This window comes from Paracoccus sp. J55, assembly GCF_000513975.1.
GTDB lineage: Bacteria > Pseudomonadota > Alphaproteobacteria > Rhodobacterales > Rhodobacteraceae > Paracoccus.
On the sequence record NZ_AZVA01000001.1, the window covers coordinates 111,284 to 330,218 of the forward strand.

The 218,935-nt window shown below is 68.2% G+C and carries 224 protein-coding genes, 4 tRNA genes, 1 other RNA gene and 1 riboswitch (2 of these 230 cut by a window edge); of the genes, 111 read left to right on the plus strand and 118 right to left on the minus strand.

Features of this window, described 5'->3' with window-relative positions:
• From PARJ55_RS0100540 to PARJ55_RS0100555, 4 genes are all read right to left on the minus strand, one after another.
• Positions 1-632 carry the 5' portion of a D-lyxose/D-mannose family sugar isomerase gene (locus PARJ55_RS0100540; RefSeq protein WP_028711202.1) on the minus strand. It extends 49 nt beyond the left edge of the window, so only the first 632 of its 681 coding nucleotides appear in the window; its start codon is at positions 630-632; its stop codon lies off the left edge, out of view.
• Between the two features lie 10 nt (positions 633-642).
• Entirely contained in the window at positions 643-1,092 is a 450-nt protein-coding gene (locus PARJ55_RS0100545; protein ID WP_232215644.1) for an isoprenylcysteine carboxylmethyltransferase family protein, read from the minus strand.
• Positions 1,089-3,236, minus strand: a complete 2,148-nt coding sequence (locus PARJ55_RS0100550; RefSeq protein ID WP_028711204.1) for a malate synthase G — start codon at positions 3,234-3,236, stop codon at positions 1,089-1,091. Before PARJ55_RS0100550 ends, PARJ55_RS0100545 begins: the two co-directional genes overlap by 4 nt.
• A 171-nt stretch (positions 3,237-3,407) precedes the next feature.
• Entirely contained in the window at positions 3,408-4,034 is a 627-nt protein-coding gene (locus PARJ55_RS0100555; RefSeq protein WP_028711205.1) for a hypothetical protein, read from the minus strand.
• 149 nt (positions 4,035-4,183) lie between these two features.
• Between PARJ55_RS0100555 and pepN the strand changes: the two genes are divergently transcribed.
• Positions 4,184-6,727 (plus strand): aminopeptidase N, encoded by a 2,544-nt coding sequence (pepN, locus tag PARJ55_RS0100560; RefSeq protein ID WP_028711206.1) that lies wholly within the window; start codon positions 4,184-4,186, stop codon positions 6,725-6,727.
• A gap of 71 nt (positions 6,728-6,798) precedes the next feature.
• Entirely contained in the window at positions 6,799-7,686 is an 888-nt protein-coding gene (locus tag PARJ55_RS0100565; RefSeq protein ID WP_371257415.1) for a 1-acyl-sn-glycerol-3-phosphate acyltransferase, read from the plus strand.
• Positions 7,687-7,821: 135 nt separating this feature from the next.
• Here PARJ55_RS0100565 and proB read toward each other — a convergent pair whose 3' ends face one another.
• Positions 7,822-8,934 (minus strand): glutamate 5-kinase, encoded by a 1,113-nt coding sequence (proB, locus tag PARJ55_RS0100570; RefSeq protein ID WP_028711208.1) that lies wholly within the window; start codon positions 8,932-8,934, stop codon positions 7,822-7,824.
• A complete protein-coding gene (gene obgE, locus PARJ55_RS0100575) occupies positions 8,922-9,953 on the minus strand; it encodes a GTPase ObgE (protein ID WP_028711209.1) in 1,032 nt (343 codons plus the stop codon). The genes proB and obgE overlap by 13 nt, the downstream gene beginning before the upstream one ends.
• A 143-nt stretch (positions 9,954-10,096) precedes the next feature.
• Here obgE and PARJ55_RS0100580 point away from each other — a divergent pair, with 143 nt between their 5' ends.
• From PARJ55_RS0100580 to eno, 4 genes are all read left to right on the plus strand, one after another.
• Complete coding sequence (locus PARJ55_RS0100580; protein WP_028711210.1) at positions 10,097-10,435, plus strand: multidrug efflux SMR transporter; 339 nt, start codon at positions 10,097-10,099, stop codon at positions 10,433-10,435.
• 61 nt (positions 10,436-10,496) lie between these two features.
• Positions 10,497-11,912: a YdiU family protein gene (locus PARJ55_RS0100585; protein ID WP_028711211.1), complete on the plus strand. Its 1,416-nt coding sequence runs from the start codon at positions 10,497-10,499 to the stop codon at positions 11,910-11,912.
• Positions 11,913-11,930: 18 nt separating this feature from the next.
• Positions 11,931-12,713, plus strand: coding sequence for an endonuclease/exonuclease/phosphatase family protein (locus tag PARJ55_RS0100590; RefSeq protein ID WP_028711212.1), 783 nt, complete (start codon positions 11,931-11,933; stop codon positions 12,711-12,713).
• Between the two features lie 66 nt (positions 12,714-12,779).
• On the plus strand, positions 12,780-14,057 hold the full coding sequence (gene eno / locus PARJ55_RS0100595; RefSeq protein WP_011750294.1) for a phosphopyruvate hydratase: 1,278 nt from the start codon (positions 12,780-12,782) through the stop codon (positions 14,055-14,057).
• Positions 14,058-14,105: 48 nt separating this feature from the next.
• On the opposite strand, the gene PARJ55_RS0100600 is transcribed toward eno, so the two are convergent.
• From PARJ55_RS0100600 to cysS, 3 genes are read right to left on the minus strand one after another with little or no spacing between them, the layout of a single operon-like run.
• Complete coding sequence (locus PARJ55_RS0100600) at positions 14,106-14,927, minus strand: squalene/phytoene synthase family protein (protein ID WP_028711213.1); 822 nt, start codon at positions 14,925-14,927, stop codon at positions 14,106-14,108.
• The gene (cimA, locus tag PARJ55_RS0100605; protein WP_028711214.1) at positions 14,924-16,546 is read right to left on the minus strand and encodes a citramalate synthase; all 1,623 of its coding nucleotides are present in this window, start codon (positions 16,544-16,546) and stop codon (positions 14,924-14,926) included. The genes PARJ55_RS0100600 and cimA overlap by 4 nt, the downstream gene beginning before the upstream one ends.
• A gap of 32 nt (positions 16,547-16,578) precedes the next feature.
• Positions 16,579-17,967 carry a cysteine--tRNA ligase gene (gene cysS / locus PARJ55_RS0100610; RefSeq protein ID WP_028711215.1) on the minus strand — a complete coding sequence of 463 codons (1,389 nt, stop codon included), beginning with the start codon at positions 17,965-17,967 and terminating at the stop codon, positions 16,579-16,581.
• Between the two features lie 155 nt (positions 17,968-18,122).
• On the opposite strand from cysS, the gene PARJ55_RS0100615 reads away from it, so the two are divergent.
• Entirely contained in the window at positions 18,123-18,464 is a 342-nt protein-coding gene (locus PARJ55_RS0100615; protein ID WP_028711216.1) for an MmcQ/YjbR family DNA-binding protein, read from the plus strand.
• Between the two features lie 88 nt (positions 18,465-18,552).
• On the opposite strand, the gene PARJ55_RS0100620 is transcribed toward PARJ55_RS0100615, so the two are convergent.
• The 7 genes from PARJ55_RS0100620 to rmuC form a co-directional block, all read right to left on the minus strand.
• Positions 18,553-18,993: a pore-forming ESAT-6 family protein gene (locus tag PARJ55_RS0100620; RefSeq protein ID WP_028711217.1), complete on the minus strand. Its 441-nt coding sequence runs from the start codon at positions 18,991-18,993 to the stop codon at positions 18,553-18,555.
• Positions 18,994-19,090: 97 nt separating this feature from the next.
• A complete protein-coding gene (locus PARJ55_RS0100625; protein ID WP_198019302.1) occupies positions 19,091-20,188 on the minus strand; it encodes an ABC transporter ATP-binding protein in 1,098 nt (365 codons plus the stop codon).
• A 65-nt stretch (positions 20,189-20,253) separates the two neighbouring features.
• Positions 20,254-21,060, minus strand: a complete 807-nt coding sequence (locus tag PARJ55_RS0100630; protein ID WP_028711219.1) for an ABC transporter permease — start codon at positions 21,058-21,060, stop codon at positions 20,254-20,256.
• The gene (locus PARJ55_RS0100635) at positions 21,057-21,926 is read right to left on the minus strand and encodes an ABC transporter permease (protein WP_028711220.1); all 870 of its coding nucleotides are present in this window, start codon (positions 21,924-21,926) and stop codon (positions 21,057-21,059) included. The genes PARJ55_RS0100630 and PARJ55_RS0100635 overlap by 4 nt, the downstream gene beginning before the upstream one ends.
• A gap of 93 nt (positions 21,927-22,019) precedes the next feature.
• Positions 22,020-22,442 (minus strand): secondary thiamine-phosphate synthase enzyme YjbQ, encoded by a 423-nt coding sequence (locus tag PARJ55_RS0100640; protein WP_028711221.1) that lies wholly within the window; start codon positions 22,440-22,442, stop codon positions 22,020-22,022.
• Positions 22,443-22,446: 4 nt separating this feature from the next.
• Complete coding sequence (locus PARJ55_RS21305; RefSeq protein ID WP_036713632.1) at positions 22,447-22,887, minus strand: hypothetical protein; 441 nt, start codon at positions 22,885-22,887, stop codon at positions 22,447-22,449.
• Positions 22,888-22,904: 17 nt separating this feature from the next.
• A complete protein-coding gene (gene rmuC / locus PARJ55_RS0100645) occupies positions 22,905-24,344 on the minus strand; it encodes a DNA recombination protein RmuC (protein ID WP_232215645.1) in 1,440 nt (479 codons plus the stop codon).
• A gap of 166 nt (positions 24,345-24,510) precedes the next feature.
• On the opposite strand from rmuC, the gene PARJ55_RS0100650 reads away from it, so the two are divergent.
• Complete coding sequence (locus PARJ55_RS0100650; RefSeq protein WP_028711223.1) at positions 24,511-25,059, plus strand: NADPH-dependent FMN reductase; 549 nt, start codon at positions 24,511-24,513, stop codon at positions 25,057-25,059.
• Between the two features lie 56 nt (positions 25,060-25,115).
• Here PARJ55_RS0100650 and rpoD read toward each other — a convergent pair whose 3' ends face one another.
• The 3 genes from rpoD to PARJ55_RS0100665 form a co-directional block, all read right to left on the minus strand.
• Complete coding sequence (rpoD, locus tag PARJ55_RS0100655; RefSeq protein ID WP_028711224.1) at positions 25,116-27,104, minus strand: RNA polymerase sigma factor RpoD; 1,989 nt, start codon at positions 27,102-27,104, stop codon at positions 25,116-25,118.
• A 139-nt stretch (positions 27,105-27,243) separates the two neighbouring features.
• Positions 27,244-29,172, minus strand: coding sequence for a DNA primase (gene dnaG / locus PARJ55_RS0100660; protein WP_028711225.1), 1,929 nt, complete (start codon positions 29,170-29,172; stop codon positions 27,244-27,246).
• 16 nt (positions 29,173-29,188) lie between these two features.
• Positions 29,189-29,797 (minus strand): TetR/AcrR family transcriptional regulator, encoded by a 609-nt coding sequence (locus PARJ55_RS0100665; RefSeq protein ID WP_028711226.1) that lies wholly within the window; start codon positions 29,795-29,797, stop codon positions 29,189-29,191.
• 102 nt (positions 29,798-29,899) lie between these two features.
• Between PARJ55_RS0100665 and PARJ55_RS0100670 the strand changes: the two genes are divergently transcribed.
• Complete coding sequence (locus PARJ55_RS0100670; protein ID WP_028711227.1) at positions 29,900-30,235, plus strand: hypothetical protein; 336 nt, start codon at positions 29,900-29,902, stop codon at positions 30,233-30,235.
• A 9-nt stretch (positions 30,236-30,244) separates the two neighbouring features.
• Positions 30,245-31,408, plus strand: coding sequence for an alpha-hydroxy acid oxidase (locus PARJ55_RS0100675; protein ID WP_028711228.1), 1,164 nt, complete (start codon positions 30,245-30,247; stop codon positions 31,406-31,408).
• Positions 31,409-31,414: 6 nt separating this feature from the next.
• Here the strand turns inward: PARJ55_RS0100675 and PARJ55_RS0100680 are convergent, their stop codons facing one another.
• Positions 31,415-32,407, minus strand: a complete 993-nt coding sequence (locus PARJ55_RS0100680; RefSeq protein ID WP_028711229.1) for an acyltransferase family protein — start codon at positions 32,405-32,407, stop codon at positions 31,415-31,417.
• Positions 32,408-32,590: 183 nt separating this feature from the next.
• Here PARJ55_RS0100680 and PARJ55_RS0100685 point away from each other — a divergent pair, with 183 nt between their 5' ends.
• From PARJ55_RS0100685 to gluQRS, 3 genes are all read left to right on the plus strand, one after another.
• Positions 32,591-33,220 (plus strand): 50S ribosomal protein L25/general stress protein Ctc, encoded by a 630-nt coding sequence (locus PARJ55_RS0100685; RefSeq protein WP_028711230.1) that lies wholly within the window; start codon positions 32,591-32,593, stop codon positions 33,218-33,220.
• Between the two features lie 115 nt (positions 33,221-33,335).
• Positions 33,336-34,676 (plus strand): methylenetetrahydrofolate--tRNA-(uracil(54)-C(5))-methyltransferase (FADH(2)-oxidizing) TrmFO, encoded by a 1,341-nt coding sequence (trmFO, locus tag PARJ55_RS0100690; RefSeq protein ID WP_028711231.1) that lies wholly within the window; start codon positions 33,336-33,338, stop codon positions 34,674-34,676.
• On the plus strand, positions 34,655-35,515 hold the full coding sequence (gene gluQRS / locus PARJ55_RS0100695; RefSeq protein WP_028711232.1) for a tRNA glutamyl-Q(34) synthetase GluQRS: 861 nt from the start codon (positions 34,655-34,657) through the stop codon (positions 35,513-35,515). The genes trmFO and gluQRS overlap by 22 nt, the downstream gene beginning before the upstream one ends.
• Here gluQRS and hisI read toward each other — a convergent pair.
• Complete coding sequence (gene hisI / locus PARJ55_RS0100700) at positions 35,504-35,863, minus strand: phosphoribosyl-AMP cyclohydrolase (protein ID WP_028711233.1); 360 nt, start codon at positions 35,861-35,863, stop codon at positions 35,504-35,506. The genes gluQRS and hisI overlap by 12 nt on opposite strands.
• A 60-nt stretch (positions 35,864-35,923) precedes the next feature.
• On the opposite strand from hisI, the gene PARJ55_RS0100705 reads away from it, so the two are divergent.
• Positions 35,924-36,358 (plus strand): iron-sulfur cluster assembly scaffold protein, encoded by a 435-nt coding sequence (locus PARJ55_RS0100705; protein ID WP_028711234.1) that lies wholly within the window; start codon positions 35,924-35,926, stop codon positions 36,356-36,358.
• A 371-nt stretch (positions 36,359-36,729) separates the two neighbouring features.
• Here the strand turns inward: PARJ55_RS0100705 and recG are convergent, their stop codons facing one another.
• The 4 genes from recG to PARJ55_RS0100730 all read right to left on the minus strand — a co-directional run bounded on the left by recG (position 36,730) and on the right by PARJ55_RS0100730 (position 42,289).
• On the minus strand, positions 36,730-38,844 hold the full coding sequence (gene recG, locus PARJ55_RS0100715) for an ATP-dependent DNA helicase RecG (RefSeq protein ID WP_036697453.1): 2,115 nt from the start codon (positions 38,842-38,844) through the stop codon (positions 36,730-36,732).
• Positions 38,820-41,102: an NAD-dependent DNA ligase LigA gene (gene ligA, locus PARJ55_RS0100720; protein WP_036713635.1), complete on the minus strand. Its 2,283-nt coding sequence runs from the start codon at positions 41,100-41,102 to the stop codon at positions 38,820-38,822. The genes recG and ligA overlap by 25 nt, the downstream gene beginning before the upstream one ends.
• A gap of 102 nt (positions 41,103-41,204) precedes the next feature.
• Positions 41,205-41,921, minus strand: coding sequence for a response regulator transcription factor CtrA (ctrA, locus tag PARJ55_RS0100725; RefSeq protein ID WP_028711237.1), 717 nt, complete (start codon positions 41,919-41,921; stop codon positions 41,205-41,207).
• A gap of 92 nt (positions 41,922-42,013) precedes the next feature.
• A complete protein-coding gene (locus PARJ55_RS0100730) occupies positions 42,014-42,289 on the minus strand; it encodes a DUF1153 domain-containing protein (protein WP_028711238.1) in 276 nt (91 codons plus the stop codon).
• A gap of 167 nt (positions 42,290-42,456) precedes the next feature.
• Here PARJ55_RS0100730 and mnmA point away from each other — a divergent pair, with 167 nt between their 5' ends.
• A complete protein-coding gene (gene mnmA, locus PARJ55_RS0100735) occupies positions 42,457-43,626 on the plus strand; it encodes a tRNA 2-thiouridine(34) synthase MnmA (protein ID WP_036713637.1) in 1,170 nt (389 codons plus the stop codon).
• Between the two features lie 9 nt (positions 43,627-43,635).
• Here the strand turns inward: mnmA and PARJ55_RS0100740 are convergent, their stop codons facing one another.
• On the minus strand, positions 43,636-44,043 hold the full coding sequence (locus PARJ55_RS0100740) for a SufE family protein (RefSeq protein ID WP_028711240.1): 408 nt from the start codon (positions 44,041-44,043) through the stop codon (positions 43,636-43,638).
• A 127-nt stretch (positions 44,044-44,170) separates the two neighbouring features.
• Here PARJ55_RS0100740 and PARJ55_RS0100745 point away from each other — a divergent pair, with 127 nt between their 5' ends.
• Entirely contained in the window at positions 44,171-44,677 is a 507-nt protein-coding gene (locus tag PARJ55_RS0100745; RefSeq protein ID WP_036697447.1) for a hypothetical protein, read from the plus strand.
• Positions 44,678-45,461: 784 nt separating this feature from the next.
• On the opposite strand, the gene PARJ55_RS0100750 is transcribed toward PARJ55_RS0100745, so the two are convergent.
• The 6 genes from PARJ55_RS0100750 to PARJ55_RS0100775 form a co-directional block, all read right to left on the minus strand.
• On the minus strand, positions 45,462-46,007 hold the full coding sequence (locus PARJ55_RS0100750; protein WP_028711242.1) for a GNAT family N-acetyltransferase: 546 nt from the start codon (positions 46,005-46,007) through the stop codon (positions 45,462-45,464).
• A gap of 109 nt (positions 46,008-46,116) precedes the next feature.
• Positions 46,117-46,389 (minus strand): 50S ribosomal protein L27, encoded by a 273-nt coding sequence (gene rpmA, locus PARJ55_RS0100755; protein ID WP_028711243.1) that lies wholly within the window; start codon positions 46,387-46,389, stop codon positions 46,117-46,119.
• Positions 46,390-46,408: 19 nt separating this feature from the next.
• Positions 46,409-46,831 (minus strand): 50S ribosomal protein L21, encoded by a 423-nt coding sequence (gene rplU / locus PARJ55_RS0100760; RefSeq protein ID WP_028711244.1) that lies wholly within the window; start codon positions 46,829-46,831, stop codon positions 46,409-46,411.
• A gap of 188 nt (positions 46,832-47,019) precedes the next feature.
• Positions 47,020-48,081 carry a CaiB/BaiF CoA-transferase family protein gene (locus PARJ55_RS0100765; protein WP_028711245.1) on the minus strand — a complete coding sequence of 354 codons (1,062 nt, stop codon included), beginning with the start codon at positions 48,079-48,081 and terminating at the stop codon, positions 47,020-47,022.
• Between the two features lie 18 nt (positions 48,082-48,099).
• A tRNA-Val gene (locus PARJ55_RS0100770) sits at positions 48,100-48,175 on the minus strand.
• 48 nt (positions 48,176-48,223) lie between these two features.
• A complete protein-coding gene (locus PARJ55_RS0100775; RefSeq protein ID WP_028711246.1) occupies positions 48,224-49,090 on the minus strand; it encodes an NAD(P)-dependent oxidoreductase in 867 nt (288 codons plus the stop codon).
• Positions 49,091-49,219: 129 nt separating this feature from the next.
• Between PARJ55_RS0100775 and PARJ55_RS0100780 the strand changes: the two genes are divergently transcribed.
• Both PARJ55_RS0100780 and PARJ55_RS0100785 read left to right on the plus strand, forming a co-directional pair.
• Positions 49,220-51,676 carry a penicillin acylase family protein gene (locus PARJ55_RS0100780; protein WP_028711247.1) on the plus strand — a complete coding sequence of 819 codons (2,457 nt, stop codon included), beginning with the start codon at positions 49,220-49,222 and terminating at the stop codon, positions 51,674-51,676.
• A gap of 67 nt (positions 51,677-51,743) precedes the next feature.
• On the plus strand, positions 51,744-52,691 hold the full coding sequence (locus tag PARJ55_RS0100785) for a nucleoside hydrolase (RefSeq protein WP_028711248.1): 948 nt from the start codon (positions 51,744-51,746) through the stop codon (positions 52,689-52,691).
• Positions 52,692-52,817: 126 nt separating this feature from the next.
• Here PARJ55_RS0100785 and PARJ55_RS21310 read toward each other — a convergent pair whose 3' ends face one another.
• The 8 genes from PARJ55_RS21310 to pyrH form a co-directional block, all read right to left on the minus strand.
• Positions 52,818-53,585 (minus strand): OmpH family outer membrane protein, encoded by a 768-nt coding sequence (locus tag PARJ55_RS21310; protein WP_051416109.1) that lies wholly within the window; start codon positions 53,583-53,585, stop codon positions 52,818-52,820.
• On the minus strand, positions 53,585-55,921 hold the full coding sequence (gene bamA / locus PARJ55_RS0100795; protein ID WP_028711249.1) for an outer membrane protein assembly factor BamA: 2,337 nt from the start codon (positions 55,919-55,921) through the stop codon (positions 53,585-53,587). Before bamA ends, PARJ55_RS21310 begins: the two co-directional genes overlap by 1 nt.
• A gap of 103 nt (positions 55,922-56,024) precedes the next feature.
• Positions 56,025-57,350 carry an RIP metalloprotease RseP gene (rseP, locus tag PARJ55_RS0100800; protein ID WP_028711250.1) on the minus strand — a complete coding sequence of 442 codons (1,326 nt, stop codon included), beginning with the start codon at positions 57,348-57,350 and terminating at the stop codon, positions 56,025-56,027.
• Positions 57,347-58,519 carry a 1-deoxy-D-xylulose-5-phosphate reductoisomerase gene (gene dxr, locus PARJ55_RS0100805; protein WP_028711251.1) on the minus strand — a complete coding sequence of 391 codons (1,173 nt, stop codon included), beginning with the start codon at positions 58,517-58,519 and terminating at the stop codon, positions 57,347-57,349. The genes rseP and dxr overlap by 4 nt, the downstream gene beginning before the upstream one ends.
• A 4-nt stretch (positions 58,520-58,523) precedes the next feature.
• Entirely contained in the window at positions 58,524-59,378 is an 855-nt protein-coding gene (locus PARJ55_RS0100810) for a phosphatidate cytidylyltransferase (protein ID WP_051416110.1), read from the minus strand.
• Entirely contained in the window at positions 59,375-60,109 is a 735-nt protein-coding gene (gene uppS, locus PARJ55_RS0100815; RefSeq protein WP_028711253.1) for a polyprenyl diphosphate synthase, read from the minus strand. The genes PARJ55_RS0100810 and uppS overlap by 4 nt, the downstream gene beginning before the upstream one ends.
• 4 nt (positions 60,110-60,113) lie before the next feature.
• Positions 60,114-60,677, minus strand: coding sequence for a ribosome recycling factor (frr, locus tag PARJ55_RS0100820; RefSeq protein WP_024844454.1), 564 nt, complete (start codon positions 60,675-60,677; stop codon positions 60,114-60,116).
• Between the two features lie 80 nt (positions 60,678-60,757).
• Positions 60,758-61,492, minus strand: a complete 735-nt coding sequence (gene pyrH / locus PARJ55_RS0100825; RefSeq protein ID WP_028711254.1) for a UMP kinase — start codon at positions 61,490-61,492, stop codon at positions 60,758-60,760.
• A gap of 86 nt (positions 61,493-61,578) precedes the next feature.
• On the opposite strand from pyrH, the gene miaA reads away from it, so the two are divergent.
• Positions 61,579-62,463: a tRNA (adenosine(37)-N6)-dimethylallyltransferase MiaA gene (miaA, locus tag PARJ55_RS0100830; protein ID WP_028711255.1), complete on the plus strand. Its 885-nt coding sequence runs from the start codon at positions 61,579-61,581 to the stop codon at positions 62,461-62,463.
• A gap of 117 nt (positions 62,464-62,580) precedes the next feature.
• Positions 62,581-63,663, plus strand: coding sequence for an AraC family transcriptional regulator (locus tag PARJ55_RS0100835; protein WP_028711256.1), 1,083 nt, complete (start codon positions 62,581-62,583; stop codon positions 63,661-63,663).
• A gap of 448 nt (positions 63,664-64,111) precedes the next feature.
• Here the strand turns inward: PARJ55_RS0100835 and PARJ55_RS0100845 are convergent, their stop codons facing one another.
• Positions 64,112-64,882, minus strand: a complete 771-nt coding sequence (locus tag PARJ55_RS0100845; protein WP_028711257.1) for an RlmE family RNA methyltransferase — start codon at positions 64,880-64,882, stop codon at positions 64,112-64,114.
• Between the two features lies 1 nt (position 64,883).
• Positions 64,884-66,008, minus strand: coding sequence for a Ppx/GppA phosphatase family protein (locus PARJ55_RS0100850; protein ID WP_028711258.1), 1,125 nt, complete (start codon positions 66,006-66,008; stop codon positions 64,884-64,886).
• A gap of 107 nt (positions 66,009-66,115) precedes the next feature.
• On the opposite strand from PARJ55_RS0100850, the gene PARJ55_RS23785 reads away from it, so the two are divergent.
• The 5 genes from PARJ55_RS23785 to PARJ55_RS0100875 are packed head-to-tail and all read left to right on the plus strand — an operon-like array spanning position 66,116 to position 70,784.
• Positions 66,116-66,292 (plus strand): hypothetical protein, encoded by a 177-nt coding sequence (locus PARJ55_RS23785; protein ID WP_156929398.1) that lies wholly within the window; start codon positions 66,116-66,118, stop codon positions 66,290-66,292.
• Positions 66,292-67,473: a VWA domain-containing protein gene (locus PARJ55_RS0100860; protein ID WP_028711259.1), complete on the plus strand. Its 1,182-nt coding sequence runs from the start codon at positions 66,292-66,294 to the stop codon at positions 67,471-67,473. Before PARJ55_RS23785 ends, PARJ55_RS0100860 begins: the two co-directional genes overlap by 1 nt.
• A gap of 27 nt (positions 67,474-67,500) precedes the next feature.
• Positions 67,501-68,187, plus strand: coding sequence for a M48 family metallopeptidase (locus PARJ55_RS0100865; RefSeq protein WP_028711260.1), 687 nt, complete (start codon positions 67,501-67,503; stop codon positions 68,185-68,187).
• A 54-nt stretch (positions 68,188-68,241) separates the two neighbouring features.
• On the plus strand, positions 68,242-69,441 hold the full coding sequence (locus tag PARJ55_RS0100870; RefSeq protein WP_028711261.1) for a hypothetical protein: 1,200 nt from the start codon (positions 68,242-68,244) through the stop codon (positions 69,439-69,441).
• Positions 69,438-70,784 carry a cytochrome P450 gene (locus PARJ55_RS0100875; RefSeq protein ID WP_028711262.1) on the plus strand — a complete coding sequence of 449 codons (1,347 nt, stop codon included), beginning with the start codon at positions 69,438-69,440 and terminating at the stop codon, positions 70,782-70,784. Before PARJ55_RS0100870 ends, PARJ55_RS0100875 begins: the two co-directional genes overlap by 4 nt.
• Before the next feature lie 76 nt (positions 70,785-70,860).
• Here the strand turns inward: PARJ55_RS0100875 and PARJ55_RS0100880 are convergent, their stop codons facing one another.
• Genes PARJ55_RS0100880 through PARJ55_RS0100890 form a run of 3 tightly spaced genes read right to left on the minus strand, consistent with a single transcriptional unit; the run spans position 70,861 to position 74,271 of the window.
• A complete protein-coding gene (locus PARJ55_RS0100880) occupies positions 70,861-72,333 on the minus strand; it encodes a carboxypeptidase M32 (protein WP_028711263.1) in 1,473 nt (490 codons plus the stop codon).
• Positions 72,330-73,475: a heme A synthase gene (gene ctaA, locus PARJ55_RS0100885; protein WP_028711264.1), complete on the minus strand. Its 1,146-nt coding sequence runs from the start codon at positions 73,473-73,475 to the stop codon at positions 72,330-72,332. Before ctaA ends, PARJ55_RS0100880 begins: the two co-directional genes overlap by 4 nt.
• 55 nt (positions 73,476-73,530) lie before the next feature.
• Entirely contained in the window at positions 73,531-74,271 is a 741-nt protein-coding gene (locus PARJ55_RS0100890) for an RNA methyltransferase (protein ID WP_028711265.1), read from the minus strand.
• Between the two features lie 75 nt (positions 74,272-74,346).
• Between PARJ55_RS0100890 and PARJ55_RS0100895 the strand changes: the two genes are divergently transcribed.
• The 3 genes from PARJ55_RS0100895 (at position 74,347) to PARJ55_RS22910 (ending at position 77,711) form a co-directional block, all read left to right on the plus strand.
• Entirely contained in the window at positions 74,347-74,958 is a 612-nt protein-coding gene (locus PARJ55_RS0100895) for a thiamine phosphate synthase (RefSeq protein ID WP_028711266.1), read from the plus strand.
• A 188-nt stretch (positions 74,959-75,146) separates the two neighbouring features.
• A complete protein-coding gene (gene guaA, locus PARJ55_RS0100900; protein ID WP_028711267.1) occupies positions 75,147-76,706 on the plus strand; it encodes a glutamine-hydrolyzing GMP synthase in 1,560 nt (519 codons plus the stop codon).
• Between the two features lie 195 nt (positions 76,707-76,901).
• The gene (locus tag PARJ55_RS22910) at positions 76,902-77,711 is read left to right on the plus strand and encodes a GNAT family N-acetyltransferase (protein ID WP_028711268.1); all 810 of its coding nucleotides are present in this window, start codon (positions 76,902-76,904) and stop codon (positions 77,709-77,711) included.
• Between the two features lie 4 nt (positions 77,712-77,715).
• Here the strand turns inward: PARJ55_RS22910 and PARJ55_RS0100910 are convergent, their stop codons facing one another.
• From PARJ55_RS0100910 to alr, 6 genes are all read right to left on the minus strand, one after another.
• Positions 77,716-78,648, minus strand: a complete 933-nt coding sequence (locus PARJ55_RS0100910) for a CBS domain-containing protein (RefSeq protein ID WP_028711269.1) — start codon at positions 78,646-78,648, stop codon at positions 77,716-77,718.
• On the minus strand, positions 78,645-79,169 hold the full coding sequence (gene ybeY, locus PARJ55_RS0100915; protein ID WP_051416111.1) for an rRNA maturation RNase YbeY: 525 nt from the start codon (positions 79,167-79,169) through the stop codon (positions 78,645-78,647). Before ybeY ends, PARJ55_RS0100910 begins: the two co-directional genes overlap by 4 nt.
• Entirely contained in the window at positions 79,162-80,271 is a 1,110-nt protein-coding gene (locus PARJ55_RS0100920; protein ID WP_028711271.1) for a PhoH family protein, read from the minus strand. Before PARJ55_RS0100920 ends, ybeY begins: the two co-directional genes overlap by 8 nt.
• 115 nt (positions 80,272-80,386) lie before the next feature.
• Entirely contained in the window at positions 80,387-81,124 is a 738-nt protein-coding gene (locus PARJ55_RS0100925) for an ABC transporter ATP-binding protein (RefSeq protein WP_028711272.1), read from the minus strand.
• On the minus strand, positions 81,124-81,882 hold the full coding sequence (locus tag PARJ55_RS0100930) for an ABC transporter permease (protein ID WP_028711273.1): 759 nt from the start codon (positions 81,880-81,882) through the stop codon (positions 81,124-81,126). The genes PARJ55_RS0100925 and PARJ55_RS0100930 overlap by 1 nt, the downstream gene beginning before the upstream one ends.
• Positions 81,879-82,898 carry an alanine racemase gene (gene alr / locus PARJ55_RS0100935; RefSeq protein WP_028711274.1) on the minus strand — a complete coding sequence of 340 codons (1,020 nt, stop codon included), beginning with the start codon at positions 82,896-82,898 and terminating at the stop codon, positions 81,879-81,881. Before alr ends, PARJ55_RS0100930 begins: the two co-directional genes overlap by 4 nt.
• A 158-nt stretch (positions 82,899-83,056) precedes the next feature.
• On the opposite strand from alr, the gene PARJ55_RS0100940 reads away from it, so the two are divergent.
• The 8 genes from PARJ55_RS0100940 (at position 83,057) to PARJ55_RS0100975 (ending at position 89,658) form a co-directional block, all read left to right on the plus strand.
• Positions 83,057-84,589, plus strand: a complete 1,533-nt coding sequence (locus PARJ55_RS0100940) for an acyl-CoA carboxylase subunit beta (RefSeq protein ID WP_028711275.1) — start codon at positions 83,057-83,059, stop codon at positions 84,587-84,589.
• A gap of 24 nt (positions 84,590-84,613) precedes the next feature.
• Positions 84,614-85,267 carry a DUF6497 family protein gene (locus tag PARJ55_RS0100945; RefSeq protein ID WP_028711276.1) on the plus strand — a complete coding sequence of 218 codons (654 nt, stop codon included), beginning with the start codon at positions 84,614-84,616 and terminating at the stop codon, positions 85,265-85,267.
• Between the two features lie 184 nt (positions 85,268-85,451).
• Positions 85,452-85,583 (plus strand): hypothetical protein, encoded by a 132-nt coding sequence (locus PARJ55_RS24755; RefSeq protein WP_256380431.1) that lies wholly within the window; start codon positions 85,452-85,454, stop codon positions 85,581-85,583.
• Positions 85,584-85,676: 93 nt separating this feature from the next.
• Positions 85,677-86,099 (plus strand): hypothetical protein, encoded by a 423-nt coding sequence (locus PARJ55_RS0100955; protein ID WP_028711277.1) that lies wholly within the window; start codon positions 85,677-85,679, stop codon positions 86,097-86,099.
• A 157-nt stretch (positions 86,100-86,256) separates the two neighbouring features.
• Positions 86,257-86,502 carry a hypothetical protein gene (locus PARJ55_RS0100960; RefSeq protein WP_028711278.1) on the plus strand — a complete coding sequence of 82 codons (246 nt, stop codon included), beginning with the start codon at positions 86,257-86,259 and terminating at the stop codon, positions 86,500-86,502.
• Positions 86,503-86,568: 66 nt separating this feature from the next.
• A complete protein-coding gene (locus PARJ55_RS0100965; protein WP_028711279.1) occupies positions 86,569-86,796 on the plus strand; it encodes a hypothetical protein in 228 nt (75 codons plus the stop codon).
• A 96-nt stretch (positions 86,797-86,892) separates the two neighbouring features.
• Entirely contained in the window at positions 86,893-88,950 is a 2,058-nt protein-coding gene (locus PARJ55_RS0100970; RefSeq protein ID WP_028711280.1) for an acetyl/propionyl/methylcrotonyl-CoA carboxylase subunit alpha, read from the plus strand.
• A 48-nt stretch (positions 88,951-88,998) separates the two neighbouring features.
• Complete coding sequence (locus PARJ55_RS0100975) at positions 88,999-89,658, plus strand: hypothetical protein (protein ID WP_028711281.1); 660 nt, start codon at positions 88,999-89,001, stop codon at positions 89,656-89,658.
• On the opposite strand, the gene PARJ55_RS0100980 is transcribed toward PARJ55_RS0100975, so the two are convergent.
• Positions 89,624-89,806 carry a hypothetical protein gene (locus PARJ55_RS0100980; RefSeq protein ID WP_028711282.1) on the minus strand — a complete coding sequence of 61 codons (183 nt, stop codon included), beginning with the start codon at positions 89,804-89,806 and terminating at the stop codon, positions 89,624-89,626. The genes PARJ55_RS0100975 and PARJ55_RS0100980 overlap by 35 nt on opposite strands.
• A gap of 99 nt (positions 89,807-89,905) precedes the next feature.
• Complete coding sequence (locus tag PARJ55_RS0100985; protein ID WP_028711283.1) at positions 89,906-90,430, minus strand: DUF4174 domain-containing protein; 525 nt, start codon at positions 90,428-90,430, stop codon at positions 89,906-89,908.
• A gap of 57 nt (positions 90,431-90,487) precedes the next feature.
• Here PARJ55_RS0100985 and scpA point away from each other — a divergent pair, with 57 nt between their 5' ends.
• The 4 genes from scpA (at position 90,488) to PARJ55_RS0101005 (ending at position 95,359) form a co-directional block, all read left to right on the plus strand.
• Positions 90,488-92,632, plus strand: a complete 2,145-nt coding sequence (gene scpA, locus PARJ55_RS0100990; protein WP_028711284.1) for a methylmalonyl-CoA mutase — start codon at positions 90,488-90,490, stop codon at positions 92,630-92,632.
• A gap of 118 nt (positions 92,633-92,750) precedes the next feature.
• Positions 92,751-93,239 (plus strand): GNAT family N-acetyltransferase, encoded by a 489-nt coding sequence (locus tag PARJ55_RS0100995; RefSeq protein ID WP_084637747.1) that lies wholly within the window; start codon positions 92,751-92,753, stop codon positions 93,237-93,239.
• A 205-nt stretch (positions 93,240-93,444) separates the two neighbouring features.
• On the plus strand, positions 93,445-93,978 hold the full coding sequence (locus tag PARJ55_RS0101000) for a hypothetical protein (RefSeq protein ID WP_028711286.1): 534 nt from the start codon (positions 93,445-93,447) through the stop codon (positions 93,976-93,978).
• 64 nt (positions 93,979-94,042) lie between these two features.
• Positions 94,043-95,359 carry a homoserine dehydrogenase gene (locus PARJ55_RS0101005; protein ID WP_028711287.1) on the plus strand — a complete coding sequence of 439 codons (1,317 nt, stop codon included), beginning with the start codon at positions 94,043-94,045 and terminating at the stop codon, positions 95,357-95,359.
• A gap of 73 nt (positions 95,360-95,432) precedes the next feature.
• On the opposite strand, the gene PARJ55_RS0101010 is transcribed toward PARJ55_RS0101005, so the two are convergent.
• Both PARJ55_RS0101010 and PARJ55_RS0101015 read right to left on the minus strand, forming a co-directional pair.
• Positions 95,433-96,077 carry a GntR family transcriptional regulator gene (locus tag PARJ55_RS0101010; protein ID WP_028711288.1) on the minus strand — a complete coding sequence of 215 codons (645 nt, stop codon included), beginning with the start codon at positions 96,075-96,077 and terminating at the stop codon, positions 95,433-95,435.
• Positions 96,078-96,121: 44 nt separating this feature from the next.
• A complete protein-coding gene (locus PARJ55_RS0101015; RefSeq protein ID WP_028711289.1) occupies positions 96,122-96,805 on the minus strand; it encodes a M48 family metallopeptidase in 684 nt (227 codons plus the stop codon).
• Positions 96,806-96,954: 149 nt separating this feature from the next.
• Here PARJ55_RS0101015 and PARJ55_RS0101020 point away from each other — a divergent pair, with 149 nt between their 5' ends.
• Together PARJ55_RS0101020 and PARJ55_RS0101025 are read left to right on the plus strand one after the other, a co-directional pair.
• A complete protein-coding gene (locus PARJ55_RS0101020; protein ID WP_028711290.1) occupies positions 96,955-97,275 on the plus strand; it encodes an FYDLN acid domain-containing protein in 321 nt (106 codons plus the stop codon).
• A 70-nt stretch (positions 97,276-97,345) separates the two neighbouring features.
• Complete coding sequence (locus tag PARJ55_RS0101025) at positions 97,346-97,819, plus strand: NUDIX hydrolase (protein WP_028711291.1); 474 nt, start codon at positions 97,346-97,348, stop codon at positions 97,817-97,819.
• Between the two features lie 3 nt (positions 97,820-97,822).
• On the opposite strand, the gene PARJ55_RS0101030 is transcribed toward PARJ55_RS0101025, so the two are convergent.
• Entirely contained in the window at positions 97,823-98,464 is a 642-nt protein-coding gene (locus PARJ55_RS0101030; protein ID WP_028711292.1) for a TenA family protein, read from the minus strand.
• 66 nt (positions 98,465-98,530) lie between these two features.
• A riboswitch (TPP riboswitch) is annotated at positions 98,531-98,662 on the minus strand.
• A 167-nt stretch (positions 98,663-98,829) separates the two neighbouring features.
• Here PARJ55_RS0101030 and PARJ55_RS0101035 point away from each other — a divergent pair.
• Positions 98,830-100,020: an AI-2E family transporter gene (locus PARJ55_RS0101035; RefSeq protein ID WP_028711293.1), complete on the plus strand. Its 1,191-nt coding sequence runs from the start codon at positions 98,830-98,832 to the stop codon at positions 100,018-100,020.
• Between the two features lie 114 nt (positions 100,021-100,134).
• Here PARJ55_RS0101035 and hflC read toward each other — a convergent pair whose 3' ends face one another.
• From hflC to rpiA, 4 genes are read right to left on the minus strand one after another with little or no spacing between them, the layout of a single operon-like run.
• A complete protein-coding gene (hflC, locus tag PARJ55_RS0101040) occupies positions 100,135-101,250 on the minus strand; it encodes a protease modulator HflC (RefSeq protein ID WP_028711294.1) in 1,116 nt (371 codons plus the stop codon).
• The gene (hflK, locus tag PARJ55_RS0101045) at positions 101,250-102,479 is read right to left on the minus strand and encodes an FtsH protease activity modulator HflK (protein ID WP_028711295.1); all 1,230 of its coding nucleotides are present in this window, start codon (positions 102,477-102,479) and stop codon (positions 101,250-101,252) included. The genes hflC and hflK overlap by 1 nt, the downstream gene beginning before the upstream one ends.
• Positions 102,480-102,537: 58 nt before the next feature.
• Entirely contained in the window at positions 102,538-103,938 is a 1,401-nt protein-coding gene (gene gorA, locus PARJ55_RS0101050; protein ID WP_028711296.1) for a glutathione-disulfide reductase, read from the minus strand.
• Positions 103,935-104,660: a ribose-5-phosphate isomerase RpiA gene (rpiA, locus tag PARJ55_RS0101055; protein WP_028711297.1), complete on the minus strand. Its 726-nt coding sequence runs from the start codon at positions 104,658-104,660 to the stop codon at positions 103,935-103,937. The genes gorA and rpiA overlap by 4 nt, the downstream gene beginning before the upstream one ends.
• A gap of 149 nt (positions 104,661-104,809) precedes the next feature.
• On the opposite strand from rpiA, the gene PARJ55_RS0101060 reads away from it, so the two are divergent.
• The 3 genes from PARJ55_RS0101060 to PARJ55_RS0101070 are packed head-to-tail and all read left to right on the plus strand — an operon-like array spanning position 104,810 to position 106,919.
• Positions 104,810-105,952 carry a bifunctional 2-C-methyl-D-erythritol 4-phosphate cytidylyltransferase/2-C-methyl-D-erythritol 2,4-cyclodiphosphate synthase gene (locus tag PARJ55_RS0101060; protein ID WP_028711298.1) on the plus strand — a complete coding sequence of 381 codons (1,143 nt, stop codon included), beginning with the start codon at positions 104,810-104,812 and terminating at the stop codon, positions 105,950-105,952.
• Positions 105,953-105,954: 2 nt separating this feature from the next.
• A complete protein-coding gene (locus tag PARJ55_RS0101065) occupies positions 105,955-106,455 on the plus strand; it encodes a phosphatidylglycerophosphatase A (RefSeq protein WP_028716471.1) in 501 nt (166 codons plus the stop codon).
• Entirely contained in the window at positions 106,452-106,919 is a 468-nt protein-coding gene (locus tag PARJ55_RS0101070; RefSeq protein ID WP_028711300.1) for a CinA family protein, read from the plus strand. Before PARJ55_RS0101065 ends, PARJ55_RS0101070 begins: the two co-directional genes overlap by 4 nt.
• Here the strand turns inward: PARJ55_RS0101070 and PARJ55_RS0101075 are convergent.
• The 10 genes from PARJ55_RS0101075 to PARJ55_RS0101120 all read right to left on the minus strand — a co-directional run bounded on the left by PARJ55_RS0101075 (position 106,916) and on the right by PARJ55_RS0101120 (position 115,163).
• Positions 106,916-107,959 carry a low specificity L-threonine aldolase gene (locus tag PARJ55_RS0101075; RefSeq protein ID WP_028711301.1) on the minus strand — a complete coding sequence of 348 codons (1,044 nt, stop codon included), beginning with the start codon at positions 107,957-107,959 and terminating at the stop codon, positions 106,916-106,918. The genes PARJ55_RS0101070 and PARJ55_RS0101075 overlap by 4 nt on opposite strands.
• Positions 107,956-108,396, minus strand: a complete 441-nt coding sequence (locus tag PARJ55_RS0101080; protein WP_028711302.1) for a YcgN family cysteine cluster protein — start codon at positions 108,394-108,396, stop codon at positions 107,956-107,958. The genes PARJ55_RS0101075 and PARJ55_RS0101080 overlap by 4 nt, the downstream gene beginning before the upstream one ends.
• Positions 108,396-109,325 carry a bifunctional riboflavin kinase/FAD synthetase gene (locus tag PARJ55_RS0101085; RefSeq protein ID WP_028711303.1) on the minus strand — a complete coding sequence of 310 codons (930 nt, stop codon included), beginning with the start codon at positions 109,323-109,325 and terminating at the stop codon, positions 108,396-108,398. The genes PARJ55_RS0101080 and PARJ55_RS0101085 overlap by 1 nt, the downstream gene beginning before the upstream one ends.
• Positions 109,326-109,357: 32 nt before the next feature.
• Entirely contained in the window at positions 109,358-109,801 is a 444-nt protein-coding gene (locus PARJ55_RS0101090) for a MaoC family dehydratase (RefSeq protein ID WP_028711304.1), read from the minus strand.
• 108 nt (positions 109,802-109,909) lie between these two features.
• Positions 109,910-110,779 (minus strand): TIGR01459 family HAD-type hydrolase, encoded by an 870-nt coding sequence (locus PARJ55_RS0101095; protein WP_028711305.1) that lies wholly within the window; start codon positions 110,777-110,779, stop codon positions 109,910-109,912.
• A gap of 16 nt (positions 110,780-110,795) precedes the next feature.
• Positions 110,796-111,716: a manganese-dependent inorganic pyrophosphatase gene (locus PARJ55_RS0101100; protein WP_028711306.1), complete on the minus strand. Its 921-nt coding sequence runs from the start codon at positions 111,714-111,716 to the stop codon at positions 110,796-110,798.
• Between the two features lie 66 nt (positions 111,717-111,782).
• Positions 111,783-112,427, minus strand: coding sequence for a DUF1345 domain-containing protein (locus PARJ55_RS0101105; RefSeq protein WP_028711307.1), 645 nt, complete (start codon positions 112,425-112,427; stop codon positions 111,783-111,785).
• Positions 112,427-112,762: a DUF4440 domain-containing protein gene (locus PARJ55_RS0101110; RefSeq protein WP_028711308.1), complete on the minus strand. Its 336-nt coding sequence runs from the start codon at positions 112,760-112,762 to the stop codon at positions 112,427-112,429. The genes PARJ55_RS0101105 and PARJ55_RS0101110 overlap by 1 nt, the downstream gene beginning before the upstream one ends.
• On the minus strand, positions 112,752-113,795 hold the full coding sequence (locus tag PARJ55_RS0101115; protein WP_028711309.1) for a TraB/GumN family protein: 1,044 nt from the start codon (positions 113,793-113,795) through the stop codon (positions 112,752-112,754). The genes PARJ55_RS0101110 and PARJ55_RS0101115 overlap by 11 nt, the downstream gene beginning before the upstream one ends.
• A gap of 66 nt (positions 113,796-113,861) precedes the next feature.
• The gene (locus PARJ55_RS0101120; RefSeq protein ID WP_028711310.1) at positions 113,862-115,163 is read right to left on the minus strand and encodes a glycosyltransferase family 4 protein; all 1,302 of its coding nucleotides are present in this window, start codon (positions 115,161-115,163) and stop codon (positions 113,862-113,864) included.
• Positions 115,164-115,360: 197 nt separating this feature from the next.
• On the opposite strand from PARJ55_RS0101120, the gene PARJ55_RS0101125 reads away from it, so the two are divergent.
• Together PARJ55_RS0101125 and groL are read left to right on the plus strand one after the other, a co-directional pair.
• Positions 115,361-115,648 carry a co-chaperone GroES gene (locus PARJ55_RS0101125; RefSeq protein WP_028711311.1) on the plus strand — a complete coding sequence of 96 codons (288 nt, stop codon included), beginning with the start codon at positions 115,361-115,363 and terminating at the stop codon, positions 115,646-115,648.
• A gap of 38 nt (positions 115,649-115,686) precedes the next feature.
• Positions 115,687-117,324, plus strand: a complete 1,638-nt coding sequence (gene groL / locus PARJ55_RS0101130) for a chaperonin GroEL (protein ID WP_028711312.1) — start codon at positions 115,687-115,689, stop codon at positions 117,322-117,324.
• 629 nt (positions 117,325-117,953) lie between these two features.
• Here groL and PARJ55_RS23790 read toward each other — a convergent pair.
• From PARJ55_RS23790 to PARJ55_RS0101155, 5 genes are all read right to left on the minus strand, one after another.
• Positions 117,954-118,103, minus strand: a complete 150-nt coding sequence (locus tag PARJ55_RS23790) for a hypothetical protein (protein ID WP_156929399.1) — start codon at positions 118,101-118,103, stop codon at positions 117,954-117,956.
• Between the two features lie 134 nt (positions 118,104-118,237).
• A complete protein-coding gene (locus tag PARJ55_RS0101140) occupies positions 118,238-118,447 on the minus strand; it encodes a hypothetical protein (RefSeq protein WP_028711313.1) in 210 nt (69 codons plus the stop codon).
• Positions 118,448-118,514: 67 nt separating this feature from the next.
• Positions 118,515-118,721: a cold-shock protein gene (locus PARJ55_RS0101145; RefSeq protein ID WP_028711314.1), complete on the minus strand. Its 207-nt coding sequence runs from the start codon at positions 118,719-118,721 to the stop codon at positions 118,515-118,517.
• A gap of 203 nt (positions 118,722-118,924) precedes the next feature.
• Entirely contained in the window at positions 118,925-120,745 is a 1,821-nt protein-coding gene (locus tag PARJ55_RS0101150; RefSeq protein ID WP_028711315.1) for an ABC-F family ATP-binding cassette domain-containing protein, read from the minus strand.
• A 124-nt stretch (positions 120,746-120,869) separates the two neighbouring features.
• A complete protein-coding gene (locus PARJ55_RS0101155; RefSeq protein WP_028711316.1) occupies positions 120,870-121,832 on the minus strand; it encodes a serine hydrolase in 963 nt (320 codons plus the stop codon).
• Between the two features lie 108 nt (positions 121,833-121,940).
• On the opposite strand from PARJ55_RS0101155, the gene PARJ55_RS0101160 reads away from it, so the two are divergent.
• The 4 genes from PARJ55_RS0101160 to recR are packed head-to-tail and all read left to right on the plus strand — an operon-like array spanning position 121,941 to position 125,032.
• Entirely contained in the window at positions 121,941-122,237 is a 297-nt protein-coding gene (locus PARJ55_RS0101160) for a DUF2218 domain-containing protein (RefSeq protein ID WP_028711317.1), read from the plus strand.
• A 59-nt stretch (positions 122,238-122,296) separates the two neighbouring features.
• Positions 122,297-124,081, plus strand: a complete 1,785-nt coding sequence (locus tag PARJ55_RS0101165; protein ID WP_028711318.1) for a DNA polymerase III subunit gamma/tau — start codon at positions 122,297-122,299, stop codon at positions 124,079-124,081.
• Between the two features lie 3 nt (positions 124,082-124,084).
• Complete coding sequence (locus PARJ55_RS0101170; RefSeq protein WP_028711319.1) at positions 124,085-124,426, plus strand: YbaB/EbfC family nucleoid-associated protein; 342 nt, start codon at positions 124,085-124,087, stop codon at positions 124,424-124,426.
• 3 nt (positions 124,427-124,429) lie between these two features.
• Entirely contained in the window at positions 124,430-125,032 is a 603-nt protein-coding gene (recR, locus tag PARJ55_RS0101175; RefSeq protein ID WP_028711320.1) for a recombination mediator RecR, read from the plus strand.
• A 187-nt stretch (positions 125,033-125,219) separates the two neighbouring features.
• Here recR and PARJ55_RS0101180 read toward each other — a convergent pair whose 3' ends face one another.
• Both PARJ55_RS0101180 and PARJ55_RS0101185 read right to left on the minus strand, forming a co-directional pair.
• Positions 125,220-125,666, minus strand: coding sequence for an Hsp20 family protein (locus PARJ55_RS0101180; protein WP_028711321.1), 447 nt, complete (start codon positions 125,664-125,666; stop codon positions 125,220-125,222).
• A gap of 218 nt (positions 125,667-125,884) precedes the next feature.
• The gene (locus tag PARJ55_RS0101185; RefSeq protein WP_028711322.1) at positions 125,885-126,127 is read right to left on the minus strand and encodes a YdcH family protein; all 243 of its coding nucleotides are present in this window, start codon (positions 126,125-126,127) and stop codon (positions 125,885-125,887) included.
• Positions 126,128-126,219: 92 nt separating this feature from the next.
• On the opposite strand from PARJ55_RS0101185, the gene PARJ55_RS0101190 reads away from it, so the two are divergent.
• Positions 126,220-126,987 carry a DUF599 domain-containing protein gene (locus tag PARJ55_RS0101190; RefSeq protein WP_028711323.1) on the plus strand — a complete coding sequence of 256 codons (768 nt, stop codon included), beginning with the start codon at positions 126,220-126,222 and terminating at the stop codon, positions 126,985-126,987.
• Here PARJ55_RS0101190 and PARJ55_RS0101195 read toward each other — a convergent pair.
• The 7 genes from PARJ55_RS0101195 to PARJ55_RS0101225 form a co-directional block, all read right to left on the minus strand.
• A complete protein-coding gene (locus PARJ55_RS0101195; RefSeq protein WP_028711324.1) occupies positions 126,898-128,094 on the minus strand; it encodes an MFS transporter in 1,197 nt (398 codons plus the stop codon). The genes PARJ55_RS0101190 and PARJ55_RS0101195 overlap by 90 nt on opposite strands.
• A gap of 279 nt (positions 128,095-128,373) precedes the next feature.
• Positions 128,374-129,159 (minus strand): crotonase/enoyl-CoA hydratase family protein, encoded by a 786-nt coding sequence (locus PARJ55_RS0101200; RefSeq protein WP_028711325.1) that lies wholly within the window; start codon positions 129,157-129,159, stop codon positions 128,374-128,376.
• Positions 129,156-130,010, minus strand: a complete 855-nt coding sequence (locus PARJ55_RS0101205) for a hydroxymethylglutaryl-CoA lyase (RefSeq protein WP_028711326.1) — start codon at positions 130,008-130,010, stop codon at positions 129,156-129,158. The genes PARJ55_RS0101200 and PARJ55_RS0101205 overlap by 4 nt, the downstream gene beginning before the upstream one ends.
• Positions 129,997-130,650, minus strand: a complete 654-nt coding sequence (locus tag PARJ55_RS0101210) for a glutathione S-transferase family protein (RefSeq protein WP_028711327.1) — start codon at positions 130,648-130,650, stop codon at positions 129,997-129,999. The genes PARJ55_RS0101205 and PARJ55_RS0101210 overlap by 14 nt, the downstream gene beginning before the upstream one ends.
• Positions 130,647-132,575, minus strand: coding sequence for a biotin carboxylase N-terminal domain-containing protein (locus PARJ55_RS0101215; RefSeq protein ID WP_028711328.1), 1,929 nt, complete (start codon positions 132,573-132,575; stop codon positions 130,647-130,649). Before PARJ55_RS0101215 ends, PARJ55_RS0101210 begins: the two co-directional genes overlap by 4 nt.
• Positions 132,576-132,654: 79 nt before the next feature.
• A complete protein-coding gene (locus PARJ55_RS0101220; protein ID WP_028711329.1) occupies positions 132,655-133,164 on the minus strand; it encodes an O-acetyl-ADP-ribose deacetylase in 510 nt (169 codons plus the stop codon).
• A gap of 5 nt (positions 133,165-133,169) precedes the next feature.
• Positions 133,170-134,774: a carboxyl transferase domain-containing protein gene (locus PARJ55_RS0101225; RefSeq protein WP_028711330.1), complete on the minus strand. Its 1,605-nt coding sequence runs from the start codon at positions 134,772-134,774 to the stop codon at positions 133,170-133,172.
• A 145-nt stretch (positions 134,775-134,919) separates the two neighbouring features.
• On the opposite strand from PARJ55_RS0101225, the gene PARJ55_RS0101230 reads away from it, so the two are divergent.
• Complete coding sequence (locus PARJ55_RS0101230; RefSeq protein ID WP_084637748.1) at positions 134,920-135,531, plus strand: OmpW family protein; 612 nt, start codon at positions 134,920-134,922, stop codon at positions 135,529-135,531.
• 50 nt (positions 135,532-135,581) lie between these two features.
• Here the strand turns inward: PARJ55_RS0101230 and PARJ55_RS0101235 are convergent, their stop codons facing one another.
• Genes PARJ55_RS0101235 through PARJ55_RS0101245 form a run of 3 tightly spaced genes read right to left on the minus strand, consistent with a single transcriptional unit; the run spans position 135,582 to position 137,736 of the window.
• Positions 135,582-136,067, minus strand: a complete 486-nt coding sequence (locus PARJ55_RS0101235) for a lysozyme inhibitor LprI family protein (RefSeq protein ID WP_028711332.1) — start codon at positions 136,065-136,067, stop codon at positions 135,582-135,584.
• A complete protein-coding gene (locus PARJ55_RS0101240) occupies positions 136,064-136,576 on the minus strand; it encodes a lysozyme inhibitor LprI family protein (protein ID WP_028711333.1) in 513 nt (170 codons plus the stop codon). The genes PARJ55_RS0101235 and PARJ55_RS0101240 overlap by 4 nt, the downstream gene beginning before the upstream one ends.
• Positions 136,576-137,736, minus strand: coding sequence for an isovaleryl-CoA dehydrogenase (locus tag PARJ55_RS0101245; protein ID WP_028711334.1), 1,161 nt, complete (start codon positions 137,734-137,736; stop codon positions 136,576-136,578). Before PARJ55_RS0101245 ends, PARJ55_RS0101240 begins: the two co-directional genes overlap by 1 nt.
• A 176-nt stretch (positions 137,737-137,912) precedes the next feature.
• Here PARJ55_RS0101245 and PARJ55_RS0101250 point away from each other — a divergent pair, with 176 nt between their 5' ends.
• Positions 137,913-138,479 (plus strand): histidine phosphatase family protein, encoded by a 567-nt coding sequence (locus PARJ55_RS0101250; protein WP_028711335.1) that lies wholly within the window; start codon positions 137,913-137,915, stop codon positions 138,477-138,479.
• Positions 138,476-139,417 carry an adenosylcobinamide-phosphate synthase CbiB gene (gene cbiB / locus PARJ55_RS0101255; RefSeq protein ID WP_028711336.1) on the plus strand — a complete coding sequence of 314 codons (942 nt, stop codon included), beginning with the start codon at positions 138,476-138,478 and terminating at the stop codon, positions 139,415-139,417. Before PARJ55_RS0101250 ends, cbiB begins: the two co-directional genes overlap by 4 nt.
• Here the strand turns inward: cbiB and hemC are convergent.
• Positions 139,414-140,355, minus strand: coding sequence for a hydroxymethylbilane synthase (hemC, locus tag PARJ55_RS0101260; protein ID WP_028711337.1), 942 nt, complete (start codon positions 140,353-140,355; stop codon positions 139,414-139,416). The two genes, cbiB and hemC, sit on opposite strands and share 4 nt — an antisense overlap.
• A 76-nt stretch (positions 140,356-140,431) precedes the next feature.
• Here hemC and hemE point away from each other — a divergent pair, with 76 nt between their 5' ends.
• Positions 140,432-141,460 (plus strand): uroporphyrinogen decarboxylase, encoded by a 1,029-nt coding sequence (gene hemE / locus PARJ55_RS0101265; protein ID WP_028711338.1) that lies wholly within the window; start codon positions 140,432-140,434, stop codon positions 141,458-141,460.
• A gap of 16 nt (positions 141,461-141,476) precedes the next feature.
• Positions 141,477-142,355: an EamA family transporter gene (locus PARJ55_RS0101270; RefSeq protein ID WP_028711339.1), complete on the plus strand. Its 879-nt coding sequence runs from the start codon at positions 141,477-141,479 to the stop codon at positions 142,353-142,355.
• Here the strand turns inward: PARJ55_RS0101270 and PARJ55_RS0101275 are convergent.
• Positions 142,342-142,932: a LysE family translocator gene (locus tag PARJ55_RS0101275; RefSeq protein WP_028711340.1), complete on the minus strand. Its 591-nt coding sequence runs from the start codon at positions 142,930-142,932 to the stop codon at positions 142,342-142,344. The two genes, PARJ55_RS0101270 and PARJ55_RS0101275, sit on opposite strands and share 14 nt — an antisense overlap.
• A gap of 70 nt (positions 142,933-143,002) precedes the next feature.
• Here PARJ55_RS0101275 and PARJ55_RS0101280 point away from each other — a divergent pair, with 70 nt between their 5' ends.
• Both PARJ55_RS0101280 and PARJ55_RS0101285 read left to right on the plus strand, forming a co-directional pair.
• Entirely contained in the window at positions 143,003-143,476 is a 474-nt protein-coding gene (locus PARJ55_RS0101280; RefSeq protein WP_051416112.1) for an Lrp/AsnC family transcriptional regulator, read from the plus strand.
• Between the two features lie 142 nt (positions 143,477-143,618).
• Entirely contained in the window at positions 143,619-145,154 is a 1,536-nt protein-coding gene (locus PARJ55_RS0101285) for an ATP-dependent RecD-like DNA helicase (RefSeq protein WP_028711342.1), read from the plus strand.
• On the opposite strand, the gene PARJ55_RS0101290 is transcribed toward PARJ55_RS0101285, so the two are convergent.
• On the minus strand, positions 145,151-145,972 hold the full coding sequence (locus PARJ55_RS0101290) for an EcsC family protein (RefSeq protein ID WP_036697438.1): 822 nt from the start codon (positions 145,970-145,972) through the stop codon (positions 145,151-145,153). The genes PARJ55_RS0101285 and PARJ55_RS0101290 overlap by 4 nt on opposite strands.
• 176 nt (positions 145,973-146,148) lie before the next feature.
• Between PARJ55_RS0101290 and PARJ55_RS0101295 the strand changes: the two genes are divergently transcribed.
• Positions 146,149-146,664, plus strand: coding sequence for an Ivy family c-type lysozyme inhibitor (locus tag PARJ55_RS0101295; RefSeq protein ID WP_028711344.1), 516 nt, complete (start codon positions 146,149-146,151; stop codon positions 146,662-146,664).
• On the opposite strand, the gene PARJ55_RS21320 is transcribed toward PARJ55_RS0101295, so the two are convergent.
• Complete coding sequence (locus PARJ55_RS21320; protein ID WP_051416113.1) at positions 146,652-147,224, minus strand: GNAT family N-acetyltransferase; 573 nt, start codon at positions 147,222-147,224, stop codon at positions 146,652-146,654. The genes PARJ55_RS0101295 and PARJ55_RS21320 overlap by 13 nt on opposite strands.
• Positions 147,225-147,434: 210 nt before the next feature.
• Between PARJ55_RS21320 and PARJ55_RS0101305 the strand changes: the two genes are divergently transcribed.
• From PARJ55_RS0101305 to PARJ55_RS0101330, 6 genes are all read left to right on the plus strand, one after another.
• A complete protein-coding gene (locus PARJ55_RS0101305) occupies positions 147,435-148,031 on the plus strand; it encodes a flavin reductase family protein (RefSeq protein WP_028711345.1) in 597 nt (198 codons plus the stop codon).
• Positions 148,031-148,594: an adenine phosphoribosyltransferase gene (locus PARJ55_RS0101310; RefSeq protein WP_051416114.1), complete on the plus strand. Its 564-nt coding sequence runs from the start codon at positions 148,031-148,033 to the stop codon at positions 148,592-148,594. Before PARJ55_RS0101305 ends, PARJ55_RS0101310 begins: the two co-directional genes overlap by 1 nt.
• Before the next feature lie 39 nt (positions 148,595-148,633).
• Positions 148,634-149,584, plus strand: coding sequence for a 4-hydroxy-3-methylbut-2-enyl diphosphate reductase (gene ispH, locus PARJ55_RS0101315; protein WP_028711347.1), 951 nt, complete (start codon positions 148,634-148,636; stop codon positions 149,582-149,584).
• A gap of 78 nt (positions 149,585-149,662) precedes the next feature.
• Positions 149,663-150,268, plus strand: a complete 606-nt coding sequence (locus PARJ55_RS0101320; protein ID WP_028711348.1) for a glutathione S-transferase family protein — start codon at positions 149,663-149,665, stop codon at positions 150,266-150,268.
• Positions 150,265-150,732, plus strand: a complete 468-nt coding sequence (gene rnhA / locus PARJ55_RS0101325) for a ribonuclease HI (RefSeq protein ID WP_028711349.1) — start codon at positions 150,265-150,267, stop codon at positions 150,730-150,732. Before PARJ55_RS0101320 ends, rnhA begins: the two co-directional genes overlap by 4 nt.
• Complete coding sequence (locus tag PARJ55_RS0101330) at positions 150,729-151,361, plus strand: trimeric intracellular cation channel family protein (protein WP_028711350.1); 633 nt, start codon at positions 150,729-150,731, stop codon at positions 151,359-151,361. The genes rnhA and PARJ55_RS0101330 overlap by 4 nt, the downstream gene beginning before the upstream one ends.
• Here PARJ55_RS0101330 and PARJ55_RS0101335 read toward each other — a convergent pair.
• From PARJ55_RS0101335 to PARJ55_RS23795, 4 genes are read right to left on the minus strand one after another with little or no spacing between them, the layout of a single operon-like run.
• Positions 151,358-151,681 carry a VOC family protein gene (locus PARJ55_RS0101335; RefSeq protein ID WP_028711351.1) on the minus strand — a complete coding sequence of 108 codons (324 nt, stop codon included), beginning with the start codon at positions 151,679-151,681 and terminating at the stop codon, positions 151,358-151,360. The genes PARJ55_RS0101330 and PARJ55_RS0101335 overlap by 4 nt on opposite strands.
• Positions 151,682-151,728: 47 nt before the next feature.
• The gene (locus PARJ55_RS0101340; protein WP_028711352.1) at positions 151,729-152,130 is read right to left on the minus strand and encodes a group III truncated hemoglobin; all 402 of its coding nucleotides are present in this window, start codon (positions 152,128-152,130) and stop codon (positions 151,729-151,731) included.
• A 40-nt stretch (positions 152,131-152,170) separates the two neighbouring features.
• Entirely contained in the window at positions 152,171-152,356 is a 186-nt protein-coding gene (locus tag PARJ55_RS21325; protein ID WP_036713643.1) for a hypothetical protein, read from the minus strand.
• On the minus strand, positions 152,335-152,529 hold the full coding sequence (locus tag PARJ55_RS23795; protein WP_156929400.1) for a hypothetical protein: 195 nt from the start codon (positions 152,527-152,529) through the stop codon (positions 152,335-152,337). The genes PARJ55_RS21325 and PARJ55_RS23795 overlap by 22 nt, the downstream gene beginning before the upstream one ends.
• Before the next feature lie 302 nt (positions 152,530-152,831).
• Between PARJ55_RS23795 and ileS the strand changes: the two genes are divergently transcribed.
• The gene (gene ileS, locus PARJ55_RS0101355; RefSeq protein ID WP_028711354.1) at positions 152,832-155,762 is read left to right on the plus strand and encodes an isoleucine--tRNA ligase; all 2,931 of its coding nucleotides are present in this window, start codon (positions 152,832-152,834) and stop codon (positions 155,760-155,762) included.
• Between the two features lie 64 nt (positions 155,763-155,826).
• Here the strand turns inward: ileS and PARJ55_RS0101360 are convergent, their stop codons facing one another.
• Entirely contained in the window at positions 155,827-157,053 is a 1,227-nt protein-coding gene (locus PARJ55_RS0101360) for a hypothetical protein (RefSeq protein ID WP_084637749.1), read from the minus strand.
• Positions 157,054-157,641: 588 nt separating this feature from the next.
• Here PARJ55_RS0101360 and PARJ55_RS21330 point away from each other — a divergent pair.
• From PARJ55_RS21330 to PARJ55_RS24430, 12 genes are all read left to right on the plus strand, one after another.
• The gene (locus tag PARJ55_RS21330; RefSeq protein ID WP_051416115.1) at positions 157,642-158,490 is read left to right on the plus strand and encodes a glycosyltransferase; all 849 of its coding nucleotides are present in this window, start codon (positions 157,642-157,644) and stop codon (positions 158,488-158,490) included.
• 97 nt (positions 158,491-158,587) lie between these two features.
• A complete protein-coding gene (locus tag PARJ55_RS0101370) occupies positions 158,588-158,788 on the plus strand; it encodes a CsbD family protein (RefSeq protein WP_028711356.1) in 201 nt (66 codons plus the stop codon).
• 206 nt (positions 158,789-158,994) lie between these two features.
• On the plus strand, positions 158,995-161,412 hold the full coding sequence (gene lon / locus PARJ55_RS0101375; protein WP_028711357.1) for an endopeptidase La: 2,418 nt from the start codon (positions 158,995-158,997) through the stop codon (positions 161,410-161,412).
• A gap of 70 nt (positions 161,413-161,482) precedes the next feature.
• Complete coding sequence (locus PARJ55_RS0101380) at positions 161,483-161,776, plus strand: HU family DNA-binding protein (RefSeq protein WP_028711358.1); 294 nt, start codon at positions 161,483-161,485, stop codon at positions 161,774-161,776.
• Positions 161,777-161,832: 56 nt separating this feature from the next.
• Positions 161,833-161,907 (plus strand) — tRNA-Val (locus tag PARJ55_RS0101385).
• Positions 161,908-161,996: 89 nt separating this feature from the next.
• Positions 161,997-163,571: a tyrosine-type recombinase/integrase gene (locus PARJ55_RS0101390; RefSeq protein WP_232215646.1), complete on the plus strand. Its 1,575-nt coding sequence runs from the start codon at positions 161,997-161,999 to the stop codon at positions 163,569-163,571.
• Positions 163,572-163,651: 80 nt separating this feature from the next.
• Positions 163,652-164,860: a phage portal protein gene (locus tag PARJ55_RS0101395; protein WP_028711360.1), complete on the plus strand. Its 1,209-nt coding sequence runs from the start codon at positions 163,652-163,654 to the stop codon at positions 164,858-164,860.
• The gene (locus PARJ55_RS24760) at positions 164,853-164,987 is read left to right on the plus strand and encodes a hypothetical protein (protein ID WP_256380861.1); all 135 of its coding nucleotides are present in this window, start codon (positions 164,853-164,855) and stop codon (positions 164,985-164,987) included. The genes PARJ55_RS0101395 and PARJ55_RS24760 overlap by 8 nt, the downstream gene beginning before the upstream one ends.
• The gene (locus PARJ55_RS0101405) at positions 164,984-165,301 is read left to right on the plus strand and encodes a gene transfer agent family protein (RefSeq protein ID WP_028711361.1); all 318 of its coding nucleotides are present in this window, start codon (positions 164,984-164,986) and stop codon (positions 165,299-165,301) included. Before PARJ55_RS24760 ends, PARJ55_RS0101405 begins: the two co-directional genes overlap by 4 nt.
• Positions 165,294-166,853, plus strand: coding sequence for a phage major capsid protein (locus tag PARJ55_RS0101410; protein WP_028711362.1), 1,560 nt, complete (start codon positions 165,294-165,296; stop codon positions 166,851-166,853). The genes PARJ55_RS0101405 and PARJ55_RS0101410 overlap by 8 nt, the downstream gene beginning before the upstream one ends.
• Positions 166,854-166,857: 4 nt before the next feature.
• On the plus strand, positions 166,858-167,469 hold the full coding sequence (locus PARJ55_RS22915; RefSeq protein ID WP_051416116.1) for a phage tail assembly chaperone: 612 nt from the start codon (positions 166,858-166,860) through the stop codon (positions 167,467-167,469).
• Positions 167,470-167,656: 187 nt separating this feature from the next.
• Positions 167,657-167,842 (plus strand): HNH endonuclease signature motif containing protein, encoded by a 186-nt coding sequence (locus PARJ55_RS24430; protein ID WP_232215651.1) that lies wholly within the window; start codon positions 167,657-167,659, stop codon positions 167,840-167,842.
• Here the strand turns inward: PARJ55_RS24430 and PARJ55_RS23800 are convergent.
• Both PARJ55_RS23800 and PARJ55_RS23170 read right to left on the minus strand, forming a co-directional pair.
• Positions 167,813-168,541 carry a hypothetical protein gene (locus tag PARJ55_RS23800; protein ID WP_156929401.1) on the minus strand — a complete coding sequence of 243 codons (729 nt, stop codon included), beginning with the start codon at positions 168,539-168,541 and terminating at the stop codon, positions 167,813-167,815. The genes PARJ55_RS24430 and PARJ55_RS23800 overlap by 30 nt on opposite strands.
• A gap of 199 nt (positions 168,542-168,740) precedes the next feature.
• On the minus strand, positions 168,741-169,547 hold the full coding sequence (locus tag PARJ55_RS23170; RefSeq protein WP_084637752.1) for an HNH endonuclease: 807 nt from the start codon (positions 169,545-169,547) through the stop codon (positions 168,741-168,743).
• A gap of 132 nt (positions 169,548-169,679) precedes the next feature.
• On the opposite strand from PARJ55_RS23170, the gene PARJ55_RS0101425 reads away from it, so the two are divergent.
• The 14 genes from PARJ55_RS0101425 (at position 169,680) to PARJ55_RS23815 (ending at position 179,244) form a co-directional block, all read left to right on the plus strand.
• A complete protein-coding gene (locus PARJ55_RS0101425; protein WP_084637753.1) occupies positions 169,680-169,997 on the plus strand; it encodes a head-tail connector protein in 318 nt (105 codons plus the stop codon).
• Entirely contained in the window at positions 169,990-170,445 is a 456-nt protein-coding gene (locus PARJ55_RS0101430; protein ID WP_028711364.1) for an HK97-gp10 family putative phage morphogenesis protein, read from the plus strand. The genes PARJ55_RS0101425 and PARJ55_RS0101430 overlap by 8 nt, the downstream gene beginning before the upstream one ends.
• Complete coding sequence (locus PARJ55_RS0101435; protein ID WP_028711365.1) at positions 170,442-170,858, plus strand: DUF3168 domain-containing protein; 417 nt, start codon at positions 170,442-170,444, stop codon at positions 170,856-170,858. Before PARJ55_RS0101430 ends, PARJ55_RS0101435 begins: the two co-directional genes overlap by 4 nt.
• Before the next feature lies 1 nt (position 170,859).
• Positions 170,860-171,177, plus strand: coding sequence for a phage head closure protein (locus PARJ55_RS0101440; protein WP_028711366.1), 318 nt, complete (start codon positions 170,860-170,862; stop codon positions 171,175-171,177).
• Complete coding sequence (locus tag PARJ55_RS0101445; RefSeq protein ID WP_028711367.1) at positions 171,174-171,566, plus strand: phage terminase small subunit P27 family; 393 nt, start codon at positions 171,174-171,176, stop codon at positions 171,564-171,566. The genes PARJ55_RS0101440 and PARJ55_RS0101445 overlap by 4 nt, the downstream gene beginning before the upstream one ends.
• On the plus strand, positions 171,566-173,200 hold the full coding sequence (locus tag PARJ55_RS0101450; protein WP_028711368.1) for a terminase large subunit: 1,635 nt from the start codon (positions 171,566-171,568) through the stop codon (positions 173,198-173,200). The genes PARJ55_RS0101445 and PARJ55_RS0101450 overlap by 1 nt, the downstream gene beginning before the upstream one ends.
• Before the next feature lie 17 nt (positions 173,201-173,217).
• A complete protein-coding gene (locus tag PARJ55_RS22920; RefSeq protein ID WP_051416118.1) occupies positions 173,218-175,779 on the plus strand; it encodes a phage tail tape measure protein in 2,562 nt (853 codons plus the stop codon).
• Between the two features lie 464 nt (positions 175,780-176,243).
• Positions 176,244-176,690: a hypothetical protein gene (locus tag PARJ55_RS0101460; protein ID WP_028711369.1), complete on the plus strand. Its 447-nt coding sequence runs from the start codon at positions 176,244-176,246 to the stop codon at positions 176,688-176,690.
• Positions 176,691-176,756: 66 nt separating this feature from the next.
• On the plus strand, positions 176,757-177,317 hold the full coding sequence (locus PARJ55_RS23805) for a hypothetical protein (protein ID WP_156929402.1): 561 nt from the start codon (positions 176,757-176,759) through the stop codon (positions 177,315-177,317).
• Positions 177,318-177,468: 151 nt separating this feature from the next.
• Positions 177,469-177,645 (plus strand): hypothetical protein, encoded by a 177-nt coding sequence (locus PARJ55_RS23810; protein WP_156929403.1) that lies wholly within the window; start codon positions 177,469-177,471, stop codon positions 177,643-177,645.
• Positions 177,646-177,863: 218 nt separating this feature from the next.
• Entirely contained in the window at positions 177,864-178,109 is a 246-nt protein-coding gene (locus tag PARJ55_RS0101480) for a hypothetical protein (RefSeq protein WP_028711371.1), read from the plus strand.
• The gene (locus PARJ55_RS0101485) at positions 178,109-178,339 is read left to right on the plus strand and encodes a hypothetical protein (protein ID WP_028711372.1); all 231 of its coding nucleotides are present in this window, start codon (positions 178,109-178,111) and stop codon (positions 178,337-178,339) included. The genes PARJ55_RS0101480 and PARJ55_RS0101485 overlap by 1 nt, the downstream gene beginning before the upstream one ends.
• Positions 178,336-178,668, plus strand: a complete 333-nt coding sequence (locus tag PARJ55_RS0101490; RefSeq protein WP_028711373.1) for a hypothetical protein — start codon at positions 178,336-178,338, stop codon at positions 178,666-178,668. Before PARJ55_RS0101485 ends, PARJ55_RS0101490 begins: the two co-directional genes overlap by 4 nt.
• Before the next feature lie 219 nt (positions 178,669-178,887).
• A complete protein-coding gene (locus PARJ55_RS23815; RefSeq protein WP_156929404.1) occupies positions 178,888-179,244 on the plus strand; it encodes a hypothetical protein in 357 nt (118 codons plus the stop codon).
• A 781-nt stretch (positions 179,245-180,025) separates the two neighbouring features.
• On the opposite strand, the gene PARJ55_RS0101500 is transcribed toward PARJ55_RS23815, so the two are convergent.
• Both PARJ55_RS0101500 and lipA read right to left on the minus strand, forming a co-directional pair.
• Positions 180,026-180,109 (minus strand) — tRNA-Leu (locus PARJ55_RS0101500).
• A 46-nt stretch (positions 180,110-180,155) separates the two neighbouring features.
• The gene (gene lipA / locus PARJ55_RS0101505; protein WP_028711375.1) at positions 180,156-181,103 is read right to left on the minus strand and encodes a lipoyl synthase; all 948 of its coding nucleotides are present in this window, start codon (positions 181,101-181,103) and stop codon (positions 180,156-180,158) included.
• Between the two features lie 141 nt (positions 181,104-181,244).
• On the opposite strand from lipA, the gene PARJ55_RS0101510 reads away from it, so the two are divergent.
• Complete coding sequence (locus tag PARJ55_RS0101510) at positions 181,245-181,793, plus strand: peroxiredoxin (RefSeq protein ID WP_028711376.1); 549 nt, start codon at positions 181,245-181,247, stop codon at positions 181,791-181,793.
• A gap of 72 nt (positions 181,794-181,865) precedes the next feature.
• Here the strand turns inward: PARJ55_RS0101510 and PARJ55_RS0101515 are convergent, their stop codons facing one another.
• A complete protein-coding gene (locus tag PARJ55_RS0101515) occupies positions 181,866-183,086 on the minus strand; it encodes a DUF6456 domain-containing protein (RefSeq protein WP_028711377.1) in 1,221 nt (406 codons plus the stop codon).
• Positions 183,087-183,298: 212 nt separating this feature from the next.
• Between PARJ55_RS0101515 and PARJ55_RS0101520 the strand changes: the two genes are divergently transcribed.
• Positions 183,299-183,634, plus strand: coding sequence for a DUF6477 family protein (locus tag PARJ55_RS0101520; RefSeq protein WP_028711378.1), 336 nt, complete (start codon positions 183,299-183,301; stop codon positions 183,632-183,634).
• On the opposite strand, the gene PARJ55_RS0101525 is transcribed toward PARJ55_RS0101520, so the two are convergent.
• A complete protein-coding gene (locus PARJ55_RS0101525; protein ID WP_028711379.1) occupies positions 183,621-185,204 on the minus strand; it encodes a helicase HerA-like domain-containing protein in 1,584 nt (527 codons plus the stop codon). The genes PARJ55_RS0101520 and PARJ55_RS0101525 overlap by 14 nt on opposite strands.
• Before the next feature lie 495 nt (positions 185,205-185,699).
• Between PARJ55_RS0101525 and PARJ55_RS0101530 the strand changes: the two genes are divergently transcribed.
• Positions 185,700-186,431 (plus strand): invasion associated locus B family protein, encoded by a 732-nt coding sequence (locus PARJ55_RS0101530; RefSeq protein WP_232215647.1) that lies wholly within the window; start codon positions 185,700-185,702, stop codon positions 186,429-186,431.
• Positions 186,432-186,505: 74 nt separating this feature from the next.
• Here PARJ55_RS0101530 and PARJ55_RS0101535 read toward each other — a convergent pair whose 3' ends face one another.
• The 7 genes from PARJ55_RS0101535 to PARJ55_RS0101565 all read right to left on the minus strand — a co-directional run bounded on the left by PARJ55_RS0101535 (position 186,506) and on the right by PARJ55_RS0101565 (position 195,881).
• Positions 186,506-188,050 (minus strand): DegQ family serine endoprotease, encoded by a 1,545-nt coding sequence (locus PARJ55_RS0101535; protein WP_028711381.1) that lies wholly within the window; start codon positions 188,048-188,050, stop codon positions 186,506-186,508.
• A gap of 213 nt (positions 188,051-188,263) precedes the next feature.
• A complete protein-coding gene (locus tag PARJ55_RS0101540) occupies positions 188,264-188,515 on the minus strand; it encodes a hypothetical protein (protein ID WP_028711382.1) in 252 nt (83 codons plus the stop codon).
• Between the two features lie 62 nt (positions 188,516-188,577).
• Positions 188,578-192,195 (minus strand): vitamin B12-dependent ribonucleotide reductase, encoded by a 3,618-nt coding sequence (locus PARJ55_RS0101545; protein WP_028711383.1) that lies wholly within the window; start codon positions 192,193-192,195, stop codon positions 188,578-188,580.
• Between the two features lie 404 nt (positions 192,196-192,599).
• Complete coding sequence (locus PARJ55_RS0101550; protein WP_028711384.1) at positions 192,600-193,172, minus strand: 5-formyltetrahydrofolate cyclo-ligase; 573 nt, start codon at positions 193,170-193,172, stop codon at positions 192,600-192,602.
• Positions 193,169-194,554 (minus strand): magnesium transporter, encoded by a 1,386-nt coding sequence (mgtE, locus tag PARJ55_RS0101555; protein ID WP_028711385.1) that lies wholly within the window; start codon positions 194,552-194,554, stop codon positions 193,169-193,171. Before mgtE ends, PARJ55_RS0101550 begins: the two co-directional genes overlap by 4 nt.
• A 67-nt stretch (positions 194,555-194,621) precedes the next feature.
• Complete coding sequence (locus PARJ55_RS0101560) at positions 194,622-195,437, minus strand: inositol monophosphatase family protein (protein ID WP_028711386.1); 816 nt, start codon at positions 195,435-195,437, stop codon at positions 194,622-194,624.
• Positions 195,438-195,521: 84 nt separating this feature from the next.
• Positions 195,522-195,881, minus strand: coding sequence for a helix-turn-helix domain-containing protein (locus PARJ55_RS0101565; protein WP_028711387.1), 360 nt, complete (start codon positions 195,879-195,881; stop codon positions 195,522-195,524).
• A 178-nt stretch (positions 195,882-196,059) separates the two neighbouring features.
• Here PARJ55_RS0101565 and PARJ55_RS0101570 point away from each other — a divergent pair, with 178 nt between their 5' ends.
• From PARJ55_RS0101570 to PARJ55_RS24240, 3 genes are all read left to right on the plus strand, one after another.
• Entirely contained in the window at positions 196,060-197,028 is a 969-nt protein-coding gene (locus PARJ55_RS0101570) for an NADPH:quinone oxidoreductase family protein (RefSeq protein WP_036697429.1), read from the plus strand.
• 122 nt (positions 197,029-197,150) lie between these two features.
• The gene (locus PARJ55_RS0101575; RefSeq protein WP_028711389.1) at positions 197,151-197,921 is read left to right on the plus strand and encodes a Bax inhibitor-1/YccA family protein; all 771 of its coding nucleotides are present in this window, start codon (positions 197,151-197,153) and stop codon (positions 197,919-197,921) included.
• Positions 197,922-198,366: 445 nt separating this feature from the next.
• Positions 198,367-199,560: a Hint domain-containing protein gene (locus PARJ55_RS24240; protein ID WP_198019300.1), complete on the plus strand. Its 1,194-nt coding sequence runs from the start codon at positions 198,367-198,369 to the stop codon at positions 199,558-199,560.
• Between the two features lie 345 nt (positions 199,561-199,905).
• On the opposite strand, the gene PARJ55_RS0101585 is transcribed toward PARJ55_RS24240, so the two are convergent.
• Together PARJ55_RS0101585 and PARJ55_RS0101590 are read right to left on the minus strand one after the other, a co-directional pair.
• Positions 199,906-199,982: transfer RNA gene (locus tag PARJ55_RS0101585), tRNA-Arg, on the minus strand.
• Positions 199,983-200,026: 44 nt separating this feature from the next.
• Positions 200,027-200,509 carry a GNAT family N-acetyltransferase gene (locus PARJ55_RS0101590; protein WP_028711390.1) on the minus strand — a complete coding sequence of 161 codons (483 nt, stop codon included), beginning with the start codon at positions 200,507-200,509 and terminating at the stop codon, positions 200,027-200,029.
• A gap of 278 nt (positions 200,510-200,787) precedes the next feature.
• Between PARJ55_RS0101590 and PARJ55_RS0101595 the strand changes: the two genes are divergently transcribed.
• The 6 genes from PARJ55_RS0101595 to PARJ55_RS0101620 all read left to right on the plus strand — a co-directional run bounded on the left by PARJ55_RS0101595 (position 200,788) and on the right by PARJ55_RS0101620 (position 205,890).
• The gene (locus tag PARJ55_RS0101595) at positions 200,788-201,888 is read left to right on the plus strand and encodes a sulfate/molybdate ABC transporter ATP-binding protein (protein WP_028711391.1); all 1,101 of its coding nucleotides are present in this window, start codon (positions 200,788-200,790) and stop codon (positions 201,886-201,888) included.
• Entirely contained in the window at positions 201,885-202,883 is a 999-nt protein-coding gene (locus PARJ55_RS0101600; RefSeq protein WP_028711392.1) for a sulfate ABC transporter substrate-binding protein, read from the plus strand. Before PARJ55_RS0101595 ends, PARJ55_RS0101600 begins: the two co-directional genes overlap by 4 nt.
• A complete protein-coding gene (gene cysT, locus PARJ55_RS0101605; protein ID WP_028711393.1) occupies positions 202,880-203,725 on the plus strand; it encodes a sulfate ABC transporter permease subunit CysT in 846 nt (281 codons plus the stop codon). Before PARJ55_RS0101600 ends, cysT begins: the two co-directional genes overlap by 4 nt.
• Complete coding sequence (gene cysW, locus PARJ55_RS0101610) at positions 203,725-204,549, plus strand: sulfate ABC transporter permease subunit CysW (protein ID WP_028711394.1); 825 nt, start codon at positions 203,725-203,727, stop codon at positions 204,547-204,549. The genes cysT and cysW overlap by 1 nt, the downstream gene beginning before the upstream one ends.
• Before the next feature lie 61 nt (positions 204,550-204,610).
• A complete protein-coding gene (locus PARJ55_RS0101615) occupies positions 204,611-205,336 on the plus strand; it encodes a molecular chaperone DjiA (RefSeq protein WP_028711395.1) in 726 nt (241 codons plus the stop codon).
• Positions 205,337-205,392: 56 nt separating this feature from the next.
• Entirely contained in the window at positions 205,393-205,890 is a 498-nt protein-coding gene (locus tag PARJ55_RS0101620) for a hypothetical protein (RefSeq protein ID WP_036697427.1), read from the plus strand.
• A gap of 42 nt (positions 205,891-205,932) precedes the next feature.
• Here the strand turns inward: PARJ55_RS0101620 and PARJ55_RS0101625 are convergent, their stop codons facing one another.
• The 6 genes from PARJ55_RS0101625 to PARJ55_RS0101650 all read right to left on the minus strand — a co-directional run bounded on the left by PARJ55_RS0101625 (position 205,933) and on the right by PARJ55_RS0101650 (position 213,606).
• Positions 205,933-207,150: a glycosyltransferase gene (locus tag PARJ55_RS0101625; RefSeq protein ID WP_028711397.1), complete on the minus strand. Its 1,218-nt coding sequence runs from the start codon at positions 207,148-207,150 to the stop codon at positions 205,933-205,935.
• Positions 207,147-208,742 (minus strand): ABC transporter ATP-binding protein, encoded by a 1,596-nt coding sequence (locus PARJ55_RS0101630; protein WP_028711398.1) that lies wholly within the window; start codon positions 208,740-208,742, stop codon positions 207,147-207,149. The genes PARJ55_RS0101625 and PARJ55_RS0101630 overlap by 4 nt, the downstream gene beginning before the upstream one ends.
• Entirely contained in the window at positions 208,739-209,845 is a 1,107-nt protein-coding gene (locus tag PARJ55_RS0101635) for an ABC transporter permease (protein ID WP_028711399.1), read from the minus strand. The genes PARJ55_RS0101630 and PARJ55_RS0101635 overlap by 4 nt, the downstream gene beginning before the upstream one ends.
• Entirely contained in the window at positions 209,845-210,984 is a 1,140-nt protein-coding gene (locus PARJ55_RS0101640; protein WP_028711400.1) for a microcin C ABC transporter permease YejB, read from the minus strand. Before PARJ55_RS0101640 ends, PARJ55_RS0101635 begins: the two co-directional genes overlap by 1 nt.
• A gap of 43 nt (positions 210,985-211,027) precedes the next feature.
• Positions 211,028-212,890 (minus strand): extracellular solute-binding protein, encoded by a 1,863-nt coding sequence (locus PARJ55_RS0101645; protein ID WP_028711401.1) that lies wholly within the window; start codon positions 212,888-212,890, stop codon positions 211,028-211,030.
• Between the two features lie 191 nt (positions 212,891-213,081).
• Positions 213,082-213,606: a cytochrome c family protein gene (locus tag PARJ55_RS0101650; RefSeq protein WP_028711402.1), complete on the minus strand. Its 525-nt coding sequence runs from the start codon at positions 213,604-213,606 to the stop codon at positions 213,082-213,084.
• A gap of 154 nt (positions 213,607-213,760) precedes the next feature.
• Here PARJ55_RS0101650 and PARJ55_RS0101655 point away from each other — a divergent pair, with 154 nt between their 5' ends.
• Positions 213,761-214,651, plus strand: a complete 891-nt coding sequence (locus tag PARJ55_RS0101655) for a prephenate dehydratase (protein ID WP_028711403.1) — start codon at positions 213,761-213,763, stop codon at positions 214,649-214,651.
• A 32-nt stretch (positions 214,652-214,683) separates the two neighbouring features.
• Here the strand turns inward: PARJ55_RS0101655 and PARJ55_RS0101660 are convergent, their stop codons facing one another.
• A complete protein-coding gene (locus PARJ55_RS0101660) occupies positions 214,684-215,145 on the minus strand; it encodes a hypothetical protein (RefSeq protein ID WP_028711404.1) in 462 nt (153 codons plus the stop codon).
• A gap of 158 nt (positions 215,146-215,303) precedes the next feature.
• Here PARJ55_RS0101660 and PARJ55_RS21360 point away from each other — a divergent pair, with 158 nt between their 5' ends.
• The 4 genes from PARJ55_RS21360 to PARJ55_RS0101675 all read left to right on the plus strand — a co-directional run.
• A complete protein-coding gene (locus PARJ55_RS21360; protein ID WP_051416119.1) occupies positions 215,304-217,160 on the plus strand; it encodes a bifunctional 2',3'-cyclic-nucleotide 2'-phosphodiesterase/3'-nucleotidase in 1,857 nt (618 codons plus the stop codon).
• Between the two features lie 47 nt (positions 217,161-217,207).
• Positions 217,208-217,304: signal recognition particle sRNA small type (ffs, locus tag PARJ55_RS23175), an RNA gene on the plus strand.
• A gap of 66 nt (positions 217,305-217,370) precedes the next feature.
• A complete protein-coding gene (locus tag PARJ55_RS0101670) occupies positions 217,371-218,267 on the plus strand; it encodes a PfkB family carbohydrate kinase (protein ID WP_028711405.1) in 897 nt (298 codons plus the stop codon).
• A protein-coding gene (locus PARJ55_RS0101675) for a pseudouridine-5'-phosphate glycosidase (RefSeq protein WP_028711406.1) crosses the window boundary here: on the plus strand, positions 218,264-218,935 show its 5' portion. Its footprint extends 243 nt past the window's final position; 672 of the gene's 915 nt are visible here — the first part of the coding sequence; it begins with the start codon at positions 218,264-218,266; the stop codon falls past the right edge of the window. The genes PARJ55_RS0101670 and PARJ55_RS0101675 overlap by 4 nt, the downstream gene beginning before the upstream one ends.

Consider the following 218,935-nt stretch of genomic DNA (forward strand, 5'->3'; position numbering starts at 1 on the left):
TCGTCCTCGACGACATTCGCGAACCTGCCGATGGGTGCCGCGAAGATATTGTCGGTCAGATCGTCGTTTACCGTCGAGACCTCGCCGATCAGCACCGGCCCGCCCTCGGCCCAGAATTCATGCCAGTCCCCGGGCCGCAGGGTCACGGATTCGCCCGGCCCCAGCCGCAGCACTCCGCCCGCCGCCACCTCGCGCGGGATGCCGTCGCAATCGACCCGGCAAGGCGCATTGCGGTCCATGCGGCCCTGCGCGTCCGAACCGCAGAGCCGGATGGCCAGGGTGGCGCCCCAGCGGTTGATGATATCCTCGGTCTTGATGACATGGGTATGCATCGGGCTGATCTGGTTTTCCTGCGAAATCAGCAGCTTTTCGGCATAGACCATGCCCCGCCCGGCCTGCAGGTCGGCCAGCCGGCCATTGCGCAGGGTAAAAAGAAACAGACCGAGCCGGTCGAAATCGCCCTGGCCGTAATCGGTGATGTCCCAGCCCAGCCGGCCCTCGCGGATGGCGGGGGTGGCGCGGGCGCGGAACTCCTCGGGGCTCCAATGCGCGAAGGGCGGCAGGTGGAAGCCTGCCTTGCCGATCAGCTCGGCCGCCTCGGCCATGATGCGGTTGATGCGCGAGCGTTCCATGATGACCTCCCTAGATCCAGCGCCTGACCTGCATCCTATAGCGGTCATAGGCGGAACCGAAAGCCGCGGCGATCACCGCCTCTTCGCGCAGGATGAAGCGGCGCTGCAGGAACAGGGCAAAGGCCGGCACCACCACCAGCCCCGCGGGCGCCGCCAGCGCCAGCATCAGCCCGGCCAGCAGAATCACGTCGCCCAGATAGATCGGATTGCGCGAGAAGCGGAACGGTCCGCCGGTCACCAGCGCCTCGGGCCGGCGGCCGGGCATGACAGTGGTGCGGGCCCGCGCCATGGTCAGCGCCGCCCAGAGCATCAGCGCCAGCACGGCACCGATCAGGACCAGACCCGCCCCGCGCAGCCCTCCGGGCAGGGGCAGCGGGATCAGCCATCCCGCCCCCGCCCCGGCCAGCGCGAAAAGCGCCAGCCAGACCGGCGGCAGGGCGGCCAGCCGCGCGACGATCACGCGGCCTGCTGCGCCCGCTCGGCCTTGGCCTGCAGGCGGCGGGCATGCAGCACCGGCTCGGTATAGCCCGAGGGCTGCATGCGGCCCAAGAAGACCAGGTCGCAGGCCGCCTGGAAGGCCACGCCGTCATAGCCGGGCGCCATGGGCAGATAGGCCGGGTCGCCGGCGTTCTGGCGATCCACCACCGCGGCCATCTTGCGGAAGGCATCCATGACCTGCCGGTCGGTGACGATGCCGTGATGCAGCCAGTTCGCCAGCGACTGGGCCGAGATGCGCAGCGTGGCGCGGTCCTCCATCAGGCCCACGTCGTTGATGTCCGGCACCTTCGAGCAGCCGACCCCCTGGTCGATCCAGCGCACCACATAGCCAAGGATGCCCTGGCAATTGTTCTCGAGTTCGCGGGCGATCTCCTCCTCGCTGTAGTTGCGGCCGCCGGCCAGGGGGATGGTCAGCAGGTCGTCCAGCCGCGCGGGCCGGCGCAGGGCCGCGATCTGCGCCTGGCGGGCGAAGACGTCGACCTTGTGGTAATGCGTCGCGTGCAGGGTCGCGGCGGTCGGGCTGGGCACCCAGGCGGTGTTGGCGCCGGCCATGGGATGGGCGATCTTCTGCTCGAGCATCTCGGCCATGCGGTCCGGGATCGCCCACATGCCCTTGCCGATCTGCGCCTTGCCGGCCAGCCCGCAGGCCAGGCCGATATCGACGTTACGGTCCTCATAGGCGGAAATCCAGGGCTGGGTCTTCATCTCGCCCTTGGCGAGCATGGCGCCCGCCTCCATCGAGGTGTGGATTTCGTCCCCGGTGCGATCGAGGAAGCCGGTATTGATGAAGGCCACCCGGTGCTTCGCGGCACGGATGCATTCCTTGAGATTGGCCGAGGTGCGGCGCTCCTCGTCCATGATGCCCAGCTTGACGGTATGGCGCGGCAGGCCCAGCACCTCCTCGACGAAATCGAAGGTCTCGGAGGCGAAGGCGACTTCTTCCGGCCCGTGCATCTTGGGCTTGACCACATAGATCGACTGCGTGACCGAGTTCTTCGGCCCCTCGCGGTCCAGGTCGCGCTTGGCGCAAAGCGTGGTGACCATGGCGTCCAGCAGGCCCTCGAAGACCTCGTTGCCCTCGCGGTCCAGCACGGCCGGGGTGGTCATCAGGTGGCCGACATTGCGCACCAGCATCAGCGCCCGACCCTTGGCGGTGACCTCCGAGCCGTCGGGCGCGGTGAAGGTCACGTCCGGGTTCAGCCGGCGGGTGAAGGTCTTGCCGCCCTTCTCGACCTCTTCGGCCAGGGTGCCGTCCATCAGGCCCAGCCAGTTGGCATAGGCCAGCGCCTTGTCCGGGCCGTCGACGCAGGCGACGGAATCCTCGCAATCCATGATCGCCGACAGCGCCGATTCGATCACGATGTCCGCGATGCCGGCCTTGTCCTGCCCGCCGACCGGGGTGGACGGATCGAGGACGATGCGGATCAGCAGCCCGTGGTTCTTCAGGAAGATGTCGGTCGGATTTTCGGCCTCGCCGCGATGACCGGCGAACTTGGCGGCGTCGCGCAGTGCCGGGACCACCGCGCCATTCCTGACCGACAGCCCGTCGATCCCGGCCCAGGAGCCCTCGGCCAGCGGCGCGGCGGTGTCGAGGAAATCGCGGCCCCAGGCGATCACCCGGGCGCCGCGCGCGGCGTCATAGCCCTTGCCCTGCGGCAGGTCGCCCAGGGCATCGGTGCCGTAAAGGGCGTCATAAAGGCTGCCCCAGCGGGCATTGGCGGCGTTCAGCGCGTAGCGCGCATTGGTGATCGGCACCACCAGTTGCGGCCCCGCGATGCTGGAGAATTCCGGATCGGTCTCGGGGGTCTCGATCTGGAAATCCTCGCCCTCCGGGACCAGATAGCCGATCTCGGTCAGGAAATCGCGGTATGCGCCGGCATCCTTCGGCTCGGCGCGATGGGCGATATGCCAGGCGTCGATGGCCGATTGCAGCTCGTCGCGCTTGTCCAGCAGCGCCCGGTTGCGGGGGCCGAACTCATGGATCAGAGTCGAGAGCCCTTCCCAGAAACGGCGCGGCTCGACGCCGCTGCCGGGCAGCGCACGTTCGTTGATGAAGGCGGCAAGCCTCTCGTCGACCCGCAATCCTGCCTTTTCCACGCGACCCATGGCATTTCCCCTTGCTTCAAATGTCCGGCTGGCTTGGTGCACCGTGGTATGCCAAACGGCCGCCCGTTTCAACCGGCCCGATCCTCAAGCATTCCGCAATTCACTCTTGCGGATAAATTGAAAATCCGCCGCCCGGAGGACCGGACGGCGGCGTGCAGCCCCAAGGGGCGATCAGTTGTTGGCCGGCGGCGGCGTGGTGGTGGTGGTTTCACCGGCCGGAGGCGTGGTGGTCTCCGGCTCTTCCACGGTGATGGCGTCGTCCAGCGCCTCGCCGGCGTCCTGCATCGCCTCACCCGTCGCCTCGGCGGCGCTCTCGGCGGCTTCCTGTGCAGAGGTCGCGGCCTCGCCCGCGGCTTCGGCGGCGTCCTGGGCGGCTTCGCCGGCCGCGCTGGTGGCGTCCTCGACCGCGTCGTTCACCGCGGTGCCGGCGGCATCTGCGGCATCCTCGGCGGCGGTGGCGGCCTCGCTGGCGGCTTCTCCCGCGGCTTCGGCGGCATCCTCGGCGGCGGTCGCCGCATCCGAGGCCGCGTCGGCGGCGGGCTCGGTGGTGGCGCCGTCGACGGGTTCGGTGGTGGTCACCGCGGCATCCTCGCCGGTGGTGGTCGCGCCCTGGTCGCGGCCCATGAAATACTGCAGCACGAAATAGGCGATGGCCAGGGCCAGCAGGATGCCGATGATCAGCGGCAGCGGCGAGGCGCGACGCTCGACCGGCTCGACATAGGTTTCGGGCGCGGCGGCCGGGCGTTGCGGATCGGTGCCTTCCGTCCGTTTCGGATCGTTCGGGTCGTAATGGGCCATGCTTGTTCCTCGCTCTTCTGGTTGGCGCTTGCTGCTGGTCGGCCGGGACGGACCCCGGCTTGCGACCCGGCTATCCTGCGTCTAACACTTGGGTTTCGCACAAGTTCCCCTGTGCCGTCGATTTTTTTCACCTGCCCGGAAGGTGCCGCATGACCGTCACGCAATATCTCGCCGACTGGCGCCCCTATCCCTACGAGATCGCCGAGACCCGGCTGGAATTCGACCTCACCCCCCGCGCGACGCGGGTGCGCTCGCAGATCGACTTCCGCCGCAAGGGCGCGGGCGACCTGGTGCTGGACGGGGCCGGGCTCAGGACGCTGTCGCTGGCGATCGACGGCCGCCCGCTCGACCCCGCGCAAGTCGCGGGCGAGCGGCTGGTGATCCCCGCCGCCGACCTGCCCGACGCCTTCACCTTCGCCGCCGAGGTCGAGATCGACCCCGAGGCGAATACCGCGCTGGAGGGGCTTTACCTGTCGGGCGGCATGTTCTGCACGCAATGCGAGGCCGAGGGTTTCCGCCACATCACCTGGTATCCCGACCGCCCGGACGTGATGGCGCCCTTCCGCGTCACCATCCGCTCGGACAAGCCGGTGCTCTTGTCGAACGGCAACCCGGTCTCGCAGGCGCCGGGCCAGGCCGTCTGGCACGATCCCTGGCCGAAGCCCGCCTATCTGTTCGCGCTGGTCGCGGGCGATCTGGTGGCGGTCCCGGACAGTTTCACCACCATGTCGGGCCGCAAGGTGGCGCTGAACGTCTGGGTGCGCCCCGGCGACCAGGACCGCGCCGGCTATGCGATGGAATCGCTGATCCGCTCGATGAAATGGGACGAAGAGGCCTACGGGCGCGAATACGATCTCGACGTGTTCAACATCGTCGCCGTCGATGATTTCAACATGGGCGCGATGGAGAACAAGGGGCTGAATATCTTCAACTCCAAGCTGGTGCTGGCCAGTGCCGAGACCGCGACCGACGGCGATTACGAGCGCATCGAGGGCGTGATCGGCCATGAATATTTCCACAACTGGACCGGCAACCGCATCACCTGCCGCGACTGGTTCCAGCTTTGCCTGAAGGAAGGGCTGACGGTGTTCCGCGACCAGCAGTTCACCAGCGACATGCGCTCGGCCGCGGTCAAGCGCATCCATGACGTGCAGACCCTGCGCGCCCGCCAGTTCCGTGAGGATGCGGGCCCCTTGGCGCATCCGCCGCGCCCCGATCATTACCAGGAGATCAACAATTTCTACACCGCCACGGTCTATGAAAAGGGCGCCGAGGTCATCGGCATGCTCAAGCGGCTGGTGGGCGATCAGGGCTATCGCCGGGCGCTCGACCTGTATTTCGATCGCCATGACGGCCAGGCCTGCACCATCGAGGACTGGATCAAGGTCTTCGAGGACGCCACCGGCCGGGACCTGACCCAGTTCAAGCACTGGTATACCGATGCCGGCACGCCCCGGCTGACGCTCTCCGAGGACTGGCAGAACGGCCGCCTGACCCTGAATTTCCGCCAGGAGACCGCGCCCACCCCCGGCCAGCCGGAAAAGCGGCCGCGGGTCATTCCGATCGCGCTCGGCCTGATCGGCCCCAATGGCGACGAGGTGCTGCCGACCACGGTGCTGGAGATGACCGAGGCCGGGCAGAGCTTCCATTTCGACGGGCTGGGCGCGCGGCCGGTGGTCTCGCTGCTGCGCGGCTTCTCGGCGCCGGTAACGGTCGCGCGCGAGATCACCGCGGACGAGCAGGCGCTGCTGCTGGCGCATGACACCGACCCCTACGCGCGCTGGCAGGCCGGCCACGACCTGGCACTGGACGGGCTGATCGCGCGGGCGGCCGGGGGCGAAGGCGGCACCGGGTTCGGCCGCGCCATCGCCGGGCTGCTGGACGATGCCGAGGCCGACCCGGCCTTCGCCGCGCTCTGCCTGGCGCTGCCCGGCGAGGAGGAGATCGCGACGACCATCGCCGCCCGCGGCCAGATCCCCGACCCCGAAGCCATCCATGCCGGGCGCGAGGCGCTGGCCCGCGACATTGCCCAAACGCATGAGCCGGCTCTGGCCCGGCTCTACGAGGCGATGCAGACCCCCGGCCCTTACAGGCCCGATGCCGAGGGCGCGGCGCGGCGCAGTCTGCGCCTGGCCTGCCTGGGCCTGCTGTCGCGCATCGACGGCGGCGCACGGGCCGAGGCGCTGTTCGGCGCCGCCTCGAACATGACCGAGCGGCAGGGGGCGCTGGAATGCCTGATCGCCGCCGGCCGGGATGCCGAGGCGCTTGCCGCCTTTGCGCGGGAATTCGCCGGGAACCGGCTGGTCATGGACAAGTGGTTCATGGTCCAGCCGCTGCGCGCCGCGCCCGGCCGCGCCGTGGCCCGCGCCCGCGACCTTGCCGCGCGGCCGGATTTCGACTGGAAGAACCCCAACCGCTTCCGCGCCCTGATCGGCGGGCTGACCGCGAACCATGCCGCCTTCCACGCCGCCGACGGTTCGGGCTACGGTTTCACCGTGGACTGGCTGATGCGGCTCGATCCGGTGAACCCGCAGACCACGGCGCGCCTGTGCTCGGCCTTCGAGACCTGGACGCGCTACGACGCCGGCAGGCAGGCCCATGCCCGCGCCGCGCTCGGCCGGCTGGCCGCCATGCCCGGGCTGTCGCGCAATACCTCCGAGATGGTTACGCGCATCCTTGCCGGTGGCGCCTGACCCCGGTCGAACCACCCTTGCGGGTATCCGGCGGGCGCGGCAATACTGGCCCCATGGATGCCCGCGAGGACATGAAACGCCGTCTCGATCCGCTGATTGCCGAGCGGGCGCCCTGGCTTTTTTCGGGCCGGAGGCACCACGCTCTGGCGCGTCGGGCGCTGATGTGGCTCCTGCGCTATCCGCGCACGCTGGACCTGGCGGCCGAATACCGCGACCTGCCGACGGACGAGGTCATGCGCCGCGTTGCCGCGCTGATCCTGCGCGACCTGCGGGTCGAGGGACTCGAGCATATCCCGGCCACCGGCCCGGCGCTGATCGTCTCGAACCACCCGACCGGCATCGCCGACGGCATCATGCTGAACGCGGTGATCACGGCGGTGCGCGACGACCTGTTCGTCTATGCCAATCACGACATCCTACGCATCCTGCCGCAATTCGACAGCCTGATCGCCCCGGTGGAATGGCGCGTCGAAAAGCGCAGCCACGCCAAGACCCGCGCCACCATGGATTACACGCGCGAGGCGCTGGGACGCGGGCGGATCGGCCTGATCTTCCCCTCGGGCCGGCTGGCCAAGCGCCGCGGCCTGACGCTGCACGAGCGGCCCTGGATGGCCAGCGCGGCAATGATTGCGAAGAAGTTCGACGCGCCGATCATCCCGCTGCGCATCCGCGCCCGGAACTCGGCGCTGTTCTACCTGCTCGACGCGATCCACCCGACACTGCGCGACGTGACGCTGTTCAACGAGGTGCTGAACAAGGCGGGCCAGCCCTTCCGTGTGACCATCGGCCCCCCGATCCCGGCCGCGTCGCTGCCCGGCCGCAGCGAGGACGGCATCGCGCTGCTGCGGGACGCAGTTCTGGCCCTGCCCGCGCCGGGCCAGAACGCCGTGCGCATGTCGCAGATCCGCGGCCTGTTCCAGCGCCGCCACGCGCTCGCCAAGCCGCGCCCGATCGAGTGAGGGGCGACGCCGCCGGGACTGAAAACTCGCATGAGTATTTGGGAAACGGTGAAAAGCGGTGCTGCGCCAATGCCCTTCACCGTTTCCCAAATACTCCTGCGACCGTGACGCCCAAGCTTGGTGCGAAAACGGGGCTCACACCACCATGTCGTCGCGATGGATCAGCGCGGCGCGGCCGGGATAGCCCAGGATGCCCTCGATCTCGTCGCTGCGGTGGCCGGCGATGGCGCGCGCCTCGGTCGAGGAATAGCGCACGAGGCCGCAGGCCAGACGCGCGCCCTTGCCGTCCTGCACCACCACCGGATCGCCGCGGCCGAAGCGGCCCGAGACGGCGGCCACGCCGGCCGGCAGCAGCGACTTGCCCTGCCCCAGCGCCCGCGCCGCGCCGGCGTCGACGGTGATCTCGCCCTTGGGCTTCATCGCCGCGATCCAGCGCTTGCGCGCCGCCTGCGGGTCGGTATCGGGCAGGAACCAGGTCACGCGCGCGCCATTCGCGACGGCCGAGAGCGGGTTCAGGACCGAGCCCTCGGCGATGGCCATGGCGCAGCCGCCGGCCACCGCCGTGCGCGCCGCCAAGAGCTTGGTCTTCATGCCGCCCTTGCTGACGCCCGAGATCGGGTCGCCGCCCATGGCCTCGATCTCCGGCGTGATCTGTTCGACCACCGGCAGGTGGCGCGCAGAGGGGTCGGTCTTGGGATTGGCGGTGTAGAGCCCGTCCACGTCCGACAGCAGCAAGAGCTGGTCGGCCCCGCAGGTCACCGCGATCTGCGCCGCCAGCCGGTCGTTGTCGCCGAAGCGGATTTCGTCGGTGGCCACGGTGTCGTTCTCGTTCACGATCGGCACCACCCCGAGGCCCAGCAGCGTCTGCATGGTGGCGCGGCTGTTGAGGTAACGGCGGCGGTCGGTGGTGTCGTCCAGCGTCACCAGCAGCTGCGCGGTCTTGACGCCATGCGGGGCCAGCGCCTCCTCATAGGCGCGGGCCAGCTTGATCTGGCCCACCGCCGCCGCTGCCTGCGACTGCTCGACCCGCAGGGGGCCGGCGGACAGGCCCAGCACCTGCCGCCCCAGTGCGATGGCGCCCGAGGAGACCAGCACCACATCCGTGCCCCGCGCCCGCGCCTGGGCCACGTCGTCGCAAAGCGCGCGCAGCCATTCGACGCGCAGCCCCGCGCCGTTCACCAGAAGCGCCGAGCCGATCTTGACCACCAGCCGCTGCGCGCGGCCCAGTTCCGGCGTCACGGCTGCCACGGCTTGTCTTCCCGATCCTCGGCCGGCTTGCGCGAGGGAGCGATCCGCGCCCAGAGCGCGCGCAGGACCTCGGTCACGCCTTCGCGCGAGACGCCGGACATCAGCAGGACCGGGCCGCCGATCTCGGCCTCGAGCGCCGCCTTGCGCTCGGCCAGCGTCTCGGGGTCGAGCGCGTCGATCTTGTTCAGCGCCGTCACCCGCGGCTTTTCCGCCAGCGTCGGGGAATAGGCCGCAAGCTCGGTCAGGATGGTGCGGGCGTCCTGCGCCACGTCCTCGGCGGTGCCGTCGACCAGATGCAGAAGCACGCGCGAACGCTCGACATGGCCCAGGAACTGATCGCCCAGCCCCCTGCCCTCGCTTGCCCCCTCGATCAGGCCGGGGATGTCGGCCATGACGAATTCATGCCCGTCCACGCCGACCACGCCCAGGTTCGGGTGCAGCGTGGTGAAGGGATAGTCGGCGATCTTGGGCCGGGCGTTCGACACCGCCGACAGGAAGGTCGATTTCCCGGCATTCGGCAGCCCCACCAGCCCGGCATCGGCGATCAGCTTCAGCCGCAGCCACAGCGTGCGCTCCACCCCCGGCTGGCCGGGATTGGCGTGGCGCGGCGCCCGGTTGGTCGAGCTTTTGAAATGCAGGTTGCCGAAGCCGCCATTTCCGCCCCTGGCCAGCAGCACGCGCTGTCCGGGCTCGGTCAGGTCGGCGATCACCGTCTCCTGGTCCTCCTCGAGGATCTCGGTGCCGACCGGGACACGCAGCACGATATCGTCCCCGCTGGCGCCGGTGCGCTGCGCGCCCATGCCGTGCCCGCCGGACCTGGCGAAGAAATGCTGCTGGAAGCGGAAGTCGATCAGCGTGTTCAGCCCATCCACCGCCTCGGCCCAGACATCGCCGCCCTTGCCGCCGTCGCCGCCGTCCGGCCCGCCATATTCGATGAATTTCTCGCGGCGGAAGGACACGCAGCCCGCGCCCCCGCCGCCCGAGCGGACATAGACCTTGGCGAGATCGAGAAATTTCACGGGGCGGCATCCTTGCGGCGGAAACGGGGCAGAGGGTGGGATACGCGCTTGGGCCATTCGGTTCAAGGGCGCGCGGCCGGGACGGCGTGACTTTCCCTCGTGCCTCTGGCTAGATGGGCCGGCGACGAACCTGTGGAGACGCCATGCCGGTCCTGACCTATGCCACGCTTTTCACCGCCATCACCCTGGAGGTTGTCGGCACCACCTTCCTGCAACGCAGCGAACAGTTCACCCGGCTGGTGCCCACGCTGCTGATGGGGCTGTGCTATGCGGCATCGTTCTATTTCCTGTCGCTGGCGCTCCGGGCCATGCCGCTGGGCATCGCCTATGCGATCTGGAGCGGGCTGGGGATCGTGCTGGTGTCGCTGATCGGGCTTTTCGTCTTTGGCCAGAGGCTGGATTTCGCGGCGGTGGTCGGGCTGACCATGATCGTCGCGGGTGTCGTCATCGTGAACCTGTTCTCGGGCAGCGTGACGCATTGAACCCGATCCGCCCTTAACATTCCGGCAATCGGGTCTAGATAATGTTCGAATGGAGGGCGCTATGATCCACTTCGACAACAGCTATGCCCGACTGCCGGAAGGTTTCTTCACCCGCACCCGACCGACGCCGGTGCGCGACCCGAAGCTGGTGGCGCTGAACCGGCCGCTGGCCGAGCGTCTCGGCCTTGATGCCGATTGGCTCGCCGGACCCGAAGGGGTGGCGATGCTGGCCGGCAACGACCTGCCCGAAGGGGCCGAGCCCATCGCCCAGGCCTATGCCGGCCACCAGTTCGGCGGCTTCGTGCCGCAGCTGGGCGACGGGCGCGCGGTTCTGCTGGGCGAGGTGGTGGCGCCGGACGGCGCGCGCTTCGACATCCAGCTGAAGGGCGCGGGCCCGACGCCCTTCTCGCGCCGCGGCGACGGGCGGGCCTGGCTGGGCCCGGTGCTGCGCGAATACCTGGTCAGCGAGTTCATGGCGGCCTTCGGCATCCCGACGACGCGGGCATTGGCCGCCGTCACTACCGGCGAGACGGTGATCCGCGAGACGCTGCTGCCCGGCGCGGTGCTGACCCGCGTCGCTTCCAGCCATATCCGCGTCGGCACCTTCGAATTCTACGCCGCCCGCGGCGACCGTGAGCGGCTGCAGCTGCTGGCCGATCACGTCATCGCCCGGCACTATCCCGAGGCATCCGGCGCGGCGGACCTGCTGCAGCGCGTGGTCGAGCGGCAGGCGGCCACCATCGCCGGCTGGATGGCGCTCGGCTTCATCCACGGGGTGATGAACACCGACAACATGTCGATCTCGGGCGAGACCATCGACTACGGCCCCTGCGCCTTCATGGACGGCTACCGGCCCGACAAGGTATTCAGCTCGATCGACGCCCATGGCCGCTATGCCTGGAACGAGCAGCCGAACATCGCGGTCTGGAACCTGGCGCAATTCGCCAGCTGCCTGGTGCCTCTGATGGGCAATGACGACGCGGCGGTGGCCGAGGCGACGCGCATCGTCCACAGCTTCCCGGACCTTTATCAGGCCGAATGGCTGAAACGCTTCGCCGCCAAGCTGGGCATCGCCGCGCCGCGCCCCGAGGATCGCGCGCTGATCGAGCGGCTCTTGACGCTGATGGCGGCCGAGGAGGCGGATTTCACCCGCAGCTTCGCCGGGCTGGCGGATGGCCGCGCGCGCGAGGAATTCGCCGCGCCCCAGCAGTTCGACGCCTGGGCCGAGGGCTGGCAGGCGCGCATCCGCGACCTGCCGGACGCCGCAGCGGTCATGGCCCGCGCCAATCCGCGCCGCATCCCGCGCAACCACCGCATCGAGGAAGCCATCGCCGCCGGACGCGAGGGCGATTACGCGCCCTTCCACGCGCTCGACGCGGCGCTGCGCGCGCCCTTCGAGGACCGGCCGGAATGGGAGCCCTATGCGCTGGCCCCGGCGCCCGAGGAGATCGTCCGCCGCACCTTCTGCGGCACCTGAGCAGCAGCGAAAGGCCCCATGCCGAAAAGCCCCGACCAACTGAGACTGGCCAGCTACAACCTGCACAAGTGCCGCGGCATGACCGGCCCGCACGCACCCGAACGCAACCTTGCCGTCATCGCCGAACTGGGCGCCGACGTGATCGCCCTGCAAGAGGTGGATTTCCGCTTCGGCGCCCGGCCCGAGGCGCTGCCGCGCAAGCTGATCGAAAAGACCACCGGCATGGTGCCCGCCCCGTTCATCGGCACCGGCGAGAATTCGCTGGGCTGGCACGGGCAGACCATCCTGTTGCGCCCGGAACTGCGCGACAAGGCGGCGATCCGCCGCCTGCCGCTGCCGGGGATCGAACCGCGCGGCGCGCTGGTGCTGCGCCTGCCGGGGCTGACGGTGGTGGCGGTGCATCTGGGGCTGATCCGCTCGTCGCGCCGCGCGCAGCTGTCGCGCATCATCGCCCAGGCCCGGCGTATCGGCCACGACCGGATGGCGCTGACCGGCGATTTCAACGAATGGCACGATTCGCGCGGGCTCGAGGCGCTGGAGGCGCTGCGCGTCGTCACCCCGGGCCCCAGCTGGCCCGCGCCCTTCCCGCGCCTGCGCTATGACCGCTTCGCCGTCTCGCGCAGCATCGAGGTGCTGGATTGCGGCGTCCTCGACAACGAGACCGCGCGGCAGGCCTCTGACCATCTGCCGGTCTGGGCCGACCTGGCGGTCAACGCGCATGAGGAGGTGCCCTGCGGCTATCACCCGGCGCGCATCACCTCGCGCATTCCCGGCCAGGATGGGATTGCCGGGACAGAATGACGCTTTCCCGTCCCGGCCCCGTCGGCTAAACAGCCGCCAACACCTGTCAGGAAGAGGGACGCAGACATGACGGCCATCATCGACATATTCGCGCGCGAGATACTGGACAGCCGGGGCAACCCGACGGTCGAGGTCGATGTGACGCTGGAAGACGGCACCATGGGCCGCGCCGCGGTGCCTTCGGGCGCCTCGACCGGCGCGCATGAGGCGGTGGAAAAGCGCGACGGCGACAAGGCGCGCTATCTGGGCAAGGGCGTGCTGGAGGCCGTCGCCGCCGTCAACGGCGAGATCGCCGAGAACCTGATCGGCGAGGATGCGACCGAGCAGGTCGCCATCGACCGCATGATGATCGAACTGGACGGCACCCCGAACAAGGGCCGGCTGGGCGCCAACGCCATCCTCGGCGTGTCGCTGGCGGTGGCCAAGGCCGCGGCCGAGGCCTGCTCGCAGCCGCTCTACCGCTATGTCGGCGGCGCGGGCGCCCGCGTGCTGCCGGTGCCGATGATGAACATCATCAACGGCGGCGAACATGCCGACAACCCGATCGACATCCAGGAATTCATGATCATGCCGGTGGCGGCGGAGAACATCCGCGAGGCCGTGCGCATGGGCTCGGAAGTGTTCCATACGCTTAAGAAGGAGCTGTCCTCGGCGGGCCTCGCCACCGGCGTCGGCGACGAGGGCGGCTTCGCGCCGAACCTCTCCAGCACCCGCGACGCGCTGGACTTCATCCTCAAAGCCATCGAGAAGGCCGGCTACCAGCCCGGCGACGACATCATGCTGGCGCTGGACTGCGCCTCGACCGAATATTTCAAGGGCGGCAAATACGAGATGGCCGGCGAAGGCAAGTCGCTGAGCCCGGCCGAGAACGTCGCCTACCTTGAGGCGCTCTGCAACGACTACCCGATCCTGTCGATCGAGGACGGCTGCGCCGAGGACGACTGGGACGGCTGGAAGCTCTTGACCGACACGCTGGGCGGCCGGGTGCAGCTGGTCGGCGACGACCTCTTCGTGACCAACCCGGCGCGGCTGGCCGAAGGCATCGCCAAGGGCTGCGGCAACTCGCTGCTGGTCAAGGTCAACCAGATCGGCACCCTGACCGAGACGCTGGACGCGGTGCGCATGGCCGACCGCGCGCGCTATACCTCGGTGATGTCGCACCGCTCGGGCGAGACCGAGGACGCCACCATCGCCGACCTGGCGGTGGCGACGAATTGCGGCCAGATCAAGACCGGCTCGCTTGCGCGCTCGGACCGGCTGGCGAAATACAACCAGCTGATCCGCATCGAGGAAATGCTCGGCGCCACCGCCGAATATGCCGGGAAATCCATCCTGCGCGGCTGAGCCCCGCGACACCCGAATGACGAAGGGCGGCCCCGCTGGCCGCCCTTTTCATATCCACCAGCGATGCGTCAGCGCAAAAGCGCCAAGCGCAAGCCGGCGGCGGAATTCCGAAGGCCCGGCGCCGGCCAGCGCCTCGATCCCCCGCGGCGCCGCCTGCAGCACCGCCCGGGTCCCCGCGCCAGCAAACAGCACCGGTGCCAGCCGGCGCGGCACATGGCGGCGCTGCGCCTTCGCCTCGGCGAGTTTCGCGCGGGCCTGGCCGGCAATCTGCCCCAACACCTCGGCCGAGGGATCCCAAAGCCCCAGCCCCAGCCCCTGCAAGGCCGGCAGCGCGGCCAGCCAATGCGCCAGCCCCACCCCTTCGGCCTGGGCGGCGACCACCCTTGCCGCGGGCCCTGCATTTCTTTCTTGCCCAAATATCCCGCGGGGGTCCGGGGGCGCGAAGCCCCCGGCGCCACCCCGGCCCAGGGCCTCGGCCGCGAATTGCGCCAGCGGCACCGCCGTATCCCGCACATAACCGGCGACGGCATCCGGCCCGACCAGCGGCTCGCGCGCCGCATCCCGGCGGCGGGCTTCGGCCAGCACGGCGAAGGCGGCAGCGCGCGGCCCCCAGGCTTCGGCCAGCGGCGTCAGCAATTCATGCGCTTGCGGCTTGCCGGCGCCGATCTCCTCCAGCCGCTCGATCCACCATTGCAGCCGCATCTCGGCGATCAGCGGCTCGGCCGAGGCGAGCGGCGCCCGCGCCAGTTCCAGGTTCAGCGCATAAAGCGACATGAGCTTCGGGCGCGCCTCGGCCGGCACCAGCAGGCAGATGCCGAAACGGTCGGGATCGTGGTCGCGCAATGCCTGGGCGCAGTCGTCAAGGCTCATGCCGACGCCACCCTGTCGCGGATCAGCTTCCAGCGGATCGCATCGACCAGCGCCTCGAAACTGGCATCGACGATGTTGGGCGACACGCCGACGGTGGACCAGCGGTTGCCATGGCCGTCGGCGCTGTCGATGATGACCCGCGTCGTCGCCTCGACCCCTTCGCCGGTGATGCGGACGCGGAAATCCACCAGATGCATGTCGTCGATGGCGGCCTGGTAGGGGCCCAGATCCTTGGCCAGCGCCCGCCACAGCGCGTTGACCGGGCCGCGGTCATGCCCCTCGGCATCCATGCTCTCGCTGACCGAGAGCATGCGCTCGCCGCCGATCTGCACCACCACTACCGCCTCGGAAACCGAGATGCGCTTCCCCAGCGCGTTCCGGCGCCGCTCGACGGTGACGCGGTAGCGCTCGACCGAGAAGTAATGCTGCATCCGGCCCAGCTCGGCCAGGGCCAGCAGCTCGAAACTGGCCTGCGCGCCGTCATAGGCATAGCCGGCATCCTCGCGCGCCTTGACCAGATCGAGGATGCGCGCCAGCGCCGGATCGTCGCGGCCGACCTCGATCCCCGCCTCGGCCAGACGGGCGCGCAGGTTCGACTGCCCGGCCTGGTTCGACATCGGGATGATGCGCTCGTTGCCCACGGTAGCCGGATCGACATGCTCGTAGGTCGCGGGATTCTTCAGGATGGCGCTGGCATGCAGCCCGGCCTTGTGGGCGAAGGCCGAGCTGCCGACATAGGGCGCGCCGCGGCTGGGCGCGCGGTTCAGGATCTCATCCAGCCGGCGCGAGATGCGGGTCAGGCCAGCCAGCCCCTCGGCCGAAATCCCGGTTTCCAGCGCCGAGCGATAGGGCTCCTTCAGCAGCAGGGTCGGGATGATGCTGGTCAGGCTGGCATTGCCGCAGCGCTCGCCCAACCCGTTCAGCGTGCCCTGGATCTGGCGCGCGCCGGCATCGACGGCGGCCAGGGTGCAGGCCACGGCATTGCCGGTATCGTCATGGCAATGGATGCCCAGCCGCTCGCCCGGGATGCCGCCGGCGATCACCGCACGGGTCACTTGCCCCACCCGCTCGGGCAGGTTGCCGCCATTGGTGTCGCACAGCACGATCCAGCGCGCGCCCGCCTCCCGCGCCGCATGCAGGCAGGCCAGCGCATAATCCGCGTCCTCGTCGTAGCCGTCAAAGAAGTGCTCGGCATCGAACAACGCCTCGCGCCCTTGCGCCACCAGATGCGCGACCGAGGCGCGGATGTTTTCGAGGTTCTCCTCCAGCGAGATCCCCAGCGCCTCGCGGACATGGAAGGGATGGGTCTTGCCGACCAGGCAGACCGCACGGGTGCCGGCGTTCAAGACCGCTGCCAGCACGTCGTCGTTCTCGGCCGAACGTCCCGCCCGCTTGGTCATGCCGAAAGCGGTCATGGTGGCGCGGGTCGTGGGCGCCTGGGCGAAGAAATCGCTGTCGGTCGGGTTGGCGCCGGGCCAGCCGCCCTCGATGTAATCCACGCCCAACCGGTCCAGCATCTGCGCGATCTCGGCCTTTTCGGCGGCGGAAAACTGCACGCCCTGGGTCTGCTGCCCGTCGCGCAGCGTGGTGTCGTAAAGGTAAAGGCGCTGGCGCGTCATCGGGGCGGCCCCTTCGGCTGGCTGGTATGCGGTTATTCGGGCAGTCTGGCGGCGTCGAAATCCGGGCCGGGCAGAAGCTCGACCCCGGCCGGCCCCATGCGGACCTCGACCCCGGCGGAAAGCAGGCGCTGCTTGAGCGCATCGACGGCCGAGAAATCCTTGCTGGCCTTGGCCTCGGCCCGCAAGGCCGTCATGCGCTCGGCCCAGGGCGACAGGTTGGGGCCCTCGGCGATCCATCCGCCCAGATCCTCGGTCAGCAGCCCCAACATCCGGGCGCCGGCAAGCAGCGCGGGCGCGTCGCCCTGCCCCGCCAGCTCGTGCAGCGCCGCGATCGCCCCCGCGGTATTGAGGTCGTCGGCAAGCGCGGAGAGGACGGCGGGGGCCGGGCTTGGCGCGGGGTCGATCCCCGCGACAAGCCCGCGCCACTTGCGCAGCACCGCCTCGGCTTCGCGCGCCTTCTCGGCCGTCCAGTCCATCGGCTTGCGGTAATGCGTGGACAGCAGCACGAAGCGGATCACCTCGCCCGGGATGCCCTGATCCAGCAAATCGCGGACGGTGAAGAAATTGCCCAGGGACTTGGACATCTTCTTGCCCTCGACCTGCAGCATCTCGTTATGCAGCCAGACGCGGGCGAAATCCCCGTGCGGATGGGCGCAGCAGCTTTGCGCGATCTCGTTCTCGTGATGGGGGAATTGCAGGTCGATGCCGCCGGCATGGATGTCGAAGCTTTCGCCCAGCAGCTCGTAGGACATGGCCGAGCATTCGATATGCCAGCCCGGGCGGCCCCGGCCCCAGGGGCTGTCCCAGCCCGGCAGTTCGTCGTCCGAGGGCTTCCACAGCACGAAATCCATCGGGTCTTCCTTGAAGGGCGCGACCTCGACCCGGGCGCCGGCGATCATGTCGTCGACCGAACGCCCCGAGAGCTGGCCGTAATCGGCAAAGCTGCGCACCCGGAACAGCACATGGCCGTCGCGCGCATAGGCATGGCCGCCGGCGATCAAGGTCTCGATCATGGCGATCATCTGGGCGATGTAATCGGTGGCGCGGGGCTCGTGATCCGGACGCTTCGCCCCCAGCGCATCCATGTCGGCATGATACCAGCCGATGGTTTCCTGCGTGCGCTCGCGGATCAGCGCCTCCAGCGTGCCGGGGGCGCCGGCCTCCTTGCGGGCCAGGGCAGCGGCGTTGATCTTGTCGTCGACGTCGGTGAAGTTGCGCACATAGGTGACATGATCCGCGCCGTAGGCATGGCGCAGCAGCCGCACCAGCACGTCGATCACCACCACCGGCCGGGCATTGCCCAGATGCGCCCGGTCATAGACCGTCGGCCCGCAGAGATAGAGCCGCACGTTTTGCGGGTCGATGGGCCGGAACGTCTCTTTCCGCCGCGTCCTGGTATTCGTCAGCCTGATCTCGACCATGACTTCCCCTTTGCGGGCGTCAACTGGTCACCGTGAACCGCCCGCCTGAAATTTCAGCCGGTAATGATGCAGCGGATGGTGGCGGTTCCTGCCTTCATGCGCCTGCCATAAAGCATTGTCTTGCCTATGCCAAGAGAGGCTGCAAAACTCGGGCCATGAGCCGCGAACTGGTCAACGAGATCTGCGCCGCGCAGCCCGGGTCCGAATGGTCGGATCCCTGGGGCGGCGGCCATGATTGCTGGAAGATCGGCGGCAAGACCTTCGCGGTGACCGGCACCGTCGGCACCCATGTCTCGGTCAAGACCGACAGCGTCGAGATGGCCGAATTCCTGATCGAGACCGGCGTGGCCGAGCGCGCGGCCTATCTGCATCGCAGCTGGGTCGCCCTGCCGCTCGATTCGGCCCCGGACGAGCTGGCGCACCGCATCCGCCATTCCTACCGGCTGGTGCGCGGCAAGCTGCCGAAGAAGGTCCAGGCCGCGCTGCCGCCCTTGTGACGAAAACGGCCGGCTCCCTTTCCCGCAAGGGCAAGGGAACCGGCCAGAGGCAAGGGCCGAGCGACTGGCCCCCGCCGAAAGCCAGGCGTCAGGCCGGAACCTGCGAGGCCAGCTGCTGCAGCAGCGCCTCCATCTGCTGGCACAGCGCCTCTTCGGTGGTGTTCTGCTCGGCCGCGGCATCGGCCAGCGTGCGCTCGACGCCCATGGCCGCGACGGTGCCTTCCTTGCCCTTGGCTTCGGCCGCATCGCCCCGGGCCGCGTCGCCCGCCGGGATCATCGCCAGAAGCTTGGTCTGGATCTCGACCGCCTTGCCGTCGATATGGCCCTTCTCCTGGCAATAGCCCAGGACGCCCAGCTGGTTGCGCGCGCTTTCATAGGCGGCGCCATCGTCCTGCGCGGGCACGGCGGCCGGCGCCTCGGTCGTCGCCGGGGCGGCGGGATCGGCCGGGGCAGGCGCTTCTTGCGCCAGGGCGACGCCTGCGGTCAGGCCAAGGGCCAGGGCGGGCAGAATTGCGAAACGTGCGATCATCTCGATCTCCGTCTGTTGCGTGTGCCGGGACTGTGGCACGCCCCAGCCGGAGCCGCAAACCGGGTCGGCGGAATGCCGCGGCCGCCTTCCCGCCGGATCAGCGGAAAAGCACCAGCGAGCCCGGAGACCAGCTCACATTCGCGCGGGTGCCGACATCCTGCACCTCGCGGCCGAAGACGTTGCGCATGGCGATGCGCACCGGGCGGGCCTGGCCGTCGAACGAGCCCGAGCCGTCCAGCCGCACGTCGTAATAGGTCATGTCGCCGTAATAGACGACCTCGTCGATCACCCCTTCGGCCACCCGGTTCGTGCCCTGCGCGCCGGACGCCACCAGCGAGACCGCCTCGGGCCGGAAGCCGATCGAGGGGCCGTCGTCGCCCGGATCGGCGCGGCTGACATTGGCCATGGGAATATCGACGCGGCCCAGGCCGGGCGCCTCGATCTGCACGGCCTCGCCGGTCTCGCCCAGCACCCGCGCCGGCAGGAAGTTCATCACGCCGATGAAATTCGCCACCCGGCGGCTGGTGGGGCGGGCATAAAGCGCCTCGGGCCCGTCGAGCTGGGCGATCTGGCCCTCGAACATCACCGCGATGCGGTCGGACATGACCAGCGCCTCTTCCTGGTCATGGGTGACCAGGACGAAGGTGATGCCGACCTGGCGCTGCAGCTTGATCAGCTCGACCTGCATCTGCTCGCGCATCTTGCGGTCCAGCGCCGAAAGCGGCTCATCGAGCAGCAGCACCTTGGGCTTCAGGATCAGCGCCCGGGCCAGCGCCACCCGCTGGCGCTGCCCACCGGACAGCGCATGGCTGGCGCGGGCGCCATAGCCTTTCAGGCCCACCATCTCCAGCGCCTGTTCGACCGCCGCCGCCTTCTCGGCGCGCGGGCGCGGATCGCGGCGTAGCCCGAAGCCGACATTCTCGGCCACGGTCAGATGCGGGAAGATGGCATAGGACTGGAACACCATGTTCGTCGGCCGCCGGTTCGCCGGCACGTCCTGCATGTCCTGCCCGTCGATCAACACCACGCCCGAGGAGATATCCTCGAACCCGGCGATGGTGCGCAGAAGAGTGGTCTTGCCGCAGCCCGAGGGGCCCAGCAGCGAAAAGAACTCGCCCGCCCGGATGGTCAGGTCGATGCCGCGCAGGGCGTGATAATCCCCGTAATGCTTCTGCACCTCGCGGATCTCGATCATCGGCTTCGCGCCGGCCATGGCGGCGCGATGGGCGGCGGTGGTTTTCGGGCCCGGGTTTTGGGTCGTCACAGGAAACCTCCGGTATCCTTGGCGCCGGTTTTCGCGATGCCGCGGCGGCGGAAATATTCGGCGACGGTCAGAAGCAGGATCGACATGACCACCAGCACCGTCCCCAGCGCCATGATCATCGGGATCTGCTTGGGAAAGCGCAGCTGGCTGAAGATATAGGTGGGCAGCGTCGGCTCGTTCCCGGCCAGGAAGAAGGCGATGATGAATTCGTCCAGGCTGATGGTGAAGCTCATCAGCAGCGACGAGATGATGCCCGGCATGACCAGCGGCAGGATCACCAGCCGGAAGGCGCTGATCCGCGTCTCGCCCAGGTCATAGGCCGCCTCCTCCAGCGACCGGTCGAGCGAGTTGAAGGCGGTGGACAGGATCACCATCGCATAGGGCATGCAGATCAGCGTATGGCCGATGATCACCGTCAGGATGCTGAGCTTGACCCCCAGCGACAAGAGCACCACCAGAAGCGAGATCGAGACGATGATCTCGGGCAGCACCAGGGGCAGCATGATCAGCCCCATGATCGGCCCCTTGCCCGGAAACTCGAACCGGGTCGAGGCGCGCGCGGCGAAGATGCCAAGGCAGGTCGCCAGGATCGAGGCGCTGACGGCGATGGTCAGCGAATTGGTCAGCGCCCGGCGCAGCGAGGCGTTGCCCCACATCTGCGCGAACCATTCCGTGGTGAAGCCCCGCAGCGGAAAGGCGATGATCGTGCCGGAATTGAAGGCAAAGATCGGCAGAAGCAGGATCGGCGCGTAAAGGAACAGCAGATAGATCAGCGCATAGGCGCGCAGCCCCCCGCCCTTCATTGCCGCACCTTCAGGAAGCGGCGGTTCAGGGCGATGAAGACCAGGCTGATGACCGCCACGATCAGCATGGCGGTCACCGCCAGCGCCGAGCCCATCGGCCGGTTGTCGAGGTCGAGCATCTGCGCCTGGATCATATTGGCGATCATCGGGATCTTGCCGCCGCCGATCAGCGCCGGGGTGACATAATCGCCGATGGTCGGGATGAAGACGATCAGCGCCGCCGCCACCACGCCGGGCATGGCCAGCGGCAGGGTGACGCGCCAGAAGGTCATGGCCCGGCTTTCGCCCAGGTCGCGCCCGGCCTCCAGAAGCGAGCGGTCGATCTTTTCCAGCGCGATGAAGATCGGCAGGATGGCGAAGGGCGCATAGGCATGGGCCAGCGTGATGACCATCGAATTCACGTTGTAGAGGATGAAGGTCAGCGGCTGCTCGATGATGCCCAGCGTCTTGAGGCCAGAATTGATGACGCCGTTATAGCCCAGGATCACCTTCCACAGGAAAACCCGGATCAGGTAGCTGGTCCAGAACGGGATGGTGATCAGAAACAGCCACATGGCCTTTTTCTGCGGCGCGACGGCGAAGGACAGGAAATAGGCCACCGGAAAGGCCAGCACCACCGTCGCCAGCGTGACCAGCGCCGCCACCACCAGCGAGCGCAGCATGATGCGGTGAAAGATCGGATCGGCCCAGACGGCGCGGTAGTTCTCCAGCGTGAATTCGCGGATCACCGTCAGATAGCCGTCCTTGAAGAAGGAATAGGCCAGGATGGTCAGCAAGGGCGCCGCCAGCACCAGCACGGCATAGGCCAGCGGCGGCGCGATCAGAGTCAGGCCCTGAGCCGTCTGAGATCGGTTTCCTGACGCCATGCCCCGCCCTGTGAATCCCTGTCGCTTAGGGTGGCAGGTTTCCATATCCGCGCCGCGAGGAAAAGGGTTTTCCTGCGGCGCGGCGAGCCGGCCTCAGGCCGCCTGGAAATGCGCCGCCACCTCGCGGCGATGCGGGCGTGCCCGATGCTCGACCAGATAGATGCCCTGCCAGCTGCCCAGTTCCATCCGGCCATGCGCGACCGGGATCTGCAGGCTGACCGGCAGGATCGCCGCCTTGAGATGCGCCGGCATGTCGTCCGGCCCCTCGGCCCGATGCGTCAGGTAATGCATCGCGGGATGATCGGCCGGAGGCGCGATGCGGTCGAGCCAGGCCAGAAGATCGCGCTGCACATCCGGGTCGGCGTTTTCCTGCACCAGCAGCGAGCAGGAGGTATGGCGCACGAACAGCGTCACCACCCCGTCCACCGCGCCGATGCCGCGCAGCCAGCCGGTGACCTCGGCAGTGAAGTCGTGGCAGGCCGGGCCGCGGGTCTGGATGGCGAAGACATGCTGCATTCTATTACAGGTTCGGAATTGGTGAGGTCTTCAGCAGAAAAACCGTAGCCTCCACCATCCTAGAAAAGCTGTCGAAGGTTTCACCCACCACCAAAGCCCATGCGATGACCACCGCCACCAGCGGCGGCGTTATGATCCAGCCACGCCAGTTTCGCCATGAGCACCAGCGCGGCGGCAATGATGCCGACACCGCCATCAGCCAGCCAGTGCCAATCGCAGAAAAGATCAGCAATCCGCCAAATACGAACAGCCGTATGTAAAACGCCCCTTGCCCCGAACCGGGCGGAGATCCCGAAAAGCCGTTGAGGGCAAAGCCGCACATGACAAACGGGGCAATGATCGCCGGCCACCAACTCTGCAAGCTGCAACCGAACCTTTCCAGCAAGCCGCCGTCTCTATATGCACGCTCGTCTTTCCGCCACGGTGCCCAGTCCGCAGTTTGCATTCTTTTGTCCTTTCTATTCATTCCGCCGCCTCGCCGGGCGCTTCCAGCAGCGCGGCGCCGTCATGGTCCAGGCCGATGCGCTTCTGCGTGCGCGCGCCCAGTTCGCGCAGCATCTCGGCCTGGCGGATCACATTGCCCGGGCCGCGCGTCAGCCGGTCCATGGCGGTGGCATGGCTTTTCTGCGCCCGCTCCAGCGCGGTGCCGACATCCTCGACGGCCGAGACGAAGCCGTGCAGCTTGTCGTAAAGCTGGCCGGCGCGGGCGGCGATCTGCATGGCGTTCGATTCGCGCCGCTCGACCGTCCAGATGTGGTCGACGGTGCGCAGCGTCAGCATCAGCGTGGTCGGCGTCGCCAGCCCCACCCGGTTCTCCATCGCATGCCGCGCCAGGTCGGGATCGACGCGCAGCGCCTCGGAAAACGCGCCTTCGACGGGAATGAACATCAGCACGTAATCGACCGAGCCCTCGTCGATCGCCTGATAGCCCTTGGCCGCCAGCCCGGCGACATGGGCGCGGACCGAGGCGACATGCCGGCGCAGCGCGGCGTCGCGGGTCGGCATGTCCTCGGCATTCACCGCCTCTTCATAGGCGTTCAGCGAGACCTTGCTGTCGATCACCAGAAGCTTCTTCTGCGGCATCTTCACGATCACGTCGGGCCGCCACAGCTTGCCGTCGGCGTCGCGATGGCTCGACTGCGTGTCGTAATGCGTGCCGGCGATCAGGCCGGAATCCTCCAGGATGCGTTCCAGGATCATCTCGCCCCAGGCGCCGCGCTTCTGGCTGTCGCCCTTCAGCGCCCGGGTCAGCGCCACCGCCTCGCGCGAGATGTCCTCGGACCGCTTGTGCAGGTATTCGATCTGCTCGCGCAGCCGGGCGCGCTCCTCGTCGGTGGCCTTGTTGCGGGCCTGCAGCTCGGTCTGGAAGCGGTGCACCTGATCGCGGAACGGGGTCAGCAGCGCCGAAAGCTGCTCGCCATGCGCCTTCTGCATCTCGCTGCCCTGGGATTTCAGCGTCTCGTTGGCCAGCAGGCGGAACTGTCCGGTCATCTCCTCGCGCAGCTCGCGCAGGGTGGCGATGTCGCGCTCGGCCGCCTCGCGGTCCTTCTGTGCTGCGAGCCGGGTCTCGGCCAGCTCGCGTTCGAGGCGCGAGACCTGCTGGCGTTCGCGATGCAGCGCATCGGTCAGCCCGTCGCGCTCCTCGATCAGCTCCTGCAAACGCAGCGCCTGCGATTCCGCCCGCGTCTCCAGCCGGCCGACGGCAAGCCGCTGGCCGTGCAGCTCGGCCGCCTCGGCCTCAAGACGCGCCTGCAATTCGGCCTCGCGCCCCCGGGCGAGCGTGGCGGCCGCTTCTGCCGAACGCCGCGTTCGCCACAGCGCAACAAGGCAGCAGGCCAAGGCCGCCAGCGCCGCGATCAGCAACAATCGCAGATTGCCCGCATCCGCCAACCATGCCTGCATGTTTTCCGCCTCGCCCATCGGCCCTTGCGCCTTTCCGGTCCGCGGTCATGCGCCGCTTGGCCGTCACTGTTCACCTTTTCCCCCCAGAATGCAAGCGCGCCGCCCTCTTTCCTTGCCCGGATCGCGCCCCTAGCCTGCGCCGGAAAACCGCAAGAGGAGAACCGGCATGGTCAAGACCGTCGCCGTCATGGTGGGCTCGCTCCGCAAGGAATCGCTCAACCACAGGCTGATGAAGGCATTGCAGAAACTGGCGGAGGGTCGGTTGCAGTTCCACCTGCTGCATATCGGCGATCTGCCGCATTACGACGAGGATCTCTGGGCCGAGCCGCCCGAATCGGTGCTGCGGCTCAAGGACCGTGTCGAGCATTCCGACGCGGTGCTGGCGATCACGCCGGAATACAACCGCAGCTATCCCGGCGTGATCAAGAACGCCATCGATTGGGGCACCCGGCCCTATGGCCAGAACTCGTGGAAGGGCAAGCCCGCGGCCGTGACTGGCACCTCGCCCGGGGTGATCGGCGCGGCGCTGGCGCAGGCGCGGCTGAAGAACGACCTGCTCCATGTCGGCACGGTGATGATGAGCATGCCCGAGGCCTATATCCAGTGGAACGCCGATGCCTACGGCGCCGATGGCAGCGTCACCGACGAAAAGACCGCGAAATTCCTGCAAGGCTTCGTCGATTCCTTCGCGGACTGGATCGAGAAGCACGGCTGAGCCCGACATGAAAAGTCCGCGCCCCGAGGGCGCGGCCTTTTCCCTGATCCCGGCGATTACTGGTCCAGGAACGACCGCAGCTTGCGCGACCGGCTGGGATGCTTGAGCTTGCGCAGCGCCTTGGCCTCGATCTGGCGGATACGTTCGCGCGTGACGCTGAACTGCTGGCCGACTTCTTCCAGCGTGTGGTCGGTGTTCATGCCGATGCCGAAGCGCATGCGCAGCACCCGCTCCTCGCGCGGCGTCAGCGATGCCAGCACCCGCGTGGTGGTCTCCTTCAGGTTCTCCTGAATGGCGCTGTCCAGCGGCAAGACGGCGTTCTTGTCCTCGATGAAATCGCCGAGTTGGCTGTCCTCCTCGTCCCCGATGGGGGTTTCGAGCGAGATCGGCTCCTTGGCGATCTTCATCACCTTGCGGACCTTTTCCAGCGGCATCTGCAGCTTTTCGGCCAGTTCCTCGGGCGTGGGTTCGCGACCGATCTCGTGCAGCATCTGGCGGCCGGTGCGCACCAGCTTGTTGATCGTCTCGATCATGTGCACCGGGATGCGGATGGTGCGGGCCTGGTCGGCGATGCTGCGCGTGATCGCCTGGCGGATCCACCAGGTGGCATAGGTCGAGAACTTGTAGCCGCGGCGATACTCGAACTTGTCCACGGCCTTCATCAGGCCGATATTGCCTTCCTGAATAAGATCAAGGAATTGCAGGCCCCTGTTCGTGTATTTCTTGGCGATCGAGATCACCAGCCGCAGGTTCGCCTCGACCATTTCCTTCTTGGCCTGGCGCGATTCCTTCTCGCCGCGCTGGACCTGGCTGACGATGCGGCGGAATTCCTCGATATCGACGCCGACATGCTGGCCGACCATGGCCATCTCGGCGCGCAGGTTTTCCACCTGGCTGCGGGACTTTTCGAACAGCGCCTGCCAGCCGCGGCCCTTGTGCTCCATCATCCGGTCGACCCAGGTCGGGTCGAGCTCGCTGCCGCGATAGGCGTCGATGAATTCGCGGCGGTTGATGCGGGCGGCATCGGCCAGCTTCACCATGTTGGAATCGATGGTGACGATGCGGCGGTTGATGCCGTAGATCTGATCGACCAGCGCCTCGATGCGGTTGTTGTGCAGGTGCAGCTCGTTCACCAGCGCCACAATGCGCGAGCGCAGTTCCTGATAGGCGTTCTCCTGCGCGGCCGAGAAGGTGCCGTCCTCGTTCAGCGTGGCGGACATGCGGTTGTCCTGCATATGCGCCAGCTCTTCGTAGCCCCGGGCGATCGCCTCCAGCGTCTCCAGCACCTTGGGCTTCAGCGAGGCTTCCATCGCGGCCAGCGACAGGTTCTGGCCGTCGTCGTCATCCTCGTCATCCTCGCCCCGGCCCATCGGATTGCCGTCGGCGTCCAGTTCTTCCTCTTCGCGGGGCGCGCCGCCGGAATTGGCGGCCGGGCGGGTGTCGGTCGGCAGCACCTCCTCTTCCTCGCCCTCCTCGTCCATCGAGCGGCCGAAGGTGGTTTCGAGGTCGATCACGTCGCGCAGCAGGATGTCCTCGTCCAGAAGCTCCTGGCGCCACATGGTGATGGCCTTGAAGGTCAGCGGGCTTTCGCAAAGCCCGGCGATCATGGTGTTGCGGCCGGCCTCGATGCGCTTGGCGATGGCGATCTCGCCCTCGCGCGACAGAAGCTCGACCGAACCCATCTCGCGCAGATACATGCGCACCGGGTCGTCGGTGCGGTCCAGCTTCTCGGTCTCGGCGGTGGCGACGGCGATCTCGCGCGAGCCCGAGCCGGTGGTGGCCAGCTCGCCGCCCTGCTCGGCCTCCTCGGCCTCCTCGTCGGTCTCGACCACGCGGATGTCCATTTCGGACAGCATGGACATCACGTCCTCGATCTGGTCCGAGCTGACCTGTTCGGGCGGCAGGACGGCATTGAGCTGGTCGTAGGTGATGAAGCCGCGCTCACGCCCTTCGGCGATCATGCGCTTGACCGCAGCCTGCGACATGTCCAGCGAATGATCGTCGTCCTTGGTGTCGGGCTTCTGGTCGTCGTCGTTGGCTGCCATGCTGGCTCCCTTGAAGCGGTGATTCGCGAATCAGCGAATCGGGATCGGCTATCGGCCGGTTCTATCCGAATCGCGGGGGGATTCAAAGCCCGCGGCCCGGCCCCGGCCAAGGTGATTCGGCGCCGGCGATTCGCGCCTGTCAGCGGCGCGGCTTGCGCCAGATCTCGTTCTTCAGGGCCGCGTCCAGGATGGCCCTGTAGCTGTCGCTGTCCTCGCCCAGATCCGACAGATCGGCCAGCGACGGGTGATCGGCCTGCTGCCGGGCGCGGGCGGATTGCGCCATGCGCCAGGTCAGCCCCTCATCCGCCAGCCCCTCGATCTCGGCCTCGGCGCGGGCGATTTCCTCGCGCGCGGCACGGCGGGCCTCGATCCGGTCAAGGGCGTTGGCCAGGATGCCCGCCGCGGCATCGCCGTCATGCGGACGCAGGATCGCCGGAGCCGCCCTCACATGGGGGTCGGCCATGATGCTTTCAAGGGCGCGCTGCCCCGCCTGCGACTGGGTGCCGGAAAGCAGGTCGTGGATCAGCGCCGCCCGGTCGGCATCCTGCGGCTCCAGCCGTTCCAGCCGCGATTCGACCGGGGCGATCAGGCCGGGATGGGTGGCGCAGATCGCCAGCACCATGGCCTCGATCAGCCGTTCCGCCTCGTGCTCGCCGGCTTCGGGCGAGGACAGGCGCGAGGCGCGCGTCGGCGCCGCCGGCGCGACGGGCTGGAAGCGCGGATTGCGCGCCTGCCCCTGCCAGCCCTCGCGCGGCGGGCGCGCCGGGGCGGCATCGCGGCGGCGGTTGCCGAAGAGCTGCCATTTCAGGTTGCGCAGCACCGCATGGTAATGGTCGCGGGTGTCCTTGTCGGGGATCTTCGCCACCGCCTCGCCAAGCGCCTTGTCCAGCGCCGCGCGGCGTTCGGGGCTGTCGAAGACCCGGCCCTCGGTCTCGCGCCGCCAGAGCAGGTCGACCAGCGGCCGCGCCTCGTCCAGCACCGCCGCCATGGCGCCGGCGCCGCGGGCGCGGATCAGGTCGTCGGGGTCCAGCCCCTGCGGCAGGAAGGCAAAGCGCAGCGCCTGCCCCGGCCCGGTCCTCGGCAGCGCCAGGTCGATCAGCCGCATCGCCGCGCGCAGCCCCGCCTCGTCGCCATCGAGCGCGATCACAGGCTCGGGCGAGATGCGCCACATCAGCCGCAGCTGGTCCTCGGTGATGGCGGTGCCCAGCGGCGCCACCGCCCCCTCGAACCCGGCGCGGACCAGGGCGATCACGTCCATGTAGCCCTCGGCCACCACCAGCGGCCTGCCCTTGGCCACCGCCGCCCGTGCCGGGCCGATATTGTAGAGGTTGCGGCCCTTGTCGAAGAGCGGCGTCTCGGGAGAGTTCAGGTATTTCGCCCGCGCGTTCGGGTCCATCGCCCGGCCGCCGAAGGCGATGCAGCGCCCGCGCCCGTCGCGGATCGGGAAGGTGATGCGGCCGCGGAAGCGGTCGAAGGGCGCGCCGCCGTCGTCGGGCTTGGCCGCCAGCCCGGCCTCGACGATCAGCTGCTCGGCGATGCCCTTGGCGCGCAGGGCGTTGAACAGGCCCTGGCGCTGGTCCGGGGCAAAGCCGATGCCGAAGCGTTCGCAGGCAGCCTCGTCCAGGCCGCGGCGGGCCAGATAGGCGCGCGCCGCTTCCGCCACGCCCATGCCCAGCTGCAGGCGGAACCAGCGCACCGCCTGTTCCATCACCTCGACCAGTTCCGTGCGGCGGTCGGCGCGCTGCACCTGGCGCGGGTCGCGCTCGGGCATCTGCAGGCCGGCCTCGGAGGCGAGCAACTCGACCGCCTCCAGGAAGCCCATGCCCTCGGCCTCGCGCAGGAAGGTCAGCGCGTCGCCTTTCGCGTGGCAGCCGAAGCAGTAATAAAAGCCCTTCTGGTCGTCGACATGGAAGGAGGCGGTCTTTTCGCCGTGGAAGGGACAGGGCGCCCACCAGTCGCCCTTGGCCTGATTCGAGCGCCGCAGGTCCCAGACCACCTTGCGGCCGATCACGCGCGACAAGGGCACGCGGGCGCGGATTTCGTCGAGGAACTGGGGCGGCAGGCTCATGCCGTCTTATATCGGATCAGGACCGCCGGTTGAAAAGGGGATTCGCACCGACGGCCCCGCGCACCAGGTCCCAATAGACCGCGACCACCCGCTCCTGGTCCAGCCGCCCGCCCTCGCGATACCAGTTGGTGACGCCTGTCAGCATGGCGATCAGCGCCATGGTGGCCAGCCGCGTGTCGGGCACCGCCATCGCGCCCTCGGCCTCGCCGGCGATCAGGATCGCCTCCAGCGCGTCCTCGTAGCGGCGGCGCAGGGCGGCGATCCCGGCGCGGTTCTCGGGCGTCAGGTTGCGCAGCTCCATATAGGACAGGAACACCGCCTCGGGACGCTCCAGGCTGGTCTGGATGTGAAAGCGCAGGAAGGTTTCCAGCCGGTCCAGCGCCGGCCGCGCGGGATCGTCGCGCCAGGCGGCCAGCAGCTCCTCCATATGCACCCGCAGCAGGTCGGCCAGCAGCGCCTGCTTGTCGGGCGTGTAGGCGTAAAGCGCGCCGACCTGCACCCCCACCTCGGCCGCGATCTGCCGCATCGAGACCGCCGCATAGCCGTGGCGCGCGAACAGCTTGCGCGCCGTGTCGCGGATCAGCGGTCCGGTGATCTCTGCCCTTGAGCCCTGGGTCCTTGCCATGCCGCCTTCTAGGCGGCGACCCGCGGCAAGGTAAAGACCGCATCTTGCCCCCGCCGCCGCCCTGGGCCTATGGTCCGGCGCATGGAAAGGCGGAGGAACGGCATGGGGCGGATCTGGGGCGTGCTGGCGCTGGCGATGCTGGCCGGCTGCGGCGATGCCGGCGGCGACTATCCCGCGCTGATGCCGACCGACCGGCTGCTGGCCGAGCCCGCCCTGCCCGGCCATGCCGCAGACGCCGCCCAGGACCCGACGGCGGTCGGCGGCGCGCTGGACGCGCGCGGGCGGGCGCTGGCGGGCCGCTCTGCCGCGGGGCCGGTGGCCAACGACGCCGAGTTGCGGCGCCGCGCCGAGGCGCTGCGCGCCCGCGCCACGGCGCTGTCGCAACAATCCCTGTCCGGCGACTGCCCCGAGGGCGACGCCGGTTGCGCGCCGGATTAAGGAGAGCCCATGCCGGTCATCACCTGCATCGACGACCTCAAGGCCATCTATCGCCGGCGCGTGCCGCGCATGTTCTACGACTATGCCGAAAGCGGCAGCTATACCGAGAGCACCTTCCGCGAGAGCTGCACGGATTTCCAGCGCATCAAGCTGCGTCAGCGCGTCGCGGTGGACATGACGGGGCGCAGCACCGAAAGCACGATGATCGGGGAACGGGTCGCCATGCCGGTGGCCCTGGCCCCGGTCGGCATGACCGGCATGCAATGCGCCGATGGCGAGATCAAGGCGGCGCGCGCCGCGAAGGCCTTTGGCGTGCCCTTCACGCTGTCCACCATGTCGATCTGCTCGATCGAGGACGTGGCCGAGGCGGTGCAGGCGCCGTTCTGGTTCCAGCTCTACGTCATGCGCGACCAGGAATTCCTTGAGGCGATCATCGAGCGGGCCCGGCGCGCCCATTGCTCGGCGCTGGTGCTGACGCTGGACCTGCAGATCCTCGGCCAGCGCCACAAGGACCTGAAGAACGGCCTGTCGGCGCCCCCCCGGCTGACCCTGCCGGTGCTGCTGGACCTGGCGACGAAATGGCGCTGGGGCATCGAGATGCTGCGCACGAAGCGCCGCTTCTTCGGCAATATCGTCGGCCATGCCAAGGGCGTGGGCGATCCCTCGTCGCTGATCGCCTGGACGGCCGAGCAGTTCGACCCGCAGCTCGACTGGGGCAAGGTCGCCCGCATCCGCGACCTCTGGGGCGGCAAGCTGATCCTCAAGGGCATCAACGATCCCGAGGACGCCCGCATGGCCGCCGATTTCGGCGCCGATGCGATCATCGTCAGCAACCATGGCGGCCGGCAGCTGGACGGCGCGGTCAGCTCGATCCGCATGCTGCCCGAGATCGTCAAGGCGGTGGGCGACCGGGTCGAGATCCATCTCGACAGCGGCATCCGCTCGGGCCAGGACGTGCTGAAGGCGCTGGCGATGGGGGCGCATGCCACCCATATCGGCCGCGCCTTCGTCTACGGGCTGGGCGCCATGGGCGAGGCGGGCGTGACCGCGGCACTCGAGGTGATCCGCAAGGAGCTGGACATCACCATGGCGCTGTGCGGCGAGCGGGACGTGAAGGCCCTCGGCCGCCACAACCTGCTGGTGCCGCCGGATTTCCTGCAGCCCTGGGCCTGAACCCGTTCAGGGCCGGGCGGGATGATGCCCCTGCCTTTGCCGCTTGTCCTTGCCGAAGCCGGGGATCGGCAGCCGGCCCAGCAGCAGCGCCGCGAGGGTCGGCAGCCCGACGCCGAACAGCATGAGCCCGACCAGGTCCCGCACCCCCAGAGCATTGGCCAGGAACAGCGCCAACACATGCATGAAATAGATCATGGCCGAGATCGGATCCAGCCGGATCGGCGGCGGCGGCATGGCGGTGCCCAGCGTCGCCATGAACAGCGCCGGCGCCGCGACATAGGCGCTGACGGGGATGTCCAGCATCACCTGATCGCTGCGCCAGGCCTGGACCAGCCAGGCCTCGATCATCAGCAGCCCGGCCCCGCCAAGGGTGCAGGCCAGCACCAGCCAGCGCGGCGGCAGCCCCTCCATCCCCAGCCGGGCCACGCGGCGGCCGCAGAGATAGCCGATCGCCACGAAGGGGAAGCACATGAACAGCCCGTTCGAGAATTTCTTCACGCCGATCTGCATGACCCCGGACAGGGCGACATATTGCAGCACCAGCCCGATCACGGCGCAGACCGCCACCGCCGCCAGCAGGATGCGGTATTCATAGGCCGGCGCCAGCTTGCGGGCAAAGCCGCGCAGAAGCAGGATCACCGCCCCCGCGACCAGGATGCCGGCCATGAACCACAGGTGGAAATAGCCCCAGGCCAAGGTCTTGACCAGCGAGCCGAGCCCATGCACCTGATCCAGCCAGAAGGGCAGATAGACCGCCATCCAGAACAGGTAGAGCGCCGCGACGCGCCACAGCCACTTGACGCCCTTGCCGCGCGCCACCGCCGAATAGAGGAAATAGCCCGCCACGATGCAGAAGGTCGGCACCATGACCCGCATCAGCCCGTTGCCGATCATGAACAGCCGCGGCGTCATGTTGGTCTGCAACCAGTAGGTATGCGCAAAGGCGACCAGGACCGCCAATCCCAGCTTGAGATAGTCCAGCGAATGAATACGGTGCAACGCGAAAACCCCGACCCCCACTGGCGCAAGCTTTGCAACCAGCGAGGACTATCTGACAAGCATTTTTCCCGCGGCATGCAACTGTTTTTTCGCTTCACATCCGAATGACGTCGCGCTATAGGCGCGGCTTCGGCCATGCACCCTTGGAGGATGGCCGCGAACGCTTAGCAAAGGAATACCATCATGGCCAAAGAGATCCCGGATCTGGTGGCCGAGGCACGCGCGGGGACAGGCAAGGGGGCCGCCCGCCAAGCTCGCCGCGAAGGCAAGGTGCCCGGCATCGTTTATGGCGACGGCAAGGAGCCGCAGCCGATCCAAATCGAGTTCAACTCGCTGCTGACCAAACTGCGCGCCGGCCGCTTCATGTCCACGCTGTGGAACCTGAAGGTCGAGGGCCAGGACGACGTGCGCGTCGTCTGCCGCGGCGTCCAGCGCGACGTGGTCAAGGACCTGCCGACGCATATCGACTTCATGCGCCTGCACCGCAACACCCGCGTGAACCTGTTCATCCACGTGAACTTTGAAAATCACGACGCCGCCCCCGGCCTCAAGCGCGGCGGCACGCTGGTCGTGGTGCGCCCCGAGGTCGAGCTGGTCGTGACCGCCTCGGACATCCCCGAGCAGATCACCGTGGACCTGACCGGCAAGCAGATCGGCGACACCATCCACATCAACGACGTGGTGCTGCCGGCCGGCGTGAAGCCGACCATCGACCGCAACTTCGTCATCGCCAACATCGCCGCGCCCTCGGGCCTGCGCTCGGCCGATAACGAGGAAGCCGCAGCCGCCGAAGACGAGGCCACCGAGGCCTGATCGCCGGCTTCAGCTGCGAATCACATCGGGCGGCACCCCTGCGGGCGCCGCCCTTTCTCTTGCCGCCGGGCCCGGCGATTGCTAGGACATCGCGCCTGACGCGAAGGGGAAACGCATGGAACCGATCCATATCATCGGCGCCGGCCTTGCCGGGTCCGAAGCCGCCTGGCAGATCGCCCGCGCGGGCGTGCCCGTGGTGCTGCACGAGATGCGGCCCCAGGTCGCGACCTTCGCCCACCGCACCGGCGATTGCGCCGAGATGGTCTGCTCGAACAGCTTCCGCTCGGACGACGACCGCATGAACGCCGTGGGCCAGCTGCATTGGGAAATGCGGGCCGCGGGCGGGCTCATCATGGCCATGGCCGAACGTCACCGCCTGCCCGCCGGCGGCGCGTTGGCCGTGGACCGCGACGCCTTCTCGCAGGCCGTGACCCGGGCGTTGCGCGACGAGCCGCTGGTCAGATTCGCGCCGGGCGAGATCCGCGAGCTGCCCCGCGAGGGGCGCTGGATCGTCGCCACCGGCCCGCTGACCTCCGAGGCGCTCGGCCAGTCGATCCGCAACCTGACCGGCGAGGGCTCGCTCGCCTTCTTCGACGCCATCGCCCCCATCGTCCATGCCGACAGCATCGACATGTCGATCTGCTGGCGGCAAAGCCGCTACGACAAGGGCGAGACCGAGGAAGAGCGCACCGCCTATATCAACTGCCCGATGACGCGCGAGGATTACGAGGGCTTCATCGACGCCCTGCTCGCCGCCGACAAGACCGAGTTCCACGAGGGGGAAACGGCCGGCTATTTCGACGGCTGCCTGCCGATCGAGATCATGGCCGAACGCGGCCGCGAAACCCTGCGCCACGGTCCGATGAAACCCGTGGGCCTGACCAACGCCCATAACCCGGCCGAGAAGCCCCATGCCGTGGTGCAGCTGCGCCGCGATAATGCGCTGGGGACGCTCTACAATATCGTCGGCTTCCAGACAAAGATGAAATACGGCGCGCAAGTGGATGTTTTCCGCCGGATTCCCGGGTTGCAGAATGCCAGCTTCGCGCGGCTGGGCGGCATCCACCGCAACAGTTTCCTGAATTCGCCGCGGCTGATCGACGACCGGTTGCGGCTGCGCGCGCGCCCGAACCTGCGCTTCGCCGGCCAGGTGACAGGGGTCGAGGGCTATGTCGAATCCGCCGCCATGGGCCTGCTCGCTGGCCGCATGGCCGCGGCCGAGGCGCTGGGGCGCGACCTGCCGCCGCCGCCGGCCACCACCTCGATGGGTGCGCTGGTCAACCACATCACCGGCGGCGCGGATGCCAGGACCTTCCAGCCGATGAACGTGAATTTCGGCCTCTACCCGCCGCTGGACGCGATGCGCGGCGGCCGCAAGGGGCGCAAGGACCGCTACCCGGCCTATACCGACCGCGCGAAAGTCGATTTTCGGCAATGGCTTGCAGGGCAAAGTTGAACCGGACGCGGTTCGCCCCCTCGCCGACCGGGCCGCTGCATCTGGGCCATGCCTTCGCGGCCCTGACCGCCGCGCGCCTTGCCGATCCCGGCCAGTTCCTGCTGCGCATCGAGGATATCGACCAAAGTCGCTGCCGCCCGGAATACGAGGCGCTGATCGCCGAGGACCTGCACTGGCTGGGCCTCGACTGGCCGCAGCCGGTCATGCGCCAGTCCGAACGCCTGCCCGCCTATCAGGCGGCGCTGGACCGGCTGGCGGAGCTGGGCCTGACCTATCCCTGCCGCTGCCGCCGCGCCGACATCCGCGCCGCGCTCTCGGCCCCGCAAGAGGGCCCGGCCGTGATCGGCCCTGACGGCCCGGTCTATCCCGGCACCTGCCGCCACCGTTCTATGGCCGAGGCCGGGCCGGACGACGCCATCCGCCTGAACGCCGCCCGGGCGCTCGACCATCTCGGGCTCGACGAGATCATCTTTCTCGACCAGAACATCGCCCCCGGGCTGCCGCATCGCCTCACCGCGCGGGACTTCGTCGCCGGGATCGGCGACGTGGTGCTGGCGCGGCGCGGCATGGGCACCAGCTACCACCTGGCGGTGGTGGTGGACGATGCCGCCCAAGGCATCACCCTGGTGACGCGCGGGAAAGATCTTTTGGATTCAACATATATTCACATCATTCTTCAGAAACTGCTGGAGCTTCCGACGCCACGCTACCACCACCACCGGCTGATCCGGGACGAGCAGGGCAAGCGCCTCGCCAAGCGGGACGACGCCCGCGCGCTGAAGCTTTTCCGCAACGAAGGCACCAGCGCCGCGCAGATCCGCCGCCAGCTAGGCTTCTGACGGCGCCATGATCTCGACCTCTTTCCCCTCGCGGATGGCGGTATAGAAACAGCTGCGCCGGTTGGTGTGGCAGGCCGGCCCATGCTGGTCGACCAGCAGCAGCAGACAGTCGCGGTCGCAATCCAGCCGCAGCTCGACCAGCTTCTGCACATGGCCCGAGCTTTCGCCCTTGACCCAGAAGCCCTGGCGCGAGCGTGACCAATAAGTCACCCGCCCGCTCTCCAGCGTCTGTCGGACGGCTTCGGCATTCATCCAGGCCATCATCAGCACCTCGCCGCTGCGATGATCCTGCGCAATGGCGGGAATCAGCCCGTTCGCGTCATATTTCAGGCTGGCAGGGTCGAACATCGGCTTTCCTTTCGGCTGCACCGCACCTATCTAGACCCGACGGCAGCAAGGGAAAAGACCATGTCTGACAGCGACCTGATGCAGCTCTATTCGCGGCGCATCCTGGCGCTGGCCTCGGACATCCCGCATCTGGGCAAGCTCGACCATGCGACGGGCAGCGCGCATCGCCGCTCGCCGCAATGCGGCTCTTCGGTCACGGCGCATGTGGTGATGCGGGACGGCCGCATCGCCGAATTCGCGCAGGAGGTGCGGGCCTGCGCCCTGGGCCAGGCCTCTGCCGGGGTTCTGGGCCGCACCGCGCTCGGCCGCACCCGCGACGAGATCGCCCGCGCCCGCGACGCATTGCAGGCCATGCTGAAATCCGACGGCCCCGCCCCTACGCCGCCCTTCGAGGAACTGGAAGCCCTGCTGCCCGCCCGCGACTTCCCGAACCGCCACGCCTCGATCCTGCTGGCCTGGGAGGCGCTGCTCGGCGCCATCGACGCCTCGGCCTGACCGGCTTCTTCGTTCCCCCCAATACCCCCGCCGGAAGCGCGTCCCGCCCGCCTTCACCGTTTTCCAAATACTCCCGCCGGAGGCGAAAAAGAAAAGCCGGCCCGCAAGGGACCGGCAGTTGCGCGCATGATCGTCCGGGAGAAGGTTCCGGCCCCAGGCGAAGGGCCGTCGATTGCGCGGGGCAGTGAGGATCAGGCCGCCAGGATCGAGGGCAGCGAAAACAGGATGATCGCGGTCACCGAAATCGCGACGGTGCCGAGCAGGTCAGAGAGGGATTCGCGGGTCATGAGGTCTCTCCACAGTTCGTTTATGGTTTGTTCTCACGAGTCGTGAACAAAGTAAAGAACTTTTTAGGAACATCATGCGAACATCTATCCGGCGCTGATCAGTCGGATGGCGCGATCCTGCTCCATCAGCCACAGCAGCAGCCGCACGGCCTGGCCGCGCCCGCTCTCCATGGCCGGGTCGCGCTCCAGGAAGCTCTGCGCGTCCTTGCGCGCCAGCGCCATCAGCCCGGCCTGGCGTTCCAGGTCGGCGATACGGAACCGCGGCAGGCCGGATTGCGCGGTGCCGATCACGTCGCCGGCGCCGCGCATCGCCAGATCCTCCTCGGCGATGCGGAAGCCGTCCTCGGTCTCGCGCAGGATGGTCAGGCGCCGCCGCCCGGTCTCGGACAGCGGCTCGTGATACATCAGCAGGCAGCTCGAAGCGCCCGAGCCGCGCCCGACCCGGCCGCGCAGCTGATGCAGCTGTGCCAGGCCGAAGCTTTCGGCGCGCTCGATCACCATGATCGTCGCCTCGGGCACGTCGACGCCGACCTCGATCACCGTGGTCGCGACCAGGATACGCGCGCGGCCGGCGGCGAAATCGGCCATCGCCGCGTCGCGTTCCTCCGGCGGCATCTGGCCGTGGACCAGCCGCACCTGCTCGCCGAACCGCGCCCGCAACTCCTGGAAGCGCGCCTCGGCGGCGGTCAGGTCGATGGCCTCGCTCTCCTCGACCAGCGGGCAGACCCAATAGGCCCGGGCGCCGGAGTCCAGCGCCCGGGCCAGATGCTCCACCACTTCGGCCATGCGCGCGTCCGAGACCACCGTGGTGCGGATCGGCTGCCGGCCAGCGGGCTTTTCGTCCAGCACCGACAGGTCCATGTCGCCGAATTGCGCCAGCGCCAAGGATCGCGGGATCGGCGTTGCCGTCATCACCAGCATGTCGGGCGGCAGATGCCCGCCCTTGGCGCCCAGTTCCATGCGCTGGTTGACGCCGAAGCGGTGCTGTTCGTCGACGATGGCCAGCCGCAGGTCGTGGAATTCGACCGATTTCTGGATCACCGCATGGGTGCCGACCAGGATATCGATCCGCCCCTCGGCCAGGTCGGTCAGGATATTGGCGCGGGCATCGCCCTTGTCGCGGCCGGTCAGCGCCTCCAGCCGGATGCCGGCCAGCCGCGCCAGCGGCTCCAGCGCGCGGAAATGCTGGCGGGCCAGGATCTCGGTCGGGGCCATCAGCACGCCCTGCCCGCCCGCCTCGACCGCGACCAGCAGCGCGAGGAAGGCGACCAGCGTCTTGCCGGCCCCGACATCGCCCTGCAGCAGCCGGTTCATCCGCCGCGGCGCGGCCATGTCACCGGCGATCTCCTCGACCGCGCGGGCCTGCGCCCCGGTCGGCGGCCAGGGCAGCCCGGCCAGCACCCTGGCGCGCAGATGCCCGTCGCCCTGCGTGGCCAGCCCTGCCTGCCGCCGCCGGTCGCGGCGCAAGAGCGCCAGAGTCATCTGATGCGCGAACAGCTCGTCATAGGCCAGCCGGGCGCGTGCCGGATCGGTCGGCGACAGGCCGGCCGGCCCTTCCGGCGCATGGGCGCGGGCCAGCGCCTCGGCCCAGGCCGGCCAGCCCTCGCGCGCCAGGACCGAGGCGTCGATCCATTCCCCCGCCTGCGGCAGCCGCCCCATCGCCGCCTGCACCGCCTTTTGCACCACCCCCTGAGTCAGCCGGCCCGAGAGCGGATAGACCGGCTCGAAATCCGGCGGCGGCACCGAGCCTTCGGCGCCGATATGGTCGGGATGCACCATCTGCGCCATGCCGTCGAACAGCTCGATCTTGCCGGAAACCAGCCGCCGCGCACCCAAAGGCAGCTGGCTTTCGATCCAGTCCTTGCGCGGATGGAAAAAGACCAGCTGCAGGTCGGCGCTGCCGTCCGAGCAATGCACCCGCCAGGGCCGGCCCTTGGCCGTGGGCGGGCTGTGGCGCTGCACGGTGATCGCCACGGTGACGATCTCGGGCGGGCGGGCATCGGCCAGCCGGGCGATCGGGCGGCGGCGGATGCCGGAATGCGGCAGGGTCAGGATCAGGTCGCGCAGCCGCGTCACGCCCATCTGGGCAAAGGCCTCGGCCGCCCGCGGGCCGACTCCGGGCAGGGTCTCGACACCCGCGAACAGTGGAAACAGCGCCGGCGGGCGGCCCGGCGTCACCCCTGGGCGATCGCCAGCCATTCGTCCTCGTCGATAACCTTGATCCCCAGTTCGGCGGCCTTCTTCGCCTTCGACCCGGCGCCGGGGCCGGCGATCAGCAGGTCGGTCTTGGCCGAGACCGAGCCCGCGACATGGGCGCCAAGCGCCTCGGCCCGCGCCTTGGCCTCGGCCCGCGTCATCTTTTCCAGCGTGCCGGTAAAGACCAGGGTCTTGCCGGTGATGGCGCTGTCGGCGGCGCGCTTCTCGGGCGGCAGCACGGTCAGGAAGCCGACCAGCCGGTCGATCGCCGCCCGCTCGCGCGCATTGGCGAAGGCGTCCGACAGCGACATGGCCAGCACCGGGCCGATGCCGTCGGCGGCGATCAGCCCGGCCCAGGCCGCGCTGGCCTCGGGCGGCAGATCGACCTGCGCCAGCGCCGCGGCGCGCGCCTCGGACGGCCGGGCACGGCGGCCTTCGGCCGCGGCCGCCGCGCGCTCGGCCTGGGCCGCCTCTTCGGCCAGGCGATGCGCCACAGCCGCCGGACGCGCGGTGTCGAGCGCCGCCTCCAGCGCCTCCCAGCTGCCGTAATGGCGGGCGAGATCCTGCGCCGCAACCTCGCCGACATGACGGATGCCAAGGGCGAAAAGCAGCCGCGCCAGCGGGATCTCGCGGCGCTTCCCGATGGCCTGGAACAGGCTGGCGGCGCTTTTCTCGCCCCAGCCCTCGCGGTTCTTCAGCTGGGTCAGCTGGCCGGGGCCGTAGCGGTCCTGCAGGGTGAAGATGTCGGCCGGCTCGGCGATCCAGCCGTCGCGGAACAGCTCTTCGACCAGCTTGGCGCCCAGCCCCTCGATGTCGAAGGCGGCGCGCGAGACGAAATGGCGCAGCTTCTCGACCGCCTGGGCCGGGCAGATCAGCCCGCCGGTGCAGCGCCGGACCGAGTCGCCCTCTTCCCTTATGGCGGGCGAGCCGCATTCCGGGCAGGTCTCGGGGAAAGCATAGGGAACCGACTCGGGCGGGCGCTTGGCCAGGTCCACGTCCGCGACCTTGGGGATCACGTCGCCGGCGCGATAGACCTCGACCCAGTCGCCGATGCGGATGTCCTTGCCGCCGCGGATCTCGCTGCCGTCGGCGCCGCGGCCGGCGATGTAATCCTCGTTGTGCAGCGTGGCGTTCGAGACGACGACGCCGCCCACCGTCACCGGATGCAGCCGCGCCACCGGGCTCAGCGCACCGGTGCGGCCGACCTGGATGTCGATGGCTTCCAGCCGGGTCCAGGCGCGCTCGGCCGGGAACTTGTGCGCCAGCGCCCATCGCGGCGTGGTCGAGCGCATGCCGAGCCGCGCCTGATAGCCGAGGTCGTTCACCTTGTAGACCACGCCGTCGATGTCATAGCCAAGCGTCGCGCGCATCTGCTCGATCTCGGCCCAGGCGGCCAGCATGTCCTGAACCGAGGCACAGATCCGGGTCAACGGATTGATCTGGAAGCCGAAATCCTGCATGCGCCGCACCGCTTCCATCTGCGTGCCGGCGAAGGGCGCGCTGACCTCGCCCCAGGCATAGGCGAAGAAACGCAGCGGCCGCGCCGCCGTCACCGCGGGATCGAGCTGGCGCAGCGAGCCCGCCGCCGCATTGCGCGGGTTGGCAAAGACCCGGCCGCTGTCGGACTGGTTCAGCGTCTCGAAATCCGCATGCGACATGTAGACTTCGCCGCGGATCTCCAGAACCTCGGGCCAGCCGTCGCCGGCAAGCCGCTCGGGAATGTCGGCGATGGTGCGGGCGTTGGCGGTCACGTTCTCGCCCACCGCGCCGTCGCCGCGGGTGGCGGCCTGGATCAGCCGCCCGCCCTCGTAGCGCAGGGACAGCGACAACCCGTCGATCTTCGGCTCGGCGGTGATCTCCAGCACCGTGCCGGGCGCGAGGTTCAGGAACGAGCGCACCCGCTGCACGAAGGCCTCGACATCGCCCTGGCTGAAGCCGTTTTCCAGCGACAGCATCGGCAGGCGATGCGGGATCTTGGCGAAGCGGGTGTCGGGCGCGGCGCCGACCTGCGCCGTCGGGCTGGCCGGATGCGCAAGCTGGGGGAAGCGCGCCTCGATCTCTTCGAGCCGGCGCTTGCCGGCATCGTATTCCGCGTCGCTGATGAAGGGCGCGTCCTGCTGGTAATAGGCCAGGTTGGCGCGCGCCACCAGTTCGCTCAGCCGCCCATGCTCCTCGGCCGCTGCCCCTGCATCCAGACCGGAGACCGGTGGCCGGGCCGATTCCGCTGCGGGAACAGCCTGCTCCTCGTCTTCTCCGGCCATCCTGCCCTCCGCCTGCCTGCCGGCCCTTGCGGGCCATGATCCGGGGAAAGGTGATAGCGGGGCCGGGGCCGGATTGTCCAGCACCCGGCCGCGCGGGCCGCGTCAGGCGCGCAGCGCCATGCGTTCGGGATTCGGCGTCTCGACCACCGGATCGCGCAGGACATAGCCCCTGCCCCAGACAGTCTCGATATGGCTTTCGCCGTTCATCGCCGCGGCCAGCTTCTTGCGCAGCTTGCAGACGAAGACGTCGATGATCTTCAGCTCGGGCTCGTCCATCCCGCCATAGAGGTGGTTGAGGAACATCTCCTTGGTCAGCGTCGTGCCCTTGCGCAGGCTGAGCAGTTCCAGGATCTGGTATTCCTTGCCGGTCAGGTTGACCGGCCGCCCGCCCACCTCGACCGAGCGCGCGTCCAGGTTCACCACCATATCGCCGGTGCGGATCACCGACTGGCTGTGCCCCTTGGAGCGGCGGATGATGGCCTGGATGCGGGCGATCAGCTCGTCGCGGTTGAAGGGCTTGGTCATGTAGTCGTCGGCGCCGAAGCCGAAGCCGCGCAGCTTGCTTTCGGTATCGTCCGAGCCGGTCAGGATCAGGATCGGCGTATCGATGCGCGACATGCGAATCTGCCGCAGCACCTCCATCCCGTGCATGTCCGGCAGGTCCAGATCCAGCAGGATCAGGTCGTAGTCATAGAGCTTGGCCAGGTCGATGCCTTCCTCGCCCATATCGGTGCGATAAACATTATAGCTCGCATGAGTCAGCATCAGCTCGATGCTGCGGGCCGTGGTCGGATCATCCTCCACGAGAAGGATTCGCATGTCTTTTCCCCTTGCTAACCAGACGACTGGTAAAATTTCTCCGCAAAAGGTTAATATCACGTTACCGGATAAATCATCAAATATGTCTCAACTTACGGTTGCCGGAATCTCTGCAACTGCGTGATTTTCAGCGCATTGCGTCCGTGACGGCGAAAGGCGCTGGCCCAGGCGTCGAACTCCTCCTCGGTCAGGCCGTAGCGGCGAATCGCCTCCTCCCGCGCCAGCAGCACATATTGCACGGCATCCACGACCGCCGCCTTGCGGCTGGCCACCCAGCGGGTCTGCGGATCGGGCAGGTCGGCCAGGGACAGAATGCTGCCATCGGGCAGGATCGCGGTGCGCGGGCCGGGGGTTTTCTTCAGAAACATCGGCAAGTCCTTGTCTTCCTTGCCCCGTTCTGCCGCAAACTTCTTAAGTCGAGGTGAAGTCACCCCGGGTTTTTCCGCTCCCCGCCCTTGAGAATTGCCGGATTTTTCCTATAAATGTTGGGAACTGCGGGGCCCGGACGACATGCGCCCCCGCGAAAGGACGATCCATGACAGCGCCAGCTTCCTCTCTGCGCCCGGCCGCACCCGATTCGACCGTGAACTCGCTGGGCTTTGCCAAGCCCCCGGCGCAGACGCGCGTGGTCGTCGCCATGTCCGGCGGCGTCGACAGCTCGGTGGTGGCGGCGATGCTGGCGGCGCAGGGCTATGACGTGATCGGCGTGACGCTGCAGCTTTACGACCATGGCGCGGCGCTGGCGAAAAAGGGCGCCTGCTGCGCCGGGCAGGACATCCACGACGCCCGCCGGGTGGCCGAGCGCATCGGCTTTCCGCATTACGTGCTGGATTACGAGAACAAGTTCCGGGAATCGGTGATCGAGGAATTCGCCGACGCCTATCTGGCCGGCGCCACCCCGGTGCCCTGCATCCGCTGCAACGAGCGGGTCAAGTTCCGCGACCTCTTGCAGACCGCGCGCGAACTCGATGCCGACTGCATGGCGACGGGGCATTACATCCGCCGCTTCGACGGCCCGAAGGGCGCCGAATTGCACATGGCCGCCGATCCCGCCCGCGACCAGAGCTATTTCCTGTTCTCGACCACCCAGGAGCAGCTGGATTTCCTGCGTTTCCCGCTGGGCGGCCTGGCCAGCAAGGCCGAGACCCGGGCGCTGGCGGCGCAATACGGGCTGTCGGTGGCCGACAAGCCCGACAGCCAGGACATCTGCTTCGTGCCGGACGGCAATTACGCCAGCGTGATCGAGAAGCTGCGCCCCGGCTCGGCCGATCCGGGCGAGATCGTGGACATGGACGGCAATGTGCTGGGCACGCATCGCGGCGTGATCCATTACACCATCGGCCAGCGCCGCGGCCTGGGCATCGGCGGCCTCGGCGATCCGCTCTATGTCCTGCGGCTGGAGCCCGAGACGCGGCGGGTCGTCGTCGGCCCCAAGCAGGCGCTGGCGACGAAGATCGTGCCGGTAACCGAGGTGAACTGGCTGGGCGACGCGCCCTTCGAGGGCGAGATCGCCATCACCGCCCGCATCCGCTCGACCCGGCCGCCGCGGCCGGCAATCCTGCGCGTGACCGGCGAGCGGCGCGCCGAGGTCGAACTGCTGGCCCCGGAAGAAGGCGTCAGCCCCGGCCAGGCCTGCGTGTTCTATGCCACCGAGGGCAGCCGCGTGCTGGGCGGCGGCTGGATCTCGCACCGGCGCGGCGGCTGACAGTCGGGTTCAGGCCGCCGCGGCCAGCAGCCGGATGCGCTCGACCATGGCGCGCAACCCGTTGGACCGCTGCGCCGAAAGATGCTCCTCCAGCCCCAGCCGGCCAAGCTCGGCGCTGGCGTCGATCGCCGGCACCTCGCGCACCGGCACGCCGGAATAAAGCGCGTGCAGGATGGCGATCAGCCCGCGCACGATCAGCGCATCGCTGTCGCCCTGGAAATCGAAATGGCCGCCCTCGATCCGGGGCATGATCCAGACCTGGCTGGCGCAGCCCTCGACCTTGGTGGCGGGCACCTGCAGCGAGGGGTCCATGGGCGGCATCGCCTTGCCCAGCTCGATGACATGGCGATAGCGCTCTTCCCAGTCCTCGAGAAAATCGAAGGTCTCGGCGATCTCTTCAAAGGCGGGCGTGGCCATCGGGGCATCCTCTCGCGTCGGGCGATCTTGCATAGCGCGATGGCTCGGCGAGGTCAAAGAGGCTTTCGCCCCCGCGCATCTTGGCCTATCACTGCCGCAAAGAAGCGGGAAAACGGGGGCAGGCTTCATGCGGTCAGGAACCTTGGGCATTCTTGCCTGTGCGGCGCTGGTGCTGGCGGGCTGCGGCCGCATGGGAGACAGCAGCTGGAACCCGATGCGCTGGTTCGGCAGCGCGCCGCAGACGCAGACGCTGGAGCCCGAGGGTGGCTATCCGACCACGGTGAATGACGGCCGCGTGCCGCTGGCCCATGTCACCGGAGCGAGGTGGGAGCCGCTCTACGAGGGGCGGATGCTGGTCGTGACCGGGCTGGCCGCCAGCAAGGGCTGGTGGGACCTGGCGCTGGTGACCGAGGTTCCCATGCCCAAGGGACGCATCCGCCCGGACGAGAACGGCGTGCTGCGCCTGCGCCTGGTCGGCAAGCCGCCGCAACCCGACACCTTCGCCGCGGCCAACCCGGCCAATCCGCTTGCCGATGCGGCAACGGTGGCGCTGGTCATTCCGAATGCCGTCCTGCCGGATCTGCGCGAGGTGGTGATCTCGGGCGCGAGCAATTCCGTAAGCCTGCGGCGCTGAGGGTCACAGGCGGGGCGGGCTGCGGAGCCGGAAACACCGGCAGCCGCGGGTTTTGCGGCGCGGTCGCGACATGGGTATTTATGAACCAGAGAAAGCCCGGGTGGGGGCCCAACTGCGCCGCAGCTTGGGACGGCGGGCTTCCGGCGGGGCCGAGCCGGTCTGATCGAAGCCTTGACGGACCGTCCGGGTCAGGCCAGATGGCGGGCCCGATTTCGGGTGCGGCGAGGGACAAGGCGGATGCCGGCAGGCCCTGCCGGTCTTGATACCTGGCCTTCCCCGGGGACAGCGGGCGGGCTGGGGTGAAACGGCCGGACGCCCCTGGGTGATGCAGGATTGCTCGTTTCGCGCTGCTGCGGCGGAGGCCGGCACGCGCAGTTGCTCGGGGCAATGGCGCCGGCAGGGGGGCACCGCAGAGGAGGGTTATAGCGATTGCGGGACAGCCTCCTCCGGTCGGTGCGCTTCGGGGCCTTGCGGGCGCGAGGGCAGAGGCTGTCTTGAGACGCGCTGCTGCGACGGAAGGGTGGAAGAAAGCTCCGCTGGGGATCCGCGCTCTTCAGATGCCGAAGGGCGAGAGAACAATCACCGGACTTCGGATCGTCCTGGATAAGGGGATGCCCCTTCGGCAGCGGCCAGCCCCAAGGCGGCCCGCTCCCCGATATCCGGGCCGGAAAGCCCGTGCGGACAGCCGCACGCGCCCCGGCCCTGCTCGCAAGGCCGGGGCAATTGCCCGACCCGGCCTTCGCGGCGCGGGCAGGCTTCTGCGCGCGCCACGCGGGCTTGGCGGTCAGGACATCTTGCGCAGATAGGTCCAGGTCGGTACCCGCGCATCGCGTGCCACCGACCAGCTTTCGGCATCGCCGAGATATTCGAAGCCGCAATTGGTGAGCACCCGGGCCGAGCCGGGATTGTCCTGGAACGCCTCGGCGAACAGGGTGCGCGAGCGGTGCGGGTTCGCCTCGACCAGGGCCGAGACCGCTTCGGTCGCGAAGCCGGTGTTCCAGAACCCCGCGCCGATCCAGAAGCCCAGTTCGGACTGTTCCTTGTCGATCCGGGTCAGCGAGACCACGCCCAGCAGCTCGGCCAGCTTGTTGGCCGAACCGTCGATGGCCCAGACATCCTCGTCCCGGTCGGCCGACATGGCGCGGCGGACATAGGCTTCGGCCGCGCCGGGCGGCAAGGGGTGCGGGATCGAACGGGTTCCCTCGGCCACGCGTCGATCGGCAGTGTAATGCGCGATGAGCCCCGCATCCGACGCCCGAAGCGGGCGCAGGACGAAACGCTCGGTCACGATCTCGATCTGCCGCGCATCCGAGGCAATCAATTCGTTCATGTCTCTATTCTCCCCCAATTACTCGCAATGATATGGGTGCGGATTCCGAAAACGCGAAGGGGACCGGCTACGGCCGATCCCCTTTTAGCACCCGAGTGTTAAAATCGGCTTACTCGGCGGCCTCGACATTGGCGGGAAGCACGGAAATGAAGGTGCGGCCCTTGAGGCCCTTCTTGAAGGTCACCTGGCCGTCCGTCAGCGCGAACAGCGTATGGTCGCGGCCCATGCCGACGTTCTGGCCCGGCCACCAGGTGGTGCCGCGCTGACGCACGATGATGTTGCCGGCGACGGCCTGCTGGCCGCCATAGAGTTTCACGCCGAGACGACGACCGGCCGAATCGCGGCCGTTGCGGGACGAACCGCCTGCTTTCTTATGTGCCATGGCTCAGTCTCCTTCTGCCTCAGTTGGCGTCTTCGGCCGAGGCTTCGGCTTTCGACTTCTTGGCTTTCGCCGGTTGTTCGGCCGCCGCGAGCTTGGTGCGGGCGCCGACGGCAGGTTTCACATCGGTCTTGTCGCCGCCCTTTTCAAGCAGGTCGGTGATGCGGACCAGCGTCAGCTGCTGGCGATGGCCGCGGGTGCGCTGCGAGGAATGCTTCCGGCGGCGCTTGACATAGGTGATGACCTTGTCGGCCTTGATGGTGTCGATGACCTCGGCCTGCACGGCCGCACCCGCGACCAGCGGCGCGCCCACGGTGGCGCCGATCATCAGCACGTCGTTGAACTGGACCTTGTCGCCGGCTTCGGCGTTCAGCTTTTCGACGCGCAGCACGTCGCCGGCCTGAACCCGGTACTGCTTGCCGCCCGTCTTGAGAACTGCGAACATTCCGTCTTTCCTTGCTCTGCCGCGTCCTTCGGCCCCGCATCGCGGATGTTGATGGGGGCAGGCCCCGCCTTCGGACAGCGCACCCATTCCCGGGTGAGATTCAAAATATGATGCCGGCAACGGACATGCGCCCGGCCGGTCGCGGGTATATCGCGGATTCGGCCGGGCAAGTCAACAGGAATGGCGGCTCAGCGCCACAGATCTCGCGCCTCCTCCGCCGAGAGCCGCCGCCCCTCGCGCGGGCTGCCCGGCTCGCGCGACAAAAGCGGCGCCGGGCGCGGATCATCGCCCAGATAGGCCCCGCGCGCCCGGTTATGCGCATGGCTCGGCGCCTCGGCGATGGAGAGCACCGGAGCGGCGCAGGCATCCGTCCCCTCCAGCTCGGCCGCCCAGTCGTCGCGGCTGCGTGTGACGATCCGCGCCGCCAGGATCTCGCGCAGCGCGGTCCAGTTCGCCGGATCGCTACGGTCGGGCAGATCGGCTTCGGAAAGCCCCAGCCGCCGGACCAGCTCGGCCCAGAACTGCGGCTCGATGGCGCCGACGGCGAGGAAGCCGCCGCAGGCGCAGGGATAGCAGCTGTAATAGGGCGCGCCGCCGTCCAGCAGGTTCGCCTGGCGCTCGTCGCGCCAGAGCCCGTTGACGCGCAGCCCCGAGATCATCGCCATCAGATGCGCCACCCCGTCGGTGATGGCGGCATCGACCACCTGTCCCCGCCCGGTCTCGCGCGCCCGCAGGATCGCCGCCAGCATACCGGCGACCAGATACATCGAGCCGGCGGCGAAATCGCCGACCAGGTTCAGCGGCGGCACCGGGTGATCGCGCGGGCCGATGGCGGAAAGCGCGCCGGTGATCGCCAGATAGGTCAGGTCGTGGCCGGCGGAATGCGCCAGCGGGCCGCTCTGCCCCCAGCCGGTCATCCGGCCATAGACCAGCCGCGGGTTTTCCGGGAAATCCCCGGGGCCGAGGCCCAGCCGCTCCATCACGCCGGGGCGCATGCCCTCGATCACCGCATCGGCGCGCAGGATCAGGCCGCGCGCGATCCCGCGGCCCTCCGGCGATTTCAGGTCCAGCTCCAGCCAGTCACGGCCGCGATCCAGCACGTCCCGCTTCATCGGAAAGATCTGCGGCGAGCCGGGCCGGGCGATGCGGACCACCTGCGCGCCGTGATCGGCCAGCCACATGGCCGAAAAGGGCGTGGGGCCGATGCCGGCGATCTCGACGATGCGCAGGCTGGACAGGGTTCCGCTCATGGCCGGGCTCCGGGAGAATGGTGGGCGGTGAGGGACTCGAACCCCCGGCATTCTCGGTGTAAACGAGACGCTCTACCAACTGAGCTAACCGCCCCCGAGCCGGCTGATAGCGCGATCCCCGCGCCCTTGGCAAGCGCGGGCGTCACTTGCGCAGCCTCGCGATCAGCGACGAGGTGTCCCAGCGCCCGCCGCCCATGGCCTGCACCTCCTTGTAGAACTGGTCGACCAGCGCCGTCACCGGCAGGCTGGCGCCGGTCTCGTCCGCGGCGGCGAGGCAGATGGCCAGGTCCTTGCGCATCCAGTCCACCGCGAAGCCGAAGTCGAAGCGGTTCTCGGCCATGGTCTGGTGACGGTTCGCCATCTGCCAGCTGCCGGCGGCGCCCTGGCTGATGACCTCGACCACCTCGGGAATCGACAGCCCCGCCTTCTCGGCGAAATGCAGCGATTCCGACAGGCCCTGCACCAGCCCGGCAATGGCGATCTGGTTGCACATCTTGGTCAGCTGCCCGGCGCCCGAAGGGCCCATGAGCCTGCAGATCTTGGCATAGGCGGCGATCACCGGCTCGGCCTGGGCGTAATCGGCCGGCGTGCCGCCGCACATCACCGAAAGCTGGCCGTTCTCGGCCCCCGCCTGCCCGCCCGAGACCGGTGCGTCGACGAAGCCTAGCCCCGCCTCAGCCGCCAGCGCCGAAAGCTCGCGCGTCACCGACGCCGAAACCGTGGTGTGATCGACGAAGACCGCGCCCTTGCCCATGCCGGCAAAGGCGCCGGCCTCGCCCAGGCAGACCTGGCGCAGGTCGTCGTCATTGCCGACGCAGGCCATGATGAATTCCGCGCCCTCGGCCGCCTCGCGGGCGGTGGCCGCCACACGGCCCTTGTGGCGCCCGGCCCAGGCCTCGGCCTTGGCGGGGCTGCGGTTCCAGACCGTCACCTCGTGCCCGGCGGCGGCCAGATGCCCCGCCATGGGAAAGCCCATCACCCCAAGTCCCAGAAATGCCACGCGTGCCATCAGATTCTCTCCCTCATCTCGTAAAGGCGCGTTGATCCGGCACGCGCCCTGCCCTATTCACCCCGATGAATTTCATCACCCGGCGCGGGGGTCAACCTCTCGCGCCCAAGCTCGGGACCGCGCCTTTTCATGGTGACACTTTTCCGCTGGCTTGTGCGCCTGACGGTCGGGCTGATCTTTCTGACCGTCGCGCTGGTGGCGCTGGCCTGGTATTTCGCCATCCGCTCGCTGCCCGATTACGACGGCAGCTATGCGGTCGAGGGCATTTCGGCCCCGGTCGAGATCGTGCGCACCACCGAGGACGTGCCGCATATCTTCGGGGAAAGCGACCGCGACGTGTTCTTCGCGCTTGGCCTTGCCCATGCGCAGGACCGGCTGTTCCAGATGACCGTCCTGCGCCGCGCCGCGCAGGGCCGGCTGGCCGAGATCTATGGCATCGGCGCGCTTTCGGCCGACGACCTGGCGCGGCGGCTGGGGCTTTACCGCAATGCCCGCGCCTCGCTTCAGGCGCAGGACCCCGAGGTGCTGGAGGCGCTGCAGGCCTATGCCGAGGGCGTCAATGCCTGGATCGAACAGGTCAACTTGGGCGCGCGCGGGCGCGGCGCGCCGGAATTCTTCCTCTATCCCGAGGATATCGCCTATTGGGAACCGGCGGATTCGCTGGCGATCCTGAAGCTGCTGGCCGCCTCGTCCAGCGTGCAGATGCGGCGCGAGGTGCTGCGGGCGCGGCTGTCTCTGGCCGTCCCCGAACGCGGGCAGGAGCTGGTCGCGATGCGCGGAGAGCCGCCCCTGCCGGCCTATGCCACATTATTCCCCGGCGCGCGATTCGCCGCGCCGGAACGCGGCACCGGGCCGCGGGACTGGACCGCGACGCTGGCGGGCTACCTCGCGCCGGCGGCGGGCGCCTCGGCCAACGGCTTTGCCGCCGCGGCCGGGCGCACGGCGGCGGGCGGCGCGCTTCTGGCCAACGACCCGCAATTCGCCCTGACCGCGCCGGGCCTGTGGTATCTGGCGCGGATCGAGCTTCGCTCGGGCGGGGTGATCGGCGGCACCATCCCCGGCATTCCCGCCGTGCTGTCCGGGCGCAACACCGGCCTTGCCTGGGGCATCACCCCGGCGCAGATCGACGACCAGGACCTCTATATCGAGGAAGTGCAGCCCGGCGACCCGAACCGCTATCGCGGCGCGAGCGGCTGGACCGAATTCACCACCCGGCGCGAGACCCTGCGCATCCGCGGCGCCGAGCCGCAGACCATCACCCTGCGCGAGACCGAAAACGGCCCGGTCATTCCCGGCGCGCATCTGGACATCGCCACCATCCTGCCCGCCGGCCATGTCGCGGCGCTGGCCTGGACCGGCGGCTATGGCAACGACCGCAGCATGACGGCGCTGGTCGGGCTGATGCGGGCGCAGGACCGGCAGGCGGCGGCCGGGGCGCTGCACGAGATGATCGCCCCGGCCCTGACGGTGACGCTGGCCGACGCGCAAGGCGTGGGCGAGGTCCTGGCCGGCGCCGTGCCGCATCGCCCGCCGGGCCACCAGACGGCGGGACGCCTCCCCGCGCCGGGCTGGATCGCCGAGAACCGCTGGCAGGGGCTCAGCCCCGCCCCCGCCGAGCTGACCCGGCTCAGCCCGGACAGCGGCATCGTGGCCGCGACCGGCGCGGCGCCGCCGGGCGCGGGCGGGCTTGGCCATGACTGGGGCGACGGCCACCGGCTGAACCGGCTGCGCCACCTGATCGACACGCGCGAGGTGCATTCCCGCGACAGCTTCATCGCCGCGCAGAACGACATCGTCAGCCCGGTCGCCCGCGCCCTGCTGCCGCTGGTCGGCGCCGAGCTGTGGTTCACCGGCGAGCCCGCCGCCCAGGGCACGCCCGAACGGCTGCGCCAGGACGCGCTGGCGCTGCTGGCCAATTGGGACGGCGCCATGAGCGAGCACCTGCCCGAGCCGATGATCTATGCCGCCTGGATGCGGGCGCTGCAGGACCGGCTGGTGCGCGACGATCTCGGGCCGCTGGCCGACGCGCTGACCCAGCTCTATCCCGATTTCATCGACCGGGTGTTCCGCGACATCGGAGGCGCCTCGGCCTGGTGCGACATCCGGCAATCCGCCCCGGTCGAGACCTGCACCCAGATCGCCCGGCAGGCGCTCGACGCGGCGCTGCTGGATCTGGTCGCGCGCTTCGGGCCCGACCTCGCCAGCTGGCGCTGGGGCGACCTGCACCGGGCCCGGCACGTCCATCCGGCGCTGGGGGACATGCGCGGCATCTCTTACATCGTGAACCTGATCCAGCCGACCTCGGGCGGCAGTTCCACCATCGCCCAGGCCGGGTTCCTCGGCCATGGCCGCAATCCCTGGCTGAACGTGACGGGCGCGGCCTATCGCGGGGTCTATGACCTGGCCGATCCCGACAGCTCGGTCTTCATCATCTCGACCGGGCAGTCCGGCCATCCGCTCTCGCGCCATTACGACGACATGGCCGAGCTGTGGCGGCGCGGCGAATATGTGGTGATGTCGCTCGACCCGGCGCTGGCGCGGGCGGCGGCTGCGGGCATCACCCATCTGCGGCCGGCCGGCGGCTAGACAGGGGGCTTGCATCCCGGCTCCGGCCGGGCTTCCCTGCCCCCGCAAACGCAGCAAAGGGAAACCCATGGCGCGCAAGATCATCATCGACACCGATCCGGGCCAGGACGACGCGGTCGCCATCCTGCTGGCGCTGGCCAGCCCCGAGCTGGAGGTGCTGGGCCTCAGCGTGGTCGCCGGCAACGTGCCGCTGCACCACACCGAGCGGAACGCCCGGATGATCTGCGAGCTGGCCGGCCGCCCGGACCTGCCGGTCCATGCCGGCTGTGACGCGCCGCTCAGCCGCAAGCTGGTCACCGCCGAGCACGTGCACGGCAAGACCGGGCTCGACGGCGTCACCCTGCCCGAGCCGGCCATGCCCCTCGCCCCGGGCCATGCCGTGGACTTCCTGATCGAGACCCTGCGCCGCGAGAAGCCGGGCAGCGTCACCCTGGTGCCGATCGGCCCGCTGACCAATATCGCCACCGCCTTCCGGCGCGCGCCCGACATTGTCCCGCGCGTGCAGGAGATCGTGCTGATGGGCGGCGCCTATTTCGAGGTCGGCAACATCACCCCCACCGCCGAGTTCAACATCTATGTCGATCCCGAGGCGGCAAAACTGGTCTTTGCCAGCGGCGCGCCGCTGACGGTGATGTCGCTGGACGTGACGCACCGCGCCCTGACCAGCCGCGCCTGGGTCGAGGGCATGCGCGCCATGGGCCGGGTCGGCCAGGCGGTCGCCAACTGGACCGATTTCTTCGAGCGTTTCGACCGCGAGAAATACGGCAGCGAGGGCGCCCCCCTGCACGACCCCTGCACCATCGCCTGGCTCCTGCAGCCCGAGCTGTTCTCGGGCCGCTACATCAATGTCGAGATCGAGACTCAGGGCGAATACACGCTGGGCATGACCGTCGCCGATTGGTGGCGGGTCAGCGGACGGACCCCGAACGCCACCTTCATCCGCGATGTCGAGCCGCAGGGCTTCTTTTCCCTGCTGACGGAACGCATCGGCGCGCTGGACCGCCGCGTCGGCTAGGTCCGCGTTCCGGGGGCCTGCCGCCCCCGGGGCCGGGATGCGGCAGAAAATCCGCGCCTCGCCATTGCCCCGGCCTGCCGGTCGGTTCCGGCCGCAGCCGTCGCGGCGAGGCTGAAGATCCGCCGCCTACTGCTCCGCCGCCTCGGGCGTATCCGGCGCCTCCGGCTGCGGGCCACCCTCCCCGGGCGCTTCCGCAGGTGCTTCGGCCGGGGACTCGGCAGGCGCTTCGCCGGGCGTGGCGGGGTCCGGCGCCTCGCTTTCGGCCGGCTCATCCAAGGGGCCCGGCCCCACCTCGCGATCCATGCGCTCGATCAGCAGCTCGGTGACGTCGATGGCTTGCGCGGCGACGAAGATCGCGCGCTGGTCCAGAACCACCACCGCGCCCCGCTCGCGCATCAGCGCCGCCAGCACCGGCAGCGCGGCACGGAAGAAGGCCTGGCGTTCCTCATCCGCCTCGGCCTGCAATTCGCGGGCGGCGGCGTCGCGGGCACGGCGGACCTCGACCACGCGCTTGTCGAATTCGTCGGCGCGCTGGCGGAACTCGTCTGGCGGCAGGGTCTGGCGCAGGGCGGTCAGCTGCTGCTCCTCGGCCGAGAACTGATCGGCCAGACGGTCGTTTTCGGCCGCGATCTCGCGCCCGCGCTGCTCCAGCTCGTCCTGCACGCGCTGGCCCCATTGCGACCGCAGGTAAAGCGTATCCTGGTCCAGCGTCAGCACCGGCAGCACCGCATCGCCGTTGGGCGGCGGCGTGTCCACGACGATGGGCGGCACCGAGCGGCCGGGAGAGTCGGCAGGGGGCGGCGATGCGCCCTGCTGCTGGGCCAGAGCGCCGGGCCCGGCTGCCAGCAGGGCAGCCAGCGCCAGGAACGCCGCGATGCCCCGCCGCCGGAACATCAGAACCGGGTCGAGATGGTCAGGTCGAAGGCCTGCTCTTCGTCATAGTCCTCTTTCTTGAGGGCCTTGGCGAAGTTGAAGCGCAGCGGCCCGATCGGCGTGGTCCAGAAGACCGAGGCGCCGATCGCGGCGCGGATCTTCATGCCGTCGTCGACCTCGACGCCATTGGCGCCGATGCGGTTGTCCAGCCCCCAGACCGAACCGGCATCGGCGAACAGGCCGCCGGTGATGCCGTATTCCTCGGGCAGGCCCAGCGGGAACTGCAGCTCGGTGCGCAGCGCCCAGAAATAGTTGCCGCCAAGCGCGTCCTGGTTCGGCGCCTCAAGGTCGCGCGGGCCGAAGCCGTTCGGCTCGAAGCCGCGGACCTTGCTGTTGCCGGTAAAGCGGTTCATGAACCGGCTGCTCTGGTCGTCCAGCATATGCACGGCGCCCGCCTCGAACTCGGCCAGCATGGTCACGCTTTCGCGCCAGGCCCGGCTTTCGACGCCGGCGTAAAGCGTGCTGGTGACCGATTTCACGTCGCCGCCCAGGCCGGCATAATCCTGGCTGAAGCGCAGCCGATAGCTGGTCAGCGGATCGAGTCCGGCGATGCGGCTGTCATAGCTGTAGGTATAGCCGACCGCCGAGGTGAAGAAACCGCCCTGCTCGTTGTAGAGGATCGGCGACGAGCCGACGATGCGGCCGCTTTCCGGATCGACATGGATCGGGTCCACGTCGAAGAGCGTGTCCTTGCTGAGCTTGTAGCGCAGTTCGAGCCGGCCGTTTTCCGAGATCGGGAACTCCATCCCGGTCAGCACGCCCACGGTGCGGGTGTTGTAATCCGAATTCAGCCGGTCGGTGGTGTTGTACCAGACCTGCGCCCGCGCCTTGAGGTTGCGGCCCAGGAAATACGGCTCGATGAAGGTCAGGCCCGAGGATTGCGTGCCCGAGCCGGTGGCGAAGGACAGGCTCACCTCCTGCCCGCGGCCCAGGAAGTTCTTTTCCGACAGCGCGGCGTTGAAGCCCACGCCGCTGGCCACGCCGTAGCTGATGCCGAAGCTCAGGCTGCCGGTCGGCTGCTCCTCGACGTTCACGTCGACGATGACCTGCTCGGGCGACGATCCGGGACGGCTTTCGGCCTGCACGTCCGAGAAATATTCCAGCGCCCGCAGCCGCTCGGCGGAATTGCGGATCTCGCGCGGGTTGAAGGGGTCGCCCTCCACCGTGGTGAACTGGCGGCGGATCACCTCGTCAAGCGTGGTGGTGTTGCCCTCGATGTCGATGCGCTCGACGAAGACGCGCTGGCCGCGGGTCAGGGCGAAGGTCAGGTCCAGCGTCTGGTTGCGCTCGTTGCGGGTGATGCGCGGCTCGATATTGACGAAATCCAGCCCCTTGCGCAGCGCCAGCGCCTCCATCCGGCGGATGGTGGTGTCGATCACGGTGGGGTTGTAGACGGCGCCGCGCTTGACCCGGTTCTGGGCCCCGAACTCGGCCGCATCGACGCCCGGAATCTCGCTGACGGTGGTGACATTGCCGAAGGTATAGCGCGGGCCTTCCTGGATCTGGAAGGTGATGTAGAAGGCGTCGCGTTCACGCGCCAGCTCGGGCGCCACGGCCTGGACGCGGAAATCGGCATAGCCGCGCGAGCGGTAGAAATCGGTCAGCAGCTTCTCGTCCAGCGCGATGCGGTCGGGGGCGAAGGTGTCGCGGCGGATGAAGGTGCGCAGGATGCCCGCCTGCTTGGTCTGCAGCACGTTGCGCAACCGGCGGTCGGAAAAGGCCCGGTTGCCGACGAAGCCGATGCGCTCGATCTCGGTCACGTCGCCTTCGCGGATCTCGAAGACCAGATCGACCTGGTTGCTGCCGCGGCGGATGATGCGCGGATCGACCCGGGCGGCCAAGCGCCCCTGCGAGGCATAGACCTGGCTGATCGCGGCGGCGTCGGCCTCGGCCTGGGCGGGCGAATAGACCCGGCGCGACTGCGACCTGACGATTTCCGCCAGGTTCTCGTCCTTGAGCCGCTTGTTGCCCTCGAAGGCGATGGTGTTGATGGTGGGATATTCCGCCACCCGCACGACCAGCGTGCCGCCCGAGGGCACCAGTTCGACCGTCTCGAACAGGCCGGAATTCTGCAGCCGCTGCAGCGCGTCGTTCAGCGCCCCCGCCGAAACGTCCTGGCCGCGCGGCAGGTCCAGATGGGACAGGATGGTCGCGGGTTCGATCCGCTGGTTGCCCTCGATCCGCACGTTGCTGAAGACATAGGCCGAGGCGGGCACGGCCGTCATTGCGACAGGCGCGGCCACTGCCAGCGCCGAGATCAGCGCCAGTGCGCCCTTGCCGAGTTTCCTGTCCGTCATCGCCGCCCCTCGCGAGTAATGCGTTGCCCGGCGGGTTGGCCCCACCGGATTTGCCCCGATGGATACAGCGAAGCGGGCGGGACTGTCAAAAGGTCAGGGCCGGTCAGGGGCAGAAAAGATCGTTGGTGAGGCCCAGAACCATCAGCGACAGCACCGCCGCCAGCCCCAGAGCCGACAGGATGTCCATCACCCGGTCCGACGGCCGCCGGCCCGCCACCGCCTCGTAGAGATAGAACATCAGGTGCCCGCCATCCAGCACCGGCACCGGCAGCAGGTTCAGGAAACCGATGGCCGCCGACAGCACCGCGATCCACCAGATGAAATTGCCGCCGCCCGCCGAGGCCGCCTGCCCCGTGGTCTCGGCGATCGAGATGGCGCCGCCGAGGTTGCAGCTGCCGATCTGCCCGCTGATCATCGCCCAGAGCCCCGAGACCGACGAGGCGATGATGTCCCAGGTGCGCGCGGCGCCGATCCCCAGCGCCTCGGCCAGGCCGGCCGGACGGGTCGCCGGCTCGAAATAGGTGCCGCCGCCGGTCACGCCGATCAGCCAGCGCCGGGTATAGCCCTCATCCGTGGGCAGGTCCTGCTCGCGCGCGGCCAGGGTATAATCGGCCACGCCCTCGCCCTCGCGCCAGACCTTCAGCAGCACCGGCCGGCCCTCGGCCTCGGCCACATGCGCCCGCAGCTCGTCGAAGCGCGAAACCGGCGCGCCGTCAATGGCCAGGATCACGTCGCCCGGCTTCAGCCCCGCCGAGGCCGCCGGGCTGCGCGGCGCGATGCCGGTGACCAGCGGCGGCATGGGATCGGGGCCGGGCACGGTGATTTCGGCGCCGTCGCGCAGCACGGTCCAGTCATGGACGGGCCGCGAGGGCAGATCGGCCGCCGCCGCGCCCAGATCGCGCCAGCTTGCGACCGGCCGGCCGTCCAGCGCCAGGATGCGGTCGCCGGGCTGCAGCTGCATCTCGACCCCCGGAGGGGTCGGGTGCAGGCGGCCGACCTCGACCTCGTCGACCGGCAGGCCCTGCCAGATCGCCATGCCGGCAAAGACCAGGATCGACAGGGCGAAGTTGAACGCCGGCCCCGCCGCCACGGTGGCGAAGCGCGCCCAGAGCGGCGCGCCGGTCAGGCTCTGACGCGCGCGGGCCGGTTCGACCGGCACCGAGCCGGCGCTGGCCGCATCGGCATCGCCCAGAAAGCGCACATAGCCGCCCAGCGGGATCGCCGCCACCTGCCAGACCGTGCCGTGCCGGTCGCGCCGCGCGGCGAGCCGGGGCCCGAAGCCCAGCGAAAACACCTCGGCCTTGATGCCGCAGAGCCGGCCGATGATGTAATGGCCGTATTCGTGCACGGTGACGATGACCGACAGCGCCACGATGAAGGCCGCCGCCGTCCACAGGAAACCGCCCATCATGTCCAGAGCCAGGCTCATGCCGCCCCCTGCCATTGCGCCGCCGCCCGCCGGGCGAAGCCGTCCCAGTGCAGCACCTCGCCGAGATCGCGCGGGCTTCGGGCGAAGCCGGGCTCGCGCGCGGCCTGTTCCAGCGCGTGCTCGACCGCCGGGGCCATGTCGGTAAAGCGGATGCGGCCGGCGATGAAGTCGTCCAGCGCCTGCTCCTTGGCGGCGTTCAGCACCGCTCCGGCGGCGCCGCCGGCGGTGATCGCCTCGCGCGCCAGGCGCAGCGCCGGCCAGCGCGCCTCGTCCGGCTCGGCAAAGGTCAGGCTGCCGAGCGCCGCCAGATCCAGCGCCGGCACCGGCAGGGCGGCGCGCGCCGGCCAGTTCAGCGCATAGCCGATGGCGTGGCGCATGTCCGGCGCCCCCAGATGCGCGATGCTGCCGCCGTCGCGATGCGTGACCATGGCGTGGATGATCGATTGCGGATGCACCAGCACCCGCAGCCGGTCGATGCCGAGGCCGAAGAATTCATGCGCCTCGATGACCTCCAGCGCCTTGTTGAACATGCTGGCGCTGTCGATGGTGATGCGCTGGCCCATGTCCCAGTTCGGATGCCGGCTGGCCTCGGCCACCGTGGCCTGTGCCAGCCGCTCCAGCGGCCAGTCGCGGAAGGCGCCGCCCGAAGCGGTGATGGTCACATGCTCGACGGAATCGAGGTCTTCGCCCTGAAGCGCCTGAAAGATCGCGGAATGTTCGGAATCGACCGGCAGGATGCGCGCGCCGGTCTCGCGGGCGCGGGCCATGACCAGCGGCCCGGCGGCGACCAGGGTTTCCTTGTTGGCGAGCGCCAGCGTGCCACCGCGCTTGAGCACCTCCAGCCCCGGCGGCAGGCCCGCCGCGCCGACGATGGCGGACAGCGTCCAGTCGGCCGGACAGGCGGCCGCCTCGGCGACGGCGTCGGCCCCGGCCGCGGCCTCGATGCCGCTGCCGGCCAGCGCCGCGCGCAGCGCGGGCAGGCATTCCGGCCAGGCGGTGACGGCGATCCCGGCCCGCAGCGCCCGGGCCATCTGGGCCAGGCGCGCGACATTGCCGCCGCCGGTCAGGGCGATGGTGCGGAATCGCTCCGGCCCGCCGGCCCGCATCAACAGATCGAACGCGCTTTCGCCGACCGACCCGGTCGCGCCCAGCACCGATATGCTGCGCATCGTCTCAGCCTCCGATCACTGGCAAGAGATTGACGACCAGCAGAACCAGCGCCACCAGCAGCGCCCCCGCCATGGCGTCGAACCGGTCCATGGCGCCGCCATGGCCGGGGATCAGCTCGGAACTGTCCTTGACCCCGACCCGGCGCTTGAGCCAGCTTTCCGCGATGTCGCCGAACTGCCCGGCCACCGCGATCAGCGGACCGAGGATCAGCACCGGCCAGGGCGCCTGCCCGGCCAGCACCAGCGCCAGCGCCAGAGCCAGCGCCCCGGCCCAGCCGGCCACGGTGCCGCTCCAGGTCTTCTTGGGGCTGATCGCCGGCCAGAAGCGCGGCCCGCCCAGCTTGCGGCCGGCGAAATAGCCCAGCAGGTCGGACAGCACCACGGTGCCGACGATCCAGGCCAGGGTGGGCAGGCCCATCACCTCGCGGATCACCACCAGCGCATAGCCCGAGCCCAGGATCGCCAGGGTGAACAGCAGATAGGCCGGCCGCTCGTGCTCATGCGTGCCGTGCCAGCCGGCCAGCATCGGCACCAGCGCCAGCGCCATAGGCCAGTCGCCGGGCAGCACCAGCATCGCCAGCATCACCAGCCCCGACAAGATGCCGATCAGCACCGGATGGCGCGGGCTGTGGAACTCGGGGTGGCGCCAGCCGGTCAGCCGCGCCAGCTCCCACATCATCACGCCGATGACGGCCGAGACGCCCAGCCGGATCCACAGCCCCGAGGACAGCAGCAGCAAGAGCCCCAGCACCGCCAGCACCGCGCCCGACAGGACGCGCGGCCAGAGGTCGGCCCATTTGTCGCGCCCGCGCTGCAGGGCGCCGCGCAACCGGCCCGGCTGTGGCCCCTTGCCGCTCATGCGCCGCCGAAGCGCCGCTCGCGCAGCCCGTAGCGGTCCAGGATCTCGGCCAGGTGGTCGGGCGTGAAATCCGGCCAGAGCGTCGGCGTGAACTCATATTCCGAATAGGCGGCCTGGAAGGGCAGGAAATTCGAGGTCCGCGTCTCGCCTGAGGTGCGGATCACCAGATCGGGATCGGGATGGCCGGCGGTGTCCAGGCAATCGGCCAGATCGGCCTCGGTCGGCTCGGCGATCTCGCCGCGGGCGATGCGGGCCGCCAGCCGCGCCGCCGCCCGGGTCAGCTCGTCCCGGCCGCCGTAATTGATCGCCACGGTCAGGTTCAGCCGGGTGTTGCCGGCGGTGCGCGCCTCGATCCCGTTCATCAGCCGCTGCAGCTTGGGCTCCAGCCGCTCGCGCCCGCCGATGAAGCGCATGCGCACGCCCTCGGCGGAAAGCCCGTCGGCCTCGCGCTCGATATAGCGGGCGAAGATGGCCATCAGGCCCAGCACCTCCTCGGTCGAGCGTTTCCAGTTCTCGGTCGAGAAGGCATAGACCGTCAGCCAGTTCACCCCGAGATCGGGGCAGGCGCGGACGATCTGCTTGACGCGCTCGGCGCCGCGCCGATGGCCGACGAGGCGCGGCCAGCCCCGGTTCTTGGCCCAGCGGCCGTTGCCATCCATGATGATGGCGACGTGACGGGGCCGCTGTCCCTGTCCCTCGGACTTCGCCAGGCTGGCTGCGATCTCGGCCATGCGATCAGACCTGCATGATTTCGGCTTGCTTCGCCTCGAGCGCCTGGTCGACCGAGGCGATCATCTTGTCGGTCAGCTCCTGCACCGCGGTTTCCCAGAACTTCTGGTCGTCTTCGGACATGCCCGAGGACTTGGCCTTCTTGATCTGATCCATGCCGTCGCGGCGCACGTTGCGGATGGCGACGCGGGCATGTTCGGCATATTGCGCGGCGACGCGGGTCAGCTCGCGCCGGCGCTCCTCGTTCAGCTCGGGGATCGGCAGCATGATGATGGTGCCGTTGAGCTGCGGGTTGATGCCCAGGCCCGATTCGCGGATCGCCTTCTCGGCCTTGCCGACCAGCGCCTTGTCCCAGATGTTGATCGTGACCATGCGCGGCTCGGGCACGTTCACCGTGCCGATCTGGTTGATCGGCGTGGGCGAGCCATAGGCATCGACCATGATCGGCTCGACCATGCTGGCCGAGGCGCGGCCGGTGCGCAGCGACGCGAATTCATGGCGCAGGGATTCCATCGCGCCCTTCATGCGGCGTTCCAGGTCGTCGGTATCGATCTCGATCTCGTCGGACATGCTCGGTCATGGCCTCTGTGCTGTGGTTTTCAGGGCTTTTAGCCGAGCCACGCCCGCATGGCAAAGCCTATACGGGGATTTTACCCGTGCACGCGCGTATATGTGCCGCTGCCGGCCAGAATCCCCCGGAAACCGCCCGGCTCGTCCAGCGAGAAGACGATGATCGGCAGGTCGTTGTCGCGCGCCAGCGCGATGGCCGAAGCGTCCATGACCCCCAGATGCTTCTGCAGCACCTCGTCATAGGTCACGTCCTCGTAGCGCTTGGCATCCGCGAACTTGTTCGGGTCCTTGTCATAGACGCCGTCGACCTTGGTGCCCTTGAAGATCGCCTCGCAATTCATCTCGTTGGCGCGCAGGGTGGCGGCGGTGTCGGTGGTGAAATAGGGGTTGCCGGTGCCGGCAGCGAAGATGCAGACGCGCTTCTTTTCCAGGTGGCGGACGGCGCGGCGGCGGATATAGGGCTCGCAGACCTCGTCCATGCGGATGGCCGAGATCACCCGGGTGTGGATCTTCAGCGCCTCCAGCGCCGCCTGCATGGCCAGCGCGTTCATCACCGTGGCGAGCATGCCCATGTAGTCGGCGGTCGCCCGCTCCATGCCCTGGGCGCTGCCCTGCAGCCCGCGGAAGATGTTGCCGCCGCCGATGACCATGCAGATCTCGATGCCCATGTCATGGACGGATTTGACCTCCTGCGCGATGCGGGCGACGGTCGGCGGATGCAGGCCGTAGCCCTGGTCGCCCATCAGCGCCTCGCCCGAAATCTTCAGCATGACGCGCGAATAGCTTCCGGGGGTCTTGGACGCGCTTTCCGACATGGGTTCACCTTTTTCGCGGGAGTTTCATCGGCGCGCAAAATGTCGCAAACAGGCCCCATGTTCAACCGCCGCCGACGGATGCCGAAATGACCCTGCGTCACCAGATCCTGGCCGAGCTCGATCCCGCGCGTCATGTGCTGATCGCCGGGCCGACCGCCAGCGGCAAATCCGCGCTGGCGCTGCAGATCGCCGAGGCGCAGGGCGGCACCGTGGTCAATGCCGATGCGCTGCAGGTCTGGTCCTGCTGGCGGGTGCTGACCGCGCGTCCGCCGGCCGAGGACGAGGCCCGCGCGCCGCATGCGCTCTACGGCCATGTCGCGCCGGGGCGGCTTTATTCCGTGGGCGAATGGCTGGCCGAGGTCGCTGCGCTGCGCGGCCGGCTGATCGTGGTCGGCGGCACCGGCCTATACCTGAACGCGCTGACCCGCGGGCTGGCCGTCATCCCGCCCACCCCGCCCGAGATCCGCGCCCGCGCCGACGCGCTTCTGCGCGAACCCGACGGGCTGGCGCAGATGATCGCCGGGCTCGATTCGCCGACCCGAACGCGTATCGACCTGCAGAACCCGGTGCGCGTGCAGCGCGCCTGGGAGGTGCTCAGGACCACCGGCCGCGGCATCGCCGCATGGCAGGCGGAAACGCCGCCGCCACTGATCGCGCCTGACGCCGCGCATCGGCTGGTGCTGCAATCCGATCGCGACTGGCTGGCCGGGCGCATCGCCCGGCGCTTTCGCCTGATGCTCGACCAGGGCGCGCTGGAGGAGGTGCGGGCGATGCTGCCGCATTGGAACCCCGACGCGCTCTGGGCCAAGGCCATCGGCGCGCCCGAGCTGGTGGCGCATCTGCAAGGCGCGCTCGGCCTCGACGAGGCGGCAGAGCGGGCGATCACCGCCACCCGGCAATATGCCAAGGCGCAGCGCAGCTTCTTTCGCGGCCGGATGCGCGACTGGCGCTGGATCGAGACCGGCCGCTGAGCCGTCACGAAAAAGAGACATATTAAACTTTTGGCAACCATAAGCTGTGTAAACGCTTCGGGAACCCGCGCCCGGAGTCTAGGTTGTGTTTATGGATTTGCTGAAAGCCGCGCCCTTATGAACAAAGCCTTTCGCGCCTTCGACAGCACCGATTCCGATCCCGCGGCGGCCCGGCTGCTGGCGGCCGGCATCACCGCGCCGGGGATCATGGAACCGGCCGAGCACGACCCCCGGTTGCAGCGCGAATCGCAGCCGGCGGCGGCGCAGGCGCAAAGGCCCTCGGTCCTGGCCCCGACCGTCGCCGGCACGACCGAGGCCGCGCCGGACCGGCCTGCTCCGCGCGCCCTGCCCCGGGGCCGGCCCGGCGACGGCTTGCGGCTGATTCCGCTTTCCGGCTTCCATTGGGGCGGCGCCACGCGCAGCCGGACCGCCCCGCCCGCCCCGCGCGTCCGCGGCGATCATGTGCTGATCCGGCCCGGCTCGGGCATGGTCACGGTGCAGTTTCCGCGCCACAACCGCCCCGTCACCGCCGGGCGCCTGGCCTTCATTCCCGCCGGCACCGCCTTTTCGCTGAAGCCGCCGCCGGATGTCGCGGGCCAGGCGCTGCTGATCCCGCCCGACTGGTTCCGCGACCAGCCGCTGCCCCGGGGCTTTCGCTGCGGCCTGCCCGCGCCCGAGGATGCCGGGATTCTGGACCCCGCCATCCTCGCCCTGGCCGAGGGAGCGGCGCGCCATCCCGGGGGCGACGAGGCGACGCGCCACCAACTGGGGCTGATCGCGGTGGCGCTGTCCCGGCTTGAGGACCGGCCGGGCCGGCCCGAACCGCGCGGCGACAGCATCGCCGAGGCGCGGCCGCTGACCGAACGCTTCCTGCAACTCGCCCGGCAAGAGCTCGACCGCAGCCAGACCATCGCGGAAATGGCCGGGCGGCTGGGCTGCACGCAGGCGCATCTGGACCGCGCCTGCCGCCAGAGCCGGGGGCGCGGTGCGCTGGACCTGCTCTACGACCTGCGGCTGCAAGCGGCGACCGAGGCGCTGCGCGCCAGCGCAAAGCCGATCCCCGAGATCGCCGAGGAGCTGGGCTATGCCGGGCTTGGCCATTTCATGCGCGCCTTCCAGGCCGCGACCGGCCGCACGCCCGAAGCCTATCGCGCGCTGATGCGGGAAGCCCCTGGCGACCCGCCCGGCGATCCCGGCTGATCGGGCCGAAAGGTTCGGAACCGCCTCCCCGCCATCGCGGGGCCGCTGCGCCATCACGGTCGCCCGCCGGCGTGCAGCACGGAACGCGGCACGGGGCCCATGGGCCAGAGAGCTTGTCGCACCCGAAGCCGCGCCGCAAGCCGCACAACCTGCCGAAGCCGGAGCGGTGGAGTCAGGCGAACCGGCTTGTCCAGCCCGGCCTTTCCCCGCCTTCATGAACCCTGCCAGTGCCACGATTGTCGGCTGCCTGGCTTGCCGGCGCGGAACGGACAAGCCCGCCCCCGGCCGCGGGGGATGGCCTGCCGCTTCGATCCGTTGCGGGGCCGCTTCGGTCCGCGCCGGACACGCAGACCGGATCCCCGGCCTGTTGCCTTGGGCGCCGCCATATCCGGCACCGCCGTGTTCGAACCCTGCGCCTCCACGAATCTCCCGGCGCAGCACAGCCGCCTCAGTCCGGATCAGCCGGCCCGCCCTCTGGGGCCGCCTCGTCCCCCCGGCCCCGGAACCCTTGCGCCACCACGAATTTCTCCGAGGAATCCGAGCGGCTGGCCGGCGGTTTCACATTCGCCACCTTGCGGAAATTGCGCTTGAGCATGGCCTGCATCTCGGTCTCGGCCCCGCCCGCCAGCACCTTGGCGACGAAGGTGCCGCCCGGCTCCAGCACGTCGAAGGCCAGCTGCGCCGCCGCCTCGACCAGCGCCACGATGCGCAGGTGGTCGGTGCCCTTGTGCCCGGACGAGGCCGCGGCCATATCCGACATCACCACGTCGGCGCGCCCGCCCAGCCAGGCCTTGACCTGCTCGTCCGCGCCGTCCGACAGGAAGTCCAGCTGATGGATCTCGGCCCCGGCGATGGGATCGACCTCCTGCAGGTCCACGCCCAGCACCCGACCGACCTTCTTGCCGGGCTTCTCGCCAAGCGCGTTGACGCGCGCCACCGCCACCTGGCACCAGCCGCCCGGCGCGCAGCCCAGATCGACCACCCGCGCGCCCGGCACCAGGAAGCGATACTTGTCGTCCAGCTCCAGGATCTTGTAGGCAGCGCGGCCGCGATAGCCCTCGCGCTTCGCCCTCGCGACATAGGGATCGTTCAGCTGCCGCTCCAGCCAGAGCGTGCTCGACAGCTTGCGCCCCTTGGCCGATTTCACCCGCACCCGCAGGTCGCGCTGGCCGCGGCCCGAGCTCTTGCGTCCCGAACCCGGCTTCTTGTCGTCGCTCATCTCATGCCACCCCGTTCATGCCATCCGGGGCCAACACCCCGTCCTTGACCATCTGCGCATAAAGCAGCCCCTCGCGCAGGCCGCGATCGGCGACCGACAGCCGCGTCGTCGGCCAGACCCGCATCAGCGTCTGCAGGATCGCGGCGCCCGACATGATCAGCGCGTGGCGCTCGCGCCCGATGCGGGGATCGGCGCGCCGCCCCTCGGGTCCAAGCGCCAGGTAGTCGCGGATCACCCGGTCGATCTGCGCCGAGGTCATGGTCAGCCCGTCCACCTTGGTCCGGTCATAGCGGCGCAGGCCCAGATGGCTGGCCGCCACCGTCGTCACCGTGCCCGAGGTGCCGATGATCTGGAAGCCTTCCTCCATGGTCTGGGCCAGGGAATAGGGCGTGAAATCCGCCAGCATCTCCTCGAAATGCCAGGACATCAGCGCAAAGCGGCCCTGATCGTCCTCGACATCCTCGAACTGGTCGCGCAACGTGGCGACGCCCAGCGGCACGCTGATCCAATCCACCACCCGCGCCCCGCCCGGCAGGGGATCGCGAAAGCCGTCGCCCAGCCGCATGATGGCGCGCGAGCGTTCCTTGGGCTCGACATCCTCCAGGTCGATCCAGACCAGCTCGGTCGAGCCGCCGCCGATATCGACGACCAGCAATTGCTCGGTGCGCTGGCTGACCAGCGGCGCGCAGGAGATCACCGCCAGCCGCGCCTCCTCCTCGGCGTCGATGATCTCGACCGGCAGCCCGGTCTCGCGCCGGATCATGCGCAGGAAGTCGCGGCTGTTGCGCGCCCGCCGGCAAGCCTCGGTCGCGACCAGGCGCATGCGCGTGACCTTGTGCGCCTCGAGCTTGCGCCGGCACACCTGCAGGGCATGCACCGTCCGCGCCATCGAGGGACGCGACAGCCTGCCTGATGCCTCGAGGCCGTGGCCCAGCTGGACCGGCTTCGAGAAACTGTCGACCACCTGGAACTGGCTGCCCGCGGGGCGGGCAATCAGCATCCGGCAGCTGTTCGTGCCAAGATCCAAGGCCGCATAGAGCGGCCCGTCCTCGGCCGGGCGGGTGGCGAAAGGCTCGACCGTTTTTCTCGGGAACGCGTCCGCACCCGCAGGACGCCTGGGCGCCATGGTCACGCCCTCCGATAACAAGTTGGTCCGAAAGTAACCTGCGCCCGCCACGCCTTCAAGGGGGGCGTTCAGGGGCCTGCCCCTCGACAGGGGCGCGGGGGCGGGCTATGCCCTGCCCCATGATCGTGATCGCCGCATTCATCCTTGGCGCAGCGATCGGCTGGATGCGCGCCGCGAAAGCCGGCGGCAGCCGCGCCGACAAGCTGCAATATGCCGCCGCCCATGCCCTGGCGCTGACCGTGCTGGGGATATTCCTCACCATATTCCTCAGCCGGATGGGCTGATGTTCCGGCCCTTCCTCGACAGTCTGCGCCGCCATGGGGTGCCGGCCAGCCTGCGGGAATACCTGGACCTGCTCGCGGGGCTGCAGGCCGGGCTGTCGGACTGGACGCCCGAGGGCTTCTATCACCTCGCCCGCGCCACCCTGGTCAAGAACGAGGCGCATATCGACCGGTTCGACCGCGCCTTTGCCGAAGCCTTCTCGGGCCTTGACGAGATCCCCGTCGAGGCGCTGGTGAACGAGGTCTCGATCCCGCGCGAATGGCTGGAAAAGCTGGCCGAGAAGCTCTTGACGCCCGAGGAGCGCGCCGCGGTCGAGGGCGCCGGTTCCTTCGAGGAGCTGATGAGGCGCCTGCGCGAGCGGCTGGCCGAGCAGCAGGGCCGCCACCAGGGCGGCAACAAGTGGATCGGCACCGCCGGCACCTCGCCCTTCGGCGCCTATGGCTACAACCCCGAGGGCGTGCGGATCGGCCAGCATGAGAGCCGCCACCGCCGCGCGGTCAAGGTCTGGGACAAGCGCGAATTCCGCGATTTCGATGATTCGGTCGAGCTTGGCACCCGCAACATCAAGGTGGCGCTGAAGCGGCTGCGGCAATGGGCCCGCCACGGTGCGCTGGAGGAGCTGGACCTGCCCGGCACCATCCGCGCCAGCGCCGAGCACGGCTATATCGACGTGCAGACCCGGCCCGAGCGACACAATGCCGTGAAGGTGCTGCTGTTCCTCGACGCCGGCGGCAGCATGGACGACCATTCCCGGCTGGTGGACGAGCTGTTCTCGGCCGCCCGCGCCGAGTTCAAGCACCTGGAGCATTTCTATTTCCACAACTGCGTCTATGAAGCACTGTGGAAGGACAACCGCCGCCGCTGGACCGAGACCACGCCCACATGGGAGGTCATCAACCGCTTCGGCCGCGACTACAAGGCGATCTTCGTCGGCGACGCCTCGATGTCGCCCTATGAGATCGCCATCCCCGGCGGCGCCAACGAGCACTGGAACCCCGAATCGGGCGAGACCTGGCTGCGCCGCCTGCGCGAGACCTGGCCCGACCATGTCTGGCTGAACCCGGTGCCGCGCGCGCATTGGGGCCATACCCGGTCCATCGCCATGATCCGCGAGATCTTCGAGGACCGCATGCAGCCCCTGACGCTTGAGGGGCTGACCCAGGCCATGCGCCTCCTTGGCTGATCCCGCCGCACCCCCCATATTGGCGGCATGCTGAAGCTTACGCCGATCCTGCTGATCCTGCTTTATGCCGCCGCGATGTGGTTCTTTTCCGCATGGCGGCTGAAGGCCGAGCTGAACGCCAAGTCCACACCGCTGCGCCATCCCCGGCTGCTGCCGATGCTGGAGCGGCTGGGCCGGGCCATGGACCTGCCCGAAGTGCGGGCCCATGTCTACGAGGTCGGGCATGTGAACGGGCTGGCCGCACCCGACGGCCGCATCTTCCTGACCCGCGGCTTCCTCGACCGGCTGGACCGCGGCGAGGTGACCGAGGCCGAGCTGGCCTCGGTCATCGCGCATGAGCTGGGCCACGTCGCGCACGGCCATACCAGGCGCCGCATGGTGGATTTCGCCGGCCAAAACGTGGTGCGCATGGTGCTGGCGGGCGTGCTGGGCCGCTTCCTGCCCGGCATCGGCGTCTGGATCGCCAATATCGCCGCCAGCGCCATCGCCGCCCGGCTGTCGCGCCAGGACGAGTTCGAGGCCGACGCCTTCGCCAGCGCGCTGATGGTCAAGGCCGGGCTGGGCACCGCGCCGCAGAAAAGCCTGTTTCGCAAGCTCGACCGGCTGGCGGGCGGGGGCCGGGCGGGCGCGCCGGCCTGGCTGCTCTCGCACCCCCCGGCCGAGGCGCGCATCGCCGCCATCGAGAAGCTCGAGGCGCGCTGGGGTGCGGCCTGACTTGCGGGCCTGCGCGGATGGGCTATTCTGCCTGCGCAAGCAAGCGTTTATTTCATGACCCGCCCCTTTCGCCGCCGCGTGCTCTACATCCCGGGCTATGACCCGATCCCGCCCCGCCGCTATCGCGAGCTTTACAAGCGCGAGGGGACGGAACAGGCACGCATCTCGGGCTACGGGCTGACCTTCGGCCCGCGCCGCGACCGCAAGGGCTTCGGCTGGGGCGTCCTGGGCGATTTCGCCGGCCGGCAGGCCGAGGCCGAGTTCGAGGTGCTGGTCTGGGCCGACATCGTGCAGGGCTCGATGGGCCAGGGCATCCTCGCGACCTATGGCCAGCTGTTCCGCACCGCCTGGGCCTATATCGGCTCGGGGGCGCTGTTCCGGCTGATGCGGCTGCGCCGCGGCCCGGTGATCGCGGCGCTCTACCCGGTGGTTGTGCTGCTGGCGCAGCTGCTGGTCTCGGCGCTGGCCGGGGCACTGATCGGCTGGGCGCTGGGGCGGCTGACCGGGCTCGGCTGGTGGCTGGGCCTGCCGGTGATGCTGGGACTGACCTGGGCCGGGCTGCATCTGTGGCGGCGCATCGACGGCAAGATCTTCGCCTGGTATCTGATGCACGACTATGCCTTCACCGCCCAGGGCCAGGGCGCCTGTCCCCCGGCATTGGAAGCGCGGCTGGCGCAATTCGCCGACCGCATCGCCGAGGTGCTGGCGGGCGACTGGGACGAGGTGCTGGTGGTCGGCCACAGCTCGGGCGCCTATCTGGGTGTCTCGGTGCTGGCGGACCTGATCCGCTCGGGCCGGGTGCCGGCGTCAGGACCCCGCCTCTCCTATCTGTCGCTGGGCCATGTCGTGCCGATGGCGTCGTTCCTGCCGCGCGCGAACCGGCTGCGCGCCGACCTGCGCTTTCTCTCGGCGCGCGAGGAACTGGACTGGGTGGACGTCACCGCGCCGGGCGATGCCTGCTCGTTCGGCCTGTGCGATCCGGTCGCGGTCTCGGGCGTCGAGCCGCCGGACCGCCGGCATCCGCTGGTGCTTTCCGCCGCCTTCACCCGCACGCTTTCTCCCGAAAAGCGGCGCGCGCTGCGCGGGCGCTGGTTCCGGCTGCATTTCCAGTATCTCTGCGCCTTCGACCGGCCGGGCGATTACGACTATTTCGCCATCACTGCCGGGCCCTTGACGCTTGGCCGGCGCTTCGCCGGGCGCGGCCATTCGCCGGGCCGGATCGCGCGCGCCGTGAACCGCTGGACGGCGACATGATCCCGCCCAAGCCCCCGGCGCGGCAGGGCCGCGGTTCGGTCTGGCGCTTCATCCGCGACTTCCGGCGCGACATCCTGTCGGCGCAATCCGACCGGCTCTATCGCGCCTGGATGGCCGAGTTCCGCGGCCCCTTCATCCACAGCTTCACCTGCAACGATCCGGCGCTGGTCGAGCTGATCCTGAAGAGGCGGCCGATGGACTTCCCGAAATCGCCGCGCATGGCGGCGGGGCTGCAGCCGCTGCTCGGCAATTCCAGCTTCATCTCGAACGGCGAGACCTGGCTGCGCCAGCGCCGCATCATCGACCCCGCCTTCGAGGGCGGAAGGCTGCGCGAGGCCTTCCCGGCGATGTGGGATGCGGCCCAGGCCGGCGTGGCCCGGCTGGCGCCGCTGGCCGACGGGACCGAGATCGACATCGAACCCCAGACCAGCCATGTCGCCGCCGACGTGATCTTCCGCACCCTGTTCTCGATCCCGATCGAGGATGCGACCGCCGCCCAGGTCTTCCAGGCCTTCCGCGAGCATCAGGAGGCGCAGCCGATGGTCAACCTGGGCGGGCTGATGGCCCTGCCCCGCTGGGCGCGGCTGCACACCCGCCGAGTACGCGAGACGGCGCGCCGCATCCGCGGCCTGATCCGCCAGCTGGTCGCGGCCCGCGCCGCCGAGATCGCCGCCGGCACCGCGCCGCCAGACCTCGCCACCAAGATCATGACCACCCCCGACCCGCAGACCGGCCGGACCTTCAGCGAGGCCGAGATGATCGACGAGGTCGCGACCTTCTTCCTCGCCGGCCACGAGACCGGCGCCTCGGCCCTGGCCTGGGCGCTTTACCTGCTGGCGGAAAGCCCGGACTGGCAGGACCGGCTGGCCAAGGAGGCGCGGCAGAACCTGGCCGCCGATTTCGGCACGGTCCGCAACCTGCCGCTGGCCCGCGCCGTCTTCCGCGAGGCGCTGCGGCTCTACCCGCCCGTCGCCATGACCGTGCGGCAATGCGCCCAGGCCGAGAGCCTGCGCGGCCGCAAGGCCCCCAAGGGCGCGCAGCTGGTGCTGTCGCCCTGGCACCTGCACCGCCATGAACGGCTATGGGACAATCCCGACGGGTTCGACCCCGGCCGCTGGGAGACCGAGAACGGCAAGGCCTGCCAGCGCGACGCCTTCATCCCCTTCTCGGCCGGCCCGCGCGCCTGCCCGGGCGCCGGCTTCGCGATGATCGAGGGGCCGCTGATCCTCTCGGCCCTGGTCGGGGCCTACCGGCTGGAACCCGGACCCGAAAGACCCGTGCCGATCATGCGCCTGACGCTGCGGGGCAAGAACGGCATCCACTTGCGCCTGTCGAAACGTTGAATGAGTACTTAAAAAACGGTGAAAGCTAAGGCGCTGCGGCCCTCCTTCACCGTTTTCCAAATACTCTAGCCCAAGCTCAAAGCCGGTAGATGGCCGAGAATTTCTCTTCCAAGTAGTCGAGAAGCGGCTTCTCGCTGACATCGGCGCCGGTAGCGCGCTCGATCAGCTCGCGCGGCGGATAAAGCCCGCCATGGCGCTGCATGTTCTCGCGCAGCCATTCCACCGCCGGGTCGGCCTCGCCGCGCGCCAGCGCCTCGTCGAGATCGGGGACCGCGGCGCGCAGCGCGGCATGCAGGCAGCCGGCATAGACATTCCCCAGCGCATAGGTGGGGAAATAGCCGAAGAGCCCCACCGCCCAATGCACGTCCTGCAACACGCCATTGGCCGGCCGGTCCACCGCGACGCCGAAATCCTTGAGGAAACGGGCGTTCCAGGCCTCGACCAGATCCTCGACATCCAGCCGCCCGGCGATCAGGTCGCGCTCGATATCGAAGCGCAGCATGATGTGCAGATTGTATTGCACCTCGTCGGATTCCGTGCGGATGAAGCCGGGCGTGACGCGGTTCACCGTGGCATAGAAGGCATCCGCGTCCGGCAGCGACAGGCCGCCGAAGGCATCCGACATGCGCCGGTAGAGCCAGCCGGTAAAGGCGCGGCTGCGGCCGATCTGGTTCTCGTAGATCCGGCTCTGGCTTTCATGCGCGCCCATCGAGACGCCGCGGCCCAGCGGCGTGAAGGCATAATCGGGGTCGATGCCCAGCTCGTAGCTGGAATGCCCGACCTCGTGGATGGTGGAATAAAGGCAATTGAACGGGTCGGTCTCGACCACCCGGGTGGTGATGCGGCTGTCCTGCCAGCGCCCCGAGCTGAACGGGTGGACAGCGATGTCCATGCGGCCGCGCGTCCAGTCGTAGCCGAAGGCGGTGGCGCAGGTGCGGGCCAGGCGCAGCTGGGTTTCCTGCGGGAAATGCCCGGTCAGCGGCTGCGGCTGGTAGTCGGCGCCCAGCACGTCCTCGCGCAGCGCCACCAGCCGCGGCCGCATCGCGTCGAAAAGCCGCGCGATCTCGGCCTGGGTGGTGCCCGGCTCGTAATCGTCCAGCAGCGCGTCGTAGAGATCGCCGCCATCGGCCAGCGCCGCCGCCTCCTCGCGCTTGAGCATCAGGATGTCGTTCAGCACCGGCAGGAAATCCTCGGGCGCGTCCTTGGCGCGGGCCTCAGCCCAGATGCCCTGCGCCAGCGAGGTCTGCCGCGCCAGTTCCGTCGCCAGCCGCGCGGGAATGCGCGAGGCGCGGCGATGATCGCGCGCGATCAGCTCGATGATGCGGGCATCCTCGTCATCCTCGGGCTCGGCCTGGTCCAGCCATTCGCCCAGGCGCGGATCGGTGCGCCGCTCGTGCAGCACCGATTCCATCGCCGCCATTTCCTCGGCGCGCTGTTCGACGGCGCCGCGCGGCATCACGGTTTCCTGGTCCCAGGCCAGCCGTTCGGCGACCGAGGACAGCGCCTCGGTCTGGCGCTGGAAGGCGAGAAGTTCGTCGAAGGCGCTCATCGGACAGTCCCCCGGGCCGAGGTTTCAAAAGGATAGCGCGCATGGTGGCGCGCGCGCAGGATCAGCGTGAACAGTGCCACGGCTCCGATCTGATGCGCCAGTGCCAAAGGCAGCGGCGAGGCGTGCAGCACGTTCATGATGCCCAAAAGCACCTGCACCGCCAAGGCGGCCAGCATCGCGGCATAGGCGCCGCGCGTCACAGGATGCGGCGAGCGCCGGGCGCGCAGGAACACCACCACGGCGAAAATCGCCAGCAGATAGCCGGTCATGCGGTGGATGAACTGCACCAGAGCCGGGTTTTCGAAGAAATTCCGCCAGCCGAGCGCCGCGTCCCAGATCGCCGACGGAATCCATTCGCCGCCCATGGTCGGCCAGCCGGTATACATGCGCCCGGCATCGATCCCCGCGACCAGCGCCCCCAGCAGAATCTGGACGAAGGCCAGGTGCATCAGCCCGTTGGTCATCGAGAAAAGCTTCGCCTCGCCCGCCCGCCGGGCCCGCAGAAGCGCCGCCTCGGAGCGCGACAGGGCCAGGACATACCAGGCGATCAGCCCGAGAATGGCGAAGGCCAGCCCGAGATGTGTCGCCAGCCGATAGGAGGCCACCCGCACCATCTCGCCCGACAGGCCCGAATGCACCATCCACCAGCCGATGGCCCCCTGGGCGCCGCCCAGCACGCCCAGCAACAGCAGCCGCGGCGTCCAGCCCGCGGGGATGCGCTTCGTCACCAGGAAGAACAGGAAACCCAGCGCCCAGACCAGCCCCACCAGCCGCCCCAGCAGCCGGTGCGACCATTCCCACCAGTAGATGCGCTTGAAGCTGGCCAGGTCCATGTCGGAATTGACCAGCTGGAACTGCGGGATCTGCCGGTACTTGTCGAACTCGGCCTGCCAGGTGGCGGCGTCCATCGGCGGGATCGCGCCGGTCACCGGCTTCCATTCGGTGATCGACAGGCCCGAGCCGGTCAGCCGCGTCGCGCCGCCAAGCGCGATCATCGCCGCGACCATGACAAACAGCACGATCAGCCAGATGCGGATCGCGCCGCGCGCGCCCTTGTTGCCGGCGTCGATCATGCCGCCTGCGGGCGGCGTGCTCTGCGGGGTCGTCTCGGTGACTTCCTGAAAGACGGGACGTCTTGCCATGTCAGCTTCCTTCTCGATCGGGCGCGACCTTGGCCCGCGCGCGCCCGGAAATCAATCAGCCGCGACGGATCAACTGCCGCAGCATGCCGTGGAAGATGCGCGTGTCGGCCCGGGTCAGCGGCAGGCGCGACCACAGGTTGCGCAGCGTCAGCTTCATCGCCGGCGCCTTTTCGGGCGGGAAGAAGAAGCCGGCCTCGACCAGCCGCTCCTCCCAGTGATCGGCCAGACGCTCGATCTCGAGCCGCGTGGCGGGCGCCTCGCCATCGGGACGGCGGCCCTGCGGGGCGGGCTGGGGCGGCAGGCTGTCCTGCGCCCATTCATAGCCGGTCAGCAGCACCGCCTGCGCCAGGTTCAGCGAGGGAAAGTCGGGATTGACCGGCACGGTGATGATGGCATTGGCCCGCGCCACATCCTCGTTCTCCAGCCCGGCGCGCTCGGGACCGAAGATCACCGCCACCCGGCCGCCCTGCGCCACCCGCTCGCGGGCATCGGCCATGGCCGTGGCCGGGGTCAGGACCGGCTTGGTCAACTCGCGCCCGCGCGCGGTGGTGGCATAGGCGTGATCTACGTCCGCCATCGCCTCGGCCAGCGTGGCGAACACCCGCGCCCGGTCCAGCACCCGGCCGGCGGCGCCCGAGGCCATGGCCACGGCGCGCGGGTTCGGCCAGCCGTCGCGCGGCGCCACCAGCCGCATGTCGGTCAGGCCGAAATTCAGCATGGCGCGCGCGGCCGCGCCGATGTTTTCGCCCATCTGCGGGCGGACGAGAATGATCGCGGGTTCCATGCGCGCGGCCATATCCTTCCGCAGACCTACTGGCAAGGCGCGCGGCGCTGCGCTATCTGCGGACGGAACACGAGGGATGACAGCGCCATGACAGACCAGCCCAACACGCCGCAACTCTACCTGATCACCCCGGTCGGCGCCGCCGCCTCGACGCTGGGGCCGATGCTGGCCGAGGTCATGGACCGCTTTCCCGTCGCCTGCCTGCGCATCCCCGGCGCCGGCACCGAGGAGGAGCTGGGCCGCATCGCGGATCTCGCGCGCGAGATCGCCCATGCCCGCGACGTGGCGGTGGTGATCGAGGACCATGTGCAGCTGGCGCAACGCCACGGGCTGGACGGCGTGCACCTGAGCAACGGCGCGCGCGGCGTGCGCCATGCCCGCAAGGAGCTGGGCCAGGACGCCATCGTCGGCGCCTTCTGCGGAACCTCGCGCCATGACGGCATGAACGCGGCCGAGGCCGGGGCGGATTACGTCAGCTTCGGCCCCTGCGGCGCCACGGCGCTCGGCCAGGGCGAGACGGTGCCGCTGGACCTGTTCCAGTGGTGGTCCGAGATGATCGAGATCCCGGTGGTCGCCGAGGGCGCCCTGACCCCGGCGCTGATCGGCCAGTTGGCGCCGCTGACCGACTTCATCGCCCTGGGGGCAGAGATCTGGGCGGAACCGGATCCGGTCGAAGCCTTGGGGCATCTCTGGCGCTGAAGGTGCCGGTGGCAGCTCTTGCCGGGGGTATTTGAAAAACAGAGAAGACGACTGGCTCGGACTGGACCGCACCGTCGGTAGAGGCGCGACGGCCGGCCTTCTCTGTTTTTCAAATACCCCGGCGGCGCTGCAGCCGGCGATGCGTCAGCCCTCTTGCGAAGCGCATTGCCGCGGCCTAAAGCCTTGCCATGACCCAGCATCAGCGCCTTCTCATCATCGATTTCGGCTCCCAGGTCACGCAGCTGATTGCGCGCCGCCTGCGCGAGCTGAACGTCTATTGCGAAATCCACCCGTTCAACGCGGTGGACGACGCCTTCCTCAAAGACTTCGGCCCGCAGGCCGTGATCCTGTCGGGCGGTCCCGCCTCCGTCACCCAGGCGGATTCGCCGCGCGCGCCGCAGAGCCTGTTCGAGCTGCAGATCCCGGTCTTCGGCATCTGCTATGGCCAGCAGGTGATGATGGAGCAGCTGGGCGGCCGCGTCGAATCGGGCCATCACGCCGAATACGGCCGCGCCTTCATCGCACCCGCCGAGGGCCACAAGGGCGACGGCATCTTCGCCGGCCTGTTCGACACCGGCCGCGAGGAAGTCTGGATGAGCCACGGCGACCGGGTGACGCAGCTCGCGCCCGGTTTCGAGGTCATCGGCACTTCGCCCAACGCTCCCTTCGCCATGATCGCGGACGAGGCGCGCAAGTTCTTCGCCGTGCAGTTCCATCCCGAGGTGCACCACACCCCGAACGGCCGCCGGATGCTGGAGAATTTCGTGCGCATGGCCGGCTTTACCGGCGACTGGACCATGGCCAGCTATCGCCAGGAGGCGATCCGCAAGATCCGCGAGCAGGTGGGCGACAAGCGCGTCATCTGCGGGCTTTCGGGCGGCGTCGACAGCTCGGTCGCCGCGGTGCTGATCCACGAGGCGATCGGCGACCAGCTGACCTGCGTCTTCGTCGATCACGGGCTTTTGCGGCTGAACGAGGCCGAGGAAGTCGTGACCATGTTCCGCGACAATTACAACATCCCGCTGATCCATGCCGACGAGAGCGAGCTGTTCCTGTCCGCGCTGGAGGGCGTCGCCGACCCGGAGGTCAAGCGCAAGACCATCGGCAAGCTGTTCATCGACGTGTTCCAGAAATACGCGAGCGGGATCGAGGGCGCGGAATTCCTGGCCCAGGGCACGCTTTACCCGGACGTGATCGAATCGGTCAGTTTCTCGGGCGGCCCCTCGGTCACCATCAAGAGCCACCACAATGTCGGTGGCCTGCCCGAGAAGATGGGGCTGAAGCTGGTCGAGCCGCTGCGCGAGCTCTTCAAGGACGAGGTGCGCGCGCTCGGCCGCGAGCTGGGCCTGCCCGAGAAATTCATCGGCCGCCACCCCTTCCCCGGCCCCGGCCTCGCCATCCGCTGCCCCGGAGAGATCACCCGCGACAAGCTGGACATCCTGCGCAAGGCCGATGCGGTCTTCATCGACCAGATCCGCAAGCATGGGCTTTACGACGAGATCTGGCAGGCCTTCGTCGCCATCCTGCCGGTGCGCACCGTGGGCGTAATGGGCGACGGGCGCACCTATGACTATGCCTGCGCGCTGCGGGCGGTGACCTCGGTGGACGGCATGACGGCGGATTACTACCCGTTCAGCCACGAGTTCCTGGGCGAGACCGCGACGCGGATTATCAACGAGGTCAAGGGCATCAACCGCTGCACCTATGACATCACCTCGAAGCCGCCGGGCACCATCGAGTGGGAATGACCCCGAAGGGCAGCCAAGGGGCTGCCCTTTTCGTTTCGGGGGCCGGATCCGGCGCAAGGCGCGGCTTTGCAAATTGACAAGGCCGGCTTAATGCCGCCCGATAAGGTTGCCGCCGCTAACGGCTTCGGCCCCGGAAACGCTGCCGGTTCCCCCCGGCCTGCCATTGCGGCAACCGTTCACAACAAGGATCCTGCCATGAGTTGCGCCTGCGGACATAACCACAACCACGCCCCCCCTGTGGCTTTGGGCGGCGAGGAGATCCGGCTGGACCGGCCGCTGGTCTCGCTTTCGGGCCGGCTGATCTGCCAGGACGCCGCGCAGATGCTGCTGGCCCTGGACCTGCTGACCGAACATGCCGAACTGAGCCGGGCCGAGCCCGGCAACCTGCGCTTCGACCTTGTCCAGGCCGAGGATCCGCTGGTCTGGGAACTGAACGAGCTTTACGCCGACGAGGCCGCCTTCCAGGCGCATCGCGACCGGTTGAAGGACAGCCGCTGGGGCCGCGAGAGCCATGGCATCCGGCGCGATTTCACCCGCAGCGAACCGATGCCGCGCATCCGGGCCGAGATGGCGCATGACCGCACCGCCGTCTCGGACCTGCTGACCCGCGCCTTCGGGGGCGAGGACGAGGCGCGCCTGGTCCAGGCGCTGCGGGCCGAGGGCAGCCTTGCCCTGTCGCTGGTCGCCGAGACGGAAGGCACCCTCGTCGGCCATGTCGCCCTGTCGCCGCTTCGGGCCGAGGCGCCGGCGCTGGCGCTGGCGCCGCTGGCCGTGCATCCCGCCGTGCAGTCGCGCGGCATCGGCGAGGCGCTGGTCCGTGCCGCGCTTGCCGCATTTGACGGCCATACCATCGTGGTCCTGGGCGACCCGACTTATTACGGCCGCTTCGGCTTTGCGCCGGCCGAGCTGGATTCGCCCTATGCCGGGCCGCATCTGATGGCGCTGGGACCGCAGCTGCCCGCAGGCAGCCGCATCGCCCACGCCCCGGCCTTCGCCGCGCTCTGACGCTTCAGCTTTCGGTCTCGGCCGGCGGCGGCTCCTGCTGCGGCAGCCGGAGCCGCACGCGTTTGACCCGGCGCGGATCGGCGTCGACGATCTCGAATTCGGCGCCGCTTTCATGCGGGATCACCTCGCCGCGCACCGGCACGCGACCGGTCAGCATGAAGATCAGCCCGCCCAGCGTGTCGATTTCTTCCTCTTCCTCGTCGGTGGCAAGGCGCAGTCCGGTCTGCGCCTCGACTTCCTCAAGCGCGGCGCGGGCCTGGATCAGCCATTGCCCGGGCTTTTCCTGGATGACCAGGCCGCCCTCGATCTCGTCATGCTCGTCCTCGATCTCGCCGATGACCTGCTCGATCAGGTCCTCGATGGTGACAAGCCCGTCCACGCCGCCATATTCGTCGATCACCAGCGCCATGTGGATGCGCTTCTGCTGCATCTGCTGCAAGAGCACGCCGATGGGCATCGAGGGCGGCACGTAAAGCAGCGGCCGCAACATCGGGCGCAGCGCGAACTTGACCGGGACCTGGGCGCCGAAGCCGTATTTCAGCGCCAGATCCTTGAGATGGATCAGCCCCAGCGGACTGTCGAGCGTGCCGCGAAACACCGGGATGCGGGAAAAGCCGTGCTCGCGGAACATTTCGACCAGTTCCGGCAGGCTGGCGGTCACCGGGGCGGCGGCGATTTCCGCCTTGGGAATGGCGACGTCATCGACGCGCATCCGCCGCAGGTTGACCATGCCGGGCACGCCCGCCGGGGCGGCGGCCGGCCCCTTGTCGCGATCCTCGGCGCCTTCCGGCTCGGGCTCTCCGCCGCCCAGGGCGCCGAGGATGCGCCCCAGAAAGCCGCGCGATTGCGGCAGGTCACGCCCGTCCCCGCCGATGCCATCCGCCCATGAGGCGGGTTCGGCAGAGACGGGCGTGTCGGGACTTCGGTCGTTACTCATGTCTCGTGTTCCAGATAAGGATCGGGGATGCCCAGCCTGCCCAGGATCGAGCGTTCGGCATCCTCCATGGTTTCGGCATCCTCGTCGTCGATATGGTCATATCCTGCAAGATGCAGCATTGCATGGACAAGAAGATGCGTGGCGTGATCGGCGAAGGGCTTGCCCTGCGCCTCGGCCTCGCGCAGGCAGGTGTCGTAGGAAATGGCGATATCGCCCAGCTCCTCGTCCCCCGGCGGCTCGGGGCGGGCGCCCGGGGCGCGCGGCTCGAACTCGGTCGAGGGCCAGCTCAGCACATTCGTCGGCTTGGGCTTGCCGCGGAACTCGGCGTTCAGCGCGGCGATGCGGGCGTCGTCGCAGCCCATGACCACCACCTGGAACGCGCCCAGGTCCAGCCATTCGCCCACGGCGCGGGCGGCGCGCTCGGCCATGGCGGGCAGGCCGGCATCCTCCCAGCGGTCGTCCTCCAGCACGATGTCGACGATCTCCGGCGCCTCGTCGCGGGCGGTTCCGGCCTCAGGCATCACCCGCCCCTCCTGCCATGCCGCCGCCCGCCAGCCGCGGCTCGCGGCGGCGGATGCGCTGGCCGCGCTCGTCGAAGATCTCGCCGCGGGCCAGCGCCGCCTCGGCCTCGGCGTCATAGGCCTCGATGATGCGGGCGACCAGCGAATGGCGCACCACGTCCTTGGCGGTGAAATAGCTGAAGCTGATGCCCTTGATGTTCTTGAGGATCTTCTCGGCATCGACCAGGCCGGAATGCACGCCGCGCGGCAGGTCGATCTGGGTGCGGTCGCCGGTCACGACCATGCGCGAGCCCTCGCCCAGCCGGGTCAGGAACATCTTCATCTGCATGGTGGTGGCGTTCTGCGCCTCGTCCAGCACCACGAAGCTGTTCGACAGCGTCCGGCCGCGCATGAATGCCAGGGGCGCGATCTCGATGCGCTTTTCCTCCATCAGCTTCTGCATCTGCTTGCTGGGCAGGAAATCGTTCAGCGCGTCATAGAGCGGCTGCATGTAGGGATCGACCTTCTCCTTCATGTCGCCGGGCAGGAAGCCCAGCCGCTCGCCCGCCTCGACGGCCGGGCGCGACAGGATGATGCGGTCGACATGGCCGCCGATCAGCATGGTCACGCCCACCGCCACCGCCAGATAGGTCTTGCCGGTGCCGGCCGGGCCGATGCCGAAGGCCAGCTCGTTGGCGAAAAGCGCGCGGACGTATTCCTTTTGCGCGTCGGTGCGCGGCTCGACGGTCTTCTTGCGGGTGCGCAGCTCGATCGGGCCGGTCTGGAACATCTCCAGCTGCTCGGCCGGGCTGGGCCCTTCGGTCACCGTCTCGCTGCCCATGCGCAGCGCCGCCTCGACCTCGGCCATCTCGACCGGGCGGCCCTGTTCCAGCCTGGCGTAAAGCGCGCGCAGCACCTGCGCCGCCTCGGCCTGGGCCTCGACGGGGCCGACGACCGACAAGAGGTTGCCGCGTCGCAGGATATGCACCTTCAGCGCCTCCTCGATGCGGGCGAGATAGCGGTCATGCGGGCCGCACAGGTCGATCAGCAGCCGGTTGTCGTGAAATTCCAGCAGGGTTTCGCCGGGGGTCGCGGTCGCGGGATGCGTAGGGGTCAGACCCAAATTCGTCTCCGAGGTGGGATTCTCAGTAACTCATGGTTGCAACTGCGCGGGATTCGCACAAGGGGGGCGGCCCCGCTGTTTTGGATTTGCAGCCGATTCGGCGGAAAAACGGGCATCACGCGCCGGGGCCCCGCGCCATGGGACGGGCCCGGCCTGCGACGAAATCCCGCAGGTAGTCGTCCTCGGCCGCGTCCATTTCGGCAACCCCGCCCTGCCAGCGGACCCGCCCTCGGTCCAGCAGCGCCACCCGGTCGGCGATGCTGCGCACCGAGCTCATGTCATGGGTGATGGTGATGGCGGTGGCGCCGGTCTCGTCCACGATGCCGCGGATCAGCGCGTTGATCGCCGCCGCCCGGATCGGGTCCAGCCCGGTCGTCGGCTCGTCGAAGAAGATCATCTTCGGGTCGGCGGCGATGGCGCGGGCCAGCCCGGCGCGCTTGCGCATGCCGCCCGACAGCTCGGCCGGGTAAAGATCCGCCACCTCGGGGCCAAGGCCGACGCGGGCCAGCTTTTCCACGGCGATGGCGCGGGCGCGTGCCTTGGGCATGGTCCGCAGCAGCCGAAAGGCGACGTTGCGCCAGACGGGCAGGCTGTCGAACAGCGCCGCGTTCTGGAACAGCATGCCGAAATGCTCTATGAACGCGCCCCGCTGCCCGGCCAGCGGCCGGCCCTGCCACAGGATCGCGCCGGCATCGGGCGTCTCCAGCCCCAGGATACAGCGCAGGAGCACCGATTTCCCGGTGCCCGAGCCGCCGATGACCACCAGGCTCTCGCCCTCGGCCAGGTCCAGGTCCACGCCGTCCAGCACCCGCTTGGCGCCATAGGCTTTGCACAGGCCGCGCACCGAGAGCATCAGAAGAACAGCCCCGTCAGCGCGAAATTGGCGGCGAGGATGCCGACCGAGGCCGCGACCACGGCATTGGTCGTCGCCCGTCCGACCCCGGCCGCGCCGCCGGCGGCCGTCATGCCGAACCAGCAGCCCGACAGCGCCACGATCAGCCCGAAGACCGCGCCCTTCAGCAGGCCCGAGACCACGTCCCAGCTTTCCAGATAGGCCCAGGAATTGGACAGGTAGAGCGCCGAGTTGAACCCCAGCGCATTCACCCCGATCAACCAGCCGCCCATGATGCCGATCACGTCGCCGACGCCCACCAGAACCGGCACGCACAGAAGCGCCGCCCAGAGCCGGGGCGAGACCAGCCAGCCCATGGGATCGGTGGACAGCGTCACCAGCGCGTCGATCTGCTCGGTCACCCGCATGGTGCCGAGTTCCGCCGCGATGGCGCTGGCGACCCGGGCCGCGACCATCAGCCCGCCCAGCACCGGGCCCAGCTCGCGCGCCATGCCGATGGCGACGATGGCGGGCACCACGTCCCCGGCCTGGAAGCGTTCGCCCCCGGAATGGATCTGCAGGGCCAGCGCCGCGCCGGTGAACAGCGCCGTCAGCCCCACCACCGGCAGCGACAGCCAGCCGATCTGCATGACCTGCCGCGCCAGTTCCGCCGGGTGCTGCCCGGCACGCGCCAGCCCGCGGGCGGCAAAGATCGCCACCCGGCCCGTCATCCGGGCAAGGCCGATCGCCGCCCTGCCGGTCAGCCGGATCGGGTTCACAGCCAGCGACGCTCGTAGCGCCGGCCGAGCGAGGTCAGGATCTCGTAGCCAATGGTGCCCGACAGCGCCGCCAGGTCGTCGACGCCCTGCCGGGCGTTCAGGATCTCCAGCGCCGGCGGCACGTCGGGCAGGTCGGTCACGTCGACGGTGATCAGGTCCATCGAGATGCGGCCGATCACCGGGCAGGGACGCTCGCCGGCCCAAAGGCTCAGCTTGCCATCCCGCGCCAGGGCCCGCGCCAGACCGTCGGCATAGCCTGCGGCCACCGTTGCCACCCGCGACGGGCGCGCGGCGGTCCAGGCATAGCCGTAGCCCACGGATTCGCCCGGTTTCACCTCGCGCGTCTGGATCACCGGCAGCGCCAGCGTGACCACCGGCTGCGCATCGCCAAAGGGCTCGCCGCCGTAAAGCCCGATGCCGGGCCGCACCAGGTCGAAATGATAGTCCGGCCCCAGCAGGATGCCCCCCGTCGCCGCCAGCGAGCGCGGCGCGGCCACGCCCTCGGTCATGGCGCGGAAGGCGGCGAGTTGCCGGGCATTGGCCGGGTGGTCCGGCTCGTCGGCGCAGGCCAGGTGCGACATGATCAGAGCCGGCCCGCCGGCCAGCGCCTCGGCCCGGACCGCGGCCCATTCGCCGGGCTCGAAGCCCAGCCGGTTCATGCCGCTGTCAAGCTGGATGCCGAAGGCTCCGCGCGGCCGCAGCGCCCGGTCGCGAAAGAACTGCTCGGGGCTGTTCAGCAGCGGAATCAACCCGGCCAGGTCGGCGCCCTCCATATGGCCCGACAGCACGAAGATACGCGCGTCCTCGGGCAGAAGCGGCCGGATCGCCTGCCCCTCCGAGGCCAGAGCCACGAAGAAATCCCGCACGCCTGCCGCATGAAGCGCCGGCGCCACGCGATCCGCGCCCAGCCCATAGGCATCGGCCTTGACGACGGCCGCCGCCCGCGCGCCGGGGGCCTTGGCCGCAAGCGCCTTCCAGTTGGCCACGATGGCCGGAATATCGATGACGAGTCCCATGGCAGCGGCATGGCTCTTGCCCATGGCGGCGTCAAGGCTTTTGCCAATTTTGCTATTTGCAGCGCGATTGGCTAGCATATTTTGCAAATTTTCGCCTTTCTGCTTCCCGCATGGGCGCCGAGCCGATAGTTTGCGCCAAACCCAAAGGGAGACGGCTCATGAAGGACATCCTCGGCGAACTGGAATCGCGCCGCCGCGATGCGCGGCTGGGCGGCGGGCAGCGGCGCATCGACGCCCAGCACGCCCGCGGCAAGCTGACCGCGCGCGAGCGGCTCGAACTGCTGCTGGACGAGGGCTCCTTCGAGGAATTCGACATGTTCGTCCGCCACCGCTCGACCGATTTCGGCATGGAGGAGGACCGCCCCTACGGCGACGGCGTCGTCACCGGCTGGGGCACGATCAACGGCCGCATGGTCTATGTGTTTTCGCAGGACTTCACCGTCTTCGGCGGCTCGCTGTCGGAAACCCATGCGCAGAAGATCTGCAAGATCATGGACATGGCGGTGCAGAACGGCGCCCCGGTGATCGGACTGAACGATTCGGGCGGCGCGCGCATCCAGGAGGGCGTCGCCAGCCTCGCCGGTTACGCGGACGTGTTCCAGCGCAACATCATGGCCTCGGGCGTGGTGCCGCAGATCAGCGTCATCATGGGCCCCTGCGCCGGCGGCGCGGTCTATTCGCCGGCGATGACCGACTTCATCTTCATGGTCAAGGACACCTCCTACATGTTCGTGACCGGCCCGGACGTGGTCAAGACGGTGACGAACGAGGTGGTGACGGCCGAGCAGCTGGGCGGCGCCTCGACCCATACCAAGAAATCCTCGGTCGCCGACGGCGCCTTTGAAAACGACGTCGAGGCGATGTCGGAAATCCGCCGGCTGGTCGACCTCTTGCCGCTCAACAACCGCGAGAAGGCGCCGACCCGGCCGTTCTTCGACGACCCGAACCGGATCGAGCCCAGCCTCGACACGCTGATCCCCGACAACCCGAACCAGCCCTATGACATGAAGGAACTGATCCTGAAGGTCGCGGACGAGGGCGATTTCTACGAGATCCAGAAGGATTTCGCCGCCAATATCATCACCGGCTTCATCCGCATCGAGGGCCAGACCGTCGGCGTGGTCGCCAACCAGCCGATGGTGCTGGCCGGCTGCCTCGACATCGACAGTTCGCGCAAGGCGGCGCGCTTCGTGCGCTTCTGCGACGCCTTCGAGATCCCGATCCTGACCTTCGTCGACGTGCCGGGGTTCCTGCCGGGCACCGGGCAGGAATATGGCGGCGTCATCAAGCACGGCGCGAAGCTGCTCTTTGCCTATGGCGAGGCGACGGTGCCGAAGGTGACCGTCATCACCCGCAAGGCCTATGGCGGCGCCTATGACGTCATGGCCTCCAAGCACCTGCGCGGCGATTTCAACTATGCCTGGCCCACGGCGGAAATCGCGGTAATGGGCGCCAAGGGCGCGGTCGAGATCCTGTATCGCAGCGAGCTTGGCGATGCCGAGAAGATCGGCGCCCGCACCAAGGATTACGAGGACCGCTTCGCCACCCCCTTCGTCGCCGCCGAAAAGGGCTTCATCGACGAGGTGATCCAGCCGCATTCGACGCGCCGCCGCGTGGCGCGCGCCTTTGCCAGCCTGCGCGGCAAGAAGCTGTCGAACCCCTGGAAGAAGCACGACAACATCCCGCTGTAACGGCGGACGACCGAGGGAGGAAGCATGTCGGGACTTGCGGCGATCGGCTTTGCGCTGGTGCCTCCGGCCGTTCTGGCCGGGGCAGCGGGCGCTGCGCTGGCGCAGGATGCCGCGGGCGACATCACCCTGCCCTCGGGCGCCGTGGTGCGCTGGCAGGAGACGCGGCACGACGATGCCGGCGGCTTCGGCCTGACCTATCGCTTCCGCTTCGTCATGCCCGACCTGGCGCAGCGCGTGCCGGCGACCAGCGGCCCGGCCACGGATTTCGCGGATGACGAGGCCCGCGGCCCGATCGAGATCGACACCGAAAGCGGCGAGACCCGGGGCGCCGAGCCCGATGACGGGCTGATCGACCCCGCGGCGCTGGAGGATCTGACCGAAGCCGATATCCCCGACGAAGCCGACGAGCAGGCCGCCGACGCGCTGATCGGCGAGCCGGTGCTGCCCGCCGCGCCCGATGTGCTGGCCCAGGACCCGGTGCATGACGACATCGTCTGGCTGTGCGAGAACTGGGCCCTGCCCCGCATCGCCGCGCCCGCGCCGCGGCCCAGCCAGATCATCATCAGCCTTTCGGATCGCGAACTGCCCTTCGGGGCGCTGGACCCCGAGGCGGTGCAGCTGTTCGAGGCCTTCCGCCTGCCTCCCGACCGCGACGTCTGCGAATGGGAGCCGTGGTGATGGCCGTTTCCCCGCGCCCTGATGCAAGCCTGCCACAGCCGCCCGCAGCAGCGCCCGCCTGCCTGCGGGGTGCCTGTCGGCACTGCGCGGCGCTGGCTATGATGGCGCCGCGGCCGCATGGGGCGGCCGAATCTCAACCGAGCAGTCGGGACGCAAGCGTCCCGCATTACAGGAGCACGACGACATGTCGAAGAAGCTTGCACTGGCCCTCGTTCTCGTTGGCCTCGCCGCGGCCTGCGCCAAGAAAGAGCCCGAAGTCACCCCGATTCCGGTCCAGCCCGAGCCGGTCTTCCAGGGCAAATACGGCGCCAACTGAGCCATTGGCCGCGCGCGGGCTGCAAGGCGGCCCGCGCCATCCGCGTCCCGCCCGCCCCCCGCGCGATCACGCAATCATCCAAGGGGGCAAGACATGCTGAAGCATCGCGGCTTTCCGGGCCGCCTTCCCGGCACCGATTTCCAGTTCACCATCCGCCGCGCCAACAAGAAGGGGGCAACGCCCCTGGTCCGGCGCGAGCGCTATCGCGACCGCAAGCCGGCCGACCGCCGCGCCGATACCGCCTTTCTGGCCGCGCTGATCGAGCATTTCGGCGAGGAACCCTTTCAGCGCGGCAATCTCGACGCCGGGCGGCTGTCCTGGCTGATCGGGCGCGAGGTGGTGCCGGTCGGCAAGCTTGATCCCACCGATTACGACCAGCTGCTGCGCGTGGACCTGAAGCGCGCCGAGGCAGGCTTTCCCGAACTCTTCGCCGAGGACGCCCCGGAATTCGACTGGGACGGGGCCGATTGGGACGACGAGGACTGGGACGACGAAGACGAGGACCCGCGTCGATGATCGGCCAGGGAACGGACGGGCCGCGGATGGGCGGATTGCCGCGTAGTGACGCGTTTTCACACCGTTGTCAGTTTCTTCCCGAAATGCTGCATGCAATATTGTGGGCACCTCTCTCATCAACGGCCCGTAACCGGGTCCATAATACAGGCAAAAAGCTATGCAAAAATCCGTCATCCTCCGTCTTTCCGGCGCGGTCCTGCTGGTCGCCGGCCTTGCCGCCTGCGAACAGGGCTATGGCGGCGGCGCGACCCTCTCGCCCGACGCGCAGCGCGCGGCCGGCGGGGCGCTGGCCGGTGCGGCCGTGGCAAAGATCATCGACGGTGACGTTGCCACCGGCGCGCTCATCGGCGCGGCTGGCGGCGCGCTTTGCGACGACGCCGGCGTCTGCCAGCGCCGCTACTGATTTCAACAGGGCCGACGGCGCAGGGCAGACCGCCCGCGCCGCAGCCCGCATCCCGGAGCAAACGAGATGTCCAAGAAACTCGTCCTCGCGCTCGGCCTTGGCCTGTTCGGCCTGGCCGGCTGCACCCAAGGCATCAACCCGACCGACATGGACCGCGGCCTCATCGGCGCCGGCGTCGGCGCAACCGCTGCCTATGTCGGCGGCCATAACGTCGCCAAGGGCGCGGCCATCGGCGCTGCCGCCGGCGCGCTTTGCGACGACGTCCGCCTCTGCGAGCCGAACCGCCGCTACTAAGCCGCGCGGCCATAATCCATTGCCGTTTTCAGGCCGTCCCGGCACCCTGCCGGGGCGGCTTTTTCACGTCCGGGATCTGCCCCAAGGGAAAGAAGCATGTTCAAGAAAATCCTGATCGCCAACCGGGGCGAGATCGCCTGCCGGGTCATCAAGACCGCCAAGAAGATGGGCATCCAGACCGTCGCCGTCTATTCCGACGCCGACCGCAACGCGCTGCATGTCAAGATGGCCGACGAGGCCATCCATATCGGCCCGCCCCCGGCGAACCAGTCCTATATCGTGATCGACAAGATCATGGAGGCGATCCGGCAGACCGGGGCCGAGGCGGTGCATCCCGGCTACGGCTTCCTGTCCGAGAACATGAAATTCGCCGAGGCGCTGGAGAAGGAAGGCGTCACCTTCATCGGCCCGCCCTCGCCCGCCATCGAGGCGATGGGTGACAAGATCACCTCGAAGAAACTGGCGCAGGAGGCCGGCGTCAGCACGGTTCCGGGCTATATGGGCCTGATCGCCGATGCCGATGAGGCGGTGAAGATCTCGGGGCAGATCGGCTATCCGGTGATGATCAAGGCCAGCGCCGGCGGCGGCGGCAAGGGCATGCGCATCGCCTGGAACGACCAGGAGGCGCGCGAGGGCTTCGAATCCTCGAAGAACGAGGCGGCGAACAGCTTCGGCGACGACCGCATCTTCATCGAGAAATTCGTCACCCAGCCGCGCCATATCGAGATCCAGGTGCTGGCCGACAAGCACGGCAATTGCGTTTACCTGCACGAGCGCGAATGTTCGATCCAGCGCCGCAACCAGAAGGTGATCGAGGAAGCCCCCTCGCCCTTCCTCGACGAGGCGACCCGCAGGGCCATGGGCGAGCAGGCCTGCGCATTGGCCAAGGCGGTGGGCTATACCAGCGCCGGCACGGTCGAATTCATCGTCGATGCCGACAAGAACTTCTATTTCCTGGAAATGAACACCCGCCTGCAGGTCGAGCATCCGGTGACCGAGCTGATCACCGGCATCGACCTGGTCGAGCAGATGATCCGCGTCGCGGCGGGCGAGCCCCTGCCCTTCGCCCAGGCGGACCTGAAGATCAACGGCTGGGCCATCGAAAGCCGGCTCTATGCCGAGGATCCCTATCGCAACTTCCTGCCCTCGATCGGCCGGCTGACCCGCTATCGCCCGCCGGCCGAGACCGCCGCCGGGCCGATGGTCGAGGCCGACCGCTGGGTGCCCGCCCATCCCGGCGACCATCCGCCGGTCGCCGCGACCGGGGTGCGCAACGATACCGGCGTCTACGAGGGCGGCGAGATCAGCATGTATTACGACCCGATGATCGCCAAGCTCTGCACCTGGGCGCCGACCCGCGAGGCCGCCATCGAGCAGATGCGACTGGCGCTGGACGAGTTCGAGGTCGAGGGCATCGGCCACAACCTGCCTTTCCTGTCGGCGGTGATGGACCATCCGAAATTCGTCTCGGGCGACATCTCGACCGCCTTCATCGCCGAGGAATATCCCGACGGCTTCCTGGGCGCGACGCTGCCCGATGCCGAGATCACCCGCGTCGCCGCCTCGGCCGCGGCCATGCATCGCGTGGCCGAGATCCGGCGCGCCCGCATCTCGGGCCGGCTCGACAATCACGAGCGCCATGTCGGCGAGCATTGGGTCGTCTTCGTCGCCGGCAAGGAGATCCCGGTGCGCATCACCGCCGACCGCCAGGGCTCGACAGTCGAGATCGACGGGCGCAAGCTGCGCGTCGAAAGCGACTGGCTGCCGGGGCAGTCGCTGGCACGGCTGTCCGTCGACGGCTCGCCGCTGGTGATGAAGGTGGACCGGCTGCCCTCGGGCTTCCGGCTGCGGGTGCGGGGCGCGGACCTGAAGACCTATGTCCGCCGCCCGCGCGCCGCCGAGCTGGCGCGGCTGATGCCCGAGAAACTGCCGCCGGACACCTCGAAATTCCTGCTCTGCCCGATGCCGGGCCTGATCGTGCGGATCAATGTCGAGACCGGCGACGAGGTGCAGGAAGGCCAGGCGCTGGCCACGGTCGAGGCGATGAAGATGGAAAACATCCTGCGCGCCGAAAGGAAGGCGGTGGTGAAATCCGTCAACGCCCAGCCGGGCGAAAGCCTCAAGGTCGATGACGTGATCATCGAGTTCGAGTGACAGGCAACCGCCGGGCGCCCGCCAGCGTCCGGCCAAGGGATCGGGATCATGCCGGTTTTCGACGACTATCTCAGCCCCCATGCACAGCAGGCGGTGATCGCCGGGCTGTTCATCGCCACGGGCTGGTGGGTCGTCGCCTTCCAGAACCGCCGCCGCGATGCCAAGCTGCGGGCCGAGCGGGTCGATGACATGCAGCGCGCGCTGCTGGCCGAGGTGCGCGCCCATGTCGTCGCGCTGGAGCGCCAGGTGCAGGACGGGCGCTTTGACACGCTGCTGTCGCAGATCGAGGAAGGCAATGCCGGCCTGGTCATCGCCCATGGCGGCAACGACCGCATCTTTCGCGCCGTGCTGCCGGACATCCACCTGCTGCCGGGGGGTGTGATCGACCCGGTGGTCATCTATTACCGGCTGATCGCGGTCATGGATTCCATGGCCGAATCCATCCGCCGCATGGCCCGCAGCCGTCCCGAAAGCGCGGCCGACATGATGCTGGACTATATCCTGCTGAACCAGGAAGCGCGCGAGGCCGGGCTGGACGTCCTGGAGGTGCTGACCGCCAGCCTGCGCGGCGGCGAGGCCGAGATCCAGGCCATGCTGCGCAAGCAGCGCGAGGATGCGGCCCGACTGATCGCCGCCACCCTGCCCGGCGAATTGGCCGGGCTGCGTGATCGCCTCAATAGGCGATCTTCGGACCGGAGCGGCCTCTGATGGGCTTCAGGCCGATGACACTGGTGATTTCATTCGCGCTGCGGGTGCGGCGCAGCCGCTCGATCACCTGTTCGGTGGCCGTGTCCGGCTTGCGCGGCCGGGGCGGAGCGGCCTCGTCGGTCACGCGCGTCAGGGACGATTTCGCCATGGCACAGCTCCTTTGCAGCGGGCAGCACGTCTGCCCTGGCCTCAAGATAAGGCGTCAAGCCCCTTGTCGCAATGAAGGAGTTGCGATTTTCGCAACATCCTATGGCAGCCCGGCCCGGCCGATCTCGCGCAGGCGCAGCGGGAACTTGTCGATGGCGCGGGTGATCTCGCGCACCGACCAGGGCACGGGCTTGCGCTGCTTGACCTGGCCGTCCTTGTCCATCAGCACCAGCGAAAACCCCTCGGGGCGCAATTGCCGGCGCCAGACGCTGGCCGCGGCCGGGTCGGTATCGGTCACCACCACCACGTCGCGGGCCAAGAGCGGCGCCGGATCGCGCTGCAGGGCGGTCAGCTGCTCGACGAAGGCCGGGTCGGCCGCCGTATCGGCAAAGATCACCACCGGCCGGGCCTGCCACATGAATTCCGCCGGGTCGGCCTCGGCCGCCGGCAGCACGGTCAGTTCGCGCTCGGCCGGCCCGGCGGGCGCGGCCGTGCCTTCGCTGCGCGCGGCGGGCACTTCGCCGCGGACATACGGGCGATGGCCGTCGGCCTCGCCCTCGGGCCTGGGTCCCATCGCCGCCAGAAGCGGCACCCCCGCCAGAAAAATCAACCGTTTCAGTTTCATCGCCCCCTCTACTCTCTCTTCATATAAGAGCAGAGGGGCCATGGGAAAGGATGCAAGATGAGCGAAAACACGAAAGCCTCCCTGGAGGAATGGCGCAGGCTCGCCAGCAAGGAGCTGAAAGGCGCCGATCCGGACAGCCTGACCTGGCACACGCTGGAGGGAATCGAGGTCAAGCCGCTCTATACCGAAGAGGACGTCCGCGACCTGCCGCATCTGGGCAGCCTGCCCGGGATCGAGCCCTATACCCGCGGCCCGCGCGCCACCATGTATGCCGGCCGGCCCTGGACCATCCGGCAATATGCGGGGTTTTCCACTGCCGAGGAATCGAACGCCTTCTATCGCAAGGCGCTGGCGGCGGGCCAGCAGGGCGTCTCGGTCGCCTTCGACCTGGCCACGCATCGCGGCTATGACAGCGACCATCCCCGGGTCGAGGGCGACGTGGGCAAGGCCGGCGTCGCCATCGACAGCGTCGAGGACATGAAGATCCTGTTCGACGGCATCCCGCTGGATAAAGTTTCCGTGTCCATGACCATGAACGGCGCGGTGATCCCGGTGCTGGCCAATTTCATCGTGACGGGCGAGGAACAGGGCCATTCCCGCGCCGTGCTGTCCGGGACCATCCAGAACGACATCCTCAAGGAGTTCATGGTCCGCAACACCTATATCTATCCGCCCGAGCCCTCGATGCGGATCATCGCGGACATCATCGAATACACCTCGAACGAGATGCCCAGGTTCAACTCGATCTCGATCTCGGGCTATCACATGCAGGAGGCGGGCGCGAACCTGGTGCAGGAGCTGGCCTATACGCTGGCCGACGGGCGCGAATATGTCCGTGCCGCGCTGAAGGCCGGCATGGACGTGGACCAGTTCGCCGGGCGGCTGTCCTTCTTCTTCGCCATCGGCATGAATTTCTTCATGGAGGCGGCCAAGCTGCGCGCCGCGCGCCTGCTGTGGACGCGCATCATGAAGGAATTCGATCCGAAGAAGCCGGGCAGCCTGATGCTGCGGACGCATTGCCAGACCTCGGGCGTCAGCCTGCAGGAACAGGACCCCTACAACAACGTGGTCCGCACCGCCTACGAGGCGATGGCCGCGGCGCTTGGCGGCACGCAGTCGCTGCACACCAATGCGCTGGACGAGGCCATCGCGCTGCCAACCGAATTCAGTGCCCGCATCGCCCGCAACACCCAGCTGATCCTGCAGGAGGAAACCGGCATCACCCATGTCGTCGATCCGCTGGCGGGCTCCTATTACGTCGAAAGCCTGACCCATGAGCTGGCCGAGAAGGCCTGGGCGCTGATCGAGGAGGTCGAGGCCATGGGCGGCATGACCAAGGCCGTGGCCTCGGGGATGCCCAAGCTGCGCATCGAGGAAAGCGCCGCCCGCCGCCAGGCCATGATCGACCGCGGCGACGAGGTGATCGTCGGGGTGAACAAGTATCGGCTGGCCAAGGAAGACCCGATCGACATCCTCGACATCGACAACATGAAGGTGCGCGAGGCGCAGATCGCCCGGCTGCAGGCGATGCGCGCGGCGCGGGACGAGGCGAAATGCCAGGCGGCGCTGGACGAGCTGACGCGCCGGGCCAAGGAAGGCGGCAACCTGCTCGAGGCGGCGGTCGAGGCCGCGCGCGCCCGGGCCAGCGTGGGAGAGATCAGCATGGCGATGGAGAAGGAATTCGGCCGCCACCGGGCCGAGGTCAAGACGCTGGCCGGCGTCTATGGCGCCGCCTATGAGGGCGACGACGATTTCGCGCAGATCCAGCGCGACGTCGAGACCTTCGCCGAGCAGGAGGGTCGCCGCCCGCGCATGCTGGTGGTCAAGATGGGCCAGGACGGCCATGACCGCGGCGCCAAGGTGATCGCCACCGCCTTCGCCGATATCGGCTTCGACGTCGATGTGGGGCCGCTGTTCCAGACCCCCGAGGAAGCCGCGCAGGACGCCATCGACAACGACGTGCATGTGGTGGGGATCTCGTCTCAGGCGGCGGGCCACAAGACCCTGGCGCCGAAGCTGATCGCGGCCTTGAAGGACCAGGGCGCCGGCGACATCATCGTGATCTGCGGCGGCGTCATCCCGCAGCAGGATTACGATTTCCTGAAGAAGGCCGGGGTGAAGGCGATCTTCGGGCCGGGGACCAACATCCCCTCGGCGGCGCGCGACATCCTGAGCCTGATCCGCGAGGCGCGGGCGGCCTAGGCGCCCCGCCGGCAACGGCGCCTCTTGCCGGCGCCGTTGCATGGGTATTTGTGAAACAGAGAAGATGGCCAGCCGCCGCGCGAGGGATCGGGCCGCGGCTTCCAACCGGAGCAAGCCCATGATCATCCGACCTGCCGAGGAGCGCGACCTGGCCGCCATCCTGGATTTCTGGAACCCGCTGATCCGCGAGACCACGGTCACCTTCTCGAGCGAGGAGAAGACCGCAGAGGGGCTGGCGCGCATGATCGCCGGCCGCCGGGCGGCGGGGCGGGCGTTCCTGGTCGCCGAAGAGGCGGGCGAGGTGCTGGGGCTGGCGAGCTATGACCAGTTCCGCAGCGGCAACGGCTATGCGCATTGCATGGAGCACACCATCATCCTGGCGGCGGCCGCGCGCGGGCGCGGGGTCGGCCGGGCGCTGATGGCGGCGCTGGAGGATCACGCCCGCGCCGCCGGCGCGCATGGCATGATCGCCGCCGTCTCGGCCGAGAACGAGGCCGCGATCGCCTTTCACCGCGCCATCGGCTATGGGCCGGCCGGGCTTGTGCGGCAGGCCGGGCGCAAGTTCGGCCGCTGGCTGGACCTGGTGCTGCTGCAGAAGATCCTCTGACCGCGCCTTGCCTGTCGCCGGGCGCTGTGGAACACTCGCGCCCGGAACGCGGAGGCAGGATGGACAACGGACGGGGCAGGCGGATCACCGGCATCACCGGCGAGGGAGACCCGGTGCGCGATCCATCCGTCGGGGCCCTTCCCCCGGCCCCGCGGGACGCGGGCCGAGGCCGCAGGCCCCCGCCCCCCGGCCGCATCGGTGGGCCATGGCGAGGATAGGCGCGCCGCCCGAGACCCATTACACCCTGCCGCCGGATTTCGCCGCCGCGCTGGGGCAATGCGTGGCGAATTTCGGCTGGCTGGAGGAGATCATCAAGCGCACCATCTATGCGCTCGACCGCGCCCGGCTGGCCGACGACCTGACCGAGGCCGAGCTGCAGACCTGGCTGACCCGCATGGGCGCCGTCGCCGATGATTCCATGGGCACGCTGATCGAGCAGCTGGACGCCGCCATGAGCCGCTATCCCGGCTTGCGCGACCGCAGCCGCATCACCGACCGGCTGGCCGAGATCCGGCTGCTGCGCAACCTGCTCTGCCATGCCTCCTGGCGTCCGACCGAGCATCGCGGGCGCTGGCACCCGGCCTTCGTCAGCACCAGGGGCGAGGTGCAGCGCGATCCGCTGGGCATCGACGACCTGAACCGCATCCGCGAGGAGACGGTCGAGATCGGCACCCGGGTGCTGCGGGTGATGCGCGCCACCGGCGTGCAAGGCTATTGGGCCGGGGACGACGAGGCGTAAGCCTTGCGTTGCAAGCTCGCGCGCCATCCGCTAACACCGCTTCGTCCATAGATAAGAGTTTCATATGTCCGCCCAGAACCAGGGGCAAAACGCCTCTCCGCTTCGTCTCGGCATCGCTGGTCTCGGGACGGTCGGCACCGGCACCGTCAAGATCATCCAGAAACACGCCGCCCTGCTGGGCCTGCGCGCCGGCCGGCCCATCGCCATCACCGCCGTCAGCGCCCGCGACCGGATGAAGAACCGCGACCTGGACCTGTCCGGCTATGCCTGGGAAGACGACGCCCGCGCCCTGGCGCTGCGCGAGGACGTGGACGTCCTGGTCGAGCTGATCGGCGGCGACGAGGGCATCGCCCGCGAGGCGGTGACCGCCGCGTTGCGCGCCGGCAAGGATGTGGTGACCGCCAACAAGGCGCTGCTGGCGATCCACGGCCAGGAGCTGGCGGAACTGGCCGAGGCCCATGGGCGGGTGATCCGCTTCGAGGCTGCCGTGGCCGGGGGCATCCCGGTGATCAAGACCATGACCGAGTCGCTTTCCGGCAACGAGATCCGCCGCGTCATGGGGGTGATGAACGGCACCTGCAACTATATCCTGACCCGGATGGAAAGCGCCGGCCTGCCCTATGAGACGGTGTTCGAGGAGGCGCGGCAGCTGGGCTATCTGGAGGCCGATCCGACGCTGGACGTGGGCGGCATCGACGCCAGCCACAAGCTGGCGATCCTGGCCGCCATCGCCTTCGGCACCCGCCCGAGCTTCGACGCGGTCGAGATCGAGGGCATCGAGCGGGTCAGCATCGACGACATCCGCCGCGCCGCCGACATGGGCTATCGCATCAAGCTGCTGGGGGTGGCGCAGATGACCGGGCGCGGGCTGGAACAGCGCATGTCGCCCTGCCTCGTGCCCGCCGACAGCCCCTTGGGGCAATTGCAGGGCGGCACCAACATGGTGGTGATCGAGGGCGATGCGGTCGGCCAGATCGTGCTGCGCGGCGCCGGCGCCGGCGAGGGCCCGACCGCCAGCGCGGTGATGTCCGACGTGGTCGAGATCGCGCGCGGCGTCAGGATGCCGAGCTTCGGCCAGCCGGCCGAGACGCTGGCCAGCCCGCAACCGGCGCGCACGGCGGTGCCGGCGGCCTATTACATCCGCCTGCAGCTGACCGACAAGCCGGGGGCGCTGGCCAAGGTGGCCTCGGTGCTGGGCGACAGCGGCATCTCGATCGACCGCATGCGGCAATACGGCCATTCCCACAGCGAGGGCATCGCGCCGGTGCTGATCGTCACCCACAAGACCACCCCCGAGGCCATCGACCACGCCATCGAGGCCCTGCCCCGCACCGGCGTCATCGCCGGCGAGCCGGTCGAGCTGCGGATCGAGGAGGTCTGATCCGGCGCCGGCCGCGCCCGCCCGCGCTGCCGGATTCGGGGATTTCTGTAACGAAGAAATGGCCGCGCCGGGTTCAGGCCGTGCCCAGGTGCCGCAGGCCGTGGGTCACGTCGGCCCGAACCGCCAGCCGCAGCCCCGGCTCGTCCCCGGCGCGCAGCGAGGCCAGGATCATGCGGTGATGGCGCGGCGGCTCGTTGCGCTTGACCCGGCCGTATAGCGCGCGCATGGTCGGGCCGAGCTGCAGCCAGACCGTCTCGACGATGGCCAGCATCGCCGGCGCCTGGGCGCGCAGGTAGAGCAGCCGGTGGAATTCCAGGTTGGTGCGGATATAGCCGATCGCGTCATGGCTTTCCGCCGCCTCGCCGATGGCGGCGTTGATCACCGCCATGCGCTCGATCAGCGCCTGATGGGCGCGCGGCAGGGCGCGGGCGGCCAGTTCCGGCTCGATCAGCCCGCGCAGCGCCGCCAGTTCCTCGATGCGCTCGACCGAAAGCTCCGGCGTGGTGATCCGCCCCGAGGAGGAGAGCGACAGCGCCCCCTCGGCCACCAGGCGCCGCACCGCCTCGCGCGCCGGGGTCATCGAGACGCGATGCTCGGCGGCGATGCCGCGCAGGGTCAGGGCCAGGCCGGGCGGCAGTTCGCCCAGCATGATGCGCTGGCGCAGGTTGCGATAAAGCCGCTCATGGGCGGAACTTTCCGAGGAACGCGAAGCAGTCATGCGCCAGCTGTGATCACAAAACCGGGCGCCGTCAAGTCCGCACGTCAGAGGCGGAACCGCCAGGCCAGCAGCTCATGGCCGTGCCTGCGCAGCCAGGCGCGGTGGCGCGCGTAATCCGGCATCAGCCGCCCGGTCGCGGCCCAGAAGGCCGGCGAATGGTCCATATGCGCCAGATGCGCCACCTCATGCGCCGCGACATAGTCCAGCACCTCGGGCGGCGCCATGGCGAGGCGCCACGAGAACATCAGCCGTCCGTCATGGGTGCAGCTGCCCCAGCGCGAGCGCGTGTCGCGCAGCGCCAGCGCCCGGAAGCCGCGCCCCAGCGCCGCCGCGTAGCGGTCGCAGGCCGCGACCAGCCGGGCCTGCGCCAGATGCTTCAGCCAGGCCTCGACCACCACGCCGGCCGGCCGGGCCTGCGGCACCAGCAGCGCCTCGTCGGTCAGCTCGACCCGGCGCGTGCCTGCCGGAGTGATGCGGCGCAGCCGGCCCTCGACCGGCAGCAGCGCGCCATGCTCGGCAAGCTGCAGCGCCGGCATTTCGGCCCGGGTGCGGCGCAGCCACTCGGCCCGCGACTCGGCAAAGGCGCGGCCGTCCGAAAGGCTGGTGCGGCTGGGCAGGGTCAGCACCACCTCGCCCCCCGCCCGCGCCACGCGCAGCGTCATGCGCCGCGCCCGGGCCGAGCGCCGCAGCGTCACCGGAATGTCGCCTCCGACCAGAATCCTGTCCATCATGTCCCGCATCTTGCGATGGTCCGCCTGTTGCCCCATCTTTCCCCTGCACCGCCACCCGCCCGCAAGGGGAAAAGGCTTTGACAGCCCCGCGCGGCTATGGCAGGGGACAGCGGATTTACCTGAACGCGGCAGAAAAAGAGAATACCATGCCCAAAGAGGAATGGGGCACGAAACGCCTTTGCCCCCATTGCGCCACGCGCTTCTACGACCTGAGAAACGACCCGATGACCTGCCCCGCCTGCGGCGCAGAATTCACGCTGGAAAGCCTGACCAACGGCCGCTCGCGCTCGCTGATCTCGGAAAAGACCGCGGCGCGGGAAGAAGACCAGACCGATCTGGTCGATGACGAGGATCTGGACGACGACGCCGATACCGGCGATCTGGACGACGATCTGCTGGACGACGACGATGACGGCGACATGTCGCTGGACGACATCGCCGACGTGCCCGAGAGCGACGACGAATAAGCCCTCGTCCCGACTGGTCCAGGCCCCGGAACGCGACCCGCGGCCGGGGCCTTTCCTTTGGCGGCCGAAGATGCGGATCATCGACAGACAGGCCATGCGCGCCATCCTGCTGACCCCGGACGACCGGGTGCTGCTGATGCGCGTCGATTACGGCACCGGCGACTGGTGGATCACCCCCGGCGGCGGCGCCGAGCCCGGCGAGACCGCCGAGCAGACCCTGCGCCGCGAACTGGCCGAGGAACTGGGCTTCGCCCTGCCCGCGCTTGGCCCGCTGGTCTGGCGCCGCCGCGTCGCGATGACGCTGCGGCAGCGACGCTGGCGGCAGTCCGAGGACTATTTCCTGATCGAGACCCAGGATTTCGTGCCGGTGATCCGGAACGCGCCCGAGGCCGGCGCCATCCGCGAATTCCGCTGGTGGAGCCTGCCCGAGATGCGCCATACCGGCGAGCGGCTGGCGCCGGCCGCGCTGCCGCGCATCGTGCTGGACTATCGCGCGAACGGGCCGCCCGGCAGCCCGCCCGAGATCGAGATCGTCGAGGATTGACCGTCAGGCCGCGTAGACCTCGTCGAAAAACGCCCGTTCCAGCGTGACGGCGCGCCGGAAGAAGTCGCGCGCCTGATCCGCCGCTCCGGGCCCGGCCCGGTCGAACTCCTCGCGCAGGAAGCCGACGAAATCCCGGAAGAAGGCATTATCGTGCAGTGTGATCCATTCGGCATGGACGAAACGCTCGGGCAGCGGCTGCGGCGCGCGGCTGGCCCAATCGAGGTAAAGCCCCTCGGCCACGTTCAACACCGCCAACACGGCGGGATAGCTGCGCGTCGCCGCCGCCTCGCGCATCAGCGCCTGGAACCCCGCGGTGGGCGCGCTGTCGGGGGTGGCGGCGCGATCCGCCTCGTCCACGCCGAGCGCCGCGAAGGCGCGCAGGAAATAGTCGTTCTCCTCGCCCGAGACCATGCCGGCGAAACGCCCGAAGCGCAGCCGCGATTCGAAGCGGTCGGCCGAGGCGATGGCCGCGCCCAGAAGCGTCAGGAAGGCGTCGAGAAAGCGGTGATCCTGCATCAGGTAGCGCGCCATCGCCGCATCCGCGATGCTGCCGGCGAACAGCTCGCGTACGAAGCGGTGCTCGACGGCGGCGGTCCAGTCCGCGGCGCATTCCCGGCGCAGGGTTTCGAAAAAGCTCTCGGTCATCGGGGCCCTCATGGCTTGGGGCGAGACCGGGTTGCAGTTCGGCCTCGCGGTGAGGCCGGCAAAAGACAGGCGCATCCTTCCCATCCCTTCGCCGGCATGATCCGGATCAGGTTCGAAGGGTCACCGCGCCGCCCGTCGTCGGGTCGATCGAGGCCAGCGGTCTCTCAGCCCCTTGCCGGGACTCCCCTTGGTGGCGCCAGACTAGCGCGCGGCGCGGCGGCTGTCACGGCCTGCCCACAAGATCGTGAGCCGCGAAATCCGGAACCGGCCGGCTGCGGCGCGGCATTGCGTCTTGCAGCCGGGGGCGAGATGTTATCTCGTTGCCGCAGGGCGGGCGCTACCCGCCCGCAGTCAGGACCGGGACCATGACGACGGGCGAAATGCCGAAACCCACGACCGCGACAGAACTGAACGATCCCGCCGCCTCGCGGCAAAGCCCGAAACAGGTCGGCCTGCGCCTGCACCGGCCGCCGCTTCTGACCAATATCTCGGCCGCGCGCTGGCTGCTGCTGGCCATCGTGGCGGCCTCGATCTATTTCTTCCACGGCTTCCTGGTGCCGGTGCTGGCGGCCATGGTGATCGCGCTGGCCAGCTGGCCCCTGCGCGAGCGCGCCGCCCGCCAGCTGAACCTGGGCCGCACCGGGGCGGCGACGGTGCTGGTGCTGGTGCTGGTCTGCTTCCTGCTGATCCCCATCGCCATGGCGCTGATCTATGCCTTCCGCGAGCTGCGCGACTGGATCAACTGGGCGATCGTGGTCAACAGCTCGGGCGCGCCGACGCCGGGCTGGATGGTCGAGCTGCCGCAGGTCGGCGACTGGCTGGACGAGAACTGGCAGACCTATATCGGCCGGCCCGGCGGCATCAGCGAGATCGTGCAGCTGGTCAGCGGCTCGAATATCGGGGCGATCTATCGCGGCGCGGTGACGGCGGGGACGCTGGCCTTCCATCTGGCGCTGACCTTGCTGTTCATGCTGATTACCCTGTTCGTGCTGTATCGCGACGGCGACAAGATCGTGGCGCAGATCGACCAGGTCGGCCGCCGCATCCTGCCCGACCGCTGGAGCAGGCTGTCGCGCGTCGTGCCCGCGACGATCAGCTCGACCGTGACGGGCATGACCCTGATCGCCATCGGCGAGGGGGTGATCCTGGGCGTGGCCTATTGGCTGGCCGGCGTGCCCTCGCCGGTGACCTTCGGGGTGATCACCGGCTTCATGGCGCTGATCCCGGGCGGCGCGCCGCTGTCCTTCACCCTGGTCTCGGCCTATCTGGTGGCCAGCGGCTCGCCCGTCGAGGGGGCGGCGCTGTTCGTCTGGGGCACCTGCGAGCTGTTCGTGGTGGACAAGACCATCCGCCCGGTTCTGGTCGGCGGCCCGGTCAAGCTGCCGTTCCTGCCGACCTTTTTCGGCCTGATCGGCGGGGTCAAGACCATGGGCATCGTCGGGCTGTTCGTCGGCCCGGTGCTGATGGCGCTGCTGGTCTCGATCTGGCGGGAATGGCAGCGCGAGCTTGCCGAAGAAGAGCAGCGGCAGGACAGCAAGCTGATCGGCCTGGAGTGACCGGGGCCTGACCGGCCCCCGGCGCAAGAACGGCGGAACATGGAAAAAGGCGGGGCGCAGATGCGTCCCGCCTTTCCTGTTGCGGCCGGGCTTCCGTCGGCGCCGGCGTCCGGATCAATCCGCCGGAAGCGGCGCCGGAGGCACCACGGGATCCTCCTGCGGCGGCGCGGCCAGCGATTCCGGCAGCGGCGTCAGCGTCACGCCGGCACCGGCGCCCAGCGGCTCGCCCTCGCGATTGGTCTCGGTCGGGGCGACGGCCTCGCCGGGTGCGATCGCGCCCGAGCTCTCGGCCTCGGCTTCGTCCTCGTCCGCGGCGGGGGTCGAGGCCGGCCGGGGCACCGGCACCGGATTGGCCCGGTCGGCCCCGTCGTTGCGCAGGTAGTCGAAGAACTCGCCCTGCGGCTGGATCACCAGCGAGCTGTTCTCGCCCCGCAGCGCCCGCTCATAGGAGGTCATCGAGCGGGTGAAGGCAAAGAACTCGGGGTCGCGGCCGAAGGCATCGGCGTAGATGGCGTTGCGGCGGGCATCGGCTTCGCCGCGCACCACCTCGGCGCGCTTCCGCGCCTCGGAGGTCAGCTCGACCACGGTGCGGTCGGCGGCGGCGCGGACGCGCTGCGCGGCCTCGCCACCGCGGGCGATCTCGTCGGCGGCCTCGCGCTCGCGCTCGGCACGCATCCGGGCATAGGTCGCGGTCAGGTTCTGCTCGGGCAGGTCGGTGCGGGTCAGGCGCACGTCGATGACGCGGATGCCCAGGTCGCGGGCATCGTCGCGCGACAGGTCGCGGATGCGATTCATCAGCGGCGTCCGGTCGTCCGACAGCACCGTGGTCGAGGGCACCGAGCCCAGCACCTGCCGGATCGCATTGGTCACGATCGGCTCAAGCCGGCGCTGCGCGAATTCGATGCCGCCCGCACCCACCGCGCGGCGGAACTGCACCACGTCGGTGATCTGCCAGCGCGCGAAGGCATCGACCACCAGACGGCGGTCGTCCAGCGGCGTGACCTCCATCGGCGGGGTCGGCAGGCCGAGGATGCGGGCGTCGTATTTCACCACATTGTCGAGGAAGGGCACCTTGACGCCCAGGCCCGGCTCCTCGCGCACGTCGACCACTTCGCCGAAGCGCAGGACGAGCGCCTTTTCACGCACATCGACGATATAGAGCGAGGAGATGACCAGGACCGCCACCACGACCAGGAAGGGCAGCGCCAGAAGCGAGATTGCACGGTTCATCACTGGTTCCCCCCGCTGGTGTTGCCCGAATTGGCGTTGCCCGTATTGCGGTTGCCGGAAGCCGGCGCCCCGCTGCGCAACTGATCCAGCGGCAGATAGGGCACCACGCCCGGCCCCGCCTCGCCGTCGAGGATGACCTTGTTCACCCCGCCCAGAACCTTCTCCATCGTTTCCAGATACATCCGCCGGCGCGTCACCTCCGGCGCCTTCACATATTCGTCATAGACCGAGTTGAAGCGCGCGGCCTCGCCCTCGGCGGTGTTCACCGCCTCGGCGCGATAGGCCTCGGCGCGTTCGATCACGGCGGCGGCCTCGCCCCGGGCGCTGGCCAGCACGCGGTTCGCATAGGCGTCGGCCTCTTTCTCCAGCCGGTCGCGTTCCTGCTGGGCGGCCTGCACCTCGCGGAAGCTGTCGATCACCTCGCGCGGGGGGTCGGCGCGGTCCAGGTTGACGCGCAGCACGTTGATCCCCGCCTCATAGGCGTTCAGCGTGTTCTGCACCGCCAGCTTGAGGTCGTCGGCGATGGCACCACGGTCACGGTTCAGGATCGGCGCCAGTTCGGACCGCGCCACGATGTCGCGCATGGCCGATTCCGAAACCGCGCGGATCGTGTCCTCGGGATCGGCGAGGTTGAACAGGAATTTCTCGGGGTCCGAGATGTTCCAGACCACCTGATAGGCCATGTCCACGATGTTCTGGTCGCGGGTCAGCATCAGCCCCGAATCCATCGGCCCGGCGCGGCCGGTGCCGATTTCCGTGGTCCGTTCGCCCGAGACCTGCACCACCTCGGCGGTGACGACCGGCCAGGGCGCGAAGTTGAGGCCCGGCTCGCCGGTGCCGACGGGCTTGCCGAACAGCAGCTCGACCGCGCGTTCCTCGGGCTTGACGGTGTAGAAGCTGGAAAAGGCCCAAAGCGCCACCACGGCAAGCGCCGCGATGCCCCAGGTGCCGCGGTTCATCTGGAATTGCGGGCCCTGCGGACGGCGCGGACCGCCGCCGCGATTGCCGCCGCCCGGCCCCTTGCCGCCCATCAGCACCCGCAGACGGTCCTGGCCCTTGCGCACCAGTTCCTCGATCTCGGGGATCTGGTCGCCCCGGCGCGGCCCCTGCGGACGGTCGTCCTTGCCGCCCCCCGGCCCGCCCCAGGGACGCTGGCCGCCCCCCTGCGGCGGCTCTCTGCCGCCCTTGCCATCATCTCCGCCGCCGCCCCAGGGGCCTTGTCCTGCCATAAATCTCGTGCCTCGCTTTACGTCCGTGTGGTTGAAACTGGTGGCTTCGGCCGGAAAATCAAGCCGATGCGACGGGTTTGTCCAGATTTGCCGCCCCGACCCGGCGGGTGGGCCTGCGCATGGTCACAAGCTCTTCGGCCAGGGTCGGATGCACGGCGATGGCGGCGTCGAAATCGGCCTTGGTGGCGCCCATGCCCATCGGCACCGCGACCATCTGGATCATCTCGCCCGCCTCGGGACCGAAGATGTGGCAGCCCAGCACCTTGTCGGTTGCGGCATCCACCACCAGCTTCATCACCGCCCGCGCATCCGAGCCGGCGAAAAGCGAGCGCATGGGCCGGAAGCTGGCGACATAGATGTCGGCGGGACCGCAGGCCTCGGCCTCCTCCTCGGTCAGGCCGATGGTCGCCAGCTCATGCGGGCGGGTATAGACCGCCCCCGCCACCAGCCGGTGATCGACCTTGCGGGGCCGGGCGCCGAAGACCGTGTCGGCGAAACTGTGCCCCTCGCGGATCGCCACCGGGGTCAGGTTCACCCGGTCGGTCACGTCGCCGACGGCATAGATCGACGGCACCGAGCTTTGCGACCATTCGTCCACCAGGACCTCGCCCTTGCGGCCCAGCCGGACGCCCGCCTCCTCGAGCCCCAGCCCCTTGGTATAGGGCGCGCGGCCGGTGGCAAACATCACCGCGTCGAAGATCTCGCTGCTGTCGTCCTCGAAGGTGGCGCGGATGGCCGCCCCCTCGCGGTCCAGCCGCACCGGATTGGTGTTCAGCCGCACATCGACGCCGATGGCGCGCAGCTGCTCGGTGACATGGCGGCGCATCTCGGCATCGAAGCCGCGCAGCACCGCATCGCCGCGATAGGCCAGCGCGGTGGCGCAGCCGAGGCCCTGCAGGATGGTGGCGAATTCGCAGGCGATGAAGCCGCCGCCCACCACCAGCATCCGGCCCGGCAGATCTTCCATCGTGAACAGGTCGTCCGAGATCAGCCCCAGCTCCTTGCCCGGAATGTCGGGGCGCTGCGGCCGGCCGCCGACCGCGATCAGGATATGCTTGGCCGTCAGGCGCTGGCCGTCCGCCAGCTCGACCGTATGGGCGTCGTGCAGCCGGGCGCGCTGGATATGCACATCGACCCCGGCATTGACCAGCCCCGAGGTATAGGCGCCCTCCAGCCGGTCGAGCTCGCGCCCGAGCTTGCCGTGGAACTCGGCCCAGTCGAAGCGGCCCTCGCTGGCGCCCTGCCAGCCATAGCCGCGCGATTCGGCCGCGGCCGCCCCGGCCTGCGAGGCGAAGATCATCAGCTTCTTGGGCACGCAGCCGCGGATGACGCAGGTGCCGCCCATGCGGCTTTCCTCGGCCAGGCCGACGCGGGCGCCGTATTCGCTGGCCGCGATCCGCGCCGCGCGCACCCCGCCCGAGCCGCCGCCGATGACGAAAAGGTCGTAGTCGAATTTCATGCCATGTCCTCGCGCCGCAGTTCCACCACCGAGCCGTCCGGGCAGCCGATGATCGCAAGCTCGCAGATATTCAGGAAAAGCCCGTGTTCAACCACCCCGGCGATGGAGGACAGCTCGGCCGCCAGTTCCTCGGCGTCCGGGATGGATTCCAGCGCCAGGTCCAGGATCAGGTTGCCCTCGTCGGTCAGCAGCGTCTGCTCGCCGCGCTTGCGCAGCAGGATCGGGCGCCGGGTCAGGTCCAGCCGGTCCAGCGCCCGCTGGATCAGCGTCTTCGTGGCCTGCCAGCCGAAGGGAATCACCTCGACCGGCAGGTGAAAGGCGCCCAGCCGGTCCACCACCTTGCCCTGGTCGGCGATGACCACCATGCGGTCCGAAGCGGTGGCGACGATCTTTTCGCGCAGATGCGCCGCCCCGCCGCCCTTGATCAGGTTCAGGTCCGGGTCCACCTCGTCGGCGCCGTCGATGGTCAGGTCCAGCCAGCCGATATCGTCCAGCTCCTCGACCTTCAGCCCCAGCGCACCCGCCAGTTCGGCCGTCGCCTTCGAGGTCGCGGCGCAGCGCAGCTCGAAGCCTTCCTCCCTGACCCGCTGCGCGAGGCGGCGCACGAAGATCGCGGCGGTCGAGCCGGTGCCCAGGCCCAGCCGCATCCCCGGCTCGACCAGCGCCACGGCGGCACGGGCGGCGGCATCCTTGGAAAGGTCGGCGATGGCGGGGTCGGTCATGGCAGGGGTCCTTGGCAGAATGGCAGGCTCGCGTCCTTATACGCAGAAGCCGCGCCATGGGCTACTGCCGGCTGCGTCTTTTGGCCGCGACGAAACGCCTGCCTTGCGGCGATTGCCTCGGGGCGGCGGCTGACCTAAATCTGGCGGCCATGACGATACCCGCCACATATGCCGCCATCATCACCGCCGCCGGCCGCGGCACCCGCGCCGGAGACGGCCCGCCCAAGCAATGGCGCCCCCTTGCCGGGCAAACCGTGCTGGAGCGCAGCATCGCCGCCTTTGCCGGCTTCCCGCGCATCGTGGTGACGCTGGCGCCCGAGGACATGGCGCGCGGCGTGGCCGAGCTTGCCGGCCCGGTCGTGCTGGTCGCGGGCGGCGCCACGCGCAGCGACAGCGTGCGCGCGGCGCTGGAGAGCCTGGAGGGCAGCGGCGTCACCCATGTGCTGATCCATGACGGCGCCCGGCCGCTGGTCTCGCCCCGCGTGATCGCCGGCGTCATCGAGGCGCTGGAGGCGGGCAGCCCCGCCGCCGCCCCCGCCCTGCCGGTCACCGATGCGCTCTGGCGGGCCGAGGACGGGCGCGTCGCCGCCACCGCCAGCCGCGAGGGGCTGTTTCGCGCCCAGACCCCGCAGGGTTTCGCGCTGGACGCCATCCTGGCCGCGCATCGCGCCCATCCCGGGGGCGCGGCGGATGACGTGGAACTGGCGATCCGCGCCGGCCTGCCCGTCGCCGTGACGCCGGGCGACGAGGACAATCTGAAACTGACCTGGCCCGGCGATTTCGCCCGGGCCGAGCGTATCCTGGGGGACGCGATGGACATCCGGCTTGGCAACGGTTTCGACGTGCACGCCTTTACCGAAGGCGACCATGTCTGGCTTTGCGGGGTGAAGATCCCCCATGACAAGGCGCTCTTGGGCCATTCCGATGCCGATGTGGGGATGCATGCCCTGACCGACGCGCTTTATGGCGCGCTGGCGCAGGGCGATATCGGCCGGCATTTCCCGCCCTCGGACCCGCAATGGAAGGGCGCGGAAAGCCACATCTTCCTGCGCCACGCCGCGATGCTGGCCCGGCAGATGGGCTATGAGATCTCGAATGCCGACGTGACGCTGATCTGCGAGCGGCCCAAGGTCGGCCCGCATGCCGGCGCCATGGCGCTGCGCCTGTCCGAAATCATCGGCGTCGAGCCCGACCGGGTCAGCGTCAAGGCCACCACTTCGGAACGGCTGGGCTTTACCGGGCGCGAGGAAGGCATCGCCGCCATCGCCACCGCCACGCTGGTCGGGGGATGACGATGGAACGGATGATCGCGAGCTTCTTCGGCATCGGCCACCTGCGCCCCGCGCCGGGCACCTGGGGCTCGGCAGCGGCCGTGGCGCTGGGGGTGGCGGCCCATGAATGGCTCAGCCCCTGGCTGGTGCCGGCGGGCGTGGTGCTGGCGGTGCTCTTGGGCTTCTGGGCGGTGCCGCGGGTGCTGGAGGGCAGCGCCGACAAGGATCCGTCCTGGATCGTCATCGATGAGGTCGCGGGCCAATGGCTGGCCATGAGCTTCACGGTGATCCCGCTGGCGCGGCACGGCGTTTCGATCCTGGATGCCTGGCCCGGTTTCGTCGCGCCCTTCCTGCTGTTCCGGCTCTTCGACATCTGGAAACCCTGGCTGGTGGGCCGGGCCGACCGGCGCGGCGGCGCGGCGGGGGTGATGCTGGACGACCTTTGGGCCGGGTTGTTCGCCGGGCTGGTCTCGGTCATGCTGGCCGGGCTTTACCATGCGCTGCTGGAGCCGATGCTGTCGTGACCGATCCCGCGGAAATCCTTGATCTGGCACGCAAGCGCGGGGTGATGATCGCCACGGCGGAAAGCTGCACCGGCGGGCTGATCGCCGGGCGGCTGACCGATGTGCCGGGCTCGTCGGATGCGGTGGACCGGGGCTTCGTCACCTATTCCAACGCCGCCAAGATCGAGATGCTGGGCATCCGCCCCGAGACGCTGGAGGCGCATGGCGCGGTCAGCGAGGAGATCGCCGCCGAGATGGCCCAAGGCGCGCTGGCGCGCTCGCAGGCCGGCGTCGCGGTCGCCGTCACCGGCATTGCCGGGCCGGGCGGGTCGGAACACAAGCCCGAGGGCCGGGTCTGCTTCGGCCTTGCCGATGCGGGCGGCGTGCGGACGGAAACGGTGGAATTCGGCCCGCGCGGCCGCGCCGCGGTGCGCGCCGCCACGGTCGAGCACGCGCTGGCGCTGCTGAAGGCGGCGCTGCTCTAGGCCAGCGCCCGCAGGGCCGCGGTCACGTCGTCCAGCCGCGTGTCCCAGCCGCAGACCAGCCGGATCGAGACCGGCTCCTCGCCCTCGGCATCCTGGGTATGCGGCCAGAGGTGATAGCAGATGCCGCTGGCGCAGGCCCGGCCATGCAATTCGCGCGGGATGGTGGCAAAGACCGCGTTCGATTCGACGCGCTGATCGATGCGCACCCCCGGCAGCCGCGCCAGACCCAGCGCCAGCTCATGCGCCATGGCATTGGCATGTCGCGCCAGCTGCAGCCACAGCTCACCCTCAAGCCAGGCCAGGACCTGCGCCGAAAGGAAGCGGTGCTTCGAGATCAGCGCCCCGGCGCGCTTGCGGCGGAACGCGAACTCCTCGGAAAGCGCCGGATCGAAGATCACCACCGTCTCGACGCCCATGCAGCCGTTCTTGGTGCCGCCCAGCGACAGGATGTCGACCCCCGCCCGCCAGGTCAGGTCGGCGGGCGAGACGTCGAGGCTGGCCAGTGCATTGGCGAAGCGCGCCCCGTCCATATGCACGCCCAGCCCGTGTTCGCGCGCCAGCCCCGCCAGCGCCGCGACCTCGTCCGGGCCGTAGACCGTGCCCCATTCGGTGGCGTTGGTCAGGGTCAGCGCCGCGTTGCGCCCGACATGGACGGCGTCGCGGCCGTGGACGTGCAGCGCCTCGGCCAGCGCCTCGGGGGTGATCTTGCCGCCGGTGCCGGGCACCGGGACCAGCTTCGCGCCGGCGGTGAAGAATTCCGGCGCCCCGGCCTCGCTGGTCTGCACATGCGCGTCGGCATGGCAGAAGATCTTGCCCCAGCCGGGCGAGAGCAGCGACAGCGCCAGCGCATTGGCCGCGGTGCCGGTGGGCACGAAATGCACCGCCGCCTCGGGCGCGTCGAACAGCTCGCGCACGCGGTCCTGCGCCGCGCGGGTGACGCTGTCGCCGCCATAGGAGGGCAGATGGCCTTCATTTGCGGCCGCCAGCGCCGCCATGATGCGGGGATGCACGCCCCCCGCATTGTCCGAGGCAAAGTTCATGCCAGATCCTCGATGATATACTCGTCCCAGTCGTCCTCGGTCACCGTAAGCTCGCTGACGGTCCAGCCGCGCACCGAGGCGCCGGCGCGGTGCACCGATTCGCGATCCCCCGAAATCAGGTAGTGCCAGTCGTAGAGCGGCTTGCCCTCGGCACGCAACCTGTAGGCGCAGGTCGAAGGCAGCCACCAGGCGATATCCTTGAGCTTCTTCGGGGTCAGGACCACGCAATCGGGGACGAAATCATGGCGGTTGGCATAGCTCATGCATTGGCAGGACTGGCCGTCGAGCAACCGGCAGGCGACGCGGGTAAAGGCCAGCTCGCCGGTATCCTCGTATTCGATCTTGTTGAGGCAGCACTTGCCGCAGCCGTCGCAAAGCGCCTCCCATTCCTGCTGATCGAGGCTGGCCAGCGGCAGCTCCCAGAACCGGGGGCGCATCAGCGGGTCGCCAGGATCTCGCGCGCCTGGGCGCTGTCGCGGTCCATCTGCGCGATCAGCGCCGGCAGGCCGTCGAACTTCGCCTCGGGGCGCAGATATTCGACCAGCGCCACCGAAAGGTGCTGACCATAGAGATCGGCGGCGAAATCGAAGATATGCACTTCCAGATTGGGCCGGTTCTCGCCGAACATCGGCCGCACGCCGAGGCTGGCCACACCCTTGTAGCTGCCGCGGTCCGGCCCGGTCAGCACATCGACCAGGACGGCATAGATGCCCAGTGCCGGCAGGTGCAGCCCCTCCACCGCCATGTTCGCGGTCGGATAGCCCAGGTCGCGGCCGCGCTTGTCGCCGTGCAGCACCTCGCCGTCGATGCGGTGCCAATGGCCCAGCATGCGCTCGGCCTCGCGGGTGCGGCCCTCGGCCAGCGCCTTGCGGATCGCGGTCGAGCTGTATTCCACCTCGCCATTGCCGACCAGCGGCGCGACGGTGACGCCGAATCCCAGCTCGCGCCCCAGCCGCGCCAGGACCTGCGCATTGCCGGAACGCTTGCGGCCGAAGCAGAAATCCGCGCCCACGGTGATATGGCGCACGCCCAGCCCGTCGACCAGCACCTCGCGCGCGAAGCCCTCGGGCGAAAGCCCGGCCAGCACCGCGTCGAAGGGCAGTTCGTAAAGATGGTCCACGCCCAGCCGCGCCAGCCGGTTCGCGCGCGATTCCGCGTTCATCAGCCGGAAGGCGGGGCCTTCGGGCGCGAAGAACTCGCGCGGATGCGGCTCGAAGGTGATGACGCCCAGGGGCGCGTCGCAGGCGGCCCGCGCCGCGTCGATCACCGAGCGATGGCCAAGATGGACGCCGTCGAAATTGCCCATGGCGACGGTGGCCCCGCGGGCATCGAGCGGCAGAGCTTTCCAGTCGTGATGGATGCGCAATCGGGCCCCCGATGGGCCGAAGGCCGGCCCTGTCAGTCGAATTTACGGCTTGGCGCCAGGACGACGGCCTCACCTTTCAGGACGACCGTATCACCGACAAGGCAGCGGGTTGCAAGGGTCACGCGGCGCTTTGTATGGTCGATCGCCTCGACCGTGACCTCGGCGCGCACCAGATCGCCCGGACGCACCGGGGCCATGAATTTCAGCGTCTGGCCCAGATAGACCGTGCCATGGCCGGGCAGCTGCTCGCCGATCACCGCCGAGATCAGCCCCGCCGTCAGCATGCCATGGGCGATGCGGCCCTCGAAGATGGTGTCCTGCGCATAGGCCTCGTCCAGATGCACCGGATTGCGGTCGGTCGAGACCTTGGCGAACATCTCGATATCCTCGTCGGTCACTACCTTCTGCAGGTAGCGCATCATCCCGACCTCGAGATCCTCGATGACGATCGTGCCGCGCGGCAGGTTGTCCAGCATCATTCAGTGCTCCCGATGAGTGGCTCCATGCTGCATAGCAGCAAAAACACCGCCGCGCAACAAAATAACACAGCCACCAGCCAGAAAGACTGATTGTTACCGAACCGTTCAGCGCAGCCGGCCGATGCTGTAGGCCGGATCCTGCGAGCGCAGCGCCAGCCATTCGGCAAGCCGGGCCGGGTCGGGATTCTCGACATCCGGGCCGAACTGGTCGAAGCCGAGACCCCCGGTCACGAACAGCGCATCCAGCCCCTCGCCCGCGGCACCGGCGATGTCGGTGGCGATGCCGTCGCCGATGGCCAGGATGCGGGCATTGTCCTCCAGCCCCAACCGGCGGCGCGCGAGGTCGTAGATCGGCGGATGCGGCTTGCCGAAGTAAAGCGACGTGCCGCCCAGATCCTCGTAAAGCTCGGCCAGCGCCCCGGCGCAGTAGAGACGCTTTTCGCCCATGTCCACCACCACATCGGGATTGGCGCAAAGCAGCTTCAGCCCGCGTTCGCGCGCCAGCACCAGCCGGCCGCGATAATCCTCGGGCACCTCGGTCAGGTCGTCGAACAACCCGCAGCAGACGATGCCCTCGGCCTCTTCCAGAGGCACGCGGGCGATCGGCGGGGCGTCGCGCCATTCCTCGGGGATATCGGCAAAGAAGCCCTCGTCCTTGGGCTGGGCGATGGCCCAGACGCGGCGGCCAACGGCACCGGCGAACATCGCATCCTGCGCCGCGTCGCCCGAGCTGACGATGGCGTCCCAGGCATCGCGCGGCACGCCCATGCGGTCGAGCTGCGCGGCCACGTATTTCTGCGGCCGCGGCGCATTGGTCAGCAGCACCACCCGCCCGCCATTCGCGCGGAAGCCCTGCAGCGCGGCGACGGCGGCGGGAAAGGCCGCGACGCCATTGTGCAGGCAACCCCAGAGGTCACAGAACAGCACGTCGTAGTTCAGCGCGATCTCGTCGAGCGCGCGGATGATCTGCGTCATGGAAGGGCCCTTCGGGTCAGACGGCCAGCGCCGGGATGATCTGCTTCTTGCGCGACATGATGCCGGGCAGCACCACCGTGTCGCCCGAGACGGCAGCGTTGAAGCTTTTCTCGGCGACCTGCTTCACGAAGTCGTTCGGCACCAGCAGTGTGGCTTCCTCGTTCAGGATGTCGACGATGAACAGCAGCACCTCGTCGGCGCCGTCGGCGGCGGCCACGGCGGGCATGGCGGCGATCAGCGCGTCCTTGCGGTCCAGCAGGACCTGCGGCGCCGTGGTCTCCAGCACCGAGACGCGCAGCTGCTTGCCGCCGAGCGCGTATTCCTTGCTGTCCATGCGCAGCAGCGCCTCCTCGGTAAAGGCCGAGACGTCGGACTTGGCCGCGAACATCTCGGCGGCATAGTCGGGGATCGAGACGCCCAGGTCCTTCGCCAGCTTCTCGGCCACGAAGCGGTCATGCGGGGTGGTGGTCGGGCTGCGGAATTCCAGCGTGTCCGACAGGATGCAGGTCAGCATGGCGCCCTTGACGGCGCGGGGCGCGCGGGCCAGGTCCTCGTCGCCGATCAGGTCGTGCATGATCGTCGCGGTGCAGGCCAGCGGCCGGATGGTGATGTTGATCGGCAGGCGGGTCTTGATACCGCCGGCCAGCAGATGGTGGTCGATGATCTCGATCACATCGGCCTCGGCCAGCGAATCGGGCAGCTCGGCGGGGTTGTTGGTGTCCACCACCACGCATTGCTCGCCCGGCGCCACATCCGCGATGATCTCGGGCTTGTCGAGGCCCCATTTCGCCAGCATCCAGGCGGCTTCGGTGTTCGGCTCGCCCTGCAGCACGGGTTTGGCCGGGGTCTTGCGCACCTCGGACAGATACCAGGCCCAGATGATGGGCGAGCCGGTCGAATCGGTGTCGGGGGCCTTGTGGCCGAAAACCTTGATCATGGGGATCCCCTGAAGCTTGGGCGGAAAATTCGCCGGCGTTATAGGGGCGCGGCCCGGCAATGTCTATCAACCCAGCGAGACCGCCGCGTTCACCGCCAGCGCCAGCAGCACCGTGTTGTAGAAGAACGAGAAGGCGGAATGGAACAGCGTCACCCGCCGCATCCGCGTGCTCTGCGCCGTCACGTCGGCGGTCTGGGCCGCCATGCCCAGCGTGAAGCTGTAATAGAGGAAATCCCAGATCCCCGCATCCCCGCCGCCATGGACAAGGCCGGGAAAGCCCAGTCCCCGCGCCTCGGTCCCGTCCGGCCCGCGCGCATACCACAGGCTGGCATAGTGGAAGGCCATGACGGTGTGGATCATCGCCCAGCCCAGCGGCACCGAGGCCAGGGCCAGCACCGGGCGCAGCGCGATCCCGGCATGAGGGTCGCGGATCGTCAGCAGGATGGCGGCCAGGCTGATCGCCACCGCGCCGCCCGCCAGCGGCACGATCAGCACCATGCCCTCGTCGTCGCGGTCGGCCTGCCGGCGCAGCTCCTCGGCGCCGATGCCGCGCATCAGCAGCCCGGTCAGCGCCAGATAGGCAGCGCAGAACAGCACCGAGAAGATCAGCAGCCGGTCCACGGCCTGCAGCCGGTAGAAGGCCAGCCCGGCCGCCAGGCCAAGCGCGAAGCTGAGCAGGAAGCGCAGATGCCTGCGCAGGTCCTGCAGCATCAGACCCGGGTCTGCTGGTGCTGAAGGATGCGCCAGTCGCCGGCGCGGCGGATCCAGGTCGTGGTGCAGAGCGCGCGATAGGTCTCGGCCCCGGCGCGGCGGGCGGTGGCGTGATAGGCCAGCACGCAGACCTCGTCGGTCTCGATGCTGGCGCGCTCGGCCATGGTCACCTCTTGCCAGCGCGGGGCGGATTGCAGGGCGGCGACGGCCGCGGCGCGATTCAGGATGCCTGTGGGCGCAAAGGCCATCAGGCAGGACCCGTCCAGCTTGCGCGCCGCCTCGGCCACGCCCGCCAGCCAGAATTCGCGTTCCTCGCGCCAGAGCTCATCCGCCATCGCCTTTCCCCTCCACCGTGATCGGGCTGATGGTCCAGCCCCTGTTTTCCAGCAATCGCAGCACGCCATGCTCGCCCGGCAGGTGCAGCGCGCCGAAGCCGACGACCACGGCCTTGCCCTGCCCGGCCGCCTCGGCCGCTGCCTGTTCAATGGGTTCGATCCAGCTTTCGTTCCGCTGGTCCATCAGCTTTTCCTGCGCCAGCCGCATCTGCCCGTCGATCTCGGCCCGGGTCAGCCCGGAATGGTCATAGGCGTCGAAGCGGCCGAATTCCCAGATCTTCCAGCTGTCGCCGGCGAAATAGGTATCCGCCAGCGTCACCGCGTAATCGTCGGCATATTGCGCGGCGGGCATGGCGGCGCGGATCATGTCCTCTTCCTCCTTGGGGGTCATGCCCTCGAAAAGGGTGAAGACCGTGTCCCAGGGCTCCAGCGCCCGGACCGGCACGCCGGCGGCCTCGGCCCGCCCGACCAGAAGGTGATCCAGGCCGCCGGGATCGCCCTTTTCCTCGATCACCCGCATCATGCAGGGCGAGACGCCCAGCATCACCGCCACATACCAGGGCCGCAGCCGGCTGGCGATGACCGCGGGCAGGCCCCGCGCCTCGAGCGCCGCGGCAAGCGATTTCCATTCCGCCTCCGTCAGCCGCTCGGGCAGGGTCGGCCCCTCGGGATCGACCAGCAGGGACGGGTCCGAGGTCATGGCCTCGGCCAGCCGCGCCTCTTCCTCGGGGCCGGCCTCGACCAGCAGCAGGGCGGCCGCGTCGATCTCGGGGCCGAAATGCCGCATGGTCAGGTCATGGCGCGGATCGGCGAAGTGATAGGTGCCCAGCAGCGTGACCCGCCGGTCGCCCTTCTCGGCGCGCCAGAACAGGCCGTGGCGATAGGGCACGCCCTCGGCCGCGGCGTCCAGCTCGGCCCGCCGTTCCGGCGTCATGCGCTCGAAGAGGTTCTGCCCCACGCAGTCCTGCGCCGCCGCGGGCAGGGCCAGGGCGGCGGCGGCAAGCAGGGCGGTCAGGATCGGCTTGAGGCGCATCGGTTCGGTTCCAGCAGCATCGACATGTGGCGGGCAGCATGGCACGGGCGCGCTGGCGGCGCCAGCCTAGCCGGGCAGCGGCAGTTCCTGCGGCGGCGGCGCCCCGGCGGCCACCGCGCGCCAGATGCGCTCGACCTGCGCGGCCTTGGCGGACCAGGTGAAATCGCGCATGACGCGGGCCTGCGCCGCCGCCGCCATCCCCGGCAGCACCGCCGGATCGGCGGCGATGGCCTCGAGCCGCGCGCGCAGTCCCGCCACCAGCTCGGCCCGGCTGCCCATGGGAATGCGAAAGCCGGTCGCCTGATCGACCAGCTCGCCCGGCCCGGCGTAATCCGCGACCACCGGCACCACGCCGAGCGCCATCGCCTCCAGCACCACCCCGCCGCCGAATTCCCGCACCGAGGGAAAGACCAACAACTGCGCCTGCGACGCGACGCCCTGCACCTGCTCGTGCGGCAGCCAGCCGTGGAACCGGACCGCCTGCTCCACCCCCTCGCGCGCCACCATCGCGCGCAGGCTGTCGCCCTGCGGCCCGTCGCCGACGATATCCAGCGTCAGCTGCCCGGCGCGCAGCAGCGGCAGCGCCGCCTCGACCGCCATGTCGGCCCCCTTGTAGGGCACGAGGCGGCCGATGAAGCAGCCGCGCAGCGGCAGGGTCCCGGGCTGGGGCGCGGTCAGGCTGAAGCGCGCGGGATCGATGGCGTTCTCGGGCAGCCAGACGGTCTTGTGGCGGTATCGCGCCGGGATCTCGCCCAGGGTGTGCATCGAGCCGCAGATGATCGCCGCGGCATGGCGCAGCATCGCCCCCCTGCCCGGCAGCGCCTTGTAGGCGCCGCGCACATAGGACAGCCATTCCTTTTCCCGCCGCCGCTCGCTGTCGAAGCCCCGGGGCCAGGGGACGCCGCCGTTCAGCGGTCCCAGCACGAAAGGCACGCCGGCGCGGGCGCAGAGCGGCGCGATGCGGCTGTTCGCTGTGGGCGTCAGCGGCGTCACCCGATGCACGACGTCATATGCGCCGGCGCGGATCCGCTCGCCGAAGGCGCGCCAGACCAGCCGCTCGAAATAGCCGTAGCCCAGGGTCGAGACCGCGGTCTTCATGGTCCAGCCCACGCCCTTGCCCATGCTGAGCCGCTCGGCCAGCCGCCACATCGGCGCGGCCAGCTTCTCGCTGTCGATGGCGGTGAAGTCGCGCCCCTCGACCAGGCCGGCGCGCAGGATCGCCTCGCGGTTGCGGACCTGGGTGACGATATGGACATCGGCCACCGCGCGCAGCGCATGGGCCAGCGACCAGCCGACCAGCGGGACCGAGACCCATTCGGGGTTCGCCGCCTCGGCAATGACAAGGGCCTTCAGACGCCGTTCCACCATCAGTTCCGCCCGCGCTGCTTCCCCTTCGGCCTAGCCGCGGCGCAGAAAGCGCGTCAAGCGGATTTCGCGATGAAATTTCCCGATCGCGGACCGTTGACAGCCCGCGCGCACGCGCCTAGATGGGCGTCATTGGCACTCACCGGAGCCGAGTGCCAACAGCTGCAACACTGCAACCTGAAACACCGGAGTGTTCTACAATGGCTTTCAAACCGCTGCATGACCGCGTTCTGGTCCGTCGCGTCCAGTCGGACGAAAAGACCAAGGGCGGCCTGATCATCCCCGACAGCGCGAAAGAGAAACCCGCCGAGGGCGAGATCATCGCCGCCGGCGAAGGCGCGCGCAAGGATTCGGGCGAGCTGATCGCGCCCGCGGTCAAGGCCGGCGACCGGGTGCTCTTCGGCAAATGGTCGGGCACCGAGGTCACGATCGACGGCGAAGAGCTGCTGATCATGAAGGAAAGCGACATCCTGGGCATCATCGCCTGATCGTCCCTTCCAGATAACCCATTCAAGGAGCGATTCAAATGGCTGCGAAAGAAGTCAAGTTCAACACCGACGCCCGCGACCGCATGCTGAAGGGCGTGAACATCCTGGCCGATGCGGTCAAGGTGACGCTGGGCCCGAAAGGCCGCAACGTGGTGATCGACAAGTCCTTCGGCGCGCCGCGCATCACCAAGGACGGCGTCTCGGTCGCCAAGGAGATCGAGCTCTCGGACAAGTTCGAGAACATGGGCGCCCAGATGGTCCGCGAAGTCGCTTCGCGCACCAATGACGAGGCCGGCGACGGCACCACCACCGCCACCGTGCTGGCCCAGGCCATCGTGAAAGAGGGCATGAAGGCGGTCGCCGCCGGCATGAACCCGATGGACCTGAAGCGCGGCATCGACGTTGCCACCGCGAAAGTGGTCGAGGCCATCAAGGCCGCCGCCCGTCCGGTCAACGACAGCTCGGAAGTCGCCCAGGTCGGCACCATCTCGGCCAACGGCGAAAGCTTCATCGGCCAGCAGATCGCCGAAGCCATGCAGCGCGTCGGCAACGAGGGTGTGATCACCGTCGAAGAGAACAAGGGCATGGAGACCGAGGTCGAGGTCGTCGAAGGCATGCAGTTCGACCGCGGCTACCTCTCGCCCTATTTCGTGACCAATGCCGACAAGATGATCGCCGAGCTGGAGGATGCCTACATCCTGCTGCACGAGAAGAAGCTGTCGTCGCTGCAGCCGATGGTCCCGCTGCTGGAATCGGTGATCCAGTCGCAGAAGCCGCTGCTGATCGTGGCCGAGGACGTCGAGGGCGAGGCGCTGGCCACGCTGGTCGTCAACAAGCTGCGCGGCGGGTTGAAGATCGCCGCCGTCAAGGCTCCGGGCTTCGGCGACCGCCGCAAGGCCATGCTGCAGGACATCGCGATCCTGACCGGCGGCCAGGTGATCTCGGAAGACCTGGGCATGAAGCTGGAAAACGTCACCATCGACATGCTCGGCCGCGCCAAGAAGATCTCGATCAACAAGGACAACACCACCATCGTCGACGGTGCCGGTGAGAAGGCCGAGATCGAGGCCCGCGTGTCGCAGATCCGCCAGCAGATCGAGGAGACCACCTCGGACTACGACCGCGAGAAGCTGCAGGAGCGTGTCGCGAAACTGGCCGGCGGCGTCGCCGTCATCCGCGTCGGCGGCATGACCGAGATCGAGGTCAAGGAGCGCAAGGACCGCGTCGACGACGCGCTGAACGCGACCCGCGCGGCGGTGCAGGAAGGCATCGTGGTCGGCGGCGGCGTGGCCCTGGTGCAGGGCGCCAAGGCCCTGGAAGGCCTGACCGGCGCGAACTCGGACCAGGAGGCCGGCATTGCGATCATCCGTCGCGCGCTGGAAGCCCCGATGCGCCAGATCGCCGAGAACGCCGGCGTGGACGGCGCCGTGGTGGCCGGCAAGGTGCGCGAATCCTCGGACAAGGCCTTCGGCTTCAACGCCCAGACCGAAGAATATGGCGACATGTTCAAGTTCGGCGTGATCGACCCGGCGAAAGTCGTGCGCACCGCGCTGGAAGACGCCGCCTCGGTCGCCGGCCTGCTGATCACCACCGAAGCCATGATCGCCGAGAAGCCCGAGCCGAAGGCTCCGGCCGGCGGCATGCCCGACATGGGCGGCATGGGCGGTATGATGTAAGCAGCCCCGCCTTTGGCGAAGCATTGGGCCGTCCCGAAAGGGGCGGCCTTCTTCATATCGGCAGCCGGTATCCCATCGCCTCACCCCCGAAAACGCAGCAAAAAGAGCGCCTTCAGGTCGCATCGAGCGCGCTGAACCGGGTGTCGGTGTCGGGGGGATCGTCAGCCTCGGCGACCGGGCACGCCAATATCGCCGCCGGTCCGCGGCATCGAAGGGGGCGGCTGCTTCATGCCGGCCGCCTTGTCTGCCGAATTGTTGGTAGCTGTCGGTCGTGGGCATGACCTGCGCCGGCCGTTCATCAGGCTGACGGGAGCCTGGACGGGAACGACAGATGGGCGGGATCGACCTGACCTTGATCCGTCCTTTCCCTGCCGGACCACGGCGTCACGGAAAACGGCGGGCTGGCCCCGATCACGCCCAAAACCGGCCGCGGCCTATCGCCGGGGCAGCCCGGCACCATGAAGGCGGCAGGATTTTCCCAGGTTCTGGTCGGATGGAAAGTTCGTGGCTGCGGATCTGCCAAAGCCCCCGGCAGCTCGGCTGCCGCGGGGTGATCCGCTGCCGGGCGAGTCCCTTCGCCCCTTCTCGGCCCGCGGACCGTTGCGCGACGGGAACCCGGCGGTTCGGGGCTATCGCGCCCCGGCTGCCTTGCGGTCGCATTCGGCAACCGCCGAGGCATCGTTCTGCTTGTTCAGGAACATGATCGCCAGCCGGCGCTTGTCCTGATGCCTTTGCGTGATCTTCCTGCGGTTCGCGCGTCTGTTGGGCGTTCTTGCCATTGTCTTGCCTTTTCTTGTGTTATTGGGCAGCCCCACCCGACCCGCGACCCGCAAGGGGCGAAGGATGTCGGGGGGACGAACCACGATCCTGGAAACATTGCGGGCGGGCCGAAACGGCTGCCCTGGCCTGCGCCTTACTTCTTGCGCTTGCCGGTGGGAGCGGGGCCCTTGGCAGCGTCCGAGGCCTCTCGGGCCAGCCGCGCGGCGCGCAGGCTGGCAGTCAGTTCCTCACGGCGCCGGGTCTGCTCGCTGATGATCTGCCGGGCTTCCGAGGTCGTCCGGTCCATCGCGGTCAGCGGCGCCGGCGCGCGGAAAAGCCCTTTCAGTCTGTCCTTGGGTGCCATGCCAGCCTCCGCAGGATGGGCCCGGCCAGGATCGGCCGGTCCCCTTGTCGCAATCGGCTTGCCGAAATCAGGCCAGCGCCAGATCGCGCGCCGACTGGCGGCCGTCGCGGCCGGTCTCGATTTCAAAGGTCACGGACTGGCCGTCGGCCAGATGCTGGATATTCGCCCGCTCGAGCGCCGAGATGTGCACGAACACATCCTTGCCGCCGTTCGCCGGAGCGATGAAGCCGAAGCCTTTGGTGCTGTTGAACCATTTCACGGTGCCGTTGGCCATCGTGATATCTCCTTCATGGTTTGTCGCCCGCGACATGCGGCGACCCGGCTTAGTCAGATCGTAACACAGTCTGAAGCCGGAAGGAGACAGGATGCGGAAGAAATAACGTAGCCAGCATTACATGGCGCGCATCGGGCCGAAATGCAAGGGGCGAAACTATCTTTGTTCTCCGCGCCGCCGAAAACCCGCCGGCGCGAAGCCGCTCAGCCCTCGTCGCGGCCGGCCAGCTCCAGCCATTCCTCTTCCGCGGCGGCCAGCGCCTGCTGGCGCTCGGCCAGCCCTGCGCTGGCCTTGGCGAATTTCGCCGGGGCGGTCTGGAACAGGTCGGGCTGGGCGAGGAATTCGGTCAGCTTGCCGATCTCGGCCTCCAGCCGCTCGATGATCGCGGGCAGCGCCTCCAGCCGCTTCCTCTCGGTAAAGCTCAGCCCGGCGCGTTCGGCCGCGGGCTTCGGCGCGGACCTTGCCGCGGCCGCCGCCGCCGGCTTCGCCGCCTCGGGCGCGGGCGCGGGCGCGGTATCGGGCCGCTGCGCGCGATAGTCCGACCAGCCGCCGGGATAGATCACGGCGCGGCCGTCGCCCTCCATCGCCACGGTGGTGGTGGCCACCCGGTCGATGAAGTCGCGGTCGTGGCTGACCAGCAGCACGGTGCCGTCGTAATCGCCAAGGATGTCCTGCAAGAGGTCCAGCGTTTCCACGTCCAGATCGTTGGTCGGCTCGTCCAGAACCAGCAGGTTCGAGGGTTTCGCCATGATCCGCGCCAGCAAGAGCCGCGCCTTCTCGCCGCCCGAGAGGCTGCCGACCGGCGCCCGCGCCTGTGCCTCGTCGAACAGGAAATCCTTGAGATAGGCGACGACATGGCGCGGATTGCCGCGCACCATGACCTGGTCCGACCGGCCCGAGACCCGCATGGTCGGATCGCCCGCCAGCGCGTCCCACAGCGTCACCGTCTCGTCTATGGCGCTGCGCGCCTGGTCGAAGACCGCGATTTCCAGATTGGTGCCGTGCTGGACGGTGCCGGTATCGGGCGCGATCTCGCCGGTCAGAATCTTGATCAGCATGGTCTTGCCGACGCCGTTCGGGCCGACGAAGGCCACCCGGTCGCCGCGCAGCACCCGCAGGTCGAAGGGTTTCAGGATCACCCGCTCGCCGAAGGACTTGGAAATCCCCTTGGCGTCGATCACCCGCTTGCCGGATTGCGGCCCCGCGTCCAGTTCCATGGCCGCGGTGCCCTGGCGGCGGATCTGGCCGGCGCGCTCCTCGCGCAGCGCGGCCAGGGCGCGGACCCGGCCCTGGTTGCGCTTGCGCCGGGCGCTGATGCCCTCGACCGCCCAGCGGGCCTCGGCCTTGATCTTGCGGTCGAGCTTGTGGCGCGCCTCGTCCTCGGCCGCCCAGACGGTTTCGCGCCAATCCTCGAAATGTTCGAAGCCCCGGTCCTGGCGGCGGACCTCGCCGCGGTCGATCCACAGCGTCGCCCGGGTCAGCGCCCGCAGGAAGGCCCGGTCGTGCGAGATCAGCACGAAACCCGCCCTGGTTGCCGCAAGCTGCTCCTCGAGCCAGCCGATCGCCTCGATGTCGAGATGGTTGGTCGGCTCGTCCAGCAGCATGAGTTCCGGGGCCTCGGCCAGCAGCCGGGCCAGCGCCGCCCGCCGCCGCTCGCCGCCCGAGGCGGTGGCGACCGGGCGGTCGGGGTCGAATTTCAGCCCCTCGGCCGCCATCTCGACGCGGTAGCCCTCGGCATCGCCAAGGCCGGCGCGCGCGAAATCGCCCAGGGTGGCGAAAGCCGACAGGTCCGGGTCCTGCTCCATATAGCCGACGCGGGTGCCGGCGGGGGTGATGACCTGGCCGGCATCGGGCTCGACCAGCCCGGCCATGACCTTCATCAGCGTCGACTTGCCCGAGCCGTTGCGGCCGACCAGCGCCAGCCGGTCGCCTTGCTGGACGGTCAGGTCCAGCCCGTCAAAGACGGGATTGCCGCCGAAGGTAAGGGAAATATCGGTGAGTTGCAGAAGCGGAGCGCGTGCCATGAGGGGCAGATATGCCGGGCCGCTGGCCGGGTCAACGGGGGACGGATGTGGGCGGAAGGGGGCTCTGCCCCCGGCCCTGCGGGCCTCCCCCGGGGTATTTTGAAACAGAGAAGCCGTGCAGGAATCACAGTGCCGCCACCAGCTGGCCGGCCAGCGCGTGCAGGTCGCGGCGATAGCCCGAGCGCGCCGAGGGCTGGTCGGGATCCGAGGTCATGGCGATGGCGGCCGGCACGGTCCCCGGAAAGACATAGATCATCTGCCCGCCATAGCCCCAGCCGTAACGCACCGGCCGGCCGGCGATGCGGCTGATGAACCAGCCATAGCCATATTCCTCGCCGTTGAAGATCGAGCGGGTGCGCGGCCGCCAGCTTTCCGCGATCCAGCCCGGCGGGATCACCCCCTGCCCGCCCGCGGCATAGGCGGCGCCGAAGGAGAGCAGGCTGCGGGTGCTCATCGCCATCTGGTTGCCGCCCAGATGGATGCCCTGCGGGTCGCGGTCCCAGGCGGTGATGGAAAAGCCGGGAATGTCCAGCCAGTCGCGCGCCAGCGCCAGGGTCGAGCGCCCGGAGGCCCGCGCCAGCATGGCCGAGACCAGATGCGTCGAGGCGGTGGAATAGAGCATCCCCTGCCCGGGATCGGCGACGAAGGGCGCGGCCAGCGCCGCGCGCACCCAGTTGCGGCTGCTGACCCAGGCCCCGTAATTCGGCCCCGACTGCCGTTCCAGCCCCGCCTGCATCGACAGAAGATGACCCAGCGTCAGCCGGGCGAGGCGCGGATCGGGATCGGCGGGCAGGTCGGCGCGCAGCAGTTCGGCCACCCTCTGGTCGGTGCCGGAAAACAGCCCGCGCGCGATGGCGATGCCGGCCAGGGCCGAGATGATGGATTTCGAGGCCGACTTGATGTTGGTCGGCCTGTCCGGGGTGAAGCCGCCGAAGCCGCGCGCCGCCACCTCCTCGCCGTCGCGCCAGACGGCGATGGCGCGCAGCTGCGGCAGGTCCACCGCCTCCAGCACCGCGGTGGGCGCGCCGCGCATCAGGCGCGGCATCGCCAGAAGAGGCAGGGCCAGCAGGATTGAACGTCGCTTCATCCGGGTTATATGGGGGACACCGGGTCCGGGCCGAGCAGGCTCACCCATTCGTGACCCCTTTCATGTCCGCCAGCCGCCGCCAGCCGGACCCGCAAGACAGGAAAGCCCATGTCCCAGACCGTCATCCTTTCGGCCTGCCGCGTGGCGACGCCGAATGCCAGCCGCTACCTGCAACAGCTCTGCAAGCACTGGGCGCACAAGTTCGAGGTCGAGTTCGACCCGAGCCGCGGCCGCATCGCCATGCCCGAGGACCGCACCGTGACGCTGGCCGCCACGCCCGAGGCGCTGGAGATCCGGCTGGAGGCCCCCGAGGAGACCACCGCGCATATGCGCCACGTCGTCGACAGCCATATCGCCCGCTTCGCCTTCCGCGAAGAGCTGGCCTTCGACTGGCAACCGGCCTGAGGGCGGTTGCCGCCCAGGGGCCGGGCCGCTAATCTGCGCCGGTCACGAAAGGCCGGTGCATGAGCGAAGAACAGACCTATCAAGTGCTGGCGCGGAAATACCGCCCCGAGACCTTTGCCGATCTGGTCGGCCAGGACGCGATGGTCCGCACGCTGAAGAACGCCTTCGCGGCGGACCGCATCGCCCAAGCCTTCGTGATGACCGGCATCCGCGGCACCGGCAAGACCACCACCGCGCGCATCATCGCCAAGGGGCTGAACTGCACCGGCCCGGACGGCCAGGGCGGCCCGACGACCGAGCCCTGCGGGGTCTGCGAGCATTGCGTGGCGATCTCCGAAGGCCGGCATGTCGACGTGATGGAGATGGACGCCGCATCTAGAACCGGTGTGAACGATATCCGGGAAATCATTGAATCGGTTCACTATCGCGCGGCCTCGGCGCGCTACAAGATCTATATCATCGACGAAGTCCACATGCTGTCCACCAGCGCCTTCAACGCGCTTCTGAAGACGCTGGAGGAACCGCCGCCGCATGTGAAATTCATCTTCGCCACCACGGAAATCCGCAAGGTTCCGGTGACGGTGCTGTCGCGCTGCCAACGCTTCGACCTGCGCCGCATCGAGCCCGAGGTGATGATCGCGCTGCTGCGCCGTATCGCCTCGGCCGAAGGCGCGCAGATCACCGACGACGCGCTGGCGCTGATCACCCGCGCCGCCGAAGGCTCGGCCCGCGACGCGACCTCGCTTCTGGACCAGGCCATCAGCCACGGCGCGGGCGAGACGACGGCGGCGCAGGTCCGCGCCATGCTGGGGCTGGCCGACCGTGGCCGGGTGCTCGACCTGTTCGACATGATCCTGCGCGGCGCGGCAGCCGAGGCGCTGGCCGAATTGCAGGCGCAATATGCCGATGGCGCCGACCCGATGGCGGTGCTGCGCGACCTGGCCGAGATCACGCATTGGGTCTCGATCGTGAAGATCACCCCGGAGGCGCTGGAGGACCCCACCATCGGCCCCGACGAACGCGCCCGCGGCCAGCAGATTGCAGAAAAGGTGCCGATGCGGGCGCTGACCCGGCTGTGGCAGATGCTGCTCAAGGCGCTCGAGGAGGTGGGCCAGGCTCCGAACGCGATGATGGCCGCCGAGATGGCGATCATCCGTCTGACCCATGTCGCCGACCTGCCCGACCCCGAGGCGCTGATCCGCAAGGTTCAGGCCAGCGCCGCGGCCGGCGCGTTCAGCCGCAGCGCCGCGCCGCCCGCCACGCGCGGCGAGGCGCGCCAAGATGCGCCCCGCGCCGCCGCCCCCCGCGCCCCGGTCGCCGTCCGCCAGGACGGCAGCGCCGCGGCGCTGGCGGTCTCGCCCGACGCGCTGGCCGGTTTTCCCGATTTCGAATCGGTGCTGGAGCTGATCCGGCGCATGCGCGACATGAAGCTGCTGCTGGATGTCGAGGATCACCTGCGCCTGGTGCGCTATTCACCGGGCCGGATCGAGTTCCAGCCCACCGACGACGCGCCGCGCGACTTCGCCCAGCGGCTGGCGGAACGGCTGCGCGGCTGGACCGGCGGCCATCGCTGGGCGGTGACGGTGACCTCGGAACCCGGCGAGCCGACGGTCAGCGAACAGCGCGCCGCGCGCGAAGCCGCGGCCCGCGCCCGCGCCATGCAGAACCCGACCGTGCAGGCGATCTTCGCCGCCTTCCCCGGCGCGAAGATCACCCGGATCCGGCCTGTCCCGATGCCGGCCGCGGTTGAAAAACCGGCGGGCGAGGATACATCCCCGCATGAGCGGACCGAAGGCCCGGTGGCCGAGGTCGAGGAATGGGACCCTTTCGAGGACGAGGATTAGGCGATGTTCAAGGGCCTTGGCGACATGGATCTGTCCAAGATGATGGAAGCCGCCCAGCAGATGCAGGGCAAGATGACCGAGATGCAGGAGGGGCTGGCGCGCCTGACCGTCACCGGCGAGGCCGGGGCCGGGCTGGTCAAGGCCACCGCGACGGCCAAGGGCGAGCTGACGGCGCTCGACATCGATCCCTCGATCTTCAAGGCCGAGGACAAGGAGGTGGTCGAGGACCTGATCCTGGCCGCGATCAAGGACGCGCAGCGCCGCGCCCAGGACAAGGCCGCCGAGGAAATGGCCCGCCTGACCCGCGAACTCGGCCTGCCGGCCGACATGAAGATGCCCTTCTGACCGATGCCGCCCGCCTCCGGCGACGAGATCGAGACGCTGATCGCCACCATGGCGCGGCTGCCGGGGCTCGGGCCGCGCTCGGCGCGGCGCATCGTGCTGCAGCTGATCCGCCGCCGCGCCGGACAGATGGCGCAGCTGGCGGCGCTGATGGCCAGCGTGGCGGAAAACGCCCGCGAATGCCTGGTCTGCGGCAATATCACCCAGTCCGATATCTGCGCGATCTGCGAGGACCCGGCCCGCGCCACCGGCGAGATCTGCGTGGTGACCGACGTGGCCGACCTCTGGGCCCTGGAACGCGGCCGCGCCTTCCACGGCCGCTATCACGTGCTGGGCGGCAGCCTTTCGGCTCTGGACGAGATCGGCCCCGAGGACCTGCGCATCCCGCAGCTGATCGCCCGCATCGCCGAGGAAAACGTCACCGAGGTCATCCTCGCCCTTTCAGCCACCATCGAGGGCCAGACCACCGCGCATTACATCGCCGAGGCGCTGGCCCAGACCGGCGTCGCCGTCACCGGCCTGGCGCAGGGCGTGCCCATCGGCGGCGAGCTCGACTATCTCGACGACGGCACCATCACCGCGGCGCTGCGCGCCCGCCGCAGGCTCTAGCGGCGCCCGCCGCGCCGGGGCTCCGCCCCGGACCCCGGGGTATTTTTGAAACAGAGAAAGACGCCTGAAAAGGGGCCGGCAGCGCGCATGACAAAAGGGGCGCTGCAACCGGCGCCCCCTGACTTTCTCCGTTTTTCAAATACTCCGGGGGTGCGGGGGCGGCGCCCCCGCCTCCTTAAACCGAAGCTCAGGCGTCCAGCTTTTCCACCGCCTTCGCCGGCTTGGCGATCTCGATCCGGCGCGGCTTCAGCGCCTCGGGGATCTCGCGCACCAGGTCGATGTTCAGCATGCCGTCCTCATGGCTCGCGCCCTCGACGCGGACATGATCGGCCAGGGTAAAGCGGCGTTCGAAGGCACGGGTGGCGATGCCGCGATGCAGATAGCTGCGGCCTTCGTCCTCGGCGGCCTTCTTGCCCGAGACGATGACGGCGCCGTCCTTGACCTCGACGCTCAGGTCGTCGGCCGCGAAGCCGGCGACGGCGATCGAGATGCGATAGGCGTTCTCGCCGGTCTTTTCGATATTGTAGGGGGGATAGCTCGCGATATCGGCCGAGAGGGCACGGTCCATGACATCGGCCATGCGGTCGAAGCCGACCGAAGCACGATAAAGCGGAGTCAGGTCGAAGTTGCGCATTTCGCATCCTTTCATCAAAGCGATACAAAGGCTTGCCCCCCGATCCGGGCGGGCAGGTCCGCCGGCGCCGCAAGGGCCGTCCGGCAGGATTTCAGGTAGGAATGCGCGTTGCGGCTTTCAAGCCCGGAACCGCGGGCCGGAAAGGGGGCGCGGACCCGCCGCGCACCCGTCGTTCATGGCGCCGCGGCCGCCCTGACGGCCCGCGGCCAGATCCGGCATCAGGCGCTGGCGCCGGCCAGCATGCGGGCGATCTCGTCCTTGAGCGCGGCGCGCTGCTTGCGCAGGGCGGTCTCCGCCTCTTCCGACATCGGGGTATGGCGGCTTTCGGCGCCCGCCACCTGGTCGTTCACCTCGTCATATTCCGCCAGCAGACGGGCGAAATGCGCATCCGAGACCTTCAGCTCGTGAATGCGCGCCGTATCGTTCGGAAATTCCTCGTGGATGGCGTGGGGTGCTGCCATATCATTATACTCCGGGACAAAGATAACCGGCCATTGGATAGCCGCCGGAACGCCGGCTGGCAACAGCAAGACCGCAGGGGTAGAACCGCGCCATGGATCCGAACTCATCCCCGATCGCGCCCCTGGTGCTGGGCCCCCTGTCGCCGGCGGATCTCGCCGCATTGCTCTGGCTTTTCCTGGCCTGGTTCGGCATCGGCTGGATCACCGAGCGCCCGCCGCGCCGCCATCCCTCGGTCTCGGTGCTGATGAAGGCCTATCGCCGCGAGTGGATGCGACAATTCATCACACGCGACCCGCGCATCTTCGACAGCAATATCCTGACGACGCTGCGCGAGGGGACCGCCTTCTTTGCCTCGGCCTGCCTGATCGCGGTGGGCGGCGGGCTGGCGCTGATCGGCAATACCGACCAGCTTGCCGGAGTGGCGCGCCAGTTCGACCTGGGCCATGTCCCGGCGCTGAAATGGGAAATCAAGATCGTCGTGGTGCTGTTCTTCGTGGCCAACGCGCTCTTGCGCTTCGTCTGGTCGCACCGGCTGTTCGGCTATTGCGCGATCATCATGGCCTCGGTCCCGAACGAGCCCGAGGACCCGCGCGCCATGCCGCTGGCCATGCAGGCCGCCGACATCAACATCACCGCGGCGAAAAGCTTCAACTCGGGGCTGCGCTGCGTCTATTTCGCGCTGGGGGCGCTCGGCTGGCTGGCGGGGCCGCTGGGTCTGTTCCTGGCCACCAGCTATGTGCTCTTCATCTCGTGGCGGCGGGAATTCGCCTCACACTCGCGCCGGGCGCTCCTGCAGCTGGTGCCCGGCGAGACGGGCCTGCTGCCAGGCGAGGCCGAGGGCGACCAGCCCCGCCGCTGACAGCGCCACCGCCACCACGCCCGAAGAACGCCAGCCCCAGCCCGCCGACAGCGCCAGGCCCGCCAGCCAGGGCCCCAGCGCATTGGCGGCGTTGAAGGCGGCGTGGTTCATCGCGGCGGCCATGCTCTGCGCCCTGCCCGCCACGTCCATCAGCCGGGTCTGCAGCGGCACCACCATACCCGAGCCCAGCCCCAGCGCGACCGAGGATGCCAGCATCAGCACCCAGTCGCCCACCGCATAGGCCGCGAAAGCCTGCGCTGCCGCCATGAACAGCATCAGCTGCAACGCCGCGCCCCAGCTGCCATAGCGCATGGTCAGCCGCGCCGCGACGATGCTGCCCAGGGTGCCGCCGATGCCGAAGGCCGAAAGCGTGGCCGGAATCGCCCAGCCCGGCGGCTGCGTCGTCGCCAGGATCGCGGCCGAGAGATAGGAATAGACCGCAAACAGCCCGCCGAAGCCGATGGCCCCGACCAGCAGGATCAGCACCACCGCCGGATTTCCCAGCGCCTTGAGCTCGTCAAACGGCCGCGCGTCCTTCGGCGCGCCGACCCGCGGCGCCAGCCGCAGGATCAGCCAGCCGGCCAGCAGCGCCAGCACGCCCGGCAGCGCGAAGCCCCAGCGCCAGCCGAAGCCCTGCCCCAGGATGCCGGCCAGCGGCACCCCGGCGATATTGGCGATGGTCAGGCCCAGAAGCACCTGAGTCACCCCCTTGGCACGCTGCTCGCGGGGCAGGGCATCTGCGGCGAACAGCATGGCCACGCCCAGGAAGCCGCCATGCGGCAGCCCGGCCAGGAAGCGCGTGCCGACCAGCGTACCATAGCCCGGCAACACCGCCGCCAGCAGGTTCATCGCGCCATAGACCGCGATCAGCGCCGCCAGATAGCGCCGCCGCGGCAGCCGGGCGCCCAGGATCGAGGTGACCGGCGCGCCCACCACCACGCCCAGCGCATAGGCGGACACCACATGGCCCGCCTGCGGCTCGGTGATGCCGAGATCGCCGGCATACCAGGGCAGAAGCCCCATGGCGGCGAATTCCGATGTTCCGATGGCGAAGGCGCCAAGACCAAGGGCAAGAATGGCAAGCTTGAGATTCGGCTGCGGCGGCATGGCGGCACCTTCCGGGCTGGCATGTGGGGAAAGCAAAGGCCCGATAGCGTTAACAGATGCGACCATATGCCGCCAAGCCGGGTCCGGCGAAGTCCAGACATGCAAAAGGCGCAAGGCTGCAGAAAGCGCGCTGCGCCCGTCTTCACCGTTTTCAAATACTCGAAAGCGGCAGGGCCAGCCGGCGCGGCGTCGATCTGCAGGCCCGACATTGCCGCCCCGGCTCGGGTCGCTTTCCGGAATGAGTATTTGGAAAACGGTGAAGCTGCCCCGGCCGGCGCCTCAGCCGGACTGCCAGCGCGGCTTGCGCCTGTCGAAGAAGGCGGCGATGCCCTCGGGCGCCTCGTCGCCTTCCCAGACATCGACCAGGGCCTGGATGCTGGCCTCGATCTCGGCCTCGCCGACGGGGGGGCCGAGGCGGCGGGCCAGGCGCTTGGCCGCCGCCACCGCACCGGGAGCGCAGGAGAGATAGGGCACCACCTCGGCCTCGACGGCCGCGTCCAGCGCCTCGGCAGCGGCAAGGCTTGCCAGCAGGTTCAGCCGCATCGCCTCCTCGGCGCCGAAGAGGCGGGCGGACATGAAGACGCGCCGCGCCTTGTCCTCGCCCATCCGCGCCAGAACATAGGGGCCGATGGTGGCGGGGATCAGGCCGAGCCGCGTCTCGGTCAGGCCGAAGCGCGCCTCGGGCACCGCCACGGCCAGGTCGCAGACCGAGATCATGCCGATGCCGCCGCCGAAGGCGTTGCCCTGCACCCGGCCGATCAGCGGTTTCGGCAGGGTGTTCAGCGCGTTCAGCATCATGGCGAGCTCGCGGGCGCCGGCCCGGCGGGTCTCGGCATCGGCGCGCATCTGCTCCTGCATCCAGCCCAGATCGCCGCCGGCGCAGAAGCTCTTGCCCTCGGCCGCCAGCACCACGACGCGCACCGCCGGATCGGCGCCGAGCGCCCGGGCGGCTTCGGTCAATTCGCGGATCATCTGCGCCGACAGCGCATTGTGCTTGTCCGCGCGCGCCAGCCACAGATGCGCCACGCCGCGGGCGTCGGTGTCGATGCGGATCGTCTCCATCATGCTCCTCCTCTCATCGCGCGCGCCATGGCGGCGGCCTCGTCGACCACCGCGAGGTCGAGCCCGGTGTCGTGGCCCTGCGCGACCAGATGCGCGGCGACCTTTTCCGTCGCGACATTGCCGGCGGCGCCCGGCGCATAGGGGCAGCCGCCCAGCCCCCCCACAGCGGCGTCGAAGACCCGCAGCCCGCGCGCCAGGCTCGCGTCGATATTCTCCAGCGCCCGGCCGGCGGTGTCGTGGTAATGGCCGGCCAGGCGTTCGGACGGCAGTTCCTGCAGCACGGCGGAGAGCATGGCGTCGATGGTCTCGGGCCGGCCCTGGCCGATGGTGTCGCCCAGGCTGACCTCGTAGCAGCCCATGTCGCGCAAGGCGGCCGCGACGCGGGCGACATTCGCGGGCGGCACCGGCCCGTCGAAGGGGCAATCCGTCACCACAGAGACATAACCGCGCAGCGGAATGCCGTCGGCCCGCGCCGCCTCGGCCACCGGGGCGAAGCGTTCCAGGCTTTCGGCGATGCTGGCGTTCAGGTTGGCGCGCGAGAAGCCTTCCGAGGCCGAGGCGAAGATCGCCACCTCGTCGGCGCCGGCCGCGCGCGCCGCCTCGTAGCCGCGCAGGTTCGGGGTCAGCACCGCGTAGCGGATGCCGGGCCGGCGGGCGATGCCGGCCATGACCTCGGCCGCATCAGCCATCTGCGGCACCCATTTCGGCGGCACGAAGCTGGTGACCTCGATGCGCCGGAAGCCGGCCTGCGACAGCAGGTCGACCAGCGCGATCTTTTCCGCCGCCGGGATCGGGCGCTTTTCGTTCTGCAGCCCGTCGCGCGGGCCGACTTCGAAGATCTCAACCCGGGACATCGGGTACCTCGTAGAAATCGCGGTCATAGATCGCGTCGCCCCCGGCACGGGTGGCGGCGCGGCGATAGGCGGGGCGCGCCGTCATGCGGTCGCGATAGGCCGCCAGCGCCGGGTGGTCGGCGGCGGGCAGGAAGCGAAACAGCGCCTCGATATTGAAGCCCAGCATGCAATCGGCGGCGGAAAACCCGGAGAGCAGCGTCTCGCGCCCCGCCAGATGATCGTCCAGCGCCCGGGCGGTCACGGCCAGCCGTTTCGTGTCGAGGCGCATCAGCGGGATCGAGCGCGCGCTTTCGGGCCGCAGGAAAATATGGTGGATGTTCAGGGCCTGCAGGATATTCGCCTGCGTCTCGGCGAAATGCACCCATTCCAGGAAATCGGCACGCTCGGGCTCGCCGGGTTTCGGGGCCAGCCTGCCCTCGCGCTCGGTCAGGTATTGCAGGATGGCGCCGGATTCGAAGATGGCGCGGCCGTCCACCTCCAGCGCCGGGATGCGGCCGGCCGGCGAAAGGGCGCGGAATTCGGGGCTGCGCAGGCCGCCATCGGTCAGCGACCAGAGCCGCAGTTCGCAATCGAGCCCCAGTTCCTCGATCAGCCAGAGCACGCGCATCGAGCGCGAGCCGGGGACGTGATGCAGGATCATGCGTCTTCTTCCTCCTCCAGCCGGATCAGGGCGGCGCCGGCCTCGACCTGATCGCCGGCGGCCGCAAGCACCTCGGCCACCTTGCCCGCGCGGGCGGCGGTCAGCGTATGCTCCATCTTCATCGCCTCGAGGATCGCCAGAGGCTCGCCCGCCGCCACCTGCTGCCCCGGCTCGACGAAGATCGCCTTGACGAGGCCGGGCATGGGCGAAAGGGTCATGCCGCCGCCCGCCTCCTCGCCGCCGCGGGCCAGCGGGTCGAGGGGGGCGAGCGTCAGCGAGCGGCCGCCGAAGACGCTGGTTCCCGCCGCATGGTTGACGATGCGCGAGCGGCGCGGGCTGCCGTCGACCCACCAGCGCCCCCCTTCATAGCCGATCTCATGCGTGCTGCCCTCCAGCGTCACGCGGGCGGCGCCGGGGCCGAGCACCTCCAGCACCGCCTCGCCGCCCTCCCAGGCGATGGTGCGGCGCAGCGGCTGCCAGAGGGTGATGCCGCCGCGGATCCGGGGATCGTCGAGCCCGGCAAGGCCGAGGACCGCCAGCGCCTTCGCCCGCGGATCGGGCTCGGCGGCCGCGACCAGCGCCTGAAGGTCGCGGGCGATCAGGCCGGTATCGACCTCGCCCTTGCCGAAACCCTCGTGCCGGGTCAGCGCGATGAGGAAATCGACATTGGTGACCGAGCCCGCCACCTCGGTATCGACCAGCGCCGATTCCAGCGCCCGCAGCGCGATGGCGCGCGTCGCGCCATGGGTGACGATCTTGGCGATCATCGGATCATACCACGGCGAGATGGTGTCGCCGGGCCGCACCCCGGTCTCGATCCGGGCATGGTCGGGAAAGCGCAGATGCGCAAGGGTTCCGGTGGCGGGCAGGAAACCCGCGGGCACGTCCTCGGCATAGAGCCGGGCCTCGAAGGCATGGCCGGTGATGGTCAGATCCTCCTGCCGCGCCGGCAGGGGCTCGCCGCTGGCGACGCGCAGCTGCCATTCGACCAGATCGACGCCGGTGATCAGTTCGGTCACCGGATGCTCGACCTGCAGGCGGGTGTTCATCTCCATGAACCAGAAGCCGTCGGGGCGCAGGCCCTGGCTGCCGTCGACGATGAATTCGACGGTGCCGGCGCCGGCATAGCCGATGGCCTCGGCGGCGCGGGTGGCGGCCGCGCCCATGGCGGCCCGCATCTCGGGCGTCATGCCGGGGGCCGGGGCTTCCTCGATCACCTTCTGGTGGCGGCGTTGCAGCGAACAGTCGCGTTCGAACAGGTGCAACGCGCGGGTCCCGTCGCCGAAGACCTGCACCTCGATATGGCGCGGCTGCCGGATGTATTTCTCGATCAGAACCGCCGGGTTGCCGAAGGCGGTGGCGGCCTCGCCCTGCGCGGAGTGCAGCGCGGCGGGGAAATCCCGCGCGCGCTCGACCAGCCGCATGCCCTTGCCGCCGCCGCCGGCCACAGCCTTGATCAGCACCGGATAGCCGATCGCGTCGGCCTGGGCCTGGAGGTGCTCGGCCTCCTGGTTCTTGCCGTGATAGCCCGGCACGACCGGCACGCCGGCCTCGGCCATCAGCGCCTTGGCCGCGTCCTTAAGGCCCATCTTGCGGATCGCCTGCGCCGAGGGGCCGATGAAGACCAGACCCGCCGCATTCACCGCATCGACGAAATCCGGGTTCTCGCTGAGGAAGCCATAGCCGGGATGGATGGCCTGCGCGCCGGTCTCGCGCGCGGCCTGGATGATGACGTCGCCGCGCAGGTAGCTGTCCCGGGGCGCCGGGCCGCCGATGGGAACGGCCTCGTCGGCCATGGCGACGTGGCGCGCGCCGCGGTCGGCCTCGGAATAGACCGCGACGGTCCGCACGCCCAGCTTGCGGGCGGTGTCGATGACCCGGCAGGCGATCTCGCCGCGGTTGGCGATCAGGATCTTCTGGAACATGGGCGGCTCCTCGTGGCGCGGGCGGCGCCGGGGGTTTCACACCCCCGGACCCCCGTGGAGTATTTGGGAAACGGAGAAATCATCGGCGGGCCTCGTCCACCGCCCGGCGGAGCGTGGCGTGGCTGGCGGCGTCGAAGCCGACCAGCGTGACTTCGAGGCCGGCGCCGTGGCCGAGTATGGTGGCCACGGCGATGCGGGCGGCGCGGTCGGCCGGGAAGCCGTAGATACCGGTCGAGATCGCCGGGAAGGCGATGCGGGCGAGGTCATGGGCCTGGGCGAGGAGCAGGCTGTGGCGATAGGCGCTGGCGAGCAGCGCGTCCTCCTCCGCCCCGCCGCCCCGCCAGACCGGGCCGACGGCATGGATCACGTAGCGGGCCGGCAGGGCGTAGCCGCGGGTGATGCGGGCCTCGCCGGTCGGGCAGCCGCCGATGCTGCGGCATTCGTCGAGCAGTTCGGGCCCGGCGGCGCGGTGGATGGCGCCGTCCACCCCGCCGCCGCCCAGCAGGCTGCGATTGGCGGCGTTGACGATGGCGTCCATGGCGAGCCGGGTGATGTCGCCCTGCAGGGTGGTGAGGCGGGGCCGGTCCATGGCCGTCACATCCGGAAGATGCCGAAGCGGGTCGGCTCGATCGGGGCGTTGAGGCTGGCGCGCAGGCTGAGGGCGAGGATGTCGCGGGTCTTGCGCGGGTCGATGATGCCGTCGTCCCAGAGCCGCGCCGAGGCATAGAGCGGGTGCGACTGGCGCTCGAACATCTCGATGGTGGGGCGCTTGAACTCGGCCTCTTCCTCGGCGCTCCATGTGCCGCCCTGGCGTTCGATGCCCTCGCGGCGCACGGTGGCGAGTACGCCGGCCGCCTGCTCGCCGCCCATCACCGAGATGCGGGAATTGGGCCAGGTCCAGAGAAAGCGCGGCCCGTAGGCGCGGCCGGCCATGCCGTAATTGCCGGCGCCGAAGCTGCCGCCGACCAGCATGGTGATCTTGGGGACCGAGGTGGTCGCCACCGCCGTCACCATCTTGGCGCCGTGCCGGGCGATGCCCTCGTTCTCGTATTTGCGGCCGACCATGAAGCCGGTGACGTTCTGCAGGAAGACCAGCGGGATGCCCCGCATCGAGCAGAGCTCGATGAAATGCGCGCCCTTCTGCGCGGCTTCCGAGAAGATCACGCCGTTATTGGCGACGATGCCGATGGGGCAGCCTTCCAGATGCGCGAAGCCGGTCACCAGCGTCTCGCCGAAGCGGGGCTTGAACTCGTCGAAGCGCGAGCCGTCCACGACGCGGGCGATCACCTCGCGGATGTCGTAGGGGATCTTGAGGTCGGCAGGGACGACGCCCAGGATCTCCTCGGGGTCGTGGGCCGGGGGCTCGGGCGATTGCCATTGCACGGTCTGGGGCAGCCGGCGGTTCAGATTGCCGATGCTGCGCCGGGCCAGGGCGAGGGCATGGGCATCGTCCTCGGCCAGGTAGTCGGCAACGCCGGACAGGCGGGTGTGCACGTCGCCGCCGCCCAGGTCCTCGGCCGAGACCACCTCGCCCGTCGCGGCCCGGACCAGCGGCGGGCCGGCGAGGAAGATCGTGCCCTGGTTGCGGACGATGATCGTCACGTCGGACATGGCCGGGACATAGGCGCCGCCCGCCGTGCAGCTGCCCATGACCACGGCGATCTGCGCGATGCCCTTGGCCGACATCCGCGCCTGGTTGTAGAAGATGCGGCCGAAATGGTCGCGGTCGGGAAAGACCTCGTCCTGGTTGGGCAGGTTGGCGCCACCGGAATCGACCAGGTAGACGCAGGGCAGCTGGCATTCCTCGGCGATCTCCTGCGCGCGCAGGTGCTTTTTCACCGTCATCGGGTAATAGGTGCCGCCCTTGACCGTGGCGTCGTTGGCCACCACCATCACCTCTTGCCCATGCACCCGGCCGATGCCGGCGATCACGCCCGCGCAGGGCGCGGCGCCGTCATACATGCCATGCGCCGCCGTGGCGCCGATCTCCAGGAAGGGCGAGCCGGGATCGAGCAGGTTCGCCACCCGTTCGCGCGGCGGCATCTTGCCGCGCGCCACATGACGCTCGACGGCCCGGGCGCCGCCCCCGGCCGCGGCGGCCAGCGCCGCCTCGCGCACGGTGTCCAGCATGGCGAGATGCGCCGCGCGATTGGCGCGGAAGGCCTCCGAAGACGGCAGGGCCGAGGTGCCGAGTTTCATCGCGTCATCCTTTCGGTCGGGGCGCCGGGGCCTTGCGCCAGTTTGACGCAGGCACGGCCCGGGCGGGAAATTCTTGATCCAGATCAACGCCGCATCCGCGCCCGGGGCGGCATGAGCGGGCATGCGACAAGAAGAGAGGATCGCCATGAGACAGAAGCTTGCCCTCGCCGCGGCGCTCGCCGCGCTGGCCTCGCCCGCGCTGGCGCAATCGCAAGGGGAATGGACGCTTGGCTTCGGGATCGCGCATGTGAATCCCAAATCCGACAACGGCGACCTCGCCGGCGGCGCCTATCCGACCAGCATCGGCGACAGCACCCGTCCCAGCATCACCTTCGAATATTTCATCCGCGACAATATCGGCATCGAGGTGCTGGGCGCCCTGCCCTTCAAGCACTCGATCCGGTCGAACGGCACCGAGATCGGCACGGTGAAGCACCTGCCGCCGGTCGTCTCGCTGCAATACCATTTCGACGCGACGCCGCAATTCAAGCCCTTCGTCGGCCTGGGGGTGAACTTCACCGGCTTCTGGGACGGCGACGCCAGGGGGCCGCTGGCCGGTTCCGACCTGCGGGTCAAGAACAGCTGGGGCCTGGCCGCCCATGCCGGTGCCGATTACTGGATCAACGACCGGGCGGCGATCCGCGCCGACCTGCGCTGGATCGACATCAATGCCGATGTCGAGCTGAACGGCGCCAAGATCGGCGAGGTCGAGGTCGATCCGGTCGTCGCCGGCATCAGCTACGTGATGAAGTTCTAGGCCGCCGCCGGGGCGTTCCGCGACGGGGCGCCCCTGCTCCGGGGACCGGCTCATTCGGCGGATCCCAGCGCCATGAGCAGCGCGACCTGCCGGGCGGTCTCGTCCCGGATGCAGCGGGCGCGGGCCAGATCGCCCTTGCCCTCGGCCGCCGCGTCCCGGGCCTGGTTGCACAGGTCCTCGCGGAACTGCAGCCAGCTGCGCTCGGCCTGGCGCAGGCTCTCCTGCGGATCGGCGCCCTTCTCCCCCTGCGTCTTCAGCGCCGCCTCGTAGACCCCGGTCAGCTTCGCCTCCCAGGCCTGATGCGAGGCGTCGAGGCAGTTGGCCATCGGGAAATCCGGGTCGTCGCCGGTATATTTGCCGCGCGCATAGTCGAGACAGGCTTCCATGCCGGTCCCGGCGCAATCGGCGCGCGCGCCCTGGGTCGAGGCATCGCCAAGGCATCGGTCGATGGCGGCGGGGTCGAAGCCCGAGGCATCGCCGGCGAAGCATGGCGCCGCCAGCAGCAGGGCCAGGGCGCATCCGGCCAGGCGCTTCATTCCATCCCCTCCGCGATGTCGCGCAGGCGCAGGGCCTGTTCGGCCGTCAGGCGCAGCACGCAATCCTGCGCCGCCGGACCGCCCAGCGTCCCGCCCTGATAGCGCAGGCTCTCATAGCGGCACGAGGAATCGCGGAAGGCGATCCAGTGGCGCTGCGCCTGCTGCAGGGCCGGGGCCGCGGGCTCGGCGGCCGAGCCGAGCTCGGCCAGATCCGCATCCGCCGCCTTGGCGGCTTTCAGCGCCCGCTCGTAATAGCCGTTCAGCAGCTTGTCCCAATCCTTCGCCTCATGGCCAAGGCATTCCACCATGCCCACGGTGGTCTCGCCGCCCGGCGTCGCCATGCATTGCGTCGAGGCCTCGCCAATGCAGCTTCGCAGCCCCGGCGCGGCGCTGGCATCGGCTTCCGCATCCGCGATGCATTTCGCGAAACCATCGGTATCGTATCGCGGGCCATCCTGGGCCAGCACCGGGCCGGCGGCCAGCAGAAGGAAAAGGACAAGCAGGCGCATCAGGCGATCTCCATCAGTTGACGCCCGATCAACATGCGGCGGATTTCCGAAGTTCCGGCGCCGATCTCCATCAGCTTGGCGTCGCGGAACAGCCGGCTGACCACAGAATCGTTGAGGAAGCCCGCACCGCCCAGCGCCTGCACGGCCTGATGCGCCTGCACCATGGCCTGTTCGCTGGCGTAAAGCACCGCGCCCGCCGCATCCTGTCGCGTGACCTTGCCGGCGTCGCAGGCTTTCGCCACCTCGTAGACATAGGCCCGCGCCGTGTTCAGCGCGACATACATGTCGGCGATCTTGCCCTGCATCAGCTGGAACGAACCGATCGGCTGGCCGAACTGCTTGCGTTCCTTGACATAGGGCATGACCTCGTCGAGGCAGGCGGCCATGATGCCGGTGCCGATGCCCGACAGCACCAGCCGCTCGTAATCGAGGCCGGACATCAGCACCCGCACGCCCTTGCCCTCCTCGCCCAGCACGTTCTCGAAGGGCACCTCGCAATCCTGAAAGATCAGCTCGCCGGTGTTCGAGCCGCGCATGCCCAGCTTGTCGAAATGCGGGCTGGTCGAGAAGCCCTTCATGCCGCGCTCGACGATGAAGGCGGTGATGCCCTTGCTGCCGGCCTCGGGGTCGGTCTTGGCATAGACCACCAGCGTATGGGCGTCGGGCGCGTTGGTGATCCAGTATTTGCTGCCGTTCAGCACATAGCGGTCGTTCTTCTTTTCGGCCCGCAGCTTCATGCCGACCACGTCGCTGCCCGCGCCTTCCTCGGACATGGCCAGCGCGCCGACCGCCTTGCCGCTGCACAGGTCCGGCAGGTATTTCGCCCGCTGCTCGTCGGTGCCGTTCAGCTTGATCTGGTTCACGCACAGGTTGGAATGCGCGCCATAGGACAGGCTGACCGAGGCCGAGGCGCGGGCGATCTCCTCGGTGGCGCTCACATGCGCCAGATAGCCCATGCCGCTGCCGCCGAATTCCTCGGGCACGGTGATGCCCAGAAGGCCCAGATCGCCCATCTCGCGCCACAGCTCGTTCGGAAAGGCGTTGCTGCGATCGACCTCGGCCGCGATGGGCTTCACCCGCTCCTGCGCCCAGCGATGGACGGTGTCGCGCAGGGCGTTCACGTCCTCGCCCAGGTCGAACTGCATTCCCGCGGTGAACATCGGCCATCTCCTCCATTTATTGAACGAGTGTTCATTTAACTGGTTTATGCCGCCAAGCCGGGGCCTGCGTCAAGCCTGTTCTCGGCGGTTCAGGGCGATCCTGCGCCTGCGGGGGCCGCGTTGACAAGCCTGCGGCCGCGCGCCATTCCTGCCGCGCCTAGCCGCAAGGATGCCCGATGAGCCCGCTTCCCGATGCCGCCGCGCGGCTGCTGATTCTGCGCCACGCCCCGCTGGCCCGGCCGGGGCTTGCAGGGCGCCGCGATGTCGAGGCGGATTGCAGCGACGGCGCGGCGCTCGACTGGGCGCGCGCGGCGCTGGATGGGGCCGGGACGCATTGGTCCAGCCCCGCCCTGCGCTGCCGCCAGACCTGCGCGGCCCTGGGGCTGGCCCCGGAATGGCAACCCGCCTTGTGGGAGCAGGATTTCGGCGGCTGGGAAGAGCCCGGCGCGATCATCCCCGACCTCGGCCCGCTGCCGCCCGAGCAATTGGCACGCCAGCGCCCACCCGGCGGCGAAAGCTTCCTCGACATGGCGGCGCGGGTGCAGCCGCTCCTGGACCGGGCGCGCGGCACGGTGGCCATCGTCGCCCATGCCGGCACGGTGCGGGCGGCGCTGGCGCTGGCGGTCGGTCCGGCGGCGCTGTCCTTTTCCGTGGCGCCGCTGTCGCTGACCGTCCTGTCGCGCAGCCCCGCCGGCTGGGCGGTCGAGGCCGTCAACCGGGTCGCGCCCAAGGTCGCGCCATGATCCTGTCGCAGGACACGCTGACCATTGCGCTGGTGGCGCTGCTGGTCGATGCGCTGATCGGCTGGCCCGAGGCGCTTTATCGCCGCGTCTCGCATCCGGTGGTCTGGATCGGGCGGCTGATCTCGGCGCTGGACGCCCGCTGGAACCGGGGCGGGCATCGCATCGCCCGCGGCGCGCTGGCGGTGGGGGTGACGGTCGGCGCGGCGCTGCTCCCGGCGCTGCTGCTGACCCGGGCGCTGGCGCCGCTGCCCTTGGGCCCCGTCCTGCTGGGCGTGCTGGCCTGGCCGCTGGTCGCCATCCGCTCGCTGCACGACCATGTCGCCGCGGTGGCGCGGCCCTTGGCCGCGGGGGATGTCCCGGCGGCGAAAGCGGCGGTGGCGATGATCGTCGGCCGCGAGCTGGACGACCGGCCGGCACCCATCGCCCGCGCCGCGCTGGAAAGCCTGGCCGAGAACACATCCGACGGCGTGGTCGCGCCTCTGTTCTGGGCAGCGGTCGCGGGCCTGCCGGGAATCGCGGCCTACAAGGCCATCAACACGCTCGATTCGATGATCGGCCACATGAACCCGCGCCATGCGCTGTTCGGTCGCGTCGCCGCGCGGCTGGACGACCTGGTGAACCTGCCGGCCTCGCGGCTGACGGCGCTGCTGTTCCTGCTGGCCGCGCCGCCTGCCGGGGGACGCGCGGCAGGGGTGATCCGGCGCGACGCCCGCCGCCACCGCTCGCCCAATGCCGGCTGGCCCGAGGCCGCCATGGCCGGGGCGCTGGACGTGCGCCTGTCCGGCCCGCGCCGCTATCACGGCGTCGAGACGCCCGAGCCCTGGCTGAACGGAAATGCCCGCGACCCGCAGGCGCGCGACCTCATGGCCGGGCTGCGGCTTTATCGCCGCGCCATGGCGCTGCTGGGCCTGGGCCTTGCGGCGCTGCTGCTGGCCTAGGACCAGTCGAAGAAATCGGCCGGCGCCCGGCCGCGCAACTCCTCGGCCAGGTCGGTGCCCATGGCAGCGCCGTCCGAGGCCGGACCGATACGCTCACCCGCGATCACCTCGCTGCCGTCGGGGCGCAGGATCTCGCCGCGCAGCCGCAGCCGGTCGCCCTGCAGTTCCGCCAGCCCGGCGATGGGCGTCTGGCAGGAACCGTCGAGCCGGGCGAGGAAGGCGCGCTCGGCCGTCACCCGCAGCGCGCTGTCCCGGTCCGAGATTGCGGCCAACAGCGCCGCGGTGCGCGCGTCATCGGCGCGCCGCTCGACCCCGATGCAGCCCTGCGCCACGGCGGGCAGCATCTCGTCGGGATCGACCGCGCCGCGCGCGACATGCAGCATGCCCAGCCGCGTCAGCCCGGCCATGGCCAGAAAGGTCGCTACCGCGACTCTATCTTCCAGCTTTTTCAACCGCGTCTGGACGTTTCCCCGAAACTCGACGAGCTTCAGATCCGGCCGCCGTGCCGCCAGCTGCGCCCGCCGCCGCAAGCTCGAGGAACCGACGACAGCGCCTTGCGGCAGCTGGGAAATCGCCGCGAATTGCGCGCTGACGAAGGCGTCGCGCACATCCTCGCGCGGCAGATAGCAATCGATCAGCAGGCCCTCGGGCTGGATCGTCGGCATGTCCTTCATCGAATGCACGGCGATGTCGATGTCCTGCGCCAGCAGCGCATCCTCGATCTCGCGGGTGAACAGGCCCTTGCCGCCGATCTCTTTCAGCGGCCGGTCCAGCACCCGGTCGCCGGTGGTCTTGATCACCACGATCTGGAAGGCGTCGGCCGCAAGGCCATGCGCGGCCATCAGCCGGTCGCGGGTCTCGTGCGCCTGGGCCAGCGCCAGGGCCGAGCCACGGGTGCCGATGCGGATGGGGTTCTGGGGGTCGGGCATCTGGGTCATGGCAAAGGGCTTAGCGCCCCCCCTCGGCCTTGACAACGGGGCCGTGCGCGCCATGAAGGGCCGCAAGAGGTGAACCATGTCCGAAAAAACCATCCTGCGCGCGCTGAAGGGCGAGCGTTTGCCCGTTCCGCCCGTCTGGATGATGCGCCAGGCCGGCCGCTACCTGCCGGAATACCGCGCCACCCGCGCCCAGGCCGGCGACTTTTTGTCGCTGTGCTACACGCCGGACCTGGCGGCCGAGGTGACGCTGCAGCCCATCCGCCGCTACGGCTTCGACGCGGCGATTCTCTTCGCCGACATCCTGCTGCTGCCGCAGGCGCTGGGACTCGACCTGTGGTTCGTCACCGGCGAGGGGCCGCGGCTTTCCACCGTCACCAGCGCCGCCGGGGTCGCGGCGCTGAAACCCGCCGAGGCGATCCACGAGACGCTGGCGCCGGTCTATGAAACCGTCCGCATCCTGGCGCGCGAGCTGCCGCGGGAAACCACGCTGATCGGCTTTGCCGGCGCGCCCTGGACCGTCGCCACCTACATGGTGGCCGGCCGCGGCACCCCCGACCAGGCCCCGGCCCACGGCTTCAAGGCCGAGGACCGCGCCGCCTTCGCCGCGCTGATCGACCGCATCACCGAGGCGACAATCGACTATCTCTCGGCCCAGATCGAGGCGGGGGCCGAGGTGGTGAAGCTGTTCGACAGCTGGGCCGGCTCGCTCAAGGACCGGGACTTCGACGATTTCGCCGTCGAGCCCGCGCGCCGGATCATCGCCGCGCTGAAGGCCCGCCACCCCGGCATCCCGGTGATCGCCTTCCCGCGCGAGGCCGGGCCGCGCTATGCCGGCTTCGCCCGCGCCACCGGCGCCGATTGCGTGGCGCTGGACAATTCGGTCAGCGCCGACTGGGCGGCGGCCGAGGTGCAGAAGGACGGCTGCGTGCAGGGCAATCTCGACCCGCGCCTGCTGGTCAGCGGCGGCGAGGAACTCGTCTCCGAAACGCGCCGGATCGTGCGGGCCTTTTCGCAGGGCCCGCATATCTTCAACCTCGGCCATGGCATCACCCCCGAGGCCGATCCCGAAAACGTCACGCGGATGCTGGAGGCGATCCGGGGCTGATGGGCGGGGTCGGGGCTTGAGCTGGATCCTCGCCACGCTGATCGCCGCCGCGGCCCAGACCGGGCGCAATGCGGCGCAGCGGCGGCTGACCGCCGAGCTGGGCACCATGGGCGCGACCGCCGTGCGCTTCCTCTTCGGCCTGCCCTTCGCGGCGCTGGTGCTGGCGGGGATGGCGGCGCTGGTGCCGGTGCCCCTGCCCGACGCCACGGTGCTGGGCTGGGCGGCGCTGGGGGCCGCCTCGCAGATCGCCGCCACCGCGCTGATGCTGCTGACGATGGAAAGCCGCGGCTTCGGCGTCACCACGGCACTGATCAAGACCGAACCGGTGACGCTGGCGCTGATCGGCACCCTGATCCTGGCCGAGGCGCTGGGCCCCGCCCGCATGGCGGCGATCGCCACGGCGACGCTGGGCGTAGTGCTGATGTCGGGCGCCGACTGGCGGCGCGGCGGCTGGCGTGCGGCGGGTCTGGGCATCGCGGCGGGGGCGCTGTTCGGCCTCTCGGCCATCGGCTTTCGCGGTGCGATCCTCGCCCTGCCCTTCGGCGCGGAACCGGTTCGCGCGGCGACCGTGCTGGTCCTCAGCCTGGCCCTGCAAAGCGCGATCATGCTGGCCTGGCTGGGCGCGCTGGACCGCCCGGCGCTGGCCGGCATAGCCCGGCACTGGCGCAGCTCTCTGGGCGCCGGCGCGCTCGGGGCGCTGGCCTCGCTGTTCTGGTTCCTGGGCTTCGCGCTGACCGCGGCGGCCAATGTCCGCACCCTGGCGCTGGTCGAGGTGGTGATGGCGCAGCTCGTCTCGGGCCGGGTCTTCCGCGAGGGCATCCGCCCGCGGCAACTGGCCGGCATGGCCCTGATCGTGCTGGGCGTCGCCGCGCTGATCGCGGTCAGTGCCCGGTGACGACCGGCAGCATCGAGCCGACCAGCAGCAGCGCCATGACCCGGTTGAACAGCCGCAGCCGCGCCGGCTGGGACAGGACGCCGCGCAGCCCTTGCCCCATCGCCGTCCAAAGCGCGACCGAGGGCAGGTTCACCAGGGTAAAGACCAGCGCCACCACCAGCGTGCCGCCCACCCCGGCCGAATAGGCCGAAAGCGCGCCCAGCGCCATCATCCAGGCCTTGGGATTCACCCATTGAAAGGCACAGGCGGCCAGAAAGCCCATGGGCCGCGCCGCCACACCCTCGCTCCCGGGCGCCGAGGCATGGGCGATCTTCCAGGCCAGCCACAGAACATAGGCCATGCTGACCCACTTCAGCGCCTCGGCCAGACGCGGCGCGCCGGCCACCAGCCGGTCGACGCCCAGCCCCAGCAGCGCCACCATGGCGCCGAAACCCAGCGCCACGCCCAACAGATGCGGAACGCTGCGGCGAATGCCGAAATTCGCCCCGGACGCCATCAGCATCAGGTTGTTGGGCCCGGGCGTGACCGAGGTGACGAAGGCGAAGGCGACAAGCGCCAAAAGGATCTGGTGCGACATTGCGGATTTCCCTGAAGATCCCGCAATGATATTGTCATGTTCATGCAATTTCCGGCCTGATTTGCGAGCGATGGCAGAAAAGGGACAATCAGACTTCGATATAGACCCGGTATCCGCGCGGATCTTGCGCATCCTTGCCCGGAACGGCCGCATGCCGAATCAGCAGCTTGCCGCCGAGGTCGGGCTGTCGCCTTCGGCCTGCCTGCGCCGGGTGCAGGATCTGGAACGGCGCGGCGCCATCCAGGGCTATCGCGCCATCATCGCCCCCGCCGCCCGCGCGGCAGGCTTCACCGCCTATGTCACCGTCGGCCTCGCCCGCCATTCCAACGAGGCGCAGCAGGCTTTCGAGCGCGCCTGCCTTGCCGCGCCGCAGGTGCGGGAATGCCACAACATCACCGGCTCGGTCGAATACCTGCTGCGGGTCGAGGTGCGCGACCTGGACGCCTATCGCCGCTTCCATACCGAGGTGCTGGGCGCCTTCCCGCAGATCGCCACCATCACCACCCATGTCGTCATGGGCTCGCCCAAGGACGAGCGGGCCTGAACGCGTCAGCCTCGCATGGGTATTTGGGAAACAGAGAAGACCGGGCCGGGATGGCTTCTTCTTCGTTCTTCAAATACCCAAATCGCGGCGGGGCCGCCGGAACGGCCTTTCCGCCCCTCGCGCCGCGGGATAACAAGGGCGCATGACCCTGCCCGCCCTTTCCCCCGATCAGGCCGAAGCCTGGGACGCGCTTGCCGCCGTGCTGGAAGAATCCGGCATCGACCTGGTCTCGGAGGAGATCGCGCCGCCGAAACCCGGCAAGGGCCGGGTCATGGCGGTGATCGGCAAGGCCGGTTCGGGCAAGACCCTCTTGCTGGCGGAACTGACCAGGGCGCTGAAGGCGGCCGGTGTCGACATCGTCTCGGGCGATTACGAGGGCAAGAAGCGCAAGGACCGCCGCACCGTCGCCATCCTCGCCCCGACCAACAAGGCGGCCTTCGTGCTGCGCATGCGCGGCGTGCCGGCGACGACGATCCACCGCATCCTCTATACCCCGGTCTATGATCCGGAATACGAGCGCATCGCCGACTGGCTGACCGGCGCCGGCGAGCGGCCTTCCGTCGAGGGGCTGATGGAAGGGTTGACCGAGGCGGCGCTGGACCGGGCCAAGGCCTTTTACGACCAGCATGCCTCGATCCCCGGGGCGCTGGCCGCGGCGGGGTTGCGCGGTTCGGATTTCATCCGCGGCTGGAAGCGGCGCGAGGACGGGCTGGACATCGGGCTGGTCGACGAGGCCTCGATGCTGGACGAGCGCCAGTTCGAGGACCTGCGCGAGATCTTCCCGGTCCTGATCCTGTTCGGCGACCCCGCGCAGCTGGCCCCGGTCGGGCAATCGGGCGAGATGGTCTTCGACCGGCTGGCCGCCCCGCAGCGGCTGATGCTGAGCCGCATCCACCGGCAGGAGGGCGACAGCCCGATCCTGGACCTTGCCCATGCGCTGGCCGATCCGGCGCTGGAATTCGACGCCTTCGAGCGCATGATCCGCCAGGCCGCCGCCCGCGACCCGCGGGTGATCTGGGCCGAGCGGGTCGAGAGCGACCTGATGGCGCAAAGCCCGGTGCTGGTCTGGCGCAACGTCACCCGCATCAAGCTGATCCAGGCCTTTCGTTCCGCCTATGGCGCGCCGGGCGATGCGCTGCTGCCGGGCGAGCCCCTGATCTGCGACGGGCTGGAACTGCCGCTGAAGCACCGCAAGAAGCGCATCGACCTGGAGGCGCGCGGGCTGATCAAGGGCGCGCAGGTGGTCTATCTGGGGCCGGGGCGCAAGCCCGGCTTCTCGCGGCTGCATGTCGTCGGCGCCGAGGAGCCGCGGCTGTCCGCCGCCAGCATCGTCAAGATCGAGATGCCAGATGTCGAGGAGCCCTTCATCCCCTTCGCCGCGCGCATGGGCGCGACCTTCCTGCATGGCGCGGCGGTGACCATCCACAAGGCGCAGGGCAGCCAGTGGCCCGACGTGCAGGTCTTTGCCCCCGACATCGCCGCAGCCGCCTGGTCGGGCCGCAGCGAGGCCGGGGTGGCGCTGTGGAAGCGGCTGGCCTATGTCGCCATCACCCGCGCGCAGGAGCGGCTGCACTGGGTGGTGAAGTCGCGCCTTGCCCGGCCCTCGGCCCCCTTGGACACCGCGCATCTGGAAGCCCCGGCGGGGGTCCTGGAACTGGCCGCCGAAACCGAGGCCTAGCCGCGCCGGGACAGTTTCCGCGCCGCCGTGTTCGGGCGCAGCTGGATCATGCGCAGCTCCAGCGCCTCGGCCAGCGCCTCGCGCGGGATGCCGGTTTCCTGCGACAGCCGCAGCAGGCCGAAATGCACCCGGGCCAGTTCCTGGTAATAGCGGGTGAAGCTGTAATTGATCGAAGCCCCGGCCAGGGCCCCCAGCAGCGGCACCGCCTGCGCCGCCAGCTTCTGCGCCAGCGAGGCCGAGAGCCGCGGCGCCACCCGCGCGATCAGCGCCTGCACGGTCTGGCCGGTGATGGTCATGCGCGCCGCCAGCAGGCCGAGATCGGTGCCGTCGTCATCCGAAAGCGGCCCCGCCGAGGCGAAGACATGCAGCGCCTCGCGCCGCGCCTCGTCCGAGACGGGATCGAAGCCGTGTTCGCCGGCGATGTCCATGATCGCGCGCAGAAGCAGCGTCACCGTGACCGGCAGTTCCAGCATGGCCCCGCCGATCCCGGCCAGTCCCCCGACCGCGCCCGAGGTGGTCGAGAGCATGCGGTTGAACAGGTCGCCGCGATCCCGCATCACCCCGCGCGAGCGCGAGGCGGCGTCGAAGGCACGGTTCAGCGCCGCCAGGGTGATGCGGTCCATGCGCCCGCGCACCGACGCCGGCAGGCGCTCGATCAGCCCTTCGGCCTTGCCGCCGACGGCGGCCATGAGCTCCATCGCCACGCCGCCCGCCTGCAGGTAGCGCCGGGCAAGGCGGTCGATCTCGGCATGCACGGTCGGATCGTCGATCGGGGGCAGCACGGCCTGCCGGGCGGGGATCTGGGTCTGCTCGGTCATCCTGTGGACACCTTGGATTGTCATGGCTTGCGCCGGGAGTTCGTCTGCGCAAGCATCTGGGCATTGGCAAGGGAACCCGCAAGCCGCCCGGCGGGTTCCGACCGCAGAATGCATACCCGCCGCGCCTCCCGCCTTGGCGGCCTCCGTCGGTGGGACAAGGACAAGGAAGACCGGAAATGACCATCCGCCGCATGATCCCGATGCTGACCGTAACCGCCGCGCTGGCCCTGGGACAGGCCGCGACGGCGCAGGATGCCGCCGGGCAGCCCGCGGAACCGGCGGCGCCCGAGGCCGCGCAGGAGGGCGGGCTGACGCTGGCCGACCTGGGCAAGGACGAGGCGCTGACCGCAGCCGTCGAGAAGATGGCCGAGGGGCATCAGCTGCCCGGCTGGCTGCGCGAGGGCGCGGTGGTGACGCCCGGCCAGAAGGTCGGCTTCGGCGGCAAGGAATACCTGGCGATGACCGCCTGCCAGCAGCATGATTGCGCGGAAAACCAGATGGCGGTGCTTTACGCGCCCGATGGCGGCGCGGCCTATGGCGTGCTTTCGGTGCGCGACGGCGAGGGGGCCGAGCTGCTGACCTGGCTGGGCATGGCCGGCGGGCCCGAGACCATCGACGGCCGCACCATCCTTTACGCGGCGCTGACCGGCAGCCTGGCCAACCACCCCGAGGCTTTCGTCTATCCCGAGTGAACCGGCGGCACGCCCCCGGTGCCGCCGCGATCCTCGGGCGGGTCGCGGCGCATCTCGTGCAGACCGGCGGCTTCGCCGGTTTCGCGCTCGACCTGCCCGGTGACGCCTTCCCAGGCGCCGGGGATCAGTTCGATCCCCAGCACCCGGTCGGGATTGGTGGGCGGCGGCATCTCGACGCCCTCGAGCTTCCAGAAACCAAAGCGTTGATAATAGGGCAGATCGCCGACCAGCATCACCCGCTGCCAGCCCATTTCCGCTGCCCGCGTCAGGCTTTCGCGCATCAGAAGCCCGCCCAGCCCCTCGCCCTGCGTCGTCGGATGCACCGCCACCGGGCCGAGCAGCAGCACCGGCCGGCCGCCGACGCGCACCGGCCAGTAGCGGATCGCCCCCATCAGCGCGCCGAAATCGTCGCGCAGCATCAGGCAGAGCGCGCGGACCGGCGCCACCCCGTCGCGCAGCCGGTAGGAGGACAGCGCCGTGCGCCCCGGCGCGAAGCACAGGTCCAGCAGGGCCTCGACCTCGGGCGTGTCGGCGGGGGTCTCGGGGCAAAGTTCGTACATCCTGCCTCCGCTGATGGGGTCGGGATTCGGGTGGGTCTTGGCGCGGCGCAGGGACCGCGTAACATGCAGCCGCCGCGACGAAAACCGCCTGCGGGATCACAAGATGCAAAATCCCCGCGGCAGGTCCGGCGAGAACGGCGAGGCTTGACGCGCCGCGTGCATGGGGTCACTTCTGGGGCCCGCATCACCCAGGGAACAGCGAGGGCAGCCATGTTCTACCGACCCCAGGACGGCCACGGGCTGCCGCACAACCCTTTGAACGCCATCGTGGCGCCGCGGCCCATCGGCTGGATCTCGACCCGCGGCCGGCAGGGCGACAACCTGGCGCCCTATTCCTTCTTCAACCTGACCGCCTATGTGCCGCCGCAGGTCATGTTCGCATCGACCTCGGCCAAGCCGGACCGGCAGGGCACCAAGGACAGCGTGGCGCAGATCGCGCAGTCGCGGGTGTTCTGCGTCAACATCGCCGACGGGCCGCTGAAGGATCAGGTCAATGCCAGCTCGGCCGCCTTCCCGGCCGGGGTGAACGAATTCGAGGCGGCCGGCATCGAGGCCGCGGAATGCGAAAGCATCGACTGCCCGCGCGTCGCCGGGGCCGCCGCGGCGCTGGAATGCCGCGCCACGCGCATCCTGCGGCTGGCAGGCGAGGCGAATTACATGGTGCTGGGCGTCGTCACCGGCATCCACCTGCGCGAGGATTGCCTGAAGGACGGCCGCTTCGACCTGCACGGCACCGGCTGGCTGTCGCGCATGGGCTACAAGGACTACACCATCACCACCGAGACCTTCGAGATGGAGCGCCCCTGATGGAGAACCGGCCGGAAAAGCGCCGCCGCGACAGCCGCACGGTGCGCGACTATATCCGCACCATCGTCGATTTCCCGCATGAGGGCATCCTGTTTCGCGACGTGACCACGCTTTTCGCCGATGCGCGCGGCTTTCGCATGGCGGTGGACCAGCTTCTGGCCGCCTATGCCGGCGAGAATATCGACAAGGTCGTCGGGCTGGAGGCGCGCGGCTTCATCCTGGGCGGCGCGGTGGCGCATCAGCTTTCCGTGGGCTTCGTGCCGATCCGCAAGAAGGGCAAGCTGCCCGGCGCCGTCATCAGCCAGGCCTATGCGCTGGAATATGGCGAGGCGGTGATGGAGATCCATGACGACGCCCTGAAGCCCGGCGAGCGGGTGCTGATCGTCGACGATCTGCTGGCCACCGGCGGCACCGCCGCGGCCGGCATCTCGCTTTGCGAGCGGCTGGGGGCCGAGGTCGTGGGCTGCGCCTTCGTGATCGAGCTGCCCGAGCTGGGCGGGCGGACGCTGCTGGAAGGGCTGGGCCACGAGGTCCATGCCCTGACCAGTTTCGAGGGCGCCTGATCCCTTGCGGCAGGCCCCTGCCGGGGTTAGGTGAGGCCCATGGACAAGAAACCGCCCCTGACCCTTTACCTGGCCGCGCCGCGCGGCTTCTGCGCCGGCGTGGACCGCGCCATCAAGATCGTCGAGATGGCGCTGCAGAAATGGGGCGCGCCGGTCTATGTCCGCCACGAGATCGTGCACAACAAGTTCGTCGTGGACAGCTTGCGCGACAAGGGCGCGGTCTTTGTCGAGGAACTGGACGATGTGCCCTCCGACCGGCCGGTGATCTTCTCGGCCCATGGCGTGCCGAAATCCGTGCCGGCCGAGGCGCGGCGGCGCGAGATGGTCTTTGTCGATGCCACCTGCCCGCTGGTCAGCAAGGTGCATGTCGAGGCCGAGCGCCACCATGCCGAGGGCTTGCAGATGGTGATGATCGGCCATGCCGGCCATCCCGAGGTGCTGGGCACCATGGGACAATTGCCCGAGGGCGAGGTGCTGCTGGTCGAGACGGTCGAGGACGTGGCCAGGATTGCGCCGCGCGATCCCTCGCGGCTGGCCTTCATCACCCAGACCACGCTGTCGGTCGATGACACCGCCGCCATCGTCGCCGCACTGCAGGCGCGGTTTCCGGACATCGTCGGCCCGGCCAAGGAGGACATCTGCTATGCGACGACCAACCGCCAGGCCTCGGTCAAGGCCATCGCCGGGCGGATCGACGCGCTGCTGGTGATCGGGGCGCCGAACAGCTCGAACTCGCGCCGGCTGGTCGAGGTCGGCAGCGCCGCCGGCTGCGCCTATTCGCAGCTGGTGATGCGCGCCGACCAGATCGACTGGCGCGCCATCGCGGGCGTGCGGGCGGTGGGGGTGACCGCCGGCGCCTCGGCCCCCGAGGTGCTGGTCGACGAGGTGGTGGCGGCCTTCCGGGAACGCTACGACCTGACCGTCGAGATGGTCGAGACGGCGCGGGAGAATGTCGAGTTCAAGGTGCCGCGGGTCCTGCGCGAGGCCTGAGCACTCGCCCGTGGGGGCTTTGCCCCCGCCCCTGCGGGGCTCCCCCAGGATATTTGGACAAGAAAGAAGGGTTGCGGGATGAAACTGTGGTCTATGCCGTCCTCGGGCAACAGCTACAAGGTGCGGCTGCTGCTGGCGCTGCTGGGCCGCGATTGCGAGATCCTGGACGTGGAATACCAGACCGAGGCGCTGGAACGCGCCAAGGCCGAGGGGCGGCTGCCCTTCGGCAAGGCGCCGGTGCTGGAACTGGATGACGGCCGGCTGTTGCCGGAATCGAACGCGATCCTGTGCTGGCTGGGCGAGGGCACGCGCTTCGTGCCGAAGGATGCCTTCGGGCGCGCCGCCATGCTGGGCTGGATGTTCTGGGAGCAGAACCAGCACGAGGGGGTCGTCGCCGTGCGGGCGGCCTTGCGGACCTATCCGCATCGCCGTGCGCAGGCGACGCCCGAGCGCATGGCGGAGCTGCTTGAGCGCGGCCATGCGCTGCTGCAGGTGATGGAGGACCGGCTGGCCGGGCATGACTGGCTGGTGGGGGATACCGTCAGCCTCGCCGATATCTGCCTTTACGGCTATACCCATACGGCGGGCAGCCTGGGCGGCTTCGACATGGCGCGCTTCCCCGACATCGGGCGCTGGCTCGACCGCATCGCCGCCCTGCCCGGCTACAAGGGGCTGGAGGCATGAGCGCGCTCTTCGCCTGGACCGACGGCGCCTGCAGCGGCAATCCCGGCCCCGGCGGCTGGGGGGTGCTGATGCGCGCCCTGGAGGGCGAGACGGTGCTGAAGGAGCGCGAGCTGTCCGGCGGCGAGGCCGAGACCACCAACAACCGCATGGAGCTGATGGCGGCGATCTCGGCCCTGGAGGCGCTGACCCGGCCGAGCGAGATCACCGTCGTCACCGACAGCGCCTATGTGAAGAACGGCGTGACGCAGTGGATCCACGGCTGGAAGAAGAACGGCTGGCGCACCGCCGACCGCAAGCCGGTGAAGAATGCCGAGCTGTGGCAGCGGCTGGACGCCGCGCAGGCCCGCCACAAGGTGCGCTGGGAATGGATCAAGGGCCATGCCGGCCATCCCGAGAACGAACGCGCCGACGCGCTGGCGCGGGCGGGGATGGCGCCCTTCAAGCCGGCGAAGGTCTCGGGGTGAGCTTTGAGGCGCTGATCCCGCTGCTGGATTATGCCAGCGTGCTGGTCTTTGCGCTGACCGGGGCGCTTGTCGCCAGCCGCGGGCAGTTGGACGTGGTCGGCTTCATCTTCTTCGCCACGCTGACCGGGATCGGCGGCGGAACGTTGCGCGACCTGGTGCTGGGCCGGGTGCCGGTCTTCTGGGTCGGGCGGCCCGAGCTGCTGCTGCTGACCGCCGGCGCGGCGATCATGGTGTTCTTTACCGCGCATCGGCTGGAAAGCCGCTATCGCGCCATCCTGTGGCTGGATGCCTTTGCCCTGGCCGTGGCGGTGCCCGCGGGCGTGGGCGTGGCGCTGGAGGCGGGAGTGAGCCCGGTGGTCACCGTGCTGATGGGGGTGATGACCGGCACTTTCGGCGGGCTGATGCGCGACGTGGTCGGCAATGAGGTGCCCTTGGTGCTGAAGCAGGGCGAGCTTTACGTCACCGCCGCCTTTGGCGGGGCGGTGGCGGCGCTGCTGTTGCTGGCGCTGGGGACCGGGCGCGGCTGGGCGCTGATCGGCTGCGCCGCCATGGTGCTGCTGCTGCGCGCGGGCAGCATGAGCTTTGGCTGGCGGCTGCCGGCCTACAAGGCGCGGCCGCCGCGACGCTAGCCTTCGGACCAGACCGCCATTTCGGTGCCGCCCGGCTCGCGGAACTGGAAACGGCGGCCGCCGGGGAAGTCGAAGATCGGCCGGGTGATCGTCGCCCCCGCCTCGGTCACGCGGGCCAGCGCGGCTTCCAGGTCGTCGGCCTTGAAGATCACCAGCGGCGGCGCCAGAGGGCCGGCGGCGATGCCGCCCGACAGGCCGGCATCGGCCATCTCCTGATAGTCGGGGCCGTAATCGTTGAAGCGCCAGCCGAAGGCGCGGGTGAAGAAGGCTTTCGTGGCCGGCAGGTCGGGCGAGGAGAATTCCAGATAGTCGATCTTCATGGGAATCCCCTTCGGATGTTCCCGTTTTGTTTACACCCGCGCGCGGCTCAGCGCAAGACCGGCGGGCCGGGGCGCCGCTCGCGCAGGTCCTCGACCCCCATGCGCAGCCCGGCGCCGATGCGATGCGCGAGCGCCGACCAGGCCCGCGCCGTCTCGGGCGGCAGCGTCCGGCGCAGGGTCTCGTCGAAGAGCATGAGCCAGGGCGCGAAGTGCTGGGCCTTCACGTCGCCGGCGCGCATGTGCACCTGCATCGGATTGCCGTCATAGCCGCGCTCGTAGAGGATGGCCTTGCGCCAGAAGCGGGCGATCTTGGCCTCGTGCTCGGGCCAGTCGGCGACATGGGCGGCGAAGACCGGGCCCAGCACCTCGTGCCGGCGGACCGCGGCGTAGAAGGTGGCGACGACGCGGTCGATCTGTTCGGAGGTGACGTCGAAACGGGGCGGGATCATGGCGCGGATATGGACCCCTGGGGCCGGTCCTGCAAGCCCGTCACGGATCGCGCGTCCCGGAAAGCGGCGGGATCATGGTGCCCGCGACCAGATGCGTCAGCCCGCGCCGCAGCAGCGGCAGGGTCGAGAGCGGGGCAAGCACCAAGTCGCGCAGCCGGAGCAGGCTGCGGCTGCCCGACTGATACATCGGGGTGAAGGCCGCGCTCATCGCCTGGTAGATGCGCACATGCCAGCCCGGTGGATGCCGCGGCCCGGCGCGGTCGCCGGATAGGAGACATCCAGCACCTGGCGTCCCCGCACCTCGTGCCGGTGCATCCGGGCGATGGGGCTGGAGAGGCGGCGCGCCTCCTCGCCCGCGCCGATGCGGTCCGGGACGGCCAGCCCCACGGGCGGGATCACCAGGCCCGAGCCCAAGGGACTCGACGTGGCGAACGCTCGAACAGGGCGACCTCGTGGCCCTCGCCGGCCAGCAGCGTGGCGCCGATCCCGGCGCCCCGCGATGGCGATCCTGTAGCTCATGGCCGCTAGCTCCCCGAGGCGCGGCGCGGGTGCAAGCCGCGCTTGCAGGGGTCGGGGCGGTTTCCTATAACCCGCGCATGTTCAGCAGGGCCGGAATTTTTCGAATTATTCGCCCGGCGGCGTAGGATGTCCTCGCCGCCGGGTCATGCATGCCTGCCCAGCCACCGAAGGATTCCCGCCAGATGAGCGACACGACCGCCGAAACCCAAGCCGCGCCCGATTACCGCGACACCGTCTTCCTGCCCCAGACCGATTTCCCGATGCGCGCCGGCCTGCCGCAGCGCGAGCCGGACTGGCTGGCCCGCTGGGAGCGCATCGGCATCTACGACCGGCTGCGCGAGCGCGCCCGGGGGCGGACGCCCTTCATCCTGCATGACGGCCCGCCCTATGCGAACGGCAACCTGCATATCGGCCACGCGCTGAACAAGGTGCTGAAGGACTTCATCACCCGCAGCCAGCAGATGATGGGCCGCGATGCGCGCTATGTGCCGGGCTGGGACTGCCACGGCCTGCCGATCGAATGGAAGATCGAAGAGAAATACCGCGGCGCCGGCAAGGACAAGGATGCCGTCGACGTGGTCGAGTTCCGCCAGGAATGCCGCCGCTTTGCCGAGCACTGGATCGGCATCCAGCGCGAGGAGTTCAAGCGGCTGGGCGTCACCGGCAAATGGGACGATCCCTATCTGACGATGGACTACCATGCCGAGGCGGTGATCGCGGCCGAGTTCATGAAGCTGCTGATGAACGGCTCGCTCTATCAGGGTTCGAAGCCGGTCATGTGGTCGCCGGTCGAGAAGACCGCCCTGGCCGAGGCCGAGGTCGAGTATCACGACCATACCAGCCACACCATCTGGGTGCGCTTCCCGGTGGAATCCTCGCAAGGTATCTGGGCAACGGAGAAACCCGCCAGCGTGGTGATCTGGACCACCACGCCCTGGACCATCCCGCAGAACCGCGCCGTGGCCTATCATCCGGCCATCGCCTACGGGCTTTATCGCGTGGGCGCGGTGGCCGAGAACGCGACGGCGAAGAGCGGCGAGCTGCTGGTGCTGGCCGATGCGCTGGCCGAAAGCGTGCGCCAGGCCGCCCGGATCGAGGACTGGCAGCGGCTTCGCGACGTGACGGCCGCCGATCTGGAGGGGCTGGTGCTGTCGCATCCGCTGCGCGGCGTCGAGGGCGGCGCCGGCGAATGGGATTACGACGTGCCGATGCTGCCCGGCGATCACGTCACCGACGACGCCGGCACCGGCTTCGTGCATACCGCGCCGAGCCATGGCGACGACGACTATCAGCTTGGCCTGAAATACGGGCTGCCGATGACCTACAACGTCGAGCCGGACGGCGCCTATCGCGCCGACCTGCCGCTGTTCGGCGGCCAGGCGATCATCGCGCCGGACGGCAAGGAAGGCCCGGCCAATGTCAGCGTCATCAAGCAGCTGGCCTGGGCGGGCGCGCTGCTGGCCAAGGGCAGGATCAAGCATTCCTATCCGCATAGCTGGCGCTCGAAGGCGCCGCTGATCTATCGCAACACCCCGCAATGGTTCGCCGCCATCGACAAGGTGCTGGACGACGGCATGGGCGAATATGGCGACACCATCCGCCGGCGGGCGCTGACCTCGATCGACAAGCTGGTGCGCTGGACGCCGCAGACCGGGCGCAACCGGCTGTATTCCATGGTCGAGAACCGGCCGGACTGGGTGCTGTCGCGCCAGCGCGCCTGGGGCGTGCCGCTGACCTGTTTCGTGAAGAAAGGCGCCAGGCCCACCGATCCGGAATTCCTGCTGCGCGACCAGCGCGTCAACGACCGCATCATCGCGGCCTTCGAGAAGGACGGTGCCGATGTCTGGTATCACGCCGACTTCAAGGCGCGGATGCTGGAGGGCCTGGCCGATCCCGAGGCTTACGAGCAGGTCATGGACGTGCTGGACGTCTGGTTCGATTCCGGCTCGACCCATGCCTTCGTGATCCGCGACCGCGCCGACGGCAGCCCCGACGGGATCGCCGACCTCTATCTGGAGGGCACCGACCAGCATCGCGGCTGGTTCCACAGCTCGCTTCTGCAGGCCTGCGCCACCAAGGGCCGGGCGCCCTATCGGGGCGTGCTGACCCATGGCTTCACCCTGGACGAAAAGGGCATGAAGATGTCCAAGTCGCTGGGCAATACCGTGGCGCCGGCCGATGTGATCAAGGAATACGGCGCCGACATCCTGCGGCTCTGGGTGGCGCAGTCCGACTACACGGCGGACCTGCGCATCGGCAAGGAGATCCTCAAGGGCACGGCCGACAGCTATCGCCGGCTGCGCAACACGCTGCGCTTCGTCCTGGGCAACCTGGACGGTTTCACCGAGGCCGAGCGCATCGGCGTCGAGGAGATGCCCGAGCTGGAGCGATGGGTGCTGCACCGGCTGGCGCAGATCGACGGGCAGCTGCGCCGCGGCTATGACAGCTACGATTTCCAGGGCGTGTTCCAGGCCGTGTTCCAGTTCGCCACGGTGGACCTTTCGGCCTTCTATTTCGACATCCGCAAGGATGCGCTTTATTGCGATGCCCCCGACGCGCTGCGGCGGCGGGCGGCGCGGACGGTGCTGGACCTGCTGTTCCACCGGCTGGTGACCTGGCTGGCGCCGGTCCTGCCCTTCACCATGGAGGATGTCTGGCTGGCGCGCTTCCCTTCCGAGGACGGCTCGGTGCATCTGCAGGACTTCCCCGCCACCCCGGCCGAATGGCTGGACGAGGCGCTGGCCCGGAAATGGGAAACCATCCGCCGCGTCCGCCGCGTCGTCACCGCCGCGCTGGAGATCAAGCGCAGCGACAAGGTGATCGGCGCCAGCCTCGAGGCCGCGCCGGTGGTGCATGTCGAGGATGCCGAGGAGCTCAGGGCGCTGAAATCGGTGGATTTCGCCGATATCTGCATCACCTCCGGGCTGAGCCTGACCCCCGATCCGGCCCCGGGCGAGGCATTCCGGCTGTCCGAGGTGCCGGGCATCGGCGTGGTCTTCGAGACCGCCGAGGGCGAGAAATGCCAGCGTTGCTGGAAGATCCTGCCCGATGTCGGCAGCCACGGCCACCCGGGCACCTGCGCCCGCTGCGATGCGGTGCTGGCCCGGGACTAGCCGGCCCCGGCCCCTTGGCAGGGTGCGCCCGAGCGGCGCCCTGCGGGGCAGCCGGCAGGCTGCCTCAGCGGAACCACAGCCCGGCGCGGCGCAACCGCTGGCGCATCGCCTTTTCGGTGGGCGGCGGGTCTTCGCCGGCAAAGAGCGGGCGGATCCGGCTGCGCCCGGCCCCCTCCGCGATCAGGTAGCGGGCGGCCTCGTCATCCGCCAGCAGTGGCGCGATGCGCGGATCGGCCGCCAGTTCCTCGATCAGCGCCACCACCGCATCGGATTCGCGGGCATAGAGCAGCGACAGGTTGCGGTAATGGCAGGTCGCCCAGTCGTCCAGCCCGGCCAGTTCCGGTCCCGGGCGGCCGCCGCCCAGAGAATGGATCACCAACGGCAGCGCGACCTGATCCAGCCAGGGATCCAGGCTCTGGCAGGCCAGGGCCTCGCCCGGGTCGTCGCGGATCGCCAGCGCCCAGTCGAGAAAGCGGCGGCCAAATTCCTGCGGATCGGCACCGAAGAACCAGCCGGCGTTGAAATAGAGGTAACGCTCCCAATGCTCGTCCGGCTGGCTGCGGTCGAGCGAGCTTTCGTAATCCAGCCCGAAGCGGTCGTAGAGCGATTTCCAGATGGCGCCATAGCCGGGCCCGTAGGGCGGCGGCTCGGGCCAGGTCGCGCTGCGCCGCATCGAGGCCGAGGGGCGCGCAAAATCCAGGCTCAGCCGCTCCAGCGGCCCGGTGACCAGCGTGTCGCTGTCGAAAAACACGAAGGGCTCGCCGGGTGGCAGCAGGGCCAGCGCCTCGATCTTGTTGCCATAGGGATAGCCGGCGCCGAAATGCGTGGCGGTGAAGGGCAGGATCTCGGCCCCGAATGCGGCCAGGGCTGCGCGCGCCGCCTCGGGCATCCGGGTCTGCGCCCCGCTCCAGGCGCCCTCGGGCTGGGGCTCGGCGACGATCAGCCGGCCGCGCCAGCCGGGGGCATTGCGGCGCAGGCTGGCGGCGAACAGCGCCGCCTGGCCGCCCAGGCGCATGCCCTGCCCGACCAGCAGGATGTTGAAGGGCCGGGTTGCAGCGGCCGGGGGCGGGTGGTGCTGCCCCCCGGACGGCCCGCCGGCCTCCGCCCGGTCCTCTTCGGCGTCGGCGCCGCGGCGGCCGGCGCGTTCGGCCTGTCGGGCGGCGCGGCGGGCCTGGCGCTCGGCGCGGTTGGCAGCCTGGCGGGCGGCGCGTTCGGCCGCACGCCGGGCGGCGCGGGCGGAGGCAGCTTCCCTGCCCCCGCCCTGGTCGTCCCCCGGCCCATTCTGCGCCATGGCCTGCCCCCGAACAGCGAATCCCCTTGGCATCCGCTCATAGCAACAAGGGCCGGCCTCGTTCCAGAGGTGAATTTAAACGGGCTGTTTCAACTTGAATAAGAAAAATGCAACCGGAGGTTAATTAAATCCTCGCCGCAATTGCTGCGGCCGGGCAAGAATTTGAACTGACCTCACCAAAAAGGCAGGTTCTCGATTCACGGCTTTCAATGCAGGGTACCCCTAGCCGTTGAACGATTTCCTCTTTTACAGGTACGGCGAGACCGGGTGAGACGTGGGCACGGTCCTCACCCGGTCGCTTCGTTAAATCAAATCTGGCATTCCCCCCTGAGCTTGTCGATTGTTTCGATCAGGCAGCGGCACTTTTCCGCCGATGCCCTTGGGGAAACCATTTTCCCACTGCCTGTTCTGTCGCCTGTTCCATATGCATATCCGGATAATGCACGCATTGCGCGAAAGCCGCTCCTTCATCGCGGCTGGATTGATCAATGCCGGGCGCGCAGCCTCTGCAAGCAGCGATTGCATTTCGCGCACCGATCGGGGATCACCCGAAGGCGGCGCCGGATGCCGCCGTCCGCAGGGGGTTTCATGGTCGCGCCGATCGTCGGCATCTGCCGCTTTTCCTTTCTGGGCCGCGGGGACTGGAGCGCCTATCTCCGCACCCGACCCGGTTCGGAGGAAGAGGCCGAAGCCATGCGCCGCAGCCGCGACCTGCTTTATGACGATGCCCGGCTGCGCTTTCGCTTCCAGAGCTTCGAGCGGCTGACGCTGGCCTCGCTGCGGGCGCAGACCGAGCCGGATTTCCGCTTCGTCGTGCTGAGCTCGGCCGCCATGCCCCGGCCCTGGCAGGAACGCCTGCGGGCGCTCTGCGCGACGGTGCCGCAGGTCCGGCTGGTCTTTTCCGAGGCGGGGGACGTGGGCAGCGCCCTGGCGCCTCTGCTGACCGGGCTGGCGCAGGGCGACGGGCCGGCGGTGCAGTTCCGGCTGGACGACGACGATTGCCTCTGCGCCGATTACATCGCGCATCTCGCCCGCGCCGCCCGGGCGATGCGGGACTATGGTCCCTTCGCCTTTTCCCTGCCCCGGGCGCTGCTGGTGGCGCATTACGCCGGCGCGGCGCCGCAATATTGCGAATTCGTCCGGCCCTTTCACGCCGCGGGCGCCGCCGCGCGCCTGTCCCAGCCCGGGCGCAGCATCTTCGCCTTCGGTCATTACGCCTTGATGCGGCGATTTCCGGCCCTGGTCGATCACGGGCCCTTCGGTTCGCTGCAGCTGAAATTCCAGGGTCACGATTCGCGCATCGTCGCCCCCACGCCGGGCAGCGGCGTGACGGCCATGGCCGAGGCGGATTTCCGCGCCCAGCTCGCGCGGCATTTTCCCTTTCTGGATCAGGCGGATCTGGCGGGACTGATGGCGCTGCAGGCCGGCCGGGACTGATCCGGCCCCGGCTTTTGCGCGCCCGCTCGGGAACCTTGCGCGGAAACATGGGTTCAATGCCCATACCGCAAACGCCATCCAGCGAAAGGAGCGCGCGATGAATTGGGATATCGTCGAAGGCAAATGGAACCAGCTCAAGGGCAGCGTGAAAGAGAAATGGGGCGACCTGACCGATGACGAGCTGACCGAGGTCGACGGCAAGAAGGACAGGCTGGTCGGCAAGCTGCAGGAGAAATACGGCTGGACCAAGGAACAGGCCGACGAGCAGATCGACAGCTTCTTCCGCGACAGGGTCTGAGCCGATCCCGCCCAGGTCGGAAGACCGCCAGGCCCCCGGTCCGCGCCGGGGGCCTTTGCCATGCCGGGCCCGTCGCAGTTCAGGAACAAAATGCGAACCAATCACCCATTGAACCTCCTGCGGCGGCTTCCTATCTTGTCAGCCAGCAGGGGGCGCAGACTGCCTGCCTTAGGGGTTGCGCCTCTTGGCGAGAAAGGACTGATTCCATGAACGAATTCGCCCAAACCACCCATCCGGTCCTGCCCTTGCGGGACATCGTGGTGTTTCCGCACATGATCGTGCCGCTGTTCGTCGGGCGCGAGAAATCGGTGCGGGCGCTCGAGGCCGTGATGGAACAGGACCGCCCGATCCTTCTCGCGGCGCAGAAGGATGCCGCGGTCGACGAGCCCGCCGCCGAAGGGATCTTCCGCACCGGCGTGCTGGCCAATGTGCTGCAGTTGCTGAAGTTGCCCGACGGCACCGTGAAGGTGCTGGTCGAGGGCCGCGAGCGCGTGCGCATCACCCATTTCGTGCCGAACGACGCCTATTTCGAGGCGGGTTGCGAAATTCTGGCCGAGGAACCCGGGGATCAGGACACGCTGACCGCGCTGACCCGCGCCGTCGCCGAGGAGTTCGAGCGTTACGTCAAGGTGCGCAAGAACATCCCCGAGGAGGTCGTCTCGGCCGTGGCCGAGGCCCGCGATTCCGCCCGCCTGGCCGATCTGGTCAGCGGCCATCTGGGCATCGCGCTGGACAAGAAGCAGGAACTGCTGGAAACCCTGGTGACCGCCGAGCGGCTGGAGAAGGTCTATGGCCTGATGCAGGGCGAGATGTCGGTGCTGCAGGTCGAGAAGAAGATCAAGTCCCGCGTCAAGACGCAGATGGAGAAGACCCAGCGCGAATATTACCTGAATGAGCAGATGAAGGCCATTCAGAAGGAGCTGGGCGATGGCGAGGACGGCTCGAACGAGATCACCGAGCTGGAAGAGAAGATCGCCGCGACCAAGTTCAGCAAGGAGGCCCGCGAAAAGGCCGAGGCCGAGCTGAAGAAGCTGAAGTCGATGTCGCCGATGTCGGCCGAGGCCACGGTCAGCCGCAACTATCTCGACTGGCTGCTGTCGCTGCCCTGGGGCGTCAAGTCGCGCATCCGCAAGGATCTCGGCAAGGCCGAGGGGGTGCTGGACGCGGACCATTACGGTCTGGAAAAGGTCAAGGAGCGGATCGTCGAATACCTGGCGGTGCAGAACCGCTCGACCAAGCTGAAGGGGCCGATCCTGTGCCTCGTCGGCCCTCCGGGCGTCGGCAAGACCTCGCTGGGCCGTTCGGTGGCGCGCGCCACGGGGCGCGAGTTCATCCGCATCAGCCTTGGCGGGGTGCGCGACGAATCCGAGATCCGCGGCCACCGCCGGACCTATATCGGCTCGATGCCCGGCAAGATCATCCAGGCGCTGAAGAAGGCCAAGACCACGAATCCGCTCATCCTGCTCGACGAGATCGACAAGATGGGCCAGGATTTCCGCGGCGACCCGGCCTCGGCCATGCTCGAGGTGCTGGACCCGGAACAGAACGCGACTTTCGTGGACCACTATCTTGAGGTGGAATACGACCTGTCCAACGTGATGTTCGTGACCACGGCCAACAGCTACAACATGCCGGGCCCCCTGCTCGACCGGATGGAGATCATCCCGCTGGCCGGCTATACCGAGGACGAAAAGCGCGAGATCGCGCGCCAGCACCTGCTGCCCAAGCAGATCAAGGCGAACGGGTTGCGCAAGGGCGAATTCTCGGTGACCGACGAGGCGCTGACCCATGTGATCCGCTACTACACCCGCGAGGCGGGCGTGCGGTCGCTGGAACGCGAGATCGCCAAGCTGGCCCGCAAGGCGGTGACCGAGATCCTGAAGGGCAAGGTCAAGTCGGTCGAGGTGACGCCCGAGAAGGCCGAGGAATACCTGGGCGTGCGCCGCCATCGCTATGGCCTGGCCGAAAAGGACGACCAGATCGGCGTGGTGACGGGCCTGGCCTGGACGCAGGTCGGCGGCGACCTGCTGCAGATCGAGGCGCTGAAGCTGCCCGGCAAGGGCCGCATGAAGACGACCGGGAAACTGGGCGAGGTGATGAAGGAATCGATCGACGCCGCATCTTCCTTCGTCCGCTCGATCAGCCCCGAACTGGGGGTCAAGCCGCCGAAATTCGAGACGGTGGACATCCATGTCCACGTCCCGGAAGGCGCGACGCCCAAGGACGGTCCCTCGGCGGGTATCGCCATGGTCACCTCGATCGTCTCGGTGCTGACGCAGATCCCTGTCCGCAAGGACGTCGCCATGACCGGCGAGGTCACCTTGCGCGGCAACGTCCTGGCCATCGGTGGGCTTAAGGAAAAGCTGCTGGCGGCGCTGCGCGGCGGCATCAAGACGGTGCTGATCCCGGCCGATAACGAGAAGGACCTGGCCGAGATCCCGGCCAATGTGAAGGAAGGGCTGAAGATCATCCCGGTCAGCCATGTGCGCGAGGTGCTGCAGCACGCGCTGGTGCGGATGCCCGAGCCCGTGGAATGGGACGAGGCCGCCGAGGAGGCGGCCGAGGCCAACCGCCTTGCCGCCACCCGGGAACAGGGCAGTGGCGGCGCGGCGGTCGCCCACTGAAACCGGAACCGCGCGGGCCTTCCCGCGCGGTTTTTTCTTGACCGGGGCTCCAGCAGAAAGGAGTTCGCTCATGGCAAGATCGGAGGGAAAACCGGAAAGAGAAGGATTCGCCGACCCGGAGGCGGCGAAGGTCCTGCAAAAGCGGCAGTTGCTGGCCCAGGTGGCGCGCCGGACCGGCCTGCGCAGCAGCGAGGTCAAGACGGTCGTCGAGGCGACGTTGGCCGAGCTGGGCGAGGCCATCGCCTCGGGCATGACGCTGGCTCTGCCGCCGCTTGGCCGCGCCCGGATCAGCCGGCGATGCGACAGTTCGGGCGGCGAGGTCATCACGCTGCGCCTGCGCCGCCGCGCTTCGGGCGAGGCGTGATTTTTCGCCCGAAGCCTCTTGCGGCCCGTGCCGGCAGCGGCTATCTAGCGCGCATCGGGCGATTAGCTCAGCGGTAGAGCGCTTCGTTCACATCGAAGATGTCAGCGGTTCAAATCCGTTATCGCCCACCATGATTCCCCCAGCAATTCCAAGAAATCCCTTGTTTTGCTGGGGATAGTCCGCTTTACGGTCACAAACATTGTTACAAAACGGGTCTGTGATGGCTGGGGCGCAACGATACCTCTTGAACCGAAACGGTCGATTCTTCGCCCGGCTGGTGGTGCCGAAAGACCTGCGGCCAGTCGTCGGCAAGACCGAACTGCGCGCGCCCCTCGGGCCGGATCGCCGAACGGCAATGAAGCTGCTGCCCGGTGCGGTGGCATCCCTTCAACATCAGATCGCGCAAGCCGAGCGGGCGGCTATTCCAGCAAACAGCACTGCCACGCCAGCGCGCTATCCCCTCGCCCCTGATCAGATCGCAGCTAGTCACTATGCGCAGCGCCTCGCCTTTGACGACCAGATGCGCAACAGCGCGTCCTATGCCGTCGCCTCGACCATCAGCATTGATGACGGCTATGTCGCCCAGCTTCGCGCGGGCGTGGCCGGGCGTCTGACCGATCAGGAACTGGCCGACCTGATGGGCGCGCGGATCGAGCGTTTCCGCGCGGCTGGCAATCTCGACGCCGCGCCCGGTTCCGATGAATGGCGCACCATCGCGCGCGCTCTCTGTAGTGCCGAACTAGAGGCGCTGGCGCGTGTCGTGGAGCGCGACGAAGGCGACTATACCGGCCAGCCGTCAACCCCTCTGCTGCTGAACGTCAAGCAGCCCGAGAATGAACCAGAACCCGTAAGCCTGTCTAAATTGTGGAATGACTACATCAAAGCGCGCACCGCTGCGGGCTTCATGAAAGACGGCGGTAAGCGCATGGAGCCCGTCAAGGTCAGCCTGCGGAAGTTCCTCGGGCACAACGACGCGCGCCAAGTCTCGAAGAAAAACCTGCTGGACTGGCGCGACCAGTTGCTTGCGACTCTTTCGGCTAAGACGGTTTCGGATATGTATCTCTCTGCCGTCCGTTCTCTTTTCCAATGGGCGCAAGACAATGAGCGCCTGCCCGAGAACCCCGCCGCGACCGTCAAACAGGCCAAGCCCAAGAAGCAGCGCGCCCGCGAGGCAGGATATACTGATGCCGAGGCTATCGCGGTTCTGAAACTGTCGCGGTCGTATGAAGCGAAACCCGATCAATTCGGCTACGTTCGCGAGACAAACGAATCCGTAAATGCCAAGCGATGGGTGCCGATCCTCTGCGCCTTCACGGGCGCGCGCGTGTCCGAAATCACGCAGATGCGGAAGGAGGACGTTCGGCGCGAGGGCGACCGCTGGGTGATCCGCATCACGCCTGACGCCGGCACGATGAAAGCGGGTCATTTCCGCGATGTGCCTTTGCATGAGCAAGTAATCGCGGAGGGGTTTGTTCGGTTCGTGGAACAGGCGAACCACGGCCCATTGTTCCATAACGGCAAAGACCCGACCAAATTCGCGGCCAAGGCGGTGCGCATGACAAACCAAGTCGGAACTTGGCTGCGCGAGACTGGCCTAGTTCCGGCTGGGGTTCAGCCGAATTACGCATGGCGGCATCGGTTCAAGACGCAGGCGCGCGATATGGGCGCTGATATTCGCGTGGTTGATGCGATCCAAGGTCACGCCGGGCGCACCGCCTCGGACGGCTACGGCGACGTTTCGCTGACTGCCAAGGCCCGCGTGATCGACGCGCTACCCAGCTACTGTATTGAATGAAATTCATAACAACATGATCACTTGTAATAATAATCTCGTGTGTTACATTGTAACGCAGGAAGATTTGCGAGTGCCTGTTAATGAGTATCACCAAACGCCTTGCCCGGTTCTTCGGGCAAGGCGTCACCGAACAAAAAGCGGTCACGCTGACCAGCCCCGAGGCTTACGGCCTGTTCGCTGGCCTACCGGTGCGATCCGGCCTCACTGTTACCAGCACCACCGCTCTGCGCGTTCCTGCCGTTGCCGCCGCTGTCGGGCTTATCTCGGAAGCCTGTGGCAACCTACCGTTCAAGCTGCACGACCGCGACGCGCGCGAGGCGCAGAAGGACCATGCCGGCTATGAACTGATCCACGGCGAGGCGAACCCTTGGACCAGCGCCGAGGAACTGCGCGAACATCTGACCCGCGATGCGCTGCTGACCGGCCACGGCTTTGCCCAGGTGGCGCGCAATGGCACCGGCCAGCCCATCGAACTGCACCGGATCGACCCCGGCGCGGTATCGGTCGAAACCGACGACTACGGCGAACCCAGCTATCGCATCCGCCTGAAAGGCGGCGGTGATACCGTGCTGCCCTATACCGATGTGCTGCATATCAGCACCTTGGACGGCGTTAGCCCGATCACCCATGCCAAGGAAGCCATTGGCCTTGCGTTGGCAGCGGAACAGCACCTTGCGAATTGGTATAGCCGCTCCGGGCGTCCGGGCGGCTATCTCTCGACCCCCGAAAAGCTGGGTGCAGATGAAGCCGTTGGCATCCTGAAAGCCTTTCAGGCAGGCCATACCGGCGAAGAAGCCGGGCGCCCGGCGCTGTTTGATAAAGGCGTGACCTATCATGCCGTCGCCACCAGCAACACGGATGCCGAGTTCTATACGAACCGGATTGAGCAAATCCGCGAGATTGCCCGAGCCTTCCGCATCCCGCCCAGCATGATCTTTGAGCTTGAGCGCGGCACTTGGTCAAATGTCGAACAGATGGCGCAACAGTTTCTGACCATGACCCTGCGGCCATGGTTGAAACGCTGGCAGGCCGCTTATGCGCGTGTGCTGCTGTCGCCGGAAGAACGCCGCGCCCTCTATATCGAGGCCGAAACCAAAGACCTGATGACCGTCGATTTTGCGGCACAGGCCACCGCCTATTCGCAATACGTCGCCATGCGCGCCATGACCCCGAACGAGGTCCGGGCCGGGCTGAACCTGCCGCCCATGGCTGGCGGTGATGAACTGGTCAATCCCTTTACCACCAGCGGCACCGCGCCCGCTTCCAATGAGGAAAACCCCGATGAATGACCCCACGCAAAGCCCGCTGGAAATGCTGGCGGCGCTGGAAATCGCCCTGGCACTTGTTAATGCCGGTATCCTGACCGCTGCCGAACTGCGCGCCATGATCGGCCTGCCTGCGAATGACGCCGCATGATCACCGCGACCGCTTTCTTTGGCGACCGGGAACGCCCGTTCACCCTGACCGATCCCATGGTGGAGGAACTGGAAGCCTCGACCGGCACCGGCATTGGCACCCTGTTCCAGCGCCTGACCGCCCATGCCTTCAAGCTGGCCGATCTGGCCGAGGTGATCCGGCTGGGTCTGATCGGCGCAGGCACCAGCCCCGAGGAAGCCGCGCGGCTGGTCAACAGCTACGCCCGCAATCGCCCGGTGGCCGAGGTGCTGCCGCTGGCGACCGCGATTCTTGCCGCCCGCTGGCTGGGCGCGGATGAGGTGCAACATGGCTGACCGGATCGAGGTTAAAGCCCAGCTTACCGCCACCGAGGCCGGCGAGATCACCGGCATTGCGTGGCCGTTCGGCACCCCTGACCGCGTTGGCGACGTGATCGAGAAAGGTGCTTTCGACCAGCCCGAGGCGCTGCCCATGCTGTTCGCCCATGACCAAGGTCAGGTGATCGGCGTCTGGGATTCCATCACCGAGACGCCCGAGGGCTTGACCGTCAAGGGCCGCTTGCTGGTGGACGATGTGGAACGCGCCCGCGAGGTCCGCGCTATGATCCGGGCCGGTGCTGTCTCTGGCCTGTCCATTGGTTTCGTCACCAAGGACGCCACCCGCCACGCCAAGGGCCGCACCATCAAGGCGCTTGCCCTGCATGAAATTTCAGTTGTCGCGGTCCCGTGCCACCCGGACGCGCGCATTCAAACCGTCAAAGGTGGCACCCCTGATCCTGTAAACAGTGAGTATGTTATGGAAGACGCGAACCCGGTCCAAGAGGCCGAAATCAAGACCCCGGCCAATGACGCGCCGCAGATCGACACCAAGGCGCTGAACGGCGTTCTGTCGCGGCTGGACAAGCTGGAAGCCAAGGCGAACCGTCCGGGCGCCCCTGCTGTCGTGCAAGGCGACACCGCCGAGAAAAAGGCATTTGCCAGCTACCTGCGCGGCGGCGAGGCCCGCATGGAAGCAACCGAGGTCAAGGCGCTGGCCGTCGCGAACAACGCGAACGGCGGCTATCTGGTGCCGCCCGAGTTTGGTTCTGAAATCCTGAAACTGCTGACCGAAATGTCGCCGCTGCGGCAGTATGCCAATGTCCAGACCGTCACCGGCAGCGACATCACTTTTCCGACCCTGCTGTCGGGCGTGAATGCGTTCTGGACCGAGGAAGGCTGCGACATGACCGCCAGCGAACCGACCTTTGGTCAGGTCAAGATCGCGAACCACGAGCTTTCCAGCTTCTACGTCGCCAGCAACAAGGTGCTGGAAGATAACGCCTATGATCTGGAAAGCGTGATGAACCGCGAACTGGCCGAGGGCTTCGCCAAGGTGGAAGGGCTGGCCTTTGTCAAAGGCACCGGCACCGGCCAGCCGCGCGGCCTGATGACCGCGACCGGCATTGCCGAGGTCAAGACGGGCGTTGCCGCGAACTTCCCGGCCAGCAATCCCATGGATGTGCTGATCACCATGCAGCACGCCATTCCGTCGTTCCACGCCCGCAGCGCGGTCTGGCTGATGAACCGCAACACGCTCGCGACCATCCGCAAGTTCAAGGACGCGCAGGGCCAGTATCTTGTCACCGATCCGAAAGACGGTGGCGTGCTGCGCCTGCTGGGCAATCCCATCGTGGAAATGCCCGATATGGACAACGTGGCGGCTAGCACCGCGCCCATCATGTTCGGCGATATGTCGGGCTATCGCATCTTTGACCGGGTGGACCTGTCGATTCTGCGCGACCCCTACACGCTGGGCACGAAAGGTCAGGTCCGGTTCATCGCCCGCAAGCGCGTGGGTGCCGACCTGACCCATGCCGACCGCTTTGTGAAGCTGCGCGTGGCGGCCTAACCCCATGACCTTGCAGCCCGCCCATGAAAATACCCTGCGGCACGGCGACTATGCCGTGACGCTGCGGGCGTCTTTGCGGGCTGCTGTCGCCTTGGAGAACCTGCCGGGCGGCATCCCCGGCGCGTGGGATAGCCTCATGCGCCAGACTTATACCGGAATCCGTGCGGTGATCCTCGCCACCGCCACGGATCGGGCAGAGGCGTTTTTCCTCTTGTCGTCGCTGTCCAGCAAGCCGCTTGCGTCCTTCCTTGGTCATGCGCAAGCGGCTTGCCTTGAACTTCTGGTGAACCTGCTGCCCGAACCCGACGAACCCGCACCGGCCAGCACCAGCGCAAAGCCCATGGCCCTGCGCGACTACCTTGCCGAACTGTTCAAATTCGGCACCGCCATTCTGGAATGGCCCCCGTCCGAGGTCTGGCATGCATCCCCTGCCGAGATTGACGCGATCCTGCGCGCCCGCCTCGACCGGCTAGAAGCCATGGAAGCCGCCGCCAATGGCGAGCCGCACAAGCCCGCCATGAGCGCCGAACAGCGCCAAGCCAATGCCGAGGCTGGCCTTGACCCCGAGTTCAACCGCCACGCCCTGCGCGCCCTGAAAGCCCGCCATGGTGCCTAAGCCGCCGCGCCTATGTTCATGCGGCGCAATAGTGCCGCATGGCGTCCTTTGTGCCTGTCAGGTGCAGCGCCAGCTTGAACGCAAGCGCCGCTATGACCGCACCCGGCCAAACAGCCGCCAGCGCGGCTATACGCGGGAATGGGAGAAAGCACGGGCCGAGTTCCTGCGCCTCCATCCCTGCTGCGCCATGTGTGGGGCCGACGCGACCGTAGTTGACCACATCAAGCCCCACAGGGGCGACCAGGCGCTGTTCTGGAACTGGAACAACTGGCAGGCGCTATGCACCGGCTGTCATAGCAGCGTGAAGCAGCGGCAGGAGGTTGATTTTCTTCGAAATCGACGATTAGGCATTGTAAAAATCACGCAACCCTAGAAGTTTTCCTGAATTAGTTCCGAACTGCGATTTTGAAATTATGTAACCAACCGCAGTGCATCTTTGAAATACGACCACTTCTTGATCAACGCCAATATCGAGTAGCGCGCTGAAGTAACTATTCAATCCATCGGTGATCTTATCCGCAGGAGAATCTTGCTCCAACGAATGCTCTTTCCCTCGATAGAACGTCTCAGGAACCTGCGTTCTTTCAATAAAATTCCAAACTGCGGGAAGTTCGGAGGTGCGGGCACAATCCAACTCATACCCAATAATTTCTGAATGATTCTGGAACACATCGCAAAGCGCACCCAGGAATCTACACAGGCAGACCATATCAAAAGCATTGACTTGGTTTTTTATGGTGGTCTGCAAGGCTTGCCCAACGAAGTTGTCAAAGCCATAGCCCGCTCGGTCCGCCGCCTCCAATCTAAATATTTGCCCAGACAACGCTTCGTGACCGAGTTTTGCTGCCTTATAGTAGCACTCTGCGGAATAATCGATATCGTAAGGGCTGACGCCACCCATGCCATTTAGCAGGGCAAGGTTAAAAATGGAACTTACATGATTGGTTGAGGCGGATATTTTCCAGTTCCTATTTGCGCCGTCATTATCGCCTTTTTTTATGCACTCCAAGCCGGCTTTGTAATAATACTCCGGTTGATCTTCTTGAGGTTTTTTGAAGAACCCAAATGCCACTGACTCTCTCCAACATAATGCTCATGCTCGGGCAATGCTGTAGCGACATTGCCGACTATGCGATACTGTCTTTTGGGACAACGTGATAGAGACGACGAGCGCACCAAGCCGGGCCTCCGGGGTATCCCTGAACTTCCGCCCTATCTCGGGAACCGGCGGGGGGAGGCGCACGCAAGAAAGGCGGAATATAACTTTTTCGCTAAGCTTCTCGCGTCTGGACTGCCTGAAGCATCGCTGCGTTGACCTGATCGCGATCGGCGGCAGAGTGCGCGCGACGATGACAGTTCGGGCAAATACCAATCATGGTGCGCGGATCGTCGGGCCCGCCGTCTGTCAGCTTGTGTATGTGGTGGGCTTCGAGATATGGAACCCCGTTGGCGCGAAGGAACGGTGCGGGAGAGCTACAGAACTCGCAGGTCCCGTTTGCCCGTGCAAACACATAGGAGCAGATGAGTTTGCTTCGTTCGTAGACGGTTGTGAGCCTCTGACCTTGCGCTGGAACTGATCGTGAAGCTTCGATGGCGCGTCTTCGCAAATCAGTTAGATCGCCGGCTGTGTCGTCTATCGTTACATCATCGGGAACACCGGCTACCGCTTCGAAAGGACTGAGTTCGAAGACGATCGCGTTGCGCATCCTCCCTTCAGTATCGGGAGCCAACTCCGTGTGAGACGCTTCAAAGATAAACTGGCCCAGATACCGGAGCCCCTGCTTCTGCTTGCGAAAGAGTAAAAGGTCGCGACCCTCTGACGCATGGCTTTGAATAGCGGCGTTCCCGCGAACCATCTGCATGTCGCCCCGTTGGCCCTCTCCAAAGTATTCAAATACTCCATCTTCCCGCAGGCGATCGGCGTATCCGTGTGCATGACCCTCTTCACCGGTGATGATGATGATCGGCAAGCCAGCGCCTGCCGGGGTGATGATGCCGCCCTGCATTTGCCCGCGGAAGCGCGCGTGTATGTCAGCACGACGGTTGTAAACTTGTCCTTTGATAAAACCCCAGGTCATTAAATCCTCCCTTTTGGGATGCCATGTAATCGCGTCTGGAAGGTCGAATCAATAAGAAGCATTTTGAATCATTGAATATTTATTAATGTTATGTTATAACATTGTTATGATCTTTATACTGAGTGCCCCGTTATGCCGATCCCTGCCGCCCTTGTCCGGGCGCACCTGAACTTTCTGCCAGATGAAACTGCCGATGACGCAATCCTGGCCCATTACGGCAACGTGGCCGAGGCATGGGTTGCGTCTTACACCGGCCTGCCCTTTGACCCTGACAATGTGCTGATGTTGCAAGCCGCGCTGATGCTGATCGCGCATCAGTATGAGGCGCGCGAGGCCGTCACCTTTGCCAGCGCATATCAGCTTCCGTTCGGCGTCACCGATCTGCTGGCGGGAATCAAGCGGCAGGTGCTGGGCTATGTGCCCGAACCGGAGGTCTCGACCGATGGCTGATCTGGTGCAAGGCTCTGCCGAACTAACCAAGAAGCTGCAAGCCATGCGCGATGCTGTTGCGCCCGTCCTGCGCCCGGCTCTGGTCAAGGCCGGTGAGGAAGTTGCCGCCGATGCCCGGACGCTGGCCGAGTCCAGCCGCCGCACCGGCGATCTGATCGAAAGTATCCACGTCACCGGCCCCGGCGAAACCACCCCGCCCCATAGCACCGATGGCGGGCAGCGCACCGCAGGCGAATTTGAGGTGCTGGTGACGGCAGGCGATACCGATGCCCGCCACGCGCATCTTGTGGAGGGCGGCACCGCGCCCCGGCTGCACAAGGACGGCACCACCACCGGCACCATGCCAGCACAACCGTTCTTCAACCCGGCGTGGCGCTTGAACCGCAAGCGCATAGAACAGCGCATTAACCGGCTGCTGCGCAAAGCGATCCGCGAGGCCAGCCAATGACGCCCGACATGGAATTGCAACGCGCCGTGCGGCTGGCGCTGATCGCGGCACCGGGCGTTGCCGAGCATATCACGCCCGAGCGCATCCGCACCGGCCTTGCCCGCCCCGAGGCCATGCCGTGTATCATCATGACGCCCGCCGAGGTGCATATCTTCGGCCATGCGTCCGGTGGTCAGGTGGTGGCCGAGGCGTCCTTGAAGCTGCATGTCTGGACCGCTGCCGATCAGGCTGCCGTCGCGCAACAGGTGACGGGTGCGGCAATGCTGGCGCTGATGGATGCACCGCGCCCGGATGGTGCCGAGATTGACCGCTGGGAACGCCCGGTTATGGCGTGGGTGCCTGATCCTGACCCGGCGCTGTCTTGCGCCCATGCGGTAATCAGCCTGCGCGCCGTGCTGCGGTGGAGGCGGTAAGATGCGCGCTGGCAAGCTGCAAAACCGCATCCAGATTGAACGCAACGCGGTGCTGATCGACGATTACGGCAACGTCCGCGAGACATGGTTGCCGGTGCTGACCTGCAAGGCCGAGATCAAGGACGCCACCACGACCGAGTTCCTGACCGGCCCCGGCGAGATGGACAACCGCAAGGCCGTTTTCCTGATCCGCTATCCGCTGGTGGTGCAGATCACCACCGCCGACCGGCTGGTGATGGACGGCAAGGCTTACAATATCGTCGGGCTGGCCGAGATCGGGCGCAGGCGCGGGCTTGAACTGCGGGTGATCGCGGCATGAGCAAGCACCTGCGCGGCGTCAAGCCTGCCCTTGGCCGCGATGCCGAGGCGCTGACCAAGGCACCCCCGGCACCGGCCTATCTGACCAGCCAAGCGAAAGCGGAGTGGCGGCGCGTCCTGCCGCTGCTGGTCGCGCGCGGCGTGATCACCAAGGCCGATATGTCGGGCGTGGAAGCCTATTGCACCGCTGCCGGTGCGGTCCGTCAGATCGCGGAAATCATCAACGCCATGCCGGTGCCTGATCTGAAACTGGCCGGGCTGCAAATCCGCTACATGCAGGCCGCCCGCCAGTTTGCCGCCGAATATGGCCTGACTCCGACCAGCCGCGCCCGCATGGGTGCTGGCGGTGATGGAGACGACGACACCAGCCCGAACCCCTTGGCGATCTGATGGCCCAAAAATCCAGCTTCCCTGCATGGGTCTATGATAACAGCCCGATTCCCGATCCTCTCGGGCATGGCGAACGCGCGGTGCAATTCCTGCGCGCCCTTCGCCATATCAAAAGCACCGCACCGGGCCGCGCCTTCACGCTCTATCCTTGGCAGGAACGGATTATCCGGGCGATCTACGGGCCGCGCGATGCTGATGGCGACCGCATTGTGACGCGGGTTTTCTTCTATATCCCGCGCGGCAACCGCAAGACCACGCTATCGGCGGCGCTGGCGCTGCTGCACCTGATCGGCCCTGAGAAAGTGCCGGGCGGCGAGATCGTCTTTGCTGCTGGCGACAAGCGGCAGGCGTCCATTGCCTTCAAGGAAGCGCGCGAGATGGTGGCGCTGGACCGGCGCTTGATGCAGGCCACCAAGATCATCAACCAGCGCAATGCCGCGCGCGAGATCGAAAGCCTGATCCGGGGCTATGAATCCAAGCTGGAAGTGGTTTCCTCGGACGGATCACGCCAGAACGGCACGACGCCCTCTTTCGTCCTGGCGGATGAAATCCACGCTTGGCAGGAAGCGGCAGGGGCCGAGATGTGGGAGGTGCTGGAATCTGGTATCTCGAAAGGCCGCAACGGGCTGATGGTCACGGCGACGACTGCCGGGCGCGGTGCCACCGGCTTTGCCGCCGATCAGTATGCCTATGCCCGTGCCGTCGCCACCGGGGAAATCTCGGACCCGTCCTTGCTGCCGATCCTGTTTGAGATGCAGGACGGCGACGATTGGACCGATGAGGCGGTTTGGCACCGCTGCAACCCCGGCCTTGCCGATGGTTTCCAAGACCTGAAAGACCTGCGCAACAAAGCACGGCGGGCGCAGAACCTGCCCGCTGCCGGTTATGCGTTCCAGCAATATCACCTGAACAAATGGCAGGGGAACAGCCGCGATCCGCTGTTTGATCTGGCGGTATACGACGCCCGCAAGCTGGATGACGACGAATCCGACCTTGAACAGCTTCCGGCCTATATCGGCGTGGACCTGTCGCAAACCGGCGATCTGTCGTCCGTGTCCATCGCCTTCCGGCATGACGATGGGCAGATCACCTTACGCAACCGCTGTTTCGTGCCTGCCGCCGATCTGAAAGCCAAGGGCGACAAGGACCGCGCGCCCTATCAGGAATGGGCCGACGCCGGGCTGATCGAGGTTTGCCCGGCTGGCATCATTGATGAGAAGCAGGTGGAGGATCATATCCGCGAGCTTTGCGGGCGCTATGACGTGCAAGAAATCGCGGTGGACCCGCATCTTGCCAACAAGCTGATGCAGAACCTTGCCGACGACGCCTTGCCGGTTTTCCAGCACCCGCAATCGGTCATGCAGATGTCGCGGGCTATCGGCGAACTGGTCAAGGCCGTGAATGGCAATCTGATCCGCCATGACGGCGATCCGGTTATGCGCAGCCATTTTGACAACGTGGCCGTTTCCACGAACCCGCAATCCGGGCTGGTGCGGATGCACAAACAGCGCAGCAATGGCCGCATCGACGCGGCTGTTGCCTCAGCCATGGGTGTCAGCCGCGCCCGCATCGCCCATGAACAAGGCGGGCTTTATGCCCGCGACGACATTTTTGACCTGCTAAAAGCAGCGTAACGAGTAAGGATTGAACTATGGCGCTTGATGAAACCGGACTTTTGGTCAAGCTTGAGGCGAATGTCGCCAAATGGGAAAAGGACTTCAACCGGGCGATCACCCAGCAACAGCGCGCATCGCAGCGCATGGAGCGGCTGGCCCGCCAGAACGCCAATAAGATCGCCTCGGAATATGAGGGCATCGGCGGCAGGATCGGCAAAGCCTTCAACGGCATTCCCGCATCGCTGAAAGGGATTGGCGGCGCTTTCCTTGGTGGCGTGGCCGGTGGCATCGCTTTGGGCGGGCTGGATCAGATCGCCACCAGCGTTTCGCAAATCACCAAGGAAACGGCGAACCTGAAAAACGAGGCCAGCCGCGCCGGTATTTCTACGACCGTGTTTCAGGAATGGAAGTTCCTTGCTGATCAGAACCGGATCAGCGTGGACGCCCTGACCGATGGCTTCAAGGAAATGCACCTGCGGGCCGGTGAGTTCTTCCTTGATGGCACCGGGGCCGGTGCCGAGGCATTCAAAAAGCTGGGCTATTCCGCCGAGACGTTGAAAGAGAAGCTGAAAGACCCCTCGGCTTTGATGACCGAGATTCTGGGCAAGCTGAAAGGCTTCGACCAAGCCGGGCGATCCTTTCTCTTGGAGGAAATCTTTGGTGGTGCCGGTGGTGAGCAATTTGGCGCGCTGATCGGCCAAAGCGAGGAAGCCCTGAACGCCACGATTGCCCGTGCGCATGACGTGGGTGCGGTGCTGGACTCGGACATGATCGACAAGGCCGCCGAGATCGACCGCAGGTTTGGCGAACTGACTGCGCGTGTCGAATCCTTCGGCAAGCGCGCGGTGATCGCCATTGCTGACGCTGCGGTGGAACTGGCCGACTTCCGCGATCGGCTGGACGGCATCTTTGACAATGAGGCCGAGGGCCGCGCGATCCTCGGCAATGAGCTTTATGACAGCCTGTCGCGCGACCGTGACGCGGTGGACGCGCAGGCCGAGGCGCTGCGCGATCTTGATGCGCAATATATGCGGCTGGCCGAGGAGGCGACCAGCGCGGGCATGGCGATGCGCGGTGCTATCGGACAGTTGGATAGCTGGGGCTACGGCGATGCCGACGACCAGTTGCGCCGCCTGTCCGCCGAACTGGACGCGGCGCAGCAAGGATTCCGCGACGGCACCATGACCGGCGAGGATTTTGCCGCCAAGCTGGCCGAGATCCAGAAGGAAGCCGACGCGGCCTTTGCCAGCCTCTCGGACGTGGACCGGGCGCAATTCTCGGGCGTCATGTCGCAACTGTCGCGGCTGGGTGGCGTCATTGCCTCTGTCACGGCGCAGGCATCGGCGCTTGTGGGTGAACTGGCAAAGGCTGCGCAGATCGACCCGGCCAGCAAGTCCAGCCAAGCCATGCGCGACCGCCATGCCGCCGAGGCCGCAAGCATGGATTCGCTGAACGCCATGCGCGAGGCGACCGAGCGTTTCAACGCCTCGGAAGCCGCCCGCAACGCGCTGACCAGCGAGGGCGTCAAGTTGGAGCGTGAGAAAGAGGCCGTGCGCAAACGGGCTGCCGAGGCGGGCGCGACCCTGACCGATGCCCAGATCACCAGCGCCGCACAAGCCGCGCTGGATGGCGATGCAGCACGTTCCGCTGCCGATGCCGCCGCGCGATCCTCGGGCGGCTCTGGTGGCCGTTCTGGCGGCTCTGGTGGTGCTGCAAAACTGGATGAGTTTGCCCGCGAGGCCGAGGCGATCCGCGACCGGACGCGGGAACTGGAATTTGAATCTGCTGCCCTGATCGCGGGCGCGGCGGCTGGCAAGTCCTATGGCGATGCCGTTGCCTTCGCATCCGAAAAGGCCAAGCTGCTGTTCGCAGCACAACATGCAGGCAAAGCGATCACGCCCGCCCTGACCGCTGAAATCGACAAGCTGGCGCAAAGCTATGTCGATGCTGGTAATAAGGCCGATCAGGCCGCCGACGCCATGAAGAAGGTGGAGGAATCCGGCCAGAAAGGTGCCGAGACGCTGGCCGATCTGTTCACCGGCATCTTGTCTGGTTCCATGTCAGCCGGTGAGGCGTTGGCCGGGCTGCTGCAACAGATCGCCCAGGCGCAATTCAACCGCGTGTTCATGGGCATGTTTGGCAGCGGCGGCATGTTCGCGGGTGCCGGGCAATGGCTGGGCGGACTGCTGGGGTTTGCCAATGGTGGTTTCACCGGCCACGGCGGCAAGTATGAACCGGCTGGCGTGGTTCATAAGGGTGAGTTCGTTTTCTCGAAAGAGACGGTGCAGCGCATTGGCGCGGGCAATCTCGAACGGCTGCACCAGCGCGCCCGTAAGGGCTATGCCGAGGGCGGGCTGGTCTCTGCTGCGGGAACGGTCGCGAAGGCCGCCAGCGGCTCAGCTAGCGGCTCTGCGAGGGCATCCGCGCCGGTGGTGAACATCACGGGCGGGCCGGTGACGGTGAACGCGACCGGCGGCACCCCGGAACAGAACAGCGACCTTGCCAAGCAGATCGCCCGCGAGTCCGAGGCCAGTTTGCGCGCGCTGGTGCAACAGGAAATGGTGAAGCAAATGCGGCCCGGTGGGCTGATGCGCTAGGAGACTCTGGGAGGCACCCTAGAGCGGCGTGAGGCGCTTCCGGGTGGGTGTGGGCCGGAACGGGGCGTCTTGCGCCTCTCCGGTGCCTTCTAGAGTCTCTGCGCGCGTGGCCGCGTGCTTTACCACCGGGAACGGGTTTCCTTCCCTTCCCCGGGTGGTGATCATTAGACCGCAGGCGGGCGCAGCCCGCCAGCAACGAGCGCCGCAGGCGCGAGGCGCAGGGAGCCGCCGCAGGCGGCGAGTGTCGCCCGGGGAAGGATTCAGGAAAAGCGTAACGCGGTTGCTTCCCCAGCCGGGAGCGTGTCGTTTTGCACGTAACGTATATATCTTAAGTAAGCAAGAACATAAGTATCTTAAGAGATATATAATATACGTGCAAAACGACACGCACATCACAACGCCCCTTGTAATGGTTTACTAGTTATCCTATCTTACCCGGAAGGATAACTAAGGACCATACACCCATGTCTTTCATGCTGAAGCTGCCGGATGAACGCGGCGAACAACTGCGGCTGATCGCTGCCGACAAGGGCATCACCATTCCGCAGGTAATCGAGAGTTGGATTCAGAAAGAGATCGAGGCGGGCACCATTTCCGCCGACCTTCCGGGCGTGGACGTGACCAGCGCCGGGCCGGTGATCAGGATCGAGGCCAGCGGCTTCGCGGTGGAGGTTCCTTCCGCGCAAGGTCCGACGCTGGCCGATGTGCTGCGCGGTGCCGCTGAAATGGACCCCAGCGACAAGGACCGTAAGCGCCGTTGGCTGGAAGGTCTGGCGGCTCTGTCTGGTGTGAAGGTGCAGAAGATGGCCGCAGGTGTGCGGCTGGTGAGCCCGATCACCGGGCAAGTTTATCCCCTCGCCCCCGGTGTCGCCGCTGATCTGGCAAGCCAGATCGAACGCGCCGCAGAATAAGGAAAAGGGCCAAGCGCGCCAACGCTCGACCCTTTGAAATCACTGTATAAGCACTGAACTTTTATCATGCCCAGATCGACCCTGCAAGAGTCCGGCCTTTCATTCCTCGCCCCTGATCCGAACGACCCCGATGTGATTATCCATGAGGTCAAGCTAACCCGGTATGACGTTGCAAGCCGAAGGTGGCGTGAACTGACTGCGAAACGTGCCGCCCTGCCGCCTGACCATGATCCGCGCAAAGCGGCGGCGCTTGATCAGCAAATCAAAACTGCCCGCGATGCGGTGAAGCGCGCCGAAAGCGATGTATCGCGGCGGCAGGAAAGTATTGATGAATGGCGATCCGGTGCCGGGCGTGAGGAATACAACGCCAGCCGCCGCAAGGTTAGAGCAAAGCCGAATGCCGACTTGTCCAGCCTGACGCCCGAGCAGCAGGCGCAGCAGGCGCGCGACCGGCGATCCGATGCGAACTGGCTCAAGCGCCGCCGCGATGCTGGTATCCCCGAGGCTCAGATACAAGCCGAATTTGTTATCCGCATCCGCGACCGTGAGGCCGTTCGCGCGACCGCTGCGACGGAACAGGATGAACAAGCCGCCATGGAAGCGCTGCCCGGATACGGCTTGTTCTAGGGGTGCAGGGAGGGCTTGGCTATCTAGCCAGTTAGCTAAACAGCCATTCAGCTACTTAGCTAACTAGCTGAATATACTTAATATTTCTTGTTGACAGCCGAATCTTCGCCGGTCTAGCTCTGTGGCATCAAGCAACGCAGGAGCAACACCGATGCAAAACACCTACCTTCCCGATGCCGCCTATGAGGATTTGATTGTCGAGCTTGGCGCGGCATTCATGATCGCCGCAGTTACGACCGGATGCGATCTGCGCGACAAGCTGGTGGAGGCTCTGGCCATGGCGGGCATCATGCCCGAGTGCTGCCGGGAGGATGCCGAGGCGGCATGAGTTTTCAATTCGCATAAAATTTATGCTGTTCATGAAATATTCTGCACGCAAAATGTGCAGAAATCAATATCTTGTGGATAACTGAAGTATATCGCGAATTGCCTTGCGACAAGCGCTTGCGATCTGTTCAGTAGAGGATTTTCCGAAACACCAAAGTGATTCGGTAAAAGGCGTGGTGTTTCACCACCACGCTCAACCTTATGTTTAGGAAGAACATAATGAACGATGAAGTCACTCATAGCATGTCTCATGCCGAGTCCGCAACCCTCTCGCCGCGCGAGCACGTTGCGAAGATGATTGATACCTTGGCGGCTAAGGGCTGGCAGGGTGAGCACATCTTGCAGATGATTGAGCGCCAGACGCTTGGTTTCTCAACCGAACAGAAGAGAATCGCGTTCTTTTGGTCCCATCCCGTCGACTGGCTTGATGCTGCGGAAGATAATCACAAAGGGGAGGCCGCATAATGGCAAACCGTTCGCACTACCTGCCGCGCAACCTTGACAAGCTGTCCGATCATGACCGCGCTGCGGTCCTTGATGCGCAACTGTGGCTGATCGAGGAAGAAGAACAGCGCGGCGTTCCGAACGCCACCCGCGGCCGCCAGAAGCGCAACCTGCAAGCGCGCAAGCGCCGACTGATCAAAACCGCGAACGCCTACGGTCTGTGGCTGGATGACGCGCAGGAGGCAGCATGATGTTCATGCGATCCCACATGCCCGCATCGCATCGTCAACAGGTTGTCGAATACATCGACAACAATTGGACCCTGCATCATCAGGCCGAGCATTACCGCAATGAAGCTGATCGGACCCGCATCGCCATGAGGCGCTTGCGCACCGAACTTAACACTGCGCAGGTCGCTTTTCATAAGGCGAGTTTGAAGGCGCGGCTCTTGGAGGAAAAGGTTAATCGGCTGATGTTGGAACTGGATAGCACCGCAGGCGATCACGCTGATGCTGTCGTGATGCTTGATCGGTCGCTGTATCAGATCAAGCAGGAATACGACGCGCAAAAAGTCGCCTGATCCGGCGAACGCGTTTCCGAGTAATCACAAAATCCAATAAAGGGCCGGCGGTATTTCCGAGGCACCGCCGGCTCAGAGTTGCCAATAGGAACAATATGATGGCTAGCGCAACGTCCTTTGTGTCACGCAACTACAGTTTTCGAGATTGAAAGATACCGCACTATCTTCAAAACAGCTTATCCCCTCGGCTAAAACAAACAGCCACAACCTGGAGACGACATGACGCGCCTTTTCCTTACCCTGCCTCTTCTCGCCGCCGTCGCTGCTTGCGGTCCTATGACGCGCACGGGCGGCGGCTCCCTCACCGACGGCCAGCGTCTGACGGCCGAGCGGGTGATGAGCCCTATGACAGATCAGTTTCGCATCAGCGCCGATAGCTGGAGCTGCAGCGGCACCGTGCAATACACGCGGCGCGACACCAGCGGCGTTCATCAGATGCCCCTGACATGCACGGATGGCGCCACCGGCACCGCCGAGGTGATCTATTCCTCAAACCTGCGCGGAGCGCACACCAATCTGACGCCCACCATCGAGTTCACCCTGTCGAATGGCAAAAAGGGCACCGTGCGCGCCTAGGAGCAAATAGCCGCAGCGCTTTGTGTCAGAGAATGACGCACCATCACGAAGCGTCCAAAATTCGCTGATCCCGCGAGACAAATCCCGAAACAGCCGTAAAGGCATGTAGGGATGGCGCGTCCCTTGGCAGCCAATCGGCCAGATAACGCGCTGCGATTAGACGGTGAGTGCGCGCCAAGGCATGGCGAAAACCCCGTCACGGTGCGGCGATCATCTCCGGTTGCGCGGCACCCGGAACCTTATGCTTATGAATGGGAAGGGCGGGGAGCGATCCTCGCCCTTTCTGCTGGGCTGGTGACGCAACGTCACCTAGCCCATTGCATGGGGCGCCACAATGTTACAAAGTGTCTCGTAACTTATTGATTTATAACACATTAGGAACGGTTCAAATCCGTTATCGCCCACCATCATTCCAAAGGCGCCTGGCCGGTCCGAGGACCGCCAAGCGCCTTTTTCGTATCCTTCCCACCCTGTAGCCCCCTGCCCCTTGCAGTGGTCGGCCGTCCGCCGTGTCAAGGTTGCCGGTGCCGGAACACGCGCAGCCGAGCCTAGCAGGATCATGCGCCTATCCTGCGCCCCCGGCCGCTGCGTGGCATCGCGCCTCGACCAGCCAGCCAAGGTTGGTTGACCTGCTTGGGCCTGCTTTTCTGCCCCGGCCTCCGCCACTGCCATTTGTCGGGTTGTCGTGGCGAACCGGGCGTTTCAAGCGGTGCAAGCCGGCGCGCTGCGTCGCCGGCGGATCCGCGATGAATCTGCGGAAATATCGATTTCTTGCGAAAACTGGTACCCGAGGTCGGACTCGAACCGACATGCCTTGCGGCGGCGGATTTTGAATCCGCTGCGTCTACCATTCCGCCACTCGGGCCTTCCGTCATTCGCCTAAGGCGCAATGCCGGCTTTTGCAAGCCCCTTCAGGCCCGGCCCAGCTTGGCCAAGCGGGCGTCGCGCAGCCGGGCGAAATCGTCGCCGGCATGATAGGACGAACGCGTCAGCGGCGTCGCCGAGACCATCAGGAATCCCTTGCCATAGGCAGCTTTTTCGTAGCCCTTGAACTCCTCGGGGGTGACAAAGCGGTCCACGCGGTGATGCTTGGACGTCGGCTGCAGATATTGCCCGATGGTGATGAAATCCACATCGGCGGCGCGCATGTCGTCCATGACCTGCAGCACGCCCTGGCGATCCTCGCCCAGGCCCACCATGATGCCCGACTTGGTGAACATGCCGGGATCCAGCTCTTTCACCCGCTGCAAGAGCCGCAGGCTGTGGAAATAGCGCGCGCCGGGGCGGACCGTGGGATAAAGGCCGGGCACCGTTTCGAGATTGTGGTTGAATACGTCGGGCCGCGCCTCGACCACGATCTCCAGCGCGCCGGGCTTCGACTTGAGGAAGTCGGGCGTCAGCACCTCGATGGTCGAGGCGGGCGAGCGGTGGCGGATCGCGCGGATGGTCTGGGCGAAATGCTCGGCCCCGCCGTCATCGAGGTCGTCGCGGTCCACCGAGGTGATGACGACATGCTTCAGCCCCAGCTTCTGCACGGCATGGGCGACGCGGCCCGGCTCGAACGCGTCGAGCGCGTTGGGCTTGCCGGTCATCACGTTGCAGAAGGAACAGCCGCGGGTGCAGATCTCGCCCATGATCATCATGGTGGCGTGGCCCTGGCTCCAGCATTCGCCGACATTGGGGCAGCCGGCCTCTTCGCAGACGGTCGAGAGGCGGTTGGTGCGCAGGATGTCGCGGGTGTCCTTGTATCCCTGGCTGGTCGGCGCCTTGACGCGAATCCAGTCCGGCTTTTTCGGCTGGGGCTGGTCGGGACGGTGGGCCTTTTCGGGGTGGCGCAGAACCGGGGGCATATCCGCCATTTCGGCATCCTTTGCTGGGGTCAGCCGAACTTAAGGGTTTTCCCGGTCTTGATCAACGCCAATGCGGGGTGCATGTATGACGCTTCGATGCCGCGACGCAGCATCGAAACGAGGGAGGAGTGGATGAGGAAAGGACCAAGGATGAAACAAGGCGATCTGCTTCCCGACGTGACCTTCCGGACCCGTGTCCGCGACGAATCGATCGCGGGGCCGAACCCCTATCGCTGGCAGGACATGACCACGGCCGACTATTTCAGGGGCAAGCGCGCGGTGCTGTTCTCGCTGCCCGGCGCCTTCACGCCCACCTGCTCGACCTATCAGCTGCCGGGCTTCGAGAAGGCCGCCGCCGAGATGACCGAGCTGGGCATCGACGCCATCTACTGCCTGTCGGTGAACGACAGTTTCGTGATGAACCAATGGGCGAAGTCCCAGAATCTGCAGCATGTCGGGGTGATCCCGGACGGTTCGGGCGAGTTCACCGAAAAGGTCGGCATGCTGGTGCGCAAGGACAATCTGGGCTTCGGCGCCCGCAGCTGGCGCTATGCCGCCATCGTCAACGACGGCCGCGTCGAGGCCTGGTTCGAGGAGCCCGGCCGCATGGATGACTGCCCCGAGGACCCCTATGGCGCCAGCGCCCCGGAAGCGGTTCTGGACTGGCTGCGCGCCAATCCCGCCAAGGCCGCGGCCTGATCGGGAACCGCAGGCCGCAAACGCGAAAGGGCGCCGCCGCGGCGCCCTTTTTCATGGCCCTGACCGGATCGGCTATCCGATCAGCGGCGCGCCCGAGCCATAGGTCTCGCGGTAGTGGCGTTCCAGCCGCATCAGGCCAAGGCGCAGCACGATCTTGCCCGAACGGGCCGACCAGCCCAGCCGTCGCTCGGTCATCTCGATGCCTTCGAGAAAGCAGCAGACCCGCAGGCACATATCGCCCATGCCCGGGCCCAGCTCGCGCAGCGCGGCAGCGACGCGGTTGCGCGCCCCTTCCGAACCGCCGCCATGGGCGGCCGAGACGCGCGAGACATCCACGCCGGCGGTCAGGAACCGGTCCCAGTTCTGGGTGATGCGCGGGCCCATCTGCGCCAGCTCGAAATCCTCGCGCAGGCGTTCGCCGGCCGCGACCAGTTCGGGCGCGAGGAAGGGACGGCCGTCCGGCTCGCGCCGCCGGGCCAGCATCAAGAGCGGGCTTTCGGCGATGTTGACGCGGGCGCGGCGGCGGCGGCCGTCCTCGGGATCGGTGATCTCGCGCTCTTCCCAAGTGCGGTGGGGGTCGGCATGGGTGAAGCCGGCGGGGGCTTCGGCGCATCCCCCCGGCTGGGGGGCGCCCGGGCCGGGACCGACCGGATCGGCCATGACGAAATCCTCGCCCCGCGGCAGGGCATTGCTGCGCCGGGCGGCCAGCATCGCCCGCAGCGCCTCGCGTCCCTGCGCCGAGATGGCATAGCGGCTGACCCGCCCCTGCCCGACAAGCTGCACCCAGGCGCGGATCGCCATATGCTCGGCCAGCTCGCGGTCCAGGATGGCGGTGCGGATGTCGTCGCGCACGACGATGGCCTTGTCCATGCCCTCGGCCACGACCAGCTGCGCCCCCGGCTCGGCCAGCCGGCGCAGGATGCGGGTGATCTGCTTCATGCCCGTCTGCCCCGGCGCGACCAGGGCGTGGCTCTTGCGATTGCCCGCGGCGCGTTCCACCGCGCGATCGACCAGCGGATCGTCGCGGCGCGCTTCGAAGCGGCGGATGCGGCGCAGGATGGTGGAGGCATGGCAGCCCGTCTCGCGCGCCAGGGCGCGGATCGACTCGCCGCCCTCGACATGGCGCAGGTAAAGCTTCAGGTCGCTGTCCTCGGGCTGCGGGTCGGACTGCGGGCCGGGCTGGGGATCGGGCTGGGGATCGGGCGGATTGCAGGCCGTGGCGTCGATGCCGGCGGGCAGGGCGGCAATCAAGGCGTCCGGGGCGAAATCTCCCGTCAAAATCGTCATGGTCATTCCTTCGCTTCCTGCAGACGAGCGGGGAAATGCTCGCCCATGGGTTGTTTCCCGCCCCTGTCCACCGGAACGGGATCAGGTCGAGATGCGGCAGTATTTGCTAAGAATTCCTAAAGATTCCTTGCCGCGGCGCGCGCAACTCGGCCCTGCGGCGCAACACACGTTCAGGTTGCAGATAATCCCCCCGGAACCAGCCGACGGGGAAAATCGCCATGACGATGATGAGCAATGTGATCGCCTTCCAGCCGCGCCCGGCCCAGCCGCATCTGCGCCGCCCGCGCCTGCTGGTGCGGGCCGCGCGGGCGGGCCTTCAGGGCTGGAGCCGCAAGCGCGACCTGCGCCGGGTACTGAAATGCGAGGCTCTGCCCGCCGCCGGCTCGGCCCTTGCCCGGCTGCGCGCCGAAGAAGAGCGCCTGGACGCGGCCCGGCGCCAGGGCCAGGCCGGCTATGACATGCATCGCCACATCATGCTGCTGATCGCGATCCTGGCCGAGACGGCCGAAGCCGCCGGGGCCGCGACCTGCCCGGCGCCGCTTACTTGCCCCTGAACAGCGAGCCCAGAACGCCGCGCACCAGCGCCTGCCCGGTCTTGGTGCCCAGCTGCCGGGCCAGGCTCTTGCCGAAGGTCGTGGCAATCGAATCGCTGTTCGAGCGGCGGGCGCGCGGCTTGGGCTCGGCCGGGAGCCGGGCGGCGGGATCGTAGCGACGGCCGCGGGCATGCTCGCGGTCCATCTTCCAGAGGTCGTCGTCCAAGCCTCCGGCCCCTGCCCCCGGCCCGGTGCTGGCGCTCGCGGCCGCGGCCTCGGCGCGCTTGGCCAGGATCTCGGCCGCCGATTCCCGGTCGAGCGGCGTGCCGTATTTCAACGCCATGGGCGAGGCGGCGTTGATCGCCGCGCGCTCGGTATCCGGGATCGGACCGAGTTGCGACAGCGGCGGGCGAATCAGCGTGCGCTGCACGATGCCCGGCACGCCCTTGGCCTCCAGAAGCGAGGTCACCGCCTCGCCGGTGCCGACGGCCTGGATCGCCTCGGCCGTGTCGAAATCCGGATTCGCGCGATAGTTCTGCGCCGCCAGCCGCAGCGCCTTCTGGTCCTTGGCGGTAAAGGCGCGCAGCGCGTGCTGCACCCGGTTGCCCAACTGGCCCAGCACCGATTCCGGCAGGTCGGCCGGGTTCTGGCTGATGAACCACAGGCTGACGCCCTTGGACCGGATCAGCCGCGCCACCTGCTCGATCTTGTCCACCAGCGCCGGCGGCGCGTCGTCGAACAACAGATGCGCTTCGTCGAAGAAAAAGGCGATCTTCGGCTTGTCCGGGTCGCCGACCTCGGGCAGCTGCTCGAACAGCTCGGCCATCAGCCAAAGCAGGAAGGTCGCGTAAAGGCGCGGCGCGTTCATCAGTTTCTCGGCCGAGAGGATGTTGATCATCCCCTTGCCCGAGGCGTCCAGCCGCATCATGTCCGCAAGTTCCAGCGCCGGCTCGCCGAACAGCAAGCCGCCGCCCTCGTTCTCCAGCACCATGAGCGCGCGCTGGATGGCGCCGACCGAGGCGGTCGAGACATTGCCGTATTTCAGCGACAGGTCCTTGGCGTTCTGCCCGACCCAGACCAGCATGGCCTGCAGGTCCTTGAGATCCAGCAGCGCCAGCCCCTCCTCGTCGGCGACGCGGAAGGCGATGTTCATCACCCCCTCCTGCGCATCGCTCAGCCCCATCAGCCGCGACAGCAGCAGCGGCCCCATCTCGGCCGGGGTGGTGCGGACCGGGTGGCCGCGCTGGCCCCAGATGTCCCAGAAGGTGACGGGAAAGGCCTGGTAGTCCAGGGCGACGCCGATCTGCTCGGCGCGCCTGAGAAAGCTCTCGTGCAGCTTGCCCTCGGCCAGGCCCGGCTTGGCGATGCCGGCCAGGTCGCCCTTCACATCGGCCATGAAGACCGGCACCCCGGCGCGCGAGAACGATTCGGCCAGCGTCTGCAAGGTCACCGTCTTGCCGGTCCCCGTCGCTCCGGCGATCAGCCCGTGGCGGTTGGCGTATTTCAGCAGCAGCTGCTGCGGCACCGCGTAATCCGCGCCGCCTCCGCCCACGAAGACCGTTCCGGCGTCAAGATCGACGATTTCTGTCATTTTTCCTCCTCGGATCGGCAAAAAAGCGCGGGCTTGGGACGAAAGGACAATACAACCGTAACGATTTTGTGCCAGTCTGTTCCTTGCCGGACCCCGCATCGGCGGATGGCCGGCTTCCTCCCTGTTGGACTGCCGCGCCTTCGGGCGCGGCATTTTTTCGCCGCGGATGCCTGCGATCTGCCCAGTTCACGGCCTTGTCGCGCCGATGTCATCATTGACGTTTAGGACAGTTGACGGCTTCCCCCGCTGGCTCTAGCCTTCGGCGCAATGATGACCGGCCAGTCCGGCAGGGAAGGTAAGCATGGGGACCCGGGGCGGCTGTCTTACGCTCCGGGTCCCTCGCTTCTCCGGCATCGCCCCCGCCGTTCCGCGCGACCCTAAGCCTCGCCGCGCATCTTCCAACGCAAAGGTGACGGCGTGCGATGCGATCCGCCCTGACAAGCCGGCATGCGCATGTTAGGACCGGGGCCGATGCATGGACCAAAGGAAGAGAACATGGTCAACAGGACGTCCGCGGCACTGATCGCCGCCCTCTTCACCCTGGCGGGCACCACCAGCGTGATGGCGCAAGACGCGAGCACCGAGACCCCGGCCCAGCCAGCCGCCGAAGCCCCCGCGGCCGAAGCGCCCGCCCCTGCCACCCCGGAAGCCGAGGCACCGGCCGCCGCCGAAGCTGAAGCTGCGCCGGAAGCCGCCGCCGAGGGCGAGACGCAGGTCGGTCAGCCCTATGCCAGATCGACGCATGGCGACTGGACCCTGCGCTGCATGAAGACGCAGGAGGGCAACGATCCCTGCGAGCTTTACCAGCTGCTCAAGGACCAGAACGATTCGCCGGTGGCCGAGGCCTCGGTGATCCCGATGAGCGGCAACGTTCAGGCCGTCATCACCTTCATCGCGCCGCTGGAAACCGACCTTCAGGCCGGGCTGGGCCTGCAGGTCGATGCCGCCAAGGAATCGCGCTATCCTTTCATGCTCTGCGCGCCGGTCGGCTGCATCTCGCGCATCGGCCTGGCGGATGCCGAGCTGGGCCCGCTGAAAAAGGGCAACAAGGCCACCGTCTCGGTCCTGCCCTTCGGCGCGCCGAAAGAGCAGCTGGTCAAGCTGGACCTGTCGCTCAAGGGCTTTACCGCCGGCATGAACGCGCTGGTCGAGGCGAACAAGAACCTCGCCGCCGCACCGGCTGAGGCCCCGGCCGAGGCGCCTGCCGAAGCGCCCCAGCAGCAGTAAGCCGAAACGGCAAGGGGCACCGTCGGCGCCCCCTTCGCATCGGGCCGGGTCACTCCCGGCCCTTTTTCATGCGCTCATTCGACCGGCAGGGCGACGAAGCGCGGCTCGCCGGCGCGGCGCACCATGACCAGGATGGACTTGCGCCCGGCCTCGCGCGCCTCCTTGATGCGCGCCTCCAGATCGGCCAGCGTGGCCACCGGCTGCTGGCCCGCCTCGGTGATCACGTCGCCGGCAACCAGGCCCTTGTCCGAGGCGGCGCCGGCCGGATCGACCGATTGCACCACCAGCCCCTGCATGTCGCGCGACACCCCAAGCTCGCCTGCGATCTCCGGCGTCAGCGGCGCCAGTGTCATGCCCATCAGGTCGCTCGCGGTCTCTTCGGCGCTGTCCACCTTGCCGCTGCCGGTGCCCTCGGCCAGCTCGCGCCGGCCCAGCGTCACCTGCAGCTCGACCGGCTTGCCGTCGCGCTGCACCACGACATCGACCGCCTCGCCCACCGGCGCGTCGGCCACCCGGCGCACCAGGTCGCGCGGGTCCTTGACCTCGCCGCCGGCGAAGCTGGTGATCACGTCGCCGGCCCTCATCCCGGCATCGGCGGCAGGACCGGCCGGCACATCGGTGACCATGGCGCCCCGGGCATCGGCCAGGCCCAGCGATTCGGCGATGTCGTCGGTCACCGGCTGGATCTTGACGCCCAGCCAGCCGCGCCGCGTCTCGCCAAAGGCCTCGAGCTGCTCGACCACCTTGCTGACCACGTTCGAGGCCATCGAGAAGCCGATGCCGATCGAGCCGCCATTCGGCGACAGGATCGCGGTGTTCACCCCGATCACCTCGCCGTCCATGTTGAAGAGCGGCCCGCCGGAATTGCCCCGGTTGATCGCCGCATCGGTCTGGATGAAATCGTCATAGGTGCCCGACAGCGCCCGGTTGCGGGCCGAGACGATCCCGGTCGAGGCCGAGAAGCCCTGCCCCAGCGGGTTGCCGAGCGCCAGCACCCAGTCGCCCACCCGCGCCTGGTCGCTGTCGCCGAACTTGACGAAGGGCAAGGGCTCGGGGCTTTCCACCTTGAGCACGGCGACATCGGTCTTGTCGTCCTTGCCGATCACCTTGGCCGGCAGCCGCTGGCCCGAGAAGAATTCGACCTCGATCTCGTCGGCGCCGTCGATGACGTGATTGTTGGTCACGATCAGCCCCTCGGGCGAGACGACGAAGCCCGAACCCAGCGCGTTCGAGCGCTGCTCGCGCTGCGGCCCGCGCTGGAAGGGGTTGTCCTCGCCGGGGGGGAAGCCGGGAAAGCCGAATTCGCGGAACAGGTCGCTGAACGGGCTGCCCTCGGGCAGCTGCGGCCCGCGGGCCAGAGGCGTCGAGACCGTCGAGGTGGTGGTGATGTTCACGACCGCCGGGCTGACCTGCTCGACCAGATCGGCAAAGCTTTCCGGCATGACCCGCTGCTGGCGGGCCTGGCTTTCGGGCGCGGTCAGCGGCTGGTTGTTGTTCGCCGCCTCCTGCGCGGACTGGGCCGCGGGCGCCCCCGGCTCTTGCGCGATGGCGGGCGACAGCGCCAGCAGCAGCGCAAGACCCGAAGCGGTCAGAAGATGGCGGGACGAAGGTCTGTTCATCTGGATTGTCTCCTTCCAGGCCGGGGCGGAGATGCCGGCACCCCGGCAATATGCTCATGTTCAAGGGGATTTTCGACCCCGTTGCAAATGAACCACGCTCGCAAAGGATGAACTGATCGTGACTTGCGGGCAATGCCGGGCGCAGGGGCCGGCACATGAAAAAAGTTCCGCGGCCCGAGGGACGCGGAACAGGTTTCATCGCAGCGATGATCTTCAGTTCAGCCGCGCGGCCTCGCCGGCGCAAAGCAGCGTGACGAGGGTCGAGGCGCCGCGCATCTCGATCCCCGCCACGTCCATCGGCCGGCGGTCCAGCTCGCCGCCCAGAATCTCGATCCGGCCCGCGCCGTGAAAGGCGGCATCCAGCAGCGACAGGACCGCATCGCCGCGCAGCTCGGCCTCGACCCCGCCGGGGATCGGGTGAATGGCGGCGGGGGTGATGCGCCGCACGCCGACGAGCAGTTCCATGGCTTGCCCTTTCGTTTCGGGAAGGCCCGGCCGCACCATGCGCCCGGACCTAGGGGCCCGCTTCAGCTGCAGCCGCTGGTCGCGCCGCAGGTGTTGCACTTCATGCAGGTGCCGTTGCGGACCAGCGTGTAATTGCCGCATTCGCCGCAGGGATCGCCCTCATAACCCTGCATCCGGGCCTTGGCACGCGCATCCAGGGTGACGACGCCCACCGCAGCCGCACCCTCCGCCGTCGAAACCGCCGCGACCGAGACCCCGGATTGCAGCGCCACCAGATCCTGCGGCAGGCGCTTGCGCAAATAGCCGGTCGAGCTGATCTGCCGCAGCATCTCCAGCGAACGCGAGGCGCCTTCGCTGACCGGGGCGAGATTGGGCTGGCTTTCGCTCTCGCCGCCGCCCAGATCGTCGAAGCGCGCGCCCTGCGGCTTCACATGCGCCAGATCGGTGCGGTCCAGATAGGAAACCGCCAGCTCGCGGAATACGTAATCGAGGATCGAGGTCGCATTCTTGATGCTGTCATTGCCCTGAACCATGCCCGCCGGCTCGAAGCGGGTGAAGGTGAAGGCGTCGACGAACTCCTCCAGCGGCACGCCGTATTGCAGGCCCACCGAGACGGCGATGGCGAAATTGTTCATCATCGCCCGGAAGCCCGCGCCTTCCTTGTGCATGTCGATGAAGATCTCGCCCAGCTTGCCGTCGTCATATTCGCCGGTGCGCAGATAGACCTTGTGCCCGCCGATGATCGCCTTCTGGGTATAGCCCTTGCGGCGCTGTGGCAGCTTCTCGCGATGGCTGCGCACCGCCTCCTTGACGATGATCTTCTCGACCACCTTCTCGGCGACGACCGCGACCTTTTCCTGCAGGCTGCCGTTGGCCAGGATCTCCTCGGCCTCCTCGTCATCCTCGACCAGCGCCGAGGCCAGCGGCTGCGACAGCTTGGAGCCGTCGCGGTAAAGCGCATTGGCCTTGATGCCCAGGGACCAGCTCAGCTCATAGGCGGCCAGCGCATCGGCGATGCTGGCGCTGTTCGGCATGTTGATGGTCTTGGAGATCGCGCCCGAAATGAAGCTCTGCGCCGCCGCCATCATGCGGATATGGCTGTCCACCGACAGATAGCGGGTGCCCTTCTTGCCGCAGGCATTGGCGCAGTCGAAGACCGGGTAATGCGCAGGGTCCAGATGCGGCGCGCCCTCCAGCGTCATGGTGCCGCAGACATGGTCGTTGGCGGCGTCGATCTGCGCCCGGGTGAAGCCCAGATGCCGCAGCAGGTCGAAGCCGGGGTCGTTCAGCTTCTCGGCCGGGATGCCCAAGGTCTCGCGACAGAAGGCCTCGCCCAAGGTCCACTGGTTGAAGACGAAGCGGATGTCGAAGGCCGAGGCCAGCGCCGCATCGATCTTTTCCAGCTCGCGCGGACCGAAACCGTGGCCGATCAGGCTGGCATGGTTGATGCCCGGGCAATTGCCAAGGCTGGCATGGCCCACGGCATAGGCGATGATCTCCTCGATCTGCGCCGAGCCATAGCCCAGCGTCTCCAGCGCCGCCGGGACCGAGCGGTTGATGATCTTGAAATAGCCGCCGCCGGCCAGCTTCTTGAACTTCACCAGCGCGAAATCGGGCTCGATGCCGGTGGTGTCGCAATCCATCACCAGCCCGATGGTCCCCGTGGGCGCGATCACCGTCGCCTGGGCGTTGCGGAAACCGTGCTCCTCGCCCAGGGTCAGCGCCTCGTCCCAGGCGCCCTGCGCCAGCGCCACCAGCCGCGGGTCGGGGCAGTTCGCGGCATCCAGCTCGACCGGGCGGACGTTCACGCCCTCATAGGCGCCGGTGCCATGCGCCGCGGCGCGGTGGTTGCGGATCACCCGCAGCATGTGGCGGGCATTCTTCTTGTAGCCGGGGAACGGCCCCAGCTCGGCCGCCATCTCGGCCGAGGTGGCATAGGCCACGCCGGTCATGATCGCGGTCAGCGCCCCGCAGAGCGCCCGGCCCTGCTCGCTGTCATAGCCCAGGCCCATGTTCATCAGGAGGCCGCCGATATTGGCATAGCCCAGGCCCAGCGTGCGGAAATCGTAGCTGCGCTGCGCGATCTCCTTGCTGGGGAACTGCGCCATCAGCACCGAGATCTCCAGCGTGACGGTCCACAGCCGGCTGGCATGGACATAGCCGTCGGCGTCGAATTCCTTGCCGTCCCAGAAGGTCAGCAGGTTCATCGAGGCCAGGTTGCAGGCCGTGTCGTCCAGGAACATGTATTCGCTGCACGGGTTCGAGGCCCGGATCGGCCCGTGTTCCGGGCAGGTATGCCAGGCGTTGATCGTATCGTGGAACTGGATGCCCGGATCGGCGCAGGCCCATGCGGCATGGCCGATCTGATCCCAGAGCGCACGCGCCGACACGGTCTTCGCCACCGTGCCGTCGGTGCGGCGCACCAGTTCCCAGGGCAGGTCGTCGCGTACCGCGCGCAAGAAGGCATCCGTCACCCGCACCGAGTTGTTGGAATTCTGCCCCGAGACCGAGACATAGGCTTCCGAGTCCCAATCGGTATCATAGGTCGGAAACTCAATCGAATCAAAGCCCTGGCGGGCGTATTGCAGAACCCGGTTGACATAGGTCTCCGGGATCATGCTGCGCTTGGCGGAACGGATCGCCGATTTCAGCGCCGCGTTCCGGGCAGGGTCGGTAGCATCCTCGATGCTGCCGTCCCAGCCGCGGATCGCGGCGAAGATCTCGTTCAGCTTCCGTTCGTGCATCTTGGAGCCGGCCACCAGCGAGGCGACCTTCTGCTCTTCGATGACCTTCCAGTTGATGAACTGCTCGATGTCGGGGTGATCCATGTCGCAGATCACCATCTTTGCCGCGCGCCGGGTCGTTCCGCCCGATTTGATCGCGCCGGCTGCGCGGTCTCCGATCTTCAGGAAGCCCATGAGCCCCGAAGATTTCCCGCCGCCCGACAGTTTCTCGCCCTCCCCTCGAAGGGACGAAAAATTGGTGCCCGTGCCCGAGCCGTATTTGAAAAGCCGCGCCTCGCGGACCCAGAGGTCCATGATGCCGCCCTCGTTCACCAGGTCGTCGCTGACCGACTGGATGAAGCAGGCATGCGGCTGCGGATGCTCATAGGCGCTGTCCGACTTGACCAGCTTGCCGGTCTTGTAATCGACATAGAAATGGCCCTGCGACGGCCCGTCGATGCCATAGGCCCAGTGCAGTCCGGTATTGAACCATTGCGGGCTGTTCGGCGCCCCCATCTGCGCCGCCAGCATGAAGCGCATCTCGTCGTAATAGGCACGGGCGTCTTCTTCGTTCGAAAAATACCCGCCCTTCCAGCCCCAATAGGCCCAGGCGCCGGCCAGCCGGTCGAAGACCTGCCGGGCGCTGGTCTCGCCGCCATAGCGCGCCTCCTCGGGAAGCCCGGCCAGCGCCTCCTCGTCGGGAACCGAGCGCCACAGGAATTCCGGCACGCCCTTCTCCTTGACGCGCTTGAGCCGCGCCGGCACGCCGGCCTTGCGGAAATATTTCTGGGCGATGACGTCCGAGGCCACCTGGCTCCAGCCCTGCGGCACCTCCACCGCCTCGTTGCGGAAGACGATCTTGCCGTCGGGGTTGCGGATCTCGCTGGTGGTGGTGGTAAAGGAAAGCGCGCCGTAAGCCCCGCTTTCGGCCGTGGTAAAGCGCCGTTCGATCCGCATGCCCTGACTGTCCCCCGTCATCCGCGCCCCGGACCGCGCAGCCGGTCCGCCGCCGCCCGCGCCGCAAGGCACGGGTCCGGCGGCCGGATCGCCCGGCACCCCGAAAGCTTATTTCCTGATCTCTGCCCCTTGGCGCCGAACCGGATCGGATGTCGGGAAGGACACAAGATCTGGTGGCGCCATCGGCCTGGGCCACAAATTGACCCGAGAGATGACGCTTTTCAACATAAAATTTTGCTGGACAGCAGCATCGAAACAGACCCTCGGCCAAGGGCGGGGATTCGCTGCAAGTGCATTGTTAACAACTGGCAAATCCCGACAAAAGCCGAAAAGCCAAGCGATCTGGCAAGGTTCCCCGCCGCCGCTCACGCGGTTTCCACAGGCTTATCCCCAGCCGCCAGGCGTCAGGGTTGCAAATTTGTTCCCAAACTCGCGCATTGCGATTTTTCCGGCTGCGGCAGGATGACACCCCCATCGGTGACGATCAGGTCCAGCGGCTGGTCGGTCGGCTCGGCGGGGATGGCGCGAATCTCCTGCACGGCATAGGCCAGCCCGATGGCCACGACCGGCGCCCCGGCGCGCAGCTCCGCCAGCGTCCGGTCGTAGAAGCCGCCGCCATAGCCCAGCCGATGGCCCGCCCGGTCGAAGCCGGCCAGCGGCACGATCAGAACCTCGGGGCGCAGCACCGGCGAATCGGCCGGCGGGTGGCTGGTGCCGAATCGCCCGGGTTCAAGCCGCCCGTCCCAGGCACGGAATTCCAGCGGCTGCGCCGGCCCGATCACCACCGGCAGGCAGACCGGGCCGTCATGGACCGCCATGGCCGGGTGCGGATCGGCCTCGCCGCGCATCGGCCAGTAGCCGGCGAGCACCTTGCCGCGATGCGGCGCCAGCGCCGCGGTCAGGTTCCGGGTCAGCGCGGCATCGTCGCCGCCCTGCACCCGCGCCACCAGCGCCTGCTGCCGCAAGGCGGCCTTCATATCAGGATCCACGTCGCCAGCCCCAGAAATGCAAAGAATCCCATCATGTCGGTCATGGTGGTGACGAATGTTCCGGATGCCAGTGCAGGATCCAGTCCCAGCTTGCTCAGGCCCAGCGGCACCAGCACCCCGCCCATGGCCGCAACGATCTGGTTGGCGATCATCGCCATGCCCAGCACCAGACCGATCTGCAGATTGCCCAGGATGAATGTTCCGGCCAGGGTCAGCAGCACGGCCAGTCCCAACCCGTTCAGCAGCCCCGCCACCAGCTCGCGCAAGATCACGCGGCGGGCATTGGCCCTGGTCAGCTCGCGCGTGGCCAGCGCCCGCACCGCCACGGCCAGCGACTGCGTGCCGGCGATGCCGCCGGTCGAGGCGACGATGGGCATCAGCGCCGCCAAAATCACAAGCTGCGCCAGCGTGGATTCGAAGCGCGAGATCACCAGCGCGGAAAGCGAGGCGGTGCAAAGGTTGATCACCAGCCAGGGCAGCCGCTGGCGCGCGGTCTGCAAGGGACCGTCCGAAACATGGCTCTCGTCCGAGACGCGGGCCATGCGCAGAAAGTCCTCCTCATGCTCCTCGTCCAGCACGGACATGGCGTCGTCGATGGTGATGACCCCAACCAGCCGGTCGTCGTCGTCCACGACCGGGGCCGAGATCAGGTGATACTTGTTGAAGGCATAGGCCACGTCGCCCTCGTCCTGGCGGGCCGAGATGGTGCGGAAGCTGTCCTCGGCGATGTCGCGCAGCGGCACATGGCGGCGCGAGGCCAGCAGCTTGCCCAGCGTGACATAGCCGGTCGGGTGGCGGCGCGGATCGACCAGCACGACGTGATAGAACTGGTCGGGCAGCCATTCCTCGGCGCGCAGGAAGTCGATGGTCTCGCCCACGGTCCAGTGCTCGGGCGCCGTGACCACCTCGGACTGCATGAGGCGGCCGGCCGAATATTCCGGCCAGGTCAGCGAGCGTTCGACGGCGGCCCGGTCGGATTCGTCCAGCGCCGCCAGGATCGCCTGCTGCTCGGGCGCCTCCATATCCTCGATCAGGTCGACGACGTCGTCGCTGTCCATCTCGCGCACGGCTTCGGCCACCACCTCGTGCGGCAGCTGCTCGATCACCTCCTCGCGGATGGATTCGTCGATCTCGGACAGGATCTCGCCGTCGATCTCGCCGGAATAGAGCTGCAGGAACTCGCGCCGCCGGGCCGGAGTCAGCTGCTCGATCAGGTCGGCGATATCGGCGGCGTGCATCGGTTCGAGCAGCCCGTCCAGCGCCGGGCCGTCGGCCTCGTCTATGGCCCTGTTGATCGCGTCGATATCCCGCCGGCTCAGCTGGAAATCGGCTTCCGAGGTCTCGGTCTCGGCGTCGCGCGGCTCGGTCATCGGCAGGCTCCTCTCGGAGTTCGGGGCTGGACGGTTAGCGGCACCATAGGGGCCTTGCGGACGGGCCTCAATCGCCCTTCAGAAGCGTTAGCGCCTCAGCGTGCAATTCCTGTGAACCCGCGGCGAGGATGGTGCCGCCGCCATGCGCGGGACCGCCCTGCCAGTCGGTCACCACGCCGCCCGCCGCCTGCACCACGGCTATCGGCGCGACCACGTCATAGGGCTGCAGCCCCGCCTCGATCACCAGATCGACATGGCCGGCAGCAAGCAGCGCATAGGCGTAGCAGTCCAGCCCGTGGCGGACCAGCCGCGCCCGGGCCGCGACCCGCGAAAAGGCGGCGTGCTCGGCGGGGCTGCCGACCTCGGGATAGGTGGTCATCAGCGTGGCCTGGGCCAGGGCGACGCCCTGCCGCGCCCGAAGCGGCACAGTCCCCGCGCGCGAGATCAGCCGGGCATGGCCCAGCCCGCCCTCGAAACGCTCGTCCAGATGCGGCTGATCGACGATGCCGTAGATCGGCCCCCGGGCGTCGCTGACCCCGATCAGCACGCCCCAGCTCGGCGCCCCCGCCATGAAGGCGCGGGTGCCGTCGATGGGATCAAGGACCCAGCTCAGGCCGCTTTGTCCGTTCTGGACACCGTATTCCTCGCCCAGGATGCCATCCTCGGGGCGCTCGGCGGCCAGGATGGCGCGCATGGCGCGCTCGCTGGCCCGGTCGGCTTCAGTCACCGGGTCGAAGCCGGTGGCGGATTTGTTGTCGGGCCGCAGCGCCGGGCTGCGGAACAGGCTCAGCGTCTCGACACGCGCGGCATCGGCCAGGCGATGCGCCACGGCCACGATCCGCTCAGCCTCCTCGACAGGAATGGTCTTGTTCGCGCTTGTCATCGCCTGCCCCCGCAGTTCTGCCTCGGGCGCAGGTTTAGCCGCTGCGTCCCGCAAGCGAAAGCCTGGGAACGGCGGCGGTCCGGCTCAGGCCGCGTCCGAAAGCACGCGGGCCAGCTCGAAGATCTGGCGCCGCTGGGCCTCGGGCATGGCGTAATAGGCGCGGACCAGCTGCAGCGCCTCCTTGTCGGCAAGGATGTCGCCCTCGACCGTGTTCTGCACATGGCCGTCCTCGAGCCCCTCGAAGAAGAAGCTGACGGGCACATCCACCGCCTGCGCGATGTCCCAAAGCCGCGAAGCCGAGACGCGGTTCATCCCGGTCTCGTATTTCTGGATCTGCTGGAACTTGATCCCGACCTTCTCGGCAAGCTGCTGCTGCGTCATGCCGATCATCCATCGGCGATGACGGATCCGCTTTCCGACATGGACATCCACGTTATGTTTCATGGTAACACCTCACTCAATCTAAACGGGCGCTACACCAGATTGACGCAATTTTCGAGCTTGATAATGCCCACTTGTCCAAAAAGACAAGCGATTACAGGCCCTGAAAAAGGCTGGCCGAACCCGCGGGAAACATGGAAGAAAGCGGCGCAGCCGGCGCGGCGACAGGGCAGGAGGAATCATGCAGACGACCTGGAAAATGATGCAAATCAAGGAAATGTCCGGCTCTCCCGTAGCGGGTGAACTGGCGCTGGCCCAGCCCGCCCCCGGCGAGGTGCTGGTCAGGCTGCGGGCGGCTGCGCTGAATTTCGCCGATCTGCTGATGACCCGGGGGCGCTATCAGGAAACCCCGCCCCTGCCCTTCATTCCCGGGCTGGAGGGCGCGGGCGAGGTGCTGGCCGCCGGCCCCGGCGTGGCGTTGGCGCCCGGCACGCGCGTCGTGGTCCAGAGCCAGGGCACCATGGCCGAGGCCAACCTGTTTCCCGCCGAATGCTGCCACCCGATTCCCGATGCGATGCGCTATGAGGAGGCGGCCGGCTTCCTGATCGCCTACGGCACCAGCCATTTCGCGCTGACGCTGCGCGCCGGACTGCGCCCCGGCGAGACGCTGGCGGTCCTGGGCGCGGCGGGCGGCGTCGGGCTGACGGCGGTCGAGGTCGGGGCCGCGCTCGGCGCGCGGGTGATCGCCGTGGCGCGCGGCGCCGAAAAGCTGGCGGTGGCGCGGGCGGCGGGGGCCGCGGAATGCATCGACAGCGACACCTGCCCCGACCTGCGCGCCGCGCTGCGCGATCTGGGCGGCGTCGACGTGGTCTACGACCCGGTGGGCGACGCGCCGGGCGAGGCCGCATTCGGCGCCCTGCACCCCGGCGGGCGTTTCCTGGTCATCGGCTTTGCCGGCGGCAAGCCCCCGGCCCTGCCGCTGAACCATGCCCTGGTCAAGAACATCGCCGTCCACGGCTTCTATTGGGGCGGCTATCGCAAGCTCGACCCCGCGCTGCTGCGCCAGGACATCGCCGCGCTCTTCGCCCTCTACAATGCCGGCCGCCTGCGGCCGCATGTCGGCGCGACCCTGCCGCTGGAACGGCTGGCCGAGGGGTATGAACTGCTGGAAAGCCGGCGTTCGACGGGCAAGGTGATCGTTAGCATCTGAAATTTTCGTCAAATGCCCCCGAAACCTCTCCCCGCGCATTGAAAAATCTGCATCCTTCGCCAATATCTGCGTGGATGGTGGGCCATCCGGGCCGCACCGCGATTTTCGACCGGGGAGAACTTATGCAAGACTACAATTCGATCCGCACGGCCGGGACCGCGACGCGCTCGGCTGCCGTGGATGAGGGCCTGCGCGCCTATATGAACAAGGTCTATGGCCTGATGGCCGTGGGCATGCTGGTCACCGCCGGCACCGCCTGGGGCATGGCCGGGCTGACCCTGTCCGACACGCCCACGCAATGGGCGCTCGGCAACGGCCATTACCTGACCGAATTCGGCAAGACGCTGTATCTGTCGCCGGTGAAATGGCTGGTGATGTTCGCGCCGCTGGTCATGGTCTTTGCCTTCGGCGCCGCGCTGAGCCGCCTGTCGGTGCAGGGCGCGACGACGCTGTTCTATGCCTTCGCCGCGGTGATGGGCATCTCGATCAGCTGGATCTTCGCCGCCTATACCTCGTTCTCGATCGTGCAGACCTTCCTGATCACCGCGATCGCCTTCGCCGGGCTGTCGCTTTATGGCTACACGACCAAGCGCGACCTGTCGGGGATGGGCACCTTCCTGATGATGGGCCTGATCGGCCTGATCGTCGCCATGATCGTGAACCTGTTCCTGCAGTCCAGCGCCATGCAGTTCGCCATCTCGGCGATCGGCGTGCTGATCTTTGCTGGCCTGACCGCCTATGACACGCAGAACATCAAGAACACCTATCTGCAGCTGGCGAATTCGGACCGCGACTTCCTCGGCAAGGCCGCGATCATGGGCGCGCTGCAGCTCTATCTGGACTTCCTGAACCTGTTCATGTTCTTGCTGCAGTTCCTCGGCAATCGCGAATAATCGCAACCGACAGGATCTATCGCGAGGGCCGGGCATTCGCCCGGCCCTTTCGTTTTTCGGCCCCCAGCCCCGCCGCATTTGCGCCACAGCCGCAGGCCGTGCGCAATCTTTTCGACATAATGCCGGAAAGAGGCCGCGAACAATTTTCCTGAGAATTCATCGATATCGCCCGCGCAGGCTCGTTAACCATTATGAATTTACTAGACTTTTAACCGAACGGTTCAGTTTTTCCCCTTGCGATAAAATCGCCATATTCTAGACAAATTGATGTCGGCGTCCTGTTGACCCGATACTGCGCGTCGCGCCTCCTGACAGGCTTGTCCGGCCAATTTCGGCTGGAACGTCGATTTCGGCGAAGGATCTCGCTTGCCCGGCAGCCAGACGCGCGAGGCAACCGATTACGCGGCCCCGGGAACGGGCGCGTATCTGAATAGCGAGTGTTGATATGTCTTTTAAGCATGGCGGCCACGGTCATCATTGCGGCCCGACCGGCCCCGACTGCGAAAACATGATCTATCTCGGCAAGCTGCCCGATATGGATCCCAATGAATTTTCCCCCGGCGCCGAAAAGGCTAGCAGCACCCTTGGCGGCAAGAGCTTCGGCTCGCAGACCGACCCGCTGGCGCGCAACCTGGTCGAGGTCAGCGCCGTCGACGTCAACCGCGACGGCGTCATCCGCACCAATGACGGCCCCTTCGGCTTTCTGTCGGAGCCGATCCGCCATGACGCGGATGGCGACGGCAACGTCTCGAGCTACAAGGTCGATTCGACCTTCATCGTCAAGAACACCGCAGTGACCTTCCGCAACCCGGACGGCAGCTACGAGACGCTGCACCTGCCGGTCCGCATCATGCAGGATTCGGCCGGCCACACCTTCCTGATGCCGCCGCCCAAGGGCGCGTCGGCGGCCGAGGTCGAGGCGCTGACCACCCGGCCCATCGTGTCGGTCAACTTCCCCAGCAAGTCGAGCAATTACGACCTGTGCTATGACGGCATCTTCGTCGACCGGCATTGCTTCCCCTGCTTTGCCCGCGGCACGCTGATCGAGACCGAGCACGGCCCGCTTCCGGTCGAGGAACTGCGGCCCGGCATGCTGGTGATGACCCGCGACCACGGGCTGCAGCCGGTGCGCTGGGTCGGCTCGCGCGTGGTGGGCAGCCGCATGCTGGAGACCAGCCCGAACCTGCGCCCGATCCGCATCTCGGCCGGCGCGCTCGGACAGGGTCTGCCCGGGCGCGACCTGATCGTCTCGCCCCAGCATCGCATCCTGGTGCGCTCGAAGATCGCGCAGAAGATGTTCGGCGCCGCCGAGGTTCTGGTCGCCGCCAAGCAGCTTCTGCAGATCGACGGCATCGACATTGCCCAGGAGATCGAGGCGGTGGAATATTTCCACTTCCTTTTCGACCGGCACGAGATCGTGCTGTCCGAAGGCGCCGAGACCGAGTCGCTTTACACTGGCCCCGAGGCGCTGAAATCCGTCGGCCGCGAGGCCCAGGCCGAGATCTTCGCGCTGTTCCCGGAGCTGCGCGACCGGGCCGAGGACGACCTGCCGCAGGGCGCGCGCCTGCTGGCCTCGGGACGGATGGGCCGCAAGCTGGCGGTGCGCCACGCCCAGCATCACAAGGCCCTGGTGCAGTAAGCGCCGGGCCAGCCGCAAGGCACCTGGGGCCGGCCATTGGCCGGCCTTTTTTCTGGCCCCGGCCGGCCCCCGACGGCGATCCTGCGCCGGCGAAGGCCGGCTGCCGGGCTTCGGTCGCCTATCCGGCAGCCGGGCCTGATGCTGCCGCGCCCGCTGCTGCCCGCCAAACGCCACCGCGGCGAGACGGCGACACCCCCTTATGATGCCGGCTGGCTGTGGAAGGGAAGGCCGCGGCATCCGCCCCGGCGTGACGCCCGGAAGGCAGCGGAGCAGAGCGGCCTGATACAAGCCCGCTTTATAGGAAAGCCGGCCGCTGCATGTCGGCCCAAAGCGTCATGATGCCATTGGCGGGCCCGGAAGGGCTCGAACCCTCAACCTTGGACTTAGAAGGTCCCTGCTCTATCCAGTTGAGCTACGGGCCCGCACGGCGGCAGTCATGGCGCAGGATGGCGGCTGAATCAACCGTTCAATCCGAACCGCCCAGGTCAATCGTCATGTAGACGCTGTTCGGGTCGTGCCGGTAATCGCCGAAGGGCGGGCATTCGACGAAACCCGCCCGCAGGTAAAGCCCGCGCGCGGCGATGAAGGTCGGCTGCACCCCGGTCTCAAGGCTCAGCCGCGCCATCCCCTCGGACCGGGCATGGTCGATCAGCGCCTGAAGCATGCGGCGGGAATGGCCGCGGCCGCGGGCCTCGGCCAGCACATGCATGGACTTGATCTCGCCATGATCGGGGGCGATGCGCTTGACCGCGCCCATGCCCAGGGGCACCCCGCCCTCGCGCAGCACGAAGAAGGCGATCTCGGGCGTGTCGAGCGCGGCGCGCGGCAGCATGTGGATCGAGTCCGGCGGCGTGTCGGCATGCATGTCGGCGGTATGGCGCTGAAAAAGCAGCGCCAGATCCCCGCCCAAGGGGCTTTCCCGCCTGATCACCAGATCCCCGCCATCCATCGTCCGCCATCCTTTCCGCCTGCGCGCCGGACCCTAGCAGCGGCCCGCGGGATTGCGAAGCCCCGCGCCGCAGGGCGGCATGAAAAATAAGGAAGAATGCGTTTGCGCGCCTGCCCCGGCCCGGACGGTTTCCGCCCGGGGCCCGGCGGGCCGGGAACAGCGGTCCTCCGCCCGGCCGGGCTTGGGAAAACATTCGCCGCCCGCCCATGCGCCAGAGGCCCGGCCGCCTTGCCGGGCCCCGGCCGGCCCGTTACCTCTGGCCCGAAAACGGAGGCGCCATGTCCATCGTCATCGAGCACATGACCAAAAGCTTCGACGGCACCGCGGTGCTGCGCGGCATCGACCTGACCATCGAATCGGGCGAGCTGGTGGCGCTGCTCGGACCCTCGGGTTCGGGAAAGACCACGCTGCTGAAGATCATCGCCGGGCTGGAATGGCCGAATTCTGGCGGGCTGGTGGTGCATGGCGCGGACTGGCTGCACCTGGCGGCGCAGGACCGGCGCATCGGCTTCGTCTTCCAGCATTACGCGCTGTTCCCGCATATGAGCGTGCGCGACAATATCGCCTTCGGCCTGACCGTGCGCCCGCGCGCCCAGCGACCGGGCAAGGCGGTCATCGCGGCCAAGGTGGACCAGCTGCTGGAATTCCTGCAGATCGCGCATCTGGGCGACCGTTACCCGGCGCAGCTTTCGGGCGGGCAGCGCCAGCGCGTCGCGCTTGGTCGGGCGCTGGCCATCGAGCCCACGGTGCTGCTGCTCGACGAGCCTTTCGGTGCGCTGGACGCCGCCGTGCGCCGCGACCTGCGCGCCTGGCTGCGCGAAGTGCATGACGAGACCGGCTCGACCACGATCTTCGTCACCCATGACCAGGAGGAAGCCTTCGAGCTGGCCGACCGCGTCGTGGTGATGGGCGAGGGCCGGATCGAGCAGATCGGCAATGCCGACCAGATCCACGACCACCCCGCCAGCCCTTTCGTCGCCCGCTTCATGGGCGCGACCATCGAATTGCCGGTGGTGCTGCAGGCCGGCCGCGCCGAGGCGCAGGGGCTGGACAGCAGCCGCCTGCCGCGCAGCGCCCTGCCCGACGGTCCGGCCACGCTGTTCCTGCGCCCCGCCGACGTGACGCCGCTGACCGATCCTGCCGGGCGCTGGCAGGTCGCGCACCGCACCAGCAACGGCGCCCTGCTGCGGCTGGACCTGACCGACGGCACCGGTCATTTCGGCATCGACCTGCCCCGCCGCGCGCCCGAGGCGCAGGGCCTCGTCCCCGGCGCCCGCGTCAACCTGCGCCCCGAGGCGGGCACGATCTTTCCCGGCCCCCGCGCCCTGCCGCCGCAGGCCGCCGCCGCCGAATTCCCCCGCAAGGAGAAAAGCCTATGATGATCCGCAAGCTTCACGTCGCCGCGCTGGCGCTTCTGCTGGGGTCCACCCCGGCGCTGGCCCAGGACAAGATCCTGAATGTCAGCTATGACATCGCCCGCGAGCTGTTCGAGGCGCTGAACCCCGAATTCCAGGCCTATTGGAAGGACAAGACCGGCCGCGACGTGACCATCGACCAAAGCCATGCCGGCTCGTCGAAACAGGCGCGCGCCATCCTCGAGGGGCTGCCGGCCGATGTGGTGACCTTCAATCAGGAAACCGACGTGGACGTGCTGGCCGAGGGCGGGCTGGTGGCCGAGAACTGGCGCGAGGCCCTGCCCAACGGCGCCTCGCCCTATTACTCGCTGCCGGCCTTCCTGGTGCGCGAGGGCAATCCCAAGGGCATCAAGGACTGGGCGGACCTGGCGCGCGACGACGTGCAGGCGGTGTTCCCGAACCCCAAGACCAGCGGCAACGGGCGCTATACCTATCTGGCCGCCTATGCCTATGCCCTGACGCAAGAGGGCGGCACGCCCGAGAAGGCGCAGGAATTCGTGGGCAAGATCTTTGCCAACGTGCCGGTCTTCGACACCGGCGGCCGCGCCGCCACCCAGACCTTCGCCGAGCGCAATATCGGCGACGTGCTCATCACCTTCGAGGCCGAGACCAAGGCCATTGCCAAGCAATACGAGGCGCAGGGCTTCGAGGCGGTGACACCGGCGACCAGCCTCTTCGCCGCCTTCCCGGTCGCCGTGGTGACCGAGAACGCCGAGAAGAACGGCACCACCGAAATCTCGACGGAATATCTCAACTGGCTCTATTCGCCCGAGGCGCAGGAGACGCTGGCCGAGAACCATTTCCGCACCACCGACGAGGCGGTGACGGCGAAATACGCCGCCGAGTTCCCCGAGGTGAAGCTCTTGACCGTGGACGAGGTCTTCGGCGGCTGGGACAAGGTCACGGCCGAGCATCTGGCCGAGGGCGGCATCCTCGACAAGGTCTTCGTCAACCAATGACCGCCGCCGCCGCGCCCATCCGCGCGAAACGCGTTTTGCCGGGGTTCTCGCTGAGCCTCGGCACGACGCTGCTTTACGTCGCGCTGGTGATCCTGATCCCGGTGGTGGCGCTGGTGCTGAAAGGGGCCGAGATCGGCCCGGCACGGTTCTGGGCCATCGTCACCGCGCCGCGCACGCTGGCGGCCTTGCGGGTGACGCTGACCGCCGCCGCCGCGGCCACCGTCTTCAACGCCTTCTACGGCCTGCTGATGGCCTGGGTGCTGACGCGCTACGACTTTCCGGGCAAGCGCATCCTTGACGCGCTGATGGACATTCCCTTCGCCCTGCCGACCGCCGTCGCCGGCATCTCGCTGACCGCGCTTTACTCCGCGAACGGCTGGTTCGGCGCGCCGCTGACCGGGGCGGGGATCGAGCTGGTCTATACGCTGGGCGGCGTGATCCTGGCGATGACCTTCACCTCGATCCCCTTCGTGGTGCGCGCCATCCAGCCGGTGCTGGAGGATCTGGACCCGGCGCTGGAACAGGCGGCGATGACGCTGGGCGCCCGGCCCTTCGCCATCTTCCGCCGCGTCGTGCTGCCGGCGATCCTGCCGGCCTGGCTGGCGGGCTCGACCGTGGCCTTCGCCCGATCCCTGGGCGAGTTCGGCGCGGTGGTGTTCATCGCCGGCAACCTGCCCTTCAAGACCGAGATCGCGGCGCTGCTGGCCTTCATCCGGCTGGAGGAATACGACTATCAGGGCGCAGCCGCCATTGCGCTGGTGCTGCTGCTCATTGCGCTGATCCTGCTGGCGCTGTCGAACCTGATCCAGTTCCGGGCCGCCCGCCATCTGGAGGCCCGGTGATGAGCACCCTCGCCCTTACCCATGCCCCCGGCCAAAGCCGCACGGTGCCGCGCCTGCTGATCGGGCTGGCCTTCGTGCTGACGGCGATCTTTGTCGTGGCGCCCCTGGCCTTCATCTTCTGGCGCGCCTTCGCCGAGGGCTGGGCGGTCTATCTGAAGAACATTGCCGATCCGCTGGTCCTGCATGCGATCTGGCTGACCACGGTGGTCGCGGTGATCGTGGTGCCGGTCAACATCGCCTTCGGCATCGCCGCCGCCTGGGCCATCGCCCGCTTCCGCTTTCCGGGGCGCAAGCTGCTGATGGTGCTGATCGAGATCCCCTTCTCGATCTCGCCGATCATCGCCGGCATCTGCTACCTGCTGCTTTACGGCCGGCAGGGCCTGCTGGGTCCCTGGCTGGCCGCGCATGACCTGAAGGTGATGTTCGCCCTGCCCGGCATCGTGCTGGTCACCATGTTCGTCACCGCCCCCTTCGTGGTGCGCGAGGTGCTGCCGCTGATGCAGGCGCAAGGCTCGGAACAGGAGCAGGCGGCAGTCACCCTGGGCGCGCGCGGCTGGCAGGTGTTTTCCCGCGTCACCCTGCCCAATATCCGCTGGGCGCTGCTTTACGGCGCGGTGCTGTGCACGGCTCGGGCGGTGGGCGAATTCGGCGGAGTCTCGGTGGTTTCGGGCTCGATCCGCGGCCAGACCAACACCCTGCCGCTGCAGATCGAGCTGATGTTCAACGACCTCAACACCACCGGCGCCTTTGCCGCCGCCTCGACCCTGACCGTCATTGCGCTGGTGGTGCTGGTCGTGAAGGCGGCGCTGGAAAGCCGCAGGTAACGCCTCGTAACTGGCGGGAATGTCAGTGGACTTGGCATCCCGCCCCGCCTAGGCTGCTGCCATGGATGCCGCGATCAAGGACCCGCAGAAGACCTGCCCCGAACTGCCCAAGCCGCGCAGCTTCTGGCAGCGCATCGCCGACCGGCTGGCGGCGATCGTCGGCGCGCGCCGTGCCGCCACCCCGCCAGAGAAATCGGTGGCCTTCACCATCGCGGTGATCGCGCTGGGGGCCAAGCTTGCCAAGGCCGACGGCGCCGTGGCGCGTTCCGAGGTGGCGGCCTTTCGCCGCGTCTTCATCATCCCCCGCTCCGAGGAAAAGAACGCCGCCCGGGTCTTCGACCTGGCGCGGCAGGATGTCGCCGGTTTCGACGCCTGGGCGCGGCGCATCGCGGCCATGTTCCCGCCAGGCGACCCGGTGCTGGCCGATGTGGTCGAGGGGCTGTTCATCATCGCCGTCGCCGACAGCGACCTGCACGAAGCCGAGATCATCTTCATCGACGAGGTGGCGCGCATCTTCGGCCTGCCGCCCGCGCAGGTGGCGGCGATCCGCGCCCGCCACGACCGCCGGCAGGGCTGCCCTTCCTGCGAGGTGCTGGGCGTGACGCCCGACACGCCGCTGCCCGAGGCGCGGCGGCGCTGGCGCGAACTGGTGCGTGAAAGCCACCCCGACCGCGCCCTGGCCCGCGGCCTGCCGCCCGAGGCGATCCGCCTGGCCGAGGCCCGCACCCGCGCCCTGAACGAGGCCTGGGAGAATTTCCGCAACATGCACCGGATGCGCCCGGCCTGAGGGAACCCGCCCGGACCGGCGCCCGTTTCCCCTGCGAACAGCCGAAGGACCGGCCTATGCGCAATCCCGTTCTCGCCCTGATGCTCTGCGTGCTCATGTCCCCCGCCGCCATGGCGCAGGATTACGAGCCGCCGCTGGCCGACGAGCCGCCGCCCGAGATGACGCCCGAGGCGACGCCCGCCCCGGAATCCGACACGCTGGAACGCGGTCTGGAAAACTTCATGCGCAATCTGCTGGATCGGGCCGAACCGCATCTGGACCGGCTTGGCCGGGACCTGGGCGACACGCTGGGCTCGGTCGCGCCGGTGCTGCAGGATATCGGCAAGCTGATGGACGACGTGCGCCATTACCAAGCGCCCGAGCGGCTGGAAAACGGCGATATCCTTATCCGCCGCCGCGCCGACGCGCCGCCACCGCCGCCGGTGGGCGATACGCTGCGCGACATGCTGCGCCCGCCGCCCGGGGACGATCCGCGCCTGAACCCGCGCCCGGACGATCCCGGCGTGCCGCAGCCGCTGCCCGAGCGCGACCCGGAAAGCGAGATCGAGCTTTAAGGCATTTCCAACAGGTGGACGCCGATTGTCCCCGGAAACGCTTCAGGGCGCGAAGCTCTCGACCCAGTCGATCAGCCGCGGCAGGCTGTGCCGATGCAGGTCATAGCCGTCCAGGATCGTCTGCCGCGCCGCCGCCTGCAGCCGCGCGGCATCGGGATCGCCGGCCAGCCCGCGGATCAGCGCCGCCTCCAGCGCCGGCTGGTCGAAGAACGGCACCAGCCGGCCGTTTTCGCCGTCGCGGACCAGTTCGCGCACCGGCTCGGTATCCGAGCCGACGACATAGCACCCCGCCGCCATCGCCTCGGTCAGCGACCAGCTGAGCACGAAGGGATAGGTCAGGTAGCAATGCACCCGGGCCACCTGCAGCAGCGCCAGATATTGCGGATAGGGCACGCGGCCCATGAAATGCACGCGCGCCGGGTCCAGCCGGCCGTCCAGTTCCGCCAGCAGCTTTTCCTTCCAGCTGGCCGCGTCCCGGGGCAGGCCGCCATAGCTGACGCCGTCGCCGCCGACCAGCACCACCTGCGCATCCGGCCGCGCCCGCAGCACTTGGGGCAGCGCGCGCATGAAGCGGTGAAAGCCGCGATAGGGCTCCAGCGAACGCGAGACATAGGTCAGCACCTCGTCCCCGGCCTGCAGCTTGCGCCCGTCGGGCAGCAGGAATTCAGCCAGCGGATTGGGGCAGACCTTCAGCGTGTCGATGCCGTCATGGATCACCGTCAGCTTGCCGCGCAGCTCGGGCGGAAAGGAATGCGCCTGGTATTCGGTCGGCGCCAGCCCGGCATCGGCCTGCACCAGCCCCTGGATCAGATGCGCCGAGCGGGCGACGGTGCTGACCCGCCCCTCGTCGCTGTCCGGGCTGATCTCGGGGTCGAAACCGACGTCGTGGCCACGGGTGCGATACATGAGTTCGGCATAGACCAGCAGCTTCGCCTCGGGCCAGATCTCGCGCAGGAACAGCGTCTCGCCCCAGCCGCTATGGCCGAAGATCACGTCGGGCGTATAGCCGTGCCGGTCGCGCAATGCCCGGCAGCCGCGCGCGGCCAGCCAGCCGCGCTCGGCATGGTCGCTATAGGTGCGGCCCAGCATCGGCGGCAGCTTCAGCTCGCCCGGCGCCTTGTAGCGCACCACCCGGACCGGCGAGGGGCGCGGGTTCGTCTCGTCCGTCAGGCCCAGCACGTGATGGCCGCGCGCCGCCAGGGCCGGCGCCAGATGCAGGAACTGCGCCGGGAAATTCTGGTGGACGAACAGGATTTTCATGCGATGGCCGTCAGGAAGGCCGCCTCGATCAGGCGGCGGGTATAGTCGCTTTGCGGATGGTCGAAGACCGCCTGGGTCGCGCCCTGCTCGACCACCTCGCCGGCGCGCATGACCATGATCTGGTGCGACATGGCGCGCACCGCGCGCAGGTCGTGGCTGATGAACAGGAAGGCCAGCCCGTGCTTTTTCTGCAAGCGGCGCAGCAGCTCGACGATCTGCACCTGCACGGTCATGTCCAGCGCCGAGGTCGGCTCGTCCAGGACCACCAGCTTGGGATTCAGGATCATGGCGCGGGCGATGGCGATGCGCTGGCGCTGGCCGCCGCTGAATTCATGCGGATAGCGGTGCATGGTGGCGGGGTCCAGCCCGACCTCGCGCATGATCTCATCCACCATCTCGCGGCGGTTGCGGCCGGGTTCGACGCCGTGCACGCCCAGGCCCTCGGCGATGATCTGCTCGACCGTCATGCGCGGCGACAGGCTGCCATAGGGGTCCTGGAACACGATCTGCATGTCGCGGCGCAGGCCGCGCAGCGCCCGGCCCGGCACCTTGGAAATGTCGCGGCCCATGTAGAGGATCGGCCCGTCGCTTTCGATCAGCCGCATGATCGCCAGCGCCAGCGTGGTCTTGCCCGAGCCGGATTCGCCGACGATGCCCAGCGTCTCGCCTGCCCGGACCGACAGCGTGGCGCCGTTCACCGCCTTGACGTGGCCGACGGTGCGGCGCAGGAAGCCGCGCTGGATCGGGAACCAGACCTTGAGGTCCCGGGTCGCCACGATCTGCGGCGCATCGCCGGTGATCGGCTCGGCCCGGCCCTTGGGCTCGGCCGCCAGCAGCATGCGGGTATAGTCGTGCTGCGGATCGGAGAATATCTGCTCGACCGGGCCCTGCTCGACGATCTCGCCGCCCTTCATCACGCAGACCCGGTCGGCGATGCGGCGCACCAAGCCCAGGTCGTGGCTGATGAACAGCATCGACAGCCCCTCGGCGGCCTTGAGTTCGGCCAGCAGCTCCATGATCTGCGCCTGGATGGTCACGTCCAGCGCCGTCGTCGGCTCGTCGGCGATCAGCAGTTCCGGCCCGTTCGCCAGCGCCATGGCGATCATCACCCGCTGGCGTTGGCCGCCGGACAGCTGGTGCGGGTAATCGGCCAGCCGCGTTTCCGGGTCGCGGATTCCGACGCGGGTCAGCAGCTCGATGATCCGCGCCCGCGCCGCCGCACCGCGCAGCCCCTGATGCAGCGCCAGGCTTTCGGCCAACTGCCGCTCCAGCGTGTGCAGCGGGTTCAGCGAGGTCATCGGCTCCTGGAAGATGAAGCTGATGTCATTGCCGCGCACCCGGCGCAGCTCGGGCTCGGAAGCGCCCAGCAATTCGCGCCCAGCATAGCGGACCGAGCCCGCGACCTCGGCCGCCTCGCCCAGCAGCCGCACGGTCGACAGCGCGGTGACCGACTTGCCCGAGCCGGATTCGCCGACCAGCGCCACCGTCTCGCCCTTGCCCACGGTGAAGCTGACGCCCTTGACGGCGGGCACCAGCTGCCCGTCCTGCCGGAACCCCACCCGCAGGTCGCTGACTTTCAGAACCGGCGTCATCGGAAGGTCTTTCTTGGGTCGAAGGCGTCGCGCACGCCCTCGAAGATGAACACCAGCAGCGACAGCATGATGGCGAAGCTGAAGAAGGCGGTGAAGCCCAGCCAGGGCGCCTGCAGGTTCTGCTTGGCCTGCAGGGCCAGCTCGCCCAGCGAGGGGGCCGAGCTGGGCAGGCCGTAGCCCAGATAATCCAGCGCCGCCAGCGACGAGATGGTGCCGGTGACCACGAAGGGCAGCATGGTCAGCGTCGCCACCATGGCATTGGGCAGGATATGGCGGAACATGATCGTGCGGTCATTCACCCCCAGCGCCCGCGCCGCCCGGACATATTCGAAGTTGCGCGCCCGCAGAAACTCGGCCCGCACCACGCCGACCAATGCCGGCCAGCCGAACAGGATCGAGACGAAGACCAGCAGCCAGAAACTTCGCCCCAGGATCGCGAACAGGATGATAATCACGTAAAGCGAAGGGGTTGAGCTCCATATCTCAAGCAATCTCTGAAAGACCAGATCGGTGCGCCCGCCAAAATAGCCCTGCACCGCGCCCGCCGCGATGCCCAGAAGCGAGGCGACCACGGTCACGATCAGCGTGAACAGGATCGACAGGCGGAAGCCGTAGATCACCCGCGCCAGCACATCGCGCGAGGTGTCGTCGGTGCCCAGCCAATGGGCGCTGTCCGGCGCGCTGGGGGCGGTGCCGACATTGTTGATGGTGCGATAGTGATAGGGGATCGGCGGCCAGAGCATCCAGCCCTTCTCGACCGGCTCGCCCGCGACCGTGCCGGTTTCGCGCGCCTCCTGCTCGGTCGCCTCGGGGTCGTCCCAGCATTCGGGCCTTCCGCCGGTGCGGATCAGGCATTGCACGCCCGGATCGGTATAGATCGCCTCGGTGCCGAAATCGCCGCCGAAGGCGGTCTCGGGATAGAAGCGATAGACCGGGAAATGCAGCTCGCCCCGATAGCTGACCAGGATCGGCTTGTCGTTGGCGATCAGTTCCGCGAACAGCGAGGCGACGAACAGGATGGTGAAGACGACCAGCGACCAGAAGGCGCGCTTGTTGCGGCGGAAATTGCGCAGCCGGCGGCGGTTCAGCTCGGTCATCGCCATCAGCCGGCCCTCCGCTCGAAATCGATGCGCGGGTCGACCAGCACATACATCAGGTCCGAAAGGATCCCGACCAGCAGGCCCAGCAGGCCGAAGACGTAAAGCGTGCCGAAGATCACCGGGTAGTCGCGCTGCACCGCCGCCTCGAAGCCCAGCCGCCCGAGGCCGTCGAGCGAGAAGATGGTCTCGATCAGGATCGAGGAGCCGAAGAACACGCCGAGGAACATCGACGGAAACCCGGCGATCACGATCAGCATGGCGTTGCGGAAGACATGGCCGTAAAGCACCCGGCCCTCGGTCAGGCCCTTGGCGCGGGCGGTCATCACATATTGCTTGTTGATCTCGTCCAGGAAGCTGTTCTTGGTCAAGAGCGTCAGCGTGGCGAAGCTGGAGATGGTGGTGGCCGTCACCGGCAGGGCGATGTGCCACAGGTAGTCCTTGACCTTGCCCCAGAGGCTCAGATCGGCCCAGTTGTCCGAGGTCAGCCCGCGCAGCGGAAAGATCTGCCAGTAGCTGCCGCCCGCGAACAGCACCATCAGCAGCACCGCGAACAGGAAGGCCGGGATGGCATAGCCGACGATGATCGCACCCGAAGTCCAGGTGTCGAAGGGCGTGCCGTTCCGGACCGCCTTGCGGATGCCCAGCGGGATCGAGATCAGATAGGCGATCAGCGTCGACCACAGCCCCAGCGTGATCGAGACCGGCATCTTTTCCAGCACCAGGTCGATCACCGAGATCGAGCGGAAGAAACTGATGCCGAAATCGAAGCGGACGTAATTGCCCAGCATGATCAGGAAACGCTCGGCCGCGCCGATCTTTTCCTTGTCGCAATCGGGCGACCTCAGGTCAGGCTCGCCCTGATGATCGGGCGCGCAGACGATCTTGGCAAAGCCCATCTGCACTTCCAGCTGGTCCAGCAGCTCGGGCGGGATGCCGCGGGCACCGGCATATTCGGTGTTCTGCGGCGCCTCGCCGGCGCCGCCGGTGATGTTGCGCAGCGCGTCGCCCTCGCCCTGGACGCGGGCGATGATCTGTTCGATCGGGCCGCCGGGGACGAATTGCGTCAGCGTGAAATTGACCAGCATGATGCCGATCAGCGTGGGTATGATCAGCAGCAAGCGCCGCAGGATATAGGCTGCCATCCGTCCCCTTGCTCCGCCTTGATCCGCGCCGGTCCCGAAGGCCCTAGCGCAGCGCGCCGGATTGTTTCAGCTTTGCCGCCTTATCCGCGTCATGCCACCAGAAATCAAGCTCGCCCAGCGCATAGGGCGGCAAGGTCTCGGGATGGCCGAAGATGTCGTAATAGGCGACGGTATGCTCGGCCTTGAACCATTGCGGCACCCAGAAGCGCAGGGCGCGCAGGCTGCGGTCCAGCGCATGGGCAACGGTGGTCATCTCTTCCTGCGTGGTCGCCTCGATGCCCAGCTGGATCAGCCGGTCGATGGCCGGATTGGCCAGGCCCATCGGGTTGAACACGTCGCCGACATTTTCCGAACCGAAGGTCTGCTCGGTGTCTCCGGACAGGAAATAGCTCTGGGCCAGCTGATCCGTCACGATGTCGAAATCGTGGCTGCGGGTGCGCGCCGTCAGTTGTGCATCGTCCACCCGCAGGTTCACCGCGTCGATGCCCACGGCGCGCAGGTTCTGCACGAAGGGGTTGATCACCCGGTCGAAGGTGGCGCTGTCGTTCAGGAACTCGACCCGCAGCAGCTCGCCCTTGGCGTTGCGGCGCAGCCCGTCCGCGCCCGGCTTCCAGCCCGCCTCGTCCAGCAGCCGGGCGGCATCGCGCATGTTCCTGCGGTCAAGCTGCGTCTTGCCCGAAACCGGCTGCAGCACGGCGTCATCGGTCAGCACGCCGGGCGGCAGATCCTTGGCCAGCGGCTGCAGCAGCGCCAGCTCGGCTTCGCTCGGCTTGCCCTCGGCCATGAGCGGGCTGTTTTCCCAGGGCGAGTTCACCCGCTCGTAGAGCCCATAGAACAGCGTCTCGTTCGACCATTCGAAATTGAACATGAGCCCGATGGCCTCGCGCACGCGGATGTCCTGGAACTTCGGCCGGCGCAGGTTGAAGACCCAGCCCTGGCCCGAGGCGATGGTGCCGTCGGGCAGTGCCTCCTTCTTCACCGCGCCGGACTGCACGGCGGGGAAATCGTAGCGCGTCGCCCAGTGGATCGAGCTCGCCTCGTTGCGGAACGTGTAGACCCCGGCCTTGAAGGCCTCGAAGGCGCTGTCGTAATCGCCGAAATACTCGACGCGGATGCGGTCGAAATTGTGCCGCCCGACATTGATCGGCAGGTCCTTGCCCCAGTAATCGGGATTGCGGCGCAGGGTGATCGAGCGGCCCATGTCGGCGCGGTCGAACATATAGGGCCCCGAGCCGACGAAGGGGATATTGCTCGACTGTTCGATGTCGCGCTTGTTCTTGCGGAAATCCTCGCGCGAGAAGACGATCTGGCCGCCCACCGACTGGATCACGTCGCGGCGCGGATAATCCGGCCGGAAGATGAACTTGATGCTGTGATCGTCGATCACCTCGGCCTTGGCGACGATCTTCGAGATGATCGTGCGATAGGAGGACAGGCCCTTGTCGCGCAAGAGCTCGAAGGAAAACAGCACGTCATGCGCGGTCACCGGCGTTCCGTCCGAGAATTTCGCCTCGGGGCGCAGGTGGAAGATCACCCAGTCGCGGCTTTCGGGGTATTCGATGGTCTCGCAAAGCAGGCAATAGGCGGTGCCGATCTCGTCGGCCACGCTTTCCATCAGCGGCTCCAGCATGGCGTTGGACAGCGCCGCCGCGCGGCCGCGATGGGTATAGGGATTGTAGCTGTCGAAGCCGCCGCTGGCCCATTCCGAGATCTCGCCGCCCTTCGGCGCCTCGGGGTTCACATAGCGCAGATGCGGGAAGTCCGCAGGCAGTTCCGGCGTGCCGAAGATCGCGATTCCATGCGAGCGGATGGTTCCGGGTTGCGGCTGCTCCTGCGCCAGGGACCAGCCGGGCATCAGAGCCATAAGCGCAACCATCGGGGCATGTCGCAGGAAGGGCATCGTCATCGGGTCTTGCTGATCCTTGTTCTGTCCGGCTCGGGCATCGGCCGCCTCGGGCGCAAGGCTAGCAGCCATCCGCCCCGGTTCAACATGCAAATGCGTGATCCGCCCGGCCAGCCCCGTGCAAGCCGCCGTGCCGGCAAGAAAAAGGGCGCCCCAAGGGGACGCCCGCCATGGTTTTGCGGCACGCAGGGGCCTTAGGGATGGGCTTCCAGATAAGCGATCAGGTTGGCGCGGTCCTCGACCTTGGGCAGGCCGGCAAAGGCCATCTTGGTGCCCTTGACCACGGCTTTCGGGTTGGTCAGGAATTCCTGCAGCGCGTCATGCGTCCAGTCGCCGCCATGCGCCTTCATGCCGTCCGAATAGTTGAAGCCGTCGACCCCGGCGACCGGGCGGCCGACGACGCCGTTCAGATGCGGGCCGGTGCCGTCGGTGCCGTCCATCTTGTGGCAGGCCTTGCACTTGCCGAAGACCTTCTCGCCGGCGGCGGCATCGGCCGAGGCCATGACGGCGGCGAAATCGATGCCCTCCTCCTCGGCCTCGCCGGCATCGGCGCCCGCATCCTTGACCGGGATGGAATAGGCCTGCGCATGTTCCTCGTCACCATGACCGGCGGGACCGACGTGATAGATGCCCGAGGCCGCCCAGCCCATCAGCAGAAGGAACAGAAGCGAGCCGATCAGAGCCCCGGCTGCCTTGGTGACGGTCATGGTGTCGAACATGTCTGCGGATCCCTTGGGTCTGTCCGTGGATTTGGCCGTATCTATCCGCTTTTGTTCCGTCGGTTCAAGGTATAGTTGTCGCTCGCAGAACACAAAACCGGGGTAGAACCGCCCCGATACGGGGCGCGCGCCGCCCCAAGCCGAGGTGTGAGCCATGACCGATGATGTCCCGACCCAGAACGTGATCGCATTCCAGGGCGAACCCGGCGCCTACAGCCATCAGGCCTGCCGCCTCTATCGTCCGCAGATGGAGGCCCTGCCCTGCCGCACCTTCGAGGACACGATCGAGGCGGTGCGCGGCGGCCGGGCCGAGCTGGCCATGCTGCCGGTCGAGAACTCGACCTATGGCCGGGTCGCCGACATCCATCACCTGCTGCCCGAAACCGGCCTGCACATCATCGACGAGGGCTTCGTGCGGGTCCGCATCAGCCTGCTGGCGGTGCCCGGCACCCGCCTGTCCGAGGTCACCGACGCGATGAGCCACCCGGTGCTTCTGGGCCAGTGCCGCGGCTTCCTGCGCCGCCACGCCATCCGCGGCATCGTCGGGGCCGACACCGCCGGCTCGGCGCTGGAAGTGGCGCGGCGCGGCGAAAAGGCGCTGGCGGCGCTGGCCGCGCCCCTGGCCGGCGAGATCTACGGCCTCGAAGAGCTCGCCTCGGGGATCGAGGACCGCCAGAACAACACCACCCGCTTCCTGGTCATGGCGCGGCAGCCCGATTTCAGCCGCCGCACCAATGCCCAGGGCGGCACCACCATGATGACCAGCTTCGTCTTCCGGGTGCGCAACATCCCGGCGGCGCTTTACAAGGCGCTCGGCGGCTTCGCCACCAACGGCGTCAACATGACCAAGCTGGAAAGCTACATGGTGGACGGCGTCTTCACCGCGACGCAGTTCTACGCCGATATCGAAGGCCACCCCGAGGACCCGCATGTCGCCCGCGCGCTGGAGGAGCTGGACTATTTCACCTCCAGCCTGAACATCCTGGGCGTCTATCCGGCCGATCCGCTGCGCGCGGCGCAGCTGCAGGCAGCCGCGCCGCAATAGCGCCGGCCCGCAACGGCGGCGGGCAGCCGGATTCAGGCGTGCTCGCCCGCGGCCAGGTGGGTGACGAATTCGCCCACGCGCTTGGCGAACTTGCGGTCCAGCTGCGCCTTGCCCAGCTTGGCCGTCTGCAGCAGCAGCCGCGCCTTCATGCCGCGCGGATGGATGTCCGTCTCGAAGATCAGCCGCGATTTCGCCTTGGTCAGCGCCACCACGGTCATGCGCAGCGTGACCTCGAACTGGTCGGACCGCGCGTCGATGGCCACCACCTCGGGCGCGTCCAGCCGGGTGACCTCGGCGGTCAGCTCGCGATGCCGGCCGCGCCAGTCGAAGCCGATCAGCCAGCGCATGCCGACGCCCGGCTCGGCCAGGCCGTCCAGCCGGCGCACCGTGGCGCCGCGCCGCAGCAAAAGCCGCTCGATGGCGTGGAAATTGCTGACCGCGCGGAACAGCCCTTCCGCGGCAAGGTCGGTATCCTGTCGGGTCGAGAACTTCATCGCTTATCCGATCGAACAAGAGGGGGGCGCTGAACCTTGGCCCCGATTAATCCCATGTTGCACCGCAGCATGCAAGGCTGCCACATCCGCTAAGCGGAACCAGGGCAGAAATGCAATCCATGGTTGCATTATGTCGATAATGACCGCATGCAGACGGCATGACGTCCGAAATCCCTCCGCCCGATCCGCAGCCCGGCGATGCCCTCGACCTTCGCATCCTGGCGACCACGGACCTGCACATGCATGTGCTGGGCTACGACTATTTCGCGGACCGACCCTCGGGGCGGCTGGGCCTGTCGCGGGCGGCGGCGTTGATCGCCAAGGCGCGGCAATCGGCGCCCAACTGCCTGCTGTTCGACAATGGCGACGGGTTGCAGGGCAGCCCGATGGGCGATTACCTGGCCGAGGCGGGCGCCCTGGGACCGCGCCAGCCGCATCCCGCCATCGCGGCGATGAATGCGCTGCGCTATGACGCCGCCACGGTCGGCAACCATGATTTCAGCTTTGGCCTCGGCTTTCTGCGCCGCACGCTGGACGAGGCGGAATTCCCCATCGTCGCCAGCAACCTGCGCCCGCGCCGCCCGCTGCCGGTGCAGAACCATATCCTGCTGGAGCGGCAGTTCCGCGACCGCCGGGACCGCCCCCAGCGGCTGCGCATCGGCGTGCTGGGCTTTCTGCCGCCGCAAACCGTGGAATGGGAGCCGGGGCTGAAGGCCGAGATCGAGGTGCAGGACATCCTGCTGGCGGCGCGGGCCGGCATCGCGGCGCTGCGCCGCCAGGGCGCGCATCTGGTGGTGGCGCTGTCGCATAGCGGCATCGGCGCGCTCGCCCCCGCGCCGATGATGGAGAACGCCGCCACCGCGCTGGCCGCCCTGCCCGGCATCGACCTGGTGATCGCCGGGCATACGCATCGGGTCTTTCCCTCGCCGGACCATCCGCAGGGGCCGGGGATCGACGCCCGGCGCGGCACGCTGGCCGGCAAGCCGGCGGTGATGCCGGGTTTCTGGGGCTCGCATCTGGGTCTGATCGACCTGCGGCTGGAACCCGCGGGCCAGGGCTGGCGCATCGCCGATTTCACCTGCCGCGCCGAGCCGGTCGGCGCCGAGGAGGACCACCCCGCCGTCACCGGCCCGGCGCTGGCGGCGCATCGCCGGACCCTGCGGCATTTCCGCCGCCGCATCGGCAGGACCGAGCGGCCGCTGAGCAGCTATTTCGCCCTGATCGGCGAGGATCCGGGCCTGCGGCTGGTGACCATGGCGCAGCGCTGGCATGTGCGGCGCGCGCTGCGCGGCACGCGCTGGCAGGACCTGCCGATCCTTTCGGCCGCCGCCCCGTTCCGCGCCGGCGGGCGCGGCGAGCCGCAGCATTATACCGATGTGCCGGCCGGGCGGCTGACGCTGCGCAACATCGCCGATCTCTACCTGTTTCCGAACCGGATCTGCGCCATCCGCCTGACCGGGGCTGAACTGCATGAATGGCTGGAACGCTCGGCCAGCCTGTTCCTGCGCATCGAGCCGGGCAAGCCCGACCAGCCGCTGATCGACCCGGAATTCCCCAGCTACAATTTCGATATCATCGACGGGCTGGACTGGCAGATCGACCTCAGCCGCCCGCCGCGCTACGCCCCGGACGGCCGCCTGGCCCATGCCGATTCGCGCCGCATCGGCGCGCTTTCGCATCGCAGCCGCCCGGTGGCGCCGGACCAGCCCTTCATCCTGGTGACGAACAGCTACCGGCTGTCCGATTGCGGGCTGTTCGCCCCGGTGGCGGCGGGACGGCCGGTGCTGCTGGATGGCACCTCGCGCACCCGCGAGGTGCTGCGCCGCTATGTCGCGCGGCGCCGCGTGCTGGCACCCGATTCCCGCGCCGGCTGGAGCTTCCGCCCCCTGCCCGGCACCTCGGTCCTGTTCGAGACCGGGCCGGCCGCCGCGCGGCATCTGGACGGGCTTTCCGCGCGGGTCGAGCCGGCGGGCATGGGCCCGGACGGTTTCCTGCGCCTGCGCCTGCATCTCTAGCGGGCAAGCCGCTTGCATCCTGCCGCGCGCGCGCCTATCTAGGCGGCGAGAGGTTGGCGCGGGCAGGCGTCTCGCCAAACCGGTCAGGTCCGGAAGGAAGCAGCCGTAACGAGTCCCGTCTGGGTCGCTGTCCAGCCTCTCACCCCCCTTTTCCCCGGCATCGCCAGAAGCTAGCTTGCGCCGGCGCAACCCGCCCGAAGGCCCGCCCCGATGACCGCCCCTCCCCGCATTCTCTGCCTTGGCGCCATGCTTTGGGACGTGATCGGGCACAGCGCGGTGCGGGTTCTGCCCGGCGCCGACCTGCCGGGACGCATTACCCGCCAGCCGGGCGGCGTGGCGCTGAACGTGGCGCTGGCCCTGGCCCGGCAGGGGCTGGCACCCGCCATGCTTTCCGCCGTCGGCCGCGACCCGGCGGGCGAGGCGCTGGTGGCCGAGGCCGGCCGGCGCGGCGTCGACACCCGCTGGCTCTGGTGCGACACTGGCCTTGTCACCGACAGCTATCTGGCCATCGAAAGCCCGGAGGGGCTGGTCGCGGCCATCGCCGATGCCCGGGCGCTGGAAACCGCCGGCACGGCCCTCCTCGCGCCGCTGCGCGACGGCCGGCTGGGCGATGCCGCCCGGCCCTGGCGAGGCACGCTGGTGGTGGACGGCAACCCCTCCGTGCCGGTGCTGACCGAAATCGCCCGCGATCCCTGCCTTGCCGAAGCCGACCTGCGCATCGTGCCCGCCAGCCCCGACAAGGCGGCCCGGCTGCGGGTGCTGATCGACCATCCCCGCGCCATCTTCCACCTGAACCGCGCCGAGGCCGAGGCCCTGGCCGGCCGCAGCCTGCCCGACGCCGCCCGCGCCGCCGAGGCCGTGCTGGCGCTCGGCGCCCGCCGGGTGCTGGTGACCGACGGCGCCGGCACCGCCGCCGATGCGGCGCAAGGCGTGCCCACGCTGACCGCGGCGCCGCGCCCGGTGGCGGCCATCCGCGTCACCGGCGCGGGCGACAGCTTCCTCGCCGCGCATCTCGCGGCCGAAAGCCGCGGCGCCACCCGCGCCGAGGCCCTGACCCGCGCCATGAACGCCGCATCCGACCATGTCTGTGGAAAGGACCAGCCATGACCCCCCTGATCGCGCTTTCCCCCGAAATCTCGCAGGCCCTGGCCGAGGGCCGGCCAGTCGTGGCGCTGGAATCGACCATCATCACCCATGGGATGCCCTATCCGCAGAACCTGCAGGTCGCGCAACAGGTCGAGGCCGCGGTGCGCGAGGCAGGCGCCGTGCCCGCCACCATCGCGGTGATGGCCGGGCGCATTCGCGTCGGTCTCGATGCCGAGACGCTCGAGGCGCTGGCCTCGACCCCGGCCGCGCAGGTGATGAAGCTGTCGCGCGCCGATCTCGCCGCCTGCCTGGCGCTGGGGCGGACCGGGGCCACGACGGTGGCGGCGACGATGATCTGCGCCCATCTGGCCGGGATCGAGGTCTTCGCCACCGGCGGCATCGGCGGCGTGCATCGCGGCGCCGAAACCAGCTTCGACATCTCGGCCGACCTGCAGGAACTGGCGCAAAGCCCGGTCACCGTGGTCGCGGCCGGGGCCAAGGCGATCCTGGATCTGCCCAAGACGCTCGAGGTGCTGGAAACGCTGGGCGTGCCGGTGATCGCCTTCGGCCAGGACCAGCTGCCGGCCTTCTGGTCGCGCGAATCGGGCCTGCCGGCGCCCTTGCGCATGGACGACCCGGTCCAGATCGCCGCCAGCGCCCGGCTGCGCCGCGAACTGGGCCTCGGGGGC

Bases quoted from the DNA above. Each gene is read 5' to 3' on its own strand.
- PARJ55_RS0101310 (WP_051416114.1), top strand. From the start codon at position 148,031: ATGGAGAACCGGCCGGAAAAGCGCCGCCGCGACAGCCGCACGGTGCGC.
- PARJ55_RS0101185 (WP_028711322.1), bottom strand. From the start codon at position 126,127: ATGGCAGCACCCCACGCCATCCACGAGGAATTTCCGAACGATACGGCG.
- PARJ55_RS0101060 (WP_028711298.1), top strand. From the start codon at position 104,810: ATGACGATACCCGCCACATATGCCGCCATCATCACCGCCGCCGGCCGC.
- groL (WP_028711312.1), top strand. From the start codon at position 115,687: ATGGCTGCGAAAGAAGTCAAGTTCAACACCGACGCCCGCGACCGCATG.
- PARJ55_RS0100940 (WP_028711275.1), top strand. From the start codon at position 83,057: ATGAAGGACATCCTCGGCGAACTGGAATCGCGCCGCCGCGATGCGCGG.
- PARJ55_RS0101490 (WP_028711373.1), top strand. From the start codon at position 178,336: ATGATGTTCATGCGATCCCACATGCCCGCATCGCATCGTCAACAGGTT.
- PARJ55_RS23785 (WP_156929398.1), top strand. From the start codon at position 66,116: ATGCCCTGCCCCATGATCGTGATCGCCGCATTCATCCTTGGCGCAGCG.
- PARJ55_RS0100980 (WP_028711282.1), bottom strand. From the start codon at position 89,806: ATGGCGAAATCGTCCCTGACGCGCGTGACCGACGAGGCCGCTCCGCCC.
- PARJ55_RS0101670 (WP_028711405.1), top strand. From the start codon at position 217,371: ATGACCGCCCCTCCCCGCATTCTCTGCCTTGGCGCCATGCTTTGGGAC.
- PARJ55_RS0101360 (WP_084637749.1), bottom strand. From the start codon at position 157,053: ATGGCGCAGAATGGGCCGGGGGACGACCAGGGCGGGGGCAGGGAAGCT.
- PARJ55_RS0101615 (WP_028711395.1), top strand. From the start codon at position 204,611: ATGGATGCCGCGATCAAGGACCCGCAGAAGACCTGCCCCGAACTGCCC.
- hflC (WP_028711294.1), bottom strand. From the start codon at position 101,250: ATGAACCGTGCAATCTCGCTTCTGGCGCTGCCCTTCCTGGTCGTGGTG.
- PARJ55_RS0100960 (WP_028711278.1), top strand. From the start codon at position 86,257: ATGCAAAAATCCGTCATCCTCCGTCTTTCCGGCGCGGTCCTGCTGGTC.
- recG (WP_036697453.1), bottom strand. From the start codon at position 38,844: ATGGCTGGCGATCGCCCAGGGGTGACGCCGGGCCGCCCGCCGGCGCTG.
- PARJ55_RS0100665 (WP_028711226.1), bottom strand. From the start codon at position 29,797: ATGGCAAGGACCCAGGGCTCAAGGGCAGAGATCACCGGACCGCTGATC.
- PARJ55_RS0101370 (WP_028711356.1), top strand. From the start codon at position 158,588: ATGAATTGGGATATCGTCGAAGGCAAATGGAACCAGCTCAAGGGCAGC.
- PARJ55_RS0101295 (WP_028711344.1), top strand. From the start codon at position 146,149: ATGACCATCCGCCGCATGATCCCGATGCTGACCGTAACCGCCGCGCTG.
- PARJ55_RS0101575 (WP_028711389.1), top strand. From the start codon at position 197,151: ATGCAAGACTACAATTCGATCCGCACGGCCGGGACCGCGACGCGCTCG.
- PARJ55_RS0100585 (WP_028711211.1), top strand. From the start codon at position 10,497: ATGATCCACTTCGACAACAGCTATGCCCGACTGCCGGAAGGTTTCTTC.
- pyrH (WP_028711254.1), bottom strand. From the start codon at position 61,492: ATGTCGGAAAGCGCGTCCAAGACCCCCGGAAGCTATTCGCGCGTCATG.
- rseP (WP_028711250.1), bottom strand. From the start codon at position 57,350: ATGAGCCTGGCTCTGGACATGATGGGCGGTTTCCTGTGGACGGCGGCG.
- PARJ55_RS0101245 (WP_028711334.1), bottom strand. From the start codon at position 137,736: ATGTTCACCGCGGGAATGCAGTTCGACCTGGGCGAGGACGTGAACGCC.
- PARJ55_RS23170 (WP_084637752.1), bottom strand. From the start codon at position 169,547: ATGACCTGGGGTTTTATCAAAGGACAAGTTTACAACCGTCGTGCTGAC.
- PARJ55_RS0100635 (WP_028711220.1), bottom strand. From the start codon at position 21,926: ATGGCGTCAGGAAACCGATCTCAGACGGCTCAGGGCCTGACTCTGATC.
- PARJ55_RS0101650 (WP_028711402.1), bottom strand. From the start codon at position 213,606: ATGTTCGACACCATGACCGTCACCAAGGCAGCCGGGGCTCTGATCGGC.
- PARJ55_RS0101095 (WP_028711305.1), bottom strand. From the start codon at position 110,779: ATGACGCAGATCATCCGCGCGCTCGACGAGATCGCGCTGAACTACGAC.
- PARJ55_RS0100555 (WP_028711205.1), bottom strand. From the start codon at position 4,034: ATGGCCCATTACGACCCGAACGATCCGAAACGGACGGAAGGCACCGAT.
- PARJ55_RS0101115 (WP_028711309.1), bottom strand. From the start codon at position 113,795: ATGCGCCTCAAGCCGATCCTGACCGCCCTGCTTGCCGCCGCCGCCCTG.
- PARJ55_RS0100975 (WP_028711281.1), top strand. From the start codon at position 88,999: ATGCCGGTTTTCGACGACTATCTCAGCCCCCATGCACAGCAGGCGGTG.
- PARJ55_RS0101140 (WP_028711313.1), bottom strand. From the start codon at position 118,447: ATGGCACCCAAGGACAGACTGAAAGGGCTTTTCCGCGCGCCGGCGCCG.
- PARJ55_RS22920 (WP_051416118.1), top strand. From the start codon at position 173,218: ATGGCGCTTGATGAAACCGGACTTTTGGTCAAGCTTGAGGCGAATGTC.
- PARJ55_RS0100895 (WP_028711266.1), top strand. From the start codon at position 74,347: ATGACAGACCAGCCCAACACGCCGCAACTCTACCTGATCACCCCGGTC.
- recR (WP_028711320.1), top strand. From the start codon at position 124,430: ATGCCGCCCGCCTCCGGCGACGAGATCGAGACGCTGATCGCCACCATG.
- PARJ55_RS0100765 (WP_028711245.1), bottom strand. From the start codon at position 48,081: ATGAGCGGAACCCTGTCCAGCCTGCGCATCGTCGAGATCGCCGGCATC.
- ileS (WP_028711354.1), top strand. From the start codon at position 152,832: ATGAGCGACACGACCGCCGAAACCCAAGCCGCGCCCGATTACCGCGAC.
- PARJ55_RS0101100 (WP_028711306.1), bottom strand. From the start codon at position 111,716: ATGATCAAGGTTTTCGGCCACAAGGCCCCCGACACCGATTCGACCGGC.
- PARJ55_RS0100865 (WP_028711260.1), top strand. From the start codon at position 67,501: ATGCTGAAGCTTACGCCGATCCTGCTGATCCTGCTTTATGCCGCCGCG.
- PARJ55_RS0101110 (WP_028711308.1), bottom strand. From the start codon at position 112,762: ATGGCGGATGAGCTCTGGCGCGAGGAACGCGAATTCTGGCTGGCGGGC.
- PARJ55_RS0100835 (WP_028711256.1), top strand. From the start codon at position 62,581: ATGAACAAAGCCTTTCGCGCCTTCGACAGCACCGATTCCGATCCCGCG.
- PARJ55_RS0100995 (WP_084637747.1), top strand. From the start codon at position 92,751: ATGATCATCCGACCTGCCGAGGAGCGCGACCTGGCCGCCATCCTGGAT.
- PARJ55_RS0101445 (WP_028711367.1), top strand. From the start codon at position 171,174: ATGAGCAAGCACCTGCGCGGCGTCAAGCCTGCCCTTGGCCGCGATGCC.
- PARJ55_RS0101340 (WP_028711352.1), bottom strand. From the start codon at position 152,130: ATGATCCCGCCCCGTTTCGACGTCACCTCCGAACAGATCGACCGCGTC.
- PARJ55_RS0101335 (WP_028711351.1), bottom strand. From the start codon at position 151,681: ATGAAGATCGACTATCTGGAATTCTCCTCGCCCGACCTGCCGGCCACG.
- PARJ55_RS0101535 (WP_028711381.1), bottom strand. From the start codon at position 188,050: ATGAACAGACCTTCGTCCCGCCATCTTCTGACCGCTTCGGGTCTTGCG.
- PARJ55_RS0101010 (WP_028711288.1), bottom strand. From the start codon at position 96,077: ATGACTGCTTCGCGTTCCTCGGAAAGTTCCGCCCATGAGCGGCTTTAT.
- PARJ55_RS0100590 (WP_028711212.1), top strand. From the start codon at position 11,931: ATGCCGAAAAGCCCCGACCAACTGAGACTGGCCAGCTACAACCTGCAC.
- PARJ55_RS0101005 (WP_028711287.1), top strand. From the start codon at position 94,043: ATGTCCGCCCAGAACCAGGGGCAAAACGCCTCTCCGCTTCGTCTCGGC.
- PARJ55_RS0101145 (WP_028711314.1), bottom strand. From the start codon at position 118,721: ATGGCCAACGGCACCGTGAAATGGTTCAACAGCACCAAAGGCTTCGGC.
- PARJ55_RS0101590 (WP_028711390.1), bottom strand. From the start codon at position 200,509: ATGGATGGCGGGGATCTGGTGATCAGGCGGGAAAGCCCCTTGGGCGGG.
- ctrA (WP_028711237.1), bottom strand. From the start codon at position 41,921: ATGCGAATCCTTCTCGTGGAGGATGATCCGACCACGGCCCGCAGCATC.
- PARJ55_RS0100910 (WP_028711269.1), bottom strand. From the start codon at position 78,648: ATGAGTAACGACCGAAGTCCCGACACGCCCGTCTCTGCCGAACCCGCC.
- PARJ55_RS0101120 (WP_028711310.1), bottom strand. From the start codon at position 115,163: ATGGTGGAACGGCGTCTGAAGGCCCTTGTCATTGCCGAGGCGGCGAAC.
- scpA (WP_028711284.1), top strand. From the start codon at position 90,488: ATGAGCGAAAACACGAAAGCCTCCCTGGAGGAATGGCGCAGGCTCGCC.
- frr (WP_024844454.1), bottom strand. From the start codon at position 60,677: ATGTCCGACGAGATCGAGATCGATACCGACGACCTGGAACGCCGCATG.
- PARJ55_RS0101460 (WP_028711369.1), top strand. From the start codon at position 176,244: ATGTCTTTCATGCTGAAGCTGCCGGATGAACGCGGCGAACAACTGCGG.
- PARJ55_RS24430 (WP_232215651.1), top strand. From the start codon at position 167,657: ATGTGTGGGGCCGACGCGACCGTAGTTGACCACATCAAGCCCCACAGG.
- PARJ55_RS0101525 (WP_028711379.1), bottom strand. From the start codon at position 185,204: ATGACAGAAATCGTCGATCTTGACGCCGGAACGGTCTTCGTGGGCGGA.
- PARJ55_RS0101395 (WP_028711360.1), top strand. From the start codon at position 163,652: ATGAGTATCACCAAACGCCTTGCCCGGTTCTTCGGGCAAGGCGTCACC.
- PARJ55_RS0101020 (WP_028711290.1), top strand. From the start codon at position 96,955: ATGCCCAAAGAGGAATGGGGCACGAAACGCCTTTGCCCCCATTGCGCC.
- PARJ55_RS0101290 (WP_036697438.1), bottom strand. From the start codon at position 145,972: ATGACCGAGCAGACCCAGATCCCCGCCCGGCAGGCCGTGCTGCCCCCG.
- PARJ55_RS23805 (WP_156929402.1), top strand. From the start codon at position 176,757: ATGCCCAGATCGACCCTGCAAGAGTCCGGCCTTTCATTCCTCGCCCCT.
- PARJ55_RS0100750 (WP_028711242.1), bottom strand. From the start codon at position 46,007: ATGAACGAATTGATTGCCTCGGATGCGCGGCAGATCGAGATCGTGACC.
- bamA (WP_028711249.1), bottom strand. From the start codon at position 55,921: ATGACGGACAGGAAACTCGGCAAGGGCGCACTGGCGCTGATCTCGGCG.
- guaA (WP_028711267.1), top strand. From the start codon at position 75,147: ATGACCCAGCATCAGCGCCTTCTCATCATCGATTTCGGCTCCCAGGTC.
- PARJ55_RS0101180 (WP_028711321.1), bottom strand. From the start codon at position 125,666: ATGCGCAACTTCGACCTGACTCCGCTTTATCGTGCTTCGGTCGGCTTC.
- PARJ55_RS0101485 (WP_028711372.1), top strand. From the start codon at position 178,109: ATGGCAAACCGTTCGCACTACCTGCCGCGCAACCTTGACAAGCTGTCC.
- PARJ55_RS0101160 (WP_028711317.1), top strand. From the start codon at position 121,941: ATGTCCCAGACCGTCATCCTTTCGGCCTGCCGCGTGGCGACGCCGAAT.
- PARJ55_RS0100810 (WP_051416110.1), bottom strand. From the start codon at position 59,378: ATGAGCGGCAAGGGGCCACAGCCGGGCCGGTTGCGCGGCGCCCTGCAG.
- eno (WP_011750294.1), top strand. From the start codon at position 12,780: ATGACGGCCATCATCGACATATTCGCGCGCGAGATACTGGACAGCCGG.
- rnhA (WP_028711349.1), top strand. From the start codon at position 150,265: ATGAGCGCGCTCTTCGCCTGGACCGACGGCGCCTGCAGCGGCAATCCC.
- PARJ55_RS0101565 (WP_028711387.1), bottom strand. From the start codon at position 195,881: ATGAAACATAACGTGGATGTCCATGTCGGAAAGCGGATCCGTCATCGC.
- PARJ55_RS0101600 (WP_028711392.1), top strand. From the start codon at position 201,885: ATGATGATCCGCAAGCTTCACGTCGCCGCGCTGGCGCTTCTGCTGGGG.
- PARJ55_RS0100745 (WP_036697447.1), top strand. From the start codon at position 44,171: ATGCGGTCAGGAACCTTGGGCATTCTTGCCTGTGCGGCGCTGGTGCTG.
- PARJ55_RS0101240 (WP_028711333.1), bottom strand. From the start codon at position 136,576: ATGCGCCTGCTTGTCCTTTTCCTTCTGCTGGCCGCCGGCCCGGTGCTG.
- PARJ55_RS0101105 (WP_028711307.1), bottom strand. From the start codon at position 112,427: ATGCTGCAGGACCTGCGCAGGCATCTGCGCTTCCTGCTCAGCTTCGCG.
- PARJ55_RS0100955 (WP_028711277.1), top strand. From the start codon at position 85,677: ATGCTGAAGCATCGCGGCTTTCCGGGCCGCCTTCCCGGCACCGATTTC.
- PARJ55_RS0101220 (WP_028711329.1), bottom strand. From the start codon at position 133,164: ATGGACCGGCCCCGCCTCACCACCCTGCAGGGCGACATCACCCGGCTC.
- PARJ55_RS0101390 (WP_232215646.1), top strand. From the start codon at position 161,997: ATGGCTGGGGCGCAACGATACCTCTTGAACCGAAACGGTCGATTCTTC.
- PARJ55_RS0101155 (WP_028711316.1), bottom strand. From the start codon at position 121,832: ATGAAGCGACGTTCAATCCTGCTGGCCCTGCCTCTTCTGGCGATGCCG.
- PARJ55_RS23790 (WP_156929399.1), bottom strand. From the start codon at position 118,103: ATGGCAAGAACGCCCAACAGACGCGCGAACCGCAGGAAGATCACGCAA.
- PARJ55_RS0100850 (WP_028711258.1), bottom strand. From the start codon at position 66,008: ATGGCGCCCAGGCGTCCTGCGGGTGCGGACGCGTTCCCGAGAAAAACG.
- rpmA (WP_028711243.1), bottom strand. From the start codon at position 46,389: ATGGCACATAAGAAAGCAGGCGGTTCGTCCCGCAACGGCCGCGATTCG.
- PARJ55_RS0101305 (WP_028711345.1), top strand. From the start codon at position 147,435: ATGTTCTACCGACCCCAGGACGGCCACGGGCTGCCGCACAACCCTTTG.
- PARJ55_RS0101645 (WP_028711401.1), bottom strand. From the start codon at position 212,890: ATGACGATGCCCTTCCTGCGACATGCCCCGATGGTTGCGCTTATGGCT.
- PARJ55_RS0100780 (WP_028711247.1), top strand. From the start codon at position 49,220: ATGGTGACACTTTTCCGCTGGCTTGTGCGCCTGACGGTCGGGCTGATC.
- cbiB (WP_028711336.1), top strand. From the start codon at position 138,476: ATGATCCTGTCGCAGGACACGCTGACCATTGCGCTGGTGGCGCTGCTG.
- hisI (WP_028711233.1), bottom strand. From the start codon at position 35,863: ATGTTCGACCCTGCCAGCCTGAAATATGACGCGAACGGGCTGATTCCC.
- PARJ55_RS21310 (WP_051416109.1), bottom strand. From the start codon at position 53,585: ATGTTCCGGCGGCGGGGCATCGCGGCGTTCCTGGCGCTGGCTGCCCTG.
- PARJ55_RS0101635 (WP_028711399.1), bottom strand. From the start codon at position 209,845: ATGGCGATGACCGAGCTGAACCGCCGCCGGCTGCGCAATTTCCGCCGC.
- PARJ55_RS0100730 (WP_028711238.1), bottom strand. From the start codon at position 42,289: ATGTTTCTGAAGAAAACCCCCGGCCCGCGCACCGCGATCCTGCCCGAT.
- gluQRS (WP_028711232.1), top strand. From the start codon at position 34,655: ATGGCTTGCAGGGCAAAGTTGAACCGGACGCGGTTCGCCCCCTCGCCG.
- PARJ55_RS0100675 (WP_028711228.1), top strand. From the start codon at position 30,245: ATGCCGGTCATCACCTGCATCGACGACCTCAAGGCCATCTATCGCCGG.
- PARJ55_RS0101025 (WP_028711291.1), top strand. From the start codon at position 97,346: ATGCGGATCATCGACAGACAGGCCATGCGCGCCATCCTGCTGACCCCG.
- PARJ55_RS0100625 (WP_198019302.1), bottom strand. From the start codon at position 20,188: ATGATCGAGATCCGCGAGGTGCAGAAGCATTACGGGGATTATCACGCC.
- PARJ55_RS0101150 (WP_028711315.1), bottom strand. From the start codon at position 120,745: ATGGCACGCGCTCCGCTTCTGCAACTCACCGATATTTCCCTTACCTTC.
- PARJ55_RS0100630 (WP_028711219.1), bottom strand. From the start codon at position 21,060: ATGAAGGGCGGGGGGCTGCGCGCCTATGCGCTGATCTATCTGCTGTTC.
- PARJ55_RS0101520 (WP_028711378.1), top strand. From the start codon at position 183,299: ATGACGATGATGAGCAATGTGATCGCCTTCCAGCCGCGCCCGGCCCAG.
- PARJ55_RS0101170 (WP_028711319.1), top strand. From the start codon at position 124,085: ATGTTCAAGGGCCTTGGCGACATGGATCTGTCCAAGATGATGGAAGCC.
- uppS (WP_028711253.1), bottom strand. From the start codon at position 60,109: ATGGCCGAGATCGCAGCCAGCCTGGCGAAGTCCGAGGGACAGGGACAG.
- PARJ55_RS0101090 (WP_028711304.1), bottom strand. From the start codon at position 109,801: ATGCTGGACAACCTGCCGCGCGGCACGATCGTCATCGAGGATCTCGAG.
- PARJ55_RS0101655 (WP_028711403.1), top strand. From the start codon at position 213,761: ATGACCGATGATGTCCCGACCCAGAACGTGATCGCATTCCAGGGCGAA.
- PARJ55_RS0100860 (WP_028711259.1), top strand. From the start codon at position 66,292: ATGTTCCGGCCCTTCCTCGACAGTCTGCGCCGCCATGGGGTGCCGGCC.
- PARJ55_RS0101250 (WP_028711335.1), top strand. From the start codon at position 137,913: ATGAGCCCGCTTCCCGATGCCGCCGCGCGGCTGCTGATTCTGCGCCAC.
- PARJ55_RS0101195 (WP_028711324.1), bottom strand. From the start codon at position 128,094: ATGCCGCCGCAGCCGAATCTCAAGCTTGCCATTCTTGCCCTTGGTCTT.
- PARJ55_RS0101165 (WP_028711318.1), top strand. From the start codon at position 122,297: ATGAGCGAAGAACAGACCTATCAAGTGCTGGCGCGGAAATACCGCCCC.
- PARJ55_RS21330 (WP_051416115.1), top strand. From the start codon at position 157,642: ATGGTCGCGCCGATCGTCGGCATCTGCCGCTTTTCCTTTCTGGGCCGC.
- miaA (WP_028711255.1), top strand. From the start codon at position 61,579: ATGACCCTGCGTCACCAGATCCTGGCCGAGCTCGATCCCGCGCGTCAT.
- dxr (WP_028711251.1), bottom strand. From the start codon at position 58,519: ATGCGCAGCATATCGGTGCTGGGCGCGACCGGGTCGGTCGGCGAAAGC.
- lipA (WP_028711375.1), bottom strand. From the start codon at position 181,103: ATGGCGGATATGCCCCCGGTTCTGCGCCACCCCGAAAAGGCCCACCGT.
- PARJ55_RS0101075 (WP_028711301.1), bottom strand. From the start codon at position 107,959: ATGAACTTTGCCTCGGACAATGCGGGGGGCGTGCATCCCCGCATCATG.
- PARJ55_RS0101215 (WP_028711328.1), bottom strand. From the start codon at position 132,575: ATGTTCCAGAAGATCCTGATCGCCAACCGCGGCGAGATCGCCTGCCGG.
- PARJ55_RS0100775 (WP_028711246.1), bottom strand. From the start codon at position 49,090: ATGGCACGCGTGGCATTTCTGGGACTTGGGGTGATGGGCTTTCCCATG.
- PARJ55_RS0101630 (WP_028711398.1), bottom strand. From the start codon at position 208,742: ATGACGCCGGTTCTGAAAGTCAGCGACCTGCGGGTGGGGTTCCGGCAG.
- PARJ55_RS0101545 (WP_028711383.1), bottom strand. From the start codon at position 192,195: ATGCGGATCGAACGGCGCTTTACCACGGCCGAAAGCGGGGCTTACGGC.
- PARJ55_RS0101640 (WP_028711400.1), bottom strand. From the start codon at position 210,984: ATGGCAGCCTATATCCTGCGGCGCTTGCTGCTGATCATACCCACGCTG.
- PARJ55_RS0100650 (WP_028711223.1), top strand. From the start codon at position 24,511: ATGGTCAAGACCGTCGCCGTCATGGTGGGCTCGCTCCGCAAGGAATCG.
- cysW (WP_028711394.1), top strand. From the start codon at position 203,725: ATGAGCACCCTCGCCCTTACCCATGCCCCCGGCCAAAGCCGCACGGTG.
- PARJ55_RS24755 (WP_256380431.1), top strand. From the start codon at position 85,452: ATGTCGAAGAAGCTTGCACTGGCCCTCGTTCTCGTTGGCCTCGCCGCG.
- PARJ55_RS0101080 (WP_028711302.1), bottom strand. From the start codon at position 108,396: ATGCGCCCCCGGTTCTGGGAGCTGCCGCTGGCCAGCCTCGATCAGCAG.
- ybeY (WP_051416111.1), bottom strand. From the start codon at position 79,169: ATGCCTGAGGCCGGAACCGCCCGCGACGAGGCGCCGGAGATCGTCGAC.
- PARJ55_RS0101450 (WP_028711368.1), top strand. From the start codon at position 171,566: ATGGCCCAAAAATCCAGCTTCCCTGCATGGGTCTATGATAACAGCCCG.
- PARJ55_RS0101205 (WP_028711326.1), bottom strand. From the start codon at position 130,010: ATGTCCCGGGTTGAGATCTTCGAAGTCGGCCCGCGCGACGGGCTGCAG.
- PARJ55_RS0101660 (WP_028711404.1), bottom strand. From the start codon at position 215,145: ATGAAGTTCTCGACCCGACAGGATACCGACCTTGCCGCGGAAGGGCTG.
- PARJ55_RS0101620 (WP_036697427.1), top strand. From the start codon at position 205,393: ATGCGCAATCCCGTTCTCGCCCTGATGCTCTGCGTGCTCATGTCCCCC.
- PARJ55_RS0101030 (WP_028711292.1), bottom strand. From the start codon at position 98,464: ATGACCGAGAGCTTTTTCGAAACCCTGCGCCGGGAATGCGCCGCGGAC.
- lon (WP_028711357.1), top strand. From the start codon at position 158,995: ATGAACGAATTCGCCCAAACCACCCATCCGGTCCTGCCCTTGCGGGAC.
- PARJ55_RS0100670 (WP_028711227.1), top strand. From the start codon at position 29,900: ATGGGGCGGATCTGGGGCGTGCTGGCGCTGGCGATGCTGGCCGGCTGC.
- PARJ55_RS0101275 (WP_028711340.1), bottom strand. From the start codon at position 142,932: ATGTCGCACCAGATCCTTTTGGCGCTTGTCGCCTTCGCCTTCGTCACC.
- PARJ55_RS0100870 (WP_028711261.1), top strand. From the start codon at position 68,242: ATGACCCGCCCCTTTCGCCGCCGCGTGCTCTACATCCCGGGCTATGAC.
- gorA (WP_028711296.1), bottom strand. From the start codon at position 103,938: ATGAAATTCGACTACGACCTTTTCGTCATCGGCGGCGGCTCGGGCGGG.
- PARJ55_RS21360 (WP_051416119.1), top strand. From the start codon at position 215,304: ATGACGTCCGAAATCCCTCCGCCCGATCCGCAGCCCGGCGATGCCCTC.
- PARJ55_RS0101065 (WP_028716471.1), top strand. From the start codon at position 105,955: ATGGAACGGATGATCGCGAGCTTCTTCGGCATCGGCCACCTGCGCCCC.
- PARJ55_RS0101000 (WP_028711286.1), top strand. From the start codon at position 93,445: ATGGCGAGGATAGGCGCGCCGCCCGAGACCCATTACACCCTGCCGCCG.
- PARJ55_RS0100685 (WP_028711230.1), top strand. From the start codon at position 32,591: ATGGCCAAAGAGATCCCGGATCTGGTGGCCGAGGCACGCGCGGGGACA.
- ctaA (WP_028711264.1), bottom strand. From the start codon at position 73,475: ATGGCAAGACGTCCCGTCTTTCAGGAAGTCACCGAGACGACCCCGCAG.
- PARJ55_RS0100970 (WP_028711280.1), top strand. From the start codon at position 86,893: ATGTTCAAGAAAATCCTGATCGCCAACCGGGGCGAGATCGCCTGCCGG.
- hemC (WP_028711337.1), bottom strand. From the start codon at position 140,355: ATGACCCAGATGCCCGACCCCCAGAACCCCATCCGCATCGGCACCCGT.
- PARJ55_RS23810 (WP_156929403.1), top strand. From the start codon at position 177,469: ATGCAAAACACCTACCTTCCCGATGCCGCCTATGAGGATTTGATTGTC.
- PARJ55_RS0100985 (WP_028711283.1), bottom strand. From the start codon at position 90,430: ATGAAACTGAAACGGTTGATTTTTCTGGCGGGGGTGCCGCTTCTGGCG.
- PARJ55_RS0100705 (WP_028711234.1), top strand. From the start codon at position 35,924: ATGTCTGACAGCGACCTGATGCAGCTCTATTCGCGGCGCATCCTGGCG.
- PARJ55_RS22915 (WP_051416116.1), top strand. From the start codon at position 166,858: ATGACCTTGCAGCCCGCCCATGAAAATACCCTGCGGCACGGCGACTAT.
- PARJ55_RS21305 (WP_036713632.1), bottom strand. From the start codon at position 22,887: ATGCAAACTGCGGACTGGGCACCGTGGCGGAAAGACGAGCGTGCATAT.
- PARJ55_RS0101230 (WP_084637748.1), top strand. From the start codon at position 134,920: ATGAGACAGAAGCTTGCCCTCGCCGCGGCGCTCGCCGCGCTGGCCTCG.
- PARJ55_RS0101435 (WP_028711365.1), top strand. From the start codon at position 170,442: ATGACGCCCGACATGGAATTGCAACGCGCCGTGCGGCTGGCGCTGATC.
- PARJ55_RS0101530 (WP_232215647.1), top strand. From the start codon at position 185,700: ATGGTCAACAGGACGTCCGCGGCACTGATCGCCGCCCTCTTCACCCTG.
- PARJ55_RS24760 (WP_256380861.1), top strand. From the start codon at position 164,853: ATGAATGACCCCACGCAAAGCCCGCTGGAAATGCTGGCGGCGCTGGAA.
- PARJ55_RS0101595 (WP_028711391.1), top strand. From the start codon at position 200,788: ATGTCCATCGTCATCGAGCACATGACCAAAAGCTTCGACGGCACCGCG.
- PARJ55_RS0100620 (WP_028711217.1), bottom strand. From the start codon at position 18,993: ATGATCGCACGTTTCGCAATTCTGCCCGCCCTGGCCCTTGGCCTGACC.
- PARJ55_RS22910 (WP_028711268.1), top strand. From the start codon at position 76,902: ATGAGTTGCGCCTGCGGACATAACCACAACCACGCCCCCCCTGTGGCT.
- ispH (WP_028711347.1), top strand. From the start codon at position 148,634: ATGGACAAGAAACCGCCCCTGACCCTTTACCTGGCCGCGCCGCGCGGC.
- PARJ55_RS0101285 (WP_028711342.1), top strand. From the start codon at position 143,619: ATGACCCTGCCCGCCCTTTCCCCCGATCAGGCCGAAGCCTGGGACGCG.
- hemE (WP_028711338.1), top strand. From the start codon at position 140,432: ATGTCCGAAAAAACCATCCTGCGCGCGCTGAAGGGCGAGCGTTTGCCC.
- PARJ55_RS0100550 (WP_028711204.1), bottom strand. From the start codon at position 3,236: ATGGGTCGCGTGGAAAAGGCAGGATTGCGGGTCGACGAGAGGCTTGCC.
- PARJ55_RS0101625 (WP_028711397.1), bottom strand. From the start codon at position 207,150: ATGAAAATCCTGTTCGTCCACCAGAATTTCCCGGCGCAGTTCCTGCAT.
- PARJ55_RS0100640 (WP_028711221.1), bottom strand. From the start codon at position 22,442: ATGCAGCATGTCTTCGCCATCCAGACCCGCGGCCCGGCCTGCCACGAC.
- PARJ55_RS0101125 (WP_028711311.1), top strand. From the start codon at position 115,361: ATGGCTTTCAAACCGCTGCATGACCGCGTTCTGGTCCGTCGCGTCCAG.
- pepN (WP_028711206.1), top strand. From the start codon at position 4,184: ATGACCGTCACGCAATATCTCGCCGACTGGCGCCCCTATCCCTACGAG.
- PARJ55_RS0101570 (WP_036697429.1), top strand. From the start codon at position 196,060: ATGCAGACGACCTGGAAAATGATGCAAATCAAGGAAATGTCCGGCTCT.
- PARJ55_RS0101280 (WP_051416112.1), top strand. From the start codon at position 143,003: ATGGCAGAAAAGGGACAATCAGACTTCGATATAGACCCGGTATCCGCG.
- PARJ55_RS0100785 (WP_028711248.1), top strand. From the start codon at position 51,744: ATGGCGCGCAAGATCATCATCGACACCGATCCGGGCCAGGACGACGCG.
- ligA (WP_036713635.1), bottom strand. From the start codon at position 41,102: ATGGCCGGAGAAGACGAGGAGCAGGCTGTTCCCGCAGCGGAATCGGCC.
- PARJ55_RS0101515 (WP_028711377.1), bottom strand. From the start codon at position 183,086: ATGACCATGACGATTTTGACGGGAGATTTCGCCCCGGACGCCTTGATT.
- PARJ55_RS0101235 (WP_028711332.1), bottom strand. From the start codon at position 136,067: ATGAAGCGCCTGGCCGGATGCGCCCTGGCCCTGCTGCTGGCGGCGCCA.
- PARJ55_RS0100945 (WP_028711276.1), top strand. From the start codon at position 84,614: ATGTCGGGACTTGCGGCGATCGGCTTTGCGCTGGTGCCTCCGGCCGTT.
- PARJ55_RS0100965 (WP_028711279.1), top strand. From the start codon at position 86,569: ATGTCCAAGAAACTCGTCCTCGCGCTCGGCCTTGGCCTGTTCGGCCTG.
- PARJ55_RS0101200 (WP_028711325.1), bottom strand. From the start codon at position 129,159: ATGATGGAGACGATCCGCATCGACACCGACGCCCGCGGCGTGGCGCAT.
- PARJ55_RS0101320 (WP_028711348.1), top strand. From the start codon at position 149,663: ATGAAACTGTGGTCTATGCCGTCCTCGGGCAACAGCTACAAGGTGCGG.
- PARJ55_RS0100845 (WP_028711257.1), bottom strand. From the start codon at position 64,882: ATGAGCGACGACAAGAAGCCGGGTTCGGGACGCAAGAGCTCGGGCCGC.
- PARJ55_RS0101190 (WP_028711323.1), top strand. From the start codon at position 126,220: ATGGATCCGAACTCATCCCCGATCGCGCCCCTGGTGCTGGGCCCCCTG.
- PARJ55_RS0101405 (WP_028711361.1), top strand. From the start codon at position 164,984: ATGATCACCGCGACCGCTTTCTTTGGCGACCGGGAACGCCCGTTCACC.
- trmFO (WP_028711231.1), top strand. From the start codon at position 33,336: ATGGAACCGATCCATATCATCGGCGCCGGCCTTGCCGGGTCCGAAGCC.
- PARJ55_RS0100600 (WP_028711213.1), bottom strand. From the start codon at position 14,927: ATGAGCCTTGACGACTGCGCCCAGGCATTGCGCGACCACGATCCCGAC.
- PARJ55_RS0100890 (WP_028711265.1), bottom strand. From the start codon at position 74,271: ATGGCCGCGCGCATGGAACCCGCGATCATTCTCGTCCGCCCGCAGATG.
- PARJ55_RS0101425 (WP_084637753.1), top strand. From the start codon at position 169,680: ATGCCGATCCCTGCCGCCCTTGTCCGGGCGCACCTGAACTTTCTGCCA.
- rpoD (WP_028711224.1), bottom strand. From the start codon at position 27,104: ATGGCAGCCAACGACGACGACCAGAAGCCCGACACCAAGGACGACGAT.
- PARJ55_RS0100580 (WP_028711210.1), top strand. From the start codon at position 10,097: ATGCCGGTCCTGACCTATGCCACGCTTTTCACCGCCATCACCCTGGAG.
- PARJ55_RS0101035 (WP_028711293.1), top strand. From the start codon at position 98,830: ATGACGACGGGCGAAATGCCGAAACCCACGACCGCGACAGAACTGAAC.
- rpiA (WP_028711297.1), bottom strand. From the start codon at position 104,660: ATGACCGACCCCGCCATCGCCGACCTTTCCAAGGATGCCGCCGCCCGT.
- cimA (WP_028711214.1), bottom strand. From the start codon at position 16,546: ATGACGCGCCAGCGCCTTTACCTTTACGACACCACGCTGCGCGACGGG.
- PARJ55_RS0101225 (WP_028711330.1), bottom strand. From the start codon at position 134,774: ATGAAACTCGGCACCTCGGCCCTGCCGTCTTCGGAGGCCTTCCGCGCC.
- PARJ55_RS0100565 (WP_371257415.1), top strand. From the start codon at position 6,799: ATGAAACGCCGTCTCGATCCGCTGATTGCCGAGCGGGCGCCCTGGCTT.
- rmuC (WP_232215645.1), bottom strand. From the start codon at position 24,344: ATGCAGGCATGGTTGGCGGATGCGGGCAATCTGCGATTGTTGCTGATC.
- hflK (WP_028711295.1), bottom strand. From the start codon at position 102,479: ATGGCAGGACAAGGCCCCTGGGGCGGCGGCGGAGATGATGGCAAGGGC.
- PARJ55_RS0101430 (WP_028711364.1), top strand. From the start codon at position 169,990: ATGGCTGATCTGGTGCAAGGCTCTGCCGAACTAACCAAGAAGCTGCAA.
- PARJ55_RS23815 (WP_156929404.1), top strand. From the start codon at position 178,888: ATGACGCGCCTTTTCCTTACCCTGCCTCTTCTCGCCGCCGTCGCTGCT.
- PARJ55_RS0101410 (WP_028711362.1), top strand. From the start codon at position 165,294: ATGGCTGACCGGATCGAGGTTAAAGCCCAGCTTACCGCCACCGAGGCC.
- PARJ55_RS0101550 (WP_028711384.1), bottom strand. From the start codon at position 193,172: ATGAAGGCCGCCTTGCGGCAGCAGGCGCTGGTGGCGCGGGTGCAGGGC.
- rplU (WP_028711244.1), bottom strand. From the start codon at position 46,831: ATGTTCGCAGTTCTCAAGACGGGCGGCAAGCAGTACCGGGTTCAGGCC.
- mgtE (WP_028711385.1), bottom strand. From the start codon at position 194,554: ATGACCGAGCCGCGCGACGCCGAGACCGAGACCTCGGAAGCCGATTTC.
- dnaG (WP_028711225.1), bottom strand. From the start codon at position 29,172: ATGAGCCTGCCGCCCCAGTTCCTCGACGAAATCCGCGCCCGCGTGCCC.
- PARJ55_RS0100880 (WP_028711263.1), bottom strand. From the start codon at position 72,333: ATGAGCGCCTTCGACGAACTTCTCGCCTTCCAGCGCCAGACCGAGGCG.
- PARJ55_RS24240 (WP_198019300.1), top strand. From the start codon at position 198,367: ATGTCTTTTAAGCATGGCGGCCACGGTCATCATTGCGGCCCGACCGGC.
- PARJ55_RS0101480 (WP_028711371.1), top strand. From the start codon at position 177,864: ATGAACGATGAAGTCACTCATAGCATGTCTCATGCCGAGTCCGCAACC.
- PARJ55_RS0100925 (WP_028711272.1), bottom strand. From the start codon at position 81,124: ATGCTCTCGGTGCGCGGCCTGTGCAAAGCCTATGGCGCCAAGCGGGTG.
- PARJ55_RS0101560 (WP_028711386.1), bottom strand. From the start codon at position 195,437: ATGACAAGCGCGAACAAGACCATTCCTGTCGAGGAGGCTGAGCGGATC.
- PARJ55_RS0101210 (WP_028711327.1), bottom strand. From the start codon at position 130,650: ATGATCCTGCATCACGTCCCCGGCTCGCGCTCGATGCGCGTGCTCTGG.
- PARJ55_RS0100740 (WP_028711240.1), bottom strand. From the start codon at position 44,043: ATGGCCACGCCCGCCTTTGAAGAGATCGCCGAGACCTTCGATTTTCTC.
- PARJ55_RS0101510 (WP_028711376.1), top strand. From the start codon at position 181,245: ATGAAACAAGGCGATCTGCTTCCCGACGTGACCTTCCGGACCCGTGTC.
- PARJ55_RS21320 (WP_051416113.1), bottom strand. From the start codon at position 147,224: ATGTACGAACTTTGCCCCGAGACCCCCGCCGACACGCCCGAGGTCGAG.
- PARJ55_RS0101540 (WP_028711382.1), bottom strand. From the start codon at position 188,515: ATGGAACTGCTCGTCGGCGTGCGGCGCATCACCCCCGCCGCCATTCAC.
- mnmA (WP_036713637.1), top strand. From the start codon at position 42,457: ATGACAGCGCCAGCTTCCTCTCTGCGCCCGGCCGCACCCGATTCGACC.
- PARJ55_RS0101380 (WP_028711358.1), top strand. From the start codon at position 161,483: ATGGCAAGATCGGAGGGAAAACCGGAAAGAGAAGGATTCGCCGACCCG.
- PARJ55_RS0101015 (WP_028711289.1), bottom strand. From the start codon at position 96,805: ATGGACAGGATTCTGGTCGGAGGCGACATTCCGGTGACGCTGCGGCGC.
- PARJ55_RS0101440 (WP_028711366.1), top strand. From the start codon at position 170,860: ATGCGCGCTGGCAAGCTGCAAAACCGCATCCAGATTGAACGCAACGCG.
- alr (WP_028711274.1), bottom strand. From the start codon at position 82,898: ATGGGACTCGTCATCGATATTCCGGCCATCGTGGCCAACTGGAAGGCG.
- PARJ55_RS0100875 (WP_028711262.1), top strand. From the start codon at position 69,438: ATGATCCCGCCCAAGCCCCCGGCGCGGCAGGGCCGCGGTTCGGTCTGG.
- cysT (WP_028711393.1), top strand. From the start codon at position 202,880: ATGACCGCCGCCGCCGCGCCCATCCGCGCGAAACGCGTTTTGCCGGGG.
- PARJ55_RS0100615 (WP_028711216.1), top strand. From the start codon at position 18,123: ATGAGCCGCGAACTGGTCAACGAGATCTGCGCCGCGCAGCCCGGGTCC.
- cysS (WP_028711215.1), bottom strand. From the start codon at position 17,967: ATGGTCGAGATCAGGCTGACGAATACCAGGACGCGGCGGAAAGAGACG.